The following is a 227,906-nucleotide window of genomic DNA, read 5'->3' on the forward strand; positions in this document are numbered from 1 at the left end:
AGCGAGAAGGACGAGCCAGTCCCGCTAGGGTTGCGCGGTCAGGCACTGTGGCGTATCGAGCAAAGTGTGCGGGCCATTTGCCCACAACACGTGCTGCTGCGTTTTGGCTGGTTACTGGATGACAGCCCCGATGGCACCCTTGGGCGGTTTCTGGCTCAAGCCGAAAAACCGGGCGAACTGCTGATGGCCGATGACCGACGGGGCAATCCGACACCGGTGGACGACGCCGCGCGGGTCATTATCTCGGTACTCAAGCAGCTTGATTGTGCGGCGCCCCTGTGGGGCACTTACCACTACGCCGGGCATGAGGCGACGACGCCGCTGGCGCTGGGCCAGGCGATTCTGGCCGAGGCGCGCAACCTGCATCCGCTGGCAATCGAAGCACCTACGCCCCAGGCACATGCCGCGCGGCCGGATGCGGCTGAAGAGCCTCAGCACGCAGTGCTGGCGTGCAAAAAAATTCTACACACCTTCGGGATCAAGCCTCGCGCATGGCGTGCGGCACTCCCCACTTTACTGGACAGGTTTTATCGTCATGGTTAATGCGCCCGTTTTTATCACCGGTGGCGCCGGCTTCATTGGTTCCAATCTGGTTGAGGCTTTGCTGGCCAAAGGATATGCCGTACGGATCCTCGATAACCTGTCAGCGGGCAAGCGCAGCAACCTGCCGTTGGACAACCCCAAGGTCGAGCTGATCGAAGGTGATGTGGCTGATGCTGCATTGGTTGCCAAGTTAATGGCCGGTTGCAGTGCGGTAGTTCATCTGGCAGCGGTCGCGTCGGTGCAAGCATCGGTGGACGATCCGGTCCGCACTCATCAAAGCAACTTTATCGGCACCCTGAACGTGTGCGAAGCCATGCGCGAAACCGGCATCAAGCGCGTTGTGTTTGCGTCCAGTGCTGCGGTCTATGGCAATAACGGCGAAGGTGAGTCGATCGTCGAAGACACGCCTAAAGCGCCGTTGACCCCTTACGCCGCCGACAAGCTGTCCAGCGAGTACTACCTGGATTTCTACCGTCGCCAACACGGTCTTGAACCGGTGATTTTCCGCTTCTTCAATATCTTTGGCCCACGCCAGGATCCATCTTCGCCCTACTCGGGCGTGATCAGTATTTTCAGTGAGCGTGCTGAAAAGGGCTTGCCTATCACCATTTTTGGCGATGGTGAGCAAACCCGCGATTTCGTCTATGTGGGGGATGTAGTCAGACTTCTAGTGCAGGCCATAGAGGCGCGGAAGGTTGAGGAAGGCGCAGTGAATGTTGGCCTGAACAAGGCCACCACTCTCAAGCAAATGCTTGAAGCTCTGAGCGAAGTCGTCGGCCCACTGCCACCTATCACCTACGCTCCTGCCCGTTCTGGCGATATCCGTCATTCCCGTGCCGACAACAGCCGTCTGTTGCAACGCTTCACCCTGGGTGAAACCACACCGATGAGTGTCGGACTGGCGCGCCTGCTCGGTCGCTAATGTTTTTTCGCTCACAAAAAAGGCGCCTTTAAAGGCGCCTTTTTTATGGGGGCGGGCTTAGAACTTGTAGCCCAGACCTACCATGTAAACCCATGGGTCTACATCAACGTTGACCTTGGCGCGTGTGCCCGGTGCGACGGCGTTGTTTTCGACCGTTGCGCGCGTGTCGATATCGATATAGCGCGCCTGGGCGTTGATCATGATGTTATCGGTCAGCATGTAGTCAGCACCCAGCTGCCATGCCATGCCCCAGGAGTTTTTCGCCTTAAAGTTGTCGAAACCTTCGGCGCTGGCGCTGCTGCCGACGTGTTCGTCGTAGATCCAGGTGTAGTTGATACCGGCACCCACGTAAGGCTGGAACACCGACTTGGAATCCAGTGGGTAGTAAACAACGCTCAAGGTCGGTGGCAAGTGCTTGAGGCTGCCCAGTTTGCCGTTGGCCGCAGCAAGGCCGGTGCCCTTGAGTTTGACGTCATGCTCAAACGGCGTTGCCGCCAGCAGTTCGATACCCACATGGTCGGTAATCATGTAAGCAAAGTTGAGACCCAGTTGCGTGTCGCTGCTCATGGTCGCCTTGCCACCCAGATCGGTGCCCGCCAGTGGGCCCTGATCAACCTTGACGCTGGAGCTGTCGGCCTTCGGGTTTACGGTGATGGCACCGGCACGCAGAATGATGTCGCCTTCGGTGTGTGCGTGGGCAAGAGGCGCGACGACAGCGAGCGCAAGGGCGGCTGCGCTGAGCAAAGACTTGTGCATGGGAGCTCCATTGGGATATTTAAAATTTATATAGCCAATGGTAATGAGCCCGCACACCCGTTCAGTTGACCCAGCTCAATGAAAAGATGAAGTTGTGAAAAATTCGTTAGTTGCCAAGAGCGCCCCGGTGCTTTTGATTCACTCCGGCAATTCGTACACCACGATCTTCTGCGCATCCATCTGATAACCCGCATCCGCCAGCTCGCTGGTACTGGCCTTGACCTGCATCGCCCCTACGATCCAGTACGGTTGGTACAGCTCGTCGAGTTTGACCCCCTCTTTGCTGGTCACATGCACGATCTGGTTCGACGGTGGGGGCGGTACGTGAATGCACGCGCCGAAGTAGGGCACCAGCAAAAAGTCCGTGGTACGGCCATCTTCGCTGACCTCAAGGGGCACGATATATCCCGGCAGGCGAATCAGTTGGCCGTCCAGCGCCGCAACTACCGGCGCGTTGGGCAAGTTCTGCCTGGCTGCCGGAGCGGTCTCCATGTCACCGATCTGAGACAAGTCGTGCAGCGGCGTCATGTCCGGGGCTTCAGGTGGCGCATCCGGCGGGATCATCTCAGACCAGGTCAGCTCTTTTGGGTCGGCCGCCCACAGCGGTGTCGCCACCAACAGTAAGAACGCCAGTACCACGCGTGAGATTGCAGACCTTTTCATAAACGTAGGCTCATAAACGAATGGACAGGCCGTCGGCCAGCGATTGTCGATAGGCGCGCCAAGCGGGCACGCAGCCCATCAGCAGGGCGGCTGCCAGAATACCGCCCAGCAGCGTCCATTCATATTCACTTGGCCATGCCAGTGGCAAATACAGTCCGTAATTGGATTGCACGTAGCCTTGAGCGATGGCGATGCACACATACAGCAAACCTACACCTGCGATCACCCCGGCCAATGCCAGCGCGAGGGCTTCGAAAATCAGCAGGGTTGCGATGTGCCAGGGCCGTGCACCCACGGAGCGCAGAATCGCCATCTCGCGGCGACGTTCATTGAGGCTGGTCAAAATCGCAGTGAGCATGCCGATCAGCCCGGTCAATACCACGAACAGCGAAACCACAAACAGCGCCTTTTCAGCGGTGCTCATCAGGCTCCAGAGCTCTTGCAGGGCCACGCCCGGCAAAATGGCCATCATGGGTTCGCCGCGAAACTCATTGATTTCACGTTGCAGGGCAAAGGTGGACATCTTGCTGTTCAGGCCCAGCATGAATGCGGTGATGGCCTGTGGCGTGAGGTCCATATTGCGTGCCTGATCGGCGCTGACACGCCCGGCACCATGGGCGGGCACACCGTTGTGCCAGTCGATATGAATCGCTTCCATGCCGCCAAGGCTGATGTGCAGCGTGCGATCAACCGGGGTGCCGGTGCGCTTGAGAATGCCGACCACGGTGAACGGTTTGTCGTCATGTTTGACCAGGCTGATCGCTGCCACGCCATGGGCCAGCACCAGCTTGTCGCCCAGTTTGTAATGCAGCGCCTCGGCGACTTCGGCACCCAGTACCACTTCGAAAGGATCGGTTGCAAAGGCCCGGCCACTGTCCAGCTTCAGGTTTTGTTTGTGGCCATATTGATAGTGTTCAAAGTAGTTCTCGTTGGTACCCATCACCCGATAACCACGATGCGAGTCACCCAGGGACATGGGAATTGCCCATTTCACTTTCGGGTTGTTGGCGAAGTGTTCAAAGCTGTCCCAACGAATGTTGTTGGTGGCATTGCCGATACGAAATACCGAATACAGCAGCAGGTTGACCGAGCCGGAGCGCGCGCCAACGATCAAGTCCGTACCGCTGATGGTGCTTGCAAAGCTGGCCCGGGCTTCGGTGCGCACCCGCTCGACTGCCAGCAGCAGGCAGACCGAGAGGGCAATGGCGAAGGCGGTCAGCAGCGCGGTAAAGCGGCGATTGGCCAGGCTGGCCAGCGCTAGACGAAACAGATACATCTCAGACCTCTACCTGTGTGGCGGCGCGATTGAGTTCAGACAACGACAGATTGCGGTCGAACAGGGGAGCCAGGCTTTGATCGTGGCTGACAAACAACAGGCTGGCCCCAGCCTCGCGGCATTCGGCAAACAGCAACTGGATAAAGGCTTCGCGGGCGTCGGCATCCAGCGCAGAGGTGGGTTCGTCGGCAATCACCAGTTCGGGCTGGCCGATCAATGCGCGGGCGGCGGCAACGCGCTGCTGCTGGCCAATTGATAACGAATCGGCGCGACGCTCCAGCAGCGCCGGATCTTTGAGGCCCAAATGTGCGAGCAGGGTTTGCGCGGCGTTATCCACACTGCCATGGCGCTGCACGGCGCGGCTGGCGCGTAGTTTGGAGAAGTGGCAAGGCAACTCAACGTTCTCGCGAACCGATAAAAACGGCAGCAAATTGAACTGCTGAAAAATATAGCCCGTGTGATCAACCCGAAAGCGGTCGCGTGCGCCCGAGCCTAGTTCGCTCAGTTCCTGGCCCAACAAGCGGATCGTGCCCAGGTCGGCTTTTTGCACCCCGCCCAGCAAACCCAACAGGGTAGTTTTGCCACTACCGCTGGGGCCTTTGAGAAACAGGGTTTCACCGGGTTCCAGGCGAAACGCCGGGATATCCAGCAGCACGGGGTGCCCCGGCCAGCTGAAGCTCAGGTCGCTCAGTTCGATAAGTGCTTGGGTCATGGGGAGAGGAAATCGCCTGTGTCATCGGGGGGTGTTTTTTGTGGGAGCGGGCTTGCTCGCGATCCAGACGCTGCAGTCTTTCAGTGAAAGCACGGTGACGCCATCGCGAGCAAGCCCGCTCCCACAGAGGGGCGGGTATTTAAAACTTCAGCGTAGGTGCCTTGGCCGTCACTTCCACCGCTTGCTGACCACTTGGGCCGATCAGTTGTACCTTGAATTTATGCGTGCCGGGGAATGTCTTGAAAAACTGGGCCAGGTCCAGGGCTTTCAGCGCATCCGGTTGACTGCAGGTAAAAGCGTAGTGGGCTTCGATATCACTGTGGTGGTGTTCGCCCTTGGTTACCCCTTCTTCGGGAGACGATTCGAACAGCGGGCTCTTGAGCTCTTGCTCGTCAGCGGTGCAGCCGGCGGCCTTTGGAATGCTGAACAGTACCAGCGGGTTTTCCAGTTGTTTGCGGGCCGAACTGACCTTGGCCTTGTCCGAGTCGGTCGTGGCGACGTGTTCAAAACCCACCAGATTCATGGATGGACCGTCCAGGTCCAGCTCCAGCGTCTGACCGTCCAGCGCCACATTCAAGCTTCCCACGCCATGTTCATGGGGCGGCAAGCTGCTGTGCTCATGCTCATGCTCATGCTCATGCTCATGCTCATGCTCATGGTCATGGTCATGAACGTCGGCGGCGTGAGCCATCGCCAGCGGCAACAAGGCAAACGGCAAAGCAAGAAGCAAACGGCGCATGGGAGCACTCCAGCAAGAAATATGAATATTTTGTTATGTGATCTTATAACAAGTGTTGCGAGAGTTTGCCCGTGTGCTTGGCGTTACGCAAGACGCATGGGAGCATGGCTTCCTGAAATTTGAGGAGCACAACGATGGTGCGCATTCGCGGAACGATAGGCGACTGGCCGGTGGATTTGACGGTGGAGCTGGATGACGGCGATTGGGCGAAGCTGGGCGCGCAGTTGCCTGTGGGTGAGGCGCCGACCATTCAGCCACCGGCCAAGCCAGCGAATCAGGATGATGCCGTGTGGGAAACCACCAAAGACTTGCTGCGCAAGGCCGGCCAGATGACCGGGCCTGAGCTGCTGGGGCAGCTTGAAGCGCTGACCGGCAGCACGGGTGCGGGCAAGCGCCTGTTGGTTCGCCTGCGCCATTGTGCCGAGGTCAAGGTGGTCAGCGGCGCAGATTCACCTATCTACAGCTGGGTTGACGGGGCGTAACAAAAACCCTGTAGCAGCTGCCGAGGGACGAGGCTGCGTTCGACGGCGGAGCCGTCGCAAACCCGGCAAGCGCGATGTATCTGAAACACCGCGTGATCTGAATTTACGACGGCTTCGCCGCCGAACGCAGCCTCGTTCCTTCGGCAGCTGCTACAGATATGTATCGGCGTTTAGTACAGCGCTGCAAACAGCTTGCGGCGGTACGTGGTGACCAGCGGGTGGTCGTTGCCCAGCAGGTCGAACACTTGCAGCAACGTCTTGTGGGTGATGCCTTCGTTATAGCTGCGGTTGCGGGTAAACAACTTCAGCAAGCCGTCCAGAGCCCCTTCATATTGCTGGCGCGACAATTGCTGAATCGCCAGTTGGTACGCAGCTTCATCGTCCTGCGGGTTTTGTGCCACGCGGGTTTTCAAATCGGCAACATCAGGCAAGTCTGCCGCCTGGCGCAAAAACGTCAGTTGCGCCTTGGCCCCTGCCAGCTCGGCTTTGTGCTCGTCGCTTTTGACCGCATCCAGCACGGCTTGCGCTTCAGTCAGTTCACCGCGCTCGGCCAGGCAGCGGCCATACAGGATGAGTGCCATGGCGTTGCTGTTGTCTTCAGTCAGGATGCTTTTAAGCAGGGCTTCGGCATCGGCAAAACGGCTTTCGGCGAACAGCGCCTGAGCCTGTACCAACGGGTCTTCCACGGCGGCTTCAGGCATGACTACGTGAGGGGCGAGCATGGTGCGGATGGCCGACTCAGGCTGTGCTTCCTGGAAACCATCGACAACCTTGCCGTCCTTGAACAGCACGACCGTGGGTAATGTCTGAATACCGATGCGGCCCACAATGTCCTGCTCGACATCGCAATTGACCTTGGCCAGCAACAATTCGCCCTGATAGTCCTCGGCGATTTGTTCCAGGATCGGCAGCATCACCTTGCAAGGCGCGCACCACTCGGCCCAGAAATCCACCAGAACCGGCTGGTCGAAAGAGGCCTGGACCACTAATTTGTCGAAGTCCGCGGAGGTTACGTCGAAGCTGTAAGCAGGCTTAGGCTGATTCATTATGTGTCTCGAAGCAGGTAAATGAGGGCAACTATAAAGGCTCGACGCGAGCGCTGAAAGGCGTGGGTTCGCGTTGCGCGTGATACAGGCTGACGTTGCGAAATTCGTGGGGTTCGGCCAGGTCGGGCAAGGTCAGTGCCTTGAGCATTTCCAGTGGTCGATACAGCGGATGCTTGAAGTCGCGCACGCGGGAGTCGGCTACCAGCGCCTCTTGGCCGCGGGTTAAAAAATGATCCAGCAACGGCAGGTTTTCACGGTCATACAGCACGTCAGCCACCAGGATCAGATCGAACCGGTCGACCTCGGCAAAAAAATTACTGCAATAGCCCAGTTGCACATCGTTGAGTTGCGCATTCGCCCGGCATGCAGCCAGCGCTAGCGGGTCAAGGTCGCAGGCCACGACTTCCAGTGCCCCCGCCCGTGCAGCCGCAATCCCCGCCACGCCGGAGCCGGCGCCAAAATCCAGCACGCGCTTGCCTTTGACCCAGTGCGGGCGGTCGGCCAAAAAACGTGCCAACGCCAACCCGCTGGCCCAGCAAAACGCCCAGTAGGGCGGCTCGTAGAGAATGCGTCGGGTTTCGTCAGGGGTGAAGGCACGATCCATGTTGTGCGCATCGATCAGCCAGAGCTTGAGCGCAGTGTCGGGCAAGTCGGTAATGATCAGTTGCGCATCACCCAACAACTCGCCTAACGACTGCTGCAGGTCTAGCGGTGTATTCATGGTGCTTTGACGAATGCCAGAGTGCCCAGCGCCTGCGTTGCGGGCTGGCTGATAATTCGTGAAGGCAGGTGCAGGATCAGTTGCCCGGACTGGCTGGCCCGACCGCGCAGCTCCACCCGTGCACCGGCCGGGAAGGCTTCGGGGTTGAAGCGCAGCTTGAATGGCAGCGGCTGGTTATTACCGATGATTTTGCTGCTGGCCATCAGTCCTTGGGGGCGTCCACGCTCGTCGACAATCAGCATTGCCAACTCAACCTCGGCGCCCGCCGGGGCACCGGTCAGCACACCGCTGAGCTCGCGCTGGTGAGCGGGCAGCGGGCCCAGGTCAGCCGGGGCGTCGGTTTTTGGCTGCGTCAGCACTTGGGGCTGTGCCGATTTGGGTGGCTCACTGCTACAAGCCACCAGCAAACTGGCAAGGCACAGCAAAACAAGCGTTCGTAGCGGCATACACGGCTCCAGCAGCAGGTCAGTCGATGTATCAGATTGTGTAAAACATAGTAGCCCGACTGTATACCGTAAAGCCTATGGCTTGTCTTGCCAGTGGGATGCGCTAACATGGGGCTCCCCATTTTTGTTGGCTGCCACCATGCACTGTCCCTTCTGCGGTGCCAACGACACTAAAGTCATCGACTCGCGTCTGGTCGCCGAGGGCGACCAGGTGCGTCGCCGGCGCGAATGCCTGGCCTGTGGTGAGCGTTTCACCACCTTTGAAACAGCCGAGTTGGTGTTACCCCGTCTGATCAAGCAAGACGGCAGTCGTCAGCCCTTCGACGAAGATAAGCTGCGCGCCGGCATGCAGCGTGCGCTGGAAAAGCGCCCGGTGAGTGTCGAGCGCCTTGAAGCGGCGCTGGCGCGAATCAAGCACAAGCTACGTGCCACCGGCGAACGTGAAGTCAAATCGCTGGTGGTTGGTGAACTGGTCATGGGCGAGCTGCAAAAGCTCGACGAAGTGGCCTATATCCGCTTTGCCTCGGTCTATCGACGCTTCCAGGACTTGAACGAGTTCCGTGAAGAGATCGACCGACTTGCCCGTGAGCCCTCGAAAGAATGACCCAGTCCACTGAACAATCGATTTTAGACATCCATTACATGGCGCGTGCCATCGAGTTGGCGCGCAACGGTTTGTACACCACTCACCCCAACCCGCGTGTCGGTTGCGTAATCGTGCGCGACGGGCAGATCGTCGGCGAAGGCTGGCATGTGCGCACCGGCGAGCCCCATGCCGAAGTCCACGCGCTGCGCGCAGCGGGCGAACTGGCCCGTGGCGCTACAGCCTATGTGACCCTTGAGCCGTGCAGCCATCACGGGCATACCCCGCCGTGTGCCGAAGGCCTGATCAGTGCGGGCGTGGCGCGTGTAGTTGCGGCCATGCAAGACCCCAACCCGGAAGTCGCCGGGCGCGGCCTCAAGCGTATGGCTGACGCCGGAATTGAAGTGCTCAGCGGTGTGCTTGAAACCCAGGCCAGGGCGCTTAATCCAGGCTTCCTCAAGCGCATGGAGCACGGCCTGCCGTTTGTGCGGGTCAAGCTGGCGATGAGCCTTGATGGCCGCACCGCGATGGCCAACGGCGAAAGCCAGTGGATCACAGGTCCTGAGGCGCGCTCTGCCGTACAGCGTCTGCGAGCCCAGGCCAGCGTCGTGCTGACCGGAGCCGACACGGTTCTGGCCGACGGCGCACGCCTCACGGTGCGCGGTCCCGAGCTGGGCCTGAGCCCTGAACTGACCGCGCTGGCGCTCAGCCGCCCGCCGCTTAGAGTGTTGATCGACGGGCGTTTGCGGGTACCGCTGGATGCACCTTTTTTCAAAGCCGGGCCAGCGCTGGTCGCGACCTGCGTGCCGCCTGCCGAGCAGTACCGCACGGGGCCCGAATGCCTGGTGATTCACGGCGCCAACGGCCAGGTTGACCTGCGCAAACTATTGGTTGCGCTGGCTGCACGCGGCGTCAACGAAGTGCTGGTCGAGGCCGGTCCGCGTTTGGCTGGGGCATTTGCCGATCAAGGTCTGGTCGATGAGTACCAGATCTTCGTTGCGGCCAAGTTCTTGGGCTCCACAGCCCGGCCACTGCTTGAGCTGCCGTTGACCCACATGAGCGAAGCACCATTGCTCAAAATCACCGAAATGCGCGCGGTGGGCGATGACTGGCGAGTCACTGCCATTCCCGTGCCGCCAGCGAGCGTATAATTCTCAGCCTTCGTTTTACGCAGGCTTTGTTCTCAAGGGGAACGCCATGTTTACCGGCATCATCGAATCCATCGGCAGCATCCGCGCACTGACCCCAAAGGGCGGCGATGTGCGGGTTTCCATCGACACCGGCAAGCTCGACCTGAGCGACGTCAAACTCGGCGACAGCATCGCGATCAATGGCGTGTGCCTGACTGCCGTTGAACTGCCGGGCAACGGATTTGCGGCTGATGTCAGCCGCGAGACCCTGGATTGCACCGCGTTCAACGACCTGAAAAGCGGTAGCCGAGTCAATCTGGAAAAAGCCCTGACCCCGACCACGCGCCTAGGTGGTCATCTGGTGAGCGGTCACGTTGATGGCGTGGGTGAAGTGATCTCCCGTGAAGAGAACGCCCGTGCCATCGTATTTCGTATTCGTGCGCCCAAAGAACTGGCCAAGTACATCGCCCATAAAGGCTCGATCACCGTCGACGGCACCAGCCTGACCGTGAACTCGGTCAATGGCGCCGAGTTCTCCCTGACCATCATTCCGCACACCCTGAGCGAAACCATCATGGACGACTACCGTCCGGGTCGCAGGGTCAACCTCGAAGTCGATTTGCTGGCGCGCTACCTTGAGCGTCTGCTGCTGGGCGATAAAGCCGCCGAGCCGACCTCGGGAGGCATCAGCGAAAGTTTTCTGGCCGCCAACGGCTACCTCAAATCCTGACTTAAGGGGGTGCCGCGTGGCGCTCAACAGCATCGAAGAACTGGTCGAAGACATCCGCCAAGGCAAGATGGTCATCCTTATGGATGACGAAGACCGCGAGAACGAAGGCGACCTGATCATGGCCGCCGAGTGCTGCAAGGCCGAGCACATCAATTTCATGGCGCGTTTTGCCCGTGGCCTGATTTGCATGCCGATGACCCGTGAACGCTGCGAACTGCTGAAGTTGCCGCTGATGGCGCCGCGCAACGGTTCCGGCTTTGGCACCAAGTTCACTGTCTCGATTGAAGCCGCCACCGGCGTGACCACCGGCATTTCCGCCGCGGATCGCGCACGCACCGTGCAAGCGGCTGCAGCCAAGGACGCCAAGGCCGAAGACATCGTCAGCCCGGGCCATATCTTCCCGCTGATGGCCCAGGCGGGCGGCACCCTGGCCCGCGCCGGTCACACCGAGGCGGCCTGCGACCTGGCCCGCATGGCCGGTTTCGAGCCAGGTGGCGTGATCTGCGAAGTCATGAATGACGACGGCACCATGGCCCGTCGTCCCGAGCTGGAAGTATTCGCCGCCGAGCACGGCATAAAAATCGGCACCATTGCCGACCTGATTCACTACCGCATGATCCACGAACGTACCGTTCAGCGGATTGCTGAGCAGCCACTGGACAGCGAACTGGGCCAATTCAACCTGGTGACCTATCGTGATTCAGTCGAAGGCGATGTGCACATGGCACTGACCCTGGGCAAGATCTGCGCTGAAGAACCGACGCTGGTTCGGGTGCATAACATGGACCCGCTGCGCGACCTGCTGATGGTCAAGCAACCGGGCCGCTGGAGCTTGCGCGCCGCCATGACCGCGGTGGCCGAGGCGGGCAGCGGTGTGGTGCTGCTGTTGGGGCATCCGCTGGACGGCGACGTATTGTTGGCTAATATCCGCGAAACCGCGGACCACGCGCCGGTGAAAAAACAGACCACCTACAGCATCGTAGGTGCCGGTTCGCAGATCCTTCGTGACCTGGGCGTGCGCAAAATGCGCCTCATGAGTTCACCAATGAAGTTCAATGCCATATCCGGTTTCGATCTGGAAGTTGTAGAATACGTGCCCTCCGAATAAAGACCGGTCGTGTCCTGTCCGAAATTCGTGGCCCAATATCCTTAAAGAACGCACGCGAGTGCGTTCTGGCTCTTTAATACGAGACATACCGAATGACCCTGAAGACCATCGAAGGTACCTTCATCGCCCCCAAAGGGCGCTACGCTCTGGTAGTTGGCCGTTTCAACAGCTTTGTTGTCGAAAGCCTGGTGAGTGGTGCCGTTGATGCCCTGGTTCGCCACGGTGTGAACGAAAGCGACATCACTATCATTCGTGCGCCGGGTGCGTTCGAAATCCCGCTGGTTGCGCAAAAAGTTGCTCAGCGCAACGAGTTCGCTGCCATCATCGCCCTGGGCGCTGTGATTCGTGGCGGTACTCCGCACTTCGAATACGTTGCTGGCGAATGCACCAAGGGCTTGTCCCAAGTGTCCATGCAGTTCGGCGTACCGGTAGCATTCGGTGTACTGACTGTTGATTCGATCGAGCAAGCCATCGAGCGTTCCGGCACCAAAGCCGGCAACAAAGGCGCTGAAGCTGCCTTGTCCGCCCTTGAAATGGTTAGCCTGTTGGCACAGTTGGAGGCCAAGTGATTTCCGACGAAAGCGATCGTTTCAACCCGCGCGATCCAAAACCTGCGGACGCTGGCAAACCCTCCAAGAGCGCCAAGCGCCGTGAAGCGCGTCAACTCGCGACTCAGGCCCTGTACCAATGGCACATGGCCAAGCAATCGTTGAACGAGATCGAAGCTCAGTTTCGCGTTGATAACGACTTCACCGACGTTGACGCTGCTTACTTCCGTGAAATCCTGCATGGCGTGCCTGCACACAAAGGCGAGATCGATGCTGCTCTCGTTCCGTGCCTGGACATCACCATCGAAGAACTCGACCCGGTTGAACTGTCTGTTCTGCGTCTGTCGACCTGGGAGCTGATCAAGCGTGTCGACGTGCCTTACCGCGTTGTGATCAACGAAGGTATCGAGCTGGCTAAAGTGTTCGGTTCCACCGACGGCCACAAGTTTGTCAACGGTGTGCTCGACAAACTTGCGCCGCGCTTGCGTGAAGCTGAAGTCAAGGCTTACAAGCGCTAAACGGCGCTGTCGGCCATGGGCGAGTTTGAGCTGATCCGCAATTTCTTCGCTGCCGCGCCCTGTGCGCAGGGTGGCGAAGGTGTTGCTCTGGGTATTGGCGACGACTGCGCCCTGCTGGATGTTCCCTTCGGGGAACAGCTGGCGATTTCCACCGACACCCTGGTAGCCGGGGTGCACTTCGCAGATCCTTGCGACCCTTTCTTGCTCGGTCAGCGTTCGCTGGCGGTGGCGGCCAGTGATTTGGCAGCCATGGGCGCAACACCCCTCGCATTTACCCTTGCCCTGACCTTGCCGACGGTTGAAGCCGATTGGTTAGAGGCTTATGCCCGCGGTTTAAACCTGATGGCCCAAGCCTGTGGTCTGCGTCTGATCGGTGGCGATACCACGCGCGGGTCGTTGTGCCTGACGCTCACGGTGTTCGGCCGGGTGCCCGCAGGCCAGGCCCTGACCCGCAGCGGTGCCCGCTCGGGCGACCTGCTGTGTGTGGGCGGTGAGCTGGGCAATGCAGCTGGCGCTTTGCCGCTGGTGCTGGGCCAACGCACCGCAGAGCCGATGATCAGCGAACCGTTGCTGACCCATTACTGGTCGCCACAGCCGCAGCTGGCGCTGGGTCAAGCACTGCGCGGCAAAGCCACTTCGGCACTGGACATCTCCGATGGCCTGCTCGCCGACTGTGGCCATATAGCCTTGGCATCAAAGGCGGGGTTGGTGATTGAGCTGGATCGAGTGCCCGTTTCGCTGGCGCTGGAAGAGTTTCTGGGCGACAGCGGTGCGCAGCAGGCTGCCTTGAGTGGCGGTGACGATTACGTGCTTGCGTTCACCTTGCCCGCGCTTGAGCTGCCGACGTTGCTGGCCGATGGTTGGCCTATCCATGTGATTGGCCGCGTGGTCGAAGGGCAGGGCGTGACACTGCTGGATGCGGATGGCTCAGACATCACGCCTGCAGTGCGCGGATATCAGCATTTTCACGCTTGACCCTGTGGGAGCGGGCTTGCTCGCGATGGCATCACCACGTTCAGCCTGATACACCCCATCGCCTGCTTCGCGAGCAAGCCCGCTCCCACAGGTACTGTGTGTGCCACAAGTCATCAAACTTTTAGATATTTATCCTCGGTAATTCAGCCTAAGCGTCTGTCGGAACCTCCTGTTACAATGCCGCCTCTGCGAATCTCCAGTCCTCAAACTGATCAGGAGCACACGGTGCCCGTCGTTTTCGTTGCCGCTTGCAAGTTGCCCACCCCCTTTGCCGAATTCACCATGCATGGCTTCCTTGAGAAAACCACGGGCCGTGAACACGTTGTGCTCAGTTTGGGCGACGTGACGGATGGTGCTCCGGTGTTGGGTCGGGTTCATTCCGAATGCCTGACGGGTGATGCCCTGTTCAGCCAGCGCTGTGACTGCGGATCGCAGCTCGAAGCGGCCTTGCAGGCCATTGCCCGCGAAGGGCGTGGCGTGCTGTTGTACCTGCGTCAGGAAGGTCGTGGCATTGGCTTGTTGAATAAAATCCGTGCCTACGAGCTGCAAGATGGTGGCGCCGATACCGTTGAAGCCAACGAACGCCTTGGCTTTGCTGCCGACCAGCGCGATTACGCTATCTGCCTGCCGATGCTTGAGCACGTAGGCGTGCAGTCGCTGCGCCTGATGACCAACAACCCGCGCAAGGTCAAAGCCTTGACCGATATGGGCATCACCGTGGCAGAGCGTGTGCCGCTGCACACCGGGCACAATCCGCACAACAAACTGTACCTGGCGACCAAGGCCAACAAGCTCGGTCACATGATGGGCAACCAGCATCAAAATGAGGCAGACCCGGCGTGACCCGTGGTCAGCGTCGTAGGCGCCTGAGCTTTAGTTGGTGGCAACAGCTGGTACTGACCCTGCTCCCGCTGCTGTTGGCCAACTGGTTTTTTGGCAGCTCCGAGCCGTTGCTGCCTGAACTGGCGATGCCGTTCTTCATCGCAGGCGTGGCATCGATGTTCGCGACCCTGCGCACGTTCGGGCCTTACAAGCATGGCCTGATCAACCTGCAAAAAGCCCTCGACACCCCGCAGGAACCGGCGGCTTGGGATGAGCTGGCACGTGTGCGTCACCGTGCCCTGCTGGCCGCAGGGTTCCCCACCTGGATCGCCGCTCTGGCCGTATTTGTCGGGCTTGAAGGTGTTCCGCTGTTGCTGCTGGCATTGTCGACACTGGTGCTGTTTTACCTCTACCGCATTCCTCGCCAGGTCGGCTGATGCGCGTCTGGCTGGCGGCTCTGCTGCTGAGCGCCAGCACGCCCTCCCTGGCCACCCCCCGTGTGGTCAGCCTGTCACCTTCTTTGTCTGAAATGGTCGTCGAGCTGGGCGCCGCCGATTTGCTGGTGGGGCGTCTGGATGCGGGCGAGCCATTACCGGAGCTGGCCAGCGTGCCCTCAGTGGGCCGCTACGGGCAATTGGACATGGAGCGCTTGCTCAGCCTTCAACCCGACCTGCTCTTGCTCTGGCCGGGCAGTGTGGGCATTGCACAGCGCGAACAGCTGCGTAGCCTGAAGATCCCGACCTACATTGGCGAGCCAGGCAGCCTCGATCAGCTGGCTGATCAGGTTGAAGCCCTGGCCGCTGCCCTTGAGCGCCCTGCGCGGGGGCATGCACTGGCGGATCAATTGCGTCAGCGTCTTGCCGGATTACGGGCGAAGTATCAGAGCGACAAGCCGGTGCGAGTGTTTTATCAGGTGTGGGATCAGCCTCTGTACACCATCGGTGGCGGGCAAATCATCAGTGATGCGCTGGCCGTGTGCGGGGCGAAAAATGTGTTCGACGACCTGAAGCTGCCGGCTCCGCAAGTCAGTATCGAGTCCGTTCTGCAGCGTAATCCCGAGGTGATCATTGCCAGCACCCAGGCGCAGCTGGATGCCTGGAAAGCCTGGCCGCAGATTGATGCGGTCAAGCATGGGCGTTTGCTGTTGTTGGCCGACAAAGGCCTGGAACGCCCAAGCGGGCAGATGCTGGAAGCGACAGCCAGGTTGTGTGAGCAACTGGCGTCAGAGCAGTAACCCTCCCTCAGTGGGAGCGAGCCTGCTCGCGAAGGCCTCAACAGAGCAGGCTCGCTCCAACAAAAAGTTTCACAGCGTTGGGGTCCAGGTGACGGCCAACTGCAGCGAGCGCCGCTCTTCGCGGTAGCCATAATAGCTGCCGTCATAGCTGTAAAGGGCGCGGGTGAAGCGCTTGTCCAGCAGGTTGTCGACCTTCACATCGAACCGCACTTCTGAACTGGCCTGCCAGTTGCCGCGCAGCCCCAGCACGCCATACCCGCCAATGGGCTGCTTGTTGTCTTCATCATTGAAACTGTTGCTCACCGCCTGCCAGGTAGCGCCTACCCCCACACGGTCAAATTGGCGGTCCAGATCCAGGCTCAACGTCCGTCGTGCGCGGCGGCTCAAGGTGTGGCCAGTGTCTCGATCACGGGGGTCGATGATCGCAATCCCCAGGCTGCTCTGCCAGCCGAACCACTCCTGCTGCACGGCGCTTTCGAAACCGGTAATTTGGGCCGCGCCGATGTTTTGCTGGATAAAGTTGGCGTCGGCCACAATCGCGTCACGAATGTCGGTGCGATACAGCGAGGTTTCCAGGCGGCTGGTGTCACTCAGCTGACTGCGCCATTGCAGTTCGTAGCTCTTGGAGTGCTCCGGTTTGAGATTCGGGTTGCCGAACTCTGGGTAGTACAAGTCATTGAATGTAGGTGCGCGAAACCCTTCGCTGTAAGACAGCAGTACATCGTTGTCGGCGTTGAGCGGCACAGTCAGGCTGGCGCTCCAGGTGTTGTGGCTGCCGAATTGCTGGTTCTGGTCGTGACGCAGGCCCAGCTCGGTCGAAAAGTAATTACCGTGGAAGCGGTGCTGGATAAAGGCGGCACGATTCCAGCGACTGTCTACGTCGAAAACGGTACTGCTGCGCACGCGGTCTTCATAGGTGTCTGCGCCCAGGATCAGGGTGTTTTGATCGTCCAGCGTCAGGTTGTTTTGCCAGTTGAGTGAGTCTCGATAGGTGTTGAAGCTGTAAACGTCAGAGCTAAGCTTGTCCCGGGTCTTTTCGCGGTTTTCGCTGTGGCCCAGTTCCAGGCGTGAATTCCAGCGCTCGGCAAGCTGGGCGTCGATAAAACTGCCGACGCTGCTGATATCGAAGTCGCTGTAAAGTTGCTGCCCACTGACCGTCAGGGTGCTCGGGTCCCAGCGACCAAACGAGTTGTCGAGTTCGGTCTTGCCGATATTCTTCATCGCGGTCAGTCCGACCTCAAGGTCCTCGCTCAGGTAGTGGCTCAGGTTCAGGCTCAGTGATTTGTTGCGATAGGCATCATGGTCGTTGTCGCTGGGGAAGGACTCGTGAGTACGGTTGATCCCCGCAGTCTGTTCGAGACTGCCGCTCAGGTTGTAGCGCGTTTGCGTATCCCCGCCGGATATCCCGACGCTGTTGTCTGAGCTGCCATAGCTGCCCATCGCGCTGCGGACTCGAAGCTGCGGGGCCTGATTGGCGCCACGGCGAGTGAAAATCTGAATCACCCCGCCGATCGCATCACTGCCGTAGATCACTGATCGCGATCCGCGCAGCACTTCTACGCGTTCGATCTGATCGATATTCAGGTACTGCAGGTTGCTGTCGGCCGAAGTGGCATTGGCCATGCGTTGGCCGTCCACCAGCACCAGACTTTGTGCCGACTTGGTGCCGCGAATATAAATCCCCGGCAAACCACCGCGCCCGCCGCTTCGCGCCACTTGAACCCCCGGTACCCGGCCCAGCAGGTCGGTCAGGCTGGTGGGTTGCAGGCGGTCAATGTCTTCACGGGTGAACACGCTGTTGGCGCTGCTGCTGTCCGAGCGCGCTTCAACCTGGCGATTGCCGGTGATCAGTGTTTGCGGGAGTTTGAGCGCGTCTTCGCGCTCAGCGGCGTTGGCCAGCAACGGGCTGCTGAGGATTAAAACCAGACGAAGGTGTTTCATGGGTGTTAAAAACTCCGTAGCCGCTGGCGAAGGAACGAGGCTGCGTTCGGCGGCGTAGCCGTCGTAAAATCAGCATGCGCGGTTTTTCAGTTACACCGCATGTTCTGATTTTACGATTGCTTCGCAATCGAACGCAGCCTTCGGCAGCTGCTACATATGCGAGTACATTTCCAGCTTTTCTACAGCCCCAGCAATGCCATGCGCTGGCGCACCGAGGCTTCAATGCCTGGCGCATCCAGGCCGCACTCGGCCAGCATCTGGCTCGGTTTGGCGTGCTCAACGTAGATGTCCGGCAGGCCCAGGTGCAGGACTGACTTGAGTACGTTTTCACGGGCCAGGAACTCGCTGACACCCGCACCGGCGCCACCCATGATGGCGTTTTCTTCGAGGGTCACCAACAGTTCATGGCTATCAGCCATTTCGCGAACCAGTGCTTCATCCATTGGTTTGACGAAACGCATGTCGACCACGGTGGCGTCGATTTTTTCTGCCACTTGCAGGGCTTCGGCCAGTTGCACGCCAAAAACCAGCATGGCGACTTTGGAACCCTGGCGACGAATCACGCCCTTGCCGATTTCCAGCGGCTCGAGGTTTTTTTCGATAGGCGCGTTTGGGCCAGTACCACGCGGGTAGCGTACTGCCGCCGGGCCGTTATACAGATGGCCGGTGGTGAGCATTTTGCGCAGTTCGTTCTCGTCGCTCGGGGTCATGATGACCATGCCCGGGATGCAACGCAGGAACGACAGGTCGAAACTGCCTGCGTGGGTTGGGCCGTCTTCGCCCACCAGACCTGCGCGGTCGATGGCGAACAGTACGTCCAGATTTTGCACGGCCACGTCATGCACCAACTGGTCGTAACCGCGCTGCAGGAACGTCGAATAAATAGCCACCACAGGCTTGGCGCCTTCGCAGGCCATACCGGCAGCGAAAGTCACAGCATGCTGTTCGGCAATCGCAACGTCGAAATAACGTGTGGGGAAGCGTTCGCTGAAGGCGATCAGGTCCGAGCCTTCTTTCATGGCTGGAGTGATGCCCATCAGACGCTCATCGGCAGCGGCCATGTCGCACAGCCACTCGCCAAAGACCGCCGAGTACTTCGGCCCGCTGGCCACTTTTGGCACCGCTTTCGGTGCGTTCAGCGGGTCAAGCTTGGTGATGGCGTGATAGCCAATCGGGTCGGCTTCGGCGGGAGCAAAGCCTTTGCCTTTCTTGGTGACGATATGCAGGAACTGCGGACCTTTGAGGTCGCGCATATTGCGCAGCGTCGCGATCAAGGTTGGCAGGTCGTGACCATCGATAGGGCCGATGTAGTTCCAGCCCAGCTCTTCAAACAGCGTGCCGGGTACCAACATGCCCTTGGCATATTCTTCGGTACGGCGGGCGATTTCCCAGGCGCCGGGCAAACGCGACAGCACTTTTTTGCTGCCTTCGCGCATGCTTGCGTAGGTACGGCTGGAGAGGATTTTGGCCAGGTAATTGGACAACCCCCCCACATTGCGCGAAATCGACATGTCGTTATCGTTGAGGATCACCAACATGTTGGCATCCACTTCCGGCGCGTGGTTCAGGGCTTCAAAGGCCATGCCGGCAGTCAGCGCGCCGTCACCGATCACGGCGATCGCCTTGCGATCGCTGTTCTGCAGGCGGGCGGCAATGGCCATGCCCAGCGCTGCGCTGATCGAGGTGCTGGAGTGCCCAACGCCGAAAGTATCGTACTCGCTCTCGGAGCGACGCGGGAAAGCGGCAACGCCGTCCTTCTGGCGCAAGGTCGCCATTTGCTCGCGACGGCCCGTGAGGATTTTGTGCGGATACGCCTGATGACCCACATCCCACACCAGTCGGTCGTCGGGGGTGTCGAACACGTAGTGCAACGCGATGGTCAGCTCAATGACACCCAGGCCGGCACCGAAATGCCCGCCCGTCTGGCCGACGGTATAGAGCAATTCCAGGCGCAACTCATCGGCCAGGGTTTCCAGCTCGGCTTCGGCCAGGCGGCGCAGACCCGCAGGCGTGCCTGCCCGGTCGAGCAGGGGCGTAGTCGGACGGTTGCGGGGAATCTCTTGAAACGTCGTTGGCATCAGGCGAATCGTTATAGGTATAAGAAGAGGCGGCAGTTTACCTTATGGAACGTAAGCTGCCCACGCAGTCTGGCACTCGTTAGTAAGACCTTGGCATTAGAGCTGTCAGAAATCATTACCGAGTGTGGCTTATCAGTGGCGGCGTTCAACGATATATCGCGCCAATTCACGCAGCGGTTCGGCACCTGCATCAAAATGCCGCAGGGCATTGAGTGCCTGATCGCGCAGATCCAGTGCATAGCCTTTGGCCTGCTCCAGACCCATCAGCGCCGGATAGGTCGGCTTGTCCCGTGCGATATCGGCGCCCTGGCGTTTGCCCAGAGTCGCGGTATCGCTTTCAACATCCAGAATGTCGTCCTGAACCTGAAACGCCAGGCCAATGGCCCGCGAGTAGGTGTTCAGTGCGTGCAGATTTTTGGCGTTGGCGTTGCTGCTGGCCAAGGCGCCCAGTTGAACACTGGCTTCGATCAGGGCTCCGGTCTTGTGCCGGTGCATGTTTTCCAACGCTGCCTGATCAAGTTTCAGGCCTACAGAACCCAGGTCAATGGCTTGTCCGCCGACCATTCCTGCCGGGCCTGCGGCCTTTGCCAGGGCGGTGACCATGCGCAAGCGAGTCTCGGCGTCCAGGGTGTTGAGTCGTGGGTCGAGCAGGGCGCTGAACGCCAGGCTTTGCAAACCGTCACCGGCCAGAATGGCGCAGGCTTCGTCGAATGCCTTGTGGGTGGTCGGTTGGCCGCGCCGCAGATCGTCATCATCCATTGCGGGCAAATCATCATGCACCAGCGAATAGGCGTGGATCAGCTCGACGGCACATGCCGCGCCATTGGCTTGTTCGGGCACGCTGCCCAGCGCCTGGCAAGCGGCATAGGCCAGTAGCGGGCGAACACGTTTGCCACCATTCATGACGCTGTAGCGCATGGCCTCGTAAAGACGGGCCAACTCCGGTGCCGGAGCGACAAGCAAGAGTTCAAGCGCCGCATTGACGCGTGCCTGGCTGCTGATCTGGTAAGCGTCAATCATTCGGACTGTTCCGCATCAAAAGGCTCTTGCGCCAACTCACCATCACGCTCAAGCAGGATCTGGACTTTCTGCTCGGCCTGGGCCAATGCGCCCTGACAATCACGGGTCAGGCGGATGCCTTGTTCGAAGGCGGTCAGAGAGTCTTCCAGCGACAGCTCGCCATTTTCCAGACGCTCGACCAGTGTTTGCAGGTCAGCGAGTGACTGTTCGAAATCCGGTGAAGCTTTTTTGCGGGCCATGGCGGCATTCTCGGTAGGCGTTAAAACCGGCTGACACTAGCAGACAGCAGGTTTTGGGGCAAATCGGGGGCGGCCTTCACCCTGCGGACTTTGAAGTGGATGACCTGGAAATGATGCCCTAAAGCCCGGGCAAGATTGAGCTTTAGCTCCATCGCCGGGCACGAAGGCTATGCCCTGTTGGGGGTTTACTCCTCAACCAAGTTTGCCGTCCGTGCCTTGACCCAGGCGGCCAAGGAGCTGGCTGTTCACGGCATTACCGTCAACGCCTATTGCCCCGGAGTTGTGGGCACTGACATGTGGGTCGACATTGACAAGCGTATGGCCGAAATCACCGGCGCTGCGATTGGTGCGACTTATGAAAAGTTTGTCAGCGGGATAGCCTTGGGTCGGGCAGAAACACCGGATGACGTGGCGGCCTTTGTGTCCTACCTCGCCAGCCCGGATGCTGACTACATGACAGGGCAGGCTCCGCTGATCGATGGGGGGCTGGTGTTCCGCTAAATCCCGCCGTTGCAACAACACTTGTGGGGGGCGAGCTTGCCTGCTCCCACTGTTCTTCAAGGCTCGTCTTGCAGGCGCAACCCAACTGGGTTTTTTCGAAAGCTTCAGATTCGCAGGCATTAAAAAGCCGGCTTGTGGCCGGCTTCTCGGGGGCGGGTTTGGCTTATTTTTGGTAAGCCGTACTCGCCTTCAATCGGGACATCCAGCGCGTTGCGGCTGGGTGTGGGGCGTGACGGCTTTTTGCGGTCTGGCCCTGCATTCCGGCTCGCTAGAAGCGAGGGGGATGCGCAAGTGCGGCAAATCATACTGGGATTGAAGTGCTTTTCCCACTAAAAGCCTGCCCAAACGCTATTCCTCCAGTGTGTAAGGCATCGGAGGGCGCCGGCGATTGAGCGTGGACCACCAAAATACCCATCCCAATATCCGTATCTGCTGCGCTTGGACTTCGGCGGCGCTGAACACTTCGTCCGCTGACTCCAGGTGGTTGTGGCTGCGCAGGCGCAGGCCGTTGTTGGGCAGGCGATAGACGTATTTGATGCGCAGCATGCCGTCCTGTTCGAGAGCATAAATTTCGCCGTCGACGATATGGGTCAGGCTGCGGTCGACGGCGACAGTGGAGCCGTCCTGGATTTTATGCGACATGTCGTTGCCGATCATGGAGATACACATGGCCTGGTCGGGGCTGACGTCCATGGCCTCCAGAACTGAACAGGTTAATCGCACGGTTCGGTCAGGAATGTGCACCACCCGAGTTTTGCCCGAGCCATCCGGGTGCAGGGCTTCGCTGTAGAAAGGCACTTCAACTTCGAGGCAGGCAGCAGGCTTGTGCGGCATCGGCGCTTGGTCAGGAGACGTTGCGTCGTTGCTGTCGGCAAACCCCGGGTGTTTGTTTCCTTCTCCTGTGCGTAACCAACGACTGTTGACGCACAGCAGCTCGGCGATTTCATCCAGCCGAGCCATGGGAATGCCTCGCTTGAACCAGTTGTTGACGTGCTGCGGCGTAACGCAGCGATTGGCTGCGAAGTCCGAAGCGGTTAAATGGCACTCCCGCAGGAGGGCTTTCAGGCGATCACCGGATGTATTCATGAACACAGAGTCTACGGGCAAGGCCGGCCTGTTTAAATAAACTAAACGTTCAAAAAAACATGGCTAAAACCAGAAAATTCCCAGTCCTACAGAGACCTTTCCTACGTCCATGGGATAAGCATTTTGAATGCCGTAAACGGGCTGTTTTGTTGCGTTTATGCGGGCATAAAAAAACCTCGGCGAGCCGAGGTTTTTTTAAGGGGTTACTTAGCCTTTGTAGGCAGCAACCGACTTCATGATCTCGGTGCGGGCGGCTTCTGCATCGCCCCAACCTTCGATCTTCACCCATTTGCCTTTTTCGAGATCTTTGTAGTTCTCGAAAAAGTGCTGGATTTGCTGAATCAGCAGAGGTGGCAGGTCGGTGTACTCTTTCACGTCAACGTACAGCTGGGACAGCTTGTCGTGAGGCACTGCAACTACTTTGGCATCGCCGCCGCCGTCGTCAGTCATGTGCAGGATGCCAACCGGGCGAGCACGGATAACCGAACCTGGAGCTACCGGATAAGGGGTAACAACCAGCACGTCCAGTGGATCACCGTCGTCGGCCAGAGTGTTCGGGATAAAGCCGTAGTTGGCCGGGTAGAACATCGGGGTAGCCATGAAGCGGTCAACGAACAGGCAGTCGCTGTCTTTGTCGATTTCATATTTGATCGGCGCGTGGTTAGCCGGAATCTCGATAGCGACGTAGATGTCATTCGGCAGGTCTTTGCCAGCCGGAATCTTGCTGTAGCTCATTGGGCGGTGCCCCCGTTAGTAGGCCAGTTTGGTTGGCCGATTTGGCCAAAAAGTGGCGGCGATTATAGGCGTATTCCTATAAGGACGTCACCCTTGGGCGATCAGTGCTGTGCGCGGTATTCGGGGTGTTCGGTTTGCAGCTGCTTGAGGCGTGCGAGGGTGTCCTGACGATAGAACAGACTCAGCTGTTGATAGACCAGCGGATAGGCATGGTTCAACAGGTCTGGCGCGCTGAAAAAGTACTCGCTGGTGACCGCAAAGAACTCGGCCGGGTTTTCGGCCGCATACGGATCAATTGGCGCGTGGTCCGCGTTGTGGTGGTCAAGATAGTGATTGAGGTGGTCGTAGGCCTGTTGCATGGCCTTGGTCCAGTCACTCACGTGCATGCTGCTGTGCAGTGGCGGCATGCCATTGGCAGAGCCATTGAGCATGTCCAGTTTGTGTGCCAGCTCATGGATGACCAGGTTGTAGCCTTCCCAGCCACCGCTCGACAGAACGCCAGGCCAGGCCAGAACCACCGGGCCATGCTCCCAGGCTTCACCGCTGTGATGGCCTTCCCACTCATGCTCGACGCCGCTGGAGTCTCGATGGCGTTGGGGGCTGATGAAGTCGTCGGGATACAGCACGATTTCGTGAAACCCTTGGTACCAGTCCAGATCGCCCAGATTGAGCAGCGGCAATTGTGCCTGAGCGGCCAGCAACAGCCGGCCCTCTTCGGTCAGCTCAACACCGGGCATGGCCGTCAGGTGTTTGTCCTTGAGGAACAACACGCTGGTGTCGCGCAGCCACTTGTCCTGCTCGTCATCCAGCCCGTCGAGAATGCTCAACCGCTGACGCACGCTGTGCCAGACATCGGGTGCCACCGGGTGTTGCGCCAGAATCCGCTGGCGCCGCCATTCAGTTAGAGACCACATGGTAGGCGAGTCCGATCAGGCTTTGGCTTTAGACGGAGTACGACCCATGCGGCTGCGGACTACGCCAATAATCATGGGTACCAGCGACAGCAAGATGATGCCTACCACCAGCAAGGACAGGTTTGTCTTGATGAAAGGTACGTTGCCGAAGAAGTAACCCAGGGTTACCAGGCCGCCGACCCACAAGATCGTGCCAAATACGCTGAACATGAAGAAGCGCGGGTAGAACATGCGTGCCACGCCGGCAACAAACGGCGCGAAGGTACGGAAAATTGGCAGGAAGCGCGCCATCGTGACGGTTTTACCGCCATGACGTTCGTAGAAGTCGTGGGTTTTTTCGAGGTAGTCGCGACGGAAGATTTTTGAGTTCGGGTTGCTGAACAAGCGCTCGCCTGCCGTTCGTCCGATCACATAGTTGGTGCTGTCGCCCAGAATCGCAGCCAGCATCAGCAAGCCCCCGAGCAATACAGGGTCCATGCCGCCGCCTGCCGCTACAGCGCCTGCGATAAAGAGCAGCGAATCACCCGGCAAGAACGGCATAACCACCAGGCCGGTCTCGCAAAAAATCACCAGAAACAGGATGGCGTAGATCCATGGCCCGTAATTGTTCACCAGCATGTCGAGGTACACATCGAGGTGCAGGATAATGTCGATCGGGTTGAAATCCATGTAAAGCACCTGTGTTGATGACCCGGCTCTGCAGGTCTGTGCGGGGAGGGGTAGGTAGTTAACTACAACTAATGTAGTTTTTTCGTACTTTTTTAAGGAATCGGATTATACGGATTGAGACGAATTCTGCTGATGGAGTTTGTAGCGAAGCGTGTATTGAATTTCCAGCTGTTCAAAACGTGCAGCCGTTGAGATGCAAAGCGAGGCTGCGACAAGGGTCGCAGGCACAGAAAGATACTCCAGCCGTGGGAGCGAGCCTGCTCGCGAAGATCATTCGCGAGCAGGCTCGCTCCCACGGGGGCTTGATCGTTACTCGCCCTTGAGCAGGAAGTTTTCGCTGGGGGCACCCACGTCCACGGTCTGTACCTGTGCTTCATCCTTCAAGTTGACCCCCGACAATTGCCGACGGCAGGCCTCGCGCATCAAATACGCCAGCCGATGAGCGGCCATGCCATAGCTCAAGCCTTCGAGCCTTACATTGGAGATGCAGTTGCGATAAGCATCGGTCAGGCCGATCTTGGGCGCATAGGTGAAGTACAGCCCCAGGCTATCGGGTGAACTGAGGCCGGGGCGCTCGCCGATCAGCATCACCACCATTCTTGCGCCCAGCAGTTCGCCGATCTCGTCGGCCACGGCGACACGGCCTTGCTCCACCAAAATGACGGGTGACAGTGACCAGCCCTCGGTGGCTGTGTGTTCTTCCATGCGCGCCAAAAAGGGCAGGGTGTGGCGATGAACAGCCAGTGCCGACAAACCATCAGCAACCACCACCGCCACATCGATCCCCCCGGGGTTGGCTTGGGCGTAGTCGCGCAATTGCTGTGCCGAGCTGTCGTTAAGCTTGCGCCCCAGATCCGGGCGTTGCAGGTAGCTGTGGCGGTCAATTGCGGCGCTGTGCAGCAACAGGCTTTCGCGTCCGCGCTCGCTCAATTGCGCGCTCAAGCCCGGGTGATCAAACGGTAAATGCACCGCATCACGGGCCTGGGCGTGAGCAAACTGAAAATCCAGCTGGGCCTGAGTCGGCATACTGGTGCCCGTGCGGCCCAGCGCAATGCGCGCCGGGGTCAGGCGGCGCAGTTCCAGCCACGGGTTAGGGCTTTGGGGCGGGGTGTTGGCCATGTTCAGCGTCCTCCCAAGTGAGCCAGCGCCTGGCGAAATGCGGGTGGCAATTGATGACCGAACTCAATCCGGCCGTCGGCCTGAGTGAAAATTCCGACTTTGCTCAGCCACTGTTCAAACTCGGGTGCAGGCTTGAGTCCCAGGGTTTTGCGCGCATACAGCGCGTCATGGAAGGAAGTGGTCTGATAGTTGAGCATGATGTCGTCCGACCCCGGAATGCCCATGATGAAGTTGATCCCGGCCACGCTCAGCAGCGTCAACAGGGTGTCCATATCGTCCTGGTCGGCTTCGGCGTGGTTGGTGTAGCAGATGTCGCAGCCCATCGGCACGCCCAGCAACTTGCCGCAGAAGTGGTCCTCAAGACCGGCTCGAATTATCTGCTTGCCGTTGTACAGGTACTCGGGGCCGATAAAGCCGACCACGGTATTGACCAAAAACGGTTTGAAATGCCGCGCAACGGCGTAGGCCCGCGTCTCGCAGGTTTGTTGATCCACTGCGAAATGGGCGTTGGCTGACAGCGCGCTGCCCTGACCTGTCTCGAAATACATCAAGTTGTTGCCCAACGTGCCGCGATTGAGGCTTAAACCCGCTTCATACCCTTCCTGCAATACATTCAAGTTGATACCGAAACTGGCGTTGGCCGCTTCGGTGCCTGCAATCGACTGGAACACCAGGTCCAGTGGAACCCCACGATTGATCGCCTCGATTGAGGTGGTGACATGGGTCAGTACGCAGGACTGGGTCGGGATTTCATAGCGCTGAATGATTGCGTCGAGCATGTTCAGCAAGTCGCAGATCGAGGCGATGCTGTCGGTGGCCGGGTTGATGCCGATCATTGCGTCGCCGTTGCCGTACAGCAGCCCGTCGAGAATGCTCGCGGCAATCCCGGCCGGGTCATCGGTGGGGTGGTTGGGCTGCAGGCGAGTCGAAAGTCTGCCGCGCAGGCCCATGGTGCCGCGAAACTGGGTGACGACACGGATCTTTTGCGCCACCAGAATCAGGTCTTGCACACGCATGATTTTCGAGACGGCAGCGGCCATTTCCGGCGTCAGGCCTGGCGCCAGGGCGCGCAGGCTATGTTCATCGGCCGCGTCGCTGAGCAGCCAGTCGCGAAAGCCACCGACCGTCAGGTGGCTCACGGTAGCGAAGGCTTGCAGGTCATGGCTGTCGATTATCAGCCGGGTGACTTCATCGGATTCGTACGGGATCAACATTTCTTGCAGGAAGTACGCGAGCGGGATATCAGCCAGCGCCATTTGTGCAGCGACGCGTTCGCCGTCGTTCAGGGCGGCCACGCCGGCCAAAAAATCCCCGGAACGTGCCGGGCTGGCTTTGGCCATCACCTCTTTGAGGCTGTCGAAGCGGTAGGTCTGGGTGCCAACCGCATGAGAGAAAGTTGCCATTCAGGGTGCTCCATGACGCCAGACGCAGCGCGTCTGGCGGATTTCTCAGCGGTTAATGCAGGGCCTTTTCGGCCTGTTGAATAGCCGCGAATTCCTCTTCCGGCGTGCCGGCCACCAAGTGGTGGCGACTGTAGAAAGCGAAGTAGGCAATTAATACTCCATAGATCACCGCAGCGCCAATCACCACCCGTGGATCTACCAGGAACCCGGCGACTACTGCGACGCAAGCGAGCACCAAAGCGATGCCTGAAGTGAAAATACCGCCCGGCGTGCGATACGGACGCTCCATTTTGGGGCGACGAATGCGCAGGGTGATATGCGCGGCCATCATCAGCACGTAGGAAATCGTTGCGCCAAACACTGCCACGAGAATCAGCAAGTCGCCCTGGCCGGTCAGCGACAGGCCGAAACCGATAATGCCGGGAATGATCAAGGCCAGAACGGGAGCCTTGCTCTTGTTGGTTTCGGACAGTTTGCGCGGCAAGTAGCCTGCGCGGGACAGGGCGAATATCTGACGCGAGTAAGCGTAAATAATCGAGAAGAAGCTGGCGATCAAACCGGCCAGGCCCACCAGGTTCACAAAGCTGCCCATCCAGGTCGAGCCGCCGTAAGCCTTGCTCAGTGCTTCAACCAGCGGATTACCCGAGGTCATCAAGCTGTTTGCCCCCGCGCCCCCTGGACCAATCACCAGAATCAGCAGGGCGAAGGTGGCCAGTACCAGCATGGCGCCAATCAGGCCGCGAGGCAGGTCGCGCTTGGGGTTTTTGGTTTCTTCAGCGGCCAGCGGCACGCCTTCGACTGCGAGGAAAAACCAGATTGCGTAGGGAATGGCGGCCCAGACGCCGACATAACCGAACGGCAGGAAGGGGCTGGCGCCTTTGGCTTCGGTGACCGGGATATCCAGCAGGTTGGCGACACTGAAGTGCGGCACCATCGCGACCAGAAACACCCCAAGCGCAATTGCGGCCACGGCGGTGATGATAAACATCAGCTTGAGCGCTTCGCCGACCCCGAAAATATGGATGCCGATAAAGATGATGTAGAACGCCAGATAGATCATCCAGCCGCCAATTCCGAAGAGCGACTCGCAGTAGGCGCCAATAAACACTGCAATGGCTGCGGGCGCGATGGCGTACTCGATCAGGATGGCGGTACCGGTCAGAAACCCGCCCCAAGGCCCGAATGCGCTGCGCGCAAAGCCATAGCCGCCACCGGCGGTGGGGATCATCGAAGACAGTTCAGCCAGCGAAAAGCACATGCACAAGTACATGGTGGCCATCAGCAATGTGGCGATAAACATCCCGCCCCAGCCGCCTTGGGCCAGACCAAAGTTCCAGCCGGCATAGTCGCCGGAAATCACATAGGCCACGCCCAGGCCCACCAGCAGGACCCAGCCGGCAGCGCCTTTTTTCAATTCTCGTTGTTGGAAATATTCACTGCCGACTTTTTCAAAGTCGACAGAGGATGCCGCCGAAGCGGGAGTAGGTTCGCTAGGCATGGGAGTCACCTGTTCTTTTATAGTTTGAGAAAATATGACAGGGAGCAAAGCAAGAGCTGGGCCAAAGGCTCGGTATAGAGCAGTTGAAACCCGTTGTAGGAGCGAGCCTGCTCGCAAACGGCCTTCGCGAGCAGGCTCGCTCCTACGGGTTTGCGGGCTTAGAAGAAGCCCAGCGGGTTGATGTCGTAGCTCACCAGCAGGTTTTTAGTCTGCTGATAGTGGTCGAGCATCATTTTGTGGGTCTCACGGCCAACGCCGGATTTTTTGTAACCACCGAACGCCGCATGTGCCGGGTACAGGTGATAGCAATTGGTCCACACACGACCGGCCTTAATTGCGCGGCCCATGCGGTAGGCGCGGTTGATGTCGCGAGTCCACAGGCCTGCACCCAGACCAAACTCGGTGTCGTTGGCGATCGCCAGCGCTTCGGCTTCGTCCTTGAAGGTGGTGATGCTGACCACCGGGCCAAAGATTTCTTCCTGGAATACGCGCATTTTGTTGGTGCCCTTGAGCAGGGTCGGCTGGATGTAATAGCCGGTTGCCAGGTCGCCTTCGAGTTTAGCCACTTGGCCGCCGGTCAGCAGCTCGGCGCCTTCAGCCTTGGCGATTTCAAGGTAGGACAGGATCTTGTCGAATTGCTGCTCGGACGCCTGGGCGCCGACCATGGTGTCGGTGTCCAGCGGGTCGCCACGCTTGATCGACTCGACTTTTTTCATCACCACTTTCATGAAGTCGTCGTAGATCGACTCCTGAATCAGTGCCCGCGATGGGCACGTGCAGACTTCACCCTGGTTGAAGAACGCCAGCACCAGGCCTTCAGCGGCTTTCTCGATGAAGGTTGGCTCAGCCTGCATGATGTCTTCGAAGAAGATGTTCGGCGACTTGCCGCCCAGTTCAACGGTCGACGGAATGATGTTTTCGGCAGCACATTTCATGATGTGCGAGCCCACGGGTGTGGAGCCGGTGAAGGCAATCTTGGCAATACGCTTACTGGTGGCCAGCGCTTCGCCAGCTTCCTTGCCGAAACCTTGCACGACGTTGAGGACGCCGGGTGGCAACAGGTCGCCGATCAGTTCCATCAGCACCGTGATGCTCAGCGGGGTTTGCTCGGCGGGTTTGAGGACTACGCAGTTACCGGCAGCCAGTGCTGGCGCAAGTTTCCAGGCGGCCATCAGCAGCGGGAAGTTCCAGGGGATGATCTGCCCGACCACGCCCAGCGGTTCGTGGATGTGGTAGGCCACGGTATTGCCGTCAATCTCGGCCGCGCTGCCTTCTTGTGCGCGGATGCAACCGGCGTAATAGCGGAAGTGGTCGGCTGCCAGCGGCACGTCTGCATTAAGGGTTTCGCGTACTGCTTTACCGTTGTCCCAGGTTTCGGTCACGGCCAGCAGTTCGAGATTTTGTTCGATGCGATCAGCGATTTTCAACAGCACCAGCGAGCGAGCCTGCACGGATGTCGCGCCCCAGGCATCGGCGGCGGCATGGGCGGCGTCGAGGGCTTTGTCGATGTCTTCTGCGGTCGAACGCGGGAATTCGGCGATGGCTTTGCCGTTCACAGGCGAGGTATTGGTGAAGTACTGGCCTTTGACGGGCGCCACGAATTCGCCGCCGATGTAGTTACCGTAACGGCTCTTGAACGAGACGATCGAGCCTTCAGTACCGGGTTGTGCGTAACGCATGGTGTGTGTCTCCTGGCTTTATTGTGCTTATGGGAGGACGCGCTGTGGCGCTGATACAAGCAGGAGCAAGGGCTGGGCCATATTTGTGAAGTCCTTGTAAACCGTGGCTTCAAGGCTTTTTTGAGGCGATTGGGCAGGGGGTGCTGTGACAGGGCTGATACAGCCGTTGTGACAATTTGTACCATCGACGGTACGGTCGACGACCGGTGAGTCAGTTCGTGATTGCAATGGGCCGCATGCCAGAGGATGCTGGGCATTCGGTTTGGACTGGATCTCTGTTGCCGCTGAGGGTGGGTTGCCTCTGTCGAGCGTGAGGCCACCGAAACAGAGCGGAGAACAATAAGAAATGCACAGCACCGATTTGAGCCGTCACGCACGGCAAGTCATAGATGTCACCCAAGGGCGCCCTCAAGGGTGCGACCCGTCTATCGTTCGTTCCTGGCAACGATGCCTTGAGGATTATCACCTCGATCCCGCACAAACCATCGCTCCGACCGTGCTTGAGCAAGGCCGCATTCTCGAAGGCCGCGAGCGGTTGCAGCAGGTGCTGAAAATCGCCGGTCATGAAATGAACAGCTTGCACCAGCAACTCTCCGGTGCCGGGCATGCTGTGCTGCTCACAGATGCCCGAGGGGTAATTCTCAACTGTGTCACCGCCCCCTCCGAGCGCAAGGTGTTTGAACAGGCCGGTCTTTGGCTGGGTGCCGACTGGAGCGAAGCGCGGGAGGGCACCAACGGGATTGGCACTTGTCTGGTGGAGCGCCAGGCATTGACGATCCATCAGGACGAACACTTTCGCGGTCGACATACCGGGCTGACCTGTTCGGCGAGCCCTGTGTTTGATCCCCAAGGTGAGTTGCTGGCGGTGCTGGATGTGTCTTCGGCCCGTCACGAAGCTTCGCGCCAGAGCCAGTTTCATACCATGGCGCTGGTCAATCTCTCGGCCAAAATCATCGAAAACAGCTACTTTCTGGGCCATTTCGAAAACCAGTGGCTGCTGCGGTTTCACCTGCAGGCGGAGTCGGTCGGGCTGTTCAGTGAAGGCATGCTGGCCTTTGATGGTGACGGGATTATTTGCGCCGTTAACCAAAGTGCCTTGAACCTGCTGGGCCACGTGCGTGACGGGTTGATCGGGCAATTGATCGAGAGTGTGTTCGATTGCCCGCGCGACGACTTGTTCGCCCGGGCCACTCCCCAGGCGACTACCAGTTGGCCGCTGCGCACTCGCGATGGCCGCCGACTGTTTGCGGCGCTGCGCGGTCAAGCACGACGTGCGCCTGTTCCGGTCGCGGTACATGTTGAGCCGCAATTGTCGCGCCTTGGCGGGATTTGTCTTGGGGATGAAGCCCTGCAGGTCGATTTTCGCCGTGCGTTGCGGGTGTTTGAGCGCGATGTGCCGCTGCTGATCAACGGCGAAACCGGCTCCGGTAAAGAAGCCTTTGCCAAGGCCGTGCATCAGGCCAGTTTGCGTAGCAGCCAACCTTTTGTGGCGCTCAACTGCGCGTCTATTCCGGAGAGCCTGATCGAGAGCGAGCTGTTCGGTTACCGCGGCGGCAGCTTTACCGGGTCCCGCAAGGAGGGCATGCAAGGCAAGTTGCAGCAGGCCGATGGTGGCACCTTGTTCCTGGATGAAATCGGCGATATGCCTCTGGCGCTGCAAACCCGTCTATTAAGAGTGCTGGAAGACCGTCTGGTGGTGCCGATTGGTGGCGAACCACTAGAGGTTAACGTGCGCATCATCAGTGCCACGCACCGCAACTTGCAGGAGCGCGTAGCCCACGGCAGCTTTCGCGAAGATTTGTATTACCGTCTTAACGGGCTGGAGGTTGGTCTGCCAGCGTTGCGCGATCGCACTGACAAGTCGCAGTTGCTGGACTTCTTGCTGGCAGAGGAGGCGGGCGGACAACCGTTGCGGATCAGCCAGCGCGCGCGCGAGGCGCTGCTGGAGTTTGCCTGGCCGGGCAACGTGCGCCAATTGCGTAATGTGCTGCGCACCCTGGCGGCTTTGTGTGACGACGACGTAATCCAGTTCGGCGACTTGCCTGCCACTATTCGCCTGGCTCCGTCCAGGGTCCCGGAACCTTGTGAGCACCCGCTTGAAGATGCCGAAAAGCACGCCTTGTTGCTGGCGCTCGAACTGCACCGCTGGCACATGACCCATACGGCGCTGCAATTGGGGGTTAGCCGCAATACCCTTTATAGAAAGCTGCGCAAGCATGGGATTGAGCGCTGAGCAGAGCGACTTCACGTGTGTGGGAGCTGCGGTCTGCCTGGCAAACCGCGGTGATGTCATCGCGAGCAAGCCCGCTCCCACATGAATCATCAGGTGCGAAACTCACCCCCCTGCGCTACCCTTCGCCGATGATTTACGAGGTCGACTATGCACATTCATATTCTTGGTATTTGCGGCACTTTCATGGGTTCGCTGGCGGTTCTTGCCAAAGAACTGGGCCATCACGTTACCGGCTCTGACGCTAACGTTTATCCGCCAATGAGCACCCAGCTGCAGGCTCAGGGTATTGAATTGACTCAGGGCTATGACCCGTCTCAGCTCGATCCGGCTCCAGATGTGGTGGTGATCGGTAATGCGTTGTCGCGGGGCAACCCGGCGGTGGAGTACGTACTCAACAAGGGCTTGCCGTATGTGTCGGGCCCGCAATGGCTCGCCGACCATGTGCTGCAAGGCCGCTGGGTGCTGGCCGTGGCCGGCACCCATGGCAAAACCACTACCAGCAGTATGCTGGCCTGGGTGCTGGAACACGCAGGCATGGCGCCGGGGTTCCTGATCGGTGGCGTGCCGCAAAACTTTGCGGTATCGGCCCGTCTGGGAGTCACGCCGTTCTTTGTGGTTGAAGCCGATGAATATGACAGCGCCTTTTTCGACAAGCGCTCGAAGTTCGTTCACTACCGCCCGCGTACGGCGATCCTCAACAACCTTGAGTTCGATCACGCCGATATCTTCCCGGACTTGTCTGCCATCGAGCGCCAATTCCATCATCTGGTGCGCACCATTCCGAGCGAAGGGCTGGTGATCCATCCGACCACCGAGCCTGCCTTGCAGCGTGTGATCGAGATGGGCTGCTGGACGCCGGTGCAAACCACGGGCGAGGGCGGCCAATGGCAAGCTCGTCTGCTCAGCGAAGACGGTTCGCGTTTTGAGGTGCTGTTTGACGGCGTCATGCAGGGCACTGTCGAGTGGGACATGACCGGCCAGCACAACGTGGCCAATGCCTTGGCGACCCTGGCGGCTGCACGCCATGTGGGCGTTGTGCCGAACCTGGCGATTGATGGCTTGAGCGCCTTTAAAAGCGTGAAACGTCGGATGGAAAAAGTCGCTGAAGTTCACGGCATTACCATTTACGACGATTTCGCCCACCACCCGACTGCGATCGCGACCACGCTCGACGGCCTGCGCAAGCGCATTGGTGATGCACCGCTGATTGCCGTGATTGAGCCGCGCTCCAACTCCATGAAGCTCGGTGCTCACCGTGATGGTTTGCCGCAAAGTGTGGTTCAGGCCGATCACGTGGTCTGGTACGCACCGGCCAATCTGGGCTGGGATCTGGCGGCGACAGTTGCGTCGAGTCCTGTGCCGACGAAGGTCTGCGATTCGCTGGAAGCCATCATTGCCGAGGTCAAGGCCCAGGTTAAGCCGGGCGCCCATGTGGTGATCATGAGTAACGGCGGCTTCGGCGGGCTGCATGGCAAGCTGGCGGACGCGCTGCAATGAGCGGCCCGGAGCGTATAACCCTGGCCGTCACCGGCGCATCGGGCATGCAGTACGCCCTGCGTTTGCTCGATTGTCTGGTGCGGGAGGATCGCGAAGTGCACTTCCTGATCTCCAAGGCGGCGCAATTGGTGATGGCAACCGAAACCGACGTCAGCCTGCCGGCCAAACCACAGGCGATGCAGACGTTCCTGACTGAATACACCGGGGCTGCTGCCGGGCAGATTCGGGTGTACGGCAAGGAAGACTGGATGTCCCCGGTGGCTTCGGGGTCAGGTGCTCCGGCGGCGATGGTGGTGGTGCCCTGTTCGACGGGTACGCTGTCGGCGATTGCTACTGGCGCCTGCAACAATCTGGTGGAGCGGGCGGCCGACGTGACCCTCAAGGAGCGTCGCCAGTTGATTCTGGTGCCGCGTGAGGCGCCGTACTCCAGCATCCATCTGGAGAACATGCTCAAGCTGTCCAATATGGGGGCCGTGATCATGCCAGCGTCTCCCGGTTTCTATCATCAGCCGCAAACCATCGATGACCTGGTGGACTTTGTGGTGGCGCGGATCCTCAACCTGCTCAACATCCCCCAGGACATGCTCCCGCGATGGGGTGAGCACCATGTAGGCGGCGATGAATAAAGCGCTTTTGGCTTTGCTGGCGGCGGCTCTGGTGTGTGGTTGCGCCAGCGTACGTACGCTCAATGCAGCAAAGCCGGGTGCACCGATTGTCTATTCGGGCACCCGGCTTGATCTGTATGCGTTGCAAGGCGGGTGTTGCGCCAAGGATCGCTTTGGAGCCGAGGCCCCGCGATACCCCGGTCTGGACCTGCCCGCCAGCGCGTTGCTCGACACGGTAGTGTTGCCGTTGTCGGTGCTGACCGCGCTGGGTGTCGGGTTTCAGGCCAGTGGTGGTTTGTAGCGAACCGGTGGCGGGCTACTTGCCCAGCTTGCGTAAGTCATCCGACTCAATCACCCGCACGCCGTCCTGTTCTTCCAGCGCCAGGCGCCAAAGGGCCCGAGCCAGTTGGCAGGCCTCGATGCCGTGGTACTTGCCCGGAATCAGTTTGGATAATGGCCCAGCGATTTGCTCGGCCAGTCGAGGCTCTACACGGTCTCCCAGGAGTAGCGAAGGGCGTGCGATGGTCAGTTGCGGCCAGTTTTGGGCGCGCAGCGATTGCTCCATTTCGCCTTTGACACGGTTATAGAACACCGACGATTTTGGGTCGGCGCCAATGGCACTGACCACAATCAGGTGTCGGGCACCCATTTCTCGCGCGCGTTTGGCGAAAGCCACCACCATGTCATGGTCCACTGCGCGGAATGCAGCTTCCGAGCCTGCCTGTTTGATTGTGGTGCCCAGGCAGCAGAAGGCCACATCGACCCGGCCACTGAGCTGGGGCAGGAATACGGCTGGATCACCTACCGGGTTTTCCAGGTGCGGATGCGCCGCCAGAGGCTTGCGCGAAGGGGCAAGCACGCGAGTGATGGTGGGTTCATTGAGCAGGCGGTCGAGCAACAGTTCGCCCGTAAGACCGGTGGCTCCAGCGAGCAAAATATGTGAAGGCGTCAAGTGCATAGTGTTTCTCCCTTGATACAACCAGCTTAGCCATTCCAGGGTTATTTGCTTACTGCAAAGCCTGTTTTGCTTGTTGATGACGCAAGCGTTGCCAGTGGTTCAGAACGCCTTTTGGCGCCCATATTTGAGGTTCGGAAGGTTCGTAGCCATCAGCCAGCTCACGCTCGGCGACGTAGTGTTTGGCCAGCTTGAAGGCTTTTTGCAAATCGTCTGTCTGGTTCAGGGCCTGAGCAAACAAGGCATTGCCGAAGTAGGTGAAGTCGGCTTCTTCCGAGCAGCCGAAGGACACGCGATCAGCCTTGGATGCGGTCATGATCAGGGTTTTTTCATCCTTGAGTGCGGGGATAAAGCCGCCCGAATAGCAGGATGAAATCACGATGACCTTGTCGCGGTTTTTCAGGGGGGCCAGCGCCGCCGCCAGTTCGTCAGCGGGCAGATCTGCCAGCTCCAGGCGGGGCTGATCCAGCACCAGTTCGTGCTCTTGTGTGCCGTGGCTGGTCAGGTAAATAAATATCAGGTCTTCCGGGCCAGTGCGTTCGGCCAGGGTAAGGGCCGCACGGTGCAGATTCTCGCGGGTGGCCATGGGGCGATCGAGCAGGTGATCACGGTGGTTTACCAGCGTGATCTGGCCGCGGCTGCCAAAGCGACTGGCGAGCATGTCGTTGACGTAATCGGCTTCACGCTTGAACACGCTCTGCTTGCCGTCGCCTGCGAGCACTAGGCTGTACAGCTCAATGGCCGGTGTCGACGGTGCAACACCCGCCAATGCCTCGTTGAGCAGCGTGCCTTGGTTGAGCAACCCCAGTTCCAGCGGGTCGGGCAAGACAGTGCCATTGGCATCGCGGACCCGCTGGCCGTTAACCCAGAAACCGCTTTGCACGGTGCCATCGGCCAGCGTCAGGGTGCCCTCGCCCTGGTAGGTGTCTGCGGCAAATCCGCCCACATAAGTGCTGGCGTCGGGCAAGCTCAAATGGCCCTGACCGTTGAAGCGCCATTCGTTGAACATGCCGCGATAGTGGCTGCCGTCGATGCCGATCAGCTCGCCCTTGCCGGTCAATGCGCCGTCTTTGAACTCGCCGACCCAGACATCTCCGTCGGTATTTTCATAGCGACCTTTACCGTTCAACTGATTGTGCTTGAACGCGCCTTCGTACTGGTCGCCGTCGGCACTGTTGAAGACGCCGTTGCCCTCCAGCTCGCCATTGACGAACTGGCCGGTGAATTCATTGCCGCTGGCATCGCTGCGCATCCCTTCCCCGTGGGGCTTGCCGTGGGAAAACTGGCCTTTGTACTGGCTGCCGTCTTCCAGTTCAAGCTGGCCGTTGCCCGAGAACTGGTCATCCTTGAAATCCCCTCGATAGCTTAAGCCGGCTTCTTTGCGCGTGCCTTCACCTTCGCGTCGCCCTTGCTTGAAACCGCCCACATAAGTGCTGTCGTGAGTGGTCAGGCTGCCTTGGCCGCTGAATAAGCCTTGTTCAAACCCGCCGCGATACACATCGCCATTACTGGCGTGCCATTCACCCTGGCCTTGCCACAGGCCATTTTTGAAGTCGCCTGCGTACCAGCTGCCATTGGGGTAGTCGATGCGTCCCTGGCCTTGCAGCAACCCGTTGACCACTTCGCCACGATAACGCCCGCCATCGGGCAGGCGTGCGTCTGGCGGTAACAGCGATTCACCGTCACCGCAGGCCGTCAGCAGCAGGGTCAAAGCAAGGGGGGCAAATGGGCGCATAGCGTGATCCGGATAATTAAGCCACCGAGTATGCCGTAGCAATGGAGGGTGTCTATAGGCCCGGATGAAACATCGAGACTAATTCAGTGTTGCTGTGTGAGCCCGGGCCGGCAAGGTTTGGCAATGCCGGTGGTGGCGGGGACGTGCTTATAATGCGGCACAAAAATATTCGCTGGAGAGGTGAGATGTTGTTACGCGGCTTGACGTGGCTGGTGCTGTTTCAATTGCTGGGCACTGCGCTCAATCACTTGTTCGTCCCCGTGTTGCCCGGCCCTATTATTGGGCTGCTGCTGTTGCTGGGGTTTTTTATGGTGCGGGGACAGGTCGGCGAGCCATTGAGTCTGGCTGCCAGCAGCCTGTTGCGTTATCTACCTTTGCTGCTGGTGCCACCCGCCGTGGGCGTCATGGTGTATGCCGCTGATATTGCTGCTGACTTTTGGGCTATCGTCGGGGCGCTGGTACTGTCGTTGTTACTCTCGATGGCGTTTGTGGGCGTGCTGATGCAACGCTTGCTCAAGCGTCACAGTCATCCTGAGGAGCGGCCATGAGCGTTCAATGGCAAGGCGCCTGGGAATCAGTGATCCATCATCCGCTGTTTGGTATCGGCATCACCTTGGGCGCCTATCAACTGGTGCTTGCGGCTTACGAAAAAACCCGCTGGATTTTCCTGCAGCCCGTACTGGCCTCAATGCTGCTGGTGATCGGTGTGTTGCTCAGTTGCGGCTTGAGCTATGCCGAGTACCGTGAGAGCACGAATATCCTGAGTATCTTGCTGGGGCCTGCGACGGTGGCGCTGGCGGTGCCGCTGTACCTGAACCTGCGACGAATTCATCAATTGTTCTGGCCTATTTTAACTACGCTGGTGGTTGGCGGTGTGTTTGCCACCGGTCTGGTGGTGCTGCTGGCGTGGTGGTTTGGGGCAGAGCACATGATGTTGATGACCCTTGCGCCCAAATCCGTCACCTCGCCGATTGCTATGTTGGTGGCTGAACAGATTGGCGGTGTGGCGGCACTGGCGGCGGTGTTTGTGTTGATCACTGGAGTGATTGGCGCCATTTGCGGGCCTGGCCTGTTACAGCTTTTGGGGGTTCATAGCCCGGAGGCCCGGGGCATGGCACTGGGGATGACGGCACATGCAGTCGGCACGTCGGTGGCCTTGCATGAGAGTGAAGAGTGCGGTGCTTTTGCAGCGTTGGCGATGAGTTTGATGGGCGTTGCCACGGCGGTATTTTTGCCGTTGGCCGTGACCCTCGTGGTGTAAGGGTGAGTGTATGACGTTGCCACTGTTTCCTTTGAAGACGGTACTGTTTCCGGGGTGTGTACTGGATCTGCAGATTTTTGAAGCGCGCTACCTGGACATGATTGCCCGCTGCATGAAGCAAGGCACGGGCTTTGGCGTGGTGTGCATCCTTGATGGCCGAGAAGTCGGCAATGCCCCACAAGACATCGCCGGGATCGGCTGCGAAGCGCTGATCCGCGACTTTCAGCGCCAGGACAATGGACTGCTGGGAATTCGGGTCGAAGGTGGGCGCCGCTTTGAGGTGCTGAGTACTGAGTTGCAGCGCGACCAGTTGTTGGTAGCGCAGGTCGAATGGCTGAGCGAGATCCCCGAACAGCCGCTTCAGGATGAAGACCAGGACCTGCTGGCCTTGCTCAAGGCTTTGGCCGAGCACCCGATGGTCGCAGCCTTGAGCATGAATACCGAAGTCGCGGGGCAGCAGTCATTGGCCAATCAACTGGCGTACCTGTTGCCTTTTGCCGAAGCAGACAAGATTGAGCTGCTGCAGGTCGATGACCCGCAGCAGCGTCTGGACGGGATTCAAGTGCTGCTCGATGAGATTCAGGGCGAGGCGTTCACCTGACAGTTTCGGGTTCAATAGGCGTAGCGCAGCAGCTCTTTGGACATGTGGGCCAGCATGAAAAAGCCGTAAAGCGCAGTTACCGAAGGCAAGATCAGCCACCAGATTTTCTGTGGAATGGGTTCAAGCGGCATAAACCGCTGGCTCAGCGCCAGCGCGAATGCATTGACGGTGATGGCGAGCAGGGCGCCTGCGGTGATATCGGTTGGCCAATGAGCACCCAGATATACCCGCGACATCGCCACGGTGATCGCCAGCAAGCACCCGAGTAACACCCAGGTAACGCGCATGCGCTGTGGCTGATTGCGTCCGGCCAGAATCGCCAGGGCTACAAAAAAAGCAAAGGCTCCCGAGCTGTGCCCACTGGGCATGCTGTAGCTGGTCAGGGGGTCGACCAGCACTTCGGGGCGTACCCGGGCGAAAAAGTGTTTGGTCGACGTATTGGCCAGGGCTGTAAACAGCGTGACCCCGCCAAAGAACCACATCGCCCGCCATTGCTTTGTGAACAGCAGAATGACGCACACCAGTGCCGCCGCTAAAAACTGCGTGCGGAAGTTGCCGATTTGCGTAACCAGCACCGCAGCGGTGTCCATGGCGCTGCTGCGATGCTCCTGTACCAGCGCATTGATGCCCTGGTCGAAGGCCGTCATGTGCGGGTAGCCAATGAAAACGGCCAGCAGCAGGGTCAGGCTCAATGCGCCGATCAGTAGTGTGGTTCTGGGTTGGCGACGGATGCTGGCATTGATGCTCAGCCCCAGCAGGGCAACCAGGCCTACGGCAACGATGGCGGCCTGAGGCCAGAAGCCTTCGGGCAGTGGCAGGCGAATAGCTGCGCCGGTTGCCCAGCCTGGAAGCAGGTACGCAACTGCCCAGCCTGCGCCCGCCAGCAGGCTCACGCCGATAAATCGAGGGATCGGCATGTCGCACATCCCGGCCACCATCGGCAGCATGGGGCGCAACGGGCCAATAAAGCGGCCGATCAACAGACTGACAATGCCATAGCGATGGAAGTAGCTCTCGGCGCCATTCATCCATTCGGGATGTGTGCGCAAGAGTGGCAAACGTCGAATGTTCTGGTGGAAGCGTCTGCCCAGGGCGTAAGACACCACGTCACCCAACAGCCCGCCGAGAAAGCCCAGCAGTAACGTTTGGCCCAGTGACAAGGCGCCGCTGCCAGCCATGACGGCAATGGCGAACAACAGCACGGTGCCGGGAACGATGATCCCGGCAATCGCCAGGCACTCCACGCACGCCACAATAAACACCGCAAGGCCCAGCCATTGCGGGTTGGCTGTCAGCCAGCCGGTTACGCTATCGAGCCACGGGCCCATGTTTCAATTTCCTTGTTCAAGTCAAAAGCCCCGTGAGGGTGCTTTCATTTCACTATCAAATAATCCTGCCCCTCGACCTGACCGCGGCGTAGGGGGTTTCGTGTGCAATACGCAGCGTAATCAGCGTCAACAAAGCGGTACATCAAATGTTCGTCCCGTCCATGGGGTATGCCCAGGCGAGAGGTCTGGATGATTCGCGAAGGTTTTTCTCTGACGTCATCGACCCATAAACGTTCGGGGTCGAAACATTTTGCATCCCAAACGGGGACTTTGAGGCCCAGTGCTTTACAAAGCAGGGTTTGCCCGGCGCAGAGTTTCTGCTCGGGGCGAGGGTTACCTTGGGTGTCAGGGTTGTTGAGTTGCATCTGCGCCAGGCTGTCCGGGCCCGACAAGTTGTCCAGCCACGGGTAGGCGGATTTGATCAGTACCGCGTTGCCGGGACCCTGGGCGCTGAAGTTCAAAGAATCGCCGCCACGGGCGTAATACATATAAATATGCCCGCCATCCAGAAACAGCGCCTTGCGTTTTTCGGTGTAGCCCAGCGATGCGTGGCTGCCCTTGTCTACGATGTAATAGGCTTCGGTTTCGATAATCCGGGCACTGAGCCACAGGCCGTTGACCCGATGGCGGATGACTTTGCCCAGCAGTTCGCGAGCAAGAAGCTGGGCGTCGCGGTCGAAAAAGGCATCTGGCAGCATCATTGGCATTTTCAGGACGGTCAGTGGATAGCTGAAAAGGGTCAGATAATAGCAAGTCATGCTTAATCGGGGCTGAACGCCGTGTATTTGTAGTCCATTTCGACCATCCGCCTGCCACCGCTGTGCGTAAGGCGGTTGGACCGCTATAATCGGCCGCTTTCCTCCCTGCCAAGACCCTTGAGACCATGACTGAGTCCGTTCTTGACTATATGACCCGCTTGGGTCGCGCTGCTCGCGAAGCTTCCCGCGTGATTGGCCGTGCCAGTACTGCGCAGAAGAACCGTGCCCTGCACGGCGCTGCTGCTGCACTGGATGCCGCTCGCCTGGAGCTTGTTGCCGCCAACGAACTGGACCTGGCCGCCGGCCGGGCCAACGGCCTTGAGCCCGCCATGCTGGAGCGCCTGGCGCTGACCCCTGCACGCATCGACAGCATGATTGTCGGTTTGCGTCAGGTGGCAAGCCTGCCAGACCCCATCGGCGCGATCCGCGACATGAGCTACCGCCCCTCGGGTATTCAGGTTGGCAAGATGCGCGTACCACTGGGTGTAGTCGGAATCATCTATGAATCTCGTCCGAACGTGACCATTGATGCAGCCAGTCTGTGCCTGAAGTCAGGCAACGCGACCATTCTGCGCGGTGGTTCCGAGGCGATTCACTCCAATCGTGCCATTGCGGTCTGCATTCAGCGAGGACTGGCCGAGGCCGGTTTGCCGCCAGCCGTGGTGCAAGTGGTTGAAGTGACCGATCGTGCTGCAGTGGGCGCATTGATCACCATGCCAGAGTACGTTGACGTGATCGTGCCACGGGGTGGCAAAGGCCTGATCGAACGTGTCAGCCGTGATGCCAAGGTGCCAGTCATCAAACACCTTGACGGCATTTGCCATGTGTACGTCAGTGCCCAGGCCGATCTGGCCAAGGCCCAGCGTATTGCGTTCAACGCCAAAACCTACCGTTATGGCATTTGCGGGGCGATGGAAACCCTGCTGGTGGACCAGGCGGTGGCTGCAGCGTTTCTGCCGGCAATGGCTGAACAATTTCGCGCCAAGGGCGTCGAACTGCGCGGTTGCGAACGCACCCGGGCGTTGATCGATGTGGTGGCGGCGACCGAAGAAGACTGGAACACCGAGTACCTGGACGCGATTTTGTCGATTCGCATCGTCGACGGGCTTGATCAGGCGATTGAACATATCAATCACTACGGCTCTCACCACACCGACTCGATCGTGACTGAACATCAGGGTGAAGCCCGGCGTTTTATGGCCGAAGTGGACTCCAGTTCCGTGATGCTCAACACACCAACCTGCTTTGCTGATGGATTTGAATACGGATTGGGTGCGGAGATTGGCATTTCTACTGATAAGCTGCACGCCCGCGGCCCGGTAGGTCTCGAAGGTCTGACCTGCGAGAAGTACATTGTGGTCGGTGATGGCCAGTTGCGCGGTCAGGAGCCGGTCTGACTTGGTCGCTCTTAAAGCGTCAGGGCCGACACCGAAAATCGAAGCGTTACCCCTGCGCATAGGCGTGCTGGGTGGAACCTTCGATCCGGTGCATATCGGGCATCTGCGTGGCGGACTTGAAGTGGCTGAAATGATGGGGCTCGACGAGCTTCGTCTGACTCCCAATGCCAGGCCGCCCCACCGCGATACGCCCCAAGTGTCAGCTCATGACCGTTTGGCGATGGTCGAGTGTGCTGTCGCAGGAGTGGCTACGCTGGTAGTGGACGCGCGGGAGCTGCAACGGGACAAACCGTCCTACACGATCGATACGCTGGAACTGATGCGGGCCGAAATGGCCGCGGACGACCAGTTGTTTTTACTGTTGGGTTGGGACGCTTTTTGCGGCCTGCCCACGTGGCATCGCTGGGAAGAGTTGCTCCAGCATTGCCATATCCTGGTGCTACAGCGCCCGGATGCCGACAGCGAACCGCCGGATGCCTTGCGCAACCTGCTGGCAGCGCGCTCGGTAAGCGACCCGCTGGCCCTGAAGGGGGCAAGCGGACAGATTGCATTCGTTTGGCAGACGCCGCTCGCGGTATCCGCCACCCAGATCCGTCAACTGCTGGCCAGCGGTAAGTCGGTACGTTACCTGGTGCCCGACGCGGTCCTGGCCTACATCGATGCGCACGGGCTTTACCGTGCGTCGAACTAAAAAGGGAGTGTTTCAAGGCGCGAATTGACGTGTATTGAAACACCCGAACATACGAGCAAAACGAGTTTTATATGACTGACAAAGATGTAAGCAAAGTAAAGCGCAAAGGCACGTTCAAAAGCGCCCCTCTGCCAGAAAAAACCTTCAGCAACGAGCCTCTCAAGGGCGAAGAGCTGGTCAAGGTAGCTGTAGCAGCTCTGGAAGACGTCAAGGCCCAGGACATCCAGGTCATCGACGTTCGTGACAAGCACAGCATCACTGACTTCATGATCATCGCCACCGGTACGTCCAACCGTCAGATCGGCGCGATGCTCGACAAGATCCGTGAAGCCGTCAAGGCTCTGGGCGTCAAGCCGTTGGGCGAAGAAGGCAAGGGTGACAGCGACTGGGTTCTGTTGGATATGGACGACGTGATCGTTCACATGATGACCGCCAGCGCCCGTCAGTTCTACGACCTGGAGCGTCTGTGGGCCGGTGCTGAGCAAAGCCGTGCAGGCAGTGCTGCTCACCACAGCCCGGAAAACACCCACGAGCACTTCCTGAAGCTCAACAAAGACCAAGAGTAAGGGTTCGCTGTGCGCCTGCGTTTGATCGCTGTCGGTTCGCGTATGCCTAAATGGGTGGAAGAAGGCTGGCATGAATATGCCAAGCGTCTGCCATCCGAACTGGCCCTTGAACTGGTGGAAATACCGCTCAATACCCGTGGCAAGAATGCCGACGTGGCTCGATTCATCCGTCAGGAAGGCGAGGCCATGCTGGCCAAAGTCGGCCCCGGAGAGCGGATCGTCACCCTCGAAGTGCACGGCAAACCGTGGAGTACCGAGCAGTTGGCGGTTGAACTCGACCGCTGGCGCCTGGATTCGCGCACGGTGAACTTTATGGTCGGTGGCCCGGAAGGGCTGGCGCCGGAAGTCTGCGCACGCGCGGATCAGCGCTGGTCGCTTTCGCCATTGACGTTGCCGCACCCGTTGGTAAGGATTCTGATCGGTGAGCAGTTGTATCGCGCCTGGACAGTGTTGTCCGGGCACCCGTATCACAAATAGCTCAGCGCCCTGAATGTCTCAGCCGATTCGCCTTAAAGACCACGAGAAAGACTCACGCCTTGTGCGCGGACGCGTCGTGGTCGGCGCATTTGTGGTGGTGGGGCTGATCTGTGTATTGCTCGCGCGGCTTTATTATCTGCAGGTGGTGCAGTACGAGTACCACTCCACCTTGTCAGAAAACAACCGGGTGCATGTGCAGCCGATCCCGCCTACACGGGGTTTGATCTTTGACCGCAATGGCGTGGTGATTGCGGACAACCGTCCCAGCTTCAGCCTGAGCATGACCCGTGAGCGTTCTGGCGACTGGCAGCAAGTGCTCGACGTTATTGTCGAAGTGCTGCAGCTTGCGCCCGAAGATCGCGCGCTGTTCGAGAAGCGCATGAAGCAGGGGCGGCGGCCATTTGAGCCGGTGCCTATTCTGTTTGAGCTAAACGAAGAGCAGATCGCCCGGATTGCCGTCAACCAGTTCCGCCTGCCCGGGGTCGAGGTGGTTGCGCAGTTGGTGCGCCATTACCCCCAAGGCGCGCATTTTGCGCACTCAGTGGGTTACATGGGGCGGATCAACGAGAAAGAGCTTAAAACCCTCGATCCGGTCAATTACAGCGGTACTCACCATATCGGCAAAACCGGCATCGAGCGCTTCTACGAAGCCGAGCTGCACGGTCAGGTGGGTTACGAAGAAGTCGAAACCAATGCCCGGGGCCGGGTATTGCGGGTACTCAAGCGTACCGACCCGATCCCTGGCAAAGACATCGTGCTCAGTCTCGATATCAAACTTCAGGAAGCGGCCGAAGAAGCGCTGGCAGGGCGCCGTGGCGCCGTGGTTGCACTTAACCCGATGACGGGCGAAGTGCTGGCCATGGTGAGCCAGCCGAGCTTTGACCCAAACCTGTTCGTGACCGGCATCAGCTTCAAGGCTTATGCCGAACTGCGCGATTCGATTGATCGACCGTTGTTCAACCGTATCTTGCGCGGCCTGTATCCACCGGGCTCGACGATCAAGCCTGCGGTAGCGATTGCTGGCCTGGACAGCGGCGTGATCACCGGCTCGTCGCGGGTTTACGACCCCGGCTATTACCAGTTGCCCAATTACGATCACAAATACCGTAACTGGAACCGCACCGGTGATGGCTACGTCGATCTGGACACCGCGATCATGCGCTCCAACGACACCTATTTTTATGACCTGGCCCACAAGCTGGGGATTGATCGCCTGTCGACCTACATGAATCAGTTCGGTATCGGGCGAAAGGTCTCCCTGGACATGTTCGAAGAGTCCGCCGGTCTGATGCCGTCCCGCGAGTGGAAGCGCGCCACCCGGCGTCAGGCCTGGTTCCCGGGGGAGACGCTGATTCTGGGGATCGGTCAGGGTTACATGCAGTCCACGCCTTTGCAGCTGGCCCAGGCCACGGCGCTGATTGCCAGCAAAGGCAAGTGGATTCGTCCGCACCTGGCCAAGACCATCGAAGGCGTGCCGCCGGTGGATCCGGATCCGGTGCCGGACATCGTTCTGCGTGACCCGTCCAATTGGGCCAAGGTCAACCACGGCATGCAGCAAGTGGTGCATGGCGCACGCGGTACGGCGCGGGTTGCGGGCGTTGGCGCGCAATACCTGATTGCCGGCAAGAGCGGTACGGCGCAGGTAGTAGCCATCAAGCAGGGTGAAAAATATGACCGCTCCAAGGTTCAGGAGCGTCACCGCGACCACGCCTTGTTCGTCGGCTTTGCTCCGGCCAATAACCCGCAAATTACCGTGTCGGTCATGATTGAAAACGGCGAAGCCGGTAGCCGCGTAGCCTCGCCCGTAGTGCGCAAGGTCATGGACGCCTGGTTGCTGGGTGAAGACGGCAAACTCAAACCCGAGTACGGCGGTCCCGTAAAGGCAGAGGTTCCGGCTGATGATCAGTAATTTCGACCGTATCCTCTCCAGTGAGGACGTGATGCGTCGCCGTGCCACGCTGCTTCAGCGTTTGCATATCGATGGCCCGCTGCTGATTTTGTTGCTGACTCTGGCGGCTGGCAGCCTGTTCGTGCTGTATTCGGCAAGCGGCAAAAGCTGGGATCTGCTGAGCAAACAGGCAACTTCATTTGGGATCGGGCTGGTGTCGATGTTCATCATCGCTCAGCTTGAACCGCGTTTTATGGCTCGCTGGGTACCGATCGGTTATCTGGCAGGCGTGCTGTTGCTGGTGGTGGTTGACGTCATGGGCCACAACGCTATGGGCGCCACACGCTGGATCAACATCCCCGGGGTGATTCGCTTCCAGCCCTCGGAGTTCATGAAAATCCTCATGCCGGCGACCATCGCCTGGTACCTGTCCAAGCGCACGTTACCGCCGCAGCTCAAACACGTGGCGGTCAGTCTGATGCTGATCGGGGTGCCCTTTGCCCTGATTGTGCGCCAGCCCGACCTGGGCACGGCCTTGCTGGTATTGGCGGGCGGTGCGTTTGTATTGTTCATGGGCGGGCTGCGCTGGCGCTGGATCCTCAGTGTGCTGGCTGCGACGGTACCTGTGGCGATTGCCATGTGGCTTTTCGTTATGCACGACTACCAGAAGCAGCGGGTTCTGACGTTCCTCGATCCTGAAAGCGATCCGCTGGGCACCGGCTGGAACATCATCCAGTCCAAGGCCGCCATCGGTTCGGGCGGGGTGTTCGGCAAGGGCTGGCTGCTGGGCACCCAGTCGCACCTGGACTTTCTCCCGGAGAGCCACACCGACTTCATTATTGCGGTGATGGGTGAAGAATTCGGGCTTGTCGGTATTTGTGCGCTGCTGCTGATTTACTTGCTGTTGATCGGTCGTGGCCTGGTGATTACCGCCCAGGCACAGACGCTGTTCGGCAAATTGCTGGCAGGCAGCCTGACCATGACGTTTTTTGTTTATGTTTTCGTCAACATCGGTATGGTCAGTGGCTTGTTACCGGTAGTGGGCGTGCCATTGCCATTTATCAGTTACGGCGGCACTTCGCTCGTGACGCTGTTGTCAGCGTTTGGGGTTTTGATGTCGATTCACACACATCGCAAGTGGATCGCACAAGTTTGATTAAGGTGAATTATTCAATGCAAGCAATGCGTGGCTGGGCCGCTCGATACGCGTCATGGGTAGGCCTGTTGGGTCTATTCGGGGCAGCGCAGAGCGCCGTAGCCGGTGACTACGAGGGCTCACCCCAGGTGGCGGAGTTCGTCGGTGAAATGACCCGCGACTACGGATTCGCTGGCGAGCAACTGATGGGCGTATTCCGTGAGGCCGAGCGCAAACAGAGCATTCTCGATGCCATTTCCCGACCGGCTGAACGCGTCAAACAGTGGAAAGAATACGGCCCGATGTTTTTGACCGACGCCCGGGTTGCCCGAGGTGTCGATTTTTGGCGTGAGCACGAAGCCGTACTGGCCCGCGCCGAGCAGGAGTACGGGGTTCCAGCCCAGGTGATTGTGTCGATCATCGGCGTTGAGACCTTTTATGGTCGTAATACGGGCAACTACCGGGTGATCGATGCACTGTCGACCCTGGGGTTCGATTACCCGCCCCGTGCCGAATTTTTCCGTAAGGAACTGCGTGAGTTCCTGCTGCTGACCCGCGAAGAACAAGTCGACCCGCTTACCCTTAAAGGCTCTTATGCCGGGGCGATGGGTTTGCCGCAGTTCATGCCGAGCAGCTTTCGCGCCTATGCCGTGGACTTCGACGGTGATGGTCATATCAATATCTGGAGCAATCCGGACGATGCTATTGGCAGCGTTGCCAGCTACTTCAAGCGTCATGGCTGGGTAGCGGGTGAGCCGGTGGTGATTCGCGCCGATGTGCGAGGCGATCGGGTCGATGAAGGCCTGACTCAGGGCATCGAGCCGGTCAAGACCGTCGGGGAGTTGCGAGCGCTGGGCTGGTCGAGTCATGATGCGCTGCGCGACGACATGCCGGTGACGGCGTTCCGTCTTGAAGGCGCCGACGGCCCTGAATACTGGATGGGCCTGAAGAATTTTTATGCGATCACGCGCTACAACCGAAGCGTGATGTACGCCATGGCAGTGCATCAACTGTCCGACCTGCTGGTTCAAGCACGGGGCAACAAGTAATGCCGTTTCTAGCGATCCGTACACCTTTGAAGCTCGCCGCCTGCGCCGCTATCGCGCTACTGGTGGTGAGTTGCTCCAGCAGCCGCACGACGACTCCGCAAACGTCTGCCGGTGTCAGTTCCAAGCCAGGTCTGGACATCAACCGCGCGCATAAAGATGGCGCACCATGGTGGGATGTCGACGTGTCTCGTATCCCGGATGCCACGCCGACCCTGCACAGCGGTCCTTACAAGGCTGCACCGTACTCGGTTCTGGGCAAGACCTACTTTCCGATGCAAGAGTCCAAGACCTACGTGGCCTCTGGCACTGCGTCCTGGTACGGCACCAAGTTTCACGGTCAAAACACGGCCAATGGCGAAGTGTATGACCTGTACGGCATGAGCGCGGCACATAAAACCCTGCCGCTGCCCAGCTACGTCAAAGTAACTAATCTCGATAACGGCAAGGCCGTAGTCCTGCGGGTTAACGACCGTGGACCGTTTTATTCGGACCGCATCATCGACCTGTCCTACGCTGCCGCCAAGAAACTGGGCTATGCCGAAACCGGTACGGCACGGGTCAAGGTTGAAGGCATTGACCCTCAAGCCTGGTGGGCCCAGCGCGGTCGTCCGGCACCCTTGATGCTCAATGAGCCGAAAATGGCCCAGAACACCGCTCCGACCGTCTCTACCGGCAAGATTGAGCAATGGACGCCACCGGCGCAGCAGCATGCCGCCGATGTCGTACCGGTCAGCACCCTGCCCAAGGGGCAGGGTACGTATTTGCAGGTAGGCGCCTTTGCCAATCCGGACGCCGCCGAGTTGCTTCGTTCCAAGCTCAGTGGCATGGTCAGTACCCCTGTGTTCATCAGCTCGATTGTGCGCAATCAGCAAACCTTGCATCGAGTGCGCCTGGGGCCCATTGCTTCGGCGGGCGAAGTACAGCAAACGCAAAACAGCGTGCGCCTGGCCAATTTGGGCCAGCCAAGTGTTGTGACGTCGGATCAGTAACACCGATCAAAGCGTTGGGCCCGGAGCATCAGGGGCCCAAACGCAGTTGCAGAGGTCAAGAATAAAAGCCCTTTCAGGGGCAGGGACTGCAACTGAATACGCGGCAGTCAGTCATACGACTGCCTGTACAGTTTTGCCCGTGAGGGTAAGTTTCAATTAACAACTTCGAGAGACGGATGAACATCACCACTTTTGCCAAACGCCTGTGCCTGCTTGTACCGCTGATCGTCACTCCTGCCGCCTGGGCAGTCGAGATGATGCCGTCGCCGCCACAACTTGCAGCCAAGTCCTACGTTCTGATGGATGCCAGCAGCGGTAACGTGCTGGTCGAGAACAACGGTGACCAGCGTCTGCCACCAGCCAGCCTCACCAAGCTGATGACTGCTTACATCGCGACCCTGGAAATCCGTCGTGGTCAGATCGGCGAAAACGATCCGGTAACTGTCAGTGAAAACGCCTGGCGTACCGGTGGTTCGCGGATGTTCATCAAGGTCGGCACTCAAGTGTCGGTCAGCGACCTGCTGCACGGCATCATCATTCAGTCGGGTAACGACGCCAGCGTGGCTTTGTCTGAGCACATTGCCGGCAGCGAAGACGCATTTGCCGACATGATGAACAAAACCGCTGGCGAGTTGGGCATGTCCAACAGCCACTTCATGAATCCGACCGGCCTGCCAAACCCGGAGCATTACTCGTCGGCTCATGACATGGCATTGCTGGCCCGTGCCATCATTCACGAAGACCCGACTCACTATGCGATCTACTCGCAGAAAGAGTTCTTCTGGAACGGCATCAAGCAGCCTAACCGCAACCTGTTGCTGTGGCGTGACAAGACCGTTGACGGTCTGAAAACCGGTCACACCGACGAAGCAGGCTACTGCATGGTGTCGTCGGCTGTTCGTGATGGCCAGCGTCTGATTGCCGTGGTGTTTGGTACCAACAGCGAAGTCGCCCGTGCTGCCGAAACGCAAAAGCTGCTGACCTACGGTTTCCGCTTCTTCGAAACCCAGACCTTCTACCAGAAGGGTGTAGAGCTGGCTCAGGCCCCGGTCTGGAAAGGCACTACCAACCAGGTCAAAGCCGGTTTGGCTGAAGACTTGACCATGACGCTGCCTAAAGGCCAATTGAAAAAGCTGGCTGCAAGCATGACCATGAACCCGCAACTGATGGCCCCTATCGCCCAAGGCGATGTGATCGGCAAGGTTGAGGTCAAGCTCGACGACAAGGTTGTGCACAGCGCCGACCTGATTGCACTGGAGCCCGTTGAGGAAGGCGGTATTTTCCGACGCGTCTGGGACAGCATCCGTCTATTCTTCTACGGACTGTTCAACTAATAGCTCCCACCTGTATGGCTCCGCGCTTACACGGCGCGGAGTTATCTCTGTAGCTCAAGGCTTACGAGGCCAATACGCCATGACCGATACCGAAGTAAAGGCGCCAAAGATCGAATTCCCTAACGTGGATTACCCGGTTAAGGTGATCAGCGACACGGGTGTGGGCAACAAGGACAGGATCATCGACATCGTCAAGAAACACGCGACGGTCAACGATGATCGTGTCGACGAACGCCAGAGCACCAATGGCAAGTACACGACGATCCAGTTGCACATCGTGGCAACCGATCAGGATCAGCTCTACAACATCAACAGCGAACTGCGAGCCACCGGCTTCGTACACATGGTGTTGTGATGTCGCAGGTCTTGGGTATTCGCGAACTGGGTCAGCTTGATTACGAGCGTACCTGGCTGGCGATGCAACGTTTCACCGATGAGCGCAAGCTTGAGCCGGACACGCAAGATGAAGTCTGGCTGGTGCAGCATCCGCCGGTATTTACCCAAGGCCAGGCAGGCAAGGCCGAGCACCTGCTATTACCGGGTGATATCCCGGTGGTGAAGTCGGATCGCGGTGGCCAGGTGACCTATCATGGCCCTGGTCAATTGGTCGCTTACCTGTTGCTTGACGTGCGCCGGCTGGGTTATGGCGTGCGTGAGCTGGTCACGCGGATGGAACAGTGCCTGATCGACCTTCTCGCCAGCTATGGCGTGAACGCTGCGGCCAAGCCTGATGCCCCCGGTGTGTATGTTGACGGCGCGAAAATCGCCTCACTGGGGCTGCGAATCCGTAATGGCTGCTCCTTCCATGGTCTGGCCCTGAATGTGGACATGGACCTGGAACCGTTTCGACGGATTAACCCCTGTGGTTATGCGGGGCTGGCGATGACCCAGCTGCGTGACCATGCAGGGCCGATTGAATTTGCCGAGGTAGGTGCCCGGCTGCGTGTGCAGCTCGTCAAACACCTCGACTATGCTGAGCAGACGACCCTGACGGGCGGAATCGACTGATATGACTACTGCGCAAGACGCTGTTCAAACCCTGATCCCAACGCTGGATATCTCAGAACGTGCAGCCCGCGCCAGCGAGGCCCGTTCCAAGGTTGAGACCGGCGTTAAATTGCGCGGTGCCGAAAAGGTTGCGCGTATCCCGGTAAAGATTATTCCGACCACCGAGCTGCCGAAGAAGCCTGACTGGATTCGTGTACGCATTCCGGTTTCGCCTGAAGTCGACCGTATCAAGTCATTGCTGCGCAAGCACAAGCTGCACAGCGTGTGCGAAGAAGCTTCCTGCCCGAACCTGGGCGAGTGCTTCTCGGGCGGCACCGCGACCTTCATGATCATGGGCGATATCTGCACACGTCGCTGCCCGTTCTGCGATGTGGGTCACGGCCGGCCGAAGCCTCTGGACGTCAACGAGCCTGAAAGCCTGGCCATCGCCATTGCTGACTTGCGCCTGAAGTACGTGGTGATCACCTCGGTAGACCGCGACGACCTGCGTGACGGCGGTGCCCAGCACTTTGCCGATTGCATCCGCGAGATCCGCAAGCTGTCACCGGGTGTTCTGCTTGAAACCCTCGTGCCGGATTACCGTGGTCGCATGGACGTTGCGCTGGAAATCACCGCAGCCGAGCCGCCTGACGTGTTCAACCACAACCTCGAAACCGTGCCGCGCCTGTACAAGGCCGCCCGCCCTGGTTCCGACTACCAGTGGTCGCTGACCTTGCTCCAGCGCTTCAAGCAGATGATGCCGCACATCCCGACCAAGTCCGGCCTGATGCTGGGTCTGGGCGAGACGGATGAAGAAGTCATTGAAGTGATGAAGCGCATGCGCGAACACGACATCGACATGCTGACCCTGGGTCAATACTTGCAGCCATCGCGCAACCACTTGCCGGTACAGCGTTTCGTGCACCCGGACGTTTTCGCCTGGTTCGCCGAAGAAGGCTACAAAATGGGCTTCAAAAACGTGGCATCCGGACCGTTGGTACGTTCTTCGTATCACGCGGATGAACAAGCCAAGCTGGTCAAATCCATGCTGGTGAGTGCCTGATTCCATGACAAACCGGAGCACCGCGCCCGTGTCTTTCAAGACCCACAGCGCGGTGCCCGCGTTGCCCGCTGGTGGGGTGATCGCCCTGATCGCCCCGGCAGGTCCCGCCGAACTTGATCTGAATCGTGCGACCCAATGGATGCATGCCCACGGCTATCAGCTGCGGATATTTCCGGGTGTGTGGGAAAAGGACGGTTATCTTGCAGGCTCCGATGCAGTGCGCTTACGCGACCTGCATGATGCGTTTGCTGATGACAGTATTGATGCGATTTTCTGCCTGCGCGGCGGTTACGGTAGCCCGCGCTTGCTGGACGGCATCGATTTTGAGCTGCTGCGTAGCCATCCCAAGCCTTTTGTGGGCTACAGCGATATCACCGCGCTGCACCTGGCGATCACTCGTTACGCGGGCTTTGTGACCTTTCACGGGCCGATGTTGAACGCCGACTTGCTGGGCAACAAGCAGCCACCCACTGAATCCTCACTGCTACGCATGCTCAGCGGGCGACAACTGCCCGTGCTTGAGCACCCAGCTGCCTACCCCCTGACGACGATTGCGCCCGGATGCGCCAGTGGCCGTCTGCTGGGCGGCAATCTATCCATGATCTGCGCCACTCTCGGGACTGCGTTTGAGCTGGATGACGAAGACATCATTCTGTTTATCGAAGACGTGAACGAGCCGCTGTACCGGGTTGATCGCCTGCTTACACATTTGCGCCTGGCGGGTAAGCTCGACAGGTTGCGAGGTGTCCTGGTGGGGGATGTGGCGGGGGTTGATGTGCTGGCGTTGGGGCGGTTGCTTACCCAGGAGCTGGGTGGGCTAGGGATTCCGGTGTTGGCGGGATGGCGCAGCGGGCATTGTGACCCCAATCTGACCCTGCCGATGGGGGCTCAGGTGCGACTGGATGCGGACCTGCAGCAGTTGGTGCTTGAGCAGGATGTGGTCACAGTAAAAACTTGAACCGTGGGAGCGGGCTTGCTCGCGATTGCATCGACTCGTTTTGTCAGAGATACCGAGTTGATAGCATCGCGAGCAAGCCCGCTCCTACAGGTTGAGTCGCGACTCAACGGCTTCGCAAACTCTCCAGCAACTTGTGACTCGGATAGCCGTCAGCTGGCCAGCCCATGGCTTGCTGCGCGCTCCGAATCGCTTTGCGGGTGTTGGCGCCAATAATGCCATCAGCATTGCCAGCATCGTAGTTACGCTCGCTCAGCAGTGTTTGCAACTCGACGCGTTCGGAACGGCTCAGCGGTCGATCATCTTTTGGCCACGCGGCCATGATGTTTCCGCCACCGTTGAAGCGCTGAGACAACAAGCCCACCGCTAGCGCATAGGACGATGAATTGTTGTAACGCAGGATGGCGCGGAAGTTATCCAGCACCAGGAATGCCGGGCCACGGTAGCCTGCTGGCAGGAGCAGGGTAGCGCTCAACTGCTCGGAGCCGGCAGAGGTGTCAGGCACTAATACACCCAACTGTTGCCACTCGGCGACGGTCTTTTTGACGGCACCATCAGCCAGCGCGTAATCAAACCCGGCAGGCAGCATGACCTCAAAGCCCCATGGCTGGCCTTGTTTCCAGCCTGAGCTTTGCAAGTAATGCGCAGTCGAGGCCAAGGCGTCAGCCGAGCTGTTCCAGATGTCACGACGCCCATCACCGTCGAAATCCACGGCATGGGTTTCGTAGGTGGTAGGAATGAACTGGGTCTGGCCCATTGCTCCGGCCCAGGAGCCGAGCATTTTTTCTGCGCTGATATCGCCTTGCTGAATGATTTTCAGCGCCGAGATCAGTTGGCTTTGGGCGAATTCCGGGCGACGCCCTTCGTAGGCGAGGGTGGCCAGGGAGCGAATGACAGACTTGTTGCCCTGGAACGAGCCAAAGTTGCTCTCCATCCCCCAGACCGAAACCAGCACTTGGCGGTCGACGCCATAACGCTGTTCGATGCGGCTCAGCAGTTCGGCGTTTTGCTCCAGCAAACGCTGACCATTGCGCACACGCAAAGGTGACAGGGCGCCGTCGAGGTATTCCCAGACCGGTCGGCTGAATTCAGGTTGGCTGCGGTCTGCCTTGATCACGCTCATGTCGGGCGTAATGTCCGCAAAGGCGTTATCGAACACCTGCGGGCTGATTCCGGCGTTAAGGGCCTGAACACGGAAATTGGCCTGCCACTCACTGAAGTTCTGTGCGGGCTGGACAAAGGGGATGTCGGTGCTTGGCGCACTGGTGGTCACCGCTGGTGCGGGAGGCGTCACAGGCAGGGGTTGAGCATCGGCTGCGGTAGGTTTCTCGGCGCAGGCGACTAAAAGGATGACGCTGGAAGCAGCGATCAGTTGGCGCATCGGCCAACCACGTTTATGACTTAAGGGCATGCGCAGGTCCAGGTAATGCAAATCAGATGCAGACCTTATCATCCCCGCTGTCAGGCAGCCAGAAAGTAAAAAGCCTCCCGGTCTCTCGACTGGAAGGCTTCGCGGCGGTAGCTGCCTTTGCCTTTGGCGGGGCGTTCCTGGCGGCTGCGGAACAGGGGTTGGGCGACGATGGATTTGGCCTTGTTGGGGCGTTTGCTCATGGCAGGTGCTCTCGCTTGGTTTGAACAAGCGCAAATCATCGGCCAGTTTTTTTCGGTTGTCCAGTGGCCGGGGCCGGGCGGTAAACCCGTAGCAGCCTTCGGCAGCTGCTACGGGGGGCGTTAGCGCTTCAGGGTTATTCCGCTGGCAGATTCAGACGTTGCCCACACATCAACAGCGCCAACCGGCTCAGGCTGCTCCACGGTGAGCCCGCGGCCTGGCCCTTGATTTGCGCATCGATACGCTGTGCGTCCATCAACAGTTGTGCCCAGCGCTGTGCCGAGTAACGTTGCAAGGCTTTGCTCATCAACGGCTTACGTTTGTCCCAAACCGGAGGGCGGGCCTGGCTGAAAGCCTTGTCCAGCGGGATACCCTGACTGTATTGCAGCGCAATATTGGCCAGTACCCGCAGTTCACGTGCCAGCGCCCACAGGATCACAGGAGGTTCTACGCCTTCACCGCGTAATCCTTCAAGCATGCGCAAAGCGTGGGAAGCCTCGCCGTTCAGTACGGCATCGACCAGGCCAAATACATCAAAGCGCGCACTGTCAGCCACCGCGGCCTGCACGGTTTCGACGGTTATCTGACCGTCATCGGTCATTAGTTTGAGCTTTTCGATTTCCTGGGCGGCTGCCAGCAGATTGCCCTCGACCCTTGCGGCAATCAGTTCGACGGCGTCCTGGCTGGCAGCCAAGCCCGCCTGGGACAAGCGCTGGCGAATCCATTGAGGCAGTTGATTGGCGTCTACTGGCCAGATCTGTATGAACTGGGTATGAGGCCCCTCAACAAGTGCCTTGCCCCATTTGGTCTTCTGCGCGCTGCCATCAAGCTTGGGCAGGCTGATCAGCAGCAAGGTGTCTTCGGCCGGGCGTGAGCAGTACTCGATCAATGCCGCAGCGCCTTTATCGCCGGGCTTGCCCGAAGGCAGGCGCAGTTCCAGCAGGCGTTTTTCAGCAAACAGAGACATGCTGGCGCCCGCTTGCAGCAGGGTACCCCAGTCAAAGCTGGCGTCGGCGCTGAACACCTGGCGCTCATCAAAACCTTGTTGGCGAGCGGTGCTGCGAATGGCGTCTGCGGCTTCCTGACACAGCAACGGGTCATCGCCGCTGATGACGTAGACCGGCGAGAGGCTGCCTTGCAGGTGTTTGGCGAGTTGGGCGGGGGCGAGTTTCATAGGGGCTATAACGATAGCGGGGCGCTTGAGCGCCCCGTATGCCTTACTGGTCTTGCAGTTCGAGAGGCGACTGTTGAGGGGTTTCCTCTTGAGCCTTGCGTGCAGCTTCAATGGCGTCGGCTTCAGCCTTGGCCTTCTCGTCGGCCTGCTGTTGCAGTTTTTCCAGTTGCTCCGGAGTCAACTGCTCAAGACGCAGGACCAGTTGCTGCACGAGGTCGCGACGCATCTCTTTGCGGATCAATTGGGCTTCCTGGTTGGCGCCAGCGATGTTGCTGGCGTCCTGCAGGTAAACCTTGTTGGCTTCAACCCGGTTGCTCAGCAGTGTCAGGTTGTTGCGACCCTGGATCTCGTAGTTGACCACGTTGGTCAGTTCATACTCGGCGGTACCGCCGTTGCCCGCGTAGCTGGCGGCGCGCTGAGATTCTTTTTCGCTGGTCAGAATCATTTTGTACGGAGCACTGGCGGTAAGTTTCACGCCGCTGTTTTCCAGTACTTGACGCAGTTGGCGCACGGTATCGCCGTAGGCGTTGCGAGCCGTTACGTCGAGTTCGGTGATCGTCAGCTGATTGGTGCCGGTGCCGCGCAGTTGAAAGCCGCAGGCGCTCAACAAAATAGCGAGACCCATCACCAGCAGGTTGCGTTTGATCATGTGTTGCTCCCCTTGAAACCAGATAGGCCGACTAGGCGGCCCTGAAGGTCTTATTGGGCGCCCGCGTATGGCACGGGCGCCTGTTCCAGTTAGCTCGCGACGATGTTGACCAGTTTGCCCGGCACCACGATCACTTTGCGAATCGTCAGGCCTTCGGTAAACCGCAGTACGTTTTCATTGATGCGGGCTGCGGCTTCAACGTCTTCACGGCTGGCGCTGGCTGGCATTTCGATATGTCCGCGCAGTTTGCCGTTGACCTGGATAACCAGTTGCAGGGTGTCCTGGATCAGTGCGTTTTCATCCAGGGTTGGCCATGGCGCATCAATGACGGCACCGGCATGGCCCAATTGGTTCCACAGCTCATGGCTGATGTGCGGAGTGATTGGCGCCAGCACCAGTGCAACAGTTTCAAGACCTTCCTGAAGCAGGGCGCGGTCTTGTTCAGTCACTTGCGGTGCTTTTTCAAGCACGTTCATCACGGTCATCACCTGGGCGACGGCGGTGTTGAATTTGTGATGCAGGCCGACGTCCTGGCTCGCTTGCTTGATAGCCTGGTGAATAGCGCGGCGAATGACTTTTTGTTCGTCGCTCAGGCTGGCGATATCCAGCTTGCCCGGCAGGCCTTGGGCAACGTGGGCATAGGCCAGACGCCATACGCGCTTGAGGAAGCGGTGCGAACCTTCAACACCCGAATCGGACCATTCCAGGCTCGCGTCAGGTGGCGAGGCAAACATCATGAACAGACGGCAGGTATCTGCGCCGTATTGCTCGATCATGTATTGCGGGTCGACGCCATTGTTCTTGGACTTGGCCATTTTTTCAGTGCCGCCGATTTCAACGGGCAGGCCGTCGCTGATCAGTTTGGCGCCGATGATCTTGGCCTTGCTGTCACGCTCCAGTTCGACATCTGCCGGGTTGAACCAGGTCAGCGCACCGTTGGCTTCGCGACGGTAGTAAGTCTCGGCAATCACCATGCCCTGAGTCAGCAGGTTCTTGAACGGCTCGTTGGAGCTGACAAGGCCTTCATCACGCATCAGTTTGTGGAAGAAGCGTGCGTACAGCAGGTGCAGGATGGCGTGTTCGATACCGCCTATGTACTGGTCAACCGGCAGCCAGTGGTCAGCCGCCGATTTCTCGACCAGGCCACCTTCATAGTGCGGCGAAGCATAACGGGCGTAGTACCACGAGGACTCGACGAAGGTGTCCATCGTGTCGGTTTCGCGCTTGGCCGGTGCGCCACATTTAGGGCAGCTGCACTCGTAGAATTCAGGCATACGCGCCAATGGCGAGCCGGCGCCATCGGGCACGACGTCTTCTGGCAAGATCACGGGCAACTGGTCTTCTGGGACCGGAACGTCACCGCAGGTCTCGCAATGCACGATCGGGATCGGGCAGCCCCAGTAGCGCTGACGGCTGATGCCCCAGTCGCGAAGACGGAACTGGGTACGCGACTGGCCCAGGCCTTTGGCGGCCAGAGCGGCTTCAATGGCCGCGAATGCCGCATCGAAGTCCAGGCCGTCAAACTCGCCGGAGTTGATCAGCGTACCGTGCTCGTTGTAGGCGTCCTGCCACGGAGCAGGTGATTCGTCGCCCGCGCTGGTGCGAACTACCGCTTTGATCGGCAGGTTGTACTTGGTGGCGAATTCAAAATCACGCTCGTCGTGTGCTGGAACGGCCATCACTGCGCCGTCGCCGTAATGCATCAACACATAGTTGGCGACCCAGACCGGGAGTTTTTCACCGGTCAGCGGGTGCTCAACGAACAACGAGGTTGGCAGGCCCTTTTTCTCCTGGGTCGCCATATCGGCTTCGGCTACGCTGCCGCCTTTGCATTCAGCGATAAACGCCTGCAGCTCAGGGTTGCCTTGTGCAGCTAGAGTGGCGAGCGGGTGCTCGGCAGCCACGGCCACATAGGTGGCGCCCATCAGGGTGTCAGGACGGGTGGTGAAGACCTTGAGTGCACCCGCTTCGCCGATGGACTCGACGTTGTAGGGGAACTGCACTTCCATGCCGCGGGATTTGCCAATCCAGTTACGTTGCATGGTTTTGACCTGCTCGGGCCAGCCCGGCATGTCGTCGAGGCTTTCGAGCAGCTCATCCGCGTAAGCGGTGATCTTGAAGTAGTACATCGGGATTTCGCGCTTTTCAATCAGCGCGCCCGAACGCCAGCCGCGGCCGTCGATGACCTGCTCGTTGGCCAGAACGGTCTGGTCCAGCGGGTCCCAGTTCACGGTACCGTTTTTACGGTAGATCACACCTTTTTCGAACAGGCGGGTGAACAGCCATTGCTCCCAGCGGTAGTAATCCGGCTGGCAGGTAGTGATTTCGCGAGACCAGTCAACGGCCAGACCCAGGCTACGCAGCTGGGTTTTCATGTAGGCGATGTTTTCGTAGGTCCACTTGGCCGGCGCGACGTTGTTTTTCATCGCGGCGTTTTCGGCCGGCATGCCGAAGGCATCCCAACCCATGGGTTGCAGGACGTTTTTGCCAAGCATGCGCTGGTAGCGGGAGATTACGTCACCGATGGTGTAGTTACGCACATGCCCCATGTGTAGCTTGCCGCTTGGGTACGGGAACATCGATAGGCAGTAGTAAGTCTCTTTGCCTAGATCTTCGCTGACTTCGAAGGACTTTTGGTTGTCCCAGAATGATTGGGCGGCGGCTTCTATTTCACGGGGCTGATATTGTTCGTGCATGGCTACTTGTACTGATAAAGGGTGGCCTAATCCTCTTCAACATAGACCGGCTATTGTGTTGCCCGGTCAGGTTGGAGCAGGGGTTACAGGAAGTCCCGTAGCATACATGACCCCGCTCTATCGAGGGAAACCCTGATTGCCTCATCACTCCGTTGGTCGCAGCAGCACGCCGGTTTTACATGCGCAGCTAAGCTGTCTTTGGGGGAGAAACATTTCCTTAAATGAGGTGGACGGATGGCAGAGTTGCAACGCAGTGCACCAACATCGCAAGTGTATGAGCGGCTGATTGATCGTTTGAACGTGGCTCTTGATTCAGCAAATACGGCTGTCCAATTACGTGATGAGCGTCCAGTTGAACTGGAGTTACGAGGCTTGAGTCATGCCGAGCTGGAGTTGATCAACCTCTATTTGAATCGGACGGGGCGTGAGGCAATTGAACGCTCGCAAGGCAGCAGGAACATGCAAGATGCCCCTAAAGCCAAGGTCATCTGGCTCAAAGACAGGGTGCAGGGAGCTTAGGGCCTTACGGCGATTCAACGATTCAGGCCGGGCCTTCATAAAAAGTCGCATCAAAAACGGTTGTACCCCGGGTTGATGTATCAAGCGTTTGTGTTTGGGTTTCTCACCTGCGCTGTTGATGCGTTCACTCAACCCCCTTAGGCTTCGGGCATCTTTGGAGATGCTCGATGCCTATTCGATATTTTTTAAAACAACTTCTACTACCTCCCGGAATTCTTCTACTCCTCTTGGTGCTTGCCTGGTGGCTGCGTCGTTCCCGCCCGCGTTTGGCGGGTGTGCTGTTCGCCTTGGGTGTGGGCGGATTTTGGCTGATGAGCTTGCCAGTGATGGTGGAGTGGGGCGCACGGGTGCTCGAAAGCGAGCCGCCGCTGGCTCAAGGCGAGTGGTCAACACTCGCGCAGCGGGCGGATGCAATCGTGGTGCTGGGTTCGGGCCGTGAGCGGGGAGACCCGGCATGGGGCAGCGATCAACCGACGGGAATAGGCCTGGAGCGCCAGCGATATGCGGCTCGTCTGGCCAAGGCTTCAGGTTTACCGGTACTGACCACAGGAGGTTTGCACTACGGCACGCCACCCAGCGAGGCGCAATTGATGGCGGACTCGTTGCGCGATGACTTTGGTGTAAACGTGCGCTGGAAAGAAGAGCAAAGCCGTACCACGTGGGAGAACGCCAAAATGACGGCAGATATTCTGCTGCCGTTGGGTATCAAGCGCGTGGTCGTAGTGACACACGGCTGGCACATGCCACGTTCAGTGTGGAGCTTTGAAAAGGCTGGCTTTGAAGTCGTGCCCGCCCCCGTTGGATTCTTGAGTGCTGACAATGCTCGGCCGTTGGGGGGCTGGATGCCCGAGTACAAATCGTTCTGGCAGTCTGGGTTGTTGATCAATGAAGCGGTCGGGCAGATGTCCTATCCGCTTTTTTACCGGTAACTGAGAGGCAGGGCGTTTGGCTGTTTGTGGGAGCGGGCTTGCTCGCGATGCAAGCGCTGCGGTCTGGAGGGCAGCAGTGATGCATTCGCGAGCAAGCCTGGTAGCCACTACACCGTCTTGGCAATCCGGCTGGTGACCAGAGCCCAGCCAATCAGCAGGCTGCACAGGATGATCAGCGGCCACGAACGCCATTGCAGGTAAGGCGTGAGGTTGTGCATGGGCACTACTTCGCCATACATGATGCCCTGCTCAAACTGCGGAATTTGGGTGGTGATCTGGCCGAACGGATCGATCAGCGCCGTCACGCCATTGTTGGTGGCCCTGATCATCCAGCGTCCTGCTTCCAGGGCGCGCATCTGTGCCATTTGCAAGTGTTGCAACGGACCAATCGATGTGCCGAACCAGGTGTCGTTGCTGATGGTGAGCAAAATGTCGCTTTGGGCCGCGAGGTTGGCCACGAACTCCGGGTACACCACTTCATAGCAAATAAGCGGCGCGATCTGATAACCCTTGGCTTGCAGCATGGCTTGATCCGCGGGGCCCCGGGCAAAGTCCGACATCGGCAGGTCGAAGAAGGCGATCAGGCCGCGTAATACATCCTGCAGCGGCACGTATTCGCCAAACGGCACCAGCTTTTGCTTCAGATAAACGCCGTCACCCTGGCCCACAGCGGTAATGCCGTTGAAGTAGCGCGGCTCATGACGTACTTCCTGGCGGATTGGCACGCCGGTAATCAGTGCCGAGTTTCGATCAGCGGCAAACCGGCCCATCATGCTCAAAAAACCTTCAGCGTTTTCTTTGAGTACGGGAATAGCGGTTTCTGGCCAAACGATTAGATCAACCCGCTTCGAGCTCAACGTCATGTCGCGGTACAGGGCCAGCTGTGCGTTGAGCTGCGCCGGGTCCCATTTCATGCTTTGTTCGATATTGCCCTGGATCGCTGCCACGCTCAGCGGATCACCCGAGGGGCTGGTCCAGGCGTGATGCTTGAGCGCCTGGCCGATGCACCATGGGCCGAGCAGCAACACCAGGCCCGCCACGACAAAGGCTTTGCGTTTGGCCTTGATCAGTCGCGGCACGTTGCACAGCAGGGCTGCTGTCAACGCCAGGGTGAAGGAAATCAGCCACATGCCACCCAGCGGGGCAAGCCCGGCCAGCGGGCCGTCGAGCTGGCTGTAACCGGAGTACAGCCAAGGGAAGCCGGTAAGGAACCAGCCACGGAACGCTTCTTGCGCGACCCATAAAGCGGCAAACGCCAATGTGTCGGCCAGGGGGGCTTCATTGCGACGAATCCAGCGTGCCCAGAGCCAGGCGGGCAGTGCAAAGAACCATGCAATAGCGGCCGTGAACGCCAGCATCAGCAGTCCGGCCAGCAGTACAGACGCGCCGCCGAAGTGATGAATGCTGTAGTAGATCCAGCTGGTACCGGCGCCAAACAGGCCGAACCCGTAGCACCAGCCACGCCCCAGCGCCTGCTTTGGAGACAGGTCGCGCAAGCCGAGATAGAAAATGGCCAGGGCAACCAGTGCCAGTGGCCAGATATCGAAGGGTGCCAACGCCAGGGTTGTCAGTGCGCCGGCCACCACGGCCAGCAAGTTACCGGGCCAGCCGGGGGAGGTTATCCAGCGCATTTCAATCCTTGGTATTGAGGTTTAGCGGGCAATAGGCGTGAGACGAATCAGATGAATCCGGCGACTGTCCGCATTGAGGATGCGGAAGCGGTAGGGGCCGATTTCAGTGGTTTCGTTGCGTTTTGGCAAGTGTCCGAACGCGCTCATGACCAGGCCGCCAACGGTGTCGAACTCATCGTCGGAGAATTCGGTATCAAAGAACTCGTTGAAGTTCTCGATGGGGGTGAGGGCCTTGATCAGGAAGTCACCGCTTGGCAGTGGCTTGATGTAGCTGTCTTCCTCGACATCGTGTTCGTCTTCGATGTCGCCGACGATCTGCTCCAGAACGTCTTCAATCGTTACCAGACCTGCCACGCCGCCGTATTCGTCGATCACGATGGCCATGTGGTTATGGTTGGCACGGAATTCACGCAACAACACGTTCAGACGCTTGGACTCAGGGACAAAAGTCGCCGGACGCAGCAAATCCTTGATGTTGAACTTGTCGCCGTTCTCCTGAAGGATCAGCGGCAGCAGGTCTTTGGCCAGGAGGACGCCCAGGACGTCGTCGTGGCTTTCGCCGATCACCGGGTAGCGCGAGTGCGCCGCTTCAATGATCGCCGGGAGAAATTCACGGGGGGTCTGGGTCGCCTTGATGCTGATCATCTGCGAGCGCGGAACCATGATGTCCCGTACTTGCAGGTCCGCTACCTGAATGGCGCCTTCGACGATGGCCAGCGCTTCACTGTCCAACAGTTTGTTCTGGTGTGCTTCGCGCAGTAGCTCAAGCAGCTCCTGGCGGTTTTTCGGCTCATGGGCAAAGGCCTGGGTCAGTTTACCTAACCATGACTTTTGCCCGTTGCTCGATCGGTCTTCGCTCATAGCGATTTACTCGTATCCCTTGGTAGTTTCAGTGGGTGTTAATCAGTTTCGTCGTCTGCGTACGGGTCAGGATGACCCAGTTCAGCAAGCAACGTTCGTTCCAGTGCTTCCATTTCTTCGGCTTCTTCATCTTCTATATGGTCGTAGCCCAGAAGATGCAAGCAGCCGTGAATCACCAAATGGGCCCAGTGGGCCTCAAGGCTTTTACCTTGTTCGGTGGCTTCGCGTTCAACCACGGCCACGCAGATCACCAGATCGCCCAGTAACGGGATATCGAGAAATTCGTCAGGCACGTCAGCCGGGAAGGACAGCACGTTTGTGGCGTAGTCTTTCTGGCGCCAGGTGTGATTGAGCTCGCGGCCTTCGGGTTCGTCTACTAGACGAATGGTCATTTCCGAATCGGCGGTACGCTGACGAAGGGCCAGTTCACACCATTGGCGGAACTGGACTTCGGTGGGCGCGGCTGCCTCGGTGGCCAGTTGCAGGTCAAGCTCAAGCATCGTGACGGTAATCCTTTGCAGCGGGCAGTGCGGCCAGCTTGTCGGCGGCTTCCTGTTCGTAGCGCCCGTAGGCTTCCACAATGCGCTGCACCAGCGGGTGGCGCACGACGTCTTTGGACTGGAAGTGGGTAAAGCTGATGCCCGGTACATCCTTGAGCACTTCAATGACGTGGTTCAGCCCTGATTTAGTGCCTTTTGGCAGGTCGATCTGGGTGATGTCACCGGTGATCACGGCGGTCGAGCCGAAGCCGATACGGGTCAGAAACATCTTCATCTGCTCGACGGTGGTGTTCTGGCTTTCGTCGAGAATGATAAAGCTGTTGTTCAGCGTACGGCCCCGCATGTAGGCCAGTGGTGCGACTTCGATCACCTGGCGCTCGATCAGCTTGGCCACGTATTCAAAGCCCAGCATTTCGTACAGTGCGTCGTAAAGCGGGCGCAGGTACGGGTCGATTTTTTGCGACAGGTCACCTGGCAGGAAACCGAGCTTTTCGCCCGCTTCAACCGCCGGGCGCACCAGCAGGATGCGGCGGATCTGCTCGCGCTCCAGAGCATCAACTGCGCAGGCCACGGCCAGATAGGTTTTACCCGTACCCGCTGGGCCGATTCCGAAGTTGATGTCGTTACCCAGGATCTCTTTGACGTAGCGCTGCTGGTTAATGCCTCGAGGGCGAATCATGCCCTTTTTGGTACGCAGCGACACGCTGGCTTCTGCCACCGGATTGCTGGCCAGATCTTCGACGGCAGATTCCTGCAGGAACAGGTGCACCATGTCCGGTGAAAGCTCAGAAGCCTTGGTTTCACGGTACAGGCGGCGCAGCAGGTGTTCTGCGGAGGAGGTCAGTTTGGGGTCGCCGATCAGCTCGAATTGATTACCGCGATTGCGGATTTCGATCGTCAGGCGTTGTTCGATCAAGCGCAAATGCTCGTCGAATTGCCCGCACAGATTGGCGAAACGGCGAGCCTCAAATGGCTCGAGAAGAAAGCGATGTGGTTCGATGGGTGCGTTCAAGGTCGTATTTAGCCGCCCTTAGGCAATTGAGATGAAATGAAGGATAACGCTAGCAGGTCATGGGCGAAAGGACTTACTGATGCGACATAAAACCTGTAGCCGCTACCGTAGGCTGCGAAAGCCCACGAAGTGGGCCAAGGGTTAAGTCCATCGCAGTCTTCGGCAGCGGCTACAGGGTGTATTCAGTTCAGTAACGAGCCTCGCAACGAGTGCGGTTGGGCTGCATCGATGTGTACATCGGCAAACTGTCCGATCAACTGCGGGTTGTCGCAGCGGAAGTTGACGATACGGTTGTTCTCGGTACGACCCTGAAGCTCACCAGGGTCTTTTTTCGAATAGTCGGTAACCAGAATCCGCTGAGTGGAACCGACCATTTGGCGGCTGATCTCGAAACCCTGCTGGTTGAGGCGATGTTGCAGCGCGTTGAGGCGTTCCTTTTTACGCTCTTCCGGGGTGTCGTCCGCCAAGTCAGCTGCCGGGGTGCCCGGACGCTGGCTGTACACGAAGGAGTAGGAGAAGTCGAAACCGACGTCTTCGATCAGCTTCATGGTTTGCTCGAAGTCCTTTTCGGTCTCGCCCGGGAAACCAACAATAAAGTCGGAACTGATGCAGATACCCGGTACGGCAGCACGCAGCTTGCGCAGCTTGGACTTGTATTCCAGTGCCGTGTGGTTGCGCTTCATGGCCGACAGAATACGGTCCGAGCCTGATTGCACTGGCAAGTGCAGGTGTTTGACCAGCTCCGGGACTTCGGCGTGTGCCTGGATCAGGCTGTCGGAGAATTCCAGCGGGTGGGAAGTGGTGTAGCGAATGCGCTCGATACCGTCGATCGCAGCAACCACGCGAATCAGCTCGGCGAGGTCCGCCAGGCGACCGCCTTCGGTAAGGCCGCGATAACCGTTTACGTTTTGACCGAGCAGGGTCACTTCACGCACGCCGTTTTCAGCCAGGTGAATCACCTCGGCCAGCACGTCATCGAACGGGCGGCTGACTTCTTCACCGCGGGTATATGGCACCACGCAGAATGTGCAGTACTTGCTGCAGCCTTCCATGACCGAGACGTAGGCGCTTGGGCCGTCGATGCGCGGCTCTGGCAGGTGGTCGAACTTCTCGATTTCGGGGAACGACACGTCGACTTGCGGCAGTTTGGTAATACGCGCAGCGTCGATCATTTCTGGCAGGCGGTGCAGGGTTTGCGGGCCGAACACCACGTCTACGTAAGGGGCGCGATCACGAATCGCCGCGCCTTCCTGGCTGGCAACACACCCGCCCACGGCAATAACCATGTCGGGGTTGGCCAGTTTCAGCTCACGCCAGCGACCCAGTTGCGAGTACACGCGGTCTTGGGCACGTTCACGGATCGAACAGGTATTAAGCAGGATGACATCAGCGTCTTCGGCGCGCGCTGTGACTTCCAGGGCCTGATGTTCACCCAGCAGGTCGACCATGCGCGAGCTGTCGTACTCATTCATCTGGCAACCGTGGGTTTCGATGTAAAGCTTCTTGGCCATGGGTGTTCATCAAGTGATTCAAAGAACCGCGCATTATAGGGGGCATAGCCGTTGCTTCCTAGCGTTGTGCGTCTGACGGCTATGCTATAGTTCGCGCCCTCTTTTATACCTCCAGATGTTTACCCGCCCACCATGACCAAACGTGAAGCTCCAATCTACAAGGTGATTTTCCTTAACCAGGGCCAGGTGTTCGAAATGTACGCCAAGCAGATCTATCAAAGTGATCTGTGGGGTTTCCTGGAAGTTGAGGAATTCGTCTTCGGTGAGCGCACGCAAATGGTCGTCGACCCGAGTGAAGAAAAACTCAAGGCCCAGTTCGAAGGTGTGGTGCGCAGTTTTGTGCCGATGCACTCGATTGTGCGTATCGACGAGGTTGAGCGCTTGGGCACTCCCAAAATCAGCGAAGCCCGTGGCGTCAGCAACGTGATGCCGTTTCCGTTTCCGATGCCGGAAAAGTAAGGCCGTCCATTCTGTCGGACATGGTCTGCGGGGATTTGCTCAGGCTTTGGGCCCGTCTTTATGAAAGGCTGGCGCCCGAAGCAGCAACCCTTTAAGGCAGGGGCGAAAACGGTGAGCGGGCGTCGGTTGATTGCAGTTCCTGCAAGTACTTGCGGAAAATCTGCCCCAGAATCTGGGTGGCGGTTTCGAGTTGGTCCCGGGGCATCTGCTCGGCTACCAGGTCGGCGGTGTCCAGAGCGTCTTCAGCGCCGTTAACCGCGGCCATCTTCAGCACGATGTACGCCTGAATGTTATTGGCCGGTACACCTTCGCCCTTGAAGAACATGGTGCCGAGCTGGAACTGAGCCATGGCGTGGCCTTGTAGCGACGCTTGCTCGAAATAGCTCAGTGCCTGATTAAGGTCGCGAGGGGTATTTTTACCGTCGTAATAGAACTCGCCTAACTCGTATTCGGCTTCTGCATCCCCGGCTTTCGCCGCCTCAACGCACGCTGCAAGTGCCTCGGCGAGGTCTTCAGGCTGAGTATTGAGGGTGCAGCGACCCATCGCTGGGATCAACAACGAGTTACCGCCTGCCTGGACAAGCAGCGGTTGTAGGAGCAACAGGCAGCCCAGTGCAAGGGCGCGGCCGGTGCGGTTCATGGGAATCGACGTACCTCTGAAAGACGGGTTAACCCGACCATGGGATGTATAGGCGCGCATTATGAAATAAGCAGAGGCAACCTTACAAAGTCTTTACTCGTTTTTCTGCTGCCTGACCGCGATATCCATTGATTTAAGACGATTTTGGACGGGCGGGGTAAAAGATCAGGTCATAACGGGCATAAAAAAACGGCAAGGGCGTTAGCGCTTGCCGTTTTGTCGATCATTTCAGGGCGGCAAATGCGCGCTCGGCAGCGTCCAGAGTCAGTTGCAGCTCGGTCTCGCCATGGGCGATCGAAGTGAAACCGGCTTCGAAAGCACTCGGCGCCAGGTACACACCACCGTCGAGCATCAGGTGGAAGAAGCGCTTGAACAGATCAGCATCGCTGGCCATCACATCGTCGAAGGTGACGATGTCGTCGGCGCCGCTGAAATACAGGCCAAACATGCCACCGGCCTGGGTGGTGACAAATGGAATCCCTGCCGCGTCGGCGCGCTGTTGCAAGCCATCGAGCAAGCGGGTGGTGTAATCGCTCAGCTCGGCGTGGAAGCCCGGGCGGCTGATTAGGCGCAAGGTGGTCAGGCCTGCCGCCATTGCCAGCGGGTTACCGGACAGGGTGCCGGCTTGGTAAACCGGGCCCAGTGGTGCGATGTGCTGCATGATTTCGCGCTTGCCGCCGAAGCAGCCAACCGGCATCCCGCCGCCGATGATCTTGCCGAAGGTGCTCAGGTCCGGGGTGACGCCGTAATGGGCTTGAGCACCACCCAGGGCAACCCGGAAACCGGTCATCACTTCGTCAAAAATCAGCACTACGCCGTGCTTGTCACACAGGCTGCGCAGGCCTTGCAGGAAGCCAGGCGCAGGCGGCACACAGTTCATGTTGCCGGCCACCGGCTCGACGATGATGCAGGCCACGGTGTCGCCAACTTCGCCCAGCAGTTTTTCAACCGCGTCGATGTCATTGAAGGCGGTGGTCAGGGTGTGTTTGGCGAAGTCTGCCGGAACCCCGGCCGAGCTCGGTACGCCCTGGGTCAGCAGGCCGGAACCGGCCTTGACCAGCAGGCTGTCGGAGTGGCCGTGGTAGCAACCTTCAAACTTGAGAATATTGTCGCGGCCGGTGAAACCACGGGCCAGGCGAATGGCGCTCATGGTGGCTTCGGTGCCGGAGCTGACCATGCGCACCATTTCCATTGACGGCACGATGGAGCACACCAGATCTGCCATTTCGGTTTCCATGGCGGTCGGAGCACCGTACGACAAGCCGTGCTCCAGTTGCGCACGCACCGCATCCAGCACTTCTGGATGGCTGTGACCCAGAATCATCGGGCCCCACGAACCGACGTAATCCACGTAGCGCTTGTCGTCTTCGTCAGTCACGTAGGCGCCTTCGGCGTGCTTGAAGAACAGCGGGGTGCCGCCCACGCTCTTGAACGCACGAACGGGCGAGTTCACGCCACCGGGGATGTGTTTTTGGGCATTGGCAAACAGGGTTTCGGAACGAGACATGGTGGGCTCTCTCTGAATCAGGATTCGGTATTTAAATAGACAACAAGGTGTTGAACGCCTTGGCGCGGCGGGTGACTTCCTGGGCGTTCTGGGCACCAAACAGGCCATGCACCACGGCCAGCAGATCGGCACCGTGGGCAACCAGGGGGGGCGCGTTGTCCAGGGTAATGCCGCCAATCACACAAATCGGCAGGTTGAGCCGGGCGCGAGCCTGGTCCAGCACGTCCAGGGTCGCGGTAGGGGCGCCGGGCTTGGTGCTGGAATTGAAGAAGCGGCCAAAGGCAACGTAACTCGCGCCTTCCTTGGCTGCTTGCTCGGCAAGCTCAATCTGGCTGTGGCAGGTCGAACCAATGATGGCATTGCGCCCGAGCAGTGCCCGGGCCGGCGTCAGCGGACCATCGGTTTGCCCCAGGTGTACGCCTACGCCCAGGCGCGCGGCCAGCTCAGCGTCGTCGTTGATGATCAAGTGCGCCTTGTAACGCTCGCACAAACCCCGCAAGGCCTCGGCTTCGCGTAGGCGACGGGCGTCGTCGTTGCTTTTGTCGCGGTATTGCAACAGCGTCAGGCCGCCATCGAGGGCCGCCTCAACGTAGGGCAGCAGCTTGCCGGCCAGCAGTTGGCTGTCAGTGATTGCATACAAGCCGCGCAGTGTCATGGGTCGTGCCTCATTCGTTACGAGCAGAAGTCCAGCGGCAAGCGGCGCGGTACAAACTGCCCCTGCCCCAGTTGCTCGGCATCGCGCAGGGTGCGCCACGTGTAGTTGAGCGCGGTTTGCACGGCGCTGACCAGTTCTTCACCGATGGCCAGTCGCCCGGCCAGGGTGCTGGCCAGGGTGCAACCCGAACCGTGATAGCTGCCGGGCAAGCGATAGCAGGTAAAGGTGTGTCGGCTGCCGTCGCGGCTGTACAGGCGGTTATGGACTTCGTGCTCATCACCGTGACCGCCAGTGATCAGCAGGTGCTTGCAAAAAGGCAGCAGTTTTTCAGCGCACTCATCGGCGCTGCCATCGGGCAGTTCGGCCAGGATGCGGGCTTCAGGAAGGTTGGGGGTGGCAATGGTGGCCAGTGGCAACAGGCGTTCGCGCATGGCGTAGCCCACTTCATCCTTGCCCAGTCGCCCACCGCCGCCTGCGCGCAACACCGGGTCACAGACCATTGGCAGGTGTGGATGGGCCTGAAGCAGTTCGACCACGGTGTCGACCATTTCCAGTGAGCCGAGCATGCCCAGCTTGACCGCCGCAACGGTGGAGTCGCTGAGTACTGCATCGGCTTGCGCCAACACCCACTCGCGATCCAGCACGCGGAAATCACGGACATTGACAGTGTTCTGCACAGTCAAGGCTGTCACCACCGGGGCGGCGTGACAGCCTTGAGCCAGCAGGGCTTCGATATCTGCCTGCAAGCCGGCACCACCACTGGGGTCATGGCCAGAGAGACAGAGGACAACGGGGCGAGAACTGTAGATATTCATGGTGCGCGAGCTTACCACCAAACGGTTTTTTGGGGCGCTTGGTCCGTGCGCAGTTAAATGTTGGTTATAAGCTTTTGATTGCCCTGATAATTTTGCCGTCAAAATACGAGTTGTTCGCTGTAATGCCCGTTCTAGAGCCTTTTGGATGATTTGTAGCGTGGTGTGTATGTGCCATTAATGGCTATGTTAGAGTGCCTTCAAATTAATAACCGGTCATTCGGGCGACGTAATCCCAGAGGGAGTATGGGGTTGCGCAGTTTATCGAGTGAGCTACGTTGGGGCTGTATGCGCTATTTGTTGATGATGTTGTTGAGCTGGCTACCGATGCTGGCTAGCGCAGTCACTTTTGACGAAACCACACAAAGCCTGCCCTTGGGCCGCGTGATGCAAGTCTTCGAAGACGTGGGCGGCAAGGCGACCCTGGCCGATGTCACGGCACACGACGAACTGTTCAAGGCACACACCAAAGACACCTTGAACGAGGGTTACTCGCACTCGGCCTTCTGGGTCAAAGTGAACCTGCACTATCAGCCCCAAGACCCTAAAGTGCACAGCACCTGGCTGCTGGAGCTGGCTTACCCGCCCCTTGATTTCATCGAGCTCTACTTGCCAGATGCCGCAGGCAACTACCGGCTGGCTGAGCGTACGGGGGATGCGCTGCCTTTTGACAATCGTCAGATCAAAGAAAACAACTACCTGTTTGAACTCAACTTCACCCCCGGGCAAAACCAGACCCTCTACCTGCGCCTGGCCAGTCAGGGCTCGGTTCAGGCCCCGCTGACGCTGTGGTCAGCTCAGGCCTACCTCGAAGAACAGCCCGTACGGATTTACATCCTGGGTCTGATTTATGGCGTGTTGCTGGGGATGCTGATTTACAACCTGTTCATCTACCTCAGCGTGCGTGATACCAGCTACCTCTACTACATCTTCTATATCGGCTCCTTCGGCCTGTACCAGTTGTCAGTCAATGGCGCCGCGGTGCAGTACTTTTGGCCGAATAACCCGTGGTGGGCCAATGCCTCGACGCCGTTCCTGATTGGCGCATCGGCGTTTTTCGGGTGCCAGTTCGCCCGCTCCTTTTTGCACACCGCTTCCCACAGTCGCTGGCTTGATCGGGCCTTGATGTTCCTGATGGCAGTGGGTGTTCTGGTGATGGTGCTCGCGTTGACGACCAGCTATGCCGTGTCGTTGCGTCTGGCCACGGGTCTGGCGCTGGCGTTTATCGTCACCATTTTCACCGCCGGAGTGGTGGCCTGGATCCGTGGTCTGCGGGTCGCGCGCTACTTTGTGATCGCTTGGTCGGCCTTTTTGCTCGGTGGGCTGGTCAATACGCTGATGGTGCTGGGCTATCTGCCAAACGTGTTCCTGACCATGTACGCCAGCCAGATCGGCTCGGCGATTGAGGTGGGGCTGCTGTCACTGGCGCTTGCCGACCGGATCAATGCCATGCGTGACCTGCAGGCGCGCACGCTGCAAGAGTCCGGGCAAAAGCTGGCGGCCATGAACCAGCAACTGGCCCGTACCAACCAGCTAAAAGATGAATTTCTGGCCACCGTGACCCATGAGTTGCGCACCCCCATGAATGGCGTGATTGGCTCTCTGGAGCTGATCAAAACCCTGGACATGGGCCCTGAACTTGCGCAGTACACCCAGACGGCAGAAGGCTCTGCGCGCGAGATGATGCACATGGTCAATGGCATTCTGGTCCTGACCGAGCTACAAGCGGGTCGACTGGTCGCGCGTCCTCGACCATTCAGCCTGAATGAACTGATGCAAGGGCTGAGCGATCAGTTCGGGCCAGCAGCGCGAAATAAAGGGCTGGAGTTTTCGTATGAAGTGGCGCGAAATCTGCCTGATAAGTTGGTAGGGGATGCCGAGAAAATTCGCCAGTGCCTGGAATGCCTGCTGGATAACGCCATCAAGTTCACCCGCGCAGGGGGCGTGATCCTGCGTGTCACCGGCAAATCTGCGGCGCCTGGGCGCTGGGCGCTGGCGTTCAATGTGATCGACAGCGGCATCGGTTTTGTTCACCAGGAAGAAGCCGAACTGTACCAGCACTTCTTCCAGGTCGATGGTTCTATGACCCGCGAATACGGTGGCCTGGGCATCGGTCTGGCGATTTGTCGACGTCTGGTGGAACTGCTTGGCGGACGTCTGACCCATCATTCGCAGCCGGGGCAGGGCTCACAGTTCCAACTGTTGCTGGAGCTTGAGGCGCCGGTTCAAACCCCGCAGCCGGCCCCTGTGTCGGCCCGTACCCCGACCATGGTTCGCACACCGGGCGAGTGTGTGGTTCTGCTGGTGGAAGACGCTGCTAACCCTGTGGTGGTGCGCGGCATGTTGCTCAAGTTGGGTTACCGCGTACTCAGTGTCGACACCGGGCAGGCTGCGATCGACGCACTTCGCCGCGAGCGGGTCGATGCGGTATTACTGGCGTGCCCGCTCGCTTTGGTGTCGGGCACATCGATGGGCAGCCAGTTGCTGACACTGGCTGCGTGCGCGCAGTTACCCGTACTGGCGCTGTTCGAGTCCGAGTCCGAGGCCCATCAAGCCCGTGAACAAGCCGGCGGGATCACAGACTATTTGATCAAACCACTGCGGTTTGAGGCCCTGCAACACACCCTGGCACAACGCCTTTTGACTGAGGAAGGCAGCAAGAACGCAGAGTTTTAGGCGGTTATGCCACTTGTTTAGGTGCAGATGCGTGCTTCACTGGCTCTATTGGCAAGCGCCAGAGGAGCCCGCGCAATGAACCTGCATCAATACGCTGAAACCCATCAGGTAACCAATCAGCCACCGTCTTTGGACGGGGTGAACCTGTACCGGATCGATCGGGTGCTGCAACAGTGGAGCCAGCACTTTGGCGCGGGCTGGGCGCAAGCGCGAATCGATGAGTACGGAGCACTGGCGGGCGGCCCGTTGATGGTGGCGGGCTTTCTGGCCAATGAAAACAAGCCGCAGTTTGTCAGCCATGACCGTTATGGGCATCGGATCGATCTGGTGGAGTTTCACCCTGCCTACCACGAGCTGATGCGCACGGCGATTGAGCACGGTTTGCCGTCATTGCCCTGGACGGACCCGCAACCCGGCGCCCATGTGGCCCGTGCCGCCATGACCTACCTGCACAGCCAGGCCGAAGCAGGGAGCGGCTGCCCCTTGACCATGACCTTTGCCAGCGTACCGGCCTTGCGGCTGCAGCCGGATATTGCCGATATCTGGCTGCCCAAAGTACTTGCCACCGAATACGACCCGCGCAATGTCGACATCAGCCAAAAGGCCGGCGTGACCCTGGGCATGGCCATGACCGAAAAGCAGGGTGGCACCGACGTTCGGGCCAACACTACGCGGGCGTACGCCGTGGGGGCCAAGGGAGCGGGGCAGGCCTACGAATTGTTGGGGCACAAATGGTTCTGTTCGGCGCCGATGGGTGATGGCTTCCTGACCCTGGCGCAAACCGACAAGGGCCTGAGCTGCTTTTTGCTGCCGCGTCATCGTCCGGACGGCAGTCGCAATGAGTTCTACATCCAGCGCCTGAAAAACAAACTGGGCAACAGTTCCAACGCCTCCAGCGAAGTCGAATTTCGGGGCGCACTGGCCTGGATGATCGGCGAAGAAGGGCGCGGCGTGCCGACGATTATTGAAATGGTTGCCATGACCCGCTTCGATTGCATGGTCGGCTCCAGTGCCTTGATGCGTCAGGCACTCACCCAGGCCAGCCATCACTGTGCGCACCGTTTGGTGGGTGGCCGAGTGGTGGCCGATCAACCGTTGATGCAGAACGTACTGGCAGACCTGGCGCTGGAAAGTGAAGCCGCGCTGGCCCTGAGCCTGCGCATGGGGCGTGCTCTGGATCATCTGGATGACCCGCAAGAGGCACGGTTTTCTCGGCTGGTGACGGCGGTGGGCAAGTATTGGATCTGCAAGCGGGCCCCGGCCATGATCAATGAGGCGGCCGAATGCATGGGCGGAGCGGGGTATGTAGAGGACAGTATCTTGCCGCGTCTGTATCGCGAAGCGCCGGTGAATTCGACGTGGGAAGGTTCGGGTAATGTGCAATGCCTGGACGTGTTGCGAGCCTTGTCCAAAGAGCCCGGCGTGCTGGACGCCCTGTTTGCCGAACTGGGCGACGGGCATGGCGATGGGCGTCTGGGGCAGCATATTACGCAGCTTAAAACGGCCTTTAAAGACACTGAAGACATTCAATACCGCGCGCGGCAACTGACAGAAGACATCGCCTTGGGCCTGCAAGCAAAGCTGCTGCTGGAGGCGGGCAACAGCGATATCAGCGACGCCTTTATCGCCAGCCGCCTGCACGGCAGCGGCCGGGTATACGGCACCTTGCCAAGGGGTTTGAATGTAGCCGCGATCGTTGCCCGCTCAACCCCTGGGATCCCCTGAACATGTGCGCTCCCACAGGAAATCACCCACATAAAATCAGTGGCATGCCTACATTTGTAGCTGTCTTTACCCCTCGATACAGGCAAGATAAAGGCCTGCCCGTTCAGAAGACAGGATGCTTATCGTGACCGAAGCTTTTATTGTCGTTTCCACCGCTGAAGAGGCCGTTGATCGCCTCGCTGCCCTCCACGAGCGCGCAACCACTGCGTTAAGCCAGGCACTCAAGCGTTATCTTAAAGACCGAATCGAACCCAGCGCCGACGAGCGCGCCTTGTTCCGTTACCCGGAACTGCGATTGACTAACACCATTCACGGTGAAATCCCCACCCTGACCCGTGCTTACGCCAAAGTGCAATTGCCGGGCACCTACAGCATCACCGTCACCCATCCCGCATCTTTCCGTAACTATCTGCTGGAGCAGTTGGTGCCGTTGATGCGCGATTTCACCGTTGAGGTGGAAGTCGGTGTCAGCCAGCAAAATATTCCGTATCCCTATGTGGTCGAACAAGGGGATGAACTTGCCGGTTCCGGTGTTACCGCTGCGGCATTGGCGCGAGTGTTCCCGAGTACCGACCTGTCCGCCGCCACTGATGGCATCGCAGATGGCCTGTACGATTGGGAAAACACCGATCCGTTGCCCTTGGCGCTGTTCGACGCTGCCCGGGTCGACTTCTCGCTGCGCCGCCTGGTGCACTACACCGGCAGTGACTGGCGCCATGTGCAGCCGTGGATTCTGCTGACCAACTACCATCGCTATGTCGACCAGTTCATCCTCCATGGCCTTGAGCAGTTGCGTGATAACCCGCGTTTTGTGCGCATGGTGATGCCGGGCAACGTGATTATCGAAAAATCCATGGACTACGGCGAAGCTCAGGCCATTGCGGCGGGTGTGGTGTGGCATCGCTACCAGATGCCGGCGTATCACCTGCAGGCCAACGACGGTCACGGCGTGACCCTGGTGAACATCGGCGTCGGCCCGTCCAACGCGAAAAACATCACCGACCACCTTGCCGTGCTGCGTCCCCATTGCTGGTTGATGATTGGTCACTGCGGCGGCCTGCGTCAGTCGCAAACCATCGGTGACTACGTGTTGGCCCACGCCTACATGCGTCGCGACGGGATTCTTGATCGGGTCGTACCGCCGAATATTCCGATTCCGGCGCTGGCAGAGGTGCAACTGGCGTTGCAGGAAGCGGCGGCACAGGTCACTGGCGAACGCGGCGAAGAACTGAAAAAACGCCTGCGCACCGGCACCGTACTGACCTATGACGACCGTAACTGGGAACTGCGCTGGGCTCAGGAGCGCCCGCTGATCAACCTGTCCCGCGCCGTGGCCGTTGACATGGAAAGCGGCACCATTGCGGCCCAGGGTTATCGCTTGCGCGTTCCGTACGGCACGCTGCTGTGCGTGTCGGACAAACCCTTGCACAGCGAAATCAAACTGCCGGGTTCGGCCAACGCTTTCTATGAGCGGGCCGTGAGCCAGCACTTGAAAATCGGTATTGCCGCCGTGGACTTGATGCGCAGCCAGCTCAACTCCCTGCACTCGCGCAAACTGCGCAGCTTCGACGAACCGCCGTTCCGTTGATCGGTGATGGTCATTTAGCGATCAGGGGACTAGCATTGCCAGCCCTGATCGCTAGATGTCCTTTTTTGTCATGTCTCGTCCCGCCCCACGCCGTCCGGCCTCGAAAAGTCCAAACCCTCAAGCTGCCAACCGCCGTGTGGCCAAGGCGCCGCCGTCTGATCCCAAGCTGTATCTGTTTAACAAGCCTTTCGATGTGCTGACCCAGTTCAGCGACGAAGGCGGGCGGGCGACGCTCAAGGACTTTATCCCGATACCGGGAATTTATCCGGCCGGTCGACTGGACAGGGACAGTGAGGGGTTGCTGCTGCTGACCAATGATGGCCAGTTGCAGGCGCGGATTGCCGATCCCAAGCACAAATTGCCCAAGACCTACTGGGTACAAGTGGAAGGCGAGCCCACGCCAGAGCAACTGCAGCAGTTGCGTGAGGGTGTGGAGCTCAACGATGGCAAGACTCTGCCAGCCGAAGCACGGGCACTGGAAGAACCGCAGCTATGGCCGCGCAACCCGCCGGTGCGCTTTCGCAAAAGCATTCCCACGTCGTGGCTGGAGCTGGTGATTCGCGAAGGGCGCAATCGTCAGGTACGGCGCATGACGGCCGCGGTGGGCCTGCCGACCTTGCGTCTGGTGCGGGTGCGGATTGGCGACTGGACGATTGAAGGGCTGGAGCAGGGGCAATACAAGGAAGTGCCAGCGCGGCTATAGCGCGCCGGACTCGATCAGCCCGATCACCACGCTCTTGATGATGAACGCCGCAACACCCAGGCCCAGTACGAAAAACAGAATCATTGAGCCGAAGCGCCCGGCTTTGGACTTCTTCGCCAGATCCCAGACGATAAAGGCCATGAAAATGATCAGCACACTGACCAGAATCGTCATCATCCATTCTTCAAGTACTGCAGGATCCATCGGTGTTCTCCGGCGTCATCGTGGGAAAAAGCCGTAGGAGTATACGTCATGGTGCCGGCGCGGCTATTGATCTGGAGGGTGATAGGGGTTCGCGTAGCCCGTAGCAGCTGCCGAAGGAACGAGGCTGCGTTCGATTGCGAAGCAATCGTAAGATCAGAGTGCGTGGTATCACTGAAAAATCGCGTGTGCTGATTTTACGACTGCTTCGCAGCCGAACGCAGCCTTCGTTCCTCGGCAGCTGCTACGGGAGTTGCTTTCACGTGCGCAAGTGAGTCAGTGGCAACTCGGTGCTGTTAAGCACCTGATTGAGCACAAAGCTTGAGCGCACGCTGGTCACGCCCTCGATGCGGGTCAGCTCGCCCAGCAGCAGTTTTTGGTAGTGATCCATATCGGCTACCACCACTTTGAGCTGGTAATCCGCGTCCATGCCGGTCACCAGGCTGCACTCCAGCACTTGCGGCAGGTTGCGGATACAGGCTTCGAAGTTTTCAAAACGCTCTGGCGTGTGTCGGTCCATACCGATCAGCACGTAGGCCGTAAGGCTTAAACCCAACAGCTTACGGTCGAGCAGCGCCACTTGCCGGCTGATATAGCCGTCATCCTCAAGCTGTTTGACGCGCCGTGAGCAAGGTGATGGCGACAGGCCGATACGCTCGGCCAGTTCCTGGTTAGAGATGCGTGCGTCACGCTGCAATTCCGCCAAAATGCTCAGGTCATACCGGTCGAGTTTGCTCACGAAGTTACCCTTTGTCATAACTATTGCGTGAAAGTATCCACCTTAAGTCAAAAATTGCGCAAGTGATGTTTTATCGAGCAATCTTCGCAATCGCCTGTCGTGGCCTCAGGCCTATTCTTATTAACAGAATCACTGCCCGGACATAGAGTCCACTGCGGCCCGCCGAATCAGGCCAGCCGCGGCCGCCAACCCCATAGGGTTGCCCCGGCCCCCGGGCTACGCACTGCCCAGAAGGCAGAGCGAGGTGAGCCAACATCACAAGTGTTGAGCCAGGACGAAACAGATTTTCGCAAGAAGCAAAGGGCGACCGACGGGTCGCCCTTTTTTTGTCTGTCGAAATTAGTTGCGTTGCTGGGTGCTTGGCGTAGAACCGGTTCTCGAATTTCCAGTCTTATGTTTAGGCCCTATCTCGCAGTGAGGAACAGCATGAAACCGCGCATCTGGCATCTGGCTACAGTTGGCGTGCTCTGTGTGAGTGTCAGCGGACAGTTGTTGGCCGATGAGCGAGGTGAAGGCGGTTCTCAAGATGCGCGCCCTGCTCACTCCAGTGGTGGTCAGCAGCATTGGCAGCAAGGGCAGGGCGGTAATAATCAGCCGCGCCAGGAGCACAGTCAGGGGCGCCCCCAAGGTCGTCAAGACAACTCGCAGCGCTCCGACAACAGACCTTCAAAAGACAATGCGCAACCCCCAGGTGGGCAATGGCAAGGGCGGCCACAGGGCCAGCCCCCTGGTCAGCCTCGCCCGTACCAGCCAGGTAATAACCTGCCGATCCAGTCGCGTCCAGACAGGGTGCAGCAGACCCAAGCCCCGAACCGGGGTGGTCAGCAGAATTGGCACAGCGGCGGTTACAACCCGGGTGCGGATAACCGTCATCCCAACGATCAGCGTTGGGTCGGGCGGCCTTCCGGGCATGGCAATGGCTGGGGCCCCGGGCCGCAGTATCGTCCGGGCTATGTGGTAGACCGTTTCCCTGGCCGGCACTGGCAAGTGCCCTATCGCGGTCAGGATTACTTCTTTTCAGGCGGCTACTGGTATCGCCCGCAAGGCCCGCGCTACATCGTGGTTCAACCGCCTTATGGGATTCGCGTAGGGTATTTGCCTGAGTTTGCGCGGGAAGTGTGGTTTGGCAGTACGTTAATGTTCCTGGCGGCGGGTGCGTATTACGCGTATCAACCCGCAACCCAGGATTACATCGTGGTCCAACCCCCGACCGCCCAGCAGCCTGTGAGCAACGGCTATGACGTGGTGGCTTACCCGGTCAATGGCCAGAGCCCGGCGCAAGTCGATCAGGACCGCTACGACTGCTACCGCTGGGCCATCGATCAAAGCGGGTTTGACCCAGCCAGACTCACTTACGCCCCCGCCCCGGCAGTGGTGCAAGCCTATAGGCAAGCTCAAGGCAGTTGCTTGAGCAGTCGCGGGTATCAGGTGACGTATTGATGAATGACGAAACGCTGTAGCAGCTGCCGAAGGAACGAGGCTGCGTCCGGCGACGTAGTCGTCGTAAAATCAGGCGCTCCGGTGTGTCAGATAAATTGAGTGCTCGGGTATCACGACGGCTTCGCCGCCGGACGCAGCCTCGTTCCTACGGCAGCTGCTACGGGGTTATGTGTACCCTGGGTTTAACCACTTCCTGCGGGTCGGCGTGCACCAGCACTTCGGCCTGCGGGTAGGTTTGCGTGATGGCTTCGGCGGCGTGGTCGCAGATGGCATGGGCCTCGGACAGGGTCAGCTCGCCCGGTAGCTCCAGGTGAAACTGCACAAACCAGATATTGCCCGAGATACGTGTACGCAGGTCGTGAGCACCCAGCACACCGGGTACACCACAGGCCAGCGCCAGCATGTTTTCGCTGACGTCGCTGGGTAACTCCTGATCCATCAGTACGGCAAAACTCTCACGCCCGATCTGGATGGCGCTCCAGAGGATATACACCGCAATCCCCAGACCAAACCAGGCGTCCAGTTGAGGAAAACCCACACTGGCCAGCACCAGCGCCAGCAAAATACTGCCATTGAGCATCAAGTCAGAGCGGTAGTGCAGCGAGTCCGCGCGCACCGCATTGGAGCCCGTGGCCTTGACCACCCGGTGTTGCAACGCTAGCAGTGCCACGGTCATCACCAGCGAAAACACGATCACGCCAATCCCGATCCACGGGGCGCCCACAGGCTCGGGATTTTTCAGCCGTTCGACAGCCTGAAAGGCGATCAACACCGCACTCACGCCAATGAACAACGCTTGTGCCATGCCGGCCAGCGACTCGGCCTTGCCGTGCCCGTAGCGGTGATCTTCATCGGCGGGGCGCAATGCGTAATGTACGGCCAGCAAGTTGAGAAACGAGGTCACGCCATCGAGCAGCGAGTCGGTCAACCCGGCGAGCATGCTGATCGAACCACTGAGCCACCAGGCGATGGCCTTGGTCACGATCAACAGGCTCGCCACCGCCACCGACGCACGGGTGGCCAGGCGTAACAGGCGGGCGTGTTCCGTGCTGCTGGTCATGGCGCTTCCTTGTTCATGGGCAACGGGCTTCAGGCGGCAGGTTGCAAACCGTACATGGCCAACTGCTGTGCGCTGCCCTTGTGCTGGATCAGGCGCGGGTCGTTCAGCGGGAAGCTGCGGCCCAGCTCGCTTTCGAGAATGGCCTGAAGCTTGGTGTTATCCACCTTGCCGTCTTCGCCGATGGCTTCGTGCAGTTTTTCCGGGGCGATGTGTGCGGTTTTTCCTGGCGGGAAGTAAATCGCACCGGTGGCGAAATCGACCCCGAATGCGATCAGGCCCGGAATCACATAAAACAGCAGGCCCACGGCATCGAGCACTGCAATCATGGGATCGATCTTGCCGTCGATCTGACCACGACGATCGGGAAAGAAAATACTGCCGCAGGCAGTCAATTGGCTGAGCAGGGCCGCAACTACAACACCGCCGATCACACGGGAAGACATACGCATACAAAAACCTCGAAGACGCTTAAAGGACTGAATCATTAAGACCGCGCTTAATGCCCAACTGTTCGCCGTTATACTCGTCGCTCTGTTCTGGAGCCACCATGATTTCTTTGCCGATTGATGAAGTTTTACCTGCGCTGCGCCTGGCCTTGGCCGAGCGGCATGAAGCCGTGCTTGAAGCGCCGCCCGGCGCCGGTAAAACCACCCGTGTTCCGCTGGCCCTGCTCAATGAACCGTGGCTCGCGGGGCAGAAGATCCTGATGCTCGAACCCCGGCGTCTTGCTGCCCGTGCAGCCGCCGAGCGTTTGGCCAGTGAGCTGGGTGAAAAAGTCGGCGAAACCGTGGGCTATCGAATTCGTCTCGACAGCAAAGTCGGCCCCGCTACCCGTATCGAAGTGGTCACCGAAGGCATTCTTACCCGCCGCCTGCAGCACGACCCGGCGCTGGAAGGGGTGGGCCTGGTGATTTTCGACGAGTTCCATGAGCGTAGTCTGGATGCCGACCTGGCGTTGGCCTTGAGCCTCAATGGCCGTGAGCTGTTTCGCGATGAGCAGCCGCTGAAAATCCTGCTGATGTCCGCCACCCTTGAGGGCGAGCGCCTGGCCAGCATCCTGGGCGATGCACCGATCTTGCGCAGTGAAGGACGCATGTACCCCGTAACGATGCGCTGGGGGCGACCCTTTGTGCCCGGTGAGTTTATCGAGCCGCGAGTGGTGCAGACCGTCCTCGATGCCATCAACGATGAAAGCGGTAGCCTGCTGGTGTTCTTGCCCGGGCAGGCAGAGATTCGCCGGGTCAATCAGCAATTGGCTGACGCGCTGGGCTCGCGCAGCGATATTGTGCTGTGCCCGTTGCACGGTGAGCTGGATCTGGCGGCTCAGCGTGCTGCCATCGAGCCGGCGCCCAAGGGCCTGCGCAAAGTGGTGCTGGCGACCAATATTGCCGAGACCAGCCTGACCATTGACGGCGTGCGCGTGGTGATTGATGCCGGGCTGGCGCGGGTGCCGCGTTTTGACCCGGGCAGCGGCATGACCCGTCTCGATACCCAGCGCATCTCTCGTGCCAGTGCCACTCAGCGCGCTGGCCGTGCCGGGCGTCTGGAGCCCGGTGTTTGTTACCGCCTATGGTCAGAAGACCAGCACGGGCAAATGGCCGCCTATGGCAGTGCTGAAATCCTCCAGGCAGATCTGGCCGGGCTGGCGCTGCAACTGGCGCGCTGGGGCGTAACCCCGGAACAACTGATCTGGCTCGATGTGCCTCCCGCCGCAAGTTATGCACAGGCCCAGCAATTGCTGGAGCGTTTGGGGGCCTTGCGCGACCGAAAACTTACCCCTCACGGCGGAACGATGGCCGAACTGCCCGCGCACCCGCGTATCGCCCATCTGTTACTGCGTGGCCAGGATCTGGGCCTGGCTGACATGGCCTGTGACGTGGCGGCGTTATTGGGTGAGCGCGATATCTTGCGCGGCGCAGGAGCAGATGTGCACAGCCGTCTGGCCCTGCTTTCGGGCGAAAGCCGCGCCGCACGGGGTGGGCAAGGAGGCGTACAGCGAGCCAAACAACTGGCCCGCCAATACCGGGGCTATTTGCGAACCAAGGCCACTCAACCGGTCATCGACCCCGATCACCCGCGCTGGCTGGGTGCCTTGCTGGCGCTGGCCTACCCCGACCGCATTGCTCAACAACGCAAGCCCGGAGGTGCGGAGTATCGGCTGGCCAATGGCCGGGCAGCATTGTTCAGCGAAGTCGATGGCCTGATGAAACAGCCCTGGCTGGTCATCGCAGACCTGGGCAGTCGTCAGGGCCAGCGTGAAGAGCGCATCTACCTGGCCGCCGAGTTTGATCCCGCATTGCTTGATGGCGTGTTGAGTGAGCAGGTCAGCGTTGTCGATCAGCTTGACTGGGATGAACGTGAAGGCGTGTTACGTGCTGAACGTCAGCGCAAGGTAGGTGAGCTGGTGCTCAGTCGCGAGCCATTGACCGGGCTGGACGAGGCGGCGCGCACCCAAGCGCTGATCAATCTGGTGCGGCGCAAAGGCCTGGAGCTGTTGCCGTGGACGCCCGAACTGCGTCAATGGCAGGCGCGTGTGGCACTTCTGCGTCAGCTTGATACGCAAAGCCAGGGTCAGAGCGAATGGCCGGATGTCAGCGATGCTGCATTAGTGGGCGGGCTTGAGGAATGGCTGGCGCCTTACCTGGGGCGGGTTTCGCGGCTGAGTCACTTTGCCAGTCTGGACCTCTCGAGCATTGTGCATAACGTGCTGAAGTGGCCGCTGCCACAACGTCTCGACGAGCTGGCACCCCATCACATCAAGGTCCCGTCGGGTTCATCGGTGAGGTTGGATTACAGCGAGCACCCGCCAATTTTGGCGGTGCGGCTGCAAGAGCTGTTCGGTCTGGCCGATACCCCGCGCATTGCAGGCGGGCGGCAAGTGGTCAAATTGCACCTGTTGTCGCCTGCACGGCGGCCGGTACAAGTAACCCAGGATTTGGCCAACTTCTGGCGCAGCACCTATGCCGAGGTGAAGAAAGACCTGAAGGGGCGTTACCCCAAGCACTACTGGCCCGATGACCCATTGGTGGCCGAAGCCACCGCACGGATCAAGCCGCGCAAAGCCTAGCAACCCCCGTAGCAGCCTCGTTCCTGCGGCAGCTGCTACGGAGGTTACGTATCAAGACCCGATGTAGCTGGTTTTGACCACGGTGTAGAACTCCTGCGCATACCGGCCCTGCTCACGGGAGCCATAGGACGAACCTTTACGCCCGCCAAATGGCACGTGATAGTCCACACCAGCCGTGGGCAGGTTGACCATCACCATCCCGGCCTGAGAGTGGCGCTTGAAGTGATTGGCATATTTGAGTGAGGTCGTCGCGATACCGGCCGACAGGCCGAACTCGGTGTCATTGGCCATTTCCAGGGCCGCTTCGTAGTCTGCAACCTTGATGATGTTGGCCACCGGGCCGAACACTTCTTCGCGGCTGATGCGCATGCTGGCGGTGCTATCGGCAAACAGGGCGGGGGCGAGGAAATAACCTTCGGTATCGCACGTCACCAAGCGGCCACCGGCGACCAGTCGAGCGCCTTCGTTCTGGGCAATGTCGATGTAGCCAAGGTCCTGGTCGAGCTGAGCACGGGACACGACCGGCCCGATATCGACCCCCGCCTGCAAAGCATGGCCGACCTTGATCGAACGCATGCGTTCGGCCATGGCTTCGACGAACTTGTCGTGAATGCCGGCGGTGACAATCAGGCGGCTTGAGGCGGTGCAACGCTGGCCGGTGGAGTAGAACGCGCTTTGTACGGCCAGCTCGACCGCTTGCTTGAGATCGGCATCGTCGAGGATGACCTGCGGGTTCTTGCCGCCCATTTCCAGCTGGACTTTGGCCTGACGAGTAACACAGTTGATTGCGATCTGGCGTCCGACGCCCACGGAACCGGTGAAGCTGACGCCGTCCACTTTCGGGTTCTTGACGATCGCTTCACCGACCACGCGGCCGCTGCCCATCACCAGGTTGAAAACACCCGCCGGGAAGCCAGCCCGAGAGATGATCTCGGCCAGCGCCCAAGCGCAACCCGGGACCAGGTCGGCGGGTTTGAAAACCACGCAGTTGCCATAGGCCAGGGCCGGGGCAATTTTCCAGGCCGGGATGGCAATAGGGAAGTTCCACGGAGTGATCAAACCGACCACGCCCAACGCTTCACGGGTGACCTCTACATGGACGCCCGGGCGCACCGAAGGCAGGTAATCGCCCGACAGGCGCAGGCACTCACCGGCGAAAAACTTGAAGATATTACCGGCGCGGCTGACTTCACCGATCGCTTCAGGCAAGGTCTTGCCCTCTTCGCGTGCCAGCAGGTTGCCCAGCTCTTCCTTGCGAGCGAGGATTTCGCTGCCGACTTTGTCCAGTGCGTCGCAGCGCGCCTGAATGCCTGACGTCGACCAGGCCGGGAATGCCGCCCTGGCCGCATCAATGGCGGTCTGAACCTGGTTGGCATCCGCCTGTGCATATTCGCCAATCACATCGGACAGATCGGATGGGTTGATGTTTGAACTGTAGGTGGGTGCTGCTACCCATTCGCCAGCAATGTAATTGTCGAAACGCTTTGAGTCAGTCATGAAGTTTCTCCACAGGCGGGACAACCGTTGATTGCCTGTAGTTATACGTCATCGTACAACTACAGGCAAAGCAATCATCACTTCATTGTTTTTGGCAGGCAGCGGCGAGGGCGATCTGACTCAGTCCGGGGGCAACAAAAACCGCCCCAGTACCGGCAGATGATCCGAGATGGTGAGGGTGTCTTCCTGGCGCACATAGCCTTCAATGCGCTGCAGTTTTGGGCTGTGGAAGAGGTAATCGAGAGTGCGGTCGGGTTCTTCGGCACGGGGATCGTTGGGGAAGTGGGTCAGCCACAGCTCCCGGTCGATGCCGGTGGCTTCAGGGTTGCTGGGGATCATGGGGTACTTTTCCCACAGCACGTGCAACTCGCTGTCCGCTGAGTAGCCCAGCCGCAAAGGGGCGGGCAAACGCAAGAACTGGCCAATGGGCAGCAGGTTGAAATCCCCGCCGATCAGCCAGGGCGTGCCCTGGCTTTCGAGCTTGTCGACCAGCGTGGCGACGGTTTGCATCTGCTCGCGCAGGTTGCTGTTGTTTTGCGAGGGGGCGTCCAGTTGAGTGTTGATCGCGGCCAGTTGCCCACCGTCGTTGAGCGGCAGGTAATTGACCAGTAATGCAGGTTTGGGCTGGAACTGGCGACTGATGAAGTTGGCCTCGGCCACTGGTAATTGCAAGCGTTCGGCGTGCTCGATCTGGTAGCGGCTGAGGGTGACCAGCGTGCGCCCGACGCTGCCGAAAATGTGCCAGTCGGGTACAAAATCGGCCTTCCAGGTAAACGCCTGGGTGCTGCAGGGGTAAATGTCGATCAGACGTTCCTGCAGCAGGGCCAGTTGATCCTGATAACCACTGGCCTTGGCGTTGTCGTCGACCTCTTGCAGCAACACCAGGTCCGGGCGTTCGTCACGGATGACCCGCGACACTTCATCAAGGCTGAAGGCCATGTCGTCACGGGTAGGGCGGGTATCGGGGCCGTTGCCATCGGCCAGGTTGTACCAGAACACGTAGCGCTTGCCCGCCAGGTACTGGATGTTCCACGTCATGACCTTGAGTGCCTGGCCGGGCACCAATACGGGAGCCGTGATCGGGCAACTGAAGGTCAGCACCTCTCTGGGGGCGGGGCGCCATGTAACGCTATAAATCAGGCATGCCAGAAGCGTTGAGATCAGCAGCAAACCAAATACGGTGCGGCGCAAGAAACGTGGCATGGGCTCGGCTTATGACGTTACAAGGAGTGACCGAACATACCTGACGGTTGTGCGGCATTCCAAGGTTCTTCACGTAGGGATTAGCTGTTTCTATCTGTCGGACGGTTCGCTAATTAGCATAAATAAACGGAACAGAACGACGGAGACAAACAACTGCAGGAAGCTGTTGAGGCTATCGAGTACCAGCGAAAGCAGCGTGTTGTCGTCCTTGGGAAACATCGAATAACTGAGCTCCTTGAGCAGCATCAGCGGCCCCAACACGGCCAGTATGCAAACGAAAATCCGCCAGAAATGGCCACGGCTCAGATTGAAGCTCGCTTTCATTGCAGCCAGTGGGGCATCACCGCGCAATACCAGCCGGTACTCGGCAAATGCCAGCACGACGGTCAGGAAAATGCCTGGAATAAAAAACATCGACAGCCCCAGCACGATCAGCAACGTACTGATTGCCGAGAGCAAGGCAAACTTGGGCCACAGATTAATGGCCAACGCCAGCAGGTCGCGATTGCGAGGGTTTTCGCCCCGACTGCGGGCATCGAGAAACAGGATCAGGGCGCCGGTGTACAGCGGATAGAGCAGCAGCCCGACAATCAGGCTGTAGCCGGGCGACGGATCCGGGCCCACGGCGTTGTCAACGATGTGCTGCAACACGGCTTCAAGGATGACCAGCGGCAAGCACAGCATCACGATCTGGCTCAGATTGCGCTGGAAGAAGTACAGGGAGTCGCGAATAACGGTCAGCGGATTCATTGGCAGTTGTCAGCAGTCAAAAGCGGTGCGCCACTTTAACCGATGAGGGGTCGATATGAGCAAATGTTAACGCGGCTGAAAGTCAGCGGTTCACGCCGGGCGGTTTATCCGCGCAAACCCTTGGCAGGCTGGCATACTGCACCCCTTGTTTTCAGTCGCGTGCCCGCTTGCCCGGGCGTCATGAGGTTTGCCGGTGAAAAAAATTGCGGTCTTCGCGGATGTGCAGAACCTCTATTACACGGTCCGCCAGGCCTATGGCTGCCATTTCAATTATGCGGCCCTGTGGGCAGATATCAGCAAGCGCGGTGAAATCGTCGAGGCCTATGCCTATGCGATCGACCGGGGTGACAGCAAGCAGCAGCAGTTTCAGCAGATCCTGCGCAACCTCGGTTTCACGGTAAAACTCAAACCCTACATTCAGCGCAGTGACGGCTCGGCCAAGGGCGACTGGGACGTCGGTATCACCATCGACATCATGGACGTTGCCGCCCATGTGGATGAAGTGGTGCTGGCTTCAGGGGACGGCGATTTCGATCTGCTGCTCGAGCGCATTGCCAGCAAGCACGGCGTTGAAACCGTGGCCTATGGCGTGCCCGGCCTGACTGCCAACTCATTGATTCGCGCTGCCAGCCGCTACGTGCCGATTGAAGGCAATTTGCTGCTTAAGTAACCCCCACTCTTACAGGATTTATCAGGTTTGGAACGCATCGCGGTTATTGACTTTGAAACCACCGGCCTCTCCCCGAGCAGCAGTTGCCGGGCCACCGAAATTGCAGTGGTGATTCTTGAGGGCGGTCGCATCGTGGAGCGTTACCAAAGCCTGATGAACGCGGGCGTACGCGTACCTGGGTTTATCGAACAGTTGACCGGCATCAGTAACGCCATGCTGCGCACTGCGCCGTCGGCCGAACAGGTGATGAACGAGGTTAACGAGTTCGTTGGCATCACACCGTTGCTGGCGCATAACGCGGCCTTTGACCAAAAATTCTGGGACTTTGAAATGGGCCGCATCAAGCGCACCCGTTTGCAGAATTTCGCCTGTTCCTTGTTGCTGGCGCGACGCCTGATGCCGGCGGCCCCCAACCACAAGCTGGGAACGCTGACCACCTTTGCCGACTTGCCCCATACCGGCCAGGCTCACCGGGCCATGGCCGATGCTGAAATGGCGGCCAACCTGACGGCCTATCTGGCCGAGCAACTGCGCCACAAGCATGGGTTGAAAGAGCTCAATCACGACCTGCTGTGTGGTTTGCAAAAAGTCCCGGCCGCGAAGGTCAATGAGCATCTGAAGCGCTATCGCGGGTTTTAAACGGTGGGAGCGGGCTTGCTCGCGATGGCATCGCCACGGGGTGTCAGTTTGATCGCGTTGCCAGCCTCGCAGGCAAGCCAATCGCCCACGGGTTTTGTGTTGCTCCCTCAGGCAGGTATAAAAGTGTACGGCCCCTTTTGGTGCGTTCTGTTACTTATGGTTTCGTCCCTCCTTCACTAAACTCTCCAGTCCCCTGCCTCTGCCCTTGAGCTAGCCATGCCTGCCGCACGTCGTTTTCCGCTACAACTGATCGGTGCCTTTTTTGCCTTGTACGTGATTTGGGGCTCGACCTACCTGGCCATTCGCATTGGCATTGAGTCCTGGCCACCTTTGATGATGGCCGGGGTGCGGTTTCTGATAGCGGGCAGTTTGATGTACGGCTTCATGCGCTGGCGGGGTGCGCCTGCGCCCACTGCCATTCAGTGGCGTTCGGCAGCCATGATCGGCTTTCTGTTGCTGGCCTGCGGCAATGGTGGGGTGACCCTGGCCGAGCACTCGGGTGTGGCGTCTGGCGTTGCCGCGCTGGCCGTGGCCACCGTGCCGTTGTTTACCTTGCTGTTCGGCTACTTCTGGGGCGCACGCAACACTCGCCTGGAATGGGCGGGCATTGCCCTGGGGTTGGTCGGTATCGGCATGCTCAACCTGGGGTCCAACCTGCAAGCCAGCCCGATGGGCGCGGCCATGGTCATTTTTGCCGCCGCTGCCTGGGCATTTGGTTCGGTCTGGAGCCGGCACCTGCCGCTGCCCCCAGGGCCAATGGCCAGTGCTGCTGAAATGCTCACTGCGGGGGCCGTGTTGCTGGCGGGCAGCCTGCTCAGTGGCGAACGCATGACAGAAATGCCGACTGCTGCAGGCTGGGGCGCCTTGCTGTATCTGGTGTTCTTTGGCTCGATCATCGCCTTCAGCGCCTACATGTATCTGCTCAAAAACGTGCGCCCCGCGGCTGCCACCAGCTATGCCTATGTCAACCCGGCCGTGGCGGTGATGCTGGGGATCGCCTTTGCGGGTGAGACCATTGGTTTTGAAGAGTGCCTGGCCATGGCCGTCATCATCAGCGCCGTGGTGTTGATCGGTTTGCCGCAGTGGCGCAAGCAGAAACCCGTGTGAATTAGGGTAAACTGCGCGCAATTGCAACTTATGCACCCCTGCGCAGACCTTTTTCGACGGTATCCCCATGACATTCGCCACCCTTGGCCTGATCGAACCCTTGCTGCGCGCCCTTGAGACGCTCGGCTACAAGACCCCAACCCCGGTTCAGGCCCAAGCGATCCCCGCAGTACTGGCTGGCCGCGACCTGATGGCTGCCGCCCAGACAGGCACCGGCAAAACCGGCGGTTTCGCCCTGCCGTTGTTGCAGTCGCTGACCATGGAAGGCCCGAAAGTCGCCAGCAACTCGGTGCGCGCACTGGTGCTGGTGCCGACCCGTGAACTGGCCGAACAGGTTCACGAGAGCATTCGTCAGTACGCCGAGCACCTGCCGTTGAGCACCTATGCGGTGTACGGTGGCGTCAGCATCAACCCGCAAATGATGAAAATGCGCAAAGGCGTCGATGTCCTGGTCGCAACGCCTGGGCGTTTGCTCGATCTGTATCGTCAGAAGGCGATCAAGTTCAATCAACTGCAAACCCTGATCCTCGACGAAGCGGATCGCATGCTCGATCTCGGCTTCTCCGAAGAGCTGCGCGACATTTACCGTGCATTGCCGAAAAAGCGCCAGACCCTGCTGTTCTCGGCCACCTTTTCTGACGCGATTCGCCTGTTGGCCGAGCAGATGCTCGACAACCCGCTGACCATTGAAGTTAGCCCGCGCAACGTGGCCGCCAGCAGCGTCAAGCAGTGGGTCATCCCGGTCGACAAAAAGCGCAAGGCAGAGCTGTTCTTGCACTTGCTGCGCACCCAGCACTGGAAGCAGGTGCTGGTGTTCGCCAAAACCCGCAATGGCGTGGATGAATTGGTCGGCAAGCTGCAAGGTCTGGGGATCAACGCTGACGGCATTCATGGCGACAAGCCACAAGCCACGCGTCAACGGGCGCTGGATCGCTTCAAGGCCAGTGAAGTACAAATCCTGGTGGCAACTGACGTCGCCGCGCGCGGTCTGGACATTGAAGACCTGCCGCTGGTGGTCAACTTCGACTTGCCGATCGTGGCCGAAGACTACATTCACCGCATTGGCCGTACCGGTCGTGCCGGTCAGAAGGGCGAAGCCATTTCGCTGGTCTGTGCTGACGAAGTGAACATGCTGTCGGCAATCGAGATGCTGACCCGTCAGACCTTGAAGCGCCACGAAGAGCAAGACTTCGAACCGGAGCACCGCGTGCCCGAGACGGATGCTTCTGGCCAGGTGGTCAAAAAGCCGAAGAAGCCGAAAAAGCCGAAAACCTCAGGCGGTGGGGGCAAGCGCAACCTGGGCAAATGGGTTGATAGCGGCGAAGCGGCACCGGCCGAGCCATCGGTCAAGCCTGTGCGTAAAGTACCTGTGTTCAACACCGGTCCTCGCAAGCGCAAGCCTTAAGGTCGACCCCGTCACTGGGGAACTTCAACTGTGGGAGCGAGCCTGCTCGCGAATAGCCTTCGCCAGCAGGCTCGCTCCCACAGGGGGCCTGACCAGGATTAGTGCTGCGCTTTAAACCAGCTCAAAACCCCCAACCCTGCGGCACGGCCACTGGCAAAACAGCCTGTGAGCAAGTAGCCGCCGGTTGGGGCTTCCCAATCGAGCATTTCGCCAGCGCAGAACACCCCCGGCAATGCTTTGAGCATCAGGTTTTCATCCACAGCCTCAAAGCACACCCCCCCTGCGCTGCTGATGGCTTCGTCCAGCGGGCGGGCTTTAATCAGTTCCAGAGGCAGCGCCTTGATCGCTTTGGCCAATTGCGTCGGGTCGTTGAAATACTCGGCGGGGGTCAACTCGCGCAATAGCGCCGCTTTTACACCGTCGAGCCCCAACTGACTGTGCAAGTGCTTGCTCATCGAGCGCGAGCCGCGGGGTTTGGCCAGTGCGGCCTGGATTTTATCCACAGGCTTGCCCGGCAGCAGGTCGATCAGAATCGTCGCTTTGCCCTGTTGATTAATCGCCTCGCGAATCGGCGCTGACCAGGCGTAAATCAAACTCCCTTCAATCCCGCTGGCAGTGATCACGCATTCGCCCAAACGCGGCGTGCTGTGCTGCAGTGCAATGGCGATGTTTTTCAGCGGGGCACCAGCGAACTTGCTGCGCAGCAACTCACTCCAGCCCGCTACATCAAACCCGCAATTGCTCGGCTGCAGCGGCGCCAGTTCGACGCCGCGCTCGGCCAGCAAGGGCATCCATGCACCGTCCGACCCCAGTCGGGCCCAACTGCCGCCGCCCAATGCCAGTAACACCGCATCAGGCTCTAAGCGCTTTTCGCCTTCGGGGCTGTCGATGCGTAATTGGCCATCGGCTTGCCAGCCCAGCCAGCGATGGCGGGTGTGGATAATTACGCCAGACTCGCGCAGACGCTTGAGCCAGGCGCGCAGCAGTGGCGCGGCTTTCATATCGGTGGGGAACACCCGGCCTGAGCTGCCGACAAAGGTTTCGATACCCAGTTCATGAATCCACTGGCACAAGGCATCGGCATCGAAGGCCCGCAGCAGCGGGGCGATGTGCGGCGCACGCTCGGCGTAGCGGGACAGGAACGCCGGGTAGGCTTCGGAATGGGTGATGTTCATGCCGCCGACCCCGGCCAGCAAAAACTTGCGGCCCACCGACGGCATGCCGTCGTACAGATCGACTCGCACGCCTGCCTGGCTCAACACTTCGGCAGCCATCAAACCGGCCGGACCCCCGCCAATAATGGCGACGTGATGGAGAGGGGAGGCAATGGAATCAGTCATGGCAGGGCTGCAAATCGGCGAAATAGGCCGGGCATTCTACCTTAGGGGTGGGTAGATCACCCGTAGCAGCTGCCGAAGGCTGCGTCCGGCTGCGCAGCAGTCGTAAAATCATGGCTCGCGTAATGTCAGATACAAAGCATGCTCAGGTTTTACGACCGCTTCGCGCTCGAACGCAGCCTTCGTTCCTCGGCAACTGCTACAGGGGTGCTGATAACTGTACGAAAAACATACAGCACCCTGAGAGCTATGAACCCCGTGGCCTGTAGGGGGTTCCACTCAGGTTATCCACAGGCAGTTCCACAGGCATTGTGGGTAAAAAATCACAGCTTAGTGACACCCCGATGACAGCCAGACCTTTTGCGCAGTGTGATGCAAGATCCCGTGCCGACGCGCCAGTGCCTTGCGGTCTTTGCTGTAACCGCCGCCGATCACGCCGACCACCGGAATATCGCGGCCCAGGCAGTGGCGCATAACGCTCTCGTCGCGGGCGGCAACCCCTTCATCGGTGAGTTTCAAATAGCCCAGGGCATCGTCTTTATGCACGTCCACGCCAGCGTCGTAGAGCACCAGGTCCGGTTGATACAAGGGCAGCAGGTAATTAAGCGCCTCGTCGACCACTTGCAAGTACTCGGTATCACCCATCCCCATCGGCAGGCCGATGTCCCAGTCACTTTGAGCCTTGCGCGCCGGAAAATTCTTTTCGCAGTGCAAGGAGACGGTAATGGCGTCCGGGGTATGTTCAAGGATCCGCGCAGTGCCATCGCCCTGATGCACGTCACAGTCAAAAATCAGCACCCGGTTGACCCGGCCGCTTTCCAGCATATAGCGGCTGATAATGGCCAGATCATTGAAGATGCAAAAGCCTGCCGGGTGATCGTAGTGCGCGTGATGGGTCCCTCCCGCCAGATGGCAGGCCAGCCCGTGTTCCAGCGCCTGCTCGGCGGCCAGCAGCGAGCCGCCCACCGCACGAATGGTGCGTCGCGCCAACGCCTCGCTCCAGGGCAAACCCAGGCGGCGCTGATCTTCGCGGGCCAGTTCGCCCGCCATGTAGCGCTCGATATAGGCACGGTCATGGGCCAGCGCAAGGATATCCACAGGGCACAGCTCGGGCCGCAGCAGGGCCGCATCCTGGGTCAACCCGGACTCGACCAGGTGATCGCGCAACAGGCGGAACTTGTCCATGGGGAATCGATGATCCGCCGGGAACTGCGGGCTGTAGTCATCGTGGTAAATCAGCGGCACAGGCATAGGGATTTTCGCGTCGTAACGAGCGCTGGATATTAACAGCGCTGTACACTGCGGACATATGTAAAGCCCGGTAACAAATCGGAGAGAACGGATGGAGCAGATCAAAGAGCTCGAAAGTGCCCGTTTGCACTTGCGCCCCTGGCGTGACACAGACTTGCCCGAGTTCGCTGCCATGTGCGCTGATCACCAGGTGATGCGTTATTTTCCGAACCCCTTGAGCCGCCTCGAAAGCGCAGCGCTGATTGGTCGCATTCGCGGCCACTTTGCCGAATACGGCTACGGGCTGTGGGCGCTGGAGCGCAAGGACACAGGTGCCTTCATCGGTTTTACCGGGCTGATGAATGTCACGTTTGACGCCTCGTTTACCCCGGCTGTCGAAATTGGCTGGCGACTGGCGCCCGAGCATTGGGGCCTGGGATACGCCAGTGAAGCGGCATGGGCGGCATTGCGCTGTGCCTTCGATCGGTTGGCGCTGGATCAAGTGGTGTCGTTTACCAGCCAGGTCAACCTGCCATCTCAAAAAGTGATGCAGGCCATCGGCATGCAACACGACCCTGGCAGTGACTTTGAGCACCCCCGGCTGCTTGAAGGCCATTCGCTAAGGCCCCACGTGCTGTACCGCATTACGCGGGCACAGTGGTTGGAAACCCTGCACGGTTAAGCAGGATTAGTAGAGCGGCGAAAGCCGGAATTTTTGACCTGCGTAACGAAGATTACGACGGTATTGCTTTGTGTGAGGAGAATCTGAATGAGCCAAGTGTTGGATGATCTGGTCAATTTGCTGACCCTGGAACCGATCGAGGAGAACCTCTTTCGCGGCAGCAGTCAGGACTTGGGCTTTCGCCAGTTGTTCGGTGGTCAGGTACTCGGTCAATCCCTGTCTGCCATGAGTCAGACGGTCGAAGACGCCCGCCACGTGCACTCGATGCATGGCTACTTTTTGCGCCCTGGCGACGCAAGCTTGCCCGTGGTGTATCAGGTTGACCGGGTGCGTGACGGCGGCAGCTTCAGTACGCGCCGGGTGACCGCCATTCAAAAGGGCCAACCGATCTTTACCAGCAGCGCTTCGTTTCAATACGACGAGGGTGGTTTTGAACATCAGATCCCTATGCCTGATGTTGTAGGACCTGAGAACCTGCCCTCGGAGCTCGACATGATTCGCCAGCGCGCGGACCTGATTCCAGAGTCGATGCGTGAAAAGCTGCTGTGTGCCAAGCCCATCGAGTTTCGTCCGGTGGTGGGTGAAGACCCGTTTAACCCCAAGATCAGCGACCCGATCAAGTACGTGTGGTTTCGTGCCGACGGCACATTGCCCGACACGCCTGCGCTGCACAAATACCTGTTGGCTTACGCCTCTGACTTTGGCTTGCTGACCACCTCCTTGCTGCCCCACGGCAAAGGGGTGTGGCAAAAGGATATGCAGGTCGCCAGCCTCGATCACGCGTTATGGTTTCACGCTGACCTGCGTGCCGATGACTGGTTGCTTTATGCCATGGACAGCCCATGGGCAGGCAATTCCCGCGGCTTCTCTCGCGGCAGCGTCTACAACCGCGCAGGCCAGTTGGTCGCGTCGGTCACGCAGGAAGGTTTGATCCGCCATCGCAAGGACTGGGCATGACACTCAAGGACGTTAAACACTGGGTTTTCGATATGGATGGCACCCTGACTGTCGCGGTGCATGACTTTGCCGTGATACGCCGCGAGTTGGAGATCCCGGAGGGTGAAGACATCCTGACCCATCTCAACGGTTTGCCCGCCGAGATTGCGGCGGCCAAGCACGCCTGGCTGCTGGAGCACGAGCGCGAATTGGCGCTGGCCTCAACCCCTGCGCCGGGCGCGGTCGAGCTGGTGCGCGATCTGGCCGCTCAGGGTTGTCGTCTGGGCGTATTGACCCGCAACGCTCAGGAGCTGGCGCATATCACACTCAAGGCCATCGGCCTGGACCAGTGCTTTGCGCCACAGGATGTACTGGGCCGTGACAACGCCGCGCACAAGCCGGACCCCGATGGCCTGCTGCAACTGGCGCGGGCGTGGGGCGTGCCTGCGGCGAAGATGGTGATGGTGGGGGATTATCACTTTGACCTGGCCTGTGGCCGCGCTGCCGGCAGCAAAACCGTACTGGTCAACGTGCCCGAAAACCCGTGGCCAGAACTCACCGATTGGCACGCCAAAGACTGTTTCGAGCTGCGCCAGTTGCTCGACTGACAGGACTCTGTGGGAGCGGGCTTGCCCGCGATGCAGGCGGCGGGGTTTGTCTGATGCATGCCGCTGATGCCATCGCGGGCAAGCCCGGCTCCCACAGGGTTGCTCGCTAAAGCCGTGCTGCCGAGAAGGTATCGCACTGATTGATATTGCCTTGCGCAAAACCGGTCTTGAACCACTTTACCCGTTGCGCCGACGTGCCGTGGGTAAAGGAGTCGGGCACCACGCGGCCTTGGCTTTGTTGCTGCAAACGATCATCGCCAATGGCGTTTGCGGCATTCAGGGCCTCATCAATGTCCCCTGGCTCCAGCCAGTCCAAGCGTTTTTGCGCATGGTTGGCCCAAACCCCTGCCAGACAGTCCGCTTGCAGCTCCTGACGCACCAATAAGCCGCCATCACCCTCCATGCGTTTGCCCTGCTGGCGAGCCATCTGCATTTTGGACGAGACGCCCAGCAGGGTCTGCACGTGATGGCCCACCTCGTGAGCGATCACATAAGCCTGGGCAAAGTCGCCAGCGGCCTTGAAGCGCTGGGCCATTTCCTGGAAGAAACTCATGTCCAGATAGACTTTCTGGTCTGCCGGGCAATAAAACGGCCCGCTGGCCGCGGTTGCAAAGCCGCAGGCCGAATTGACCTGGCCGCGAAACAGCACCAGGGTCGGGTCTTTGTACGTGCGTCCGGCTTGCTGAAAAATCTGACGCCATGTGTCTTCCGTATCGCCCAGCACTGCGCGGACAAAATCGGCCTGTTCATCATTGGCCGCAGGTGCACGCCCTGCCTGCTGAGTGACTTGGGGCGAGGACTGCCCGGTGAACTCGCCGCTTAACTGGTCGAGCATCTGCAGCGGGTCCTGCCCGGTTAACAAGCCGAAGCCGACAATCAACACCACGGCCATCAGGCTCAGCCCCTTGCCGCCGCCAATCCGCATCCTGCCACCACCACTGGTGCCTTGATCGCGTACGTCTTCGACGTTATCGCTACGTCGGCCTTTTTTCCAAAGCATGGGGACAATCCTCTGATGAATCGTAGTTACAAGTGTTGCTGCTGAGTCGGGGCTGCGCCAGACCGGCTGTCAGACGGTTATGGAGAGCGTTGTATCCCGTTAAAAAGACCTGAACGCCTTAATTCAGTTCCGGGCCTTGGGCTGAAGTGGTTGAATACGGCTTGCCGATCCCCGCCCCGGAGTTGTTAGCCCTGTGAACATTGATACCCGCATCAAGTACCGCCACCTTGTGTGCTTTATGGAAATGGCACGCCAAGGCAGTTTGGCGCGGGCGGCGGATGTGCTGGCGGTGAGTCAGCCAGCCATGTCCAAAACCCTCAAGGAGCTGGAGGAATTGCTGACGGTCAGCCTGTTTGTTCGCAGTAAAAGCGGGGTTACTCTGACCGAAGCCGGGGTGGCGTTCCTGCGGTATGCAACCCCTTCGGTGCAGGCTTTGCGTGAAGGCGTCAATGCCTTGCGCGGTGGTGAATACGTGGGCGGCACGGTGCGGCTTGGGGTGTTGTCGACGGTTGAAAGCCTGCTGATACCCGAACTGGTGCAGCGCCTGCACGCACGGCATTCATCACTGGTAGTGAGCGTCGTGACCGGGCCTAGCGCCTACCTGTTATCCCAGTTACGAGTAGGGGATGTCGATCTGGTCGTAGGGCGCATGACCGACAGCCCGGAAATTCAGGGTATGAATTTTGAGCATCTTTACAGCGAGTCCATGACCCTGGTGGCCCGCGCAGGCCATCCCCTGACACAAGGTCCGCTGGATCGTAGCCTGCTCGAAAATTACCCGCTGGTGTTGCCGCTGGCCAACACCACCATTCGCGCCTTTGCCGACAGCCTGTTCGTACAGTGCGGTATCAACCAGTCCCGTCAGCGTCTGGAAACCCTGTCGATTACCCTGAGCCGGCGTTATGTTTTGCGCAACGATGCGCTCTGGATTGCGCCTCTGGATGCCGTGCGCCTGGATCTGGCCAGTGGCCAATTGCAAGAAATCGATCTGGGCCAGCGCGAACCTGGCGGCTCGATCGGTATTTGCAGCAATGCCCACGTACCGATGTCGGTGGCGGCACAGGGGTGTGTCGAAGTCTTGCGCGAATTAGGTCAGGCTTACGGTGATGGTATTTATCCATAACCATTTGGTTATGGATGGAGCTGGCCTTTTCAGTAGTCCTGATTCGCCTGTTGTTTGAAACTGGTGCCCAGCCTTTATAAAAACAACAGGAGATCGACATGTCTGATGCAGACAGCCGGCGCTTTATCATCCGTGACCGCAACTGGCACCCCAAAGCCTTGACCCCCGATTACAAAACGTCCATTGCCCGCTCCCCGCGTCAGGCGCTGGTGAGCATCCCACAATCGGTCAGTGAAACCAGTGGTCCTGACTTTTCCCACCTGAAATTCGGTAAGTTCGACAACGACCTGCTGCTCAATTTCAACAACGGTGGTTTGCCTATCGGTGAGCGGATCATCCTCGCGGGTCGGGTGCGCGATCAGTACGGCAAGCCGATTCCTCACACCCTGGTTGAAATCTGGCAAGCCAACGCAGGCGGCCGCTATCGCCACAAGAACGACCGCTACCTGGCGCCGCTGGACCCCAATTTTGGCGGCGTGGGCCGCACCCTGACGGACAGCGAAGGCTATTACAGTTTCCGCACAGTTAAACCAGGCCCCTACCCTTGGCGTAACGGGCCAAACGACTGGCGCCCGGCGCATATTCACGTTTCTATCAGCGGCCCCTCGATTGCCACGCGGCTGATTACCCAGCTGTATTTTGAAGGTGATCCGATGATCCCGATGTGCCCGATCGTCAAATCGATTACCAACCCGGATGCCGTGCAAAGCCTGATAGCACGACTGGACATGGGCGCGGCCAATCCGATGGATTGTCTTGCGTATCGTTTTGACATCGTGCTGCGCGGTCAGCGCAAGACTCACTTCGAAAACTGCTGAGGAACCCCGTCATGCCTATCGAACTGCTTCCGGAAACCCCATCGCAAACCGCTGGCCCCTACGTGCATATAGGCTTGGCCCTGGCGGCGGCCGGCAACCCGTCGCGACCTGAAGAAATCTGGAGCGAGATGGCCAAGCCTGACGCTGCGGGCGAACCTATTGTGCTGTTTGGCAACGTCTACGACGGCAATGGCCACTTGGTGCGCGACTCCTTCCTGGAGCTGTGGCAAGCCAACCATGAAGGGGTCTACGACGAGGATTTTGATTCAGAAAAAGCCTTCAACAGTTTCGGCCGTACCGCGACCACCTTCGATGCGGGTGAATGGACGCTTAGCACCATCAAACCGGGTGTGGTCAATAACGCTGGCGGTGTGCCAATGGCGCCGCACATCAACGTGTCGCTCTTTGCCCGTGGCATCAATATCCACTTGCAAACGCGCCTGTATTTCAGCGACGAGCCAGAGGCGAACGCCAAGTGCCCGGTGCTCAACCTGATTGAGCAACCACAACGCCGCGAAACCTTGATCGCCCAGCGCTGCGAAGTGAATGGCAAAACGGCCTACAAGTTTGATATCCGAATCCAGGGCGAAGGGGAGACGGTGTTCTTCGACTTTTAAAAATGCGTGGTGTTAACGCAAAACCCGTAGCAGCTGCCGAGGAACGACGGCTGCGTTCGATTGCGCAGCGATCGTAAAAACCTGAGCTCGCGGTACTTCTGAAAAATCGCGTGCTCAGGTTTTACGACGACTTCGTCCTCGAACGCAGCCTTCGTTCCTCGGCAGCTGCTACGTGACTTATGTGCGGCCGCGCCGCTGCTGCCACGCCGCCGCCAGCCCGCTGATGCAGATAATCGCAATGCCGATGCGGCTGGTCAGGTCAGGCGTGTGGTCAAAAAGCAACCACCCCAACACCCCTGAAAACACAATCTGGCAGTAGCTGAACGGTGCCAGCAAGGCCGGTGCTGCCACACGAAACGATTGGGTCAGCAGCAAATGCGCTGTCATCCCCAGCGAGCCCAATGCCAGCATTTGCAGGCCGTGGGTCAGTGTCGGTGTTTGCCAGAAAAACGGCACCAGCGCACTCATCACCAGCACATTGAAGAGCCCGGCAAAAAAGTTGCTGGTAGTGGGGCTGTCGTACGCGCTGAGTTTGCGCGTGAGGATTTGATAGCAGCTAAAACACAACGCTGCTGCCATCGGCAACAACACCGCCGGCGTGAACAGTTCGCCCCCCGGGTGAATGATGATCACCACACCGATAAACCCACACACCACGGCCATCCATTGCCCGCGAGTCACCGTTTCGCCCAGTAAGGGCCCGGACAATGCGGCGACCAGCAGCGGTGCCAGAAAGTTGACCGCCGTATTTTCCGCCAGTGGGATAAACAGCAACCCATAGGTGAAAAAAAGGCCCGAGCCCAGTAGGCAAATAGCCCGCAAAACCTGAAGCAAGGGCCGCTTGCTTCGCAATACACGCAGCCCTGATTGCGGCAGAAAGATCCCTGCCATCAGCACGGTGTGCACCAGATAACGTGCCCACACCACCATCACCACCGGGTAAATACCACTGAGGTACTTGGACAGTGCATCGTGACTGGAGAACAGCGCAGTGGCCGTCACTATCAGCAGGATGCCCTTCAAAGGGTGGTTCACCCCTGAAAGGGGTGTGGGTAATGTCATCGAATACCTCGTTGTTCTATGCGCTAAACCTGTGGGATTTTTCGCGGCGCCATGAAGTACATCCACACTAACGCAATGAAGTACATCGCTGGAATCATGGTGAACAGCAAGGTGTAATTATTGTTCGTGACGGTCAGCACATAGCCCACAAACTGGGTCATGAACATCCCGCCAATGGCTGCGCACATGCCACCAAAACCGAACACAGTACCCATCATGTGTTTGGGCGTGTAGTCCATCACCATGCTCCACACGTTGGCGGTCCAGGCCTGATGCGCACCCAGTGCTAGGGCGATGGCTCCCACCGCGACCCACAGTTGGCTGGAGCCCGCAGCCATTACCACACCGATGATGCTGATTGCGCACAACAGCATCGACACCAGTCGCGCCTTCACTGCCGCCATGCCGCGCTTGATCATCATCGAAGACAGAATCCCGCCGCCGACGCTGCCGAAATCGGCAGTGATATAGATGATGATCAGCGGTATACCCATCTGGGTCACGCTGATGCCCAGGTTGTATTGCTGGTTCAGGAACGGCGGTAACCAATACAAGTAGAACCAGAACACCGGTGCCGTCATGGCGTAGGACAACGCGAAGGCCCACGTTCCGCGCATCTTGAGGATGGTGCCGAACGAAACGGTGGTTTGCTCAGGCTCTTTTTCTTGCTGGATATAAGCCAGTTCTTCTTTGCTAACGGTTGGATGATCTTCCGGGTTGTAGTACTTCAAACCCCAGAAAATCAGCCAAATCCCCCCCAATGCCGCCATGCACAAAAAGGCGGCTTGCCAGCCCCACACATGCAGCACCAATGGCAGCAACATCGGAGTGAACATGGCGCCGACGTTGGTACCGGCGTTAAAAATTCCGCTGGCCACAGCCCGCTCGCTGGCCGGGAACCACAGGCGCGTGGTTTTTACGCAGGCCGGGTAGTTGGCGGCTTCGGTCAGGCCGAGAATGAAGCGGCAAATCATGAAACCTGCCGCCGAAGTGGCGAGGCCATGGGCACCGGTTGCCAGGCTCCAGAGCAAGACGGCGCAGAAGAACACGCGCTTGACCCCAACCCGGTCAATCAAGCGGCCTTGCAGGACGAAGCCAATGGCGTAGCCCACTTGAAACCAGAAGTTGATGTTGGCGTAGTCCATCGCCGTCCAACTCATCTCTTTGGCCAGGATCGGTTGCATGACGCCCAGGGCTGCGCGGTCGATAAAATTCAGTGTGGTGGCGAAAAACACCAGTGCGAGCATGCCCCAACGGGTTCTGCCAGTCGCCAGGGTGCCGCGAATCTTGTCACCGATTCCTGCGTTTGGAGCGTGAGCAGAGGTAGTGCGTGCAGTCGGAGAAGGGACCATGGATGTTTACCCGTTTCTTGGAATTTTTATGTGGTGTTGCACAACAGTTGATGCAAGAAGTACGGGTTCGATGGTGGCGAGTGGACAAAAAATCGTCAATTCAAGATAGGCCATAATGTTCGATAATCGCACGCAAAACTAACCGGTTGGTACAGATTGGTTGCTCAATAATAGGGCGCCCTTAATAATCAAGCCATCAACAAATGCCGTCGCCTGCAGTCTGCACCAATCCTGGGAGTTTTAAATGAAGCGTTCGATCGCCACTGTTTCCTTGAGCGGCACCCTGCCAGAGAAGCTGGACGCCATTGCGGCGGCGGGTTTTGACGGGGTCGAGATCTTTGAAAACGACCTGCTCTATTACGACGGCAGCCCTCGTGAAGTGCGCCAGATGTGTGCAGACCTGGGGTTGGCCATTAGCCTGTTTCAGCCGTTTCGTGATTTTGAAGGTTGCCGCCGCGATCGCCTCGCCCGCAACCTTGATCGCGCCGAGCGCAAGTTTGACTTGATGCAGGAGCTGGGCACCGACCTGGTGCTGGTGTGCAGTAATGCCGCGCCAGACTCGGTGGGTGACCGGCAAATTTTGCTGGATGATTTGAGCCTGCTTGCCGAACGTGCGGGTGCGCGCAACGTGCGCATTGGTTACGAGGCGCTGGCGTGGGGGCGTCACGTTAATACCTGGCAACAGGTCTGGGACTTGGTGCGCCAGATCGACCACCCCAATCTTGGCGTGTTGCTCGACAGCTTCCACACCCTGTCGCTCAAGGGTGATCCAAGCGCCATTGCGCAGATTCCCGGCGATAAGATCTTCTTTGTACAAATGGCTGATGCACCGATTCTGGCAATGGATGTTCTGGAATGGAGCCGTCATTTCCGATGTTTCCCAGGGCAGGGCGAGTTCGATCTGCCGGGCTTTTTGGCGCCGATCATACAAAGTGGCTACACAGGGCCTCTGTCGCTGGAAATATTCAATGACGGTTTTCGGGCTGCGCCGCCGCGGGCCAATGCGGCCGATGGCTTGCGTTCGTTGTTGTACCTCGAGGAAAAGACCCGCGAACGGCTTGTGCAGCAAGCGGCCCCGGCCGCGACGCTTGAACCCTTGTTTGCACCGCCTCAAGCCAGTCAGTACGACGGCATCGAGTTCCTGGAATTTGCCGTGGATGAAAGTCAGGGCGCGCAACTCACTCACTGGCTCGAACGCCTGGGGTTCAGCAAGGCCGGGCAGCACCGTTCAAAAAACGTGAGCTTGCTGCGCCAGGGCGACATCAACCTGATCCTCAACGCTGAACCCTATTCGTTCGCCCATAACTTTTTTGAGGCCCACGGCCCATCGTTGTGCGCCACTGCACTGCGTGTGCAGGACAGCACCAGCGCTCTGGCCCGTGCCGTGGCCTATAAAGGCCAGCCCTATCGCGGGCTGGTCGGCCCCAATGAGCTGGAGCTGGCGGCGGTGCGCGCACCGGATGGCAGCCTGATTTATCTGGTGGACCAAGACGCTGCGGGCAAGCCGCTGTATGAGTCGGACTTCACCCTCACGCCCACCCCGTCAGCCCAGGGCGGGCTCAAGCGCATTGACCATATGGCCATGGCATTGCCAGCTGATAGCCTCGACAGCTGGGTACTGTTCTATAAAAGCCTGCTGGATTTCGAGGCGGATGATGAAGTGGTGCTGCCAGACCCTTATGGCTTGGTAAAAAGCCGAGCGTTGCGTAGCCGATGCAGCTCGATTCGTTTGCCGTTGAATATTTCCGAAAATAGAAACACTGCCATCTCACACGCCTTGTCGAGTTATCGGGGTTCAGGTGTACATCACATTGCTTTCGAGTGTGACGATCTGTTTGCTGAAGTCAGCCGTGCCAAGGCTGCGGGCGTGCCGCTGCTGGATATCCCGCTCAACTACTACGACGACCTGGCGGCGCGGTTTGATTTTGATGATGAGTTCTTGAGCGAGCTGGCCTATTTCAACGTGCTGTACGACCGGGATGCGCAGGGCGGCGAGCTGTTTCACGTGTATACCGAAGCGTTTGAAGGGCGTTTTTTCTTCGAGCTTTTACAGCGCAAAAATGGCTATGCCGGCTATGGCGCTGCAAACGTAGCCGTACGGTTGGCTGCCATGGCCAAGTCGCGCAGTGGCGCGGTGCGTCAGGCAAAGCTGTAGGGCGACTTCCTTCATAGAGCAGGGCGCCCCATAATCGCGGGCATTCCAACATGGCCGTGAACCTTACATGACCGACATTCCAGAGCTCGACACCGGCGCCACGGCACCGGTCGTCGAACCGCGTAAAAGCCGTAAGAACAACCCCGAAAAGACGCGGGAAAATATCCTGCAAGAAGCGATTGTCGAGTTCGTGGAGCAAGGGTTGTCGGGAGCACGGGTGGACGCTATTGCAGAGCGCACCAAGACCTCCAAACGGATGATCTATTACTACTTCACCAGCAAGGAGCAGCTCTACGTTGAGGTGCTGGAGAAGCTGTACGGCGAAATCCGCAGCATCGAAGGTCGTTTGAACCTGGATCAGCTTGAGCCGGTCGAGGCCATTCGGCGGCTGGTGGAGTTCACGTTCGATCACCACGATATGAACGCGGACTTTGTGCGCATTGTCAGCATCGAAAATATTCACAAGGGTGAGTACATCAAGCGTTCGGAAGGCATCAAAGCCATGAACGACACGATTGTGCATGCGCTGGAAAACATCCTGCGGCGCGGCGTTGAACAAAAGGTATTCCGTGCGGGGCTAAACCCGCTGGATGTCCATTTACTGGTCAGTTCATTCTGTTTTTATCGAGTGTCGAACCGGTACACACTGGGTGAGATTTTCCAGGTCGACTTTTCCGATCTGCAGGTCAAGCAGCGTCAGCGCGACATGATGTGTGACGCGGTGTTGCGTTATTTACAGGCATGACCGGGCGCCACATTTCTGGAAATGAAATCCAATACCAATTGAAAATCATTCTCGACAAAAAGTAAGATAGCCGCCCCTTTCCTTCATGCTCAGGGAGTCGGTTTGTCGGATATGGATCTCAAAGGCTTGTTCCTCAAGCATGCCGGTACCCTGCGCGGGTATCTGGCGCGCAAGGTGCGAGACCCTCAGCTGGCCGCAGACCTGGTACAGGAAAGTTTTCTGCGCATGGCCGAGCGTGGGCGCAAGGAGCACATCGACAACACCCCCGGCTATCTGTATCGCATCGCGGGCAACCTGTTGGTCGATCACATTCGCCAGGAAACCCGACGCAAGACCGACTCGGTTGCCCACGAAGCACTGGCCGAAATCGAAGATGAACTGGCAGGGCTGGAGGCCCAGGCGATGGCTGAACAACAGCGCATGGCTCTAAAGCAGGCATTGTCCGAGTTGCCCGAAAGGACTCAGGAAATCTTCCGTCTCAACCGCATCGAGGGCATGACCCATGCTCAAGTTGCGCGCCATCTTGAAATTTCTGACAGCTCAGTGCAAAAGCATCTGTCAAAAGCCTTGGCCTACGTCATGCAGCGCCTACAAGAGCCTGAGAAATAACATTCAAATATGTAGATGAATGGCTTACTGAGTTTTAGCCGGCGAGACGTCACTGCTTATATATAACGAGAAATAGAGATTCACACCTGATGAGCCAAGGCCCCGAACAGCAGATCATTACTGAAGCGGCCGCCGAGTGGGCGGTGCGTCTGCACGCGGGTGCGTTGAGTGAAGACGCCCGGGCGCAACTGGACCTGTGGCTGGCAGCCGATGAGCGCCATGCCCCGGCGTTGCGTTTTGCCGAGCAGACTTGGGCGGCGCTGGGAGCGTTGGCGCTGGAGCCAAGGCCCGTAACGCATCGCCAGCCTGCGGCCGCTATACGCCCTGTTCCGATGACTCGACGCCGGCGCCCGATACGTTGGGCCGGGCGCGCGGCGGTGCTGTCGCTGGTGCTGGCCGTCGGCTGGATCAGCGGCCCGACCCTGCTGCTTCAAATGCAGGCGGACTACCGCACGGGTGCAGGCGAAATCCGCACCGTTCAACTCGCCGATGGCAGCTCGGTCGAGCTGGACGCATCCAGTGCAATCAGCATCGACTACGACACCCGCGAGCGGCGGATCAGATTGCTTTCGGGGTCGGCCGTGTTTGACGTGTCGCCCATGGGCGAAGCCGAAACCCGGCCTTTTGTGGTGCAGAGTGCGGGTGGGCGAACCCGGGCGCTGGGCACGCAATTTGTGGTTGGTCGGGAAAGCAGCGACCAGGCATGGGTCGGGGTGTTGCAGCACAGCGTTGCGGTCAGCCTGTTGACTCCACCGGTTCAGGGCGCGGCGCAGCAAACCCTGGAAGAAGGCCAAAGCGCCCGCTACAGCGCACAGGAGGGTGTACAAAAACTGCCCGGTTTCGACCTCAACGCGGCCACCAGTTGGCGCCGTGGTGTACTGGTCTTTGACCGTCAACCGCTTGCCCACGTGATCGAACAGCTCAACCGCTATCGCCCCGGCCAGATTGTATTGGCCAATCCTGCCCTGGCCAGTCGACAGGTCAGCGGTGTATTCCGCCTCGAAATGCTCGACAGCGCACTGCACACCCTCACCCAGGAGCTGCATGTGCAACGTGTCGAACTGGCGGGCGTGAGCCTGGTGTATTGAGCCACCACCCATCCTGTGGGAGCTGCCTTGCCGACGACGCAGGCGGCGCGGTGTGTCAGGCAGATTGCAGTGCGGCTATCGCGAGCAAGCCCGCTCCCACAGGGCCCTCCAGCGCTTTTTGAAAATTAATCGCAAAAACCTTTACTGACTTCACCCCGATGTTACGTCTTGCTATTGAGATTCATTCGCAAAGCAGCTCGTAGCCTGGGGAAAATAAAAATGATGGGTAGTCAGCGCAAAGGGGTGCAGTCCGCAAGCCGGTTAGCCTTTGCTGTTCATGTCGCACTGTTTGCGTCGCTGGCGGTGCAAGCGCCGGTACAGGCCGCTGAAAAAGTCAGCAGCGCCGTGCAACAAGAATTTATCGCCTTCCATATTCCGGCCCAGCCGCTGGACAAGGCCGTGCTGATTTTTGCCGAACAGGCTGGCCTGCAAGTGCTGTTCGACAGCCAGATGCTGCAAGGCCTGAAATCCTTAGCGCTCAATGGCGACTTCGGCGTACAGGAAGGTCTGGCCCGTTTGCTGGGTGGCAATCCGGTGGAGTACCGCTTTACCGGCGAACGCCAGGTCACCCTGACCCGCGTCAGCGGCGAACACAATGGCGCACTGGCATTGGGCACTACTTCGGTGACGGCCAGCGAAGGCAGTAGTGGGGATTGGGTGTATCAGACCCCATCCTCCGTCGCTGTCATCACCCGCGAGCAAATCAACAAGCGTGCCCCGCGTCACGCAGCCGACATGCTTGAAGAAACCGCGGGCGTGTACACCGCCGTCAATCAGCGTGACCAGGGCCTGTCGGTCAACATCCGCGGTATTCAGGACTATGGCCGGGTCAACATGAACGTTGATGGCATGCGCCAGAATTTCAACGTCAACGGTCACCAGCAACGCAATGGCGTGATGTTGATCGACCCGGAAATGGTCTCCAGCGTTGAAATCGACAAAGGCGCCCAGTCCGGCATGGGCGGTGCGGGCGTATTGGGGGGTATTGCCAGCTTTAACACCCTGCAAGCCAGCGAGTTCCTGGAAGACGGCAAAGAGTACGGCGGGCGCATCCGGGCCGGCAGCGGTATCGGTAAATTGGGTAACGGCACCTATTTCAATGGTGGTGGCGTCTTCGCATTTGGCAATGATCTTGGCGATGTTTTGGTTGCTTATAGCGAGCGCCATTTTGGTGACTACCGTACCGGTCGGCAAAACGCCGATAACCTGGGCGTAAATATTCGCAACAAGAACAAATATCGCGAAGCCTGGACAGACTGGCTGACCAGTGAAGTAGGCGATACCGGCAGCGTGACCCGTTCGCAGATGGTCAAGTTCGGGCTGAACCTGCCCAACGACCAACGAGCGCAGTTCACTTACCTGGAAACCGACAGCGATAGCGCTGACGCATGGACCAACCTCAATGCGACGCAGGATGGTTATGACTATGTGCGTACCGGTAAAAGCGATATCAATACCGGCAACCTGGCGCTGGATTACAGCTACAACCCGGATAACGAGCTGATCGACTTCAAAAGTAAACTTTATTACGTCAATACGCAGCTTGATCGGCGTAATGCCCCCCACAAAGCGTCGGCTAATAGTGGTAATGCATTTGATGGTTACGAAGATGAGTTTCGCACCAGCACATGGGGTTTTCAGGTAGAAAACACGTCCCGGTTTGACTTCAACAACTACGGGCAACTGAGCTGGAACTATGGTCTGGAAAGCTATCAGGACATCTTGAAATCCAAGAACAATCTGGTGCCGGCCGAGAACGAGAATGATCTGCCCTGGGTCGAGGGAGCAGACCCGGAAGGCAAACGCACCATGGCCAGCCTGTTCAATAACCTGCATTACCAGTACAGCTATTGGCTGGCGCTGGATGCCGGGTTGCGTTATGACCGCTATCGCCTGGAAGGCAAAACGGGCATGAGTTTATGGCAAGCGCAGGTCACTCCAGGGGAGAATGGTGGCGAGGTGATGACCTCGGGGACTACTGTAAGAAATGTTTATTTCTATGATTCAGATCGTGAAGAAGGCAAGTTTTCACCGACGTTTGGTATAGGGATAAAGCCCGGAGTTGACTGGTTGCAGTTCTATGGGCGATGGGGCCAAGGCTGGCGCCCGCCGGCGGTGACTGAGGTGTTTATGACCGGGCGGCCCCATGGGGGGAATGCGCCGGAGCGGGTTTACCCCAATCCATACCTGAAAGCTGAGGAAAACCGGGAATGGGAGTTCGGTTTAAATATCTTTAAAGAATCCCTGTTCTTTAATAATGACCGGCTTGGAGTAAAAGTTGCTTACTTTGATAATAACATCAAGAACTTCTCATTTTTACACTATGGTGTCTCTCTTCCAGGGTCGGCGGATGTCGTCGGGTCGGGTCGCTCTGCGTATGTGAATAACCAGGCGGAGACCCGGTTTCGCGGCGTTGAATATCAGTTGAATTACGATATGGGACGGTTGTATACCAACCTGAGTTACACGCACATGATTGGCAGTAATGAATTTTGCTCAAGTGGGTACTATATGGGCGGCGCCAAGAAAAGGGGCGAGCTTATTAAGATAATCAGGACGCCCTACACCCGGCCTAATGGCAAGATTGGCTACATTAATACTAGAGTCACTGAATGGCTCGATGACCCGGACAGAAACAACAAAATCGATTGCGGATCTACTATGGGTAATGCGGCATATATGCCCGCAGATCGAGGGTCTCTAACAGTGGGGGCTCGTTTCCTTGAGCGGCGCCTGGACACGGGGATACGCTTTCGCTACAGCCCTGGTAATGGCGCGGGTCTGAATGAATGGAGTTACTCCGGTATAGAGCAAGCACACTGGCCTAAATACAGCGTGTACGACCTGTATGCAAGTTACTGGCCGACGGACACGTTGAATATTACCTTATCATTAGAGAACGCTACCGACGAAGCCTACTTTGTGGCCATGGGTGATGCCAATAACTTGAGCATGGCGCGCGGTCGGACATTGAGTGGCATGCTCGAATATAAATTCTAAATAACGGCCTGTTTGCTTCGTTATATAAAAGATTGCTCGTTGTGAGCAAAGGCGTGCATCGCTGTGCGCCACTTCACTGAAACTATCTAAGGAAGAAGTTCAAGTCATGACTATTTCAATTAACTATAGTTCGTTTGTTGGTTCTGATTCGATTGGTGACGTGCTTAGCGATTGGGCCCAGGGTTTTAAAACTGCGGGTCACGGTCTAAGCAATACCGGTGGTTTCAATAGTGGCGGCCGTGCTCAAGATGGTGAGCAGTATGCGACGCATGGTGCCAATAATTCGGACTACGCCTTTATCGCAGGAAGCGATACCAGCAATGGCCTGCATTATGTGTATGACCCTAAAGTCTCTGCTGGCGACAACATGAACCATTACCTGTGGGGTGAACTGGACAGCGTGAGTTTGGGTGAAGTGCTGACTGGTGGTTCGGGCAGCGCGTTTGGCCTGGGCGACTACACCGTCTCCTTCAACGGCCTCGACCTGTCCGCCGCCAGCGATGCGGGCCGTGCTGGCAACGCTGTTCAAGACGTGATCTACGGCCTGATGAAAGGCGACGTATCGGGTCTGGAAGGCGTGCTCAACAACCTGCTGAGCGGGTTCGGCCTGAGCACCGATTCAACCTTCGACCAACTGGCGGCAGCTGGCCTGGCTCACGCCGATGCACCGCTGGCGGCTGATATCAGCCTGGTGGGCGTGCAAGAAGTGGTTCAGGACTGGGCTCTGGCGGCGTAACTCCCGCTCACTTCAGTGAACTCCAATCCTGTGGGAGCCGGGCTTGCCCGCGATTGCATCGCAGGCAAGCCAGGCTCCCACAGGGTTTTCGGCCCACTTCCTCGGAATCCTTCCATGACCCGGCCCAAAGCCAACGAGATGCTGGCTGCCTTGACGGCCTACAAACGCGCTTTTTTCAATATTGGCCTGTTCTCGGCCGTGATTAATTTACTGATGCTGGCGCCGGCGTTGTACATGTTGCAGGTGTATGACCGGGTGCTGGCATCAGGCAATCAAATGACCCTGTTGATGCTGACGCTGATGATCCTCGGCCTCTTTGGCCTGATGGGCGCGTTGGAATGGGTGCGTAGCCAGGTGGTGATCCGCCTCGGCACGCAGATGGATATGCGCTTGAATCAGCGCGTCTACGACGCCGCGTTCGAAGCGCAATTGCGCACCGGCAACCCGGCGGCCGGGCAGGCGCTGAATGACCTCACCAGCCTGCGTCAATTTGCGACTGGCAATGCCCTGTTCGCATTCTTCGATGCGCCGTGGTTTCCGGTGTACCTGTTTGTGATTTTTATGTTCAGCCCGTGGCTGGGGCTGCTGGCCCTGGGCGGTGCGGTGCTGTTGATGATACTGGCGTGGGTCAATCAACGCGTCTCGCAAGCCCCACTTAAAGCCGCCAGTGAGTTGTCGGTGCAAGCCACCCAGCAAGCCAGCGCCCATCTGCGCAATGCCGAGGCCATCGAGGCCATGGGGATGCTCGATACCTTGCGTGGGGGCTGGCTGGCACAACACACGGCTTTTTTGGCACAGCAAAATCTGGCCAGTGAAAAGACCGCCACGGTCAGTGCCTGGTCAAAAGGTGTACGCCTGGCCCTGCAGTCGCTGGTGCTGGGGCTCGGCGCCTTGTTGGCGGTACAAGGACAAATCACTGCCGGGATGATGATCGCCGGCTCCATCCTGATGGGCCGCGTATTGAGTCCCATCGATCAGTTGATTGGTGTGTGGAAGCAATGGACTTCGGCGCGGTTGGCCTATCAACGTCTCGACGCTTTGTTGCAGGCCCATCCGCCGCGCCCGGTGCGCATGGCATTGCCTGCGCCACAGGGCGAGTTGTCGGTGGAGCAATTGAGCGCCAGCGCTCCCGGCACCCGTCGCGCCACCCTGGCCAACCTGAGCTTCACCCTGCCGGCCGGGCAAGTGATGGGGGTGATCGGGCCTTCTGGCTGCGGCAAGTCGACCCTTGCCCGGCTGTTGATTGGGGTGTGGCAGCCGCTGGCGGGCAAGGTGCGGCTGGACGGGGCTGAGTTGTCGCAGTGGGACAAGCATCAGCTCGGGCCTCATCTGGGGTATTTGCCCCAGGACATCCAGCTGTTTGCCGGGACCATCGCGCAAAACATCGCACGCTTTGCCGAGGTGGATGCCGACAAGGTGTTGGCCGCTGCGCAACTGGCCGGGGTGCATCAGCTGATTCTGCAATTGCCCGAGGGGTATGAAACGCGCCTGGGTGAAGGCGGCGCAGGGCTGTCCGGCGGGCAGAAGCAACGCATCGGCCTGGCCCGTGCACTTTACGGCTTGCCAGCGGTGATCGTGCTCGACGAACCCAACTCCAACCTCGATGAAGCCGGGGAACAGGCCTTGTTACAAGCCATTGCCCAGCTCAAACAGCACAAGCGAACACTGATTTTGATCACCCATAAACCCAATGTGCTGACCCTCACCGACTACCTGTTGATTCTGCGCGAAGGCCAGCTGCAAGCCTTTGGCCCCACGGCCAAGGTGCTTGGTGCGCCCGCTGCAGCGAAATCTGCGGCGCCCAAGCCTGCTATGAATGTGAGCTATCGGCTCGGTACGGCAGAGGCGGGCAAGGCATGAAGTATTCGAACGCCAAGGTCCCTGGGGACAGCAATGTGCTGCAACTGGATGACACACGCTATTCGCGTTTGGGTTGGCTGTTGATGCTCGGCGGCTTTCTCGGGTTTCTCGGCTGGGCCGCTTTGGCGCCGCTGGACAAGGGCGTCGCGGTGTCGGGCAAGGTGATGGTTTCGGGCCATCGCAAAGTGGTGCAGCACCCCAGTGGCGGGATTGTTGAGCGGATCGACGTGCGTGATGGCGACAAGGTGGTTGCCGGTCAGGTTTTGATCCGGTTGAAGGAAACCCCGCTGTTGGGTCAGGCCCAGTCGTTGCGCAGTCAGTTTTACGGCTCACTGGCCAGTGAAGCGCGGCTTAATGCCGAGCGCGATGGCGCACTGGAGGTCAGTTTTCCGACAGAGTTGACGACACTGGCGGCGGCGCCTGAAGTGGCGTCCAACCTGGCGTTGCAACGCCAACTGTTCGACAGCCGACGTCAGGCCTTGCTGCTGGATCAGCAAGGTATCCACGAAAGCATCGCAGGCGCCGAGGCGCAGTTGCGTGGGGTACGGGACTCCCAGGCCAGTAAAGTCCTGCAACGTACGGCGCTCACCGAACAACTGCAAGGTTTGCGTGAGCTGGCGCGGGAAGGGTTTATCCCGCGCAATCGCCTGCTGGACAGCGAGCGGGTGTACGCCCAGGTACTGGGCTCCATCAGCGAAGACTACGGTCGCATCGGTCAATTGCAGCGACAAGTGTTGGAGATGCGTCTGAAAATTCGGCAACTGGCCGAGGAGTATCAAAAGGAAGTCCGAACCCAACTGGCCGACACCCGAGTGCGCACCGAGGATCTGCGCAACCGGCTGGCATCGGCCGAGTTTGAGTTGGCCAACAGCCAGTTGCGTGCCCCGGTGGCCGGGATTGTGGTCGGACTGGACGTGTTCACCGAAGGCGGGGTGATCAAACCCGGTCAGGCACTGATGGAAATCGTGCCCCAGGGAGAACCCCTGCTGGTTGAGGCGCGCGTGCCGGTTGAACTGGCCGACAAGGTTCACCCAGGCTTGCCGGTAGAGTTGATGTTCTCGGCCTTCAGCCAAAGCACCACGCCAAGGGTTGCAGGCGAAGTGACACTGGTGTCGGCGGATCGCCAGGTCGATGAGCGCACGGACGAGCCGTATTACACGCTACGCGCACAGGTCAGCGATGCGGGCATGGCCCAACTGGCCGGGCTGCAGATTCGCCCGGGCATGCCGGTTGAAGCATTTGTGCGCACGGGCGAGCGCTCGATGCTCAATTACCTGTTCAAGCCGTTGCTCGACCGCACGCATATGGCGTTGGTGGAGGAATGACGGTGCGCCAGTTCTTATGTGGATTACTGATGGCGTGTGCTGGGCCGGTACAGGCGATGGGGTTGCTGGAAGCCTACGATCTGGCGATTCGCAACGACCCGACCTTCCATGCTGCCATTGAAGAGCGGGCGGCAGGGGAGGAGAACCGCGCCTTGGGTCGCTCGGCGTTGCTGCCCACCCTGTCGTGGAACTACAACAATTCGCGCAACGAGTCCGAAGTCACCCAGGCCAGCACTCGGACCGACCGCGACTACCGCAGTTATGCGGCGACCTTGACCTTGCAGCAACCGCTGCTGGACTACGAAGCCTACGCACGATTCCGACAAGGTGCAGCGCAGGCGCTGTTTTCTGATGAGCGCTTTCGCAGCAAAAGCCAGTATCTGGCGGTGCGCGTGCTCAGTGCCTACAGCCAGGCGCTGCTGGCGCAGGAGCGGATCGAATTGAGCCGGGCGCAAAAGCGCGCCTTTGCCGAGCGCCTGCAACTCAACCAACGGCTTCTTGAAGGCGGTGAGGGTACTCGCACCGATGTGCTGGAAACCCAGGCGCGCCTGAGCATGGCGGTGGCTGAAGAAATCGAGGCGCAAGATAATCAGGACGCAGCCTTGCGTGAGCTGGAGGCGATGCTTGGTGAGCCGCTGCAGGTCGAGCAGCTTGCCCCGCTGGTGGCGCATTTTGTGATTCTGCCACTGGAACCTCAGCGCTTCGAAAGCTGGCGCGAACTGGCGTTGGCCAATAACCCGGAGCTGGCGTCGCAGCATCACGCGTTGACCTCGGCCGAGTATGAGGTGGAGCGCAAGCGGGCCGGGCATCTGCCTAAGCTCAGCTTGTATGCCAGCAGCCGTCAGACCAGCTCCGATTCGGAGAGCACCTATAACCAGAAATACGACACCAACAGCGTGGGCATTCAGCTCACCGTGCCGTTGTTTGCAGGAGGATCGGTGTCGGCATCCACCCGTCAGGCCGCGCGGCAACTGTCCCAGGCTCAGTACGAACTGGACGCGCAAACAGCGACGACGCTGGTGGACCTGCGCAAGCAATACAACCTCAACAGCAGCGCGGCGGCCAAGGTGCGTGCGTATGAAATGGCCGTTGAGTCTGCCGGTGCCCTGGTGCAGGCGACGCAGAAAAGCGTGAGTGGGGGCGAGCGGGTCAATCTGGATGTGCTGGATGCCGAACAGCAGCTGTTCAGTGCCAAGCGGGATTTGGCTGAGGCGCGCTATGCCTATTTGCTGGCGCGGGTGCAGCTCAAGTACTACGCGGGGTTATTGAATGAAGGGGATTTGCGGCAGGTGGCGGGGTATTTTCGGGCCCATTAAACATGGCCAAATTGCGGCGTGGCCTTCGCGGGCAAGCCCGCTCCCACAGGTATTGCGCTGATCCTGTGGGAGCGGGGTTGCCCGCGATTCGGTCGACACGGTGTATCAGAACCTGTGTTTACCGGCGAACCAGCAACACGCCCGATTCCATGTGGTGAGTCCACGGGAATTGGTCAAATACTGCGCAGCGCTCAATCCGGTGAGTATCGTGCAGTTGGGCGATGTTCTCGGCCAATGTGGTGGGGTTGCACGAGATATACAGGATGTTGTCGAAGCGGCGTGTCAGTTCGCAGGTGTCCGGGTCCATGCCCGCACGCGGCGGGTCAACGAAAACGCTGCCGAACTCGTAGCTTTTCAGGTCGATGCCCTGCAAACGACGGAACGGACGCACTTCATTCAGGGCTTCGGTCAGTTCTTCGGCTGACAAACGTACCAGCGTGACGTTATCCACAGCGTTGTCGCGCAAGTTGTTGAGCGCGGCATACACCGAGGTCTTGCTGATTTCGGTGGCCAGCACTTTGCGCACGCGAGTGGCCAGTGGCAGGGTGAAATTGCCGTTGCCGCAATACAGCTCAAGCAAATCATCCGAACGCTCGCCCAATGCCTCGTATGCCCAATTGAGCATCTTCTGGTTGACCGTGCCGTTGGGCTGGGTGAACGCGCCTTCAGGCTGTTGGTAGGTGAAGGTGCGACCCGCCACTTCCAGCGCTTCGACGACATGATCGCGGCCGATCACAACACGTTTGCCCTTGGAGCGGCCGATCACGCTGATATCGAGGTCTTTGGCCAGCTGCTCGGCAGCGGTTTGCCAGTGCTCGTCCAACGGGCGGTGATAGCACAAAGTGACCATCGCATCGCCTGCCAGGGTGGTCTGGAACTCCACCTGGAACAGCTTGTGGCTCAGGGGGGCGCTGGCTTTCCAGGCCGACTTGAGTTGTGGCATCAATTGGTTGATGCGCAGGCTGGCAATCGGAAATTCTTCGATCAGGATCGGTGTGCGCTTGTCATCTTGCGCGAACATGGCGTAGTGACGCTCGCCCCCTTCGCGCCACAGGCGAAATTCGGCCCGCAGACGAAAGTGCTTCAGGGGCGAATCGAACACCTGGGGTTCTGGCGCATCGAAAGGCGCCAGCAACTCGCGCAGACGCTGGGTCTTGGCCTCAAGCTCAACGGCGTAGGTAGCAGAATCAAACGGCAAAGCACTCATGCAGGAAACCAACCTAGCTTGACGACAAACAGAACCGACAGAATGATCAGCGGCGCATTAAGCTCGCGGGCCCGGCCCGACAGCAGCTTGATCACAGTCCAGGAAATAAAGCCGAAGGCGATGCCGTTGGCGATGGAGTAGGTAAACGGCATGGCCAACGCGGTGATCACCACCGGGGCGGCAACGGTGACGTCGTCCCATTCAATTTCGGCTAGGCCGCTCATCATCAGTACCGCAACAAACATCAGTGCAGGTGCTGTGGCGAAGGCTGGAACGCTGGCGGCCAATGGCGAGAAGAACAACGCCAGCAGGAACATGATGCCGACCACGATGGCGGTCAGGCCGGTACGGCCACCGGCGCTCACGCCTGCTGCCGACTCGATGTAGCTGGTGGTGGTCGAAGTACCCAGCAACGAACCGGCCATGGCCGCGGTGCTGTCAGCGATCAGGGCGCGACCCATTTTTGGCATGTGTCCGTCTTTGCCCATCAAGCCAGCGCGCTTGGCCACGCCGATCAATGTGCCGGAGTTGTCGAACAGGTCAACGAACAGGAAGGCGAAGATTACGCTGATCAGACCGATGTCCAGGGCGCCCTTGATGTCCAGTTGCAGGAAGGTCGGGGCCAGGGAAGGTGGCATCGACACGACGCCACCGAAATCGGTGACGCCCATTGCAATGGAAGCAATGGTCACGGCCAGAATGCCGATCAGCACCGCGCCCCGTACTTTCATCGCTTCCAGGGCAACAATCAGTGCAAAGCCCAGGGAGGCCAGAACCACTTTTGGCTGAGTCAGATCGCCCATGCCGACCAGCGTTGCCTTGTTGGCAACCACGATGCCGGCGTTACCCAGGGCGATCAGCGCCAGGAACAGGCCGATACCGGCGGCAATGGCCGAGCGCAGGGGCAGAGGAATACTGTTGATGATCCATTCGCGGATGCGGAAGATCGACAACAGGAAGAACAGCACCGCCGAGATAAATACCGCACCCAGCGCTACCTGCCAGGTGTGGCCCATGTGCAGCACCACGGTGTAGGTGAAGAAGGCGTTCAGGCCCATGCCCGGTGCCAGTGCAATCGGGTAGTTGGCAATAATGCCCATGGTTGCCGAGCCGATAGCCGCCGCCAGACAGGTGGCAACAAATACGGCGCCTTTGTCCATGCCCGTCTCACCGAGAATGCTCGGGTTCACGAACAGGATGTAGGCCATCGCCAGGAAGGTGGTGATACCCGCAAGAATCTCGGTACGCACATTGGTGTTGTGTGCTTTGAGTTGAAACAGCCTTTCCAGCATGCCAGTCCCCGTGGCGCCAAATGCGCCGTGATTAAATCGTTTTCAACAGCAAAGCACAGACGCGGACCGCCTGAAGAATTTCTGTCTGTCGGAAAAAGCCGCGCATCATACCAGCAGCTCGTACATATGGCTGCTTTGGTTAACCTGCTGGGCCGTGTTTTATAACCTTGATGTGGCAGGCATACTGCGTGCCAGTTTTAGGAGGGATCCATGAAGCACTTCATCACCTCAATTTCAGCCAGTGTTGGCTTCCTTATAAGTGCCGCTATCAGCGCCGTGCCCGCGACGCCCCTGAGCACGGTAGAGATTCTCAAGGTGGCGTCTGTTTCCTGCGCTGTAGAGGATGTGTCCGATGGCCGCGAGCAGACCCGCTGCGACCATGATGGCCCCCACATCAAGGTCTATGTACTGGAGCGCGGTTACGGCGGCCAGCCAAATGTGACACTGGATGGTCAGGAAGTTGACGGAGTTAGGGCTCCGGTCTGTAACCAGGGTCAGGGGCTGGTGGCCTGTAACGGTGCAGGCACCACGGTGGGGCACTTGTATACCTTTGACCTGGGTAGCAAGGACGGCGGCTGGTTCGAGTTCAGCAACACTTCGCTGGTGCCGCCGCACAACCGACTGGGTGTGCGGCTATATATAAAGTGAGATCCTCGCCTGTAGTCGCTGCCGCAGGCTGCGATCGGGCCCGCAGGGGCCGCTCTTTTTAAAGAGCGAAGGTCCTTCGGCCCTTATCGCAGCCTGCGGCAGCGACTACAGGGTTTTGTGCTCTTCCACCATTCGGTCCCGGTTGGCCAAGCCCGGGAACAGTTTTATCCACAGCCCTGTGACGACCAGCGTGCCAACCCCGCCCAACACCACGGCGGGCACTGTGCCCAGCCAGTGGGCGGTGACGCCGGATTCAAATTCCCCCAGCTGGTTGGACGCGCCGATAAACAAGCCGTTGACCGCACTCACCCGGCCACGCATTTCATCCGGGGTCTCCAGTTGCACAAATGAGGCGCGGATCACCATGCTGATCATGTCTGCCGCGCCAAGTACCACCAGCACCGCCATTGAAAACCAGAACGAGGTCGACAGGCCGAACGCGATGGTTGCGACACCGAAGATCCCTACAGCGGTAAACATGACGCGCCCCACCTTGCGCTCCACTGCGAATCTGGCCAACCACAATGACATCAACAAGGCACCGACCGCCGGAGCCGAGCGCAACATGCCCAGGCCCCAGGGGCCGGTCAGCAAAATGTCCTTGGCAAACACCGGCAGCAGCGCCGTGGCTCCGCCCAGCAGGACCGCAAACAGGTCCAGAGAGATAGCGCCTAAAACGTCAGGGCGGCTGCGAATGAAGCGAATGCCCGCGAGCAGGGAGTCCAGCGTGGCCTTGGCTTTGTTCAGTGGCAACTGGCGGGCGGGAAGGTTGCTCATCAGCAGTGCGGCAATCAGATACAAAGCAACACTCGGGCCATAGACCCAGATACTGCCAAATGCATACAGCAAACCGCCAAACGCAGGCGCGACAATGGTGGCGGACTGTTGCGCCGCTTGTGCCGCCGCCACTGCGCGTGGAAAGAGTTCAACCGGCACGATGGAGGGCAGCAGCGCTTGGGTGGCGGGCATTTCGAAGGAGCGGGCGGCACCCAGCAAAAACGCCAGGATAAAGATCAGTTCCCGGGTGATGTGATCGCCTGCACTGCTGATGGCCAGCGTCAGGGCGATCATGGCCTGAACCGACTGGCACAGGGCCGCGACCTTGCGACGATCATAGCGGTCGGCCACATGCCCGGTGTGCAGCATAAACAGCAGGCGCGGGGCGAACTCGATCAAACCTACCCACCCCAGGTCCATCACATTGCCTGTCAGCTGGTAGAGGTTCCAGCCAATGGCCACGGTGAGCATCTGAAACGCACTGGCGGTGAAGATACGGGCAAACCAGAAGGCCACAAATGGCCGGTGATGGCGGAGCAGGAGGGGCTGGCTGGTCATTTAAAAGAGATCGTGGCCGAAGACAGGGAGCGTCGAGACTATCATTGTTTTGTAACAAATAATGACTCGAAATATCACAGTCCTCCCGGACTGCACGCAGGATGGCACAAGCGTTTTTTACGATTCCCTGCGGTTCTTGCAACGGTCTATATCAAGGCCTGAGGCATCGTGTCACGCGACAACAAACCACATTAGCCGTGTGTCAGGAATGGACTACTCTTTCATCGATGCTTGATCCAGATCAAAGCCTGTGGGGTTTTGTCTGAGTGGCCAGCCGGCCAAATCCCTTTGCGTTGTGGTTTTAAAAGCGAACAACGATTCGCGGTGGCCACGGCTTGCGGGGTAGTTGGATCCAGGCAGGATGCCTGGGTCCTCAACGACCTGATACCTGATAGAGGAAGACTTATGTTCGGATTGGATGCTCTCGAGCTCGCCCGAATTCAGTTCGCGTTTACCATATCGTTCCACATCATTTTTCCCGCCATTACCATCGGTCTCGCCAGCTATTTGATGGTGCTCGAAGGTATGTGGCTGAAAACCCGTGACGATACCTACCGCGATCTGTATCACTTTTGGTCGAAAATTTTCGCCGTCAACTTTGGGATGGGCGTGGTATCAGGCCTGGTTATGGCCTATCAGTTCGGTACGAACTGGTCGAGGTTCTCGGACTTTGCCGGTGCTGTTACCGGGCCGCTGTTGACCTATGAAGTACTGACCGCATTCTTCCTTGAAGCAGGTTTTCTGGGCGTCATGCTGTTTGGCTGGAACCGCGTAGGCCGAGGGATGCACTTCTTCTCGACCGCGATGGTGGCACTCGGGACGCTGGTTTCGACCTTCTGGATCCTGGCCTCCAACAGCTGGATGCAAACCCCGCAAGGCTTCGAAATCATTGATGGTCGGGTCATTCCGGTGGATTGGCTGGCGGTGATTTTCAACCCGTCGTTCCCTTACCGCCTGGCGCACATGGCCACGGCAGCCTTTGTAGCCACGGCATTTTTTGTCGGTGCTTCGGCGGCCTGGCATTTGTTGCGCGGTCGTAACACGCCGGCCATTCGCCGCATGTTCTCGATGGCGATGTGGATGGCCCTGGTGGTTGCGCCTGTGCAGGCTCTGATCGGTGATGCCCACGGCTTGAACACGCTGGAATATCAGCCGGTGAAAATCGCAGCAATCGAAGGTCACTGGGAGAACAAACCCGGTGAGCCGTCGCCGCTGATTTTGTTCGGCATTCCCAACATGAAAACCGAAACCACGGACTACAAGATCGAGGTCCCGTACCTGGGCAGCCTGATCCTGACCCATAGTCTGGACAAGCAAATCCCGGCGATGAAGGACTACCCGGCAGCGGATCGTCCGAACTCGACCATTGTGTTCTTTACCTTCCGCATCATGGTTGCGCTGGGCATGCTGATGATCTTTATCGGCCTGTGGAGCGTGTGGCTGCGCAAACGCGGCACGTTGTACGAGAACCGTTGGTTCTTGCGTGCGGTGCTGTGGATGGGACCATCGGGCCTGATCGCTATTCTTGCGGGTTGGTTCACCACCGAGATTGGCCGTCAGCCGTGGGTAGTTTATGGGCTGATGCGCACTTCGGATGCGTCCTCCAATCACAGCGTCATGCAAATGAGCATCACGTTGGTCATGTTTGTCGTGGTGTATTTCTCGCTGTTCGGTGTAGGTATCGGTTACATGATGCGTCTGGTGCGCAAGGGCCCGATCACTCACGAAGGCGATGACGAAACCCACGGTGGCCCAGGCCAGCAACGCACGCCTGCCCGTCCTCTGTCTGCGGCCCATGAGGGTACAGATGAAGGCCACAGCGACAGCCTGACTAAGGGGAATTGAGTCATGGGTATTGATCTGCCACTTATCTGGGCAATCATCATCATCTTCGGGATCATGATGTATGTGGTCATGGATGGCTTCGATCTCGGGATCGGCATCCTCTTCCCCTTTATCAAGGGCGACAGCGACCGCGATGTGATGATGAATACGGTCGCCCCTGTCTGGGACGGTAACGAAACCTGGCTGGTACTGGGCGGTGCGGCGTTGTTTGGTGCCTTCCCGCTGGCCTACTCGGTCGTGTTGTCGGCACTGTACTTGCCACTGATGTTGATGCTCATGGGCTTGATCTTTCGTGGCGTGGCCTTTGAGTTCCGCTTCAAGGCCCGGCCGGAGAAGCGCCATATTTGGGACAAGTCCTTTATTGGCGGCTCGCTCGTGGCCACCTTCTTCCAGGGGGTGGCACTGGGTGCCTTTATTGACGGCATTCCGGTGGTTAACCGCGAGTACGCAGGGGGCGGCCTGGACTGGCTTTCACCGTTCACCGTGTTCTGCGGGATTGCACTGATCGTGGCGTATGCGTTGCTGGGTTGCACCTGGCTGATCATGAAAACCGAAGGCCATTTGCAAGAGCGCATGCACAAGCTGGGTCGCCCATTGGCGTTGGCTGTACTGGTGCTGATGGGAATTGTCAGCCTGTGGACTCCGCTGGCGCACACTGACATCGCCGCACGCTGGTTCACCCTGCCGAACCTGTTCTGGTTCTTGCCGGTGCCGATCCTGGTGTTGGTGACCATGTATAGCCTGCTCAAGGCCATAGCGCGCAAGGCTCACTACATGCCGTTTCTGTTGACCCTGGTGTTGATCTTCCTGGGTTACAGCGGCTTGGGTATCAGCTTGTGGCCGAACATCATCCCGCCTTCGATCTCGATCTGGGACGCTGCGGCACCGCCCCAAAGCCAGGGCTTCATGCTGGTGGGCACCTTGTTTATCATCCCGTTTATTCTCGGTTACACCTTCTGGAGCTACTACGTGTTCCGCGGCAAGGTGACTCACGAAGACGGTTATCACTAGCAGTAAATGCCGCTGTGGCCTGAGGGCCACAGCCTTTTCCCTAGAGGAGGCCCGAACATGGCTGGCAAGGATTATCTAAACGACGTGCAAGAGTGCGAAAAGAAGCCCTTGTGGCAACGCATTGGCTGGTTGCTGGTGATCTGGACCGCCAGTGTGGGGAGCCTGGCAATATTCGCTTGGTTGATTCGGCTATTCATGACCGCTGCGGGGATGAAGAGCCACTGATGGCCAGGCAATAAAAAACCCTCTACGGAGGGTTTTTTATTGCCTGGAAGGGCGCGCTTACTTGCGCGCCTTCAGGATCACAAACTTGGGCGTGGCGGCAACCTGCTCGACGCCACGAAACAGTTTGGCCAGTTTGCTGTGGTAGCCCAGATGGCGATTGCCGACGATGTACAAAGCGCCGCCCACCACCAGCGCCTCACGCGCCTGCTGGAACATGCGCCAGGCCAGAAAGTCCCCCACCACTTGTTGCTGATGAAACGGCGGATTGCATAGCACTACGTCCAGTGAGTCCGGGGCCTGACTGGCCAAACCGTCATCTGCCCGCACAATGACCTCGCGATCACCCAGTGCGGCCTGCCAGTTTTCGCGGGCAGACTGCACGGCCATGAACGATTCATCGACCAGCGTGTACTGCGCCTGCGGGTTATTCAACGCGCTGGCAATGGCAAGCACCCCATTGCCGCAGCCCAGGTCGGCAACCCGGGCAGTGCCCAAATTGTTGGGCAGGTGAGGCAGGAACGCTCGAGTACCGATATCGAGGTCTTCGCGGCAAAACACGTTGGCGTGGTTGAGCAGTTCGATGGCCGGTTTTTCCAGTCGATACCGCGTTGGGTACGGCGATGTGAACGGCCCCAGGGCCTGCGGCGTGGCAATCAGCAAGCGGGCTTTTTTGACCGCCAGCGAGGCCTGCACCGGCCCGATATAGCGCTCCAGCAGATCGCCTGCTGCGCGTGGTAAGTGTTTGACCATCGCAGCTGCAATGACTTTAGCACCGGGTGCCAATTGGCCTTGCAGGCGGATCAGTTGCTCTTCAAGCAGCGCCAGAGTTTTGGGGACACGCACCAGTACGCAGTCGAAAGGCCCGACCAGAGGCTCGCTGGCGGGGATGATCGATACCGCATCGTAGGCATGCCCGTTGAGCACCAGATTCTTTTCCAGCGCCTGCAAGGCGAGAAAGGAGTCGCTGCTGCTGGTGACAGGCAGTGTGCTGACGAGACTGACTGCCAGTGCACCAAAACTGTCATTAAGCACCAGCACCCGGCTGTTCGCGGGCAGCGCCTGCTCGGCCAGGTGATTTAGCAAATACTCATCCGCCGCATCAAAGGCCTGCAAAGGCTCGTTTTGCTGTTCGGGTTGGCGGATCAGGCGAAGTTGGGCGAAGGGGCTTTCTAGCACAGGCATTTATACAAACTCTGAGGAATCGGCAGCTGCATGGCCAGCCCCTGAGAGAGGGATGGCAAGCAGAGGAGTCCGTGGGTTTTACAGGTAGGCGTGATTTTACTTTTTTTTGCCGCAGATTGCCTGATGCGTTTGTCCGCTGTAGAGCAGAGCGCGTTTAAAGCAGGCCAAATCTGGCAGCCATGACCACGGCCGAAGTCTTGTTGCTGGCCCCCAGTTTTTTCATTGCGCCGCTTATGTGAAAGTTCACGGTACGGGTGCTGAGGCTCAGAATCATGGCAATGTCGGAAGCAATTTTGCCTTCGGCGGTCCACTTCAGGACTTCTATTTCCCGTTCGGACAAACGGATGATGTTGATCGCCAGTCTGTGGCGCAGGTGACAGCGTTCGAGCATGGCGCTGTGTAACTGGTTGCACAGCCAAAGCACATTGGCAGCCTTGCCTGAAAATTCGTCTTGCGACACCGGTGGGTCTTTTCTGGCAAGGCTCAACATACTCACTACGCCATTGGGGTCGTGCACCGATTGCGTCCAGCCATATGCCAGCCCGCAGACTTGTGTGGCTTTCCATTGGTCGGGGGCATCACGAAAAATATCGGAGCTCCAAATAATGGGCATGATCGACAGCTGGCAGTGAGTCATGAGCGGGTTTTTGTGAAATAGGGGGCCTTTTTCATACCGTTCGACATAATCATTTGGATAGTTGGTTATTACCTTACTACTCGTTGTTATGTTTCCATGCCGCGGAATCATGCGAAAGAAAAAGTAATCAAAACCGTACTCTTCAATTCGTTTGAGTGTGTCAGAGCAAAGGTCGGCCTCACTTATGCAAGAGAGGTATTGGTTTTTGCTGATTGAATGATGTGCGGTCATAAGGCGCTCCGGCGGCCCGACAGTCAGTGGGTAGTAGCGTGTGAGGTGCTATTAAGATTATTTTAGATGTTGTTTAAGATATTGCTGTGTATTAAAAAATATAAATGTAAGACGCACGAGTTGAGTGTTTATATATGCAGGTGGTCATTTAAACAGCGTGTTTATTTATACTTTTTTGGGTTTGTATATATAGCTGTCGTGCTGTTTTTAAATAGATTGGATCCCAGGAGTGTGCGGGTTAATTAACACTCATCTTGCCTGCGGCATAGGGTTTGGGCTTGGAGGCTGTCTTAAAGCCATCACCAACCATAGGTGTTTCTCTTGGCGTCTTTGGGCGACACTAGAGGCATTCGCCAATGGAGTGCCCCATGACTGCCAGCGCAGAAAAATTTACCCAGCAGACGCTTCTCGATGTCAGACCGCTGACCCCCGGACTGTTCACATTGCGTACCACGCGCGACCCGGGCTTTCGCTTTACTGCAGGCCAGTTTGCCAGGCTTGGCGTGACCAAGGCTGATGGCAGCACGGTTTGGCGCGCCTACTCCATGGTCTCTTCACCCCATGACGAGTTTTTGGAGTTCTTTTCGATTGTCGTGCCAGGGGGGGAATTCACCAGCGAGCTCAGTCGTCTTGAGGTCGGCGACACCCTGTTGGTGGAGCGTCAGGCCTTTGGTTTTTTGACCCTGGACCGTTTTGTTGACGGGCGTGACCTCTGGTTGCTGGCAACGGGTACGGGCATTGCACCGTTCCTGTCCATCCTCCAGGATTTTGAAGTGTGGGAAAAATTCGAGCGCATCGTGCTGGTTTACAGTGCCCGCGAAGCTCGCGAGCTGGCTTATCAGGACCTGATCGCCGGCTTAAGTTCCCGTGATTACCTTGCCGAATATGCACACAAACTTGTCTATGTTCCGATCGTCACCCGTGAGCATGTGCCCGGTGCATTGAACGGGCGTATGACTACGCTGATCGAAAATGGGGAACTTGAGCAGGCTGTTGGTGTTGAACTGACCCGCGAGCACTCGCGAGTCATGTTATGTGGCAACCCGCAAATGATTGATGACACGCGCAAGTTGTTGAAGGCCCGCGACATGCAATTGAGCCTGAGTCGCAGGCCTGGGCAAGTTGCTGTTGAGAACTATTGGTAGTGCGCGTTTTATATGTCATGCAGCATTAAATAAACAACGGCGCCCATAGGCGCCGTTGTTTATTATGGACAGTTAAGGTCGGTTATTTTGAACTTTAAGCAGGTCGCGAATTTCGCCCAGCAGTTCCTCTTCTTTGGACGGAATAGGCGGGGCGCTTGGAGCGACTGCCTCTTCACGCTTCAGACGGTTGATTGCCTTTACACCCATAAAAATGGCAAACGCTACGATGATAAAGTCGATCACGCTCTGGATGAATTTACCGTATGCCACGACCACCGCTGGCGCATCGCCAACGGCAGCTTTAAGCGTAATGGCCAGGTCACTGAAGTCCACGCCGCCAATCAACAACCCCAGCGGTGGCATGACCACGTCACCCACGAAGGACGAAACGATTTTGCCAAATGCCGCGCCGATGATGATACCGACGGCCATATCGACCACGTTCCCTTTGACCGCGAAGGCCTTGAACTCACTTATCACGCTCATAGGTAATTCCTTGTTACAGATGAAGTTGGTAGATGCAGTGTAATTCAGCATGGAAGATCATGCCTGCGCCGCTGCTTGCTTGTGGCGCAATAATCGACCCGTTCTAACACCCTAAGGTTTCAGCAGGCCTGCAAGTCGCGCTCAATACGCGATTGATTACCCCAGTGCCAGACCTTTTTCTCAATGGACTGTTTGAGACCTTTCTATTTAGGATTTACCCCGCAGCCCTCTAGCCTTTGGTCAGCGCGCAGTTGCGCAAACCATCATCAGAGGACTCACCCATGACCACTCCCTTAGGCTTCGGAGCGCTTTCGCAGCGCCGACTGCTATGTGTTTTAAGTGCCAGCCTGCTATCGGTTTCGGTTCACGCCTCAACCCTGACCCGTGATAACGGTGCTGCTGTCGGTGATAACCAGAACTCTCAAACCGCAGGGGCCAGTGGCCCGGTGTTACTGCAAGATGTGCAGTTGTTGCAGAAGCTTCAGCGTTTTGACCGCGAACGTATTCCGGAACGTGTGGTTCATGCTCGTGGTACGGGCGCGCACGGTACATTTACCGTCACCAATGACCTGAGCGACCTGACTAAAGCCCGAGTGTTTGCCGCTGGCGAAACCACTCCGGTGTTTGTGCGTTTCTCTGCGGTAGTGCATGGCAACCATTCCCCCGAAACCTTGCGCGACCCGCGTGGCTTTGCCACCAAGTTCTATACCGCTGACGGTAACTGGGACCTGGTAGGCAACAATTTCCCAACCTTCTTTATTCGTGATGCGATCAAGTTCCCGGACATGGTTCACGCCTTCAAGCCGGACCCGCGTACGAACCTTGATGACGACTCGCGCCGTTTTGACTTTTTCTCCCACGTCCCGGAAGCCACACGCACCTTGACCGAGCTGTACTCCAACTCGGGCACCCCGGCCAGTTACCGCGAAATGGACGGTAATGGTGTGCACGCTTACAAACTGGTCAACGCCAACGGTGACGTACGTTATGTGAAGTTCCACTGGAAGAGCCTTCAGGGTTTGCACAATCTTGACCCGAAACAAGTCACACAGGTTCAGGGCCAGGATTACAGTCACATGACCAACGATCTGGTGACTCACATCAACAAGGGTGACTTCCCCAAGTGGGATTTGTATGTACAGGTCCTCAAGCCTGAAGACTTGAAGTCGTTCGATTTTGATCCATTGGATGCGACCAAAATCTGGCCGGGCGTGCCTGAGCGCAAAGTCGGGCAGATGGTCCTGAACCGTAATCCGGCCAATGTGTTCCAGGAAACCGAGCAGGTGGCCATGGCCCCGGCCAACCTGGTACCAGGCATCGAGCCATCAGAGGATCGTTTGCTGCAAGGCCGGGTGTTCTCGTACGCCGATACCCAGATGTATCGCCTGGGAGCCAATGCCCTGCAACTGCCAATCAACGCGCCGCGGGTTGCGGTGAACAATGGTAATCAGGACGGTGCGATGAATATCGGCCATACCAGCAGTGGCGTGAACTACCAGCCGAGTCGTCTGGAACCGCGTGAAGAGCCGCAAGCGGCGCGTTACAGCGAAATGCCGCTGTCGGGCAGTACACAGCAGGCGAAAATTCAGCGTGAGCAAAACTTCAAACAGGCAGGCGATCTTTACCGTTCATTCAGCAAGAAAGAGCGTCAGGACCTGATTGAAAACTTCGGCGGATCACTGGCGACAACAGACGATGTAAGCAAGCACATCATCTTGTCGTTCCTCTACAAAGCTGATCCCGAGTATGGCATTGGCGTCACCAAGGTAGCCAAGGGCGACCTGAACCGGGTCAAGTCACTGGCTGCCACATTGGTGGATTAACCCCCACGCCCGCTTTTGTGTGAGCGGGCTTGCCCGCGATGGTCTCGCCGCCGTTTGCCCGTCATGCCGCGTCGCTCGCATCGCAAGCCAGCCAACTCCCACACAGGCCTGTGGGTATTGAGGAGTCGTGCACCATGCGTTTTTTTGTTTCTTGGATCCTGCTTCTGGTCAGCGGGCAGGCGTTGGCCGGTGAGTCCGACGTTCGGGAGCAGCTTCAGGGCTACTATTTCGACGCGGCCCGGCGTGGCGATGTGGCGATACTCGATACTTTTATCGAGTCCGGTTATGCGCTGGATACTCAGGACAGCAAGGGTTATACCGCGCTGATTCTCGCGGCCTATAACGGCCAGCCGGAGGCGGTTGAGCGTTTACTCTCAGCAGGCGCCAATGCCTGTGTGCAAGACAAACGCGGTAATACAGCCCTGATGGGCGCGATTTTCAAAGGCGAGCTCAACATCGCCCGGCGCTTGATGTTGACGGACTGCAATCCTGATCAACGCAATGGCGCAGGGCAGACTGCTGCCATGTATGCCGGATTGTTCAAGCGGGTTGAGCTGCTCAATGACTTGTCTCGCCAAGGTGCCAACCTGAATGCTGAAGATGCACTGGGCAATACTGCCGCTCGGCTGGCCAATGGCGAAATCCGTATGCCTGTGTCGCGCTGATCAAAGCTCAGTGGGCTATCATCGCGGTTTTTCCGTGGAGTTCAGATGGCCAAGCCCAAGCGCATTTACGGCTGCACCGAGTGCGGCGCAACCTTTCCCAAGTGGGCAGGGCAGTGCGGCGAGTGCGGCGTCTGGAACACCCTGGTCGAAACCATCGTAGAAAGCGGGGCCGCAGCGCCGCCCAGTGGCCGTACCGGCTGGACCGGGCAACAAGCCCAGATCAAAACCCTGGCCGAAGTCAGCATTGCAGAAATCCCGCGCTTCTCCACCGCGTCCGGCGAGCTGGATCGGGTGCTCGGTGGCGGCCTGGTCGATGGCTCGGTGGTGTTGATCGGCGGTGACCCGGGTATCGGTAAATCCACGATCTTGCTGCAAACCTTGTGTCAGATGGCGACGCGCATGCCTGCGCTGTATGTCACCGGCGAAGAGTCTCAGCAGCAAGTGGCCATGCGCGCCCGCCGCCTGGGGCTGCCGCAGGATCAGCTCAAGGTGATGACCGAAACCTGTATCGAAAACATCATCGCCACCGCCAAGCTTGAAAAGCCCAAGGTCATGGTGATCGACTCGATCCAGACCATCTTCACCGAGCAACTGCAGTCGGCACCGGGTGGCGTGTCCCAAGTGCGAGAAAGTGCGGCGTTACTGGTGCGCTATGCCAAATCGAGCGGTACGGCGATTTTTCTGGTGGGCCACGTGACCAAAGAGGGCGCGCTGGCCGGGCCGCGCGTGCTGGAGCATATGGTCGACACCGTGCTGTATTTCGAAGGCGAGTCTGACGGGCGCTTGCGTCTGTTGCGCGCAGTGAAAAACCGGTTTGGCGCAGTCAACGAACTGGGTGTGTTCGGCATGACGGATAAAGGCCTGAAAGAAGTCTCCAACCCGTCAGCTATTTTCCTGACCCGTGCCCAGGAAGAAGTGCCGGGTAGCGTCGTCATGGCCACCTGGGAAGGCACTCGCCCGATGCTGGTGGAAGTGCAGGCGCTGGTGGACGACAGCCATATGTCCAACCCGCGCCGTGTGACCCTCGGCTTGGATCAGAATCGTCTGGCCATGCTGCTGGCCGTCTTGCATCGTCATGGTGGTATTCCTACTCATGATCAGGATGTATTCCTTAACGTGGTGGGCGGGGTCAAGGTGTTGGAAACAGCGTCGGACCTGGCGCTGATGGCGGCCGTGATGTCGAGTTTGCGCAATCGTCCGCTGCCCCACGACCTGCTGGTATTCGGAGAAGTGGGTCTGTCGGGTGAGGTGCGTCCGGTGCCAAGTGGCCAGGAGCGCCTAAAAGAAGCCGCCAAGCACGGCTTCAAACGCGCCATCGTGCCCAAGGGCAACGCTCCCAAAGAGTCTCCGCCGGGCTTGAAAGTCATCGGAGTGACCCGTCTGGAGCAAGCGCTGGATGCGCTGTTTGAGTAGGGTTTCAAATCTGTAAAAAAACTGCAGGGTTTGAGTGTGGTCTCTGGCCAAGAGGCCGTTGCTGACAGTGGTGCTGCACGGAAAAAATGTGCAGCGCCGCCCAGCAAAAATCCACAAAAGAAGGCTCTAGACCAACGTTAGGGGCTGGCCTTTAGAGCCAAGAGCGCTAAACTCCGGAAGCAGTCTTTCTTGTCCAACTGGCCGGAATTTAAAAATGAATAATAAAAATAGCCTGCTACGCCACATTCCGTGGCTGCTGCTGGCAATTGTAGGAGCCTTCGCCCTTGGCGTCGTAGCGTTACGCCGGGGCGAGGCGATCAACGCCTTGTGGATCGTAGTGGCAGCGGTTGCCATTTATCTGGTTGCTTACCGTTATTACAGTTTATTCATCGCCACCAAGGTGATGCAGCTCGACCCCAGTCGCGCTACCCCTGCGGTGCTCAACAACGATGGTCTGGACTATGTGCCGACCAACAAACACATTCTCTTTGGTCACCACTTTGCAGCCATCGCTGGCGCCGGACCGTTGGTGGGCCCTGTATTGGCTGCACAAATGGGTTACCTGCCGGGTACGCTCTGGCTGATTGCCGGTGTTGTGCTGGCCGGTGCGGTGCAAGACTTCATGGTCCTGTTCATGTCCACCCGCCGCAACGGTCGCTCCTTGGGCGACATGGTGCGTGAGGAAATGGGCAAGATCCCGGGCACCATTGCGCTCTTTGGCTGCTTCCTGATCATGATCATCATCCTTGCGGTGCTAGCGCTGATCGTGGTCAAGGCCCTGGCCGAAAGCCCGTGGGGCATGTTCACGGTGATGGCGACCATCCCGATTGCGATGTTCATGGGCATTTACATGCGCTACATCCGTCCGGGTCGCATCGGTGAAATCTCCATTGTCGGTGTGCTGCTGTTGCTCGGCTCCATCTGGCTGGGGGGCCAGATTGCAGCCAGCCCGGAGTGGGCTCCTGTGTTCACCTTCACCGGTACGCAGATCACCTGGATGCTGATCGGTTATGGCTTTGTCGCGGCAGTATTGCCGGTGTGGCTGGTTCTGGCACCGCGTGACTACCTGTCGACCTTCCTTAAAATCGGCACCATCGTGGCGCTGGCCATCGGTATTCTGGTCACCATGCCAGAGCTGAAAATGCCCGCGCTGACCCAGTTCACCGACGGCACTGGCCCGGTCTGGAAAGGCGGGCTGTTCCCGTTCCTGTTCATCACTATTGCCTGCGGTGCGGTATCGGGTTTCCACGCACTGATTTCGTCGGGTACTACCCCCAAGTTGCTGGATAACGAATGCAACTCCCGTTACATCGGCTACGGCGCGATGCTGATGGAGTCCTTTGTGGCCATCATGGCAATGGTTGCCGCTTCGGTCATCGAGCCTGGCGTGTACTTCGCCATGAACAGCCCGGCGGCCATCGTCGGCGGTGATGTGGTGACTGTTGCGCAAACCGTGAGCAGCTGGGGTTTTGCAATTACCCCGGATGCACTGACTGCGCTGGCCAAGGACATTGGTGAAACCACCGTTCTGGCCCGTGCCGGCGGTGCGCCGACCCTGGCTGTGGGTATCGCTCAGATCCTGCACAACGTGTTGCCGGGCGAAAACACAATGGCGTTCTGGTATCACTTCGCCATTTTGTTTGAAGCCCTGTTTATCTTGACGGCGGTTGATGCCGGTACTCGTGCCGGTCGCTTTATGCTGCAAGACTTGCTCGGCAGCTTTGTGCCTGCACTCAAGCGCACCGAGTCCTGGGGCGCCAACATGCTGGCAACAGGCCTATGTGTGGCGATGTGGGGTTACCTGCTGTATCAGGGCGTGATCGATCCATTGGGCGGCATCAACACCCTGTGGCCGCTGTTCGGTATCTCTAACCAGATGCTGGCGGGTATCGCGCTGATGTTGGCAACCGTTGTGCTGATCAAAATGAAGCGCCAACGCTACATTTGGGTAACCATGCTGCCAGCCATCTGGTTGCTGATCTGCACCACCGTTGCAGGTTTCATCAAGCTGTTCGACGCCAACCCTGCGGTCGGCTTCCTGGCCCTGGCCAACAAGTACAGCACTGCGCTTGAGGCGGGCCAAGTGATTGCTCCGGCGAAAAACATCGACCAGATGCAACACGTGATCATCAACGCGTACACCAACGCCGGTCTGACCGTGCTGTTCCTGTTCGTGGTGTTCAGCATTCTGTTCTTTGCGATCAAAGTGGGCGTGGCTGCATGGGGCAGCAAAGTACGTACGGATAAAGAGTCGCCGTACCAAGCCATGCCGGATGCATAACAGAGGGTTGCAACCATGTTCAATGACCTGAGTCGCCTCGGTAAATACCTCGGTCAGGCCGCACGCCTGATGGTCGGCATGCCCGACTACGACAACTACGTCGAGCATATGCAAACCAAGCACCCGGACAAGCCGGTCATGAGCTACGAGGCGTTCTTTCGCGAACGTCAGGAAGCCCGTTACGGCGGCAAGGGTGGGCCCAAGTGCTGCTAACCCGTAAGGGCTAAGTCGCATCTGACTGTGGGAGCGGGCTTGCTCGCGATGAATGCGCCGCGGTGTATCAGTGACACCGCGTTGCTTGAATTGCGAACAAGCCCGCTCCCACATTTTTTTCGCGTTTTTTCAGGAGAATGTGCATGTCCTCTCCAATCCCCGTCACCATCCTCAGCGGCTTTTTGGGTGCCGGTAAAACCACCTTGTTGCGCTACCTGCTCAAGGCCGAACACGGTCTGAAAATCGCCGTGATCGAGAACGAATTCAGCGATGCCGGGATCGATACTCAATTGTTGGGTGATGAGCCTGTGCAAGTCATGACACTGGCCAATGGCTGCGTGTGTTGCACCATCCACACCGATCTGACCAAAGCCCTGTACTTGCTACTTGAGCGTCTGGACAGTGGCGAAATTGCCTTCGATCGCCTGGTGATCGAATGCACCGGTCTTGCCGATCCGGCACCGGTGGCGCAAACCTTTTTTATCGACGAAGAACTGCGCGAGCGTTATTTGCTGGACGGCATCATCACCTTGGTGGACGCCGCGCACGCCGATGTACACCTGAGCCAAACCATCGCCCAGGCGCAAATCGGTTTTGCTGACCGCCTGTTGGTGAGCAAGCGTGATCTGGTGGATGACGCCACCTTTGATGCCTTGAGCGAGCGTTTGACCCGTATCAACCGTCGGGCGCCGATTCGCGTGGTTGAGCACGGCAAGATCGATCTGGCCGAGTTGCTGGATGTGCGCGGGTTCAACCTGAACGCAGACCTGGGGGGTGGCTTGAGCCTGCGTCCAGTGCCGCCTGCATCATCCATCGACCGCATCTCCAGCCTGGTGCTGCGTACCGAAACACCACTGGATATCGACAGCCTCAGCGCGTTCATGAACGAACTGCTGGAAGATCATGGCAAGCAATTGTTGCGCTACAAAGGCGTTTTGAGCATCGCCGGCGAAGATCGACGGTTGGTGTTTCAGGGCGTGCTGAAACTCTATGGTTTTGATTGGGACACTGAATGGGCTGAGGGTGAGGCGCGTGAAAGCGTGATGGTGTTTATTGCCGATGACTTGCCTGAAGCCAAGATCCGCGAGGGGTTTGCGCGGTTGACGCTTTAATCTGTGGAGCAGGTGTGCACCGCAGAAGTATGTCATCCAGATAGAGGCTCACTAGCCTTATGGCTGTGGTTTCGTCTTGATTCTCTACAGCCTTGGCAATTGCAGCTTGATGTTGCCATGCACCGATTGAGTTGATGTCATTGCGTGCAATAGCCAGTGACGTCAGTGGTACAAGATTGCCGAGGAAATACGCCAATGGCGCATTCCCGGCCATCTTTGCCAAGTGCTGATGAAACGCCGCTGCCAAGCGTATTGCGGCGCCATGCCGGTTTTCGGCCTGTGATTGGCGTTGGCTCTCAAGCAGTTGGTGTAATTGGCGCAAGTCATCCTTTTCAGGTTGTTTGCAGGCCATGGGGATCAAGGCCATTTCAGTCAGTCGACGGGCATGCAGAGCTTGGCGGATTTGTTCGTTGGTGGGTGCTGCAACTCTCGCGCGAGCATTGGGGTGCACGGTCACGAGCTGCTGATAAGACAGCCGTGACAGCGCCTCGCGAACGTGTGATCGACTGGCGCCATACTTTTGTGCCAAAGCGTCCTCACTCAAACGACTGTCGGGGAGGATGCGTTGTTCAACAATGGCATCCAGCAAGCGTGTGTAAACATCGTCATGCTGATGTATCCCGGTTTGAGGCCGGGAGCGCAGTGATGATGTGCAAGGTTGCAGCAAAGCGAAAGAACTCATGATATGTCTCCGGTTTGATACGCGCTCAACCGCCAAGTTTGTCGTCAGGAATATTGAGCTCTATTCCACTGCGTCGACCTTCGCGCAGGATATGGCGACGCATCTCGGCGCTAGCCAGCGCACTGTTTTTCGCACGAATGGCGCGTACGACCGCCTCGTTTTCCTCAAGCCGTTCTGCCAAATGCTCGGGTGAATTGCGTAGCACTTGCGCACTTTGTTTGAGGGCATTGCTGGTTTGTTGCACCACGCTTTGGAAAATCGGGTTAGAGGTCAGGTTGAACAGTTCTTCGTGAAACGCGATATAGGCGTTGACCCCAGCCTCGCTGTCGTTTGCTTCCAGCGCTTCGCGCATGTCCATGAGCGTCAGACGCAACTGCCCCACCTCCTTGCTGCTAATCGACTGTGCTACAAGCCCCACGATAAATGGCTCAAGGGTGTAGCGCAGTTGCAAGATATCTTCCAGGCTTGCGTCGGCAACCGCATGCTCTTGGCTTTGAGTGCTGCTGGGATTTGCTTGCAGCACCACGACGCCCTTGCTGGGCATCGTGCGTACTAGCCCCAACGTTTCCAGAACAATGATTGCTTCACGCAAGCTGGGGCGGCTGATGCCCAGCTTTTCAGCCAACTCTCGTTGTCCCGGTAGCATTTCCCCGGAGCGCCACTCACCTCGTGCCAAGGCCGTTCTGAGTTTTTCTACCACTGAATTTACAACGGTTGACGAGGTGATCACTGTTAGCTCCATGAACATCAAAAAAGTTAAAAACCAGGTCTAGAATTCCTGCGGCCCAACGGCGACCATCGGCTTTAAAGGCTGGAAGGTATATCCCGGCTGTCCGGACAGCACTTTGTTGGCGCGCTGTACGTCGATGTCTTTTTCCCAGCGGGCGATCGCTACGGTAGCTACGCAGTTACCGATCAGGTTAGTTAACGCTCGACCGATGCCCATAAACCAGTCCACTGCCAGCACGAGTACCAAGCCCACCACTGGAATGGCCGGGATAGCGGTGAGGGTTGCGGCGAGGATAACCAATGCTGAGCCGGGAATGCCGTGTGCGCCTTTGGACGTTATCAGTGACACCAACAAGATCGTCAGCAAATCTGTCATGGCCAGTGGCGTACCTGTGGCATTGGCAATAAAGACTATGGCCAGTGTCAGGTAAATCGAGAATCCATCGAGATTGAAGGAATACCCGGTTGGAATTACCAGGCCCACTGTGGAGCTGCCTATGCCCAAATGCTCCAGCTTGCGCATGATTTGTGGCAAAACGGCGTCGGATGATGCCGTACCCAGCACGATGGTAAGTTCCTCACGCAAGTACTTGATCAATGGCCAGAGACGCAGGCCCGATGCGCGCATTACCACACCTAGAATCACTGAAACAAAGGCGGCACACGTCAGGTAAAACAAGCCGACCAGGCTGCCCAAGTGTTGCAGTGAGTCCAGGCCATAGGTGCTGGTGGTAAAGGCGATGGCGCCAAATACTCCGATCGGAGCCAGGCGCACAATCATGCCCATAATGCGGAAAATCACATGGCTCAGTTCGTTAATCAGCCGAGAAATTCCAGACGCTGCTTCGCCGACCAAATTCAATGCGCTGCCGAACAGTACCGAGAACAGCAACACTTGCAGGATGTTGTTGTCGGCGAAGGCGCCAATTACGGAGGTCGGAATCAAGTCCATCATGAACTGAGCGGTGGTGTGCATATGCTCGCTGCGTTGAGCAATGTCACCCAGGTTTGAACTGGACAGTTGATCCAGATGGATATTGGCTCCGCTGCCGATTCCAGTGCTGAACGCGAAGACAAGACCGATGATCAAGGCAATGGTGGTCAGCACTTCGAAGTAGATCACGGACTTGAGTCCGATTCGCCCCACCTTCTTCAGGTCGCCAGCGCCACTGATGCCACTGACCACGACGCAGAACACAATCAGGCCGATGAGCATTTTGATCAGCTTGATAAAGCCGTCGCCCAAGGGTTTGAGGTGGGAAGAGTATTCGGGAAGGGTCAAGCCACAGACGACGCCCAAGAGGAGGCCGAGTACAACTTGAAAGAAGATTGAGCGCGAGCACCATCTGATCATTGGAGGAATCCTGGTAGTGTCCTGACAGCGATGCAGTAGGCATCAGCTTCCGAACTTAATTATTGTGGTCTTACCGGTATGTCCAGTTCATGCTCAGTGTAGGTGGGAGTTTTCACGATTATCAAGCAGATTTTCACGACTCGGCTGCTCCGGTATGACCGGTTGTTCGCAACCCCACGTGCTTGAGCCTTTAGCCCGTTTTAAAAAACGTCGCAACAGACCTGTTGCTTTGCGACGGCAGGCGATCAGCGGGCAAAGTTGTGTGGGAGGGGGCTTGCCCGCGAGGGTATCGACACCGTTTACTTCAGGCACGCTGGCACCTGATTCGCGGGCAGACTCGTTCCCACCGGAAAAGTGGTGTTTTGAGTCCAGTTAATAAGGGACGTTTCTTTCGAGAATACTTAACATAAATACAGTTTTATTGCGGTCTGCTACTTCGGCCAGATAATGATGGGGTGAGCCTTTAACTTTCTGTATGCCTATAGATTTGTTGTGGTGAGTTTTGAGCGTGATAAGGGTCTGTTCTTTATGTAAGGTGGGTCCTGTTACAAGAGCGTTTTTTAGGTCAAACAGTGTGAAGGTGATAGGGTCTTTTAGTGTCGGGTTTTTCGCATAGAGTATGTCCCTGTAATGTTTGGCCAGCCTGTGTCGATCATACTTGCCCGTGTGTTTGATATGTATTTCATATCCTTTGCCGGTGTACCGGAAGTAAAGCGTGAGTGGCTCCTTGACCCCGCCGATGGCATGCGGCTGTATACCGACGGCCGTGGAGTCGTCCCTCGTCTGAGGTCGACCAGAGAAGAAGCCCCCACTGGCAAACGAGTCAGTCACTATTACGGGCTGGCCGTAAAGTATCCCCAAAAGATCCAGGTTGTGGTTCGGTATTTGTAAGGTTGCTATAAAAGAGTGTTGAGTGTCATGAGTCATTGTCTGCGCTCTAGTGTGGGTGAGGAACATAGAGTTCAGACTAGGATGTAGATGCTCAGGAGGGGTGGGCTATATATTTCAAAATAAAAGAATCAATAAAAAGCCCGGCTAAAGAGCCGGGCTTTTATTTAGCTATTTACACTCAGTTGCCGTAGACCGGCAGCTTGGCGCAGATGGCTTTGACTTTCTCGCGAACGGCGTCGATAACGGCTTCGTTATTGATATCAGCCAGGATGTCGCAGATCCAGGTGGCCAGTTCACGGCATTCTTCAACCTTGAAGCCACGAGTGGTAACAGCTGGAGTACCGAAACGCAGACCCGAGGTCACGAACGGGGAGCGTGGATCGTTCGGTACGGAGTTTTTGTTAACGGTGATGAACGCTTTGCCCAGTGCGGCGTCGGCGTCTTTACCCGAGATGTCCTGCTTGATCAGCGACAGCAGGAACAGGTGGTTTTCAGTACCGCCCGATACCACGTCAAAGCCGCGCTCGATAAATACCGAGGCCATGGCCTGGGCGTTTTTGACTACTTGTTGCTGATAAGCCTTGAACTCTGGTTGCAGAGCTTCTTTGAAGCACACGGCCTTGGCGGCGATGACGTGCTCCAGTGGGCCGCCTTGCGAACCCGGGAAGACAGCGGAGTTCAGCTTCTTCTCGATGTCGGCGTTGGCCTTGGCCAGGATCAGGCCGCCACGTGGACCGCGCAGGGTTTTGTGAGTCGTGGTGGTCACTACGTCAGCAAACGGAACCGGGTTAGGGTAAACGCCAGCAGCGACCAGACCGGCTACGTGAGCCATGTCTACGAACAGGTAGGCGCCAACCTTGTCAGCGATAGCGCGGAAGCGCGGGAAGTCCAGGATCTGCGAGTAGGCAGAGAAACCGGCCACGATCATTTTTGGCTTGTGTTCAACTGCCAGACGCTCTACTTCGTCGTAGTCGATCAGGCCGTTGGCATCGATGCCGTACTGGATGGCGTTGTACAGCTTGCCCGAGGACGACACGCTGGCGCCGTGGGTCAGGTGACCACCGTGTGCCAGGCTCATGCCCAGGATGGTGTCGCCAGCCGACAACAGGGCCAGGTATACAGCGCTGTTGGCCTGGGAACCGGCGTGTGGCTGAACGTTGGCGTAATCGGCGCCAAACAGTTCTTTTGCACGGTCGATAGCCAGTTGCTCAACCACGTCTACGTATTCGCAGCCGCCGTAGTAGCGCTTGCCCGGGTAACCCTCGGCGTATTTGTTGGTCAGGACCGAGCCTTGAGCTTCCATGACCGCTGGGCTGGTGTAGTTTTCCGAAGCGATCAGCTCAATATGTTCTTCCTGGCGCTGAGCTTCTTGCTCCATGGCGGCAAAAAGGTCGGCGTCGAACTTGGCAAGTGTCAAATCACGGCTGAACATGGCGGTCCTCAAGGATCGGGGGCAGAAAAGGAGGGCATTCTAACTCAATGGGTTTTATCTGGCATATGAATGCGATTCACGGTGATGAGATGCAGGATTCACGCTTGTAATTCATCACTTGCCGCTCGCAGCTGCTTGACCAGCAGATGAGCTGGCATCGGGCGACCAAACAGATAGCCTTGCACTTCATCGCAACCATGCTCGCGCAAGAAATCCAGCTGTTCGTGGGTCTCCACGCCCTCAGCGATTACCGCCAGGTTGAGGCTGTGGGCCATTGCAATGATCGCTCGGGCAATCTGCGCGTCCTGCTCGCCTGAGGGCAAGCCATCGACAAAGGTGCGGTCGATTTTCAAGACATCGATCGGGAATTGCTTGAGGTAGTTGAGCGACGAGTAACCGGTGCCAAAGTCGTCCACAGCAATGCTCAGGCCGAGGTTTTTAAGGCTGGCCAGAATGTGCAGGGCTTCGCTGACTTCGCGCATGAGGATACTTTCGGTCAGTTCAAGCTCCAGGCAGGCAGGCGACAGGCCGGTTTCCTTGAGAATGTTGGCGATGCGCGTGCCCAGTTGGCCATCGGAGAACTGACGCGCCGAGATGTTGACCGAGACTTTGGGAACGCGCACTTTGGCCTGGTGCCAGAGCTTGAGCTGACGACAGGCCTCGGCCAGTACCCAGTCACCCACTTCGACCACCAGGCCCAGTTCTTCAAGTACCGGGATAAAGTCGCCGGGCGGTACCAGGCCACGCCTTGAGTGGTTCCAGCGCAGCAATGCCTCAACGCCGGTGAGGCGTTTGCCGTCGCCGCTGAATTGCGGCTGGTAAAAAAGGATGAACTCTTGCTGCTCAAGGGCGTGTCGCAGGTCGCTTTCGAGCTCCAGGCGCTCAAGGGCACTGGCGTTCATGTCTGCTTGATAGAACTGGAAGTTGTTTTTGCCACGTTCTTTGGCGTGGTACATCGCGGTGTCGGCGTTTTTCATCAGTTGGCTGAGTTCGTTACCGTCTTGCGGACTCAGGGCGATACCAATACTGGCTGTGACGAAGAACTCGCGACTTTCAAGTACAAAGGGTTTTACCAGGCTGGCGAGGATCTGTTCGGCCACGCTGATGGCCCGGTTCAAGGCCAGTTGGCGGGTTGAGCGGGGCTGCAGGAGCAAGGTGAACTCGTCACCACCCATGCGCGCCACGGTATCGTCGTCACCCACGCAGGCCAACAAGCGGATGGCCATGTCTTTGAGCATGCGATCGCCTGCGGCGTGGCCCAGGGAGTCGTTGATCGGCTTGAAACGGTCGAGGTCCAGGAACATCAGCACCACCCACGACTTGTTGCGTTCGGCCTGTTGCAGCGCAGTGTGCAGGCGGTCCTGAAACAGGGTGCGGTTGGGCAGGTGGGTCAGGGCGTCGTAATAGGCCAGGCGGTGAATCCGCTGTTCACTGGCCTTGCGCTCACTGATGTCACTGAAGAAGCACACATAGCTGGCCAAATCCCCCTCGTCATCGAGCACCGCCGTGATGCCGACCCACGCCGGGTAGTGCTCGCCGTTGAGGCGCTTGAGCCAGACCTCGCCTTCCCATGTTCCGTGCACATGCAGTTGCTTGAGCACATAAGTCAGGTGCGCGCGTTGCTGGGCATCAACGGTCAACATGCTGGGCAATTGGTCGAGCACCTGAGCCACGGCGTAGCCGCTGACCCGGCTAAAGGCTTCGTTGGCTTGCACGATATAGCCGGCAGGATCGGTAATCAGGATGGCCGACGTGGAATGCTCGAACACCGTGGCGGCCATGCGCAGGTCTTTTTCAGCACGACGTTGCTGACTGATATCACGACCAACGCCCAGAATGCCTTCGAAGCCATCGTTTTCATCCCACACAAGTACCAGACGCAGCTCAATAGGGACTTTATGCCCGTCGGCGCGTAAGCAGTCGAACAGGAATAACTGGGTTTGCACCTGGGCGCGCAGGGCGGACAGTTGTCGAGGCTTGTGCAGGGCGTCACGGATACGCTCGATCAGGTTGTAGATACCCTCCAGTTGCTGCGGGGTGGCGATAATTGACTGCCAGCCATGGTCGAACACCCACTGTGCGTCGTACCCCAACACGGTCTGTATGGAGGGGCTGAGGTAGTTCATGCGCAACGTGCTGTCGGTGGAGAAAATGACGTCACTGATGCTTTCGGCCAGCATCCGGTAGCGCTGCTCACTGTCACGCAATGATTCACTGGCTTCGATCTGGTCGGTGACGTCTTTGGCTACACCGACGATGCGCGTGACTTGATCCCCGGTGTCACGGGCAAAGGCCTGCTCTCGGATATCAAAGCGCCGCCAGGTGCCCTGATGATGGCGAAAGCGCAGTTGGCACTGCATGAGGTGTTTATAGCCATCTTCCCGTTGTTGCTGACGCAACTGGTGATAACGCTCAGCGTCATCGGGATGCAGCAACAGCTCCCAAAAGTAAGCGCCCATTTCCTGCAGTTCGATGGCGCTGTAGCCCAGGGTTTGCCCGAGGTGATGGTTGCTGAAAATGATTCGCTGGCTGATCACATTTTGTACATAAAGGTGGTCCGGCACGGTGCGCACCACATCCGACCAGAAGCTCTCGCGCTCTTGCAGGGACAGTTCGATCAGCTTGCGGCTGGTGATATCGCTGATGCTCAGAATGACCGCGTGATAATCCTGATGGTCGACAGGCAGTCGCAGCACCAGCCATAAATGCTGATCCCGGCCGCTGGCATCAGTCAGCTTTATTTCCAGTTCAAGTTGTTGCAGTTGATCCAGTACGGTTTCGACTATTTGATAGCCAATGGCCGAACGGGTGTGCGGGCAGCCGTTGATCAGTTTAAGCCAGGCGCCGTCCCCGGATTCGACCTCCAGCAGTTGCATGGCGACCTGATTGACCTCCGTGATGCGCAGTTGCCCGAATAATTGAGAACGATGCTCCGGGTGATCACTCAGCCATTGCTTGAGGTCATTACTGTTTTGGAGTTTTTCGCGCTCAAGAAACCCCGGCAAGCTGGACATGTCCAGCACGCACAGGGCCACCCCGGTGCCTTCGAAAATATCGTGATAGCGCCGGCGGCCTTCATGGAGTTGGCGTTGGCGGCGGCGCAGGTTTAGCAGCGCAATAATGGGCAATAGCGAAAACAGCAAGCCCAGCAGGCATTTGATGATAAGGCCTGGTAGCAGTCGCTCAACCGCCTGGCGCTCATTGAACAGCCCGCGCAACTGCCAGTCACTGTGGTTGATGGGACTCAGTTGTACGGTGTCGCCTTCATCCTGCGAGCTCAGGGTTGAGCCTGGCGAAGTGGGGCTGTATGCCCGGCTCAGGACCTTGCGGGTTTTGGCGTTTTCGATCAGCCATTGTGGTCGACTGCTGCTGGCGTTCTGATGTGTCATGTTTTGCAGCAGATCCGGGCTCATGCGTAGCAGCCAATAACCATCGATATCGCCGGTGGGCTGGCGAAGCAACAAATAGAACACGCTGGCGTCATTGTTATTGCTGAAGTAATAGCCGTCGGTACGTTTTCGAGAGGGGTTTTGCCTGATCCAGTCAGTCAGGAAGGCCGCGTCGGGGCTGGTACCTGCGCTGTCGAGCAATACCTGCCCGGCAGTGCTCAGCAAGGCCAGGCTCTGGAGCGAGGGTATGGATTGACGCAGTTGAGTGACCAGTGCCTGTTGCTGGCGCAGGTTTTTCGGCGATGTATCGATGGGCAGCAGGTTAAAGGCTGTTTCGGCCCGCACTTCCATGCTCAGGCTAATGTGATCGGCCAGGTCGGCGCTGTAGTTGATGCTGTTTTGGCGCTCTTGTTGGAGCGTTTCCTGGAACTGCTCGATCAGTAACCAGAACAGCATGGCCAGCAGCAATAGCGCCAGGGCCGCCAATGCACTTTTCAACGTTCCGCGCACAGGCGTCCCCAGAAGTGGGCTGGACGCTTTAATCAGAGTGGGCGGGGTGACAATGGGCAACGTGTGATCCTGCAATTTGGCGGCAATGGCGCGAGGCCCCCTAGAGGCGTCAAGCATGCCTTGGGCTGTGGCAAAGTGCCAGCCCTCTGGTCTGCACTGGTTTGCCCTGTTCAGCGCATTCAGGTAGATTCGGGCGTCTACATTTATGCTTTTTCTGCGAGCAGGCATTGATCTCGATCAGTCCCTGACCTTCTGCTATGGCCTGATCCGGGCATTGCTCGCGCCTTATTCACCCGTCACTGACCCTAGGTTCTCCATGGCTCAATACGTTTTCACCATGCATCGGCTGAGCAAAGTTGTTCCGCCGAAGCGGGAAATCCTGAAAAATATCTCCTTGTCGTTTTACCCAGGCGCCAAAATCGGCGTACTGGGCCTCAACGGTTCGGGTAAATCCACCCTGCTGAAAATCATGGCAGGTGTCGACACCGAGTTTGACGGTGAAGCTCGCCCGATGCCGGAGCTGAACATCGGTTACCTGCCGCAGGAACCGCAGCTGGATCCGAGCAAAACCGTACGCGAAGTGGTTGAAGAAGCCGTTAGCGTCATCAAGGATGCTCAAGCGCGCCTGGATCAGGTTTACGCCGAATACGCCGACCCGGATGCCGATTTTGACAAGCTGGCTGCTGAACAGGCCAAACTTGAGTCGATCCTGCAAGCGAGCGACGGTCACAACCTTGAGCGCCAACTGGAAGTCGCTGCCGATGCGCTGCGTCTGCCGGCCTGGGATGCCAAGGTTGAACACCTGTCGGGTGGTGAGAAGCGCCGTGTGGCCTTGTGCCGCCTGCTGCTGTCGGCCCCGGACATGTTGCTGCTCGACGAACCAACCAACCACCTGGATGCCGACTCGGTAGCCTGGCTTGAACACTTCCTGCACGATTTCCCGGGTACCGTGGTTGCGATTACGCACGACCGTTACTTCCTGGATAACGTGGCGGGCTGGATCCTTGAGCTTGACCGTGGCGCGGGTATTCCTTACGAGGGCAACTATTCGGGCTGGCTTGAAGCCAAGTCCGATCGTCTGGCTGCCGAATCCAAGCAGCAGTCGGCTCATGAAAAGGCCATGAAAGACGAGCTGGAATGGGTCCGTAAAGGTGCCAAGGCGCGTCAGTCGAAGTCCAAGGCACGTCTGCAACGCTTCGAAGAGCTGCAATCGCAGGAATTCCAGAAGCGCAGCGAAACCAACGAAATCTACATCCCGGCCGGTCCGCGCCTGGGTGACAAAGTTATCGAATTCAAGAACGTGTCCAAGGGTTACGGCGATCGCGTATTGATCGACAACCTGTCGTTCGCCATGCCTAAAGGCGCCATCGTTGGCGTGATCGGCGGTAACGGTGCCGGTAAATCGACCCTGTTCCGCATGCTGATGGGCAAAGAGCAGCCGGACTCGGGCACCATTGAAGTCGGCGAAACGGTGCAACTGGCGTGTGTTGACCAGAGCCGTGACGACCTGGATGGCAGCAAGACTGTGTTCCAGGCGATTTCTGACGGTTCCGATGTGATCCGCATCGGCAACTATGAAATCCCGTCGCGTACCTATGTAGGTCGTTTCAACTTCAAAGGTGGCGATCAGCAGAAGTTCGTCAAGGACCTGTCCGGTGGTGAGCGTGGTCGCTTGCACCTGGCCCTGACCTTGAAAGAGGGCGCCAACGTGCTGCTGCTCGACGAACCGTCCAACGACCTTGACGTTGAGACCCTGCGTTCGCTCGAAGAAGCGCTGCTGGACTTCCCGGGCGCTGCCATTGTGATCTCTCACGATCGGTGGTTCCTTGACCGCGTCGCGACTCACATCCTGGCGTACGAAGACGACTCGCAAGCGATCTTCTTTGAAGGTAACTACACCGAGTACGAAGCCGACCGTAAAAAACGCCTCGGCGAGGCGGCCACCCAGCCGCACCGTGTGCGTCACAAGAAACTGGCCCAATAAGGTCGGTATCAAGAAAAAACGGAGCCCCTCGAGGCTCCGTTTTTTTTGCAGAGCGATGTTGTCCCTGTGGGATCGGGCTTGCTCGCGATGCAGGCGACTCGGTCTCTCTGACGCGCCGTGGTGATGCCATCGCGAGCAAGCCCGCTCCCACAAAGGAATAAACGGCGTGTTTTTAGTGGTGCGAAACTGGGTACAAGAAGCTTTTTTTTGGTGCGCAAAAGCCCGTGAAATCGGCGTAATTTATATAAATGCACCATTTAAATTCATAACTGCGACATTTTGCGCTGTCACGGTGCCACATGAATTGATAAAGTTCCGGTCAATCTCTGTTTAACGACAATAAATTTGCCGAGAATTATCCATGATCGAATCCGTCGACCAGTTCCTTGCCCGCCTGAAAAAACGTGACCCGGACCAGCCTGAATTCCATCAGGCGGTTGAAGAAGTCCTGCGCAGTTTGTGGCCGTTTCTTGAAGCCAATCCGCATTACCTTACTTCAGGAATTCTCGAGCGTATTTGTGAACCTGAGCGAGCGATCGTGTTCCGTGTTTCCTGGGTGGATGATGAAGGAAAAGTGCGGGTTAACCGTGGCTTCCGTATCCAGATGAACAGCGCCATTGGCCCGTACAAGGGTGGTCTGCGGTTCCATCCCTCGGTGAACCTGGGCGTTCTGAAATTCCTGGCTTTCGAACAAACCTTCAAGAACTCCCTGACCTCGTTGCCGATGGGCGGCGGCAAGGGCGGCTCTGACTTCAACCCCAAGGGCAAGAGCGACGCCGAAGTCATGCGTTTTTGTCAGGCCTTCATGAGCGAGTTGTATCGCCACATTGGTTCGGACGTTGATGTGCCGGCCGGCGATATCGGTGTCGGCGCCCGTGAAATCGGCTTTATGTTTGGTCAGTACAAACGTCTGAGCAACCAGTTCACTTCAGTGTTGACCGGCAAAGGCATGAGCTACGGCGGTAGCCTGATTCGCCCAGAAGCTACGGGTTTTGGTTGCGTGTACTTTGCTCAGGAAATGCTCAAGCGCAGCGGCCAGCGTATTGATGGCAAGCGTGTTGCAATCTCTGGCTCCGGCAACGTGGCGCAGTACGCAGCCCGCAAGGTTATGGACCTGGGCGGCAAGGTCATCTCGCTGTCGGACTCCGAAGGCACGCTGTACTGTGAGGCCGGTTTGAGCGAGGAGCAGTGGGAAGCGCTGATGGACCTCAAAAACGTCAAGCGCGGACGCATCAGCGAATTGGCCGGGCAGTTCGGACTGGAGTTTCTGGTTGGCCAGCATCCGTGGAACCTGGCGTGCGACATCGCGCTGCCATGCGCCACCCAGAACGAACTGGACGCTGAAGCGGCTCGTACACTGCTGAGCAATGGCTGCGTGTGCGTGGCAGAAGGCGCGAACATGCCGACCACTCTGGAAGCGGTCGATCTGTTTATCGAAGCCGGTATTTTGTTTGCACCGGGTAAGGCATCCAACGCCGGTGGTGTGGCAGTGAGCGGTCTGGAAATGTCGCAGAACGCCATGCGTCTGCTGTGGACGGCGGGCGAGGTGGACAGCAAGCTGCATAACATCATGCAATCGATCCACCATGCGTGCGTTCACTACGGTGAAGAAAACGGCCGAATCAACTACGTCAAAGGCGCGAACATTGCGGGCTTCGTCAAAGTCGCTGACGCGATGCTGGCTCAGGGCGTGGTGTAAGCCGGTTCCGTTCTTCTGTGGGAGTGGGCTTGCTCGCGATGCTAGCGACGCGGTGTATCTGTTGCATCACGTCGATCCAATCGCGAGCAAGCTCGCTCCCACACGGTCTCTATCTAGTTGGCAAGCGCCGTGTGCTCAGCCAGCTCCTGCTCGATAAAGGCTGCAATCATGGCGCGGTAAACGTCCTCGGTGACGTTCGGGTTAGCGCCCAGCTCTGAGGCCAAGCCCCGGACTTTTGCAATCACTTGCTCAACCCGCTGGGGAGCCCGCACCGCATCGCTGTCTTTTTTAAAGCGCGCTGCTTGCGACACGTAGGCGCCGCGTTCGGCGATCAAGCCGACAATCTGTCGATCCAGCCCGTCGATTTTCTCGCGCACCTGCTCAAGGGAATCACAGTTAACAACCATGTTGTAAAAACTCCTTTTAGTAGTGATACCACTTCAACTCCAGCATCACTTCGTTGATGGGGGTGGTCAGCTTGCTGAACTCACGCTGTGCGCTCAGTCGCAAGCCCAGATTGCGTGAAATTTCCCATTGCTGATTCAGGCTGAGGCTGCGGCGGACTTCGCCGTTGGTGAAGTAATCACCTTTGGCTTCGAGGCTCAGGTTGCCCACCGGATTGCGCCACAGGACGCCTGTGTTAAACCCTGCCGCCGGTGAGATAAAGGCAGCGAAATCGTTGTTGTGCTCCACGCGCAGGGTGCCCAGGGCGAAGCCCAATACGTTCTCGCCCAACTGCCAGGTCCCTCCCGCGCCCCCATTGACGTGGCTGACAAGATTTTCGTCGCCATGCTTGCCGATTACCCGTTCCAGACCACCGCCCACTTGCCAGGACCAGGGTTGCAGCAAGGCATTACGCGGGGTCAGGGAGCGGATATTGGCCAGATCCAGCTGTTGAACTTGCCATTTATTGCCTTCGTACTGACGCACTTTGAGCTGCAGGATTTCAATCTGCGCCCCTAGCGGGAAGCCCGGTGCGTTGTCGTTCAGGTCGTGGTAGGCCATGCGCAGGCCGTATTCGGCAAACGCCTTGTCGTCACGACTACCGGCTCCCAGTTGCCAGGTGCGCGACTCGTGGCCGTTTTCGGGCAGTTCGGGTTTTTCGACGTGCAGTTCGGGGGCAGGGTTCTGGTTGATCGCGCGCAGCAGTTCGAAGCTGCGCTGGGAGCGCGCAGGATCGCGTTCAAGACCGTTGGCCCGGTAGCGTTCAAGACGATAAGCCGCGTCGATAATCAGTGCCTGACGTTCTTTTGGCAGCGCCTTGAAGGTCGGGTTTTGCAACTGGGCCTGATCGGCGCTGATCTGCAATACCCATTGCTGTTCTTCAGGGTCGATGGCTTTGGCGCGATCCAGCAGCTCACGTTCGCGGGACGGACGGTACTCGATGCTTTCGACCAGCCCGGCTTCCTTGACCGCTTTAACGGTGTCGGTAGGGATCGCGGTCAGCGGGAACTGGGTGGTCAGTTGCAGGCCCGGGCGTGCCACTTGCAAGAGTTCCAGCAGGCGGTACGAGCAGTTTTCGTCAAAGAAAAAATAGTCGAACTGGATCTGTTTGAGCTCCCACACATGTTCGACCATGCGCTGGGTTTCTTCGGGTGTCAGATTGAGCCGGTATTCCCACAGATCACGGTTTTCGAGACTGCGGTACTCGGAGAGTTTTTCCTGGTAGGGCACCAGCGCGAACAGACCGGGGTAGCCGCCGGCCAGCCCTTTCCAGGCGTACAAAATGCTGTTGTCGGAACCTTCGATATAGGCGCCGAAATTGATTGCGTAGCTGAGCAGGGCGGTCTTGTTGTCCTGCACATCAGCCTGGTCGATACGCAACAAAGTATGGCCAAACATCGAGGACGGGCTGTTCAGGTAAGCCGCCGGGAAAATCATCACCGTGCTGTGAGGCGCTACGTCCTTGAACCATTGCGTGAACTCTGCGCATTCGGCCTTGGGCAGGTCGTTCAGGTTCAGTTGGGCCTTTAGCCAGCGGGTGCGGGCGGGGTAGACGCACTGCGGGTGTTTGTCCCCCAGGCTCAAGGGCGCATACAAGGCCTCGACGGTGGCACGCAGTTCGGCGTCCGGGTGGTGCGCACCCTCGGGGGCCAGAAAGAATTTGTCGTCGCTGACATAGCTTCGCCAGCCGCTCAGTTTGCCGGCTTCATAGTGTCCCAGAGAGATCCAGAACGGGTCGTTGGCCAACTGCTGAACACGTTGATCGTCGATATGGGGTGCGGCATACAGCGGGGCGCAGGCACAGAGCGCCAGATAGGCAAGGCGTTTGAGCATGTTCGGCAACTGTTGTCAGACGAAGAGAGTTGAAGCAGGAGAATACCCGCTCCGAGAGGAGCGGGCAGATCTCATTTACTACGCAGCAGTGGCGTACTTGGCCAGGCGAGCATCGCCTTTGAGGATGGCCAGGGTGTTGTTGTGGACATCTTCAGCCGTTACATCGGCCTTGCTGAAGATTTGCTGGAAGTGCTCATGGGTGACGGCGGCAAAGTGCGCGCGATCTTCAGGTGCGACGCCCAGAACCACCGCGTAAGTGGTCAGTGCTTCGCCATTGCCTTTGGCCATGTCTTCGGACAGCTCGTTGATCATGCCATTCATGGCAATCCACGATTTGCCGCCGTAGGTCAGGGCGTCCTTGGTGGTACAGCCGTTGGTGCCGGAGGTCATGCCGAAGGTGGCGTTACCGGACGTGCCGTTGGTAGTGGATGCCAGGAAGTGAGCAGGGGTGCCGCGCTGACCTTCAAACAGCATGTTGCCCCAACCGCAGTTCGGACCGCCCGGGGCTTGCGCCATGGCATTGAGGGAAACAACTGTAAAGAGAGTACCGAGAAGAATCCGTTTCATAAGCTTTGTTCTCTATATGTGTGCAACCAATGGACAAGGGTTTCTGGCCCTGAAGCGCCAGTACGAGCCGGTTATGCCTTCCAGCCGCGTAACAGCTTGGAGTCTAGGCACGATCGGCAGGTTCCGTGGTTTTTTGTAAAACAATCTCTGTTGGCGCACATTTTTTGCCCGTAAATACGATGGTGCGAGCTTTCCCGTGTTGTACGCCTTGCCAGTGGTGTACAGCCAGCGCCAGAATGCTGCAATCTGCCCCGCCCGATGTAAGGAAGCCCGATGCCTGATTCTGTTGCCACCAGCTTGCGTCTAGCGCCTGATGCGCTAACCCGTCCTTTCTCTGCTGAACAGTTCAGCTTCTCGAATACCAATGATTTAGAACCTTTTCGCGGCATTCTCGGCCAAGAGCGTGCGGTCGAAGCCTTGCAGTTTGGCGTGGCCATGCCACGTCCGGGTTACAACGTATTTGTGATGGGCGAGCCGGGTACGGGTCGCTTCTCATTCGTCAAACGCTACCTCAAGGCCGAGGGCAAACGCCTGAAGTCCCCGAGCGACTGGGTGTACGTCAATAATTTTGACGAACCACGTGAGCCGCGCGCCCTGGAATTGCCTTCCAGCAGCGCGGGTGCGTTTATTGCCGACATCAACCACCTGATCGACAACCTGCTGGCGACCTTCCCGGCGGTGTTTGAACACCCGACTTATCAACAACGCAAAAGCGCAATTGACCGAGGCTTCAATCAGCGTTACGACCGTGCGCTGGATGTGATCGAGCGTTTGGCTCTGGAAAAAGGCGTTGCGCTGTATCGCGACAGCAGCAACGTTGCATTCACCCCGATGAGTGATGGCAAGGCGCTGGATGAGGCCGAGTTTTCGCAATTGCCTGAGTCTGAGCGTGAGCGTTTCCACGAGGATATTTCCGAACTGGAAGAGCGCCTGAACGAAGAACTGGCCAGCCTGCCGCAGTGGAAGCGTGAGTCGAACAACCAACTGCGTCAGTTGAACGAAGAAACCATCACCTTGGCCTTGCAGCCGTTGCTGTCGCCGTTGTCGCAAAAATACGCCGAAAATGGCGCGGTCTGCGGCTACTTACAGGCCATGCAGGTTTACTTGCTGAAAACCGTGGTCGAGCAATTGGTCGACGACAGCAAGACCGACGCCCAGGCGCGCAAGCTGCTCGAAGAACAGTACCTGCCGAGCCTGGTGGTGGGCCAGCCACTGAGCGGCGGTGCGCCGGTGGTATTTGAGCCGCACCCTACTTACGACAACCTGTTCGGCCGTATTGAATACAGTACTGATCAGGGCGCGCTGTACACCACGTACCGGCAATTGCGCCCTGGCGCGCTGCATCGTGCCAATGGCGGTTTTTTGATTCTCGAAGCCGAGAAGATGCTCAGTGAGCCCTTTGTATGGGATGCCCTCAAGCGTGCCCTGCAATCGCGCAAGTTGAAGATGGAGTCCCCGCTAGGCGAGATGGGCCGTCTGGCGACCGTCACCCTCAACCCGCAGGTCATTCCCTTGCAGGTCAAGGTCGTGATCATTGGTGCCCGCCAGCTGTATTACACGCTGCAAGACCTTGATCCGGACTTCCAGGAGATGTTCCGGGTGCTGGTGGACTTCGACGAAGATATCCCGATGGTCGATGAAAGCCTTGAGCAGTTCGCTCAGTTGCTGACCACCCGGACCTCAGAAGAAGGCATGGCACCGTTGACGGCCGATGCGGTGGCGCGCCTGGCGACCTACAGCGCCCGTTTGGCCGAGCATCAGGGGCGTTTGTCGGCGCGTATTGGAGACCTGTTCCAGTTGGTCAGCGAGGCGGATTTCATTCGTCATCTGGCAGGGGATGAGATGACCGATGCCGGTCATATCGAACGTGCGCTCAAGGCCAAGGCCACGCGTACGGGGCGTGTGTCGGCGCGCATTCTTGATGACATGCTGGCAGGGATCATTCTGATCGACACCGATGGCGCGGCCGTGGGCAAGTGCAACGGCCTGACCGTGCTGGAAGTCGGCGACTCGGCCTTTGGTGTACCTGCGCGGATTTCCGCCACGGTGTATCCGGGAGGCAGTGGCATCGTCGATATCGAACGTGAAGTTAACCTGGGGCAGCCCATTCACTCCAAGGGCGTGATGATCCTGACCGGGTACCTGGGCAGCCGTTACGCCCAGGAGTTCCCGCTGGCGATTTCGGCCAGTATCGCGCTGGAGCAGTCCTACGGTTACGTCGATGGCGACAGTGCATCGCTGGGTGAGGCCTGTACGTTGATTTCGGCCCTGTCCAAGACGCCGCTCAAACAGTGTTTTGCCATTACCGGCTCCATCAACCAGTTTGGTGAAGTGCAAGCGGTGGGCGGAGTTAACGAGAAGATCGAAGGCTTCTTCCGACTCTGCGAAGCACGGGGGCTTACAGGCGAGCAGGGTGCGATTATCCCGCAGGCCAACGTGGCAACCTTGATGCTGGATGAAAAAGTGCTACAGGCGGTGCGTGACGGCAAGTTCCACGTATACGCGGTGCGTCAGGCCGATGAAGCGTTGAGCTTGTTGGTGGGTGAACCTGCCGGGGAGCCTAATGAAGAGGGCCAGTTCCCCGAAGGCAGCGTCAATGCTCGCGTGGTAGAGCGGTTACGGGTAATTGCTGAGATGATCAACGATGATGACCTGAAGGAAGCCGAGAAGGAGTTGCTGGCTGAAGTCCTGTCAGCCACGAAACCCGCCTGAACCCCAAGTCTGTAGATACTCTGTTCCAGGTCAAGCCCCAGTGGGAGCGAGCCTGCTTGAAGTATCTCTGTAGCCGCTGCCGAAGGCTGCGATAAGGACGCTGGGCCTTCGCTCCTGGCAAGTGAGGGGCTGCTTCGCAGCCCATCCCAGCCTGCGGCAGCGGCTACAAGGTAGTGGGAGCTATGCATAGTCGCCAGTCGATCAAGCCGTTGGTCATTGGCGACTTTTCTTATGCGTTTTTTCTTCTATTCTCAGGGCATGGACTCCACTGTCGTCACCGGACGATGCAGCCCGTAGTGTGCGGCTGAAGACAGGATCTACCGAGGGTCGCCGCCATGTCGCGCAACCTTTGTCTCACTCGCCAATGCTTGGGCCTGGTGACTCGTATTGAATGCAGCATTCGACCGCTGGCAGGCAATAACGGGATGTGGACGCTACTGTTTGCTGCAGGCCTGGCAGGTGAGCAGCCCTCTACCATCAAGGCGCAAGGCCCGTTTCCCGGCCCGTTCGTGGCTGAAACCATTCTTGAATCAATCGTAGAAAGCCTGACACTGCATGGCTATCGGCTCGCGGACGATCCGCAGATCTGGTGCCTGCATGTACAGGCCCAGCTGCGTCAGATCAATGGCGGGCGCTGCAGCGCGTCCCACTAGAGCGGCGGTTTTATTGGGGCATGCTGGCTTGCGGAGCTTTGTCGAGTTTGACTTCAAAACCATATTCGACGGGGTTCAGTGCTGTGCGTGCATAGCTTTCCAGTTGAGTTGGCTGGCCATAAAAGTAATGCACGTCGAATGCGGGCGGGCCATCGGGCTCGTCACTATGGCGCACCGCTATGACTTCCTTCAGGTAGTTGCCCGTTCCATCCTTGGCATAGAAGCGCCAGGCCTCGGCCGGGAACACTTTTTGATCAACGATCAGGGTATTACCCTTGAGCTCAAGGCCTTTGGGCAGGTGTGTGACCTCCAGTACCTGTTTGTCTATGTCAGCGATAAACAGGGGGATTGAGCCCACGGCATAGGCCGGTGTTTCGGGGAACAGATTCAGATCGTAGGTGATGACGCCTGCTTCGGGGTCCACATCAAAGGCTTCGGTGGGCAGTTCGAGTGGCTCACTGCGATTACCTTTTTCGTCTTCGGCAAAGAAGGTCACGGGTGCGTCAGATCGTTGCGGTAGCGCCCCGAGCATTTCGTCGTTGAAGGTGGCGGGGTGGCTGAACTCCAGGGTTGCTGCGCTGGCGTCGTCCACTGACTGGCTGATCACTACGCTCTTCTCCAATTGCTCGGGGTCAAGGGTGGCGTTCTTGAGGTAGTTGGCGGCCTGGTCGTCGTACACCACAACGCTGATCGGTAGTGGCTGAATGTCTTTGCCCACTACGGCCTTGTCAAGTTTGAGCACTGGCAGGTCGAGAGACTTGCGGGTGAGATCGGCCGTGGAAAAATCGAGCACGTTGATATCGACATGTTCCACCGTGCCGTTGAAGTACACCTTGCTGTAATGGTGGGGGTGCTTCTGATCAAAGGCTTTTTGCTCGTTATCCAGTTGCTGCTCGAACGCATCACTCCAGGCTGTTTGCTTGAGCATCTCGGCCAGTTGCTGCTGATAAAAAGCCAGTTGCTCGGGATTTTCGTTGATCGAGCCTGAGCGCGACAGGAACTGCCCGGAGTGGTCGCGGGCCTGAATGATTAGCGGGTTTAGCGGAGTGTCTCGCACTTGCTCTGCCAGTGGGGCGCTGTTGACGATATCCACTTCGGCATAGTTCTGACCCAGTGCCAGCAGGGTCACGCTGATGGTGCCGTCAGTGCGGGTCTTGCCCACATCTTTGGCGTCCAGGTTGAAGTTGACCACCTTGCCCGGCGCGATAACTTCGACTTTGCCGTGAAGGATGAGGGGTTGAGGCTGTTGTGTGTTCTCGACCTCAATCCCGTCAATGTAAGGGTAAGTGACGGTCAGATCGTCCGGATTGCTCAGGTTGGCGCTTGAGGGGCTTAGCTGGATGCCTGGATCGGTTTCAGACCACTCTGGAGCGAAGGGCACCACTTGCTTGTTGCTCAGCGTCACAGACTGCCATTCCAGCGCGTGGGGGAAGGGGAACTCGGACGCGCTATTGAGCGGGAACGGGAAAACGGGCTCCAGGTCGGTCAAGTAATCGGAGCTTGTGTTTTTGCGCAGCACAAACAGACCGTTGATGTAGGTATCGCTGAGCGCCTGGCTGCTGGGGTAATGCTTGAGCAGCGCAAGGTCGTCCGTGCCGTATTCGGTCTCAACGGGTTTGTCTTGCAGCTTGAGGCGCGCGCGCTCCAGCAACAGCAAGGAACCGCCCAGGTCGGCGATTGCATCTTTGAGCTGTTGATCCTTGATGGTGTCCAGGCTCTGTTCAAACGCGGCGCTGCGTTCTTCCAGGCTGGCCTGCTGGTGCTCGTCGTCAGGCGAGCAACCGCCAATGGCGAGCAACGTCATCGAAAACCCAAAACAGGCCAAGGGAAATCGCAGATACATGGTTCGGTTTTCCTGTCCGTAAACGATGCTTGGGAAATGGACACTAGCAGAAAATGTTTTTACAGGCTGTTTCGAAGCCTTTAACTATGGCGTTTTCTCACTGATATACTCGCGCCCATTTTTTTAATTCCTGTGAGATTCAATGGAACGCTTTATCGAAAACGCAATGTACGCCTCGCGCTGGATTCTGGCGCCGATTTACTTCGGGCTCTCGCTGGGTCTATTGGCTTTGGCGTTGAAGTTCTTTCAGGAAGTGTTTCACGTAATCCCCAACGTGTTCGCGTTAAGTGAGTCGGATTTGATCCTGGTCATTTTGTCGCTGATCGACATGGCGCTGGTGGGCGGTCTGTTGGTGATGGTGATGATTTCCGGTTACGAGAACTTCGTTTCGCAACTGGATATCGACGACCACAAAGAGAAGCTCAGCTGGTTGGGTACCATGGACTCGACCTCGCTGAAGATGAAAGTGGCGGCATCGATCGTGGCAATCTCCTCAATCCACTTGCTACGAGTGTTCATGGATGCACGCAATATCGAGACCGAGTACCTGATGTGGTACGTGATCATTCATATGACCTTTGTGGTATCGGCCTTCGCGATGGGCTATCTGGACAAATTGACCAAACACTGACGCTTAGCCCGGGTGCACACACGCACCCGGGCTGCGAAGGCTTTGGGGGCTGTGGTAGTCTGCTGGCCCTTTTTTGGTTCAGGGTGTTCCGAAGCTACGGTTAACGTGGCATTTGCGGGCACCCCCACAGCGGAGCAGTGTTATGTCCGAAGTAAATCTGTCGACCGACGAAACTCGCGTTAGCTACGGCATTGGCCGTCAGCTGGGCGATCAACTGCGCGACAACCCGCCGCCGGGCATCAGCCTGGATGCAATCCTGGCTGGCCTGACTGACGCATTCGCGGGCAAGGAAAGCCGAGTAGGTCAGGAAGAAATGTCGGCCAGCTTCAAGGTGATCCGCGAGATCATGCAAGCTGAAGCGGCTGCCAAGGCAGAAGCTGCTGCAGGCGAAGGCAAGGCTTTCCTGGCTGAAAATGCCAAGAAAGACGGCATCACTACCCTGGCTTCCGGCTTGCAATTTGAAGTTGTGACTGCTGGTGAAGGCGCCAAGCCATCCCGTGAAGACACTGTACGTGTTCACTACCACGGCACCCTGATCGACGGCACTGTGTTTGACAGCTCCTACGATCGCGGTCAGCCAGCTGAGTTTCCGGTTGGTGGCGTGATTGCCGGCTGGACCGAAGCCCTGCAACTGATGAACGCCGGTAGCAAATGGCGCATCTACGTGCCGAGCGAACTGGCTTACGGCGCGCAAGGCGTTGGCAGCATCGCTCCGCACAGCGTGCTGGTATTCGACGTTGAGCTGCTGGACGTTCTGTAAGAACTCGGCGCTTTAACGTTGGCTGCGGGTTTGCCAGCAAACCCGCAGCTGCACCGGCGACGTCATAGTTGTATCTTGGCGTGGTGCGGGTGGGTGTCAGTTGTGCCGCAAGGGCGCAATGCCCGGGCATAGCAAAACAGAAACAAATTTCGCACCAGCTCCTTGAGCACCACCGGCTCACTTGAGTTGAGACCGTTGAAATCCAGGTCACCCTGGTCCTGCAGTTCATTCAGCGCTTCTTCTTCCAGTACCGCACAGACTTCCCCGGTTTCCCGATGCAGGATTCGCAGATAGGGATGTGGGCGGTCCAGCCAGGCATCAATTAAATAAGTCATGTCGTCATCTCCTTGATGAATACCAATGAGAATAATTCTTATTCAATTAATAGCAAGTGCCTATTGGCAGATTTATCATCTTTGAGCATTAGAGTTGCTGCGGATCAAAGTTGCTGGCTTTTTGATGTTGCGCGGGGGTGTAGCGAGGGAAGTCGTACCTTCCTGCGCGAAACGCAGGAAGGAAAGCAGCAGGATCAGACTTTACGTACGAACTCGGATTTGAGTTTCATCGGGCCGATACCGTCGATCTTGCAATCGATATCGTGGTCGCCATCGCACAGGCGAATGTTTTTGACCTTGGTGCCCACTTTGACCACCAGGGACGTGCCCTTGATTTTCAGGTCCTTGATCACGGTGATGGTGTCGCCGTCAGCCAGGACAGTGCCTGCCGAGTCTTTGTAGACTTTTACATCGCTGGCTTCTTCACTCTCGCCGTTAGCGGACCACTCATGGGCGCATTCCGGGCAGATCAGCTGGACGCCGTCTTCGTAGGTGTATTCGGAATTGCATTTTGGGCAGGGCGGCAACGTGCTCACTAAAGCTCCTTAAGAGTCAGGATGGCTAAAAGGCGCGCATTATATAGGGTTTTAGTGCGGGGCGGGAAATGGCGGGGCAGATTGACCGTTTGGGAGCGGGCAAGCCCGCTCCCACAGGCAGTTAGTGCGTGCGTGCTACCGCAAATTCGCTCAGCTCAACCAGTGCGTCGCGGTATTCGCTTGGCGGCAGGGCTTGAAGGCAAACAATTGCACGGGCCACATAGTCACGAGCCAGTTGAGCGGTGTAGTCCAGCGAGCCGGAGGCCTCAACGGCAGCACGAATGCTCTCCAGGTCCTCAATGCCGCCTTTCTGGATGGCTTTGCGCACCAGGGCAGCTTGCTCGGGCGTACCTTCGCGCATGGTGTAGATCAGCGGCAGGGTCGGCTTGCCTTCGGCCAGATCGTCACCGACGTTTTTGCCCAGGGTTTCGGCGTCGCCGCGGTAGTCGAGCAGGTCGTCAACGAGCTGGAAAGCCACGCCCAGGTGATCGCCAAAGGTACGCAGCGCTTCGCTTTGTTCTGGCGTTGCACCGGCCAGTGCTGCAGCACTGTGGGTCGACGCCTCGAAGAGCATCGCGGTTTTGCCGCGAATGACTTCCATATAGGTTTCTTCGGTCGTGCTGGCGTCGCGTACTTTGGACAACTGCAACACTTCGCCTTCGGCAATGATGCGGGTGGCTTGCGACAGGATTTTCATCACTGGCATCGAGCCCAGCTCAACCATCATTTCGAACGAGCGCGAGTAGAGGAAGTCCCCGACCAATACGCTGGGTGCGTTGCCCCACGTTGCGTTGGCTGTTTTGCGGCCACGGCGCATGCCAGACATGTCGACCACGTCGTCGTGCAGCAGGGTTGCGGTGTGCAGGAACTCGATGGTCGCGGCCAGCAGACGCATGTCGTCGCCTTCGCGGCCAAGGGCCTTGCCACACAGCAGCACTAATAAAGGACGAAGGCGTTTGCCGCCGGCTGAAGTAATGTAGTCACCGATTTTTGAGACCAGCGGTACGCGTGAAGTCAGCTGCTTCTTGATGATGCCATCGACGGCGCTAAAATCGTCCGCCACCGCGCGGTAGAAAGCTTGGGGTTGCATCAGCGACAGGTGCTCCAGAAGGGTTGCGCGGCATGCTAGGTCGGGGGGCTGGGCCTGTCAAGGCGCGATAGACGGCCCCTTGCAACCCCGGCATGGCTTGCGTACAATCGCGCACCCTGAACTTCCTGGGCAGCACCTGCCTTACGCAATTGCACTTGGGCCGTTCCAGCCCCATGCAGCCATGCCAGCCAATACCTTTACCTATAAAGCGCTGGGTGAGCAGGATTATCGGAGAAATACCATGTCGTACGCAGTAATCGTTACTGGTGGCAAGCAATACAAAGTAGCTCCAGGTGAATACCTGAAGATCGAAAAACTGGAAATCGCTACCGGCGAATCCGTAACTTTTGATCGCGTTCTGTTGGTCGCCAATGGCGACGACGTAAACATCGGCGCTCCAGTTGTTCCTGGCGCCACTGTTGTTGCTGAAGTGATCTCCCAAGGTCGTCACGATAAAATCCGCATCATCAAGTTCCGTCGTCGTAAGCACCACATGAAGCGTATGGGCCACCGCCAGTGGTACACCGAGATCAAAATCACCGGTATTCAGGCTTAATTTCAGCCTAATTCCTCACTAGGAGAATTGACTCATGGCACACAAAAAAGCTGGTGGTAGTACCCGTAACGGTCGCGACTCAGAAGCCAAACGCCTTGGCGTGAAGATGTATGGCGGCCAGGCTATCATTCCGGGCAACATCATCGTGCGTCAGCGCGGCACCCAATTCCACGCTGGCTACGGCGTTGGTATGGGCAAAGATCACACCCTGTTCGCGAAAGTGGAAGGCGTGATCAAGTTCCAGGTTAAAGGCGCCTTCGGTCGTCGCTATGTAAGCATCGTTCCGAAGACTGCAGTCGTCGCGGCGTAATAGCTTGGTAGCTGGAAGAGCCCTGTCTTGCGACGGGGCTTTTTCGTTTGTGGGGTGAGTCTCTTGCAAAACTGTTTGTATGGGCTGCTGGCGCTGGTTTTTACGGTCGTTGATTGAGGTCGCTGCGCTCATTTTTGCAAGAGTCTTATGTCTTGGTTTTTATCGGCTCGTCCTGATGACGAGAGGCGTGTTTTGTTATGAAGTTTGTTGATGAAGTATCGATCAAAGTAAAAGCAGGCGACGGCGGTAACGGTTGCATGAGCTTCCGTCGTGAGAAATTCATCGAGAACGGTGGTCCAAACGGTGGTGATGGCGGTGATGGCGGCTCGATCTACATGATCGCCGACGAAAACCTCAACACCCTGGTTGATTACCGCTACACCCGTCACTTCGATGCCCAGCGCGGCTCGAACGGCGGCAGCGCTGATTGCACGGGTCGCAAGGGTGAAGATCTGGAGCTGCGCGTTCCGGTCGGCACCACGGTGATCGACGCGGGCACTCAGGAAATCATTGGCGACCTGACCAAGGCCGGCCAGCGTTTGCTGGTTGTGCATGGCGGTTGGCACGGCCTGGGCAACACCCGTTTCAAATCCAGTACCAATCGGGCGCCACGCCAGACCACTCCGGGTAAGCCGGGTGAGCAGCGTGACCTGAAACTGGAATTGAAAGTACTGGCTGACGTGGGTCTTTTGGGCTTGCCGAATGCCGGTAAAAGTACCTTTATCCGTTCGGTGTCTGCGGCCAAGCCAAAAGTGGCGGATTATCCGTTTACCACGCTGGTGCCTAACCTGGGCGTAGTCAGTGTGGATCGCTGGAAGAGCTTTGTGATTGCCGATATTCCTGGCTTGATCGAAGGTGCTTCCGATGGTGCAGGCCTGGGGATTCGCTTCCTCAAGCATTTGGCGCGTACCCGACTGTTGTTGCACCTCGTCGACATGGCGCCGGTTGAGGGCAGTGAAAGCGCTGCCGATACCGCAGAAGTCATTGTCAATGAGCTGACCAAGTTCAGCCCGTCGCTGGCTGAGCGTGATCGTTGGTTGGTCTTGAACAAGTGCGATTCGTTGCCGCAGGACGAGCATGATGCGCGCGTTAAAGAAGTTGTCGATCGTCTGGAGTGGACGGGTCCGGTATACGTGATTTCGGCCATTGCCAAGATCGGTACCGACAAGCTGTGCCACGACATCATGCGTTATCTGGAAGATCGTGCTGACCGTCTGGCCAATGACCCTGCCTACAAGGAAGAGTTGGCTGAGCTTGATCAGCGCATCGAAGATGAGGCGCGTGCGCAGTTGCAAGCGCTGGATGACAAGCGTGCCTTGCGCCGCAGCGGCGTGAAGAGCGTCCACGACATCGGCGACGATGACTGGGATGAAGAGGATGTTGAAGACGATGATGGTCCTGAAATCATTTACGTCCGCGACTGATTCGTTGCAGTAAACTACAGCGCCGCTCAATGAGCGGCGTTTTAGCATCTACGAATTGGTAATCAAAAATAATTCCATGGGTAGCGCTCGGTCGCGCTGCTCTCAGGCATAGGTTGGATGATGATGCGGAGCAAGGTGACGGGTGCGCAGCGCTGGGTTGTTAAGATCGGCAGTGCGTTGCTGACAGCGGATGGCAAAGGCCTGGATCGCGCAGCGATGGGAGTCTGGGTCGAGCAGATGGTGGCGTTGCACGAGGCTGGCGTTGAGCTGGTGCTGGTGTCTTCGGGTGCGGTTGCGGCCGGGATGAGTCGCTTGGGCTGGACGGTGCGACCGAGTGCCATGCACGAACTGCAAGCGGCTGCGGCCATTGGCCAGATGGGCCTGGTGCAGGCCTGGGAGTCGAGCTTTGCCGAGCACTCCCGGCATACCGCACAAATCTTGCTAACCCATGATGATCTGTCTGATCGCAAGCGTTATCTCAACGCCCGCAGCACCTTGCGTGCGCTGGTGGAGTTGGGCGTGATCCCGGTTATTAATGAAAATGACACGGTGGTTACGGACGAGATCCGCTTCGGTGACAACGATACGCTGGCGGCGCTGGTGGCCAATCTGGTCGAGGCGGATCTGCTGGTGATTCTGACTGACCGCGACGGCATGTTTGATGCTGATCCGCGCAATAACCCTGATGCGAAAATGATCTACGAGGCACGTGCCGACGATCCTGCGCTGGACGCGGTAGCAGGTGGCACGGGGGGTGCGCTGGGGCGTGGTGGTATGCAGACAAAATTGCGGGCAGCGCGTCTGGCAGCGCGTTCGGGTGCGCATACCATCATCGTGGGCGGGCGGCTGGAGCGGGTGCTGGATCGTCTGAAGGCTGGTGAGCGTCTGGGTACGTTGCTGTCTCCTGAGCGCGGTCTGCTGGCGGCGCGCAAGCAGTGGCTGGCCGGGCATCTGCAAACCCGCGGCACGCTGGTGCTGGATGAAGGTGCGGTTGCGGCCTTGTCCAAGGGCAATAAAAGCTTGCTGCCGGTAGGGGTCAAGGCGGTTCAGGGTGGTTTCCGTCGTGGTGAGATGGTGGTCTGTGTGGCTCCGGACGGACGAGAGATTGCCCGCGGTCTGGCTAACTACAGTGCCGCAGAGGCGCAAAAAATTATTGGGCAGTCGTCGGATGCGATTGTCGGTCTGTTGGGGTATATGGCTGAGCCGGAGTTGGTTCACCGCGATAACCTGATCCTGGTTTGAATGTGAGGTGTGACATGCGCTTGATTGGCGGTTTATTGGGGTTGATGCTGGCGGTGCCGTTGCTGGCGTCGGCCGAAGAAATCGGCACGGTATCGACCGTGTTCAAATTTGTCGGGCCGAATGATCGAATTGTGGTTGAGGCGTTCGATGATCCGAAGGTTGAGGGTGTGACCTGTTACTTGTCTCGCGCCAAGACGGGCGGGATGAAAGGTGGGCTGGGGTTGGCTGAGGATCGCGCCGAAGCATCGATTGCATGCCGTCAGACCGGGCCGATCAGCTTCAAGGGTGAGCTCAAGGATGGTGAGGAGGTGTTCAAGGAGCGCACGTCCTTGGTGTTCAAGACCATGCAGGTTGTGCGTTTCCTCGACAAGAAGCGCAATACGCTGGTGTATCTGGTGTATAGCGATCGTCTGATCGAAGGCAGCCCGCAGAACGCAGTCACGGCGATCCCGATTTTGCCGTGGGCACACGAGTAACGTTCCCAATAAAAGAGCTGCGGTCATCGCAGCTTTTTTTTGCCGATTTTTTACTGTGTTGGTGCTTTGACGTTTTTGTAGTCGCTGACGAGCGTCGCAAGGCCGTAGGGTGCGCTCATTGGGGGGGGTGCGCAGGTTGTCGGAATGCCACCGCTTCGCGCTCGGACGCAGTCTCGCTATGCTCGTCAGCGGCTACAGGGTGAGCGTTGTGTTCAGAAGGGGGCAAATCACAGGCAATAAAAAACCGACCCTGAGGTCGGTTTTTTAAAAAGCTTATCGCTTAAGCGGCAGTCGCAAGGTTCAAAGCCTTGACGTGGCCATTCAGGCGGCTCTTATGGCGAGCAGCTTTGTTCTTGTGGATGATACCTTTATCGGCCATACGGTCGATAACAGGAACAGCCAGAACATAAGCAGCTTGCGCTTTAGCAGCGTCTTTTGCGTCGATGGCCTTAACTACATTCTTGATGTAGGTACGAACCATGGAACGCAGGCTGGCGTTGTGGCTGCGACGCTTCTCAGCCTGTTTTGCACGTTTTTTGGCGGAAGGTGTGTTGGCCACCGTCGAGCTCCTCGAAAGACTTTTGGGAAATAACAAACAAAATAGGCCGCGAATCATGCCGATGACGAGAACTCTTGTCAAGGGCGTTTGATGCGATCCGCTGAGTGGTGGATCGAGGCAGACGGGATATTTATTTCCGGCGCTTGACCTGTAAACTCGCGAGCTTGGCTCTGTGCTGTTGCGGCGCGCAGTATCGCATAAGTGGGCGCTTTGTTCGCCTGCTCTTTCTCTATAGGCAAAAACTCTTTCAATGAACCTGCTCAAGTCGTTGGCTGCCGTCAGCTCAATCACCATGATTTCCAGGGTTCTGGGCTTCATTCGCGACACCATTATTGCGCGCGCCTTTGGTGCTGGCATGGCCACGGATGCGTTCTTTATTGCTTTCAAACTGCCAAATCTGCTGCGCAGGATTTTCGCCGAGGGTGCTTTTTCCCAGGCGTTTGTGCCGATTCTGGCGGAATACAAAAGCCAGCAGGGCGATGAGGCGGCCCGTACATTTGTCGCGTATGTCGCCGGGCTTTTAACCCTGGCACTGGCCATTGTGACCGTACTGGGCATGGTGGCAGCTCCATGGGTCATCTGGGCGACCGCCCCGGGCTTTGCCACGACCCCGGAAAAATTCGAGCTGACCAGTGACATGCTCCGGGTCACGTTCCCTTATATATTGCTGATCTCGCTGTCATCGCTGGCGGGGGCAATCCTCAATACCTGGAACCGTTTTGCAGTGCCGGCCTTTGTGCCGACCCTACTCAATGTCAGCATGATCATTTTTGCGCTGTTCCTGACGCCGTATTTCGATCCACCGATCATGGCGCTGGGTTGGGCGGTGCTGGTCGGCGGTCTGGCCCAGTTGCTGTTCCAGCTGCCTCATCTGAAGAAAATCGGCATGCTGGTGCTGCCGCGCCTCAATCTGCGTGACAGCGGGGTCTGGCGGGTGATGAAGCACATGGTGCCAGCCATTATCGGTGTCTCGGTCAGTCAGATTTCGCTGATCATCAATACGATCTTTGCTTCATTTCTTGTCGCAGGCTCCGTGTCCTGGATGTACTACGCAGACCGCTTGATGGAATTGCCATCAGGTGTGCTGGGCGTGGCGCTCGGGACGATCCTGTTGCCGACCCTGTCCAAAACCTACGCCAACAAAGATCGTCAGGAATATTCGCGGATACTCGATTGGGGCTTGAGACTGTGCTTTGTATTGGTGCTGCCGTGCTCGTTGGCGTTGGCCATTTTGTCCGAGCCGCTCACCGTTTCGCTGTTCCAGTACGGTCAGTTCACCGCCTTTGATGCGGCCATGACCCAGCGTGCATTGATCGCGTATTCGCTTGGGTTGCTCGGGATTATCATGATCAAGGTCCTGGCGCCGGGCTTTTATGCGCAACAAAACATTCGTACGCCGGTGAAAATCGCGATTTTTACCCTGGTGGTGACTCAGTTGCTCAACCTGGTATTTATTGGGCCGTTGCAGCACGCCGGTTTGGCGTTGGCCATTAGCGTGGGTGCCTGTATCAATGCCGGTTTGCTGTTCTGGCAGATGCGTCGGCAAAAGCTGTTTGTCGCGCAGCCGGGCTGGACTAAGTACCTGTTCAAGCTGGTGTTGGCAGTGCTCGTGATGTCTGCGGTACTGCTGGGTTTGATGCAGCTGATGCCTGCCTGGGATCACGGCAATATGCTGGAGCGGTTTATCCGTCTGGGCGGTCTGGTCATTACGGGTGTGCTGGCTTATTTCGGCACGCTGCTGCTGCTGGGCCTGCGTTTGAAGGATTTCGCACGCAAGTCTCTTATGTAGGGTAATTGCAGGTCAGACGTCTATTTTGTCGAATTGACCTGATTTGCCTTGTGCTGTTGCCTGTCGTACCGGGCCGGGTGTGGTTATAATCGACCACTTTATGAGCAAGAAGCGCGTTATGCAGCTGGTTCTAGGCCTTCACAATCTGCGGCCCCAGCATCGGGGCTGCGTCGCCACTATTGGCAACTTTGACGGTGTACACCGTGGTCACCAGGCTATCCTGGGCCGGCTGCGTGAACGTGCGCTGGAGTTGGGCGTGCCCAGCTGCGTGGTGATTTTTGAGCCGCAGCCGCGCGAGTTCTTCAACCCGGATACGGCTCCGGCCCGTCTGGCCCGGTTGCGCGACAAGCTGCAACTGTTGGCCGACGCCGGGGTTGATCGGGTGCTGTGCCTGGCGTTCAACCAACGCCTGTGCAAGCTCAGTGCGGCCGAGTTCGTCGATACCATTCTGGTTGATGGCCTGGGTGTGCAGCATCTGGAGGTCGGTGACGACTTCCGTTTTGGCTGCGACCGCGTGGGCGACTTCGACTTTTTGCAGCAGGCAGGCCAGATGCAGGGCTTTACCGTCGAGGCGGCGCAAACTGTCGAACTTGAAGGTGTAAGAATCAGCAGCACCAAGGTGCGTGATGCCTTGGCTGATGCAGATTTCTCCCTCGCAGAACGTTTGTTGGGGCGCCCTTTCCAAATTACTGGCAGGGTATTGCACGGGCAGAAACTGGCGCGGCAGTTGGGCACTCCAACCGCCAATATCCAGCTCAAGCGTCGTCGTGTTCCATTGACCGGGGTGTATCTGGTCAGCATTGAAATCGATGGTAAAACCTGGCCCGGCGTCGCCAATATTGGCGTCAGGCCAACCGTAGCAGGAGATGGCAGCGCCCATCTTGAAGTACATTTATTGGATTTCGTCGGTGATGTGTATGGCCGGCGATTGACCGTGGCATTCCACCACAAGCTGCGTGATGAGCAGCGTTTCGCCTCCCTGGAGGCGCTCAAGACGGCGATCAATGCGGACGTCGCCGCCGCCCGAGCCTATTGGCTGGGTCAACCGCTTAAAAAGAGCCTGAAATGACCGACTACAAAGCCACGCTAAACCTCCCGGACACCGCCTTCCCAATGAAGGCCGGCCTGCCACAGCGCGAACCGCAAATTTTGCAGCGCTGGGACAGCATTGGCCTGTACGGGAAGTTGCGCGAGATTGGCAAGGATCGTCCGAAGTTCGTACTTCATGACGGTCCTCCATACGCCAACGGCACGATCCACATCGGTCATGCGCTGAACAAGATTCTGAAAGACATGATCATCCGCTCCAAGACCCTGTCGGGTTTTGACGCGCCGTACGTGCCGGGCTGGGACTGCCACGGTTTGCCGATTGAGCACAAGGTTGAAGTGACTCACGGTAAAAACCTGCCTGCGGATAAAACCCGCGAGCTGTGCCGTGCCTACGCCACCGAGCAGATCGAGGGTCAGAAGGCCGAGTTCATCCGTTTGGGTGTTCTGGGTGACTTCGCCAACCCTTACAAAACCATGGACTTCAAAAACGAAGCCGGTGAAATCCGTGCTTTGGCCGAAATCGTCAAGGGCGGTTTCGTGTTTAAAGGCCTCAAGCCTGTGAACTGGTGTTTCGATTGCGGTTCGGCCCTGGCTGAAGCGGAAGTCGAGTACCAGGACAAAAAATCGGCGGCCATCGATGTTGCGTTCCCGGTTGCCGACGAAGCCAAGCTGGCCGAGGCCTTTGGCCTGTCAGCCCTGAGCAAGCCGTCATCGATCGTGATCTGGACCACCACCCCGTGGACCATCCCGGCCAACCAGGCGCTCAACGTGCACCCGGAATTCACCTACGCGCTGGTCGATGTGGGTGACAAGCTGCTGGTGCTGGCTGAAGAGCTGGTCGAGTCATGCCTGGTTCGTTACAACCTGCAAGGTTCGGTCATCGCGACCACCACCGGTGCAGCCCTGGAACTGATCAATTTCCGTCACCCGTTCTACGACCGTCTGTCGCCAGTTTACCTGGCCGAGTACGTTGAGCTGGGTGCTGGCACCGGCGTGGTTCACTCCGCCCCGGCATACGGCGTGGACGACTTCGTGACCTGCAAAGCCTATGGCATGGTCAACGATGACATCATCAACCCGGTGCAAAGCAACGGCGTGTATGTGCCATCGCTGGAGTTCTTCGGTGGCCAGTTCATCTGGAAGGCCAACCAGAACATCATCGACAAGCTGATCGAAGCCGGTGCGTTGATGTTCACAGAGACCATCAGCCACAGCTACATGCACTGCTGGCGCCACAAGACTCCGCTGATCTACCGCGCAACTGCGCAGTGGTTTATCGGTATGGACAAGCAGCCGACCACCGGCGACACCTTGCGTACCCGTGCGATCAAGGCCATCGAAGACACTCAGTTCGTTCCGGCATGGGGTCAGGCTCGCCTGCACTCGATGATCGCCAACCGTCCTGACTGGTGCATCTCGCGTCAGCGCAACTGGGGCGTGCCGATCCCGTTCTTCCTGAACAAGGAAAGCGGTGAGCTGCACCCACGTACCGTCGAAATGATGGAAGAAGTGGCCAAGCGCGTTGAAGTTGAAGGCATCGAAGCCTGGTTCAAGATGGACGCTGCCGAGTTGCTGGGCGACGAAGCGCCGCTGTACGACAAAATCACCGACACGCTGGACGTGTGGTTCGACTCGGGCACTACGCATTGGCACGTTCTGCGCGGTTCGCACCCTATGGGTCACGAAACCGGCCCGCGTGCAGATTTGTACCTGGAAGGTTCCGACCAGCACCGTGGCTGGTTCCATTCCTCGTTGCTGACCGGTTGCGCCATCGACAACCACGCCCCGTACCGCGAGCTGCTGACCCACGGCTTCACCGTGGACGAAGCGGGTCGCAAGATGTCCAAGTCCCTGGGCAACGTGATTGCACCGCAAAAGGTCAACGACACCCTGGGCGCCGACATCATGCGTCTGTGGGTTGCCTCGACGGACTACTCGGGCGAAATCGCGGTATCCGACCAAATCTTGCAACGCAGTGCGGACGCCTACCGTCGTATCCGTAACACCGCCCGCTTCCTGCTGTCGAACCTGACGGGCTTCAACCCGGCCACCGACATCCTGCCCGCCGAAGAAATGCTGGCACTGGACCGTTGGGCCGTTGATCGTGCTCTGTTGCTGCAGCGCGAGCTTGAACTGCATTACGGCGAATACCGCTTCTGGAACGTGTACTCCAAAGTGCACAACTTCTGTGTTCAGGAGCTGGGCGGTTTCTACCTTGATATCATCAAGGATCGTCAATACACCACGGGTGCCGACAGCAAGGCCCGTCGTTCCTGCCAGACCGCACTGTTCCATATCTCCGAGGCGCTTGTGCGCTGGATCGCGCCGATCCTGTCGTTCACCGCTGATGAGCTGTGGCAATACCTGCCGGGCGAGCGCAACGAATCGGTGATGCTCAACACCTGGTACGAAGGCCTGACTGAAATGCCTGAAGGCACCGAGATGGATCGCGCCTACTGGGAACGGATCATGGCGGTCAAGGTTGCGGTCAACAAGGAAATGGAAAACCTGCGCGCAGCCAAGGCTATTGGCGGCAACTTGCAGGCTGAAGTCACCTTGTTCGCCGAAGATGAGCTGGCAGCTGACCTGTCCAAGCTGAGCAACGAACTGCGCTTCGTGCTGATCACCTCCACTGCCAGCGTTGCACCGTTCTCGCTTGCACCTGTGGATGCCGTGGTAACCGAAGTCGCCGGTCTCAAGCTCAAAGTGGTCAAGTCGGCCCACGCCAAGTGCGCTCGTTGCTGGCACTGCCGTGAAGACGTCGGCGTGAATCCGGAACACCCGGAAATCTGCGGTCGTTGTGTCGACAACATCAGCGGCACCGGTGAGGTACGTCACTATGCCTAATACCAGTACTGCCGGGCGCTTCGGGCGCCTGGGCTGGCTCTGGTTGACCGTGCTGGTTTTGGTCATTGACCTGACCAGCAAGGTCTACTTCGACAACTCGCTGCAGATGTACCAGCAGATTGTGGTGATCCCTGATCTCTTCAGTTGGACCCTGGCTTACAACACCGGCGCGGCCTTCAGCTTTCTGGCTGACAGCGCCGGCTGGCAGCGATGGCTGTTTGCGCTGATTGCAGTGGTGGTCAGTGCCGTGTTGGTCGTCTGGCTCAAGCGTCTGGGGCGCAATGACACCTGGTTGGCCATCGCCCTTGCCCTGATTTTGGGTGGCGCGTTGGGTAATCTGTATGACCGTATTGCCTATGGTCATGTGGTCGATTTCATTCTGGTGCATTGGCAAAATCGCTGGTACTTCCCTGCGTTCAACTTCGCCGACAGTGCAATTTGCGTAGGTGCTGTGATGCTGGCACTGGATATGTTCAAAAGTAAAAAGTCCGGAGAACCCGCTCATGACTGAACAACGTATTGGTCAGAACACGCAGGTCACTCTGCACTTCGCGTTGCGCCTGGAAACGGGCGACACCGTCGACAGCACCTTCGACAAGTCCCCGGCCACTTTCAAGGTCGGTGATGGCAGCCTGCTCCCAGGTTTTGAAGCGGCGTTGTTCGGTTTCAAGGCTGGTGACAAGCGCACGCTGGAAATCCTTCCGGAAAACGCTTTCGGCCAGCCTAACCCGCAAAATGTGCAGGTTATCCCGCGTTCGCAGTTCAAGGACATGGAGTTGTCGGAAGGCTTGCTGGTGATTTTCAACGACGCGGCCAACACCGAGCTTCCGGGTGTGGTCAAAGCCTTTGATGACGAGCAAGTAACCATCGATTTCAATCACCCGCTGGCAGGCAAGACCCTGACCTTCGATGTTGAAATCAAAGACGTTAAAGCGCTGTAAATCTGTGCCCGGCTGCGGCCGGGCCTGACAGGCATTATTTTTTTGCGCGTCCCACGAGGCCCAGCATGCATATCAAACTCGCCAACCCCCGTGGCTTCTGCGCTGGGGTGGACCGTGCGATTGAAATCGTCAATCGCGCTCTTGAAGTATTCGGTCCGCCTATCTATGTTCGCCACGAAGTGGTGCACAACAAATTTGTCGTCGAAGACCTGCGCTCCCGTGGCGCGATTTTCGTCGAAGAGCTGGACCAGGTGCCGGACAACGTCATTGTGATCTTCAGTGCCCACGGGGTTTCCCAGGCCGTGCGTGCAGAGGCTGCGGGCCGTGGTCTGAAAGTATTCGATGCAACTTGCCCGCTGGTCACCAAGGTGCATATCGAGGTCGCGCGCTATAGCCGTGACGGTCGTGAATGCATCCTGATCGGCCATGCCGGTCACCCGGAAGTCGAAGGCACAATGGGTCAGTACGATGCCATTAATGGCGGCGCGATCTATCTGGTCGAAGACGAAAAAGACGTCGCCAATCTGCAGGTCAGGAACCCGGAAAAGCTGGCGTTTGTGACCCAGACCACCTTGTCGATGGACGACACCAGTCGTGTGATCGACGCCCTGCGCGCGCGCTTCCCGGCTATAGGCGGGCCTCGCAAGGACGACATCTGCTACGCAACGCAAAACCGTCAGGACGCGGTCAAGCAACTGGCCGATGAGTGCGATGTAGTGTTGGTGGTGGGCAGTCCTAACAGCTCCAACTCCAACCGCCTGCGCGAACTGGCGGAGCGTATGCAAACCCCGGCCTATCTGATCGATGGCGCCGAAGACCTGCAAAAAAGCTGGTTCGATGGCGTGCAGAGCATTGGTATCACTGCGGGCGCTTCAGCCCCTGAAGTGCTGGTCCGTGGCGTGATTCAACAGCTGCATGCCTGGGGTGCAACTGGTGCCGACGAGCTGGCGGGCCGCGAAGAGAACGTCACGTTCTCCATGCCCAAAGAACTGCGTGTACGCGCCATAACCTAAGCTGGCGCACATAACGCCTGTGCAGCCTGATCGCTGCGCAGGCTAATGCGACCGCTTTTTGCCAGCACCACTTGATGGTGGCTCTGCGCAGTCTTTGCCTGACAAATATGCAGCGTTCCCGCCTGAAAGGCGCCTCGGCTTAGCAGTGGCTCGCCCAGGGGATTGAATCGCACATAGTGTTTAACGGGCGTATTACCCGCAATCGGTATGCGTTCACTGTTCTGAGTCTCGATCAAGATCGGGTTGTTCTTGTCGAGATGTCCTTCTCCACTCAAGTCCAGAATGGTCTTCCAGCCTGTGCTCCAGTCCTCATCCCGCGCATAAACCACCACGTATTGATGACGTAGCAGTGCCTCAGTGCGAGCGTTGCGCAGGCTGCTGGCCAATTCCTGCGCAGTGACCAAGCGTCGATGATGCTCAGTTAGCTCGCTATAGGCCGGGCTGGCAAATCGGACTGTGATAGCCACGATGATCAGAGCCAGCAGTAACTGAATCAGGCTCATGCCACGTTGATACACGATGTCCTCCTTTGACGTCACTGATGTGTTTTCTCGGTATAGCCGATCCGAACGCTGCAGCAGCCCGGTAAAGGTTTCATCATGTTTGTGGGTTTTTACGGGAGTAGGGCTCACGAGATCAGGCGAATAATCGGGTTGCCTTGCTTGGCAATGTCCTACCGGTGAGAGCTGTGAGCGACGCTAGGCTTTTTGCAGGGCGACACAGGACGTGTCGCCGACATCTCAGGGATGGACGACGCAGATGGTTCGAATCTGTAAAAGCCGGCAAGCCGGGATGACTCTGATCGAAGTGCTCATCGCGCTGTTGATTTTGGTCATCACTCTTTTTGGGGCTGGCGCGGTGCAGCTCAATGCCTTGAAGTACACCGCCAGTGCGTTAATGAGTACTCAGGCCAGCTTTATTGGTTACAGCATGCTGGATCGGATGCGCGCCAACTCAACCGGTGACTACAGGATCTCGGGGCTGGGCCAGATCAGGTCCGCCGCTACAGACGTTATCAACCAGGACCTGAATGAGTTCAAGCGCAGCATTCACCAATTTGCCGGGGATTCTGCCAGCGCCGCCATTGCGCTCAACGGTGGGCAGGTGAGTATCACGCTGCAATGGGATGACGTTCGAGCCGCCGGAAAGCCAGGTGCCTTGGGCGTATTTTCCCTGAGCAGCAATCTGGTTGCCGATACGGCGGCAAAAGCCTCATGAGTCGTCCAAGTTCAGGCTTTGGCCTGATTGAACTGATGGTGGCTCTCGCGTTGGGGCTGATGGTGGTGCTGGGGCTCACACAGGTTTTTTTAAGCTCTCGCGAGACTTACTTGAGTCAGCGCTCATCGGCTCTTCTGCAAGAGGACGCACGGTACGTGCTGAGTAAAATGGCTCAGGAGATTCGTATGGTTGGCATGTTTGGCTGCCTGTCGATTGATCGCATTATTGATGCGCCCCCGGTGTTCCAGACGCCTGTTTCCTGGCAAGGGGGCTCGGGGTCGAAGTCCCTGCACATGATCAGTGCAGACCTTGGGTTTCAGGCGGCCAAGCCGGACTGGACGGTAGTCTCTGACTGTACAACCACCGCCAGGGCCTATCCCGGGATGCAATTACCGTTGGCTCCGGGCGAAACAAGTTTCCGTCTGCGTGAGTTGTTTTACCGTTTTGAGAACGGCCAGTTGAGGAGCGGGCCCGGCAACGCCGTGTTGCTCGATAATGTGGCCGCGTTTGATGTGAGTTTTGGCGTAGCCGGCTCGTCGAGTACGCAGTCAATTGTGCGTTATGAAGACCGTCCGGCCAATGCTTCCAGTATCCGCAGCGTGCGCATAGGACTGACTCTGCGAGACCCTGAGGGGCGCGTCAGGGATCAGGTCTATCACCTGGTTGTCGCTTTGCGTAATCGACTGGTTTAGGGCCTGTATGTCTACTTCCTTGAACGCTCAACGTGGCATGGCGCTATTGGCCAGCCTGGTATTCATGTTGCTGCTCAGCCTGTCAGGCCTCAGCTCAATGGTCAGCGCAACACGGCAAGAAAAACTGGCCGCAGGCATCCAGCACGCCAATCAGTCATTTCAGGCTGCGGAGGCGGCGCTACGCAGTGGTGAGTCCTGGCTTCAAAATGAGTGGGGCACAGTTTTGGCCTGCTCTTCGCCTGCGAATTGTAACCCGCCCGTCGAGGCACGTACCCAAGCGCGGCCCGTGACAGACCTCATATCAGGGGTGCGATGGGTCAGCGTTGTGGGTGGGCTGTATGGCGTTCAGAGTCTTGGGCCAAGCATTACGCCAGCCCACTTGCCAGTATCGACAACCACCCGTTTTTACCGCGTGACAGGCATTGGTTTGCATGGGCAGTCGCGCACGGTCCTGGAAAGCATTTATGCGCTTTATCAGGAGGCGAGTGAAAGTGCAGAAAGGATGGCGCCCCTGCGTTTTCGAAGGGTCATGTGGCGACAACTGCAATAGGGGTACGCAATGTGTAGGCATGGAGCAGGTTTTACCCTGATCGAACTGATGATCGTCGTGGTGATCATCGGTATCCTTGGTGCATTCGTGTATCCGTTGTATGGCGACTATGTGAAGCGAGGGTATCGCTCTCAAATCCTCGTCCTGCTGTCGGAGCAAGCCCAGCGTCTTGAGCGTTTTTATACAAAAAATGCGGTTTACAGCGGCGGGCATGAATTCAGTTCAGGGAATCAGCACTACGACATTACGTTCGATCTCGCAGATCACGCTTTCTTGCTAACGGCGACGCCTAAAGAGGGCTCGGCAATGGCAGGCGACCAATGTGGCAGCTTCACGCTGGCCAACACCGGTCTTGCAGGGATTACCCAGGCAGCCCCTGACGTGACTCTGCGGCAGTGCTTGGGACGTTAACGATTAATTTTGAATGACGGGCTGGATCAATAGATGGCTAGGCAGCAACGGGTAGTGATTGTCGGGGGTGGGGTTATCGGCCTGCTGAATGCGTTTAATCTGGCTGCCGATGTAGAGCAGGTCGTTCTGCTGGAGCGTGGCGGTGTAGGGCAGGAATCTTCATGGGCGGGCGGAGGCATTGTTTCTCCGCTTTATCCGTGGCGCTACAACCGTGCGGTTACGGCGCTGGCCCACTGGTCACAAGATTTTTATCCGCAATTGGCCGAACGTTTATTTGCTTGCACGGGAGTCGATCCGCAAGTACATACCACCGGTTTGTATTGGCTGGATCTTGAGGACGAAGCACAGGCGCTGGAGTGGGCCAGGTGCGAGGGGCGCCCTCTTGCGGCAGTGGATATTTCAGCGGTTGACGATGCTGTGCCGGTGTTGGGTGGCGGTTTTTCTCGTGCCATTTACATGGCTGATGTGGCTAATGTGCGCAATCCACGGCTGGTGAAGTCGCTCAAGGCTGCATTGAAGGCAATGCCCAATGTCACGATTCACGAGCAATGCGAAGTGCTGGGGTTTGTCCGTGAAGGCGACAAAATAGCGGGGGTGAACACGGCTCAGGGTGAGATTCGTGGCGATGAGGTGGTGTTGTCGGCGGGCGCATGGAGCGGTGAACTGTTGAGTAAGTTGGGGCTTGAATTGCCCGTAGAACCGGTCAAGGGTCAGATGATCTTATACAAGTGTGCACCCGACTTTTTGTCGTGCATGGTGTTGGCTAAAGGGCGTTATGCCATTCCGCGTCGCGACGGTCATATATTGATCGGCAGTACGCTGGAGCATGAAGGCTTTGATAAAACCCCGACTCAGACGGCCCTTGATAGCCTAAAAGCCTCGGCGGTTGAGCTTATTCCTGCACTGGCTGATGCAGAGGTAGTGGGGCATTGGGCGGGATTACGCCCGGGATCGCCTGAAGGTATTCCGTATATTGGGCGTGTATCGGGCTTTGACGGGTTGTGGCTTAACTGCGGGCATTATCGCAATGGCTTGGTTTTGGCTCCGGCGTCCTGTCAGTTGTTTGCAGATCTGCTGCTGGGGCGTGAGCCGATCATCGATCCGGCGCCCTATGCGCCAGAGGGGCGGATCTAAACATCTGATGCGCCGCGGCGCTTGAACCGCGGCAAGCCCGCTCCCAGAAGAGCCTAATACAAATAGTGGCTGGCGCCTGTGGAGTGTGGCTTTTTGCAAAGTTAGCCGCTTTTTTTGGGCCCTTGCTCCAGATGGTTCTGGGTGCAATACCACTCCTGCTGCTGGCTCAGTGCGCGATCACGCGGCAGATGCACACCACAGTGGGCACAGCGCACCATCGGCAGGACACCTGGATCTACCGGCTTTTTAGTCTCGGCCAGATTGGCTTTGTATTTGCGCCAGAGCCACACACCTGCAGCGATCAAGGCAGCCCAGATCAGTAAACGAAACATGGTTATTCGCTATTCGAGAAAAGATGCACCAGTTTAGCCAAGGACTTGGCAGGCGCACAGCGCCAAATCAAACATAAAAAAAGAGCCCCGGAGGGCTCTTTTTTTTGGCACCGAACAATCAGTCGAACAGGCCAAGCGTCATGTAGCTGAACCATGAGCGGCTTTTACCTTCCGCTTCAGGCTCCGGTATTACATCGCCGTCAGCATCTTTTGGCTTCAGTTCAGCCGGAATAGCATCCTTGGCATCCTGATATTGCTTCTGGATATCCAGGTTGGCGCGGGTTTCACCCGGTGGCAGTGGTGTGCTGGACTCGATCAGGCCCAGTGTGGCCTTGCTCAGCCACGAGCGGCTGTCCGACTCGGAAGTCTGCGGCACAAACTGGCCGTCAACCAGGCTTGGGTGGTCAGGGTAGTTGTCCTTGAGCACTTCAAGGCTGGTGTTGGCCAGTTGATCAAGGTGCATGCGCTGGTAGGACTCGACCATCACCGCCAGGCCGTCACCCACCGAAGGGGTTTCCTGGAAGTTCTCGACCACGTAGCGACCACGGTTGGCTGAGGCTACATAAGCCTGACGAGTCAGGTAGTAGTCGGCTACGTGGATTTCATACGCTGCCAGAAGGTTGCGCAGGTAAATCATGCGCTGCTTGGCGTCTGGTGCGTAACGGCTGTCGGGGAAGCGGCTGGTGAGTTGGGCGAACTCATTGTAAGAGTCACGTGCAGCGCCAGGATCGCGCTTGGTCATGTCCAGCGGAAGGAAGCGCGCGAGCAGGCCAACGTCCTGGTCAAACGAAGTCAGGCCTTTAAGGTAATAGGCATAATCAACGTTGGGATGCTGTGGATGCAGGCGGATAAACCGTTCAGCTGCAGACTTGGCAGCTTCGGGCTCAGAGTTTTTGTAGTAGGCATAAATCAGTTCAAGCTGTGCCTGATCGGCATAGCGCCCGAACGGGTAGCGTGACTCCAAGGCCTTGAGTTTGGCGGTAGCACTGGTATAGCTGTGGTTGTCCAGGTCGGCCTGTGCCTGCTGGTACAGCTCGACTTCGCTAAGGTTTTCGTCAACTACTTCTTTAGTCGACGAGCAAGCGGCAGTCAGTGCGAGGATGGCGATCAGCAGCAGGTGTCTCACTTGCATGGCGGCTTGCGTCCCTATGACGGCCGCTGTCTTGGGCGGGTCCGTCCTGTTATGATGAGCGCCCCGTGAAAAGCCTCGGGGCAAAAGACGCCGTATTTAACCACAAGCGCGCAGCCGAAACCAAAGGCTTGGCGCGGTCCTGATGAGCATGTCCGAGAAAATTCAACTTCGCGAAGAGGTGCCGTCCGAACTGGGTGGCCAACGCCTCGATCAAGTCGCCGCACAATTATTCGCTGAGCACTCGCGCTCGCGCCTTTCCGCCTGGATCAAAGACGGCCGCCTTACTGTGGACGGAGCCGTCATACGCCCCCGTGACATCGTGCACGGCGGTTGCATCCTGGAGCTGACTGCAGAGCAGGAAGCACAGGGTGAGTGGATCGCTGAAGACATTCCCCTGGATATCGTCTACGAAGACGATGACATCCTGGTCATCAACAAGCCTGCGGGCCTGGTGGTGCACCCGGCTGCAGGGCATGCCAGTGGTACTTTGCTCAATGCCTTGCTGCATCACGTGCCGGACATTATCAATGTTCCGCGTGCGGGGATCGTGCATCGCCTGGACAAAGACACCACGGGCCTGATGGTGGTCGCCAAGACCATTCAGGCGCAGACGCAACTGGTTACACAGTTGCAGAGCCGCAGTGTCAGCCGGATCTATGAGTGCATTGTTATTGGTGTCGTTACCGCCGGGGGCAAGATCGACGCGCCCATCGGTCGTCACGGCCAGCAGCGCCAGCGCATGGCGGTAATGGAAGGCGGCAAGCAGGCGGTGAGTCATTACCGCGTGCTTGAGCGTTTCCGTTCCCACACCCATGTGCGGGTCAAGCTGGAAACCGGTCGTACGCACCAGATTCGTGTGCATATGTCTCATATCAACTTTCCGTTGGTCGGAGACCCTGCCTACGGCGGTCGCTTCCGGATTCCACCGTCTGCCAGTGTGACGATGGTTGAATCGCTGAAAACCTTCCCGCGTCAGGCGCTCCATGCTCGTTTCCTGGAGCTGGATCATCCGACGACCGGTAAGCGCATGAGCTGGGAATCGCCACTGCCGGACGACTTTGTCTGGTTGTTGACGTTGCTCAAGCAAGACCGTGAGGCATTCGTCGGGTGAACACCTTCCTGATACCTGACTGGCCTGCGCCGGCAGGCATCAGGGCCTGTGTGACCACTCGTGCGGGCGGCGTCAGCCTGGCGCCGTTCGACAGCTTCAATCTGGGCGATCATGTGGGCGACGACCCTGTCGACGTTGCACATAACCGCCAACGCCTTACCCATATTTTTGACGTACAGCCCGCTTGGCTTAGCCAGGTTCACGGGGTTGTAGTCGTACCTGCCAATCCCGACCTGATTGTCGAGGCCGACGCGAGCTGGACGGCAATCCCGGGTATCGCCTGTACGGCGATGACGGCCGACTGCCTGCCTGCGCTGTTTTGCGATCGTGCCGGAACTCGCGTAGCTGCAGCCCATGCCGGTTGGCGCGGGTTGGCAGCTGGCGTGCTTGAAGCCGCGGCGCATAGCCTCAATGTTGAGCCACAGGAAATTCTTGTGTGGCTGGGGCCTGCCATTGGCCCCAAGGCATTTGAGGTAGGTGCCGAGGTTCGGGAAGTTTTTATGGCGCACATGCCTGAGGCGGCAGGGGCTTTTGTGCCCAGCGTCAATGATGGCCGCTACATGGCTGACATCTATGAGTTGGCGCGTTTGCGTTTGGCCCGCGTCGGCATCTCTGCTGTTTACGGTGGCGGTTTTTGCACCGTGACTGATCCGCGTTTTTTCTCCTATCGGCGCAGTCCTCGTACTGGCCGTTTCGCTTCACTGGTCTGGATCGAAAAGACCGTCTAGCTGATCTACGTCATTCCTGCATGGCTTGAAACTCCCGTAATCGCCCGCATCTACTATGGTATCTGGCAGGTTTCTTCATTCAGGAGTTTCCATCCCTCCGGCCTGCTCATAAGGAAGGTGACTAATGCGTATAGATAGATTAACCAGCAAGTTGCAGTTGGCGTTGTCCGATGCTCAGTCTTTGGCCGTTGGCCTTGATCATCCGGCCATTGAGCCAGCGCACTTGATGCAGGCATTACTGGATCAGCAGGGTGGTTCGATCAAGCCATTGCTGATGCAAGTCGGTTTTGATGTAAACAGTCTGCGTAAAGAGCTGACTAAAGAGCTCGATCAACTGCCAAAAATCCAGAATCCTACTGGCGATGTGAATATGTCGCAGGATCTGGCGCGTCTGTTGAACCAGGCAGACCGTCTGGCGCAACAAAAAGGCGATCAGTACATCACCAGTGAAATGGTGTTGCTGGCCGCGATGGACGACAACAGCAAACTGGGCAAGTTGTTACTGGGCCAGGGCGTGACCAAAAAAGCCCTGGAAAACGCCATCAACAACTTGCGTGGCGGCGAAGCGGTCAATGACCCCAACGTCGAAGAGTCGCGGCAGGCGCTGGACAAATACACCATCGACCTGACCAAGCGCGCTGAAGAGGGCAAGCTCGATCCGGTGATTGGTCGTGACGATGAAATTCGTCGCACTATTCAAGTCCTGCAGCGCCGGACCAAAAACAACCCGGTGCTGATCGGTGAGCCTGGCGTGGGTAAAACCGCGATTGCCGAAGGTCTGGCACAGCGAATCATTAACGGCGAAGTGCCTGACGGGCTCAAAGGCAAACGCCTGCTGTCGCTGGATATTGGTGCGTTGATTGCCGGTGCCAAGTTTCGTGGTGAGTTCGAGGAGCGTCTTAAAGCTCTGTTGAACGAACTGTCGAAGCAGGAAGGGCAGATCATCCTGTTCATCGACGAGCTGCATGTGATGGTCGGTGCCGGTAAAGGTGAAGGCGCAATGGACGCCGGCAATATGCTCAAGCCTGCGCTGGCCCGTGGCGAGTTGCACTGTGTAGGTGCCACTACGCTCAACGAGTACCGCCAATACATTGAGAAGGACGCAGCGCTTGAACGTCGCTTCCAGAAAGTATTGGTAGACGAGCCGACCGAAGAAGACACCATCGCGATCCTGCGTGGCCTCAAGGAGCGTTATGAGGTTCACCACAAGGTGGCGATCACCGACGGTGCAATTATTGCCGCGGTCAAGCTCAGCCATCGCTACATCACTGATCGTCAGTTGCCTGACAAGGCCATTGACCTGATGGACGAGGCTGCCAGCCGTATCCGCATGGAGATCGACTCCAAGCCTGAGGTACTGGACCGTCTGGAACGTCGCTTGATTCAACTCAAAGTTGAAGCCCAGGCGCTGAAGAAAGAAGAGGACGAAGCGGCTAAAAAACGCCTCGAGAAATTGCAGGAAGAAATCCAGCGTCACGAGCGCGAGTACTCTGACCTGGAAGAAATCTGGACTTCGGAAAAAGCCGAAGTGCAGGGTTCTGCCCAGATCCAGCAGAAGATCGAGCAAGCGCGTCAGGAACTTGAAGTGGCACGCCGTAGCGGTAACCTCAACCGCATGGCCGAGTTGCAGTACGGGATCATTCCCGATCTGGAGCGCAGTCTGCAGATGGTCGACGAGCACAGCAGCAAAACTGAAAACCAGTTGTTGCGCAGCAAAGTGACTGAAGAGGAAATCGCTGAAGTGGTATCGAAGTGGACGGGTATCCCGGTCTCGAAGATGCTCGAAGGCGAGCGCGACAAGCTGATGAAGATGGAAAGCTTGCTGCATGAGCGCGTGATTGGTCAGGACGAAGCCGTTGTGGCGGTGTCAAACGCCGTACGCCGTTCGCGTGCAGGCCTGAGTGACCCGAATCGCCCAAGCGGCTCGTTCATGTTCCTGGGCCCGACCGGTGTGGGTAAAACCGAGTTGTGCAAGGCGCTGGCGGAGTTCCTCTTTGATACAGAAGAGGCGATGGTGCGGATCGACATGTCGGAGTTTATGGAGAAACACTCCGTGGCTCGACTGATTGGTGCGCCACCAGGCTATGTAGGGTACGAGGAAGGTGGTTACCTGACCGAAGCAGTACGGCGCAAGCCTTACTCGGTGATCCTGCTGGACGAAGTCGAGAAGGCTCATCCGGACGTGTTTAACGTGTTGCTGCAAGTGCTTGAAGACGGTCGGTTGACTGACAGTCATGGTCGCACGGTAGATTTCCGCAACACGGTGATCGTGATGACCTCCAACCTGGGTTCTGCACAGATCCAGGAGCTGGTAGGCGATCGTGAAGCACAACGTGCTGCGGTAATGGATGCGGTAAGCACTCACTTCCGTCCGGAGTTTGTAAACCGGATCGACGAAGTGGTGATCTTCGAGCCTCTGGCCCGTGATCAGATTGCTGGCATCGCTGACATCCAGTTGGGTCGTCTGCGTGGTCGTCTGGCTGAGCGCGACCTGAGCCTTGAGTTGAACCAGGAGGCTCTGGATAAGCTGATCGCGGTAGGTTACGACCCTGTGTATGGCGCACGCCCTCTGAAACGTGCAATCCAGCGCTGGATCGAAAACCCGCTGGCACAGCTGATTCTTTCGGGTCAGTTCTTGCCGGGCACGATCGTGACAGCCAGCGTGAAGGACGACGAAATCGTCTTCCTGTAAGGCTTGGATGTAGTGCTTTAAGGGAGGCCTCGCATTGCGAGGCCTTTTTTTTATTTAGGGTGTTGATCTACAAGGAAAACGCGAGTAAAGTGCGCCCCGCAGTAAGTCACCCGCAACGGCAACTTGGCCCAAACCAGGAAGCCCGCTAGAAGAGCTAAGTAATTGTCTTCTAACGAAAAATAAGGGTTGACAAGGGTTTTAAAGCTTGTAGAATAGCCGACCTCAGAGACGCCAACGCAGAGATGCGCTGAACTCAAAGAGTGTTGCAAAGTAGTAAAGCAACAATGTTGTAGATTGAAATATGTAGTTCCGCGATAGCTCAGTTGGTAGAGCAAATGACTGTTAATCATTGGGTCCCTGGTTCGAGTCCAGGTCGTGGAGCCATTTTCAAGCCGGGGTATAGCGCAGTCCGGTAGCGCGCCTGCTTTGGGAGCAGGATGTCAGGAGTTCGAATCCCCTTACCCCGACCATTTTTGGGTCGTTAGCTCAGTTGGTAGAGCAGTTGGCTTTTAACCAATTGGTCGTAGGTTCGAATCCCACACGACCCACCATTTTTGGCTCCAGTTCACTGGGGTTAGATCTTAAGATCAGAGGCCAAAAGCACTGATCGCAGAAGGCGCCTCTAGAAGGTGCCTTTTTTTTACCGGGGTATAGCGCAGTCCGGTAGCGCGCCTGCTTTGGGAGCAGGATGTCAGGAGTTCGAATCCCCTTACCCCGACCATTTTCTGCCCAGCAGTAATGGGTGTAGAAAATAAGGTGCTGATGCCAACCGCATCAGCGACCATAAAAAAAGCGTCCTTAGGGGCGCTTTTTTTATGCCTGCAGAAAACCTGTAGCGCATCTGTGGCCGCTGCCGGGGTTCGAAAACTGCGATGTGCATCACGCGGTGTATCGGGTGAACCGCAGTGATGCCTTCGCAGCCTTCGTGACTCAGCAGCGACTACATGCCTTAACTTGCGCTTGGAGCTGCAGCGGATGTTGGCGGCGGCGTGCTGGCGCTCGCGGTTGCAGCCTTGTCGTCCGCGGCTTGAAGATCCTGCAGTGCCGCAGAATATTGATCAGACTCCGCCTTGGGCACCATCTGCCACGAAGGTTTGCGCACCGCATAGAAGATAAATGGCGGCACCCCAGCCACGACCAGTCCGAGCAACAGAATCCCTGCGTACTCGAAAAACGGCATGCTGCTGAAGTTATTGGGCGGAATGAAGCCGAAAATCAGCGCCACGCACGTCGAGAACAGCCCCAGGAAGCACCAGCCATGAAGGCCTTTGAGCACATAACCACGTTTTACGTTGGGCTGTGTTTTGCGCAGCTTCATGGCTGCCATAAACATAAATACGTAAATGATCAGGTACATCAGCGCCGCCATCGCACTGATCATCCAGAACGCATCCGATACGTTGTCGAGAAAGATATAGATAGTCGAGAGTAGCGTGACGATAACGGCCTGCAGGTACAGGATATTTTTCTGCACGCCCTTGCTGTTCACTTTCTGCATCACGGGTGGAAGCATCCCGGCCTTGCCCACGAACAGCAGTCCGGTAGACGGTCCGGCAGTCCAGGCCAAGACCCCGCCCAGTGCGCCGATAATCAACAAAATAGCCATGATCGGTGTTGCCCACGGCATATTGAAACCTTCAAAGAAGGCCGCATAGGCTTGAATCACACCGGCAGTGAGGCTGGTCGAGTCTGCAGGAACCACTAGCGAGATCGCCACGGTCGGTGGGATAAACACCAGCAAGATCATAAAGAAGGCCAAAAGAATCGCCCGAGGCATTTCTTTTTGCGGGTTACGCAACTCGCGGGCGTGAATGGCGTTCATTTCGATACCGGCAAACGCCAGGAAGTTACTCACAATCAGTACCAAGCCAGTGATGGCGCCGGTAAATTCTCGCCATAAGTCCGGGTGCAGATTGTGTGAACCAGCTTTGACCGTGGAATGCGTATCGAAAATGGCCGGAATCAGCGCGTCCCAGGTTAAGGGTGTTGCGGATTTATGCCCCAGCACCAACCAGGCGACACCGAGCAGGACCAGCAGCGCGGCGGGCAGTGCGGTGCCCAGCAACATAAACCATGACGTCAGTTTCGATAGCGTCGTCAGCCCATTAAGTGCCACAAACGTTGATAACCAATACAGGACAATAATGACCGCGGCAGTGAATACACCGCTTTTGGCCAGTTCCGGGTTTATCAGATAAGCCATGGTGCTGGCGCCAAATCCGAGCACGATCGGGTACCAGACAACCACTTGGACCCACATGAACCACATGATGAAAAAGCCTGGGCGGTCACCGTAGGCTTGTCTGACCCAGCCATAAATTCCGCCGTTCCAGCCGGTTCCCAGTTCAGAGGCAACCAGCGATACCGGGATGAAAAACAGCAATGCCGGAATGACATAGAGGAAAACCGAACCCAGGCCATAGACGGCCATGCTGGGCAGGGAACGGATGCTGGCAACAGCGGCAACCATCATGAAACAGATGGTGAGCCATGACATGTAAGTTTTGGTTTTGCTGGCGGTAGTCATAAACGCCTTCCCCATTTTGCGTGATTAGTGCAGCAGGCTCAGGTTGAGCGTGCGGCTGAGGTATTCGGCGGCCAACTGGCCGCGAACGCTGTTGCCTGCCACATCCAGCGGCGGAGCAAAGGCAGCGATGGCGCATACGCCGGGAACCACCGCGAGAATCCCGCCACCGACCCCGCTTTTGCCCGGCAGGCCGACCTTGTAATACCAGTCGCCTGTGGTGTCATACAGACCATTCAAGGTCATTTCTGAGAGGATGGGCGCCACGTGTTTGGCTGCCACTACTTGCTTGCCCGTAATCGGGTTGACGCCGCCATTGGCCAGGCACGCGCCCATGGTCACCAGGTCATGGCAGGTAATCGCTACCGAGCATTGACGGGTGTACACATCGCACACTTGCATGGGGTCGGCGTACATGTAGCCGTAACTTTGCAGCAGCCAGGCAATGCCGCGATTGTGTTGATTGCTGCTGGCTTCGGATTGATATACCTCGTCGTTTACCGTTAATTCACGCCCGGCAAAAGCGTTGTAGGTGGCCTGTATCTGGTCCCAGCGAGCTTGGGCAGAATCGGCCTCAACCAGGCTGACAGTGGCCATCGCGCCTGCGTTCACAAAGGGGTTGAGGGGGCGGCCCTTGTGCAGTTCCAGGGCAACCACCGAGTTGAATGGCTCACCGGTCGGGTCGCAGCCGATCTTGCTGCGCAAGGCCTGTGGACCGACCTCATCGAGCACATGGGAGAGGGTAAATACTTTGGAAATCGACTCGATGGCGAAGGCGTAATCCGTGTCGCCTACCTCGGCATGGGTGCCATCACAGAACATGATGCTGATGCCGAACAGATGGGATGGCACTGAGGCCAAGTAAGGAATGTAGCTGGCATTCTTGCCGTGCTGATTACTTGAATACCGTTGCAGTGCCTGCTCCAGTGCCTGTTTGACCGTGCTGTCTACGGTCGTGGGTCTTTGCTTCATCGCGCTCGCTCCGTGAGTACTTCCAAGAAACGGAACTATAGATCGGAAAATGCACGGTGGTCGGAAATCGGACAGCAGACTCAAAATGCTTGTCTATGCTGGCTTGGCGAAGGCTAAGTCAAAGTGAATAAAACAGACCCTGCATTACTCAAGGAGAGTTCTTATGGCGCTGCACCGCATCAAGCACAAGTCGGCCACCGATCCTGTTTTTGGTTCTTCTGAACTGGCTCACGCCGCTGCGACCAAGGGCTTCCCGGAGGCGGAGCAGTCGCCACGAGATGTTTATCAGTTAGTCCACGATGAGCTGTACCTGGATGGTAACGCCCGCCAGAACCTCGCCACTTTTTGCCAAACATGGGAAGAGGATGAAGTTCACAAGCTGATGGACCTGTCGATCGACAAGAACATGATCGACAAGGACGAATACCCGCAATCGGCGGAACTGGAGAACCGTTGCATCCATATGCTGGCGGATCTATGGCACTCCCCGGCGGCGGCCACCACCCTCGGCACGTCAACTGTGGGTTCCAGTGAAGCCTGCATGCTCAGTGGTCTGGCTGCGTTGTGGCGCTGGCGTGCGGTGCGCAAAGCGGCTGGCAAGGCTACGTCTACCCCGAATATGGTGTGCGGTCCGGTGCAAGTTTGTTGGCATAAGTTTGCCCGTTACTGGGACATAGAAATTCGTGAAGTACCGATGTCCGAAGGGCATTGGTTCATGACGCCTGAGGACATGCTGGAGCGGGTCGATGAAAACACCATCGTGGTGGTGCCGACCTTCGGCCAGACATTTACGGGTCTGTATGAAACCGTAAAACCGTTGTCCGATGCCCTGGACGATCTGGAAAAAAGCAGCGGCCTGAGTGTCGATCTTCACGTCGATGGTGCAAGTGGCGCGATGCTGGCGCCGTTTTGCGCACCGGACATTCTTTGGGACTTTCGTGTACCGCGGGTCAAGTCCATAAGCACCTCCGGGCACAAGTTCGGCCTAGCACCGATAGGCGCGGGTTGGGTGGTTTGGCGCGATGCGAAGGAACTACCGGAAGGCCTGATTTTCCATGTGAACTACCTGGGCGGCGACATGCCGACTTTCGCCCTGAACTTTTCGCGTCCGGCCGGGCAGATCATTGCCCAGTACTACAACTTCTTGCGCCTTGGGCGTGAGGGGTATGAGCGTATTCATTCGGCGTGCTACGAGACAGCACAATTCCTGGCGCGAGAGCTGGTCAAGATCGGACCGTTCGAGATGCTCTACAACGGCGATCCGCAATTGGGGATTCCGGCGCTGACCTGGCGTTTAAAGCCCGGTGCGAAAACCAATTACTCTCTGTATGACCTGGCCGATCGCCTGCGCATACGCGGTTGGCTGGTGCCCGCGTACAGCTTGCCTGCCAATGTAGAGAACGTGGTTGTGCAGCGGATTCTGGTAAAGCAGGGGATGTCGATCGACATGGCCAAATTGTTGCTGGCCGACTTTGTGCGGGATATTCAATTCTTCGAAGAGCATCAGCCCCACGGCTTTAAAGGCCGTGAGGCCGAGGCTGGAAACCACGCAGGGCGCTGATTACGCGGCTCTGTAGTCGTACTTAGTGCAGTTTCAGGCGCGGCTCGGTGCCGCGTCCGATTCTGCTGCCAAGCATTAGCATCAGCGTGCGGAATGTCCCGTACAGCGCCATCTGGTGCATGCGGTACAACGAGATATAAAACATCCGCGCCAACCAGCCTTCCAACATGACAGTGCCCATCAGGCTACCCATCAAGTTACCCACAGCCGAAAAACTCGACAGTGAAATCAATGAGCCGTAATCACGGTACTTGTAGTCTGGCAGCTGCGATGAGCCTTCAATCCGCAGCTTCAGCGACTTGGCCAGCAGAGACGCTTGCTGGTGAGCGGCCTGGGCGCGAGGTGGAACCATTTTGTCGGTGCCCGGCTGCGGGCAGGCCGCGCAATCACCGAAGGCAAAAATAGTGTCATCGCGGGTGGTTTGCAGGGTAGGGCGCACAACCAGTTGATTGATGCGGTTGGTTTCCAGGCCTGCGATTTCCTGCAGAAACCCCGGGGCACGGATACCGGCCGCCCATACCTTCAGGCTTGCAGGAATCACCTGGCCGTCCTTGGTAATCAAGCTTTCAGCGGTGACTTCGCTGACTGCAGAGTTGGTCAGGACCGTCACCCCGAGTTTTTCTAGGGTTTTATGCACAGGCCCGCCAATCCGTTCCGGCAGTGCGGGCAACACCCGTGGTCCTGCTTCAATCAGGGTGATGTGCATGTTTTCAGGCTTGATGCGATCCAGGCCGTAAGCCGCCAGTTCGTGCGCGGCATTGTGCAGTTCAGCAGCCAGCTCAACCCCGGTGGCGCCAGCGCCAACAATGGCAACACTGATCTGCTCAAGCACATCGCTTTGCCCGGCGTGAGCGCGCAGGTAGTGATTAAGCAATTGCTGATGAAAGCGCTCGGCCTGCTTGCGGGTGTCCAGGAACAGGCAATGTTCAGCCGCGCCCTTGGTGCCGAAATCATTGGTAGTACTGCCTACGGCAATCACCAGTGTGTCGTAACTCAGATCCCGGGCAGGCACCAACTCTTGACCGTTTTCGTCGAGGGTTGCCGACAATGATATCTTTTTCAGCTCACGATCCAGCCCGCTCATGCGTCCCAGCTGAAACTGGAAATGGTTCCACTTGGCTTGAGCGACGTAGTTGAGTTCGTCTTCCGATGAGTTCAGCGAGCCGGCAGCGACTTCATGCAGCAGCGGTTTCCAGATGTGGGTCAGGTTGGCATCGACCAGCGTGATGCTGGCCTTGCCGCGCTTGCCCAGTGTCTTACCCAGGCGGGTCGCCAACTCCAGGCCGCCGGCGCCGCCGCCGACAATAACAATACGATGGGTCATGGATATCACTCACAAGGCTTGAAAAAAATTCTGTGCCTGACCTTACCCGGGCGAGCGCAATGCAGCTCATAGCACCAGGTAACTCAGGAGGCGGCTCAAAAGGCCCATGCCGATGACCACGATCACCACCATTGCAAGGAGCAGCCAGGGCCTGAAGGGCCGGCGCTCAACCTGATGTTGTGGCAGTTGCAGGTACTCTTCGACATGCTTCAGATCATCTGGGTTCAGGCGGCTGGGCATATTTTTGGCCTCGTCAAATAGACGTTGCAGGATGTGTAAAAGCTACAGCATTGATCAACCGGGATTAAAAGAAGCATAGCCGTCAGACCCCAATGGCTCGACCCGCAGTTCGTCGTCTAGACGAATGATCCCGCTTTCGATTACCCGGGCCGTGATGCCTCCGTGGCCTCGTACTGCCTGGAATGTGCCCCGACCCAGGCGCTGTTCCAGTCGTGCACAAGGCTGGCACCAGCCTGTGGTTTCAAAAATGGCCTGGCCAATCCTGAAACGTCGGCCCTTGAGGCTGAACAGGTTGATCCCGCGAATAACCAGATTGCGTCGTAAATCCTGGGCCACTACCGGCTGATCCTCGGAGCGCCCCAGCAGTGAGTTGATGACGGCCAGGTGCTCCCATTGAATCAGCGTCACTTGTCGGGCGTTGCGGGCGCCTGGTCGTGCATGATCGCCCGTCAGTCCGGCTTCGCGGCGGGCTTCTACGGCGTCGAGTTCAAGCATGTCGGCGCGTGACTCGGGGCGCACGCCAATCCAGCACACACGACCGGTTTGCGGGACCTCGGCAATCAGTTCATGCAGTGGGCTCACAGGCTGATACCGACATCGAAAATAATGCTGCGCCCCAGGTTGTTGCGTAGAAAGTCCGGCGCATCCGGTTGGGCAAACAATACGCGGGCAAAGGTCGGTCCCACCAGTGACAGCGAGCGCCAGCCCTGACGCAAATATTCCGTCGGTGGCGGAAAGTGGCTGTTGAGGTCGAGTACTTCGCGCTTGAGACTGGAAAACGCAATGATGTCCAACTGCCCCAAGTCGATATCGCGCTCTTGGTAGTTCTTGGCTTTTTTATGCAGGGTAGGGCCCAGGCGCTGCAATAGTTTAGTCGCCGGAATCCGCTTGGGTCGCGCCTCGCGTCGTACCAACTGGCTCAAGGAGTAAGCACTGCGTCGACGCTGAAGCTCTTCACGCCATTCGTCGTTCAGACGCCTGCCCTCATCGAGCACAAAAAACACTTCAAAGCGCGCATCGCCAAACAGCACGTCGGGTGGCTCCTGGCTTGCCTGGATGAAGTCTTCGTTGTGATAGGGAATGTTCAAGCCTTGCAGCAGGCGCTGGCAAACCCAACGCTCACGCTCCCATTTGCGGGCATTGGATAAAAAGGCATTGGCTTGCTCGGCCTGGATGGTGAGCAAGCGTAAATAATCTGAGTCGTCCATGGACGCAGCTTAGCCTTGAAACAGGTGTTACTGAAAGTCCGGGTGTAGACTCATGCGCATCACGTACACAAGCATCAGGCACGGAGGGTTGAGCGGTGTGCATTAACAAGGCTGGGTTGGCGGCATGATCAGTGCGCAGGTGTTATCCATACACACATTGGTAATCGGCTGGCTGGTCTTTGTGCCCGTTGTGTTGTGGGCTATCTGGCGAACACCCTGGGTTGAGCTGTTTGCCGATGCGCGGCGTCAGCACCTGTTGTTTGGCACGGTCTTTTCGCTGTTTTTGCTATGGCTGGTACGACGAGACTTTGAGGGGGGCGTGTCTTATCACTTTATTGGCCTGACGGTGGTCACGTTGCTGCTCGACTGGCCGCTGGCGATTGTAGGGGCATTGATCGCGCAAGTCGGGCTGGTGTTGCTGGGCCGTCAAGATCTGGCGGCAATGGGCGTCAATGGGGTGTTGCTGATTCTATTGCCGGTTGCCGTGACTGAGTTCTGCGCGCGCATGGTCGAGCGAGCGCAACCCAACAATCCCTTTGTGTATATTTTTTGCTCAGGCTTTTTCGCAGCCGCCCTGGCGGCGTTGCTCTGTGTATTGGCGGTGCTTGGGGTCTTGTTGTTGGACGGGCTGTTCGTCATGCCGCAATGGCTGGAAGATTTTATTGGTTATCTGTGGCTGATCATCTTCCCCGAGGCGTTTATCAACGGGATGCTGGTCACGGCACTGGTGGTGTTCTGCCCTGAATGGCTTGAGACCTTCAACCGTACCCGCTACCTGGCGGCGCCGGGAAAGGATGATGGCCCCGAATAAATGGCCTTGCCTGTGGAAGCCGGGCTTGCCCGCGATGGTATCGCTGAGGTTTACCTGACAGGCCGAGTTGCCTGAATCGCGAGCAAGCCCGCTCCCACGTTTTTAGTGCAGGCGTTCGCTCAGGTCCTCTGAAAACAGATCATCTTCAGCATCCGGGCTCACCGGAATCTTGTGTTCTTCGGACGCCCAGGCTCCCAGGTCAATCAGCTTGCAGCGGTCCGAGCAAAAGGGGCGGAAAGCGTTGGTGGTATCCCATTGCACGGCTGTGCCACACGTCGGGCAGTCGATGGTCATAGGTTTAGTCATGGTTGGCCTCCACGCAAAGTTAAATAAAAGTTATGCAGGCGTTCGACCTCAGTCTGCAACGCCTTCAGATCGTTGTCATTGACCAGCACATCGTCAGCGTGGCGAAGGCGATCTTCGCGACTGGCCTGAGCCTTGAGAATGGCCTGCACCTGCTGCTCGGTGGTGTTGTCGCGCAGTAGCGTGCGTTGAATCTGTACGGCTTGCGGCGCATCGATCACCAGCACGCGCTGGGTTGTCGTGTATTGCCCTGACTCGATGAGCAGCGGCGAGACCAAAATGGCGTAGGGCGATTGTGCCTGCGCCAGGTTGTTGGCGATCTCTTCACGAATCAGCGGATGTAGCAGCGCCTCAAGCCAGCGACGTTGCTCGGGGTCGGTAAAAATGAGGGTGCGCAACGCGCCGCGATTGAGCTGCCCATCCGCTTGCAGCACCTGCTCGCCAAAATGCTCCGCAATTTTGACCAGCGCCGGGCGCCCCGGTTCGACGACCCAGCGGGCAGCATGATCGGCGTCCACCACGTGTACGCCCAGCGCGGCAAAATGTTCAGCCGCAGCACTTTTGCCGCTGCCGATACCGCCGGTTAGCCCGAGAATCCAGGGTTTGGAAGGTGGAGTCATCATGTCAAACCGAAATCTGCCAGTAGAGGCCGGTTATTTGACCACCCCAGAGCAATGCAATCCAGCCGGCAATTGCCAGATACGGCGCAAACGGGATGGGGGTCGAGGTATTGGCTCGGCGCATGGCCAAAAGGCCCACCCCCACCAGCGCTCCCAGCAACGAAGACAGCAGGATGGTCAATGGCAGCACTGTAAATCCGCCCCAGGCGCCCAGCATGGCCAGTAACTTGAAGTCGCCATAGCCCATGCCGTCTTTGCCAGTGATCAGCTTGAATATCCAGAACACCGACCACAGGCTTGCATAGCCCAGTGCCGCGCCCCACACGGCCTGCTCCAGAGTCGTGAACGTGGAGAAACTGTTCAGCAACAACCCCAGCCAGAGCAGGGGGAACACCAGAGAATCGGGCACGAGTTGATGTTCGATATCAATCAGGCAAATGGCAAGTAGCCCCCACGTCAGAAGGAGCATGCACCCCGCTTGCAGGCCAAAACCGAAATGCCAGGCAACAACCGCCGACAGGGCTGCGCAAGCCACTTCAGTCAGTGGATAGCGCACACTGATAGATGTTTTGCAGTGCGAGCATTTACCGCGCAAAAACAGGTAGCTGAGTAATGGAATGATCTCCCAGGCGCGCAGTGAATGCTGGCATGCGGGGCAATGCGAGCGGGGCCGCATCAAGTTATACACAGGGCCCTGGGTGGGCGCGGGCAGATCCAGCAGTTCGCAGGCTTGGGACTGCCAGTCTTGTGCGAGCATTATTGGCAGACGCCACACCAGCACATTGATAAAACTGCCCACCAATAACCCGAGGATCAGCCCGCAGACGATGAACGTATCGGGGTGAGTGCTCAAAAAATCATTCATGCTCAGATCACTCGACCCAGGTTGAAAATGGGCAGGTACATGGCGATGACCAACCCGCCAACCATGACTCCAAGTACCACCATGATGACTGGCTCCATCAACGTTGTCAGGTTATCGACCAGGGTGTCGACCTCGCCTTCATAATAGGCGGCTACGTGGTCAAGCATGCTGTCCAGTGTGCCGGATTCTTCGCCAATGGCGGTCATCTGGATAGCCATGCCCGGAAATATACCCGCAACGCTCATGGCTAAATGGATCTGGCTGCCTGTCGCGACCTGTTGCTTGAGGCGCAGCACGGCTTCTTTGTACACGCTATTGCCCGTGGCGCTGGCCACCGAATTCAGCGCTTCAAGCAATGGCACGCCGGCAGTCAGGGTGGTCGACAGCGTTCGGGAAAACCGGGCCATGGCGGACATGTGAAGCAGATTGCCGATGACGGGCAGTTTTAAAAGCCATCCATCAACCCGTTGGCTCAGTGCGCTGGAATGTTTATAGCGATGACGCAAGCCGGCAAGGGTGACGCCAAGTATTCCCAGCAGCCACAGACCGTAGGTTTGCAGCCCTTGCGAGAGGGCGATCACCCATAAGGTGAATGCGGGAAGTTGTGCGTCGAATGAGCGGAACACCCCCTGAAATTGCGGGACCACTTCGATCAACAAAATGCTGCATACCACCAGCGCCACCAGCAGTACCGCGATGGGGTAGGTCATGGCTTTTTTGATTTTCTTTTTAAGCGCTTCTGTTTTCTCCTTGTAGGTGGCCACTCGACGCAGCAACACGTCCAGGGCACCGGCTTGCTCGCCTGCTTCAACCAGGCTGCAAAACAGCGAGTCAAAATGTGCCGGCTTTTTACGCAGCGCGGCTGTCAGGCTGATACCTGCGCTGATCTGCTGTTTAAGCTCGATTACCTGTTGGCGCATTGCCCGTTGTTCAAAACCGTTGGCAATAACCTCCAAGGCTTGAAGCAGCGGGATGCCAGCGCTGATCAGCGTGGCCAACTGGCGAGTGAACAGGGTGATGTCCAGCGCGGTGATGGGCTTTCCTGTGGGGGGTTCACTGTTTGCCTGACGCCGGATTTTACTAACGGTAATACCTTGGCGACCGAGTTGGACCCGGATCATGGCGTGGCTGTCAGCGGTTATCTGTCCGCTGATATGAGCCCCCTTCAGGTCTGAGCCCTCCCATTGGTAGAGCCTGTTTTTAATGGCCTGTATTGCCATGCATCCATCCCTGGAACGCTGAGCGTCCTGCTGTGTTGTGAGTCCAAAGACTAGATGCGTCGAGCCTGGGGCCGATCGGTTGAGCGTGTCCAAAGGTGTCAGTGATGCAGTTGTGGAGCATCGGCCCACTAACCTTGATAGCCTGTGCGCACTTTTTTGGCTGCACAGCACTGCTACGGCGCTTATCAGCGCCCCTTCTTCGGAGACTCCGCGTGAAACAACAAAAAGGCTTCACCCTGATCGAACTGATGATCGTTGTTGCGATTATTGGGCTGATCGCTTCGTTTGCATTCCCGGCTTACAACGATCACGTCATGAAGACCCGTTTTGCCGAAGTGAATGCAATCAGCAACACCTACAAGACAGCCGTTGCCCTGTGCTTCAGCAAGAGCAATGACTTGGCGGTGTGCGATGCAGGCACCAATGGCATCCCGGCTCCGGCCGAAGCCACTGACAACCTGGCTGCGGGCATGACGGTGATAGATGGCGTGATTACCATGGCCGGCACTCAAGCTGCCGGCGGCTGGGTCAGCGTATTGGTTCCGACATTGAGCGGTTCAGGCGCCACCCTGACCTGGACTCAAAACGGCACTTGCCTGGCCAGCGGTGCGTGTCAATAACCAGGGTTGTGGTAGCGCTCCCTGCGGTGCCCATTTGACGGACACCGCAGGTTTAGCCCGGTCAGCGGCTACGGGGCTGGGCGCTTTTGATGCAAACCAGCAGCGATGCGAATAAAGGCTTTGGTAGCAGGGGACGCCTGACGTTCATCCAGCACCGCCAACCCGACGCTGCGTGTCACGGGCGGGTCCAGCGGTTTTTTTACATAGCTGTCTGCGTGTAATAAACCACGCTCGGGCAGAGCTTGTTCCGCCAGAATACTGACCCCGTAACCCATCTCGACCATGGCCAGCGTGCTGATCAACTGGGCGCTGCGATGCAGCACGTTGGGTATTTGTTTTTGTGCTGAAAACAGCCGTTGCAACAACGGTCCGGAACCGGCCTCGGTCATGATGAAGGGGCCTTCGCAGAGGGCCGCCAGGGTCACACTTTGTTGCGTGGTCAACGGGTGATTGGCAGGCAACAGCGCCACCATTTGATCCTCGCAGAGTACAGTTGTGTCGAATTTGTCTTCGGGCAGAACCACGAACCCCACATCCACTCGACGCTCCTGAATCCAGCTGATGACCTCCTGGTCTGTCCCTTCGTCGATGCGTACTTCAATCCCCGGATAGGTCTGGCGAAAGTGCTTAAGGATCCCGGGCAGCAACTTCATCGATGCAGAAGGTCCAAACGAACCGATCCGCAGTGTTCCGCGCTTCATCCCCCGGGCATCGGCGGCTTCCTGATACATGGTTTCGCATAGCCCCAGCATTTCGTGAGCCCGTGACAGCAGTTGCGCGCCGATATCGGTCAGTTCAACGCCCGCTTGATGGCGGTGAATCAGCTCAACACCCATTTCCTGTTCCAGTGCCTTGAGCGCGTGGGACACCGCTGACTGGCTGATGCCCAGGCGCGTGGCGGCCAAGGTGAAACCACGCAGTTCGGCCACGCGGGCAAAAATTTCAAGTTGGGTAAACGTCATCAAGTTGCCTCATGAGCTTTTGCTCATTTCCTTATGAGTTCATATCTATCGGAGTATAGGCCCTTCCCCTCACGCAGACGCTCATCGCCATGCACACAACGTATGTACAGACTTGGTTCTCATCGAAAAACGCGGTCTACGCCAAGCTGGTTATGGTTTCGTGTTTATGGGGCGGGACGTTCGTCGCGGGGCGCTATCTCGCGGTGGATATGGCACCTCTATTGAGCGCTTGTCTGAGATTTTTACTGGCGAGTTTGACCCTGGTGCTGATGCTTGGTCTAAAGCGCAATTTGAAAATATCGCTGAGTGCAGGCCAGTGTCTGCACCTGGCAGCTCTCGGTTTTTTTGGGGTGTTTGCCTACAACCTGTTCTTTTTTTACGGGCTGCACTTCATCAGCTCATCGCGGGCTTCGCTGATCGTGGCGCTCAACCCGGCACTGATTGCGTTGACCGCTTTTGCAATCAGCCGCGAACGGCTGCGCCCGGTCAATCTGGCGGGTATCGTGTTGTGTATTGCGGGCGCCAGCACCGTGATTATCAGCAAGGGCACAGGTTCCATTGCCTCGGTGTCGGGTGCCTGGCGCGGTGATGTGCTGATTCTGGGCTGCGTGATGAGTTGGGTGATCTACAGCGTGTTTGCCCGCCGACTGGTCAGGGAGATAGGCCCGCTGCACACCGTGGCTTACTCGGTAATGGCAGGCACATTGATGCTGTTTATTGCCGCCATCGTTCAGGGCGATTTGAATCTGCCTGCGCTGTCCCATATTCAGCAAACACAGTGGCTGAGCCTGATTTACCTCGGCGTCTTGGGCTCGGCGCTGGCGTATATCTGGTACTACGATGGCATTCAAAAAATCGGCGTTACCCAGTCAGGTTCATTTATTGCCTTAAATCCGTTATCGGCGGTGGTGTTGGGAATGCTGGTCCTCGGCGAGCGTCTGAGCCTGGCGATGGTGCTGGGTGGCGTGCTGGCCATTACGGGGATTGTGCTGTGCAATCGCAGTCCAAGGCCTGTTTGACTGGCGGCCAACATTGACGTCCGAAAATGGCGAGAACCAGCAAAATGGCAGTGCTATTGTGCGGCTTATGAACTCAGATAACTGCCTGTCCACGCCCAGCATCGCCGCCTGCGAAATCGCTCGCTTGAGCCGCGATGCGCGTTTTGACGGGGTGTTTTTTACCGCGGTGCTCAGTACTCGAATCTACTGCCGCCCGGTGTGTCCGGCGCGAGCGCCCAAAGCGCAAAACGTGGTGTATTACCCCAGCGCAGCAGCGGCTCAAGCCCAGGGCTTTCGCCCCTGTTTGCGCTGTCGGCCGGAACTGGCGCCGGGCAATCAACTGTGGCTGCAGGGTGAGCATCTGGTGGCGCGAGCGCTCAAGCTGATCAATGAGGGGTATCTGGCGGATCATTCGCTGGAGGGGCTGGCCGAGCGCATGAACATCGGTGCCCGGCAATTGCGTCGCTTGTTTGTCCAGCACTTGGGGGCGCCACCGATGGCGGTGCATGCCACTCAGCGCCTGTTGTTTGCCAAGCAACTGTTGACCGAAACCGACCTGTCGATCACCGAAGTGGCCATGGCTTCTGGCTTTGGCAGTCTGCGTCGTTTTAATGCGGCCTTTGCCGAGGCCAATCATGCAGAGCCCAGGGCCTTCAGGCGCAGCCCGAAGGCGCGTGCGGACAAGGCCCTGGTGTTGCGCCTGGGTTATCGCCCGCCTTATGACTTTGCTGCCCTGCTGGGTTTTTTGCAGACTCGCGCCTTGCCCGGTATCGAACAAGTCGACGGGCACAGTTATCAGCGGATTTTTGGCAAGGCGCACGCGCCGGGTTGGCTGCGAGTCAGCGCCTGGCCGGGGGAGCAGCATGCGTTGCAGCTTGAGCTGCGCAACGTAGCGCCTAGCCAGATGCTGGGCGTAGTCACGCGAATTCGGCGGATGTTCGATCTGGATGCCGACCCTTTGGCCATCGCCCGCACGTTAAGTCTCAGCCCGCTGCTGGCGCCGGTTATCGAGCGGTATCCGGGCCTGCGATTGCCCGGTGGCTGGGACGGGTTCGAAGTCGCGGTGAGGGCCGTGCTGGGGCAGCAAGTCAGCGTGGCGGCTGCGCGAACCCTTGCCAGTCGAATCGTGCAGCGCTACGGGATTGCCATTGAGGCGGGCGCAGGTTCGGGGCTGGATCGACTGTTTCCGGGGCCAGAGCAATTGGTCGACGCCGATCTTGGACAAATGGGCATTACCCAGGCACGTATCAATACGATCCAGGGGATTGCGGGTGCGTTGATCGATGGCCGGGTCGATTTTGCCGTGGAACAACCGTTAGAGCGCTTCATCAGCCGCTGGGTGCAACTGCCCGGTATTGGCGAATGGACCGCCCACTACATCGCCATGCGCGTGCTCAAACACCCCGATGCGTTCCCGGCAGCAGACTTGATCCTGCGCCGCGAAGCCAACCCAGGCGGTGACCCGCTTAGCACCAAAGCGCTGCAGGCGCTGGCTGAAAGCTGGCGCCCGTGGCGGGCCTACTCAGTGATGTATTTATGGCGCGCAGCAACCGACTCGGCGGCTGCCCGCAAGGTATTAACATGACGACTATTTACTACGAAGAAATACCATCACCGATAGGCCCGCTGTTTTTGGTCGCCGATGATGAAGGGCTGCGTGAAGTGCGTTTCGAGCTGGATCGCCGGCCGCATACGCCTTTGGCCGGTTGGGTGCATTCACCCCTCAAACTCGCCGAAGTTCGCCGTCAGTTGGAGGAGTATTTTTCTGGCGATCGCCTGACGTTCGACTTGGCGCTCACGCTGCTCGGTACAGAGTTCCAGCAGTCAGTGTGGCAAGCGTTGACCACCATTCCCTACGCGGTGACCACCAGTTACGGCCAGCTATCACAGCAAATCCAACGGCCCAAGGCGTCTCGGGCTGTGGGGGCTGCGAATGGGCGTAATCCGATTCCGATCATCATCCCGTGCCACCGCGTGATTGGCAGCAACGGTACGCTGACCGGTTTTGCGGGAGGACTGGCGGCCAAGCAATGGCTGCTGGAGCACGAAATGAAGTGTCAGGGCTTTGCGCTGTCCTGAGCACGTTGCACTCAACCTGTGGGAGCAGGCTTGCTCCCACAGGGTACAGAGCTGTTTAGAGGCTCAAGCGCATCGACAAATCCACCGCTTTGACATCCTTGGTCATGGCGCCAATCGAGATGTAGTCCACGCCGGTTTCGGCAATAGGACGCAGGGTCGTCTCGTTGATACCGCCGCTGGCTTCCAGTTTGGCTTTCCCTGCGTTCAGACGCACCGCTTCACGCATATCGTCCATGCTCAACTCGTCCAGCATGATGATGTCTGCGCCTGCTTCCAGGGCCTCCTTGAGTTCGTCCAGGCTTTCGACTTCGATCTCAACCGGCTTGCCCGGGGCGATTTTATGCGCGGCGCTGATGGCTTGAGCGATACCGCCGCAAGCAGCGATATGGTTTTCCTTGATCAGAAAGGCGTCGTAAAGACCGATACGGTGATTGTGGCAGCCGCCACAGGTCACTGCGTATTTCTGCGCCAGACGCAGACCCGGCAGTGTTTTACGAGTGTCCAGCAGCTTGACCTGAGTGTCGGCCACTTGATCGGCCAAGTGTTGCGCGTGGGTGGCAACGCCTGACAACAGCTGCAGAAAGTTCAGCGCGCTGCGTTCGCCACTGAGCAGTGAGCGAGCAGGGCCTTCAAGGTGAAACAGCACTTGGTTGGGGCTCACGCGCTCGCCATCAACAACTTGCCAATGCACGGCAACCCGGGGATCAAGCTGGCGAAACACAGTATCGACCCAAGCTGTACCGCTGATGACAGCGGCTTCACGGGTAATAATCGTGGCTTTGGCCAAGCGTTCGGCCGGGATCAGCCGTGCAGTGATATCGCCGCTGCCAATGTCTTCGGCTAACGCACGACGTACGTTGGCTTCTATTTCGGCAGTGAGGTCGGCCAGGCGTAAATTCGGCATAACGAGCTCCACAAACAAAGTGCGCCGATTATAGGGCCATGCCACGGGGGAACCCAAGGTGCGCCGAAGCGTCGTAGGCAAATGCCTGCAATGTGCTTCTTTCGGCACTTTGAGCATTATTTCGGGCCCTCACTCACTCAAATGAAGAGTCCTCTGGTACAAGCGCCTTCTTTTGCAAGATAATCCGCCTTGCGATTGGCGCCATAGGTTTGACGTACAGCCATTACCTTAAATTCGATACACCGGCCAGTGCATACGCCACTGCCGGCCTCTGTTTGTGAGTGTCAAAAATGGCTCTTACCACGAGCCTTCACTGGCAAGCGAACAGACCCTTCAGGGAGACCAGGATGCAAAATGACGGGAAAGTGGGGCCTGCACACAGGATCACCACTGAGTGGGCGATGCACTCGCCGCTTGCCCGCCTGCCTGTGATCCTGCTGCAGGTTCATGACAAAGCCGCCCAGCAGCTCAGGACCGAGCTGCACGTGCTGTTCGACAATGCCGATGAAACCTTGTTTGAAATGGCCGACAAGGCGCAAGGCGATACTGAGCAGAGCCTGTTTTTTGAAGCCATGCGCGATGTGCGGCTCAAGCGCAAACACATTGAACGCGGTTTTCTTGAGCACCTCTTTGAAGCCTTTGTCAGGCTGGCCCAACCAGAAAACAGTGAGCCCACGTTGCAGGGCGTTGTTCCGGCACAGGCGGCCTTTTCGCTGATGGCCGATGACCTTGAGCGTGCTCAAGTGACCAGTGCGATGGTGTCGCGGGTCCTGAACCACAACCAATTGGCCTTGTGCCAGTTGAGCACTCGCCTCAATACCCTCAGTTGCGTCCCCCTGGATGAGCACAACAATCCGCTAGGCCCGGCGAAGCTGTGCGAGTACTTTTTGCAGGCCGAGCGTGATCAGGGTGTGGACATCAAGGTCAAGCTCATCATGCTGCGCCTGTTCGAGAAGTACTTGCTCAGCCGGACCCAGCATCTGTACGCCGATGCCAACCAGCTATTAATCGCCACCGGTGTCCTGCCAGATCTGTCGGACAGGACTTCGTGTTGCGCAGTAAAAACCGATGCCCTTGCGCAGGACTCTCCCGGTACCAGCGAAAATGCTAGCAATCTCGTAGGGCTTTTATTCGATTACATCCGCGATGACCGAAACCTGTCACCCCCGTTGAGAAAGCTGTTGGGACTGCTACGCGAACCGATGCTGCAGATCGCCCAAAGCGATCAGAATTTTTTTAGCTGTGACAGCCACCCGGCCCGGCGCTTGCTCAATGTGATCGCTGGCGCCGCCATTGGCTGGGGCGCCAGCGCCGATGACTGCAACGACCTGCTGTATCGCAAAATTGAGCACGTGGTACTGCAACTGGCCCGGTATGCAGGCAATAATCCGGCACTGCTTGAATCCCTTCTGCATGACTTTTCGATGTTTACCCGCGGCGAATTCAGCCGCATCGAGTTGCTCGAGCAGCGCACCCGTGATGCCGAGCAGGCGCGCAGTCGCCCCAAACTTCAGCCCGCCCCGGTGCAGTCCCTGTCTTTACCCGCTCTTGATGAACAGGGACACCTGGGGTTGTTGCTGGTCAGCCAGTTGCGTATCGGGGCCTGGATCGAACTTCAGGAAGACGACAACACGCGACTGCGTTGCAAGCTGATCACGATCCTGGAACCCGAAGGTACGCATATTTTTGTCAATCGCCTCGGGGCCAAGGTGCTGGAAAAAAACCGCACCGATTTAATCGTCCAGCTGCGCAGCGGGACGGTTTTGCTGCTTGACGACCGACTATTGATCGACCGGGCCCTGGAGTCGGTAATAGACAGTCTGCGTCAGTCCGGCGCCGAGTAATCGGGTCGTAAGCAGATTGCTCCCCATCAGCGCGCTCATCGCGGCATACTGGGCCTTTGGTTTTGCCTGTTGAAGGAGCCTGTATGCAATTGGACCCCGCGAGCGGCTGGTTTCAAGGTGTGCGCCATTGTCCGTCACCCAACTTCAATGCGCGCCCGAGCGATGAAATCTCCCTGCTGGTCATCCACAACATCAGCTTGCCGCCGGGGCAGTTCGCCACCGGCAAGGTTCAGGAGTTTTTTCAGAACCGGCTGGACGCCACAGAACACCCTTACTTTGAAGGCATTATCGACTTGAGGGTGAGTGCGCATTTCCTGATCGAGCGTGACGGAGCTGTCACCCAGTTTGTCTCTTGTCTTGATCGCGCATGGCATGCGGGGGTTTCAAGCTTTGAGGGGCGAGAAACGTGCAATGACTATTCGCTGGGCATTGAACTTGAGGGCACCGACGAACTGCCTTTTACGGATGCGCAGTATCAGGCATTGACTGCCTTGACCCGGCAATTGCAGGCGGCTTTTCCCGCCATCACCTCGCACAGGATATGCGGCCATAGCGATGTTGCTCCGGGGCGCAAGACGGATCCGGGGCCGGCTTTTGATTGGATGCGCTTTCGCAGCGCGTTGCCGCACACAGGAGAGAGACAATGAGTTTTGTGGTGTTACTGCTGGCGATTCTGGTGGAGAAATTCTCGGGTTTGCGTCAGCGTCTGCAGCGTGACGGCGGCTGGCTGCGTGAGCTGCACAAGCTCGAATCCAGCCAGACCCTGGGTAATAAACCCTGGTGGATACTCATCATCCTGATTGCATTACCCGCTGCAGTTTTGGGCATGCTGTTGGTGGTGCTGCATCCTGTGGCTTATGGCCTGCTGGCGCTGCCGATACACCTGCTGGTGGTGATTTACAGCTTGGGTCGCGGTGACTTGCTGGGCGGGCTCGGGCCGTTTCGTGATGCCTGGCGGCGTGGCGACTTGCAGGCGGCAGCCCATGTTGCCGAGCGCGACCTGGGCGTAAGCGCAGACAGCGGCGAGCAGTTGCTGGACAAGGTGCAGGGGCATTTGTTGTGGCAGGCCTACCAAAGCTTTTTTGCGGTGATTTTCTGGTATTTCCTGCTGGGGCCTGTGGTTGTCTTGAGCTATCGCCTGCTGGCCCTGGCGGCGGAACACAGCCAGAACCCGGCGCTGGTCGAGCGTGCCGAGCAGTTGCGCCATGCCTTCGACTGGTTGCCGGTGCGGCTGCTGGCGGCAAGTTTCGCGCTGGTGGGCAACTTCGCGGCGGTCAGTCGGGTGATGTTGCATGAGTTACTGAGCTGGGACATCAGCGCCGCGCAACTGATTAACAAGGCCGGCTGTGCTGCTGCAGAAATCCCTGCACCACAAGCCGGGCCTGAAGGTGTCACCAGTCTCGACACCCTCTGGGCCCTGCTGCTGCGCGCGGCGGTGCTGTGGTACGCGTGCTTTGCAGTGTGGGCGTTGCTGCTGTAGAGCAGCATTTCATCGCTGTGGCAGCGGGCTTGCTCGCGATGGCATCGACTGGGTATCCCTGACCCACCGTGTCGTCTGAATCGCGAGCAAGCCCGCTCCCACAAGGAATTCCACAGGTTTGTGCTCAGTGCGTCCAGCCAAAGACTTCGCAGACATTGGCCGTGGTGGCCTCGGCCAATCGCTCGGGGCTGACACCCATGACCTCGGCCAGTGCCTGGCAAATATCGGGCAGGTGTTCCGGGCTGTTGCGCTGGTTGGGGTACATGGCAGGGGCCATGTCGGGCGAGTCGGTTTCCAGCACGATGGCCTCCAGCGGCAAGTCGACCATCACTTTGCGCAGGCGCAACGCCTGCGGCCAGGTGGCCGCGCCACCCAGGCCCAGCTTGAACCCCAGCTTGATGTATTCACGCGCTTCTTCGCGACTGCCTGCAAACGCATGAATAATTCCGCCGCGCTTTAGCCTGATGCGCTTCAGGGTCGCAATCACCTGCGCATGACTGCGGCGAACGTGGAGCAGGGCGGGCAGTTGAAAGTCGGCGGCCAATTGCAGTTGCGCTTCAAACAGCTGTTGCTGGCCATCGCGGTCGAGTTCGGGAAGAAAATAATCGAGGCCGATTTCACCCACGGCACACACTTGCGGATGCTGCGCCAGGCGACTCAGCCATTGCCCAAGCTCAATAACATGCTCAGGGCGATGGTCGTCGAGGTACACCGGGTGCAAGCCAAAGGCGGCATACAGCTGGCTGTCGGTTTGCACCAGATCCCACAACCGCTGCCAATTACTCTGATAGACCCCCAGCACCACCATTTTCTCAACACCCAACGCTCGACTGCGCGCCAGTACCTGCGGGCGGTCAGCGTCAAAGTCCGGGAAGTCGAGGTGGGTATGTGAGTCGATCAACTGCATGCTCAGGCCTGATGGATGCGCTGTTTGAAATTACGTGCGATCGCATGAATACCGGGCACGTAGTTCTGCTCTTCAATGGCTGCCAGCGCCAGGTTCAGGGCTGTCTCGGCGATCAGTTTGTGTTGCTGGCCCATGGCATTGACGGGCAGCGGCAGGAAGTCCAGCAACTGTGTGTCACCAAAGGTGGCCAGGCGCAAGGGCGGGCGCTGGGTCGGGTGCTCCAGCAATGCGTCGAACATCCCCTGCAACAGCACGTATGAGGTCGTGATCAGCGCATCCGGGAAGTGCCCCTGACGAGCCAGCAACTCATCGATGATCCGGCGTCCACATTCGCGGCTGAAGGCCGCGCCGTGTTCAATCAGGACTTCGCCTGCAAACCCTTCGACAGCCTGTTTGAAACCGGCCTCACGGGCCTGACTGACGCTCAGTTCAGGACGGGCGCCGATCAATACAATCTGCCGAGGCAATGGCTGCAACAGGCTACGGGTCAATTGCAGGCTGGCTTCGCAGTCATCACTGATGACCGAGCAAAAACGCTCCGGCTCCATCGTCCGGTCAATGGCAATGATCGGCATGCCCAGGTCTTGCAGCTGGCGGTAGCTGTCATCTTCCTCGGGCAAGCAACTGGCCACGAACAGGGCGTCGCAACGACGGGCACGAAACAGCTTGAGCAACTGGCGTTCACTTTCCGGGGCATCGTCGGAGCTGGCGATCAGCAACTGGTAGCCTCGGGCGCGGGCGCCTTGTTCGAGTTGCTTGGCCAGGCGGGCATAACTCGGGTTTTCAAGGTCCGGGAGGATAAACCCCAAGGTACGCGTGTGCCGGCTGCGCAACCCGGCTGCTTGTGGGTTGGGGGTAAAGCCGTGCTCCTCGACTACAGCGCGTACGCGCTCGACCGTGCTGCTGCTGATGCGCTGCTGCTCGGCTTTTCCATTGATGACATAGCTGGCCGTGGTTACGGAAACACCTGCCAATTGAGCAATATCACTGAGCTTCACGCCGAAAATTCCTTATTTTTTGTAGTACATGTCGACATTTTGGCCAATCCTAACCGATAAAGGCAGCCGACCATCGTCTGCCCTTCGAGTACGGCCTTTTTTGCAACATCCGCCGCGAGCACCCATCAATACGACAAGTTGGACTTCAAGCGCGAGCAATTATGCAGTAACGTGCCGGGTATTCTTGATTAAACGTTTCAGCAGACGTATTTAAAGGTGTTGGTCCCGGTAGCGATGTGCTTGCCACACATCCACAGACACAGCCCGTGATGAGCAACCTAAGCTGACTTAATTCAAAACAATACCGGGTGCCATGGAGCACCGGAAAGGAGAACGCATGCTCGAGCTCACCATAGAGCAGATTTCCATGGGCCAGACGGCCGTGGACAAATCTGCGGCGTTGCAATTACTCGCCGATAAACTGGTTGCCGATGGCTTGGTGGCTGAAGGTTATCTGAGCGGCTTGCAAGCGCGTGAGGCTCAAGGTTCGACCTTTTTGGGCCAGGGCATTGCAATCCCCCATGGCACGCCTGAAACCCGCGAATTGGTGTTCACCACAGGGGTGCGTTTGTTGCAGTTCCCCGAGGGCGTGGACTGGGGTGATGGCCAGATGGTGTACCTGGCGATTGGCATTGCGGCCAAGTCCGACGAACACCTGCGGTTACTGCAACTGCTGACCCGTGCCCTGGGCGAAACCGATTTGGGCGAAGCCCTGCGCCGTGCCAGTTCCGCCGAAGCCTTGCTCAAATTGCTCCAGGGTGCCCCCCAGGAGCTGGCGCTGGATGCCCAGATGATTGGCCTCGGCGTGTCTGCGGATGATTTCGAGGAGCTGGTTTGGCGCGGTGCACGCCTGTTGCGCCAGGCCGATTGCGTGAGCAATGGATTTGCCGCCGTACTGCAACAAGTCGATGCACTCCCGCTGGGTGATGGCCTGTGGTGGCTCCACAGCGAGCAGACGGTCAAGCGCCCGGGGCTCGCGTTTGTAACACCGGACAAGCCAATACGTTATCTGGGCCAGCCGCTGAGCGGTCTGTTTTGCCTGGCCAGCCTGGGCGAAGCACATCAGGCTTTGCTGGAGCGCTTGTGCGCGTTGCTGATTGCCGGCCGCGGTCATGAGCTGGGTCGTGCGACCAGCCGTCGTGCAGTGCTCGAAGTGCTGGGCGGAGAGTTGCCGGCGGACTGGCCGAGTGCCCGTATTACCTTGGCCAACGCCCACGGCTTGCATGCGCGCCCTGCCAAGGTGCTGGCGCAACTGGCGAAAAGCTTTGAGGGTGAAATCCGCGTCAGAATCGTCGACGGGCAGGACTCGGCAGTCTCGGCCAAGAGCCTGAGCAAATTGCTGAGCCTGGGCGCCCGTCGCGGCCAGGTGTTGGAGTTTATTGCCGAACCAAGCATCGCCAATGACGCATTGCCCGTACTGTTGTCGGCTGTCGAAGCCGGTTTGGGTGAAGAAGTCGAGCCACTGCCGACTCTGGTCGAAGCGGCGCCGAGCGTGGCTGAAATTGCCACGCTGATCACCGCTCCGGCTGCCGGTAGCATGGTCCAGGCCATCGCGGCCTCGCCCGGCATTGCCATTGGCCCGGCTCACATTCAAGTGCTGCAAACCTTCGACTACCCGTTGCGTGGCGAGTCATCAGTGGTTGAGCGCGAACGCCTGCAAAAAGCCTTGAACGAAGTGCGTCAGGACATCGAAGGCCTGATTTCGCGCAGCCAGTCCAAGGCCATTCGCGAAATCTTCATCACTCACCAGGAAATGCTCGACGACCCGGAACTGACCGACGAGGTCGATTCGCGCCTCAAGCAGGGCGAAAGTGCTGAAGCTGCCTGGATGTCCGTGATCGAAGCCGCTGCGCATCAGCAAGAGTCCTTGCAGGATGCGCTGCTGGCTGAGCGTGCGGCTGATTTGCGTGATATCGGCCGCCGCGTATTGGCGCAGTTATGTGGCATCGAAACCCCGGCAGAACCCGATCAGCCTTATGTGCTGGTGATGGATGAAGTGGGCCCGTCGGACGTCGCGCGCCTTGATCCGGCCCGGGTTGCGGGTATTTTGACTGCCCGCGGCGGTGCCACTGCCCACAGCGCCATTGTTGCGCGTGCACTCGGCATTCCGGCGTTGGTAGGGGCGGGGGAAGCCGTGTTGTTACTGGCGCCAGGCACTCAGCTATTGATAGATGGCCAACGCGGTCGTTTGCACGTTTCTCCGGATGCCGACGCCTTGCAGCGCGCCACGCAGGAGCGCGACAGCCGCGAGTTGCGTTTGCTGGCCGCTTCAGCCCAGCGCCATGAGCCAGCTGTGACGCTGGACGGTCACGGGGTTGAAGTGTTTGCCAATATCGGCGAAAGCAAAGGCGTCGCCAGTGCAGTCGAACAGGGTGCCGAGGGCATTGGCCTGTTGCGCACCGAGCTGATATTCATGGCCCACTCCCAGGCGCCGGACGAGGCTACTCAGGAAGCGGAATACCGTCGCGTGCTGGATGGTCTGGCCGGGCGGCCCCTGGTGGTTCGCACCCTGGACGTGGGCGGCGACAAGCCGCTGCCGTACTGGCCGATCGAGAAAGAAGAGAACCCGTTTCTGGGCGTTCGTGGCATTCGTCTTACGCTGCAACGCCCGCACGTTATGGAAAGCCAGTTGCGAGCTTTGCTGCGCTCGGCAGACAACCGCCCTCTACGCATCATGTTCCCGATGGTGGGCAGCGTGGCCGAATGGCGCGCCGCCCGTGACATGACCGAGCGTCTGCGACTGGAAATCCCGGTGGCCGATTTGCAACTGGGGATCATGATCGAAGTGCCTTCTGCCGCCTTGCTGGCCCCTGTACTGGCCAAGGAAGTGGATTTTTTCAGCGTCGGCACCAACGACCTGACCCAATACACCCTGGCCATCGACCGTGGTCATCCGACCTTGTCGGCTCAGGCAGACGGCCTGCACCCGGCGGTGCTGCAACTGATCGACATCACCGTACGTGCCGCCCATGCCCACGGCAAATGGGTTGGGGTGTGCGGCGAATTGGCGGCCGACCCGCTGGCGGTGCCCGTACTGGTTGGCCTGGGCGTGGATGAACTGAGCGTTTCGGCGCGCAGCATTCCTGAAGTCAAGGCACGGGTACGGGAGTTGAGCATGGATCGCCTCAAAACCCTGGCCGCGCAAGCTTTGAGCGTTGGCAGCCCGGATGAAGTTCGTGCATTGGTGGAGGCGCTCTAATGGCCAGAATCCTGACCATCACCCTCAACCCGGCACTGGACCTGACCGTGCGTCTGGGGCATCTGGAACCGGGCGAGGTCAATCGCAGCCCGATGATGCTGACCCATGCGGCGGGCAAGGGCGTAAACGTTGCGCAAGTGCTGGCGGACCTGGGCCACACACTGACGGTGAGCGGCTTTTTGGGCGAAGACAATCAACAAGCCTTCGATGCGTTGTTCAAACGCCGGGGCTTTGTCGATGCATTTGTCCGCGTCCCCGGTGAAACCCGCAGCAATATCAAACTCGCTGAAGACGATGGCCGCGTTACAGACCTGAACGGGCTCGGGCCGCGGGTCAGCCAGCAGGCGCAGCAGGCCTTGCTCGACACACTTGAGCGTATTGCCCCCGGCCATGATGCAGTGGTCGTGGCCGGCAGCTTGCCCCAAGGCGTGAGCCCGCAGTGGCTGCACGCTCTGGTGCTGCGCTTGAAGGCTCTCGGTTTGAAAGTGATTCTGGACACCAGTGGCCAGGCCTTGAAAGAAGCATTGGCGGCTGGCCCCTGGTTGATCAAACCCAATACTGAAGAACTCAGTGATGCCTTGGGTTGCGATATCAGCAGCCTTGAGGCCCAGATCGCAGCCGCCACCCGTTTGCAGGCGCTGGGCATTGAGCACGTGGTTATTTCCCATGGTGCTGACGGTGTGAACTGGTTCAGCCACGCCGAGGCCTTGCAGGCACTGCCGCCCAAGGTCAGCGTAGCCAGCACGGTGGGGGCGGGTGACTCGTTGCTCGCGGGCATGGTCCACGGTTTGCTCAGTGGCCACAGCCCCGAACAGACCTTGCGCACCGCCACTGCCATTGCGGCGATGGCAGTCACCCAAATCGGTTTTGGTATCAGCGATGCGGCGCACCTGGCGCAGCTCGAAAGCGGCGTTCGCGTTCGCCCCCTGACAAAAGAATAAGAGGGATACACATGAAATTAGCCATTGTGACGGGCTGCCCAAACGGCATGGTGACCAGCGTGCTGTGCGCCCGTTTGCTGGATGCAGCGGCGCAGCGTCAGGGCTGGAGCACCAGCGTTGAAGTGCATGATCCCAAGCATCCGGAACGCCAATTGTCGGCGGCCACCCTCGATGAAGCCGAGTGGGTCTTGCTGGTCAGCAGCACTCCGCTGGACATGCAGCGTTTTATTGGCAAGCGGGTGTTTCAGAGCACCCCGGCCCAGGCCCTGCAAGATGTAGAAGCTGTGTTGCTGCGCGGGGTCCAGGAGGCGCAAGTTTATATCGCACCTGCACCTTCATCGACTCCGGTCGAGAGCGCGAAGCGCGCCCCTAAAATTGTCGCGATCACGGCCTGCCCAACGGGCGTTGCGCACACCTTCATGGCGGCCGAAGCCTTGCAGCAAGCGGCCAAGCGTTTGGGCTACGAACTGCAGGTCGAAACCCAGGGCTCGGTCGGTGCGCGCAATCCGCTGAGCGCCGAGGCTATCCGGGACGCCGATGTGGTACTGCTGGCGGCAGATATCGAAGTGCCTACCGAACGTTTTGCCGGTAAAAAGATTTACCGCTGCGGCACCGGCATCGCCCTCAAGCAAGCCGAAGCCACCCTGAACAAGGCCCTGAGCGAAGGTCAGCAAGAGAGTGCTGCGACGGGCGGTTCAGCCCCGGCCAAGCAAGAAAAAACCGGGGTCTACAAGCATCTGCTGACCGGCGTGTCGTTCATGCTGCCCATGGTAGTGGCGGGCGGTTTGCTGATCGCGTTGTCCTTCGTGTTTGGCATCTCTGCTTATAAAGAGCCCGGCACACTGGCGGCAGCCCTGATGCAAATCGGTGGTGATGCAGCTTTTAAATTGATGGTGCCGTTGCTGGCGGGTTACATCGCCTATTCGATTGCCGACCGTCCGGGCCTGGCGCCAGGGATGATTGGTGGTCTGTTGGCGAGCACGCTGGGCGCCGGGTTTATCGGCGGGATCATCGCCGGATTTATCGCGGGCTACTGCGCCAAGGCGATCAACCGCTACCTGCAATTGCCGCAAAGCCTTGAAGCGCTGAAGCCGATTCTGATCATCCCGTTGTTCGCCAGCCTGTTTACCGGCCTGGTGATGATCTACGTGGTGGGCAAGCCGGTTGCCGGGATGCTTGAGGGGCTGACCCACTTCCTCGACAGCATGGGCACCACCAACGCCATTCTGTTGGGTGTGTTGCTGGGCGGGATGATGTGTGTCGATCTTGGCGGGCCTATCAACAAGGCGGCGTATGCGTTTTCGGTAGGGCTGCTGGCTTCCCAGAGTTATGCACCGATGGCAGCGACTATGGCCGCAGGTATGGTGCCGCCAATCGGCCTGGGTATCGCGACCTTCCTGGCGCGACGCAAATTCGCCCAGACCGAGCGTGAGGCTGGCAAAGCGGCGCTAGTGTTGGGGCTGTGTTTTATTTCTGAAGGTGCGATCCCGTTTGCGGCCAAAGATCCGCTGCGGGTCATCCCGGCGAGCATCCTGGGTGGCGCGTTGACGGGCGCATTGTCGATGTACTTCGGCTGCAAACTGATGGCACCGCACGGCGGCTTGTTCGTGTTGCTGATCCCGAATGCGATCAACCATGCGCTGCTGTACTTGCTGGCAATTGTGGCGGGTAGCCTGGTGACTGCAGTGGTGTATGCGGTGATCAAACGGCCGGAGCCAGTGGAAATGGCGCTGGAGACAGCCAAGGCGTAGTTGCCCGGTAGCCAATACCTTGTGGGAGCGGGCTTGCTCGCGATGCACTTGATGCAGTTGATCTGATTCACCGCATTGAGCCTTTCGCGAGCAAGCCCGCTCCCACAGGAGTCGGGCTAGTAACCCGAGAGAAAACCTCTAGTACACATCGCGGCGATAGCGCCCTTGCTCGATCAGCAACTCCACCGCTTCAGCCCCCAGCATATCGATCAGCGCCTGATCCACGCCCGCTGCCATCCCCTGCAAACTGCCGCAGATATAAATCGCGGCGCCGTCTGCCAGCCACTGGCGCACTTCATCGCCAGACTCACGCAAGCAATCCTGCACATAGACCTTCTGTGCCTGATCCCGGGAAAATGCCAGATCCAGTCGGGCCAGATCACCACTGGCCAACCAGCCTTGCAGTTCATCGCGGCAGTAAAAGTCGTGTTCGGCGTTACGCTCGCCAAAGAACAACCAATTGCGCTGCTGTCCTTGGGCGATCCGTGCCTTAAGCAAGCTGCGCAGCCCTGCCAGACCGGTGCCATTACCGAGCAGAATCAGCGGCACGGGTTCGGCGGGCAGATGAAAGCTGCTGTTGCGCCGCACACGCAGGCTGATCGCCGAGCCGATGGCGGTATGTTCCGTCAGCCAGCCCGAACCAATCCCCAGGCTGCCATCGGCATGCCGCTCCTGGCGCACGATCAATTGCAGTGAGCCATCTTCAGGGATTGAGGCAATGGAGTACTCGCGCATGTTCAGCGGGACTAATGCGTCGACCAACGCTTGGGCGTGCATGCCCACCAGGTGAGCGCGATTGTCCGGCAGTTGGCGGCCGCCCAGTGCCTGGGCCAGGGTTTCTTGCAGGCCATCGAGTTGCACCGGGGAGTTGGCCGAAAGGCCCAGGCCGTCAAGGAAGTGCTCGACGGCCCATGTGGACTGCCTTGGCATGACTTCTACCAAATCACCGGCCTGCCAGGAGGCGTTCCCATCGAGTGGGGTGAGCGCCAACAGATAAACCCCCGAACCGCTGCTGCCGGGGTTGAGCAGTTCGCGCTGATCAAGGCTCCAGTTGTTGTAGCTCGGTGCCTGCCAGTTGGCGCTCGGCGCGCCGCCGGTGAGCTGGCTGAGCTGTTGCTGCCACTGATGAAGTGCCTCGGCATCACCGCTGTCGACCTGCACCGGGCTAAACAGCGCTTGGGCCCCACGCTCGCTCAGCCATTGCTGGACCCGGGTGGCAAAACCACAAAAGTTCGGGTATTGGCGGTCGCCCAGCGCGAGCACGGAATACTTGAGCGTGTTCAGCCCCAGAGGCTGGCCGAGGATTTTGCGTTCAAAACCACGGGCGCTGTCGGGCGCTTCGCCATCGCCAAAGGTGCTGACCACAAACAGGGCGTTGCTGGCCTGTTGCAAGTCGTCTTCGTTGAGCGCCCCCAAGGGCTGAACCCGCACCGGCAGACCGGCCGCCTGCAGTTGTCCGGCAGTCTGCCAGGCTAATTGCTCGGCAAAGCCGCTTTGGCTGGCAAAGCCGATCAGCCATGACGGCGCATCGTTGCTGACTGCGGCAAACCCCTGGCGTGCCTGTTTGATCTGGCGTTTTTTACGGCGACGGTCCAGGTACAACAACCAGCCGGTAATAAAGAACAGCGGCATGGTCAGGCTGGCGATGGTCACCAGGATGCGGCCGGTCAGGCCCCAGTAGCTGCCCACATGGAGCGCGTAGATGCTGCTGAGCAATTGCGCCTTGTAGCTTTTGTCTTCGAAGCGATCGTGTTTTTTCACCGCGCCGGTGGCGGGATCGACAGTGATCTGGTTAAACGCACGCTCGTGGGGCGAACTGTTGAGCAGGTAAAACACCGTTGCCGGCTGCCCTGCCACAGGGGGCATGCGCACGTTGTACAGGCTCAGGTCCGGTCCCGCGGCTTTCTGGATACTGGCCCAGATGGCGTCGTAGTCGGCAACCGGAGCAGGTCCCGCAGGCCCTGGTTGGCCACGGCCGCCTTTGCGCTGCTGGCTGTTGGGTGAGTCGGAAAACAGCTTTTGCAGGCCCTTGTTGTACCACTCGTAGGACCATGACAAACCGGTCAGTGCGGCCAGCAGATAAAAGATCATGCACCAGGTACCAGCGACCGCGTGCAGGTCCCAGTTAAAGCTGCGGCCTTTTTTCGCCCAGTCCAGTGTCAGCCAGGCCCGCCAGTTCAGCGCCTTGCGCGGCCAGCGCAAGTAGAGGCCAGACAGGCAGAAGAAAATCAGCATCAAGGTGCAAGCGCCGGTGATCTGGCGACCGGTTTGGCCCATGGCCAGAAAGCGGTGCAGTTGCAGCATCAGGTCGAAAAAGCCCTGGCCGCTGGCCTCGCCCTGATAGGCGCCGGTGTAAGGGTCGACATAGCGCAGCTGCCCACGTCGCTCACCCGGTGGCGGGGTGAAGAAAATCCGCGCAGCCGTGCCGCTGTCCACACCCACCCACAGCATTGAAACTTGTTTGCCTTCGGTGGCCTCGACCCTGCGCACCAGTTCGGCGGGAGGCAGCACGCCGCTGTCGAGTTTCTCGACCTTGAGTACCGAAGGGTTGAGCAAGTTCAGCAATTCGTCCTGGAACGACACCGTGGCGCCGGTTATCCCCATCAAGGCCAGCACCAGCCCTGCGGTGATCCCGAAAAACCAGTGCAGCTGAAAAAGTGTTTTCTTAAACACGACGACCGCCTTGCTTGCTCAATTGAATGCTTCAGGATTTGTAGCCGCTGACGAGGCTACACACAAAAGCCCCGACCATCAGATGGGCGGGGCTCTGTACAGCTCAGCTTCGGATTAGAAGTGGAAGCTGGTGGTCAACAAGGCTGTACGGCCCGCCGCCTGGCTGGCGAAGTGCGACGCATAGGCTTTGTCGTAGTAGGTCTTGTCGGTCAGGTTCTGCACGTTCAGTTGCAGGTCGATATTTTTGGTCAGCTTGTAGCTGGCCATCGCGTCGAAGCGGGTGTAAGCCGGGACGTAAACGGTGTTGGCGGTGTCGCCGAACACTTCATCCACATAGAACGCTCCGCCACCAACGGTCAGCTTTGGCATCACTTCATAAGTTGTCCACAGGCTGAAGCTGTTTTTCGGTGTGTTCGGCATTTCGTTGCCTTTGTCCGACAAGGCAGTGGTGTTGATGCTGCCGTTGCGGTTGCCTTTTTTACCTGGATCAACCAGCTCGCTTTTCAGGTAACTGTAGCCTGCAAACACCTGCCATTTTTCAGTGATCTTGCCGCTGGCCGACAACTCCAGACCGTCAACGCGGGACTCACCGGCGTTTTCGTAGGTGAAGGAGTCAGTCAGGACGCGAGTGTTTTTCTTCTCGGTACGAAATACCGCCGCCGTCAGCGACAGGCGATCCTGGAACACATCCCACTTGGTACCCAGCTCGTAGTTAACGGTTTCTTCCGGCTTCAGGTCGCTGGTAATAGTACTGCCAGGAGCAATCAGGCCGTTGCCTTCAACGCCTTCACCCACAATGCCGCCCGGAGGCGAAGCAGAGGTCGCGTAGGAAACGTATACGCTGCCGTTATCCAGCGGCTTCCAGACCAGACCGGTCTGCCAGTTGAAGAAGTTGCTGTCGTTGGAGGCTTTAGTGCGGCCTGTTGCAGCGTTGGTGTTGGCGGTGGTACTGAACGAGTCATAACGCAGACCCGCGTTCAACAGCCATTTTGGATCAAGTTCGATCGTATCGAAAACGTAAGCGGCCTTGGTCACGCCAACGGTGTTGGTGCCGTAGTAGTTGCGATTTTCAGTACCGGTCCACACGTCGTTTGGATTCGGGTTGGACAGTGAGGTGCACTGGCCACCGCTGTTGCCGACTTTGTCCGGTGTGCAATTAGGATTGCTGTTCGGGGAGACGGTGTAGCTGCTGGCCCGGGTTTCTTCACGGGTGAATTCGACACCTGTGGAATAGGTGTTCTTGAAGCCCATGACCTGGAAGTTACCAAACAGATCGGTCTGGTTAGTGGTGGTTTCTGTGGTCGAAACACGAGTGTTGGCCCGACGCCACACGGTGCCAAACTGGTTAACGTTGTGCTGGCTGTCATCCGGCTGGGTCAGGATGTAATCCTGGCCAGTGTTGCCGTGACGGAAGGTGTTCTTCAGTGTCATCGCGTCGCTGAAGTCATGCTCGAACGAGATGGTGCTGATATCGACGCGGGTTTTGCGGAAGTCACGATCTTTCAAACCGTAAAAGTTGCGGCTGTCGCCACCATCGTCTGGCTTGTCGTGAGCATGAACAGCTGTTTTGGAGCTGTTGCTGTAGCCATATGGAATGCCCGAATCTGGCAGGTCGTTGCTTTCCAGGTGGTAGTAACTGACGTTCAGGCGGTTTTCTGTGCCCAGGCCGAAGGTCAGCGATGGCGCAACGCCCCAGCGGTCGTAGTTGACCGAGTCGCGGCCAGCGACATTTTGCTCGTGGCTCATCAGGTTCAGACGGAACGCTGCTGTGTCCAGAAACTGGCGGTTTACATCCACGGTATAGCGGCGGGTCTGGTCGGAGCCGTAGGTGAAGCCACCGTTGAGGAAGTCACCCATTTTAGGGGTCTTGCTCACCATGTTCAGGCTACCGCCTGCCGAGCCACGACCACCAAAGGAGGAGTTCGGGCCTTTGCTGACTTCGATCGACTCGATGTCGAAAATTTCGCGGGTCTGGCCGCCAGCGTCGCGCACGCCGTCCAGGTACATATCGGCCTGAGCGTCAAAACCACGAATGAATGGACGGTCGCCCTGTGGGTTGCCGCCTTCGCCTGCGCCGAAAGTGATGCCCGGCACGGTGCGCAATGCGTCTTGCAACGAGGTAGCTGCGGTGTCCTGCAGCACTTGCTGAGGGATAACAGTGACGGAACGCGGGGTATCGATCAGGGGAGCGGTGTACTTGGACGAGCTGGCTTTCTCAACCTGATAAGACTGCTCGGTCTGCTCGCCAGTAACGGTGGTCGCGCCAAGGGAAATACTGTTGCTCTGTGCCTTGCTCTCAGTGCTTTCAGCGGCCTGAGCCATATGGGCTGCAGAGGACGCGGTAATAGCAACACCGATGGCCGAAGCCAGCAAGCGTGGTGAGCTGACGGGTATTTTTAATTGTTGGCGCGACATTTTAAGATCCCTTCCCCCAGAATTTGAGCCGCGAAATATAGTGCAAACAATTCTGGCTATCAATTGAGAGGTATTACTATTTGCGCTAAATTTACAATCTTTACAATTTGCCTTTACGGTTTTTTCACACTCGTTCGTCTATGGGCGCACAACAGCGTTTTACACATCCAATAAGAATCAATAACATTGCCATCCCTCTGATATCAGGTGTCGCGTCATGTTGCTGCATATCCCCGGCTTGTTCTCTCGCGAAGAGGTGCAGCGCATCCGTGAGGCGCTGCAGCAAACTGAATGGGCTGACGGCAAAATCACCGCCGGTTTTCAATCCGCGAAAGCCAAGCACAATCTGCAATTGCCCGACGACCATCCGCTCGCCAAGGAGATTGGCGCAGCGATGATGGACCGACTATGGAAAAACCCGCTGTTCATGTCGGCTGCGTTACCGCACAAGGTCTTTCCGCCGTTGGTGAACTGCTACACCGGGGGCGGCAGTTTTGATTTTCATATCGATAACGCCGTGCGTCAGCCCAAGGGCAGCCCCGAGCGGGTGCGTACCGATCTCTCGGCAACCCTGTTTTTCAGTAATCCCGAGGACTATGACGGCGGTGAGCTGGTGATTCAGGACACCTACGGTGTGCAGCAAGTCAAACTGCCCGCTGGTGATATGGTGCTGTACCCCGGCACCAGCTTGCACAAAGTCAATGCGGTTACCCGGGGAGCACGTTTTGCGTCGTTTTTCTGGACTCAAAGCCTGGTACGCGAAGACAGCCAGCGCACTTTGCTGTTTGAAATGGATGGCGCGATCCAGCAACTGACCCGCGATGTACCCGATCATCCATCCCTCATCCAGCTCACGGGCACCTATCACAACCTGTTGCGTCGCTGGGCCGAGGTCTAAGTCATGAGCTTTCAATTACGCCGCGAAGAAGTGCTCGACGGTGACCAGCTACGCGCCATGCTGGCTGAAAACCCGGCGAAAGCGGCCCAGGCCATTCTGATAGCGGCCAAGCAAGGCATCGTCGACGGCCAGGCCTTGCTGGGGCAGATCTTGCTCGATGGCCAGGGCATCGCGCGCGACCCGGTGCTGGCCAAACGCTGGTTTCAAATCGCAGCCAATAGCGGCCACCTGATGGCCCGCAACATGCTCGGCCGGTGCTGGGAACATGGCTGGGGCGGCCCAGTGGATTGCACGCTGGCCAGCCTGGAATATCGGCAAGCAGCAGAAGCTGGTCTGGATTGGGCGCTCTACAACTACGCCAACTTGCTGGCTACCGGTCGCGGTGTGGCGCAAGACCAGAGCACGGCGTTCAAGTTGTATGGGGTGGCAGCACAGGCGGGCCACGCCAAATCGATGAATCTTCTTGGGCGTTATCTCGAAGAGGGTGTGTATTGCCCTGCTGATAAAAAGGCAGCGTGCTTCTGGTACGAACGCTCAGCCATGGGCGGTGATTTTCGTGGCCAGTTCAGCCATGCCTCGGTACTGGCAGAGTCCGGAAACATTGACGAAGCGCTGGTCTGGTTTGAGCGTGCTTTGGCGGCAGGCAATCTGAACTTCTTGCGAGTCAGTTACCTGGCCCTGCTTGAGGCCCGGGAGCCTCGTGTCAGAGCACTGAGCGACCTGTGGCAAGCGCGTATAAATTCGCTCCTGAACAGTAACGACTGAGACTAATTACACCGCTGCGGGCAATACTCGTACGCGGTGTTTTAGCATGTCCGTGTGGGCGGTAGTTTGTTTGGGTACGTATTCTTTTTTATTTTTGTCGTTGTCTTACGTCTTGTCGAGTCGTGGTCCAGTTGATTAATAACCTTTGAAGATTGATTCTGTTTTAGCAGGATAATTATTTAAAGGGAATTAATATGCAAAGTGATAATCACGCGCGTGTTGAAAGTAGTGAAGAGGCCAGGCCGCTTGAAGAAATGACGTCGTTGGAGGCGGCCATTTATTTGCCGTCGCAGTATATCCAGGTGCTGGCGGGTGAAAAAAATGCGGCGGTGTCAAAGGATGAGTTGGGGTTTATTATACGGCGCAGTGATATACACAGTGTCCGCGCCTATGTGCGTGAATCGCGAACGTTACCCGTCGATTACAACAAGATCGTTGCGTGGTTCGGGGCCAATACGCAAGGGGTGCCCGGGCTGGAACCTGCCAGCATTCAGTCGTTTCATCAACGGGTCGTCCAGCACGCTGGAACTTGGTCGGCGCTGGAACGTGATACTAAAGAACTCAGCCGGCAACTTAACCGGTTCTCGGACAGTTTTATTACGACGGCCAACGGCATTATTGAACTGATCAATAAAATTGAGTTCGAGCGTTTCCTCACGGGTACGCTGAATGAGTTGACCGAGGCAGAAGAAGCCGAGTTGAAGTTGATTGTTCTAAACTCGACAGAGCTTACAGCGGTTCGTATTGTCAGGGAGTACGTGCTACTGATCAAAAAAGACACCGACGCCTATATCAAAAAAGCCACGGCCGTCGGTGCCTTGGCGGCCGAGTTTGAACGGGTGTTGTCAGACGAATTGATTCACGAAGTCAACAGCAAACTTGATGCGTACGCCAAGAGAGGCCACTCCAGAGAGCGCGAAGCGTTAGTGGCGCGTATAAAGCAACTGGACAGCGAAATCGAACAGTTGATCAAGGACTATAAGTCTCAGGTGTTGTATGGCCATTCAGGGATTTTCCTGGGGCCTATCGGATTGGCCATCACCGGTGGGATATTTGGTGTTAAAGCCGAAGCGACACGCGCCCGAAAAAACCAACTGATTGCCGAGCGTGAGATCGCAAGGTTAAGCAGCCAGGAGCAAGAGAGGCTGGCCACGGTGCTGGATGCCACTCAGCAGCGTTTTACCGATCTGCGCAGCCGTATGCTCGGTGCCGAGCAGGGCGCCAAGCAGTTGGCGCAAGTATGGAGCTACATCGCCAAATACCTCGACGAGGCCGCCTACCAGTTGGAGGGCGTGGATGATCTTGCCCGGTTGCACCGGTTCAAACTTGATTTTTCACAACTGTTGAATCCCTGGAAGCGTGTTAAAGATTACAGCGTGCAGATATCCAATGCGTTTAATGAGATTATCGATGGGCGTCTTTGAGTAAAGGGACTGAATTCATGAATAGGGATATTGAACTGATGGTTTATGAAAATCCGGATATGCCGGGTGTGTTTGCCGGGCTGAGAAAATTCAATGCGGTGGCGGTTAATCGTGACTACGATTTTATTCCCTCTCTGCAAGAGCGTTTGAGTCTGGCGGCCAGAACGTTGAGTCAGGGGGTGCGCACGATTGTCGATCAAATACGTCATCTTGATGTGGTCGTTGAAAGTTCGGGGCTCGACGCACTGCTGGAGCAATGGGCTGCCATTCAGGCGCACACGCAATTAACTGCCGACATACACTCTGCTGCGATCACAACACTTAATGACACTTGTGCTCAGCGGATAAGCAGAATCGTAAGTGCTGTCGGCACAGCCAAAGAGCACGTGCTGCTGCGGATCGATGAGGGGCGAGGATTAAACTTGGATCACTACTCTGATCCCTTGCTGGCTTATGACGTGGCCCGACTCGAAGCGTTGGAGCAGCAGGCTCTCATACTGCAGATAGAAGAAGACAAACTGCGTGGGGACAAACAAGTCATAGACGCCGCAGTCACTCTTCTTCAAACCCGAACATGGCTGGATCATGTCAGGGACTTGCTGCCGAGCGCTGAACAGATTCAGGCGCTTGTAACTTCAGCGCTGGTAGGAAAGGCGGAGGCGGATGTGGTGGTGGCTGCCATTGAACGCGTTACGCTGTACCTGGGCTTTTTTGACGGCGGTTATCGTTTGTTTGCCCTGACCGAGGCACGCAATAAAATAACCGACAAGTTATCTGACGTGCGAATGCTGAAAAGCAAAAACATGACAGATGCACGAGGATTAAAAGAGCGTGCAGAAAAGATAAGACGCCACGCGGAGTTGGTTGAGGCCAGGACGTATTGGGTTGACAACATGAAGCGAGTTGCCCGGGGGCTTGGGGAGTTTATCGCCCGGGTGCATTCAACGACTGAAGTGAATGAGCACTTGATACAGCAGGTATCGGCAGAGCTGGCAGGGTTTCAGCGTTTCTTGCGGCAGATCAGTCGCTAGGCGGTAATGACAGCCCCCCGACCACTAGGCCGGGGGGCTTTTTTTTACAGGTAGAAAGACTTCAGCGGCGGGAAGCCATTGAACTCAACGGCGCTGTAGCTGGTGGTGTAGGCACCGGTCGACAGCCAGTACAGACGATCACCGATTGCCAGGTTCAATGGCAGGCCGTACTTGTAGTTTTCGTACATGATGTCGGCGCTATCGCAGGTTGGGCCGGCAATCACGACTTCTTCCATTTCGCCTTTCTTTTCAGTCCAGATCGGAAACTTGATGGCTTCGTCCATGGTTTCGATCAGGCCCGAGAATTTGCCCACGTCGGTGTAAACCCAGCGCTCCACGGCGGTGCGGGATTTACGCGCTACCAGTACCACTTCACTGACCAGAATGCCGGCGTTGGCAATCAGTGAACGGCCCGGCTCCAGAATGATTTCTGGCAGGTCGTCACCGAAGTCTTCCTTCAGGAAGCGAATGATTTCTTCTGCGTAGGTTTCCAGGCTGTTGGTGCGGGTGATGTAGTTGGCCGGGAAGCCGCCGCCCATGTTGATCAGCTTGAGAACGATGCCGTCTTCTTCTTTCAGGCGCTCGAAGATCACTTTGACCTTGGCAATGGCCGCATCCCACACGCTGATGTCGCGTTGCTGGGAGCCCACATGGAACGAGATGCCGTACGGCACCAGGCCCAGGTCACGGGCCAGGATCAGCAAGTCCATGGCCATATCGGTCTGGCAGCCAAATTTGCGCGACAAAGGCCAGTCAGCCGTCGTCGAGCCTTCAGTCAGAATGCGTACGTAGATTTTCGAGCCCGGAGCGGCTTTGGCGATGTTGCGCAGGTCAGCTTCAGAGTCGGTGGAGAACAGGCGCACGCCTTTCTCGTAGAAATAGCGAATGTCTTTGGATTTTTTGATGGTGTTGCCGTAGCTGATGCGATCCGGGCCAACGCCTTGGGCCATCACTTTGTCCAGCTCGTAGATCGAAGCGATGTCGAAGTTCGAGCCCTTGTCGCGCAGCAGATCAATGATTTCGACGGCAGGGTTGGCTTTGACTGCGTAGTACACCTTGGCAAACTCGAAGCCTGCACGCAGGTCATCGTAAGCCTTGCTGATCATGGCAGTGTCGATCACCACGAACGGGGTTTCCTGGGTGTCAGCGAAGGCCTTCATTTTGTTGAAGGTATCGCGCGCGTAATAGTCTTCGACCTTGATCGACATGCTGAGGGACTCCTAGTGGCAAACGTCATAAATAAATGGGCGCAACTGAACATCCTCCGTATCCCCACTTTGGTTCGCCTACTTCCCAAGGCATGTCCGCCGAAAGCAAATAAGGTAAATGGACCTTGCTGTCTCGTCGTCAGTACTTGAGCCGGATGGATCGTTTCCAGCATGGATGTTCGGCGCGAACTTTAGGGCGTGAGTGCGTTGAGATCAACAAAAAATGTCGCGTTTTTGTACGCGTTCGTCGTGGGCACACTGACAGCTATTTAAGTAACCGACCTTTGTGACACTGGGGAGTTCGCACGCAGCGCTTTTACGGGGGCCGCAAGGGCGGGTAAACAGAGTGACTGAGTCGCCAGTGTCGCGAGCAAGCCCGCTCCCACAGGGGCTTTCGTCCTTGTGGGAGCGTGGCTTGCCCGCGGTGGCATCAGCGCGGTCAAGCAGAGTAATCGAGTCGCCAGTATCGCGAGCAAGCCCGCTCCAGCAGCTCTTAAGCCAGCGCGATATCGGCCGGGGATACAATGCTGGTCTTGGCACCACGGGAGCGGCCCGAGCTCAGGTAAGCTGCAATCGACTCTTGCGTCACTTCACCCTGGAACACACGCTCGGGGTCCATTACCGGCAACCACGAACGGTTGAACTCATACATGCGTGACAGCAGGATGCGCAAATGCTCATCCGATGCAGCAGTGGCGGTGAACTCGCGCAGGTACTGGCCGCACGTACCGGTCTGGCGGTGCAAGTCGCGACGACGCACATAGCCCAGGGCCTTGTTGTCGGCGCAGGTCACGACGACATAACGACGGTCGAGTTCGTCCATCAGTTCCAGTGCTTCAGCCACTGGCGTTTCAGGGCTGACCGACGGCGCGTTGTCCGCTGCGTCTTCTGCCTTGACCAGCAGCAGGCGCTTGAGCGTGCTGTCCTGGCCCACGAAGTTGCTGACAAAATCATCGGCCGGGTGGGCGAGCAGGGTGTCCGGATGATCCATCTGCAACAACTTGCCGCCACGGAAGATCGCAATTTTGTCGCCCAGCTTGATGGCTTCGTCGATGTCATGGCTGACCATGATTACGGTCTTGTTCAGTGCCCGCTGCATCTCGAAGAATTCGTTCTGGATCATCTCGCGGTTGATCGGGTCAACGGCGCCAAAGGGTTCGTCCATTAATAGCAGCGGTGCGTCAGCGGCCAAGGCGCGAATCACCCCGATCCGTTGCTGCTGACCGCCCGACAACTCTCGCGGATAACGGTTGAGATACTGCTTGGGTTCAAGCTTGATCATGCTCATCAGTTCGCGGGCACGGTCATGGCACTTTTGCTTGTCCCAGCCCAGCAGGCGCGGAACGACGGTGATGTTTTCCTCGATGGTCATGTTCGGGAACAGACCGATCTGCTGGATCACATAACCGATATTGCGGCGCAGGGTCACCGGATCGAGGTCGGTGGTGTCTTCGCCATTGATCAGGATCTTGCCGGACGTAGGCTTGATCAGGCGGTTGATCATTTTCAGCGTGGTGCTTTTACCGCAACCCGAAGGCCCGAGGAACACACAGATTTCGCCTTCGTTGACGGTCAGGCTTACCGAGTCCACGGCTTTTACGTCTTTGCCGTTGCTTTGGAACGTTTTGCTGAGGTTTTGAAGTTCGATCATTTGAGCAGTCCTTTTGGAGTCAGCGAGCGTTGCAGCCATTGCAGAAGCAGGTCAGCGATGATGGCCAGAATACTGACCAACACGGCGCCGACGATCAGCATCGACATGTCGCTACGGCTGATTGCAGCAAGAATAAGTACACCCAGACCGCCAGCACCGATGGTGGCGGCGATGGTCATGACACCGATGTTCATCACCACGGCGGTGCGCACGCCGGCGAGAATCACAGGTACCGCAATGGGCAGTTCAACCATGCGCAGGCGCTGGCCGAAGGTCATGCCGATGCCCCGTGCCGCTTCGCGAATACCCGGCTCAACACCGGTGAGGGCGAGGAAGGTGTTGCGCATGATGGGCAGCAGTGAATACAGGAACACGGCAGTGATGGCCGGCATCGGGCCCAGGCCCTGGCCGAACTTGGAGTAAAACGGCAGCAGCAGGCCAAACAGGGCAATGGATGGAATGGTCAGCAGCACCGTGGCGCTGGCTTGCAGGGGGCCGGCCAGTGTCGGGAAGCGTGTCATCAGCACACCCAACGGCACGCCGATCAGGATCGCCAGAATCACGGCGATGCCGACCAGGCTGATGTGTTGCAAGGTCAGATGCAGGACCAGCGACCAGTCCATATGGGAAAAGGCGTTTAAAAATTCCATGTCTTTTCCTTAGTTGAGTGGATGCTGGCGCAGGAAATCTGCGGCCACCGTGGAAGGGCTTTCGTGGTTCACGTCGACCCGCGCGTTGAGCTGGCGCATGGTTTCGTCGTCAAACAGTTCAGCCAGCGGCTTGAGCAGCGCTTCCAGATCCGGGTGGGCATCAAGGTAGGCTTTGCTCACGACGGGTGCGGCGGTGTAGTCCGGGAAGTAATGCAGGTCATCGTCCAGCAGCTTGAGGTTGAAGGCACTCAAGCGACCGTCAGTGGTGTACACCAGACCGGCAAACACCTGACCGTTTTTCAAGGCGGTGTAGACCAGGCCCGCGTCCATTTGACGAATGTTGCGGCGCGTCAGGTCCATGTCGTAGAGCTCGACCATGCCCAGCAAACCGTCAGAGCGGTTGGCGAACTCGGTATCCAGTGCCACCAGCTCGTTCTGGTTATCAGGTTCACGCAGCACTTTATTCAGGTCGCTGATGCTGTTGACGTCAGGGAACTGCTTGGCCACGTTTTCTGGCAACGCCAGGGCATAGGTGTTGCTGAACTTGGACGGGTGCAGCCAGACCAGTCCCTTTTTCGCGTCGAGTTCTTTAACCCGGTCGAAGGATTGCTGGCTATCGAGTTTTTCAGTCACGTGGTTGTAAGCCACCAGTGACACCCCGGTGTACTCCCAGATCAAGTCCAGTTGCCCGGATTCCTGGGCACTGCGCGCCAGGCTACTACCCAGTCCACCTGTCACTTGAGTGTTGTAGCCCTTGCTTTTGAGGTATTGCGCGGTGATTTCAGCGAGCAGGGTTTGCTCGGTAAACACCCGCGCCCCAATGCGAATCAAGGGTTTTTCAGCGGCTTGGACAATTCCTGCACACAGCAGGATGCAGCCTAATAAGAAGCTAATTTTTTTCATGGGTATTCCTTTGCTCAGCCAGACCTTAAACAGGTCGCAGACCGCGTTCCAACCACCGGCGGCTGATCAGTATCACCAGTCCGTCGAGCAGCAATGCCAGCAGCGCAGTACAGGCGGCGCCGAGGATCAGTTGCGGCTGATTGTTAAGGGCAATGCCGGGGAAAATCAGGCTGCCCAGGCTATTGGCGCCGATCAGGAACGCCAGGGGTGCCGTACCGACGTTGATCGCCAGTGCGACCCGTACACCGCCCATGATGATGGGCACGGCGTTGGGCAATTCGACTCTCCACAGCACTTGGCGCGGGGTCATGCCGATGCCGACGGCAGCTTCCTTGAGCGAACCCTGTACGTTTTTCAAGCCTTCATAGGTGTTGCGCACGATGGGCAGCAACGAGGCGAGAAACAGGGCGAAGATGGCAGGACCGCTACCAATCCCCAGAAAACCCAGGGCAATGGCCAGTACGGCCAACGGAGGGACGGTGTTGCCGATGTTGAAGACTTGCATGAAGCGTTCCGCACGTCCGGCCATACTCGGTCGGCTGAGGAAAATGCCAGCGGGTATCCCTACCAGGAGGGCGGCGAGCATTGAAGCGAGTACCAGGTACAGATGGGCTTGCAGGTAGAACAACAAATCATCTTGATAGTGTTCGATAGTGCTGATGCCGATCCAGTGGACCAACAGGGCCAGGAGCGCGATAACAACCGCACCTCCAATAAGCCCTTTTCCATAGCGATTTGCCACAGACGGACTCCTTTTTTTCAGTCGGCGAACACATCGTCGCGTGGCATTACCATTCCTGGCTGCCGACAATGTGTTCGCGAAGAGCAACAGGTGGTGGCGAAAAGCGCCCTCATCACCTGTCATTAGCGCAGCCTCGTCAGGCTAACTTGCTGATATTTCAGCCCCTGACGGTTTGTCGTATCAGGAGAGTGGACGCCTCCACTGCTCAAAAGGTTCACATTATTTACGGCACATTGCCACCCTTGTCCGACGAGCCAAGGTACCAACGGTGGCTGTAACTACCGGTTTTAGGCTATAATCCGCGCCCTTTTTTGAATCAATCGTCAGGCGATTTCCCATGACCAACCAGGCCGCCGAAGTCGCGAAACGCCGCACTTTCGCCATTATTTCCCACCCCGATGCGGGTAAGACCACCATCACCGAAAAGCTCTTGCTGATGGGTAAGGCGATTGCTGTCGCCGGTACGGTGAAATCGCGAAAGTCCGACCGCCATGCCACCTCCGACTGGATGGAAATGGAGAAGCAACGGGGTATTTCGATTACCACGTCGGTCATGCAGTTCCCGTATCGCGACCACATGATCAACCTGCTCGACACCCCGGGCCACGAAGATTTCTCCGAAGACACCTACCGCACACTGACCGCGGTCGACTCGGCCCTGATGGTGCTCGATGGCGGTAAGGGCGTTGAGCCACGGACCATCGCCCTGATGGACGTCTGCCGTCTGCGTGACACGCCCATCGTCAGCTTTATCAACAAACTCGACCGCGACATTCGTGATCCGATCGAGCTGCTGGACGAGATCGAGGCAGTCTTGAAAATCAAGGCGGCGCCGATCACCTGGCCGATTGGTTGCTACCGTGACTTCAAGGGTGTTTACCACCTGGCAGACGACTACATCATCGTCTATACCGCTGGTCACGGTCATGAGCGCACCGAAACCAAAATCATCGAGAAGCTCGATTCCGATGAAGCCCGCGCCCACTTGGGTGACGAGTACCAGCGCTTCGTCGATCAACTGGAACTGGTTCAGGGCGCCTGCCATGAATTCAACCAGCAGGAGTTCCTTGATGGCCAGCTGACGCCGGTGTTCTTCGGTACGGCCTTGGGCAACTTCGGTGTCGACCACGTGCTCGATGCCGTCGTGAATTGGGCGCCCAAGCCATTGGCCCGCGTTGCCAACGAGCGCACGGTTGAGCCGGTAGAAGAGAAATTCACCGGTTTCGTGTTCAAGATCCAGGCAAACATGGACCCAAAACACCGCGACCGTATCGCCTTTATGCGCATTTGCTCGGGCAAGTACGAAAAGGGCATGAAAATGCGCCACGTGCGTACCGGCAAGGACGTACGAATCGGCGACGCGTTGACCTTCTTCTCCTCGGAGCGTGAACAGCTCGAAGAAGCGTTTGCGGGCGACATCATCGGTTTGCACAACCACGGCACCATCCAGATCGGTGACACCTTTACCGAAGGCGAGAGCCTGAGCTTTACCGGTATCCCGCACTTCGCCCCGGAATTGTTCCGTCGCGTTCGTCTGCGCGATCCGCTCAAGTCCAAGCAACTGCGTCAGGGTCTGCAGCAACTGGCCGAAGAGGGCGCCACTCAGGTGTTCTTCCCGGAGCGCAGCAACGACATCATCCTGGGCGCTGTGGGTGTGTTGCAGTTCGATGTGGTCGCGAGCCGCTTGAAAGGCGAATACAAAGTGGAATGCTCCTACGAGCCGATCACCGTTTGGTCGGCACGCTGGATCGATTGCAGCGATAAGAAAAAGCTCGAAGAGTTCAAGATCAAGGCTGTGGAAAACCTGGCCATTGATGGCGGTGGTCACCTGACCTACCTGGCGCCGACACGCGTCAACCTGGCGTTGATGGAAGAGCGCTGGCCGGATGTGAAGTTCCGTGCGACCCGTGAGCACCACTAAGCGCTAAGGCGTCTGGTTGAAAATAAGCGAAGCCCTTGGGCTTCGCTTTTTTTATGGCCGCGGCTCTGTAGATACGCTGTTTTAGGTCAAGCCCTATTGTGGGAGCGAGCCTGCTCGCGAACGACCTTCGCGAGCAGGCTCGCTCCCACAATTGTCGTTTTCCAAGGCCCTGCGGTCCTTATCGCAGCCTGCGGCAGCGTCTACAAAGTTATAGGAAGTTTCTCTCGCTGTTTAAAGATGCCTGCTTTGGGATTGAGGTGTATCTCTTAAATTTGTGTGCAGAACACTCGTAAATACACTCATTGGTCTTATCAAGAGAGAGTGTTTTGTCAGTGTTTACAATGAGAGGAGTTCATATTAATGCCTAATGAAGTGGATAAATACTTGGGGCCTCACAGAAAAATTGGTCCCGGTTCATACGAATTGGCGCCCTATCCCATTGTGGGGAAATGGGAATCTGAAATTAAGTTTGGTGGTGGGTACAACACATGGGGATTGAACGAAGGGTCGCGTAGAGGAGAGGGAGGACCGAGCAATATCCGTGAAGTTGCAAAGCCCAATGTTGTAGCGGAACTCATGAATGAACAAATTCACAATCAGGCGGCCATTGATCACGACTATGGTGCGCGATTCAATAGTCTCTTGGGTGATATTGCTCGGGAGCTGCAAGAAAAAAAATTGCTGGCCAGCGGTGCTCAGGCTCTGGGGGCTGCGGAGTCAGCGGTAACAGATCAACACGTTACCTTGGAACTTATTGAGTCCAAGAGGCAACAGTCCATAGCCCTTGCGCCTGAGATATACGGGCTTTATGGCCAAAGTCCTTATTTTTTAATGACATTGCTGTCGAGCAATAAAATAAACGATTTTTTTAACAGTAATAACGGCAACAACCCTCGTGAAGTGCTTATGGCGCTGTTCGCCCAGTTTGATCATGTTTATCAGTCGGCTATGGAGCTCAAAGCGCTTTCGCTTTCCACCACTTTTCTTGCGGGCAAGCTTGCTGATTTGGCGCTGCAAGTAGAGCACGTGCAGGGGGCTGCCAATGACGCAGTTGCTTATCAGCGAATGGACATCATCACCCGTGAACAGGATATTCATGCTCAGCAACTGCCGGAGTTTCTCCACATAGAGTTTGCCACTGCTGCGGGCTCTGTGAAGGGTATGACTGCTTCTGAAGCGTTGAACCATTTCACGCAGACGCTAGAGGGCATGGCCGCGTCTAAAATCGCCGAAATCAATCCTGTTTATGCGCCCCCGCCAATCAGCAGGGGCGGAATCACATTTCACTATCCTGCAGAGAACCCGAAAATCAAGGCCCCCTTGAGCAAGCCCGAGTTGGAGGCGCTCAACGAGTTGGTATCCTTGCAAACCCATACTAAGTTGGGGGTTAAGTGGCTGAGTTATCACGATGCTTTACTGAAGACGGAGTCAGCCAGGTATCTCACGTTAACCGCAAATGCTTTTGGCAGTTTGGCTGAGCGGGCAAGGCAGGCTGAACACACTATCCGTATAGCCAATACGTTTCGTGCCCCAGGCGCCTCGTCAGCGACAAGCCCCCTGTTTATGACTTCAGCGGGAACCGTCGCGGTTATTGATGCAGCGGCAGTTACCCTGCAAGCGGCTATCCGCTCTGCAGTTGCTGCGTTGGGAAGCTTGGCGGCGGGTACGGCTTCGGGGCTTTTGGTCGGTGTGTCTGCTTTGGTGTATTCGCCCAAGCTGGCTAATGGGGAGCTGCCTGAGCGTTATGCTTTTAGCATGCCGTTGTCGGACCTGGCTCCTGCGCTCGGTCAGGATTTATCGGCTGTCGCTGCCGCCAGTGGCACTGTTGATATGCCTGTGCGTATCAGTTCAAAAACAGCTGCCGATGGGCAATCAGAAGTTTTCGTCGCTAAAACCGATGACGTAACTGTTCCGTCGAAAGTCAGGGTGGTGGTTGCCACGTTTAGCCCTGAGCAGAACGTATATAGCGTCACGACTGATGACGTGCCAGCGAGAACTTTGACATGGACACCTATCGTCGATCCGGGGAACAGCTCAACCACTTCCCCCGCTGAGCAACCTGCGCCAACGGTCTACACTGGCGCCACGGTAACGCCGGTTGTGGGCAGGATTGACGCTTTTCCGGGGCTTGCTGAAGCCGGCTTTGATGACTTCATCACGGTATTCCTGGCGGGCTCCGGTCTACCGCCGCTGTATGTGATGTTCAGAGATCCCCGGGAGGATGCAGGGGTAGCAACGGGGATGGGGCCGCCGGTGACTGGAATCTGGTTAGGGGATGCGGCGCAAGGTGAAGGGGCTCCCGTTCCGTCGCAGATTGCCGATCAGCTTCGAGGCAGGGAGTTTAAGAACTTCAGGGCGTTTCGAGAGGCGTTTTGGAGGGCGGTCGCGAATGATCCTGAGTTGGCTGAACAGTTTAAAAGGCAGAATTTATCAGCGATTTCTAATGGTAAATCTCCATTCGTAAGTACATCTGAGCGTGCTGGTGCTGCTGTAAAATTCGAGCTTCATCACAAGGTTTATGTTTCGAGGGGCGGTGCTGTTTATGACCTCGCAAATATTACTGTAGTGACACCGAAGCGCCATAAAGAAATACATCGAGCGGGGGAGTGAACTAATGAAAAAACAAATTTCGGACTACACTGAAAAAGAGTTTTTGGACTATGTTGTATCGCTGTGCGATAGCAGTTTG

General features: G+C 58.0%; 210 protein-coding genes, 4 tRNA genes and 1 pseudogene (2 of these 215 cut by a window edge). 121 read left to right on the forward strand and 94 right to left on the reverse strand.

The features are described from left to right. Both RGV06_RS17210 and RGV06_RS17215 read left to right on the forward strand, forming a co-directional pair. A protein-coding gene (locus tag RGV06_RS17210) for a sugar nucleotide-binding protein (protein ID WP_037031999.1) crosses the window boundary here: on the forward strand, positions 1-543 show its 3' portion. It extends 342 nt beyond the left edge of the window; the window shows 543 of its 885 coding nt (coding positions 343-885); the start codon falls outside the window, past its left edge; it ends in the stop codon at positions 541-543. Further along, positions 536-1,465 carry an NAD-dependent epimerase/dehydratase family protein gene (locus RGV06_RS17215; protein ID WP_322150662.1) on the forward strand — a complete coding sequence of 310 codons (930 nt, stop codon included), beginning with the start codon at positions 536-538 and terminating at the stop codon, positions 1,463-1,465. Before RGV06_RS17210 ends, RGV06_RS17215 begins: the two co-directional genes overlap by 8 nt. A 57-nt stretch (positions 1,466-1,522) precedes the next feature. Here RGV06_RS17215 and RGV06_RS17220 read toward each other — a convergent pair whose 3' ends face one another. From RGV06_RS17220 to RGV06_RS17240, 5 genes are all read right to left on the reverse strand, one after another. Beyond that, positions 1,523-2,221 (reverse strand): OmpW/AlkL family protein, encoded by a 699-nt coding sequence (locus RGV06_RS17220; RefSeq protein WP_019824333.1) that lies wholly within the window; start codon positions 2,219-2,221, stop codon positions 1,523-1,525. Positions 2,222-2,359: 138 nt separating this feature from the next. Continuing rightward, positions 2,360-2,884 carry a DUF3299 domain-containing protein gene (locus RGV06_RS17225; RefSeq protein ID WP_019824331.1) on the reverse strand — a complete coding sequence of 175 codons (525 nt, stop codon included), beginning with the start codon at positions 2,882-2,884 and terminating at the stop codon, positions 2,360-2,362. A 10-nt stretch (positions 2,885-2,894) separates the two neighbouring features. Beyond that, positions 2,895-4,160 (reverse strand): ABC transporter permease, encoded by a 1,266-nt coding sequence (locus tag RGV06_RS17230; protein ID WP_322150663.1) that lies wholly within the window; start codon positions 4,158-4,160, stop codon positions 2,895-2,897. A gap of 1 nt (position 4,161) precedes the next feature. Then, positions 4,162-4,872 carry an ABC transporter ATP-binding protein gene (locus RGV06_RS17235; RefSeq protein ID WP_019824328.1) on the reverse strand — a complete coding sequence of 237 codons (711 nt, stop codon included), beginning with the start codon at positions 4,870-4,872 and terminating at the stop codon, positions 4,162-4,164. 139 nt (positions 4,873-5,011) lie between these two features. Beyond that, a complete protein-coding gene (locus tag RGV06_RS17240) occupies positions 5,012-5,611 on the reverse strand; it encodes a DUF2796 domain-containing protein (RefSeq protein ID WP_322150664.1) in 600 nt (199 codons plus the stop codon). A 134-nt stretch (positions 5,612-5,745) separates the two neighbouring features. Between RGV06_RS17240 and RGV06_RS17245 the strand changes: the two genes are divergently transcribed. Further along, a complete protein-coding gene (locus RGV06_RS17245) occupies positions 5,746-6,093 on the forward strand; it encodes a hypothetical protein (RefSeq protein WP_322150665.1) in 348 nt (115 codons plus the stop codon). A gap of 170 nt (positions 6,094-6,263) precedes the next feature. On the opposite strand, the gene trxA is transcribed toward RGV06_RS17245, so the two are convergent. The 3 genes from trxA to RGV06_RS17260 are packed head-to-tail and all read right to left on the reverse strand — an operon-like array spanning position 6,264 to position 8,306. Further along, positions 6,264-7,139, reverse strand: coding sequence for a thioredoxin (trxA, locus tag RGV06_RS17250; protein ID WP_322150666.1), 876 nt, complete (start codon positions 7,137-7,139; stop codon positions 6,264-6,266). A 31-nt stretch (positions 7,140-7,170) separates the two neighbouring features. Then, entirely contained in the window at positions 7,171-7,860 is a 690-nt protein-coding gene (locus RGV06_RS17255; RefSeq protein WP_046810532.1) for a class I SAM-dependent methyltransferase, read from the reverse strand. Further along, positions 7,857-8,306, reverse strand: coding sequence for a YbaY family lipoprotein (locus RGV06_RS17260; RefSeq protein WP_048351228.1), 450 nt, complete (start codon positions 8,304-8,306; stop codon positions 7,857-7,859). The genes RGV06_RS17255 and RGV06_RS17260 overlap by 4 nt, the downstream gene beginning before the upstream one ends. Positions 8,307-8,445: 139 nt before the next feature. Between RGV06_RS17260 and nrdR the strand changes: the two genes are divergently transcribed. The 10 genes from nrdR (at position 8,446) to RGV06_RS17310 (ending at position 15,954) form a co-directional block, all read left to right on the forward strand. Further along, positions 8,446-8,910, forward strand: coding sequence for a transcriptional regulator NrdR (nrdR, locus tag RGV06_RS17265; protein ID WP_019824317.1), 465 nt, complete (start codon positions 8,446-8,448; stop codon positions 8,908-8,910). Beyond that, positions 8,907-10,040 (forward strand): bifunctional diaminohydroxyphosphoribosylaminopyrimidine deaminase/5-amino-6-(5-phosphoribosylamino)uracil reductase RibD, encoded by a 1,134-nt coding sequence (gene ribD / locus RGV06_RS17270; RefSeq protein ID WP_019824315.1) that lies wholly within the window; start codon positions 8,907-8,909, stop codon positions 10,038-10,040. Before nrdR ends, ribD begins: the two co-directional genes overlap by 4 nt. A gap of 46 nt (positions 10,041-10,086) precedes the next feature. Next, positions 10,087-10,749: a riboflavin synthase gene (locus tag RGV06_RS17275; RefSeq protein ID WP_322150667.1), complete on the forward strand. Its 663-nt coding sequence runs from the start codon at positions 10,087-10,089 to the stop codon at positions 10,747-10,749. A 16-nt stretch (positions 10,750-10,765) separates the two neighbouring features. Continuing rightward, positions 10,766-11,857 (forward strand): bifunctional 3,4-dihydroxy-2-butanone-4-phosphate synthase/GTP cyclohydrolase II, encoded by a 1,092-nt coding sequence (gene ribBA / locus RGV06_RS17280; RefSeq protein WP_322150668.1) that lies wholly within the window; start codon positions 10,766-10,768, stop codon positions 11,855-11,857. A gap of 92 nt (positions 11,858-11,949) precedes the next feature. Continuing rightward, positions 11,950-12,426: a 6,7-dimethyl-8-ribityllumazine synthase gene (ribE, locus tag RGV06_RS17285; RefSeq protein WP_003444275.1), complete on the forward strand. Its 477-nt coding sequence runs from the start codon at positions 11,950-11,952 to the stop codon at positions 12,424-12,426. Next, a complete protein-coding gene (gene nusB / locus RGV06_RS17290) occupies positions 12,423-12,923 on the forward strand; it encodes a transcription antitermination factor NusB (protein ID WP_016779229.1) in 501 nt (166 codons plus the stop codon). The genes ribE and nusB overlap by 4 nt, the downstream gene beginning before the upstream one ends. A 15-nt stretch (positions 12,924-12,938) precedes the next feature. Next, entirely contained in the window at positions 12,939-13,898 is a 960-nt protein-coding gene (thiL, locus tag RGV06_RS17295; RefSeq protein ID WP_019824309.1) for a thiamine-phosphate kinase, read from the forward strand. A gap of 225 nt (positions 13,899-14,123) precedes the next feature. Beyond that, positions 14,124-14,741: a GTP cyclohydrolase II gene (gene ribA / locus RGV06_RS17300; RefSeq protein WP_019824308.1), complete on the forward strand. Its 618-nt coding sequence runs from the start codon at positions 14,124-14,126 to the stop codon at positions 14,739-14,741. Continuing rightward, positions 14,738-15,157, forward strand: coding sequence for a hypothetical protein (locus RGV06_RS17305; RefSeq protein ID WP_019824306.1), 420 nt, complete (start codon positions 14,738-14,740; stop codon positions 15,155-15,157). Before ribA ends, RGV06_RS17305 begins: the two co-directional genes overlap by 4 nt. Continuing rightward, positions 15,157-15,954 (forward strand): cobalamin-binding protein, encoded by a 798-nt coding sequence (locus RGV06_RS17310; RefSeq protein WP_046810537.1) that lies wholly within the window; start codon positions 15,157-15,159, stop codon positions 15,952-15,954. Before RGV06_RS17305 ends, RGV06_RS17310 begins: the two co-directional genes overlap by 1 nt. A 69-nt stretch (positions 15,955-16,023) precedes the next feature. On the opposite strand, the gene RGV06_RS17315 is transcribed toward RGV06_RS17310, so the two are convergent. The 4 genes from RGV06_RS17315 to RGV06_RS17330 form a co-directional block, all read right to left on the reverse strand. Further along, entirely contained in the window at positions 16,024-17,895 is a 1,872-nt protein-coding gene (locus tag RGV06_RS17315) for a TonB-dependent receptor domain-containing protein (RefSeq protein ID WP_048351227.1), read from the reverse strand. Positions 17,896-18,074: 179 nt separating this feature from the next. Further along, positions 18,075-19,973 carry a 1-deoxy-D-xylulose-5-phosphate synthase gene (dxs, locus tag RGV06_RS17320; RefSeq protein ID WP_198821345.1) on the reverse strand — a complete coding sequence of 633 codons (1,899 nt, stop codon included), beginning with the start codon at positions 19,971-19,973 and terminating at the stop codon, positions 18,075-18,077. Between the two features lie 132 nt (positions 19,974-20,105). Beyond that, positions 20,106-20,993: a (2E,6E)-farnesyl diphosphate synthase gene (gene ispA / locus RGV06_RS17325; RefSeq protein WP_019824299.1), complete on the reverse strand. Its 888-nt coding sequence runs from the start codon at positions 20,991-20,993 to the stop codon at positions 20,106-20,108. Continuing rightward, entirely contained in the window at positions 20,990-21,232 is a 243-nt protein-coding gene (locus tag RGV06_RS17330; protein ID WP_019824297.1) for an exodeoxyribonuclease VII small subunit, read from the reverse strand. The genes ispA and RGV06_RS17330 overlap by 4 nt, the downstream gene beginning before the upstream one ends. A gap of 147 nt (positions 21,233-21,379) precedes the next feature. Here RGV06_RS17330 and RGV06_RS17335 point away from each other — a divergent pair. Then, positions 21,380-21,733 (forward strand): annotated as a pseudogene (locus RGV06_RS17335) (SDR family oxidoreductase); the annotation flags it as partial. Between the two features lie 348 nt (positions 21,734-22,081). Here the strand turns inward: RGV06_RS17335 and RGV06_RS17340 are convergent. From RGV06_RS17340 to RGV06_RS17375, 8 genes are all read right to left on the reverse strand, one after another. After that, positions 22,082-22,819 carry a LexA family transcriptional regulator gene (locus tag RGV06_RS17340; protein ID WP_322150673.1) on the reverse strand — a complete coding sequence of 246 codons (738 nt, stop codon included), beginning with the start codon at positions 22,817-22,819 and terminating at the stop codon, positions 22,082-22,084. A 207-nt stretch (positions 22,820-23,026) separates the two neighbouring features. After that, positions 23,027-23,554, reverse strand: coding sequence for an inorganic diphosphatase (gene ppa, locus RGV06_RS17345; RefSeq protein WP_003444254.1), 528 nt, complete (start codon positions 23,552-23,554; stop codon positions 23,027-23,029). Between the two features lie 101 nt (positions 23,555-23,655). Then, entirely contained in the window at positions 23,656-24,468 is an 813-nt protein-coding gene (locus tag RGV06_RS17350; protein ID WP_019824257.1) for a zinc-dependent peptidase, read from the reverse strand. Between the two features lie 15 nt (positions 24,469-24,483). Beyond that, positions 24,484-25,137 carry a DedA family protein gene (locus tag RGV06_RS17355; RefSeq protein ID WP_019824255.1) on the reverse strand — a complete coding sequence of 218 codons (654 nt, stop codon included), beginning with the start codon at positions 25,135-25,137 and terminating at the stop codon, positions 24,484-24,486. Between the two features lie 309 nt (positions 25,138-25,446). Further along, positions 25,447-26,256: an ethanolamine ammonia-lyase subunit EutC gene (eutC, locus tag RGV06_RS17360; protein WP_019824253.1), complete on the reverse strand. Its 810-nt coding sequence runs from the start codon at positions 26,254-26,256 to the stop codon at positions 25,447-25,449. A 2-nt stretch (positions 26,257-26,258) separates the two neighbouring features. Beyond that, positions 26,259-27,659, reverse strand: a complete 1,401-nt coding sequence (locus RGV06_RS17365) for an ethanolamine ammonia-lyase subunit EutB (protein ID WP_019824252.1) — start codon at positions 27,657-27,659, stop codon at positions 26,259-26,261. A gap of 52 nt (positions 27,660-27,711) precedes the next feature. Continuing rightward, positions 27,712-29,157 carry an ethanolamine permease gene (eat, locus tag RGV06_RS17370; protein ID WP_019824250.1) on the reverse strand — a complete coding sequence of 482 codons (1,446 nt, stop codon included), beginning with the start codon at positions 29,155-29,157 and terminating at the stop codon, positions 27,712-27,714. Between the two features lie 158 nt (positions 29,158-29,315). Beyond that, positions 29,316-30,836 carry an aldehyde dehydrogenase family protein gene (locus RGV06_RS17375; protein WP_019824248.1) on the reverse strand — a complete coding sequence of 507 codons (1,521 nt, stop codon included), beginning with the start codon at positions 30,834-30,836 and terminating at the stop codon, positions 29,316-29,318. Between the two features lie 346 nt (positions 30,837-31,182). Here RGV06_RS17375 and RGV06_RS17380 point away from each other — a divergent pair, with 346 nt between their 5' ends. The 4 genes from RGV06_RS17380 to RGV06_RS17395 all read left to right on the forward strand — a co-directional run bounded on the left by RGV06_RS17380 (position 31,183) and on the right by RGV06_RS17395 (position 35,472). Then, positions 31,183-33,069: a sigma-54-dependent Fis family transcriptional regulator gene (locus tag RGV06_RS17380; protein ID WP_322150678.1), complete on the forward strand. Its 1,887-nt coding sequence runs from the start codon at positions 31,183-31,185 to the stop codon at positions 33,067-33,069. A 147-nt stretch (positions 33,070-33,216) separates the two neighbouring features. Continuing rightward, positions 33,217-34,566 (forward strand): UDP-N-acetylmuramate:L-alanyl-gamma-D-glutamyl-meso-diaminopimelate ligase, encoded by a 1,350-nt coding sequence (gene mpl / locus RGV06_RS17385; RefSeq protein ID WP_322150679.1) that lies wholly within the window; start codon positions 33,217-33,219, stop codon positions 34,564-34,566. Next, on the forward strand, positions 34,563-35,192 hold the full coding sequence (gene ubiX / locus RGV06_RS17390) for a flavin prenyltransferase UbiX (RefSeq protein ID WP_019824244.1): 630 nt from the start codon (positions 34,563-34,565) through the stop codon (positions 35,190-35,192). Before mpl ends, ubiX begins: the two co-directional genes overlap by 4 nt. Then, positions 35,185-35,472, forward strand: coding sequence for a YceK/YidQ family lipoprotein (locus RGV06_RS17395; RefSeq protein ID WP_019824243.1), 288 nt, complete (start codon positions 35,185-35,187; stop codon positions 35,470-35,472). The genes ubiX and RGV06_RS17395 overlap by 8 nt, the downstream gene beginning before the upstream one ends. A 15-nt stretch (positions 35,473-35,487) precedes the next feature. Here the strand turns inward: RGV06_RS17395 and RGV06_RS17400 are convergent, their stop codons facing one another. Then, positions 35,488-36,129, reverse strand: a complete 642-nt coding sequence (locus RGV06_RS17400) for an oxidoreductase (RefSeq protein ID WP_019824241.1) — start codon at positions 36,127-36,129, stop codon at positions 35,488-35,490. A 49-nt stretch (positions 36,130-36,178) separates the two neighbouring features. Then, entirely contained in the window at positions 36,179-37,861 is a 1,683-nt protein-coding gene (locus RGV06_RS17405) for a C13 family peptidase (RefSeq protein ID WP_322150681.1), read from the reverse strand. A gap of 185 nt (positions 37,862-38,046) precedes the next feature. On the opposite strand from RGV06_RS17405, the gene RGV06_RS17410 reads away from it, so the two are divergent. The 3 genes from RGV06_RS17410 to RGV06_RS17420 are packed head-to-tail and all read left to right on the forward strand — an operon-like array spanning position 38,047 to position 39,723. Further along, a complete protein-coding gene (locus tag RGV06_RS17410; protein WP_019824238.1) occupies positions 38,047-38,409 on the forward strand; it encodes a CidA/LrgA family protein in 363 nt (120 codons plus the stop codon). Beyond that, positions 38,406-39,122 carry an LrgB family protein gene (locus tag RGV06_RS17415; RefSeq protein ID WP_019824235.1) on the forward strand — a complete coding sequence of 239 codons (717 nt, stop codon included), beginning with the start codon at positions 38,406-38,408 and terminating at the stop codon, positions 39,120-39,122. Before RGV06_RS17410 ends, RGV06_RS17415 begins: the two co-directional genes overlap by 4 nt. A 10-nt stretch (positions 39,123-39,132) precedes the next feature. Next, positions 39,133-39,723, forward strand: a complete 591-nt coding sequence (locus RGV06_RS17420) for an LON peptidase substrate-binding domain-containing protein (protein ID WP_019824234.1) — start codon at positions 39,133-39,135, stop codon at positions 39,721-39,723. An 11-nt stretch (positions 39,724-39,734) separates the two neighbouring features. Here RGV06_RS17420 and RGV06_RS17425 read toward each other — a convergent pair whose 3' ends face one another. Both RGV06_RS17425 and RGV06_RS17430 read right to left on the reverse strand, forming a co-directional pair. After that, positions 39,735-41,051 (reverse strand): bifunctional DedA family/phosphatase PAP2 family protein, encoded by a 1,317-nt coding sequence (locus tag RGV06_RS17425; protein ID WP_019824232.1) that lies wholly within the window; start codon positions 41,049-41,051, stop codon positions 39,735-39,737. 44 nt (positions 41,052-41,095) lie between these two features. Further along, positions 41,096-41,758 (reverse strand): DNA-3-methyladenine glycosylase, encoded by a 663-nt coding sequence (locus RGV06_RS17430; protein ID WP_322151909.1) that lies wholly within the window; start codon positions 41,756-41,758, stop codon positions 41,096-41,098. Between the two features lie 176 nt (positions 41,759-41,934). Between RGV06_RS17430 and RGV06_RS17435 the strand changes: the two genes are divergently transcribed. The 13 genes from RGV06_RS17435 to RGV06_RS17495 all read left to right on the forward strand — a co-directional run bounded on the left by RGV06_RS17435 (position 41,935) and on the right by RGV06_RS17495 (position 54,343). Then, positions 41,935-43,206 carry a glutamate-5-semialdehyde dehydrogenase gene (locus RGV06_RS17435; RefSeq protein ID WP_019824228.1) on the forward strand — a complete coding sequence of 424 codons (1,272 nt, stop codon included), beginning with the start codon at positions 41,935-41,937 and terminating at the stop codon, positions 43,204-43,206. Further along, positions 43,175-43,897: a nicotinate-nucleotide adenylyltransferase gene (gene nadD / locus RGV06_RS17440; RefSeq protein WP_037031991.1), complete on the forward strand. Its 723-nt coding sequence runs from the start codon at positions 43,175-43,177 to the stop codon at positions 43,895-43,897. Before RGV06_RS17435 ends, nadD begins: the two co-directional genes overlap by 32 nt. A 71-nt stretch (positions 43,898-43,968) precedes the next feature. After that, the gene (gene rsfS / locus RGV06_RS17445; protein ID WP_019824223.1) at positions 43,969-44,463 is read left to right on the forward strand and encodes a ribosome silencing factor; all 495 of its coding nucleotides are present in this window, start codon (positions 43,969-43,971) and stop codon (positions 44,461-44,463) included. 9 nt (positions 44,464-44,472) lie between these two features. Beyond that, positions 44,473-44,940 (forward strand): 23S rRNA (pseudouridine(1915)-N(3))-methyltransferase RlmH, encoded by a 468-nt coding sequence (rlmH, locus tag RGV06_RS17450; RefSeq protein WP_003444191.1) that lies wholly within the window; start codon positions 44,473-44,475, stop codon positions 44,938-44,940. A 13-nt stretch (positions 44,941-44,953) separates the two neighbouring features. Beyond that, the gene (mrdA, locus tag RGV06_RS17455) at positions 44,954-46,849 is read left to right on the forward strand and encodes a penicillin-binding protein 2 (RefSeq protein WP_037031989.1); all 1,896 of its coding nucleotides are present in this window, start codon (positions 44,954-44,956) and stop codon (positions 46,847-46,849) included. Between the two features lie 31 nt (positions 46,850-46,880). Beyond that, a complete protein-coding gene (gene rodA / locus RGV06_RS17460) occupies positions 46,881-47,984 on the forward strand; it encodes a rod shape-determining protein RodA (protein WP_162207954.1) in 1,104 nt (367 codons plus the stop codon). 17 nt (positions 47,985-48,001) lie between these two features. Then, positions 48,002-49,012: a lytic murein transglycosylase B gene (mltB, locus tag RGV06_RS17465; protein ID WP_019824216.1), complete on the forward strand. Its 1,011-nt coding sequence runs from the start codon at positions 48,002-48,004 to the stop codon at positions 49,010-49,012. Further along, on the forward strand, positions 49,012-50,001 hold the full coding sequence (locus RGV06_RS17470) for a septal ring lytic transglycosylase RlpA family protein (RefSeq protein ID WP_019824215.1): 990 nt from the start codon (positions 49,012-49,014) through the stop codon (positions 49,999-50,001). Before mltB ends, RGV06_RS17470 begins: the two co-directional genes overlap by 1 nt. A 176-nt stretch (positions 50,002-50,177) precedes the next feature. Further along, positions 50,178-51,335, forward strand: coding sequence for a D-alanyl-D-alanine carboxypeptidase family protein (locus RGV06_RS17475; RefSeq protein WP_019824213.1), 1,158 nt, complete (start codon positions 50,178-50,180; stop codon positions 51,333-51,335). A 79-nt stretch (positions 51,336-51,414) separates the two neighbouring features. Continuing rightward, on the forward strand, positions 51,415-51,690 hold the full coding sequence (locus RGV06_RS17480; RefSeq protein ID WP_019824211.1) for a DUF493 domain-containing protein: 276 nt from the start codon (positions 51,415-51,417) through the stop codon (positions 51,688-51,690). After that, complete coding sequence (lipB, locus tag RGV06_RS17485) at positions 51,690-52,343, forward strand: lipoyl(octanoyl) transferase LipB (RefSeq protein ID WP_019824209.1); 654 nt, start codon at positions 51,690-51,692, stop codon at positions 52,341-52,343. The genes RGV06_RS17480 and lipB overlap by 1 nt, the downstream gene beginning before the upstream one ends. A 1-nt stretch (position 52,344) precedes the next feature. Continuing rightward, positions 52,345-53,385: a lipoyl synthase gene (gene lipA / locus RGV06_RS17490; RefSeq protein WP_133077016.1), complete on the forward strand. Its 1,041-nt coding sequence runs from the start codon at positions 52,345-52,347 to the stop codon at positions 53,383-53,385. A gap of 4 nt (positions 53,386-53,389) precedes the next feature. Next, positions 53,390-54,343: a S66 peptidase family protein gene (locus RGV06_RS17495; protein ID WP_322150688.1), complete on the forward strand. Its 954-nt coding sequence runs from the start codon at positions 53,390-53,392 to the stop codon at positions 54,341-54,343. Positions 54,344-54,446: 103 nt separating this feature from the next. Here RGV06_RS17495 and RGV06_RS17500 read toward each other — a convergent pair whose 3' ends face one another. The 5 genes from RGV06_RS17500 to leuS all read right to left on the reverse strand — a co-directional run bounded on the left by RGV06_RS17500 (position 54,447) and on the right by leuS (position 60,468). Continuing rightward, positions 54,447-55,751: a lytic murein transglycosylase gene (locus tag RGV06_RS17500; protein WP_322150690.1), complete on the reverse strand. Its 1,305-nt coding sequence runs from the start codon at positions 55,749-55,751 to the stop codon at positions 54,447-54,449. A 50-nt stretch (positions 55,752-55,801) separates the two neighbouring features. Beyond that, complete coding sequence (gene arfA / locus RGV06_RS17505) at positions 55,802-55,951, reverse strand: alternative ribosome rescue factor ArfA (protein ID WP_003444166.1); 150 nt, start codon at positions 55,949-55,951, stop codon at positions 55,802-55,804. Between the two features lie 134 nt (positions 55,952-56,085). Beyond that, positions 56,086-57,123 carry a DNA polymerase III subunit delta gene (gene holA, locus RGV06_RS17510; RefSeq protein ID WP_198821314.1) on the reverse strand — a complete coding sequence of 346 codons (1,038 nt, stop codon included), beginning with the start codon at positions 57,121-57,123 and terminating at the stop codon, positions 56,086-56,088. A gap of 43 nt (positions 57,124-57,166) precedes the next feature. Next, complete coding sequence (lptE, locus tag RGV06_RS17515) at positions 57,167-57,772, reverse strand: LPS assembly lipoprotein LptE (RefSeq protein ID WP_019824199.1); 606 nt, start codon at positions 57,770-57,772, stop codon at positions 57,167-57,169. A gap of 89 nt (positions 57,773-57,861) precedes the next feature. Then, positions 57,862-60,468 (reverse strand): leucine--tRNA ligase, encoded by a 2,607-nt coding sequence (leuS, locus tag RGV06_RS17520; protein WP_048351215.1) that lies wholly within the window; start codon positions 60,466-60,468, stop codon positions 57,862-57,864. A 234-nt stretch (positions 60,469-60,702) separates the two neighbouring features. Here leuS and RGV06_RS17525 point away from each other — a divergent pair, with 234 nt between their 5' ends. Together RGV06_RS17525 and RGV06_RS17530 are read left to right on the forward strand one after the other, a co-directional pair. After that, positions 60,703-60,987 (forward strand): hypothetical protein, encoded by a 285-nt coding sequence (locus tag RGV06_RS17525; RefSeq protein WP_019824196.1) that lies wholly within the window; start codon positions 60,703-60,705, stop codon positions 60,985-60,987. A gap of 167 nt (positions 60,988-61,154) precedes the next feature. Continuing rightward, positions 61,155-61,916, forward strand: a complete 762-nt coding sequence (locus RGV06_RS17530) for a YdcF family protein (RefSeq protein ID WP_322150694.1) — start codon at positions 61,155-61,157, stop codon at positions 61,914-61,916. 107 nt (positions 61,917-62,023) lie between these two features. Here RGV06_RS17530 and lnt read toward each other — a convergent pair whose 3' ends face one another. From lnt to miaB, 5 genes are all read right to left on the reverse strand, one after another. Continuing rightward, positions 62,024-63,547 carry an apolipoprotein N-acyltransferase gene (gene lnt / locus RGV06_RS17535; protein ID WP_046810555.1) on the reverse strand — a complete coding sequence of 508 codons (1,524 nt, stop codon included), beginning with the start codon at positions 63,545-63,547 and terminating at the stop codon, positions 62,024-62,026. 21 nt (positions 63,548-63,568) lie between these two features. Further along, a complete protein-coding gene (locus RGV06_RS17540; protein ID WP_019824191.1) occupies positions 63,569-64,408 on the reverse strand; it encodes an HlyC/CorC family transporter in 840 nt (279 codons plus the stop codon). Positions 64,409-64,446: 38 nt separating this feature from the next. Beyond that, the gene (gene ybeY / locus RGV06_RS17545) at positions 64,447-64,908 is read right to left on the reverse strand and encodes an rRNA maturation RNase YbeY (protein WP_019824189.1); all 462 of its coding nucleotides are present in this window, start codon (positions 64,906-64,908) and stop codon (positions 64,447-64,449) included. Beyond that, positions 64,901-65,920: a PhoH family protein gene (locus tag RGV06_RS17550; RefSeq protein WP_019824188.1), complete on the reverse strand. Its 1,020-nt coding sequence runs from the start codon at positions 65,918-65,920 to the stop codon at positions 64,901-64,903. Before RGV06_RS17550 ends, ybeY begins: the two co-directional genes overlap by 8 nt. A 182-nt stretch (positions 65,921-66,102) precedes the next feature. Then, on the reverse strand, positions 66,103-67,431 hold the full coding sequence (miaB, locus tag RGV06_RS17555) for a tRNA (N6-isopentenyl adenosine(37)-C2)-methylthiotransferase MiaB (RefSeq protein WP_019824187.1): 1,329 nt from the start codon (positions 67,429-67,431) through the stop codon (positions 66,103-66,105). 132 nt (positions 67,432-67,563) lie between these two features. Here miaB and RGV06_RS17560 point away from each other — a divergent pair, with 132 nt between their 5' ends. Further along, positions 67,564-67,890, forward strand: a complete 327-nt coding sequence (locus RGV06_RS17560) for a DUF1820 family protein (protein WP_019411970.1) — start codon at positions 67,564-67,566, stop codon at positions 67,888-67,890. A 91-nt stretch (positions 67,891-67,981) separates the two neighbouring features. Here the strand turns inward: RGV06_RS17560 and RGV06_RS17565 are convergent, their stop codons facing one another. The 4 genes from RGV06_RS17565 to RGV06_RS17580 form a co-directional block, all read right to left on the reverse strand. Further along, on the reverse strand, positions 67,982-68,530 hold the full coding sequence (locus RGV06_RS17565) for a tetratricopeptide repeat protein (RefSeq protein ID WP_019824185.1): 549 nt from the start codon (positions 68,528-68,530) through the stop codon (positions 67,982-67,984). A gap of 223 nt (positions 68,531-68,753) precedes the next feature. Continuing rightward, positions 68,754-70,037, reverse strand: coding sequence for a glutamate-1-semialdehyde 2,1-aminomutase (hemL, locus tag RGV06_RS17570; RefSeq protein ID WP_019824184.1), 1,284 nt, complete (start codon positions 70,035-70,037; stop codon positions 68,754-68,756). 31 nt (positions 70,038-70,068) lie between these two features. Next, positions 70,069-70,692 (reverse strand): thiamine phosphate synthase, encoded by a 624-nt coding sequence (gene thiE, locus RGV06_RS17575; protein WP_046810556.1) that lies wholly within the window; start codon positions 70,690-70,692, stop codon positions 70,069-70,071. 17 nt (positions 70,693-70,709) lie between these two features. Then, positions 70,710-71,507 carry a hydroxymethylpyrimidine/phosphomethylpyrimidine kinase gene (locus tag RGV06_RS17580; protein WP_019824179.1) on the reverse strand — a complete coding sequence of 266 codons (798 nt, stop codon included), beginning with the start codon at positions 71,505-71,507 and terminating at the stop codon, positions 70,710-70,712. 285 nt (positions 71,508-71,792) lie between these two features. Here RGV06_RS17580 and RGV06_RS17585 point away from each other — a divergent pair, with 285 nt between their 5' ends. From RGV06_RS17585 to RGV06_RS17600, 4 genes are all read left to right on the forward strand, one after another. After that, positions 71,793-74,180, forward strand: coding sequence for a hybrid sensor histidine kinase/response regulator (locus RGV06_RS17585; protein WP_048351211.1), 2,388 nt, complete (start codon positions 71,793-71,795; stop codon positions 74,178-74,180). 75 nt (positions 74,181-74,255) lie between these two features. After that, positions 74,256-75,905 carry an acyl-CoA dehydrogenase family protein gene (locus RGV06_RS17590; protein WP_322150698.1) on the forward strand — a complete coding sequence of 550 codons (1,650 nt, stop codon included), beginning with the start codon at positions 74,256-74,258 and terminating at the stop codon, positions 75,903-75,905. Between the two features lie 115 nt (positions 75,906-76,020). Then, positions 76,021-77,493: an AMP nucleosidase gene (gene amn / locus RGV06_RS17595; protein ID WP_162207950.1), complete on the forward strand. Its 1,473-nt coding sequence runs from the start codon at positions 76,021-76,023 to the stop codon at positions 77,491-77,493. 136 nt (positions 77,494-77,629) lie between these two features. Continuing rightward, positions 77,630-78,196, forward strand: coding sequence for a pseudouridine synthase (locus RGV06_RS17600; protein ID WP_162207952.1), 567 nt, complete (start codon positions 77,630-77,632; stop codon positions 78,194-78,196). Here RGV06_RS17600 and RGV06_RS17605 read toward each other — a convergent pair. Both RGV06_RS17605 and RGV06_RS17610 read right to left on the reverse strand, forming a co-directional pair. Beyond that, on the reverse strand, positions 78,191-78,400 hold the full coding sequence (locus RGV06_RS17605; protein ID WP_016779292.1) for a DUF2788 domain-containing protein: 210 nt from the start codon (positions 78,398-78,400) through the stop codon (positions 78,191-78,193). The two genes, RGV06_RS17600 and RGV06_RS17605, sit on opposite strands and share 6 nt — an antisense overlap. Positions 78,401-78,656: 256 nt before the next feature. Further along, positions 78,657-79,154 carry an Lrp/AsnC family transcriptional regulator gene (locus tag RGV06_RS17610; protein ID WP_173667388.1) on the reverse strand — a complete coding sequence of 166 codons (498 nt, stop codon included), beginning with the start codon at positions 79,152-79,154 and terminating at the stop codon, positions 78,657-78,659. Between the two features lie 408 nt (positions 79,155-79,562). Here RGV06_RS17610 and RGV06_RS17615 point away from each other — a divergent pair, with 408 nt between their 5' ends. Continuing rightward, entirely contained in the window at positions 79,563-80,576 is a 1,014-nt protein-coding gene (locus RGV06_RS17615) for a DUF6515 family protein (RefSeq protein ID WP_322150700.1), read from the forward strand. Between the two features lie 157 nt (positions 80,577-80,733). Here the strand turns inward: RGV06_RS17615 and RGV06_RS17620 are convergent, their stop codons facing one another. Beyond that, complete coding sequence (locus RGV06_RS17620; protein WP_019824168.1) at positions 80,734-81,636, reverse strand: cation diffusion facilitator family transporter; 903 nt, start codon at positions 81,634-81,636, stop codon at positions 80,734-80,736. A gap of 29 nt (positions 81,637-81,665) precedes the next feature. After that, positions 81,666-82,085: a hypothetical protein gene (locus RGV06_RS17625; RefSeq protein ID WP_019824167.1), complete on the reverse strand. Its 420-nt coding sequence runs from the start codon at positions 82,083-82,085 to the stop codon at positions 81,666-81,668. Positions 82,086-82,183: 98 nt separating this feature from the next. Between RGV06_RS17625 and hrpB the strand changes: the two genes are divergently transcribed. Beyond that, positions 82,184-84,703 carry an ATP-dependent helicase HrpB gene (gene hrpB / locus RGV06_RS17630; protein WP_322150702.1) on the forward strand — a complete coding sequence of 840 codons (2,520 nt, stop codon included), beginning with the start codon at positions 82,184-82,186 and terminating at the stop codon, positions 84,701-84,703. 51 nt (positions 84,704-84,754) lie between these two features. Here the strand turns inward: hrpB and RGV06_RS17635 are convergent, their stop codons facing one another. The 3 genes from RGV06_RS17635 to RGV06_RS17645 all read right to left on the reverse strand — a co-directional run bounded on the left by RGV06_RS17635 (position 84,755) and on the right by RGV06_RS17645 (position 88,153). Further along, positions 84,755-86,200: an aldehyde dehydrogenase family protein gene (locus tag RGV06_RS17635; protein ID WP_048351207.1), complete on the reverse strand. Its 1,446-nt coding sequence runs from the start codon at positions 86,198-86,200 to the stop codon at positions 84,755-84,757. Between the two features lie 120 nt (positions 86,201-86,320). Beyond that, the gene (locus RGV06_RS17640; RefSeq protein ID WP_019824132.1) at positions 86,321-87,403 is read right to left on the reverse strand and encodes an endonuclease/exonuclease/phosphatase family protein; all 1,083 of its coding nucleotides are present in this window, start codon (positions 87,401-87,403) and stop codon (positions 86,321-86,323) included. Positions 87,404-87,493: 90 nt separating this feature from the next. Beyond that, complete coding sequence (locus RGV06_RS17645; RefSeq protein ID WP_019824131.1) at positions 87,494-88,153, reverse strand: YciC family protein; 660 nt, start codon at positions 88,151-88,153, stop codon at positions 87,494-87,496. Between the two features lie 193 nt (positions 88,154-88,346). Here RGV06_RS17645 and RGV06_RS17650 point away from each other — a divergent pair, with 193 nt between their 5' ends. The 4 genes from RGV06_RS17650 to RGV06_RS17665 all read left to right on the forward strand — a co-directional run bounded on the left by RGV06_RS17650 (position 88,347) and on the right by RGV06_RS17665 (position 91,974). After that, positions 88,347-88,823: an NYN domain-containing protein gene (locus RGV06_RS17650; RefSeq protein WP_019824129.1), complete on the forward strand. Its 477-nt coding sequence runs from the start codon at positions 88,347-88,349 to the stop codon at positions 88,821-88,823. Positions 88,824-88,850: 27 nt separating this feature from the next. Beyond that, on the forward strand, positions 88,851-89,462 hold the full coding sequence (locus tag RGV06_RS17655; protein WP_019824127.1) for a PolC-type DNA polymerase III: 612 nt from the start codon (positions 88,851-88,853) through the stop codon (positions 89,460-89,462). A 216-nt stretch (positions 89,463-89,678) separates the two neighbouring features. Continuing rightward, complete coding sequence (gene yedA, locus RGV06_RS17660) at positions 89,679-90,569, forward strand: drug/metabolite exporter YedA (protein ID WP_046810562.1); 891 nt, start codon at positions 89,679-89,681, stop codon at positions 90,567-90,569. A gap of 67 nt (positions 90,570-90,636) precedes the next feature. Then, a complete protein-coding gene (locus RGV06_RS17665) occupies positions 90,637-91,974 on the forward strand; it encodes a DEAD/DEAH box helicase (protein WP_019824121.1) in 1,338 nt (445 codons plus the stop codon). 98 nt (positions 91,975-92,072) lie between these two features. Here RGV06_RS17665 and RGV06_RS17670 read toward each other — a convergent pair whose 3' ends face one another. Both RGV06_RS17670 and RGV06_RS17675 read right to left on the reverse strand, forming a co-directional pair. Continuing rightward, the gene (locus RGV06_RS17670; protein ID WP_019824120.1) at positions 92,073-93,314 is read right to left on the reverse strand and encodes a TIGR03862 family flavoprotein; all 1,242 of its coding nucleotides are present in this window, start codon (positions 93,312-93,314) and stop codon (positions 92,073-92,075) included. Between the two features lie 327 nt (positions 93,315-93,641). Beyond that, positions 93,642-94,562, reverse strand: coding sequence for a histone deacetylase (locus RGV06_RS17675; protein ID WP_019824116.1), 921 nt, complete (start codon positions 94,560-94,562; stop codon positions 93,642-93,644). A gap of 91 nt (positions 94,563-94,653) precedes the next feature. Here RGV06_RS17675 and RGV06_RS17680 point away from each other — a divergent pair, with 91 nt between their 5' ends. From RGV06_RS17680 to RGV06_RS17690, 3 genes are all read left to right on the forward strand, one after another. After that, positions 94,654-95,223, forward strand: a complete 570-nt coding sequence (locus tag RGV06_RS17680) for a GNAT family N-acetyltransferase (protein ID WP_019824114.1) — start codon at positions 94,654-94,656, stop codon at positions 95,221-95,223. 87 nt (positions 95,224-95,310) lie between these two features. Beyond that, positions 95,311-96,180, forward strand: a complete 870-nt coding sequence (gene tesB, locus RGV06_RS17685; protein WP_019824113.1) for an acyl-CoA thioesterase II — start codon at positions 95,311-95,313, stop codon at positions 96,178-96,180. Beyond that, positions 96,177-96,767: an HAD family hydrolase gene (locus RGV06_RS17690; protein ID WP_019824111.1), complete on the forward strand. Its 591-nt coding sequence runs from the start codon at positions 96,177-96,179 to the stop codon at positions 96,765-96,767. Before tesB ends, RGV06_RS17690 begins: the two co-directional genes overlap by 4 nt. 106 nt (positions 96,768-96,873) lie before the next feature. Here RGV06_RS17690 and RGV06_RS17695 read toward each other — a convergent pair whose 3' ends face one another. After that, positions 96,874-97,767, reverse strand: a complete 894-nt coding sequence (locus RGV06_RS17695; RefSeq protein ID WP_046810564.1) for a neutral zinc metallopeptidase — start codon at positions 97,765-97,767, stop codon at positions 96,874-96,876. 193 nt (positions 97,768-97,960) lie between these two features. On the opposite strand from RGV06_RS17695, the gene pcaQ reads away from it, so the two are divergent. The 3 genes from pcaQ (at position 97,961) to pcaG (ending at position 100,325) form a co-directional block, all read left to right on the forward strand. Then, positions 97,961-98,890, forward strand: a complete 930-nt coding sequence (pcaQ, locus tag RGV06_RS17700; protein ID WP_198821299.1) for a pca operon transcription factor PcaQ — start codon at positions 97,961-97,963, stop codon at positions 98,888-98,890. A 98-nt stretch (positions 98,891-98,988) separates the two neighbouring features. Next, a complete protein-coding gene (pcaH, locus tag RGV06_RS17705; protein WP_019824105.1) occupies positions 98,989-99,708 on the forward strand; it encodes a protocatechuate 3,4-dioxygenase subunit beta in 720 nt (239 codons plus the stop codon). An 11-nt stretch (positions 99,709-99,719) separates the two neighbouring features. Next, the gene (gene pcaG / locus RGV06_RS17710) at positions 99,720-100,325 is read left to right on the forward strand and encodes a protocatechuate 3,4-dioxygenase subunit alpha (protein ID WP_019824104.1); all 606 of its coding nucleotides are present in this window, start codon (positions 99,720-99,722) and stop codon (positions 100,323-100,325) included. Positions 100,326-100,502: 177 nt separating this feature from the next. On the opposite strand, the gene RGV06_RS17715 is transcribed toward pcaG, so the two are convergent. Both RGV06_RS17715 and RGV06_RS17720 read right to left on the reverse strand, forming a co-directional pair. Continuing rightward, positions 100,503-101,387, reverse strand: a complete 885-nt coding sequence (locus RGV06_RS17715; protein ID WP_046810566.1) for a DMT family transporter — start codon at positions 101,385-101,387, stop codon at positions 100,503-100,505. A 23-nt stretch (positions 101,388-101,410) separates the two neighbouring features. Continuing rightward, positions 101,411-102,739, reverse strand: a complete 1,329-nt coding sequence (locus tag RGV06_RS17720; protein WP_019824099.1) for an MFS transporter — start codon at positions 102,737-102,739, stop codon at positions 101,411-101,413. Positions 102,740-102,983: 244 nt separating this feature from the next. Here RGV06_RS17720 and quiC point away from each other — a divergent pair, with 244 nt between their 5' ends. From quiC to RGV06_RS17765, 9 genes are all read left to right on the forward strand, one after another. Next, a complete protein-coding gene (gene quiC, locus RGV06_RS17725) occupies positions 102,984-104,894 on the forward strand; it encodes a 3-dehydroshikimate dehydratase QuiC (RefSeq protein ID WP_046810567.1) in 1,911 nt (636 codons plus the stop codon). Positions 104,895-104,961: 67 nt separating this feature from the next. Then, positions 104,962-105,639, forward strand: a complete 678-nt coding sequence (locus tag RGV06_RS17730; protein ID WP_046810568.1) for a TetR/AcrR family transcriptional regulator — start codon at positions 104,962-104,964, stop codon at positions 105,637-105,639. Between the two features lie 102 nt (positions 105,640-105,741). Next, complete coding sequence (locus RGV06_RS17735; protein ID WP_046810569.1) at positions 105,742-106,248, forward strand: RNA polymerase sigma factor; 507 nt, start codon at positions 105,742-105,744, stop codon at positions 106,246-106,248. Positions 106,249-106,334: 86 nt separating this feature from the next. Continuing rightward, positions 106,335-107,336: a FecR family protein gene (locus tag RGV06_RS17740; protein WP_173667414.1), complete on the forward strand. Its 1,002-nt coding sequence runs from the start codon at positions 106,335-106,337 to the stop codon at positions 107,334-107,336. Positions 107,337-107,555: 219 nt separating this feature from the next. Continuing rightward, positions 107,556-110,336 carry a TonB-dependent receptor gene (locus tag RGV06_RS17745; RefSeq protein WP_322150708.1) on the forward strand — a complete coding sequence of 927 codons (2,781 nt, stop codon included), beginning with the start codon at positions 107,556-107,558 and terminating at the stop codon, positions 110,334-110,336. Between the two features lie 106 nt (positions 110,337-110,442). Further along, on the forward strand, positions 110,443-111,072 hold the full coding sequence (locus RGV06_RS17750) for a heme acquisition protein HasA (RefSeq protein WP_019824087.1): 630 nt from the start codon (positions 110,443-110,445) through the stop codon (positions 111,070-111,072). A 114-nt stretch (positions 111,073-111,186) separates the two neighbouring features. After that, positions 111,187-112,932, forward strand: coding sequence for a type I secretion system permease/ATPase (locus tag RGV06_RS17755; RefSeq protein ID WP_322150710.1), 1,746 nt, complete (start codon positions 111,187-111,189; stop codon positions 112,930-112,932). Next, positions 112,929-114,257 (forward strand): HlyD family type I secretion periplasmic adaptor subunit, encoded by a 1,329-nt coding sequence (locus tag RGV06_RS17760; RefSeq protein ID WP_322150712.1) that lies wholly within the window; start codon positions 112,929-112,931, stop codon positions 114,255-114,257. Before RGV06_RS17755 ends, RGV06_RS17760 begins: the two co-directional genes overlap by 4 nt. 29 nt (positions 114,258-114,286) lie before the next feature. Next, on the forward strand, positions 114,287-115,573 hold the full coding sequence (locus RGV06_RS17765) for a TolC family outer membrane protein (RefSeq protein ID WP_416194582.1): 1,287 nt from the start codon (positions 114,287-114,289) through the stop codon (positions 115,571-115,573). Positions 115,574-115,691: 118 nt separating this feature from the next. Here the strand turns inward: RGV06_RS17765 and trmA are convergent, their stop codons facing one another. Continuing rightward, complete coding sequence (trmA, locus tag RGV06_RS17770) at positions 115,692-116,780, reverse strand: tRNA (uridine(54)-C5)-methyltransferase TrmA (RefSeq protein ID WP_019824078.1); 1,089 nt, start codon at positions 116,778-116,780, stop codon at positions 115,692-115,694. After that, positions 116,777-118,072: an NCS2 family permease gene (locus tag RGV06_RS17775; RefSeq protein ID WP_019824076.1), complete on the reverse strand. Its 1,296-nt coding sequence runs from the start codon at positions 118,070-118,072 to the stop codon at positions 116,777-116,779. The genes trmA and RGV06_RS17775 overlap by 4 nt, the downstream gene beginning before the upstream one ends. Before the next feature lie 210 nt (positions 118,073-118,282). On the opposite strand from RGV06_RS17775, the gene RGV06_RS17780 reads away from it, so the two are divergent. Then, a complete protein-coding gene (locus RGV06_RS17780; RefSeq protein WP_322150717.1) occupies positions 118,283-118,720 on the forward strand; it encodes a DUF4879 domain-containing protein in 438 nt (145 codons plus the stop codon). A gap of 105 nt (positions 118,721-118,825) precedes the next feature. Here the strand turns inward: RGV06_RS17780 and RGV06_RS17785 are convergent, their stop codons facing one another. Next, the gene (locus RGV06_RS17785) at positions 118,826-120,055 is read right to left on the reverse strand and encodes an MFS transporter (protein ID WP_019824072.1); all 1,230 of its coding nucleotides are present in this window, start codon (positions 120,053-120,055) and stop codon (positions 118,826-118,828) included. 405 nt (positions 120,056-120,460) lie between these two features. Between RGV06_RS17785 and RGV06_RS17790 the strand changes: the two genes are divergently transcribed. From RGV06_RS17790 to RGV06_RS17800, 3 genes are read left to right on the forward strand one after another with little or no spacing between them, the layout of a single operon-like run. Then, on the forward strand, positions 120,461-121,900 hold the full coding sequence (locus tag RGV06_RS17790) for a cytochrome ubiquinol oxidase subunit I (protein WP_019824070.1): 1,440 nt from the start codon (positions 120,461-120,463) through the stop codon (positions 121,898-121,900). Between the two features lie 3 nt (positions 121,901-121,903). Continuing rightward, entirely contained in the window at positions 121,904-122,911 is a 1,008-nt protein-coding gene (cydB, locus tag RGV06_RS17795) for a cytochrome d ubiquinol oxidase subunit II (protein WP_019824068.1), read from the forward strand. Positions 122,912-122,968: 57 nt separating this feature from the next. Then, positions 122,969-123,136 carry a DUF2474 domain-containing protein gene (locus RGV06_RS17800; RefSeq protein WP_019824067.1) on the forward strand — a complete coding sequence of 56 codons (168 nt, stop codon included), beginning with the start codon at positions 122,969-122,971 and terminating at the stop codon, positions 123,134-123,136. A 57-nt stretch (positions 123,137-123,193) separates the two neighbouring features. Here RGV06_RS17800 and RGV06_RS17805 read toward each other — a convergent pair whose 3' ends face one another. Both RGV06_RS17805 and RGV06_RS17810 read right to left on the reverse strand, forming a co-directional pair. Then, positions 123,194-124,318 carry a methyltransferase gene (locus tag RGV06_RS17805; protein ID WP_019824066.1) on the reverse strand — a complete coding sequence of 375 codons (1,125 nt, stop codon included), beginning with the start codon at positions 124,316-124,318 and terminating at the stop codon, positions 123,194-123,196. 154 nt (positions 124,319-124,472) lie between these two features. Beyond that, the gene (locus tag RGV06_RS17810; protein ID WP_082113417.1) at positions 124,473-125,186 is read right to left on the reverse strand and encodes an autoinducer binding domain-containing protein; all 714 of its coding nucleotides are present in this window, start codon (positions 125,184-125,186) and stop codon (positions 124,473-124,475) included. A gap of 368 nt (positions 125,187-125,554) precedes the next feature. Between RGV06_RS17810 and RGV06_RS17815 the strand changes: the two genes are divergently transcribed. Next, complete coding sequence (locus RGV06_RS17815) at positions 125,555-126,331, forward strand: ferredoxin--NADP reductase (RefSeq protein WP_019824064.1); 777 nt, start codon at positions 125,555-125,557, stop codon at positions 126,329-126,331. 72 nt (positions 126,332-126,403) lie between these two features. Here RGV06_RS17815 and mscL read toward each other — a convergent pair whose 3' ends face one another. Next, the gene (gene mscL / locus RGV06_RS17820) at positions 126,404-126,817 is read right to left on the reverse strand and encodes a large-conductance mechanosensitive channel protein MscL (RefSeq protein ID WP_019824063.1); all 414 of its coding nucleotides are present in this window, start codon (positions 126,815-126,817) and stop codon (positions 126,404-126,406) included. Positions 126,818-127,098: 281 nt separating this feature from the next. Here mscL and katB point away from each other — a divergent pair, with 281 nt between their 5' ends. The 6 genes from katB to yjiA all read left to right on the forward strand — a co-directional run bounded on the left by katB (position 127,099) and on the right by yjiA (position 134,324). After that, on the forward strand, positions 127,099-128,640 hold the full coding sequence (gene katB / locus RGV06_RS17825) for a catalase KatB (protein WP_019824061.1): 1,542 nt from the start codon (positions 127,099-127,101) through the stop codon (positions 128,638-128,640). 134 nt (positions 128,641-128,774) lie between these two features. After that, positions 128,775-129,305, forward strand: coding sequence for an ankyrin repeat domain-containing protein (locus RGV06_RS17830; protein ID WP_322150722.1), 531 nt, complete (start codon positions 128,775-128,777; stop codon positions 129,303-129,305). Between the two features lie 45 nt (positions 129,306-129,350). Further along, complete coding sequence (gene radA / locus RGV06_RS17835) at positions 129,351-130,718, forward strand: DNA repair protein RadA (RefSeq protein WP_019824057.1); 1,368 nt, start codon at positions 129,351-129,353, stop codon at positions 130,716-130,718. 214 nt (positions 130,719-130,932) lie between these two features. Further along, complete coding sequence (locus RGV06_RS17840) at positions 130,933-132,999, forward strand: carbon starvation CstA family protein (protein ID WP_019824056.1); 2,067 nt, start codon at positions 130,933-130,935, stop codon at positions 132,997-132,999. A 15-nt stretch (positions 133,000-133,014) separates the two neighbouring features. Further along, positions 133,015-133,212 carry a YbdD/YjiX family protein gene (locus tag RGV06_RS17845; RefSeq protein WP_007937254.1) on the forward strand — a complete coding sequence of 66 codons (198 nt, stop codon included), beginning with the start codon at positions 133,015-133,017 and terminating at the stop codon, positions 133,210-133,212. Positions 133,213-133,355: 143 nt separating this feature from the next. Continuing rightward, positions 133,356-134,324, forward strand: a complete 969-nt coding sequence (yjiA, locus tag RGV06_RS17850; RefSeq protein WP_019824052.1) for a GTPase — start codon at positions 133,356-133,358, stop codon at positions 134,322-134,324. On the opposite strand, the gene RGV06_RS17855 is transcribed toward yjiA, so the two are convergent. The 6 genes from RGV06_RS17855 to RGV06_RS17880 form a co-directional block, all read right to left on the reverse strand. Continuing rightward, positions 134,263-135,006: a GntR family transcriptional regulator gene (locus tag RGV06_RS17855; protein ID WP_019824051.1), complete on the reverse strand. Its 744-nt coding sequence runs from the start codon at positions 135,004-135,006 to the stop codon at positions 134,263-134,265. The genes yjiA and RGV06_RS17855 overlap by 62 nt on opposite strands. Positions 135,007-135,031: 25 nt before the next feature. Then, entirely contained in the window at positions 135,032-135,736 is a 705-nt protein-coding gene (locus tag RGV06_RS17860; protein WP_019824050.1) for a FadR/GntR family transcriptional regulator, read from the reverse strand. 39 nt (positions 135,737-135,775) lie between these two features. After that, positions 135,776-137,089: a C4-dicarboxylate transporter DctA gene (locus tag RGV06_RS17865; RefSeq protein ID WP_019824048.1), complete on the reverse strand. Its 1,314-nt coding sequence runs from the start codon at positions 137,087-137,089 to the stop codon at positions 135,776-135,778. A gap of 372 nt (positions 137,090-137,461) precedes the next feature. After that, complete coding sequence (locus RGV06_RS17870) at positions 137,462-138,016, reverse strand: hypothetical protein (protein WP_322150734.1); 555 nt, start codon at positions 138,014-138,016, stop codon at positions 137,462-137,464. Positions 138,017-138,158: 142 nt separating this feature from the next. Beyond that, positions 138,159-139,412 carry a serine hydroxymethyltransferase gene (gene glyA, locus RGV06_RS17875; RefSeq protein ID WP_019824044.1) on the reverse strand — a complete coding sequence of 418 codons (1,254 nt, stop codon included), beginning with the start codon at positions 139,410-139,412 and terminating at the stop codon, positions 138,159-138,161. A 98-nt stretch (positions 139,413-139,510) separates the two neighbouring features. Continuing rightward, positions 139,511-143,371 (reverse strand): EAL and GGDEF domain-containing protein, encoded by a 3,861-nt coding sequence (locus tag RGV06_RS17880; RefSeq protein ID WP_048351194.1) that lies wholly within the window; start codon positions 143,369-143,371, stop codon positions 139,511-139,513. A gap of 256 nt (positions 143,372-143,627) precedes the next feature. Here RGV06_RS17880 and ettA point away from each other — a divergent pair, with 256 nt between their 5' ends. Both ettA and gdhA read left to right on the forward strand, forming a co-directional pair. Then, positions 143,628-145,295, forward strand: a complete 1,668-nt coding sequence (ettA, locus tag RGV06_RS17885) for an energy-dependent translational throttle protein EttA (protein WP_019824039.1) — start codon at positions 143,628-143,630, stop codon at positions 145,293-145,295. A 361-nt stretch (positions 145,296-145,656) separates the two neighbouring features. Next, positions 145,657-146,994, forward strand: coding sequence for an NADP-specific glutamate dehydrogenase (gdhA, locus tag RGV06_RS17890; RefSeq protein WP_019824037.1), 1,338 nt, complete (start codon positions 145,657-145,659; stop codon positions 146,992-146,994). Between the two features lie 113 nt (positions 146,995-147,107). Here the strand turns inward: gdhA and RGV06_RS17895 are convergent, their stop codons facing one another. From RGV06_RS17895 to RGV06_RS17905, 3 genes are all read right to left on the reverse strand, one after another. Next, positions 147,108-147,401 (reverse strand): chorismate mutase, encoded by a 294-nt coding sequence (locus tag RGV06_RS17895; RefSeq protein ID WP_019824036.1) that lies wholly within the window; start codon positions 147,399-147,401, stop codon positions 147,108-147,110. A gap of 16 nt (positions 147,402-147,417) precedes the next feature. Then, the gene (locus RGV06_RS17900) at positions 147,418-149,271 is read right to left on the reverse strand and encodes a DUF4105 domain-containing protein (RefSeq protein ID WP_322150736.1); all 1,854 of its coding nucleotides are present in this window, start codon (positions 149,269-149,271) and stop codon (positions 147,418-147,420) included. A gap of 78 nt (positions 149,272-149,349) precedes the next feature. Next, positions 149,350-149,838: a DUF3015 domain-containing protein gene (locus RGV06_RS17905; RefSeq protein ID WP_019824032.1), complete on the reverse strand. Its 489-nt coding sequence runs from the start codon at positions 149,836-149,838 to the stop codon at positions 149,350-149,352. A gap of 273 nt (positions 149,839-150,111) precedes the next feature. Between RGV06_RS17905 and RGV06_RS17910 the strand changes: the two genes are divergently transcribed. Continuing rightward, positions 150,112-152,550: a Lon protease family protein gene (locus RGV06_RS17910; protein WP_322150737.1), complete on the forward strand. Its 2,439-nt coding sequence runs from the start codon at positions 150,112-150,114 to the stop codon at positions 152,548-152,550. Positions 152,551-152,885: 335 nt separating this feature from the next. Further along, a complete protein-coding gene (locus RGV06_RS17915) occupies positions 152,886-153,203 on the forward strand; it encodes a hypothetical protein (protein WP_019824029.1) in 318 nt (105 codons plus the stop codon). A 10-nt stretch (positions 153,204-153,213) separates the two neighbouring features. Here the strand turns inward: RGV06_RS17915 and RGV06_RS17920 are convergent, their stop codons facing one another. Further along, positions 153,214-155,046 carry a hypothetical protein gene (locus tag RGV06_RS17920; protein WP_019824028.1) on the reverse strand — a complete coding sequence of 611 codons (1,833 nt, stop codon included), beginning with the start codon at positions 155,044-155,046 and terminating at the stop codon, positions 153,214-153,216. A 142-nt stretch (positions 155,047-155,188) separates the two neighbouring features. Here RGV06_RS17920 and RGV06_RS17925 point away from each other — a divergent pair, with 142 nt between their 5' ends. Together RGV06_RS17925 and RGV06_RS17930 are read left to right on the forward strand one after the other, a co-directional pair. Next, a complete protein-coding gene (locus RGV06_RS17925) occupies positions 155,189-155,677 on the forward strand; it encodes a TIGR00645 family protein (protein WP_019824027.1) in 489 nt (162 codons plus the stop codon). Between the two features lie 142 nt (positions 155,678-155,819). Then, a complete protein-coding gene (locus RGV06_RS17930) occupies positions 155,820-156,437 on the forward strand; it encodes an FKBP-type peptidyl-prolyl cis-trans isomerase (RefSeq protein WP_019824026.1) in 618 nt (205 codons plus the stop codon). 62 nt (positions 156,438-156,499) lie between these two features. On the opposite strand, the gene RGV06_RS17935 is transcribed toward RGV06_RS17930, so the two are convergent. The 3 genes from RGV06_RS17935 to RGV06_RS17945 form a co-directional block, all read right to left on the reverse strand. After that, a complete protein-coding gene (locus RGV06_RS17935) occupies positions 156,500-156,772 on the reverse strand; it encodes a hypothetical protein (protein ID WP_019824025.1) in 273 nt (90 codons plus the stop codon). A gap of 194 nt (positions 156,773-156,966) precedes the next feature. Further along, a complete protein-coding gene (locus RGV06_RS17940; RefSeq protein ID WP_019824023.1) occupies positions 156,967-157,308 on the reverse strand; it encodes a zinc ribbon domain-containing protein YjdM in 342 nt (113 codons plus the stop codon). Between the two features lie 121 nt (positions 157,309-157,429). After that, on the reverse strand, positions 157,430-158,398 hold the full coding sequence (locus RGV06_RS17945) for a polyprenyl synthetase family protein (RefSeq protein WP_019824021.1): 969 nt from the start codon (positions 158,396-158,398) through the stop codon (positions 157,430-157,432). A 241-nt stretch (positions 158,399-158,639) separates the two neighbouring features. Here RGV06_RS17945 and rplU point away from each other — a divergent pair, with 241 nt between their 5' ends. The 5 genes from rplU to RGV06_RS17970 all read left to right on the forward strand — a co-directional run bounded on the left by rplU (position 158,640) and on the right by RGV06_RS17970 (position 162,406). Then, positions 158,640-158,954: a 50S ribosomal protein L21 gene (gene rplU, locus RGV06_RS17950; RefSeq protein ID WP_003443915.1), complete on the forward strand. Its 315-nt coding sequence runs from the start codon at positions 158,640-158,642 to the stop codon at positions 158,952-158,954. A gap of 34 nt (positions 158,955-158,988) precedes the next feature. After that, positions 158,989-159,264, forward strand: coding sequence for a 50S ribosomal protein L27 (gene rpmA, locus RGV06_RS17955; protein WP_003443913.1), 276 nt, complete (start codon positions 158,989-158,991; stop codon positions 159,262-159,264). 197 nt (positions 159,265-159,461) lie between these two features. Continuing rightward, positions 159,462-160,688: an Obg family GTPase CgtA gene (gene cgtA / locus RGV06_RS17960; protein WP_019824019.1), complete on the forward strand. Its 1,227-nt coding sequence runs from the start codon at positions 159,462-159,464 to the stop codon at positions 160,686-160,688. A 123-nt stretch (positions 160,689-160,811) separates the two neighbouring features. Then, positions 160,812-161,930, forward strand: a complete 1,119-nt coding sequence (gene proB, locus RGV06_RS17965; RefSeq protein WP_019824017.1) for a glutamate 5-kinase — start codon at positions 160,812-160,814, stop codon at positions 161,928-161,930. Positions 161,931-161,944: 14 nt separating this feature from the next. Further along, positions 161,945-162,406, forward strand: coding sequence for a CreA family protein (locus RGV06_RS17970; protein ID WP_019824015.1), 462 nt, complete (start codon positions 161,945-161,947; stop codon positions 162,404-162,406). A 280-nt stretch (positions 162,407-162,686) separates the two neighbouring features. Here the strand turns inward: RGV06_RS17970 and rpsT are convergent, their stop codons facing one another. Next, positions 162,687-162,965 carry a 30S ribosomal protein S20 gene (rpsT, locus tag RGV06_RS17975; protein WP_003443902.1) on the reverse strand — a complete coding sequence of 93 codons (279 nt, stop codon included), beginning with the start codon at positions 162,963-162,965 and terminating at the stop codon, positions 162,687-162,689. 250 nt (positions 162,966-163,215) lie between these two features. Between rpsT and murJ the strand changes: the two genes are divergently transcribed. From murJ to ispH, 6 genes are all read left to right on the forward strand, one after another. Continuing rightward, positions 163,216-164,754, forward strand: coding sequence for a murein biosynthesis integral membrane protein MurJ (gene murJ / locus RGV06_RS17980; RefSeq protein WP_322150743.1), 1,539 nt, complete (start codon positions 163,216-163,218; stop codon positions 164,752-164,754). A gap of 118 nt (positions 164,755-164,872) precedes the next feature. Further along, complete coding sequence (gene ribF, locus RGV06_RS17985; protein WP_019824009.1) at positions 164,873-165,823, forward strand: bifunctional riboflavin kinase/FAD synthetase; 951 nt, start codon at positions 164,873-164,875, stop codon at positions 165,821-165,823. After that, a complete protein-coding gene (gene ileS / locus RGV06_RS17990) occupies positions 165,820-168,651 on the forward strand; it encodes an isoleucine--tRNA ligase (RefSeq protein WP_322150745.1) in 2,832 nt (943 codons plus the stop codon). The genes ribF and ileS overlap by 4 nt, the downstream gene beginning before the upstream one ends. Then, positions 168,644-169,162: a signal peptidase II gene (gene lspA, locus RGV06_RS17995; RefSeq protein WP_019824005.1), complete on the forward strand. Its 519-nt coding sequence runs from the start codon at positions 168,644-168,646 to the stop codon at positions 169,160-169,162. Before ileS ends, lspA begins: the two co-directional genes overlap by 8 nt. Then, positions 169,155-169,592 (forward strand): FKBP-type peptidyl-prolyl cis-trans isomerase, encoded by a 438-nt coding sequence (gene fkpB, locus RGV06_RS18000; protein ID WP_046808591.1) that lies wholly within the window; start codon positions 169,155-169,157, stop codon positions 169,590-169,592. The genes lspA and fkpB overlap by 8 nt, the downstream gene beginning before the upstream one ends. 65 nt (positions 169,593-169,657) lie before the next feature. Continuing rightward, positions 169,658-170,605, forward strand: a complete 948-nt coding sequence (gene ispH, locus RGV06_RS18005; RefSeq protein ID WP_019824001.1) for a 4-hydroxy-3-methylbut-2-enyl diphosphate reductase — start codon at positions 169,658-169,660, stop codon at positions 170,603-170,605. Here ispH and RGV06_RS18010 read toward each other — a convergent pair. Next, positions 170,602-171,108 (reverse strand): GspH/FimT family protein, encoded by a 507-nt coding sequence (locus RGV06_RS18010; protein ID WP_322151912.1) that lies wholly within the window; start codon positions 171,106-171,108, stop codon positions 170,602-170,604. The genes ispH and RGV06_RS18010 overlap by 4 nt on opposite strands. Positions 171,109-171,364: 256 nt before the next feature. Between RGV06_RS18010 and pilV the strand changes: the two genes are divergently transcribed. Genes pilV through thiO form a run of 5 tightly spaced genes read left to right on the forward strand, consistent with a single transcriptional unit; the run spans position 171,365 to position 174,610 of the window. Continuing rightward, the gene (gene pilV / locus RGV06_RS18015) at positions 171,365-171,823 is read left to right on the forward strand and encodes a type IV pilus modification protein PilV (protein ID WP_322150749.1); all 459 of its coding nucleotides are present in this window, start codon (positions 171,365-171,367) and stop codon (positions 171,821-171,823) included. After that, the gene (locus tag RGV06_RS18020) at positions 171,820-172,515 is read left to right on the forward strand and encodes a PilW family protein (RefSeq protein WP_019823995.1); all 696 of its coding nucleotides are present in this window, start codon (positions 171,820-171,822) and stop codon (positions 172,513-172,515) included. The genes pilV and RGV06_RS18020 overlap by 4 nt, the downstream gene beginning before the upstream one ends. Before the next feature lie 37 nt (positions 172,516-172,552). Further along, positions 172,553-173,065 carry a pilus assembly PilX family protein gene (locus tag RGV06_RS18025; protein ID WP_322151913.1) on the forward strand — a complete coding sequence of 171 codons (513 nt, stop codon included), beginning with the start codon at positions 172,553-172,555 and terminating at the stop codon, positions 173,063-173,065. Positions 173,066-173,074: 9 nt separating this feature from the next. Next, positions 173,075-173,476: a type IV pilin protein gene (locus RGV06_RS18030; RefSeq protein WP_019823991.1), complete on the forward strand. Its 402-nt coding sequence runs from the start codon at positions 173,075-173,077 to the stop codon at positions 173,474-173,476. Positions 173,477-173,509: 33 nt separating this feature from the next. Next, positions 173,510-174,610 (forward strand): glycine oxidase ThiO, encoded by a 1,101-nt coding sequence (gene thiO / locus RGV06_RS18035; protein ID WP_322150751.1) that lies wholly within the window; start codon positions 173,510-173,512, stop codon positions 174,608-174,610. Positions 174,611-174,711: 101 nt separating this feature from the next. Here the strand turns inward: thiO and RGV06_RS18040 are convergent, their stop codons facing one another. Both RGV06_RS18040 and RGV06_RS18045 read right to left on the reverse strand, forming a co-directional pair. Beyond that, positions 174,712-174,942 carry a PP0621 family protein gene (locus RGV06_RS18040; RefSeq protein WP_019823987.1) on the reverse strand — a complete coding sequence of 77 codons (231 nt, stop codon included), beginning with the start codon at positions 174,940-174,942 and terminating at the stop codon, positions 174,712-174,714. Between the two features lie 118 nt (positions 174,943-175,060). Then, on the reverse strand, positions 175,061-176,074 hold the full coding sequence (locus tag RGV06_RS18045) for an outer membrane protein assembly factor BamD (protein WP_019823985.1): 1,014 nt from the start codon (positions 176,072-176,074) through the stop codon (positions 175,061-175,063). A 148-nt stretch (positions 176,075-176,222) separates the two neighbouring features. On the opposite strand from RGV06_RS18045, the gene rluD reads away from it, so the two are divergent. The 7 genes from rluD (at position 176,223) to RGV06_RS18080 (ending at position 181,326) form a co-directional block, all read left to right on the forward strand. Continuing rightward, a complete protein-coding gene (gene rluD / locus RGV06_RS18050; protein WP_019823983.1) occupies positions 176,223-177,185 on the forward strand; it encodes a 23S rRNA pseudouridine(1911/1915/1917) synthase RluD in 963 nt (320 codons plus the stop codon). After that, the gene (gene pgeF / locus RGV06_RS18055; RefSeq protein ID WP_322150753.1) at positions 177,182-177,913 is read left to right on the forward strand and encodes a peptidoglycan editing factor PgeF; all 732 of its coding nucleotides are present in this window, start codon (positions 177,182-177,184) and stop codon (positions 177,911-177,913) included. The genes rluD and pgeF overlap by 4 nt, the downstream gene beginning before the upstream one ends. Before the next feature lie 124 nt (positions 177,914-178,037). Beyond that, a complete protein-coding gene (gene clpB, locus RGV06_RS18060; protein WP_322150755.1) occupies positions 178,038-180,605 on the forward strand; it encodes an ATP-dependent chaperone ClpB in 2,568 nt (855 codons plus the stop codon). A 308-nt stretch (positions 180,606-180,913) separates the two neighbouring features. Next, positions 180,914-180,989, forward strand: a tRNA-Asn gene (locus RGV06_RS18065). A 9-nt stretch (positions 180,990-180,998) separates the two neighbouring features. Beyond that, positions 180,999-181,075, forward strand: a tRNA-Pro gene (locus RGV06_RS18070). A gap of 5 nt (positions 181,076-181,080) precedes the next feature. Further along, positions 181,081-181,156 (forward strand) — tRNA-Lys (locus tag RGV06_RS18075). Positions 181,157-181,249: 93 nt separating this feature from the next. Continuing rightward, positions 181,250-181,326 (forward strand) — tRNA-Pro (locus RGV06_RS18080). 228 nt (positions 181,327-181,554) lie between these two features. Here RGV06_RS18080 and RGV06_RS18085 read toward each other — a convergent pair. Together RGV06_RS18085 and glsA are read right to left on the reverse strand one after the other, a co-directional pair. Beyond that, positions 181,555-183,132 (reverse strand): amino acid permease, encoded by a 1,578-nt coding sequence (locus RGV06_RS18085; RefSeq protein ID WP_019823977.1) that lies wholly within the window; start codon positions 183,130-183,132, stop codon positions 181,555-181,557. A 24-nt stretch (positions 183,133-183,156) separates the two neighbouring features. Next, complete coding sequence (gene glsA / locus RGV06_RS18090; protein ID WP_048351183.1) at positions 183,157-184,101, reverse strand: glutaminase A; 945 nt, start codon at positions 184,099-184,101, stop codon at positions 183,157-183,159. Between the two features lie 163 nt (positions 184,102-184,264). Between glsA and RGV06_RS18095 the strand changes: the two genes are divergently transcribed. Then, complete coding sequence (locus tag RGV06_RS18095) at positions 184,265-185,662, forward strand: glutamate decarboxylase (protein WP_019823973.1); 1,398 nt, start codon at positions 184,265-184,267, stop codon at positions 185,660-185,662. Positions 185,663-185,684: 22 nt separating this feature from the next. Here the strand turns inward: RGV06_RS18095 and RGV06_RS18100 are convergent, their stop codons facing one another. The 4 genes from RGV06_RS18100 to RGV06_RS18115 form a co-directional block, all read right to left on the reverse strand. After that, a complete protein-coding gene (locus RGV06_RS18100) occupies positions 185,685-186,986 on the reverse strand; it encodes an NAD(P)/FAD-dependent oxidoreductase (RefSeq protein WP_019823970.1) in 1,302 nt (433 codons plus the stop codon). Positions 186,987-187,052: 66 nt separating this feature from the next. Further along, positions 187,053-187,226, reverse strand: a complete 174-nt coding sequence (locus tag RGV06_RS18105; RefSeq protein ID WP_019823968.1) for a DUF3094 family protein — start codon at positions 187,224-187,226, stop codon at positions 187,053-187,055. Positions 187,227-187,280: 54 nt separating this feature from the next. Continuing rightward, the gene (locus RGV06_RS18110) at positions 187,281-187,808 is read right to left on the reverse strand and encodes an MOSC domain-containing protein (protein ID WP_019823965.1); all 528 of its coding nucleotides are present in this window, start codon (positions 187,806-187,808) and stop codon (positions 187,281-187,283) included. Further along, the gene (locus RGV06_RS18115) at positions 187,805-188,434 is read right to left on the reverse strand and encodes a DUF1780 domain-containing protein (protein ID WP_046810282.1); all 630 of its coding nucleotides are present in this window, start codon (positions 188,432-188,434) and stop codon (positions 187,805-187,807) included. The genes RGV06_RS18110 and RGV06_RS18115 overlap by 4 nt, the downstream gene beginning before the upstream one ends. Before the next feature lie 124 nt (positions 188,435-188,558). Here RGV06_RS18115 and RGV06_RS18120 point away from each other — a divergent pair, with 124 nt between their 5' ends. Beyond that, positions 188,559-189,245, forward strand: a complete 687-nt coding sequence (locus RGV06_RS18120) for an energy-coupling factor ABC transporter permease (RefSeq protein ID WP_019823961.1) — start codon at positions 188,559-188,561, stop codon at positions 189,243-189,245. Between the two features lie 102 nt (positions 189,246-189,347). Here the strand turns inward: RGV06_RS18120 and yacG are convergent, their stop codons facing one another. The 4 genes from yacG to RGV06_RS18140 are packed head-to-tail and all read right to left on the reverse strand — an operon-like array spanning position 189,348 to position 192,253. Further along, positions 189,348-189,551, reverse strand: a complete 204-nt coding sequence (gene yacG / locus RGV06_RS18125; RefSeq protein WP_016779444.1) for a DNA gyrase inhibitor YacG — start codon at positions 189,549-189,551, stop codon at positions 189,348-189,350. After that, complete coding sequence (coaE, locus tag RGV06_RS18130) at positions 189,548-190,171, reverse strand: dephospho-CoA kinase (protein ID WP_019823957.1); 624 nt, start codon at positions 190,169-190,171, stop codon at positions 189,548-189,550. The genes yacG and coaE overlap by 4 nt, the downstream gene beginning before the upstream one ends. Position 190,172: 1 nt before the next feature. Further along, positions 190,173-191,039, reverse strand: a complete 867-nt coding sequence (locus RGV06_RS18135; protein ID WP_322151915.1) for a prepilin peptidase — start codon at positions 191,037-191,039, stop codon at positions 190,173-190,175. Then, positions 191,036-192,253 (reverse strand): type II secretion system F family protein, encoded by a 1,218-nt coding sequence (locus RGV06_RS18140; RefSeq protein ID WP_322150759.1) that lies wholly within the window; start codon positions 192,251-192,253, stop codon positions 191,036-191,038. Before RGV06_RS18140 ends, RGV06_RS18135 begins: the two co-directional genes overlap by 4 nt. A gap of 212 nt (positions 192,254-192,465) precedes the next feature. Here RGV06_RS18140 and RGV06_RS18145 point away from each other — a divergent pair, with 212 nt between their 5' ends. After that, complete coding sequence (locus tag RGV06_RS18145) at positions 192,466-192,873, forward strand: pilin (RefSeq protein WP_019823951.1); 408 nt, start codon at positions 192,466-192,468, stop codon at positions 192,871-192,873. A 68-nt stretch (positions 192,874-192,941) separates the two neighbouring features. On the opposite strand, the gene RGV06_RS18150 is transcribed toward RGV06_RS18145, so the two are convergent. Further along, complete coding sequence (locus RGV06_RS18150) at positions 192,942-193,835, reverse strand: LysR family transcriptional regulator (RefSeq protein ID WP_322150761.1); 894 nt, start codon at positions 193,833-193,835, stop codon at positions 192,942-192,944. Between the two features lie 89 nt (positions 193,836-193,924). Between RGV06_RS18150 and RGV06_RS18155 the strand changes: the two genes are divergently transcribed. The 3 genes from RGV06_RS18155 to RGV06_RS18165 all read left to right on the forward strand — a co-directional run bounded on the left by RGV06_RS18155 (position 193,925) and on the right by RGV06_RS18165 (position 196,912). Next, entirely contained in the window at positions 193,925-194,854 is a 930-nt protein-coding gene (locus tag RGV06_RS18155; protein ID WP_048351180.1) for a DMT family transporter, read from the forward strand. Between the two features lie 67 nt (positions 194,855-194,921). Then, complete coding sequence (locus RGV06_RS18160; RefSeq protein ID WP_037031945.1) at positions 194,922-196,418, forward strand: DNA-3-methyladenine glycosylase 2; 1,497 nt, start codon at positions 194,922-194,924, stop codon at positions 196,416-196,418. Further along, positions 196,415-196,912, forward strand: coding sequence for a methylated-DNA--[protein]-cysteine S-methyltransferase (locus RGV06_RS18165; protein WP_198821269.1), 498 nt, complete (start codon positions 196,415-196,417; stop codon positions 196,910-196,912). Before RGV06_RS18160 ends, RGV06_RS18165 begins: the two co-directional genes overlap by 4 nt. 55 nt (positions 196,913-196,967) lie before the next feature. Here the strand turns inward: RGV06_RS18165 and nadC are convergent, their stop codons facing one another. Then, positions 196,968-197,816: a carboxylating nicotinate-nucleotide diphosphorylase gene (gene nadC, locus RGV06_RS18170; RefSeq protein WP_046810275.1), complete on the reverse strand. Its 849-nt coding sequence runs from the start codon at positions 197,814-197,816 to the stop codon at positions 196,968-196,970. A gap of 347 nt (positions 197,817-198,163) precedes the next feature. On the opposite strand from nadC, the gene RGV06_RS18175 reads away from it, so the two are divergent. From RGV06_RS18175 to ampE, 3 genes are all read left to right on the forward strand, one after another. Beyond that, entirely contained in the window at positions 198,164-199,660 is a 1,497-nt protein-coding gene (locus RGV06_RS18175; protein WP_019823939.1) for a DUF1631 family protein, read from the forward strand. 83 nt (positions 199,661-199,743) lie between these two features. Next, a complete protein-coding gene (ampD, locus tag RGV06_RS18180) occupies positions 199,744-200,307 on the forward strand; it encodes a 1,6-anhydro-N-acetylmuramyl-L-alanine amidase AmpD (protein ID WP_019823937.1) in 564 nt (187 codons plus the stop codon). Beyond that, complete coding sequence (gene ampE, locus RGV06_RS18185) at positions 200,304-201,140, forward strand: regulatory signaling modulator protein AmpE (protein ID WP_046810273.1); 837 nt, start codon at positions 200,304-200,306, stop codon at positions 201,138-201,140. The genes ampD and ampE overlap by 4 nt, the downstream gene beginning before the upstream one ends. Positions 201,141-201,264: 124 nt before the next feature. Here ampE and RGV06_RS18190 read toward each other — a convergent pair whose 3' ends face one another. Together RGV06_RS18190 and cra are read right to left on the reverse strand one after the other, a co-directional pair. Beyond that, a complete protein-coding gene (locus RGV06_RS18190) occupies positions 201,265-202,047 on the reverse strand; it encodes a TatD family hydrolase (RefSeq protein ID WP_322150767.1) in 783 nt (260 codons plus the stop codon). 2 nt (positions 202,048-202,049) lie between these two features. Next, the gene (gene cra, locus RGV06_RS18195; RefSeq protein WP_019823931.1) at positions 202,050-203,045 is read right to left on the reverse strand and encodes a catabolite repressor/activator; all 996 of its coding nucleotides are present in this window, start codon (positions 203,043-203,045) and stop codon (positions 202,050-202,052) included. A gap of 337 nt (positions 203,046-203,382) precedes the next feature. On the opposite strand from cra, the gene ptsP reads away from it, so the two are divergent. From ptsP to RGV06_RS18210, 3 genes are read left to right on the forward strand one after another with little or no spacing between them, the layout of a single operon-like run. After that, positions 203,383-206,244, forward strand: coding sequence for a phosphoenolpyruvate--protein phosphotransferase (ptsP, locus tag RGV06_RS18200; protein WP_019823930.1), 2,862 nt, complete (start codon positions 203,383-203,385; stop codon positions 206,242-206,244). After that, positions 206,244-207,185 carry a 1-phosphofructokinase gene (pfkB, locus tag RGV06_RS18205; RefSeq protein WP_322150769.1) on the forward strand — a complete coding sequence of 314 codons (942 nt, stop codon included), beginning with the start codon at positions 206,244-206,246 and terminating at the stop codon, positions 207,183-207,185. The genes ptsP and pfkB overlap by 1 nt, the downstream gene beginning before the upstream one ends. 11 nt (positions 207,186-207,196) lie before the next feature. After that, positions 207,197-208,936, forward strand: a complete 1,740-nt coding sequence (locus RGV06_RS18210) for a PTS fructose-like transporter subunit IIB (protein ID WP_019823928.1) — start codon at positions 207,197-207,199, stop codon at positions 208,934-208,936. Positions 208,937-209,074: 138 nt separating this feature from the next. Here RGV06_RS18210 and RGV06_RS18215 read toward each other — a convergent pair whose 3' ends face one another. Together RGV06_RS18215 and RGV06_RS18220 are read right to left on the reverse strand one after the other, a co-directional pair. Beyond that, complete coding sequence (locus RGV06_RS18215; RefSeq protein ID WP_322150772.1) at positions 209,075-211,609, reverse strand: sulfite reductase flavoprotein subunit alpha; 2,535 nt, start codon at positions 211,607-211,609, stop codon at positions 209,075-209,077. Between the two features lie 114 nt (positions 211,610-211,723). Further along, positions 211,724-214,024, reverse strand: a complete 2,301-nt coding sequence (locus tag RGV06_RS18220; protein ID WP_048351172.1) for a TonB-dependent receptor — start codon at positions 214,022-214,024, stop codon at positions 211,724-211,726. A 217-nt stretch (positions 214,025-214,241) separates the two neighbouring features. Here RGV06_RS18220 and RGV06_RS18225 point away from each other — a divergent pair, with 217 nt between their 5' ends. The 4 genes from RGV06_RS18225 to RGV06_RS18240 all read left to right on the forward strand — a co-directional run bounded on the left by RGV06_RS18225 (position 214,242) and on the right by RGV06_RS18240 (position 218,142). Beyond that, on the forward strand, positions 214,242-214,922 hold the full coding sequence (locus RGV06_RS18225; protein WP_019823925.1) for a Fe2+-dependent dioxygenase: 681 nt from the start codon (positions 214,242-214,244) through the stop codon (positions 214,920-214,922). A gap of 3 nt (positions 214,923-214,925) precedes the next feature. Next, positions 214,926-215,687 (forward strand): tetratricopeptide repeat protein, encoded by a 762-nt coding sequence (locus RGV06_RS18230; protein WP_046810266.1) that lies wholly within the window; start codon positions 214,926-214,928, stop codon positions 215,685-215,687. A 194-nt stretch (positions 215,688-215,881) separates the two neighbouring features. Next, the gene (locus RGV06_RS18235) at positions 215,882-217,111 is read left to right on the forward strand and encodes an alpha-xenorhabdolysin family binary toxin subunit A (protein WP_322150775.1); all 1,230 of its coding nucleotides are present in this window, start codon (positions 215,882-215,884) and stop codon (positions 217,109-217,111) included. A 17-nt stretch (positions 217,112-217,128) separates the two neighbouring features. Continuing rightward, positions 217,129-218,142: an alpha-xenorhabdolysin family binary toxin subunit B gene (locus tag RGV06_RS18240; protein ID WP_019823921.1), complete on the forward strand. Its 1,014-nt coding sequence runs from the start codon at positions 217,129-217,131 to the stop codon at positions 218,140-218,142. Positions 218,143-218,186: 44 nt separating this feature from the next. Here the strand turns inward: RGV06_RS18240 and RGV06_RS18245 are convergent, their stop codons facing one another. The 5 genes from RGV06_RS18245 to RGV06_RS18265 all read right to left on the reverse strand — a co-directional run bounded on the left by RGV06_RS18245 (position 218,187) and on the right by RGV06_RS18265 (position 223,296). After that, positions 218,187-219,350, reverse strand: a complete 1,164-nt coding sequence (locus RGV06_RS18245) for a type III PLP-dependent enzyme (protein WP_019823918.1) — start codon at positions 219,348-219,350, stop codon at positions 218,187-218,189. 493 nt (positions 219,351-219,843) lie between these two features. Further along, positions 219,844-221,001, reverse strand: a complete 1,158-nt coding sequence (locus RGV06_RS18250; protein ID WP_019823916.1) for a betaine/proline/choline family ABC transporter ATP-binding protein — start codon at positions 220,999-221,001, stop codon at positions 219,844-219,846. Further along, positions 220,998-221,651, reverse strand: coding sequence for an ABC transporter permease (locus RGV06_RS18255; protein WP_019823915.1), 654 nt, complete (start codon positions 221,649-221,651; stop codon positions 220,998-221,000). The genes RGV06_RS18250 and RGV06_RS18255 overlap by 4 nt, the downstream gene beginning before the upstream one ends. A gap of 9 nt (positions 221,652-221,660) precedes the next feature. Beyond that, positions 221,661-222,554 (reverse strand): glycine betaine ABC transporter substrate-binding protein, encoded by an 894-nt coding sequence (locus RGV06_RS18260; protein ID WP_019823912.1) that lies wholly within the window; start codon positions 222,552-222,554, stop codon positions 221,661-221,663. Between the two features lie 25 nt (positions 222,555-222,579). Next, on the reverse strand, positions 222,580-223,296 hold the full coding sequence (locus RGV06_RS18265; protein ID WP_019823910.1) for an ABC transporter permease: 717 nt from the start codon (positions 223,294-223,296) through the stop codon (positions 222,580-222,582). Positions 223,297-223,633: 337 nt separating this feature from the next. Between RGV06_RS18265 and RGV06_RS18270 the strand changes: the two genes are divergently transcribed. From RGV06_RS18270 to RGV06_RS18280, 3 genes are all read left to right on the forward strand, one after another. Continuing rightward, the gene (locus tag RGV06_RS18270; RefSeq protein WP_019823908.1) at positions 223,634-225,217 is read left to right on the forward strand and encodes a peptide chain release factor 3; all 1,584 of its coding nucleotides are present in this window, start codon (positions 223,634-223,636) and stop codon (positions 225,215-225,217) included. A gap of 360 nt (positions 225,218-225,577) precedes the next feature. Further along, on the forward strand, positions 225,578-227,827 hold the full coding sequence (locus tag RGV06_RS18275; RefSeq protein WP_322150780.1) for an S-type pyocin domain-containing protein: 2,250 nt from the start codon (positions 225,578-225,580) through the stop codon (positions 227,825-227,827). Between the two features lie 4 nt (positions 227,828-227,831). Beyond that, positions 227,832-227,906: the 5' end (the start) of a bacteriocin immunity protein gene (locus RGV06_RS18280; protein ID WP_322150782.1), read on the forward strand. The gene runs 180 nt beyond the window's last position; the window shows 75 of its 255 coding nt (coding positions 1-75); its start codon is at positions 227,832-227,834; its stop codon lies off the right edge, out of view.

The sequence above is a fragment of the Pseudomonas sp. CCI3.1 genome (genome assembly GCF_034313985.1).
GTDB classification, from domain to species: Bacteria; Pseudomonadota; Gammaproteobacteria; order Pseudomonadales; family Pseudomonadaceae; genus Aquipseudomonas; species Aquipseudomonas psychrophila.

Excerpts from the sequence above, each read along its gene's own strand:
- RGV06_RS17840 (WP_019824056.1), top strand. The coding sequence starts at position 130,933 with ATGAATAATAAAAATAGCCTGCTACGCCACATTCCGTGGCTGCTGCTG.
- RGV06_RS17540 (WP_019824191.1), bottom strand. The coding sequence starts at position 64,408 with ATGAGCGAAGACCGATCGAGCAACGGGCAAAAGTCATGGTTAGGTAAA.
- RGV06_RS17865 (WP_019824048.1), bottom strand. The coding sequence starts at position 137,089 with ATGATCAGATGGTGCTCGCGCTCAATCTTCTTTCAAGTTGTACTCGGC.
- RGV06_RS17410 (WP_019824238.1), top strand. The coding sequence starts at position 38,047 with ATGTTGTTACGCGGCTTGACGTGGCTGGTGCTGTTTCAATTGCTGGGC.
- RGV06_RS18230 (WP_046810266.1), top strand. The coding sequence starts at position 214,926 with ATGAGCTTTCAATTACGCCGCGAAGAAGTGCTCGACGGTGACCAGCTA.
- lipB (WP_019824209.1), top strand. The coding sequence starts at position 51,690 with ATGTCGCAGGTCTTGGGTATTCGCGAACTGGGTCAGCTTGATTACGAG.
- RGV06_RS18245 (WP_019823918.1), bottom strand. The coding sequence starts at position 219,350 with ATGTCGATCAAGGTCGAAGACTATTACGCGCGCGATACCTTCAACAAA.
- RGV06_RS18045 (WP_019823985.1), bottom strand. The coding sequence starts at position 176,074 with ATGCAAGTGAGACACCTGCTGCTGATCGCCATCCTCGCACTGACTGCC.
- RGV06_RS17565 (WP_019824185.1), bottom strand. The coding sequence starts at position 68,530 with ATGAACCGCACCGGCCGCGCCCTTGCACTGGGCTGCCTGTTGCTCCTA.
- mpl (WP_322150679.1), top strand. The coding sequence starts at position 33,217 with ATGCACATTCATATTCTTGGTATTTGCGGCACTTTCATGGGTTCGCTG.
- RGV06_RS17920 (WP_019824028.1), bottom strand. The coding sequence starts at position 155,046 with ATGTATCTGCGATTTCCCTTGGCCTGTTTTGGGTTTTCGATGACGTTG.
- ispH (WP_019824001.1), top strand. The coding sequence starts at position 169,658 with ATGCATATCAAACTCGCCAACCCCCGTGGCTTCTGCGCTGGGGTGGAC.
- RGV06_RS17420 (WP_019824234.1), top strand. The coding sequence starts at position 39,133 with ATGACGTTGCCACTGTTTCCTTTGAAGACGGTACTGTTTCCGGGGTGT.
- mscL (WP_019824063.1), bottom strand. The coding sequence starts at position 126,817 with ATGAGCGTGATAAGTGAGTTCAAGGCCTTCGCGGTCAAAGGGAACGTG.
- RGV06_RS17750 (WP_019824087.1), top strand. The coding sequence starts at position 110,443 with ATGACTATTTCAATTAACTATAGTTCGTTTGTTGGTTCTGATTCGATT.
- RGV06_RS17625 (WP_019824167.1), bottom strand. The coding sequence starts at position 82,085 with ATGCGTATGTCTTCCCGTGTGATCGGCGGTGTTGTAGTTGCGGCCCTG.
- RGV06_RS17815 (WP_019824064.1), top strand. The coding sequence starts at position 125,555 with ATGACTGCCAGCGCAGAAAAATTTACCCAGCAGACGCTTCTCGATGTC.
- nadC (WP_046810275.1), bottom strand. The coding sequence starts at position 197,816 with ATGCCGAATTTACGCCTGGCCGACCTCACTGCCGAAATAGAAGCCAAC.
- lnt (WP_046810555.1), bottom strand. The coding sequence starts at position 63,547 with ATGCGCTGGATAACCTCCCCCGGCTGGCCCGGTAACTTGCTGGCCGTG.
- RGV06_RS18100 (WP_019823970.1), bottom strand. The coding sequence starts at position 186,986 with ATGACCCATCGTATTGTTATTGTCGGCGGCGGCGCCGGCGGCCTGGAG.
- RGV06_RS18010 (WP_322151912.1), bottom strand. The coding sequence starts at position 171,108 with ATGAGCCTGATTCAGTTACTGCTGGCTCTGATCATCGTGGCTATCACA.
- RGV06_RS17500 (WP_322150690.1), bottom strand. The coding sequence starts at position 55,751 with ATGCCCTTAAGTCATAAACGTGGTTGGCCGATGCGCCAACTGATCGCT.
- RGV06_RS17310 (WP_046810537.1), top strand. The coding sequence starts at position 15,157 with ATGCGCGTCTGGCTGGCGGCTCTGCTGCTGAGCGCCAGCACGCCCTCC.
- fkpB (WP_046808591.1), top strand. The coding sequence starts at position 169,155 with ATGACTGAACAACGTATTGGTCAGAACACGCAGGTCACTCTGCACTTC.
- tesB (WP_019824113.1), top strand. The coding sequence starts at position 95,311 with ATGAGCCAAGTGTTGGATGATCTGGTCAATTTGCTGACCCTGGAACCG.
- rpmA (WP_003443913.1), top strand. The coding sequence starts at position 158,989 with ATGGCACACAAAAAAGCTGGTGGTAGTACCCGTAACGGTCGCGACTCA.
- RGV06_RS17665 (WP_019824121.1), top strand. The coding sequence starts at position 90,637 with ATGACATTCGCCACCCTTGGCCTGATCGAACCCTTGCTGCGCGCCCTT.
- amn (WP_162207950.1), top strand. The coding sequence starts at position 76,021 with ATGCTTATCGTGACCGAAGCTTTTATTGTCGTTTCCACCGCTGAAGAG.
- glyA (WP_019824044.1), bottom strand. The coding sequence starts at position 139,412 with ATGTTCAGCCGTGATTTGACACTTGCCAAGTTCGACGCCGACCTTTTT.
- lipA (WP_133077016.1), top strand. The coding sequence starts at position 52,345 with ATGACTACTGCGCAAGACGCTGTTCAAACCCTGATCCCAACGCTGGAT.
- RGV06_RS17330 (WP_019824297.1), bottom strand. The coding sequence starts at position 21,232 with ATGGCCCGCAAAAAAGCTTCACCGGATTTCGAACAGTCACTCGCTGAC.
- rluD (WP_019823983.1), top strand. The coding sequence starts at position 176,223 with ATGTCCGAGAAAATTCAACTTCGCGAAGAGGTGCCGTCCGAACTGGGT.
- RGV06_RS17790 (WP_019824070.1), top strand. The coding sequence starts at position 120,461 with ATGTTCGGATTGGATGCTCTCGAGCTCGCCCGAATTCAGTTCGCGTTT.
- murJ (WP_322150743.1), top strand. The coding sequence starts at position 163,216 with ATGAACCTGCTCAAGTCGTTGGCTGCCGTCAGCTCAATCACCATGATT.
- RGV06_RS17415 (WP_019824235.1), top strand. The coding sequence starts at position 38,406 with ATGAGCGTTCAATGGCAAGGCGCCTGGGAATCAGTGATCCATCATCCG.
- RGV06_RS18025 (WP_322151913.1), top strand. The coding sequence starts at position 172,553 with ATGGCGCTATTGGCCAGCCTGGTATTCATGTTGCTGCTCAGCCTGTCA.
- RGV06_RS17350 (WP_019824257.1), bottom strand. The coding sequence starts at position 24,468 with ATGTGGTCTCTAACTGAATGGCGGCGCCAGCGGATTCTGGCGCAACAC.
- RGV06_RS17780 (WP_322150717.1), top strand. The coding sequence starts at position 118,283 with ATGAAGCACTTCATCACCTCAATTTCAGCCAGTGTTGGCTTCCTTATA.
- ubiX (WP_019824244.1), top strand. The coding sequence starts at position 34,563 with ATGAGCGGCCCGGAGCGTATAACCCTGGCCGTCACCGGCGCATCGGGC.
- RGV06_RS18260 (WP_019823912.1), bottom strand. The coding sequence starts at position 222,554 with ATGAAAAAAATTAGCTTCTTATTAGGCTGCATCCTGCTGTGTGCAGGA.
- ptsP (WP_019823930.1), top strand. The coding sequence starts at position 203,383 with ATGCTCGAGCTCACCATAGAGCAGATTTCCATGGGCCAGACGGCCGTG.
- RGV06_RS17225 (WP_019824331.1), bottom strand. The coding sequence starts at position 2,884 with ATGAAAAGGTCTGCAATCTCACGCGTGGTACTGGCGTTCTTACTGTTG.
- RGV06_RS17585 (WP_048351211.1), top strand. The coding sequence starts at position 71,793 with ATGCGCTATTTGTTGATGATGTTGTTGAGCTGGCTACCGATGCTGGCT.
- RGV06_RS18225 (WP_019823925.1), top strand. The coding sequence starts at position 214,242 with ATGTTGCTGCATATCCCCGGCTTGTTCTCTCGCGAAGAGGTGCAGCGC.
- RGV06_RS17215 (WP_322150662.1), top strand. The coding sequence starts at position 536 with ATGGTTAATGCGCCCGTTTTTATCACCGGTGGCGCCGGCTTCATTGGT.
- RGV06_RS17375 (WP_019824248.1), bottom strand. The coding sequence starts at position 30,836 with ATGCGTTACGCACAACCCGGTACTGAAGGCTCGATCGTCTCGTTCAAG.
- RGV06_RS17870 (WP_322150734.1), bottom strand. The coding sequence starts at position 138,016 with ATGACTCATGACACTCAACACTCTTTTATAGCAACCTTACAAATACCG.
- quiC (WP_046810567.1), top strand. The coding sequence starts at position 102,984 with ATGAAGCGTTCGATCGCCACTGTTTCCTTGAGCGGCACCCTGCCAGAG.
- pcaH (WP_019824105.1), top strand. The coding sequence starts at position 98,989 with ATGTCTGATGCAGACAGCCGGCGCTTTATCATCCGTGACCGCAACTGG.
- RGV06_RS17470 (WP_019824215.1), top strand. The coding sequence starts at position 49,012 with ATGCCGTTTCTAGCGATCCGTACACCTTTGAAGCTCGCCGCCTGCGCC.
- clpB (WP_322150755.1), top strand. The coding sequence starts at position 178,038 with ATGCGTATAGATAGATTAACCAGCAAGTTGCAGTTGGCGTTGTCCGAT.
- RGV06_RS17560 (WP_019411970.1), top strand. The coding sequence starts at position 67,564 with ATGACCAAACGTGAAGCTCCAATCTACAAGGTGATTTTCCTTAACCAG.
- RGV06_RS17240 (WP_322150664.1), bottom strand. The coding sequence starts at position 5,611 with ATGCGCCGTTTGCTTCTTGCTTTGCCGTTTGCCTTGTTGCCGCTGGCG.
- RGV06_RS17430 (WP_322151909.1), bottom strand. The coding sequence starts at position 41,758 with ATGCCAATGATGCTGCCAGATGCCTTTTTCGACCGCGACGCCCAGCTT.
- ampE (WP_046810273.1), top strand. The coding sequence starts at position 200,304 with ATGAGTTTTGTGGTGTTACTGCTGGCGATTCTGGTGGAGAAATTCTCG.
- RGV06_RS17800 (WP_019824067.1), top strand. The coding sequence starts at position 122,969 with ATGGCTGGCAAGGATTATCTAAACGACGTGCAAGAGTGCGAAAAGAAG.
- RGV06_RS17785 (WP_019824072.1), bottom strand. The coding sequence starts at position 120,055 with ATGACCAGCCAGCCCCTCCTGCTCCGCCATCACCGGCCATTTGTGGCC.
- RGV06_RS18250 (WP_019823916.1), bottom strand. The coding sequence starts at position 221,001 with ATGATCGAACTTCAAAACCTCAGCAAAACGTTCCAAAGCAACGGCAAA.
- RGV06_RS17715 (WP_046810566.1), bottom strand. The coding sequence starts at position 101,387 with ATGACATTACCCACACCCCTTTCAGGGGTGAACCACCCTTTGAAGGGC.
- RGV06_RS17590 (WP_322150698.1), top strand. The coding sequence starts at position 74,256 with ATGAACCTGCATCAATACGCTGAAACCCATCAGGTAACCAATCAGCCA.
- RGV06_RS17765 (WP_416194582.1), top strand. The coding sequence starts at position 114,287 with ATGGCGTGTGCTGGGCCGGTACAGGCGATGGGGTTGCTGGAAGCCTAC.
- RGV06_RS18095 (WP_019823973.1), top strand. The coding sequence starts at position 184,265 with ATGGCGCTGCACCGCATCAAGCACAAGTCGGCCACCGATCCTGTTTTT.
- RGV06_RS18155 (WP_048351180.1), top strand. The coding sequence starts at position 193,925 with ATGCACACAACGTATGTACAGACTTGGTTCTCATCGAAAAACGCGGTC.
- RGV06_RS17930 (WP_019824026.1), top strand. The coding sequence starts at position 155,820 with ATGTCCGAAGTAAATCTGTCGACCGACGAAACTCGCGTTAGCTACGGC.
- RGV06_RS17760 (WP_322150712.1), top strand. The coding sequence starts at position 112,929 with ATGAAGTATTCGAACGCCAAGGTCCCTGGGGACAGCAATGTGCTGCAA.
- pilV (WP_322150749.1), top strand. The coding sequence starts at position 171,365 with ATGGTTCGAATCTGTAAAAGCCGGCAAGCCGGGATGACTCTGATCGAA.
- RGV06_RS17645 (WP_019824131.1), bottom strand. The coding sequence starts at position 88,153 with ATGAATCCGCTGACCGTTATTCGCGACTCCCTGTACTTCTTCCAGCGC.
- RGV06_RS17945 (WP_019824021.1), bottom strand. The coding sequence starts at position 158,398 with ATGCAACCCCAAGCTTTCTACCGCGCGGTGGCGGACGATTTTAGCGCC.
- rsfS (WP_019824223.1), top strand. The coding sequence starts at position 43,969 with ATGACTGACAAAGATGTAAGCAAAGTAAAGCGCAAAGGCACGTTCAAA.
- hemL (WP_019824184.1), bottom strand. The coding sequence starts at position 70,037 with ATGTCTCGTTCCGAAACCCTGTTTGCCAATGCCCAAAAACACATCCCC.
- RGV06_RS17395 (WP_019824243.1), top strand. The coding sequence starts at position 35,185 with ATGAATAAAGCGCTTTTGGCTTTGCTGGCGGCGGCTCTGGTGTGTGGT.
- RGV06_RS18160 (WP_037031945.1), top strand. The coding sequence starts at position 194,922 with ATGAACTCAGATAACTGCCTGTCCACGCCCAGCATCGCCGCCTGCGAA.
- ribE (WP_003444275.1), top strand. The coding sequence starts at position 11,950 with ATGACCCTGAAGACCATCGAAGGTACCTTCATCGCCCCCAAAGGGCGC.
- RGV06_RS17810 (WP_082113417.1), bottom strand. The coding sequence starts at position 125,186 with ATGACCGCACATCATTCAATCAGCAAAAACCAATACCTCTCTTGCATA.
- RGV06_RS18115 (WP_046810282.1), bottom strand. The coding sequence starts at position 188,434 with ATGGACGACTCAGATTATTTACGCTTGCTCACCATCCAGGCCGAGCAA.
- RGV06_RS17730 (WP_046810568.1), top strand. The coding sequence starts at position 104,962 with ATGACCGACATTCCAGAGCTCGACACCGGCGCCACGGCACCGGTCGTC.
- ispA (WP_019824299.1), bottom strand. The coding sequence starts at position 20,993 with ATGATTGACGCTTACCAGATCAGCAGCCAGGCACGCGTCAATGCGGCG.
- eat (WP_019824250.1), bottom strand. The coding sequence starts at position 29,157 with ATGCCTAGCGAACCTACTCCCGCTTCGGCGGCATCCTCTGTCGACTTT.
- RGV06_RS17580 (WP_019824179.1), bottom strand. The coding sequence starts at position 71,507 with ATGAATATCTACAGTTCTCGCCCCGTTGTCCTCTGTCTCTCTGGCCAT.
- RGV06_RS17695 (WP_046810564.1), bottom strand. The coding sequence starts at position 97,767 with ATGCTTTGGAAAAAAGGCCGACGTAGCGATAACGTCGAAGACGTACGC.
- RGV06_RS18030 (WP_019823991.1), top strand. The coding sequence starts at position 173,075 with ATGTGTAGGCATGGAGCAGGTTTTACCCTGATCGAACTGATGATCGTC.
- nrdR (WP_019824317.1), top strand. The coding sequence starts at position 8,446 with ATGCACTGTCCCTTCTGCGGTGCCAACGACACTAAAGTCATCGACTCG.
- RGV06_RS18085 (WP_019823977.1), bottom strand. The coding sequence starts at position 183,132 with ATGACTACCGCCAGCAAAACCAAAACTTACATGTCATGGCTCACCATC.
- RGV06_RS17340 (WP_322150673.1), bottom strand. The coding sequence starts at position 22,819 with ATGAATACATCCGGTGATCGCCTGAAAGCCCTCCTGCGGGAGTGCCAT.
- RGV06_RS18255 (WP_019823915.1), bottom strand. The coding sequence starts at position 221,651 with ATGGAATTTTTAAACGCCTTTTCCCATATGGACTGGTCGCTGGTCCTG.
- ribF (WP_019824009.1), top strand. The coding sequence starts at position 164,873 with ATGCAGCTGGTTCTAGGCCTTCACAATCTGCGGCCCCAGCATCGGGGC.
- RGV06_RS17245 (WP_322150665.1), top strand. The coding sequence starts at position 5,746 with ATGGTGCGCATTCGCGGAACGATAGGCGACTGGCCGGTGGATTTGACG.
- glsA (WP_048351183.1), bottom strand. The coding sequence starts at position 184,101 with ATGAAGCAAAGACCCACGACCGTAGACAGCACGGTCAAACAGGCACTG.
- ribD (WP_019824315.1), top strand. The coding sequence starts at position 8,907 with ATGACCCAGTCCACTGAACAATCGATTTTAGACATCCATTACATGGCG.
- yedA (WP_046810562.1), top strand. The coding sequence starts at position 89,679 with ATGCCTGCCGCACGTCGTTTTCCGCTACAACTGATCGGTGCCTTTTTT.
- RGV06_RS17925 (WP_019824027.1), top strand. The coding sequence starts at position 155,189 with ATGGAACGCTTTATCGAAAACGCAATGTACGCCTCGCGCTGGATTCTG.
- RGV06_RS17315 (WP_048351227.1), bottom strand. The coding sequence starts at position 17,895 with ATGAAACACCTTCGTCTGGTTTTAATCCTCAGCAGCCCGTTGCTGGCC.
- cgtA (WP_019824019.1), top strand. The coding sequence starts at position 159,462 with ATGAAGTTTGTTGATGAAGTATCGATCAAAGTAAAAGCAGGCGACGGC.
- thiO (WP_322150751.1), top strand. The coding sequence starts at position 173,510 with ATGGCTAGGCAGCAACGGGTAGTGATTGTCGGGGGTGGGGTTATCGGC.
- rplU (WP_003443915.1), top strand. The coding sequence starts at position 158,640 with ATGTCGTACGCAGTAATCGTTACTGGTGGCAAGCAATACAAAGTAGCT.
- RGV06_RS17670 (WP_019824120.1), bottom strand. The coding sequence starts at position 93,314 with ATGACTGATTCCATTGCCTCCCCTCTCCATCACGTCGCCATTATTGGC.
- dxs (WP_198821345.1), bottom strand. The coding sequence starts at position 19,973 with ATGCCAACGACGTTTCAAGAGATTCCCCGCAACCGTCCGACTACGCCC.
- RGV06_RS17435 (WP_019824228.1), top strand. The coding sequence starts at position 41,935 with ATGACTGAGTCCGTTCTTGACTATATGACCCGCTTGGGTCGCGCTGCT.
- hrpB (WP_322150702.1), top strand. The coding sequence starts at position 82,184 with ATGATTTCTTTGCCGATTGATGAAGTTTTACCTGCGCTGCGCCTGGCC.
- thiE (WP_046810556.1), bottom strand. The coding sequence starts at position 70,692 with ATGACACTGCGCGGCTTGTATGCAATCACTGACAGCCAACTGCTGGCC.
- RGV06_RS17675 (WP_019824116.1), bottom strand. The coding sequence starts at position 94,562 with ATGCCTGTGCCGCTGATTTACCACGATGACTACAGCCCGCAGTTCCCG.
- miaB (WP_019824187.1), bottom strand. The coding sequence starts at position 67,431 with ATGGCCAAGAAGCTTTACATCGAAACCCACGGTTGCCAGATGAATGAG.
- RGV06_RS17615 (WP_322150700.1), top strand. The coding sequence starts at position 79,563 with ATGAAACCGCGCATCTGGCATCTGGCTACAGTTGGCGTGCTCTGTGTG.
- RGV06_RS17405 (WP_322150681.1), bottom strand. The coding sequence starts at position 37,861 with ATGCGCCCATTTGCCCCCCTTGCTTTGACCCTGCTGCTGACGGCCTGC.
- RGV06_RS17745 (WP_322150708.1), top strand. The coding sequence starts at position 107,556 with ATGATGGGTAGTCAGCGCAAAGGGGTGCAGTCCGCAAGCCGGTTAGCC.
- RGV06_RS17905 (WP_019824032.1), bottom strand. The coding sequence starts at position 149,838 with ATGAAACGGATTCTTCTCGGTACTCTCTTTACAGTTGTTTCCCTCAAT.
- ampD (WP_019823937.1), top strand. The coding sequence starts at position 199,744 with ATGCAATTGGACCCCGCGAGCGGCTGGTTTCAAGGTGTGCGCCATTGT.
- RGV06_RS17220 (WP_019824333.1), bottom strand. The coding sequence starts at position 2,221 with ATGCACAAGTCTTTGCTCAGCGCAGCCGCCCTTGCGCTCGCTGTCGTC.
- yacG (WP_016779444.1), bottom strand. The coding sequence starts at position 189,551 with ATGACTAAACCTATGACCATCGACTGCCCGACGTGTGGCACAGCCGTG.
- RGV06_RS17635 (WP_048351207.1), bottom strand. The coding sequence starts at position 86,200 with ATGACTGACTCAAAGCGTTTCGACAATTACATTGCTGGCGAATGGGTA.
- RGV06_RS17275 (WP_322150667.1), top strand. The coding sequence starts at position 10,087 with ATGTTTACCGGCATCATCGAATCCATCGGCAGCATCCGCGCACTGACC.
- cydB (WP_019824068.1), top strand. The coding sequence starts at position 121,904 with ATGGGTATTGATCTGCCACTTATCTGGGCAATCATCATCATCTTCGGG.
- RGV06_RS17910 (WP_322150737.1), top strand. The coding sequence starts at position 150,112 with ATGCCTGATTCTGTTGCCACCAGCTTGCGTCTAGCGCCTGATGCGCTA.
- RGV06_RS18210 (WP_019823928.1), top strand. The coding sequence starts at position 207,197 with ATGAAATTAGCCATTGTGACGGGCTGCCCAAACGGCATGGTGACCAGC.
- RGV06_RS18220 (WP_048351172.1), bottom strand. The coding sequence starts at position 214,024 with ATGTCGCGCCAACAATTAAAAATACCCGTCAGCTCACCACGCTTGCTG.
- RGV06_RS17895 (WP_019824036.1), bottom strand. The coding sequence starts at position 147,401 with ATGGTTGTTAACTGTGATTCCCTTGAGCAGGTGCGCGAGAAAATCGAC.
- RGV06_RS17720 (WP_019824099.1), bottom strand. The coding sequence starts at position 102,739 with ATGGTCCCTTCTCCGACTGCACGCACTACCTCTGCTCACGCTCCAAAC.
- RGV06_RS17605 (WP_016779292.1), bottom strand. The coding sequence starts at position 78,400 with ATGGATCCTGCAGTACTTGAAGAATGGATGATGACGATTCTGGTCAGT.
- pfkB (WP_322150769.1), top strand. The coding sequence starts at position 206,244 with ATGGCCAGAATCCTGACCATCACCCTCAACCCGGCACTGGACCTGACC.
- RGV06_RS17260 (WP_048351228.1), bottom strand. The coding sequence starts at position 8,306 with ATGCCGCTACGAACGCTTGTTTTGCTGTGCCTTGCCAGTTTGCTGGTG.
- RGV06_RS17900 (WP_322150736.1), bottom strand. The coding sequence starts at position 149,271 with ATGCTCAAACGCCTTGCCTATCTGGCGCTCTGTGCCTGCGCCCCGCTG.
- holA (WP_198821314.1), bottom strand. The coding sequence starts at position 57,123 with ATGAAACTCGCCCCCGCCCAACTCGCCAAACACCTGCAAGGCAGCCTC.
- RGV06_RS17230 (WP_322150663.1), bottom strand. The coding sequence starts at position 4,160 with ATGTATCTGTTTCGTCTAGCGCTGGCCAGCCTGGCCAATCGCCGCTTT.
- RGV06_RS17935 (WP_019824025.1), bottom strand. The coding sequence starts at position 156,772 with ATGACTTATTTAATTGATGCCTGGCTGGACCGCCCACATCCCTATCTG.
- RGV06_RS17805 (WP_019824066.1), bottom strand. The coding sequence starts at position 124,318 with ATGCCTGTGCTAGAAAGCCCCTTCGCCCAACTTCGCCTGATCCGCCAA.
- RGV06_RS17915 (WP_019824029.1), top strand. The coding sequence starts at position 152,886 with ATGTCGCGCAACCTTTGTCTCACTCGCCAATGCTTGGGCCTGGTGACT.
- RGV06_RS18150 (WP_322150761.1), bottom strand. The coding sequence starts at position 193,835 with ATGACGTTTACCCAACTTGAAATTTTTGCCCGCGTGGCCGAACTGCGT.
- RGV06_RS17620 (WP_019824168.1), bottom strand. The coding sequence starts at position 81,636 with ATGACCAGCAGCACGGAACACGCCCGCCTGTTACGCCTGGCCACCCGT.
- RGV06_RS17845 (WP_007937254.1), top strand. The coding sequence starts at position 133,015 with ATGTTCAATGACCTGAGTCGCCTCGGTAAATACCTCGGTCAGGCCGCA.
- lptE (WP_019824199.1), bottom strand. The coding sequence starts at position 57,772 with ATGATCAAACGCAACCTGCTGGTGATGGGTCTCGCTATTTTGTTGAGC.
- RGV06_RS17680 (WP_019824114.1), top strand. The coding sequence starts at position 94,654 with ATGGAGCAGATCAAAGAGCTCGAAAGTGCCCGTTTGCACTTGCGCCCC.
- RGV06_RS18120 (WP_019823961.1), top strand. The coding sequence starts at position 188,559 with ATGATCAGTGCGCAGGTGTTATCCATACACACATTGGTAATCGGCTGG.
- RGV06_RS17400 (WP_019824241.1), bottom strand. The coding sequence starts at position 36,129 with ATGCACTTGACGCCTTCACATATTTTGCTCGCTGGAGCCACCGGTCTT.
- RGV06_RS17425 (WP_019824232.1), bottom strand. The coding sequence starts at position 41,051 with ATGGGCCCGTGGCTCGATAGCGTAACCGGCTGGCTGACAGCCAACCCG.
- nadD (WP_037031991.1), top strand. The coding sequence starts at position 43,175 with ATGGCCAGTTGCGCGGTCAGGAGCCGGTCTGACTTGGTCGCTCTTAAA.
- yjiA (WP_019824052.1), top strand. The coding sequence starts at position 133,356 with ATGTCCTCTCCAATCCCCGTCACCATCCTCAGCGGCTTTTTGGGTGCC.
- pcaG (WP_019824104.1), top strand. The coding sequence starts at position 99,720 with ATGCCTATCGAACTGCTTCCGGAAACCCCATCGCAAACCGCTGGCCCC.
- RGV06_RS17690 (WP_019824111.1), top strand. The coding sequence starts at position 96,177 with ATGACACTCAAGGACGTTAAACACTGGGTTTTCGATATGGATGGCACC.
- RGV06_RS18275 (WP_322150780.1), top strand. The coding sequence starts at position 225,578 with ATGCCTAATGAAGTGGATAAATACTTGGGGCCTCACAGAAAAATTGGT.
- ppa (WP_003444254.1), bottom strand. The coding sequence starts at position 23,554 with ATGAGCTACAGCAAGATTCCGGCTGGCAAAGACCTGCCGAATGACATC.
- ettA (WP_019824039.1), top strand. The coding sequence starts at position 143,628 with ATGGCTCAATACGTTTTCACCATGCATCGGCTGAGCAAAGTTGTTCCG.
- coaE (WP_019823957.1), bottom strand. The coding sequence starts at position 190,171 with ATGATGACTCCACCTTCCAAACCCTGGATTCTCGGGCTAACCGGCGGT.
- RGV06_RS17755 (WP_322150710.1), top strand. The coding sequence starts at position 111,187 with ATGACCCGGCCCAAAGCCAACGAGATGCTGGCTGCCTTGACGGCCTAC.
- RGV06_RS17970 (WP_019824015.1), top strand. The coding sequence starts at position 161,945 with ATGCGCTTGATTGGCGGTTTATTGGGGTTGATGCTGGCGGTGCCGTTG.
- RGV06_RS17480 (WP_019824211.1), top strand. The coding sequence starts at position 51,415 with ATGACCGATACCGAAGTAAAGGCGCCAAAGATCGAATTCCCTAACGTG.
- RGV06_RS17495 (WP_322150688.1), top strand. The coding sequence starts at position 53,390 with ATGACAAACCGGAGCACCGCGCCCGTGTCTTTCAAGACCCACAGCGCG.
- RGV06_RS17355 (WP_019824255.1), bottom strand. The coding sequence starts at position 25,137 with ATGGATTTCAACCCGATCGACATTATCCTGCACCTCGATGTGTACCTC.
- RGV06_RS17640 (WP_019824132.1), bottom strand. The coding sequence starts at position 87,403 with ATGCCACGTTTCTTGCGCCGCACCGTATTTGGTTTGCTGCTGATCTCA.
- RGV06_RS18190 (WP_322150767.1), bottom strand. The coding sequence starts at position 202,047 with ATGCAGTTGATCGACTCACATACCCACCTCGACTTCCCGGACTTTGAC.
- radA (WP_019824057.1), top strand. The coding sequence starts at position 129,351 with ATGGCCAAGCCCAAGCGCATTTACGGCTGCACCGAGTGCGGCGCAACC.
- trmA (WP_019824078.1), bottom strand. The coding sequence starts at position 116,780 with ATGAGTGCTTTGCCGTTTGATTCTGCTACCTACGCCGTTGAGCTTGAG.
- RGV06_RS18140 (WP_322150759.1), bottom strand. The coding sequence starts at position 192,253 with ATGGCAATACAGGCCATTAAAAACAGGCTCTACCAATGGGAGGGCTCA.
- leuS (WP_048351215.1), bottom strand. The coding sequence starts at position 60,468 with ATGCACGAACAATATCAGCCCCGTGAAATAGAAGCCGCCGCCCAATCA.
- RGV06_RS18165 (WP_198821269.1), top strand. The coding sequence starts at position 196,415 with ATGACGACTATTTACTACGAAGAAATACCATCACCGATAGGCCCGCTG.
- RGV06_RS17525 (WP_019824196.1), top strand. The coding sequence starts at position 60,703 with ATGGCAGAGTTGCAACGCAGTGCACCAACATCGCAAGTGTATGAGCGG.
- mrdA (WP_037031989.1), top strand. The coding sequence starts at position 44,954 with ATGTCTCAGCCGATTCGCCTTAAAGACCACGAGAAAGACTCACGCCTT.
- trxA (WP_322150666.1), bottom strand. The coding sequence starts at position 7,139 with ATGAATCAGCCTAAGCCTGCTTACAGCTTCGACGTAACCTCCGCGGAC.
- RGV06_RS18020 (WP_019823995.1), top strand. The coding sequence starts at position 171,820 with ATGAGTCGTCCAAGTTCAGGCTTTGGCCTGATTGAACTGATGGTGGCT.
- RGV06_RS17610 (WP_173667388.1), bottom strand. The coding sequence starts at position 79,154 with ATGACAAAGGGTAACTTCGTGAGCAAACTCGACCGGTATGACCTGAGC.
- RGV06_RS18235 (WP_322150775.1), top strand. The coding sequence starts at position 215,882 with ATGCAAAGTGATAATCACGCGCGTGTTGAAAGTAGTGAAGAGGCCAGG.
- proB (WP_019824017.1), top strand. The coding sequence starts at position 160,812 with ATGCGGAGCAAGGTGACGGGTGCGCAGCGCTGGGTTGTTAAGATCGGC.
- RGV06_RS17830 (WP_322150722.1), top strand. The coding sequence starts at position 128,775 with ATGCGTTTTTTTGTTTCTTGGATCCTGCTTCTGGTCAGCGGGCAGGCG.
- eutC (WP_019824253.1), bottom strand. The coding sequence starts at position 26,256 with ATGGCCAACACCCCGCCCCAAAGCCCTAACCCGTGGCTGGAACTGCGC.
- thiL (WP_019824309.1), top strand. The coding sequence starts at position 12,939 with ATGGGCGAGTTTGAGCTGATCCGCAATTTCTTCGCTGCCGCGCCCTGT.
- RGV06_RS17530 (WP_322150694.1), top strand. The coding sequence starts at position 61,155 with ATGCCTATTCGATATTTTTTAAAACAACTTCTACTACCTCCCGGAATT.
- RGV06_RS17775 (WP_019824076.1), bottom strand. The coding sequence starts at position 118,072 with ATGCTGGAAAGGCTGTTTCAACTCAAAGCACACAACACCAATGTGCGT.
- RGV06_RS17380 (WP_322150678.1), top strand. The coding sequence starts at position 31,183 with ATGCACAGCACCGATTTGAGCCGTCACGCACGGCAAGTCATAGATGTC.
- arfA (WP_003444166.1), bottom strand. The coding sequence starts at position 55,951 with ATGAGCAAACGCCCCAACAAGGCCAAATCCATCGTCGCCCAACCCCTG.
- mltB (WP_019824216.1), top strand. The coding sequence starts at position 48,002 with ATGCAAGCAATGCGTGGCTGGGCCGCTCGATACGCGTCATGGGTAGGC.
- RGV06_RS17475 (WP_019824213.1), top strand. The coding sequence starts at position 50,178 with ATGAACATCACCACTTTTGCCAAACGCCTGTGCCTGCTTGTACCGCTG.
- RGV06_RS17255 (WP_046810532.1), bottom strand. The coding sequence starts at position 7,860 with ATGAATACACCGCTAGACCTGCAGCAGTCGTTAGGCGAGTTGTTGGGT.
- RGV06_RS18175 (WP_019823939.1), top strand. The coding sequence starts at position 198,164 with ATGCAAAATGACGGGAAAGTGGGGCCTGCACACAGGATCACCACTGAG.
- RGV06_RS18105 (WP_019823968.1), bottom strand. The coding sequence starts at position 187,226 with ATGCCCAGCCGCCTGAACCCAGATGATCTGAAGCATGTCGAAGAGTAC.
- RGV06_RS17365 (WP_019824252.1), bottom strand. The coding sequence starts at position 27,659 with ATGGCAACTTTCTCTCATGCGGTTGGCACCCAGACCTACCGCTTCGAC.
- lspA (WP_019824005.1), top strand. The coding sequence starts at position 168,644 with ATGCCTAATACCAGTACTGCCGGGCGCTTCGGGCGCCTGGGCTGGCTC.
- gdhA (WP_019824037.1), top strand. The coding sequence starts at position 145,657 with ATGATCGAATCCGTCGACCAGTTCCTTGCCCGCCTGAAAAAACGTGAC.
- RGV06_RS18040 (WP_019823987.1), bottom strand. The coding sequence starts at position 174,942 with ATGTTTCGTTTACTGATCTGGGCTGCCTTGATCGCTGCAGGTGTGTGG.
- RGV06_RS18240 (WP_019823921.1), top strand. The coding sequence starts at position 217,129 with ATGAATAGGGATATTGAACTGATGGTTTATGAAAATCCGGATATGCCG.
- ileS (WP_322150745.1), top strand. The coding sequence starts at position 165,820 with ATGACCGACTACAAAGCCACGCTAAACCTCCCGGACACCGCCTTCCCA.
- RGV06_RS17235 (WP_019824328.1), bottom strand. The coding sequence starts at position 4,872 with ATGACCCAAGCACTTATCGAACTGAGCGACCTGAGCTTCAGCTGGCCG.
- rodA (WP_162207954.1), top strand. The coding sequence starts at position 46,881 with ATGCGTCGCCGTGCCACGCTGCTTCAGCGTTTGCATATCGATGGCCCG.
- katB (WP_019824061.1), top strand. The coding sequence starts at position 127,099 with ATGACCACTCCCTTAGGCTTCGGAGCGCTTTCGCAGCGCCGACTGCTA.
- ybeY (WP_019824189.1), bottom strand. The coding sequence starts at position 64,908 with ATGCTTGAGCTTGACCTGCAACTGGCCACCGAGGCAGCCGCGCCCACC.
- RGV06_RS18270 (WP_019823908.1), top strand. The coding sequence starts at position 223,634 with ATGACCAACCAGGCCGCCGAAGTCGCGAAACGCCGCACTTTCGCCATT.
- RGV06_RS17855 (WP_019824051.1), bottom strand. The coding sequence starts at position 135,006 with ATGAGTTCTTTCGCTTTGCTGCAACCTTGCACATCATCACTGCGCTCC.